Below are 230,686 nucleotides of genomic sequence, written 5' to 3' on the forward strand. Positions count from 1 at the left end.
CGCTATCGATGATGATGCGGTTATGGTCGCGAATGCGCTCGGCAGCGGCACGGGCGATATCCAGCTTGCGGTCGGACAGCTGGCCGGCATCCGGCTCGGCCATCATTTCGCTGGGCAGGGACACCGCACCACCATAGCGGCGCAGCAGCAGGCCACCGGTTTCCAGCAGGGCCAGATCCTTGCGGATGGTGACTTCAGAGGTGGCAAAGCGGCGGGTCAGCTCGTCCACGCTCACCTCGCCCTGTTCTTGCACCAGAGTGGCAATGGCATGGCGGCGCTGCTGAGTGTTTCGTTTGGTCATGCCATCATTTCGTTTCGAAAGTTTGCCGATGATAGCAAGGCGGAAAAACCTTGGCAATGAAACAAAACAACAAATCAAGCAATTTTCTTTCGAAACGAAAGAAAAACGACAACATTGAAAGATAACATCCAGCAAAAACCCGGTGGCTTCCATACAGGAAACACACCGGGCATCGGAGGCTGGCGCTAAGTAGCTTCAGCTCTTTTTCTGCGGTCGCTTCCAGCCGGCAATCGTCACCTGCCGTGCACGGGCCACGGTCAGGGCATCGGCCGGGGCGGTGCGGCTGATCACCGAGCCGGCACCGACTGTTGCGCCGCTTTCCAGGGTAACCGGGGCCACCATCAGCGTGCCGGAGCCGACAAACACATTGTCGCCAATCACGGTCTTGAACTTGTTCACGCCATCGTAATTGCAAGTCACCGAGCCGGCACCCACGTTCACCTTGCTGCCGATTTCGGCATCACCGATATAGGTGAGGTGATTGACCTTGGAACCCAAACCAATGCTGCTCTTTTTCACTTCGACGAAATTGCCGATGTGCACTTCGTCGGCCAGCACGGCACCAGGGCGCAGGCGAGCATAGGGACCGAGGCGGCAATCCGCTCCGACCACAGCATCTTCCAGATGGGAAAACGCGGCAATGCGGCTACCGGCGGCGACGCTGACATTCTTCAGGATGCAGTTGGCACCGATTTCGACATTGTCGCCCAGTTCCACCACACCTTCGAACACGCAATTGACGTCAATGCTGACATCACGGCCGTGTTGCAGGGTGCCACGAATATCGATGCGGCCCGGGTCGGCCAGCGTGACACCGGCAGTCAGCAGTGCACGCGCCTGGTTTTGTTGCAGGATGCGCTCCAGTTCGGCCAGTTGCAGCTTGTTGTTGACCCCAGCGGCTTCCCAGGAGGCCGACACGCTGGCGCTTTCCACACTGATGCCAGCCGCAACGGCCAGTTCCAGCACGTCGGTCAGATAGTATTCGCCCTGGGCATTGCCATTGCGCAAGGCATGCAGCCAGTCGCCCAGATGACGGTTGGGCAGCACCATCATGCCGGTATTGATTTCACGGATGGCCAGCTGCTCCGGCGTGCAATCCTTGTGCTCGACAATGGCCTTGAGCTTGCCATCGGCATCGCGCAGCATGCGGCCATAGCCAGTGGCATCGTCCAGAATATCGGTCAGCACCGCCATGCCATCACCAGCAGCGGCAATCAGCTGCTGCAGCGTTTCGCTGCGGGTGAGCGGAACATCGCCGTACAGCACCAGGGTCTTACCATCCTGCGGCAAGGCCGACAGCGCCATTTTCAGCGCGTGACCCGTCCCCAGTTGCTCGGCCTGTTCAGCCCAGATGATGTCTTCGTCCTTGATGACCTGGCGCACCTGCTCGCCGCCAAATCCGTACACCACCACCAGCCGCGTCGGCTTGAGCGTGCGAGCGGTGGCAATGACGCGCGCCAGCATTGGCGCACCGCCGATGGGGTGCAAAACCTTGGGTTTGGCGGAGTACATGCGGGTACCCTTGCCTGCCGCCAGAATGACAATACTGAGGCTATCCATGCGAACTCTTTGCTGACCAGAAATGAAAAAGGCTGCCACATAAGTGGCAGCCTGCAACTATACACGATTCGTTCTCGCGCTTTTAGTGCACACGCTTCTTGAGGTAATCCAGTGCCTTGAGCTGGGCAATGGCTACTGCCAGGGCAGCGTGCGCCTTTGCCGTGCTCAGGTCATCGGTAGCGTGCTGCAGAGATTCCTCTGCGGCGCGCTTGGCCTCATTGGCGCGAGCTTCGTCGAGATCCTCGCCGCGGATCGCCGTATCAGCCAGTACGGTGATGTGGGTGGGCTGTACTTCCAGCATGCCGCCGGAGACAGCCACCAACACTTCTTCCTTGCTGCCGGGTACTGTCATGCGCAGTACACCGGGTTTGATACGGGTCAGGAGCGGCACGTGTCGCGGATAGACACCGATCTCACCTTCCAGCGCCGGAGCGACCAGAAACTCGGCTTCGCCAGAGTAGATGAGTTGTTCGGTGCTCACCACTTCCACATGCATCTTGGACATAAGCCCTCTCCTTAATTAAAGGGTCTTGGCTTTCTCAGCGGCTTCTTCAATAGAGCCAACCATGTAGAACGCTTGTTCCGGCAGGTGGTCGTATTCGCCAGCGAGAATCGCCTTGAAGCCCTTGATGGTGTCGCGCAGGGAGACGTATTTGCCCGGGGAACCGGTAAATACTTCGGCCACGTGGAAGGGCTGGGACAGGAAACGCTGGATCTTACGAGCGCGTGCCACGACCAGTTTGTCTTCCTCGGACAGTTCGTCCATACCCAGAATGGCGATGATGTCGCGCAGTTCCTTGTAGCGCTGCAGCGTGGATTGCACGCCACGGGCTACGGAGTAGTGCTCGTCACCAACCACCAGCGGGTCCAGCTGGCGCGAAGTGGAGTCCAGCGGGTCAACGGCCGGGTAGATACCCAGGGCAGCGATGTCACGCGACAGAACCACGGTAGCGTCCAAGTGGGCAAAGGTGGTTGCCGGGGACGGGTCGGTCAAGTCATCCGCAGGGACGTATACGGCCTGGATGGAGGTAATGGAACCATCCTTGGTCGAGGTAATACGTTCTTGCAGACGGCCCATTTCTTCGGCCAGAGTCGGCTGGTAACCCACGGCGGAAGGCATACGGCCCAGCAGTGCGGATACTTCGGTACCGGCCAGGGTGTAACGGTAGATGTTGTCAACGAACAACAGTACGTCACGGCCCTTACCAGACTCGTCCTTCTCGTCACGGAAGTGCTCGGCCATGGTCAGACCGGTCAGAGCAACGCGCAGACGGTTACCCGGCGGCTCGTTCATCTGGCCATACACCATCGCTACCTTGTCCAGTACGTTGGAGTCCTTCATTTCGTGGTAGAAGTCGTTACCTTCACGGGTACGCTCACCTACACCAGCGAACACGGACAGACCGGAGTGGGCCTTCGCGATGTTGTTGATCAGTTCCATCATGTTCACGGTCTTGCCTACACCGGCACCGCCGAACAGACCAACCTTACCGCCCTTGGCGAACGGGCACAGCAGGTCAATCACCTTGATGCCAGTTTCCAACAGGTCGGTAGCGGAAGACAGCTCGTCGAACTTCGGAGCAGACTGGTGAATGGCGCGACGTGCGTCGGTAGCCACCGGACCAGCTTCATCAACCGGATTACCCAGTACATCCATGATACGACCCAGGGTGGCGTTACCCACCGGCACCGAAATCGGTGCGCCGGTGTTGGCAACAGCCATGCCACGCTTCAGGCCGTCCGAGCTACCCATCGCAATGGTACGGACCACGCCGTCGCCCAGCTGTTGCTGGACTTCGAGCGTCAGGTCAGCGTCAACCAGCTTCAGGGCATCATAAACCTTCGGCATGGCGTCGCGCGGGAATTCCACGTCGATCACCGCACCAATGATTTGTACGATTTTGCCTTGGCTCATTATCGGTTCCTAAACATTTAACTTTTACAGTCTGTGTACGGCTTACACCGCTGCGGCACCAGCCACAATCTCAGACAGCTCAGTGGTAATCGCCGCTTGACGGGCCTTGTTGTACACAAGGCGCAGCTGCTTGATCGTATTACCCGCGTTGTCGGTTGCGGCTTTCATGGCCACCATACGCGCTGCCTGTTCGGAAGCCATATTTTCGGCCAGAGCCTGATACACCACCGACTCCAGGTAACGCTTGACCAAGAACTCCATCAGGCTGGGGGCATCCGGTTCGTAGAGGTAATCCCACGAATGCGAGTGCTCCACCACCATGTGATGCGGAGTCAACGGCAGGAGCTGTTCGATTGTCGGTTCCTGTTTCATCGTGTTGATGAAACCGGAATAGACGATGTAAACCGCGTCCAGTTCGCCTTCAGCGTACTGCTTGAACAGCACTGTAAGCGGGCCAATTAGTTTGTCCATCTTCGGAATATCACCGAGCTGGACGGCGCTAGCCACGACATTGAGACGAGCACGCTGGGTTGCAGCCAGGGCCTTTTGACCCAGGCAGCACACGTCGATTTCGACGTTTTGATCCTGCAGTTCCTTGACCTTGGCATAGAAGCGCTTGAACGAGTTCACGTTCAGGCCGCCACACAGGCCCTTGTCAGAGGAAACCAGGATGATACCAGCGCGCTTGACAACGTCACGGCGTGCAAGCAGTGGATGACCAAGATCCGCGTTTGCCTGAGCAAGGTGCGCCATAACCGTGCGCACCTTCTCAGCATAAGGACGGGCAGCGCGCATACGCTCTTGCGTTTTGCGCATCTTGGAGGTTGACACCATTTGCATCGCGCGAGTGATCTTCTGCGTGTTTTGCACGCTTCGGATCTTGGTGAGAATCTCTTTACCGACTGCCATTCCTGAACCTTTCTTTAGCTACGACGTGAGTCGAAAGGCTCAGTTGAAGCTGTAGCCAGCCTTGAACGATTCCATCGCCTTGGCCAGTAGCTTCTCGTTGTCGCCGGACAGATCGCCCGAAGCGTTAACGGCTGCCAGTACATCGCTGTGGTTCGCACGCACGTAGGCGAGGAACTCAGCTTCGAATGCCAGGGCCTTCTTCACCGGAACGTCTTCGTAGCTACCCTTGTTCACAGCCCACAGGGTCAGCGCCATTTCAGCGGTGGCCAGCGGCACGAACTGCTTCTGCTTCATCAGTTCGGTAACCACTTCACCGTGTTGCAGCTGCTTGCGGGTTGCTTCGTCCAGGTCGGAAGCGAACTGCGAGAACGCAGCCAGTTCACGATACTGGGCCAGGGCCAGACGAATACCACCACCCAGCTTTTTGATGACCTTGGTCTGGGCCGCACCACCCACGCGCGATACCGAGATACCGGCGTTGATGGCCGGACGGATACCTGCGTTGAAGAGGTCGGATTCCAGGAAGATCTGGCCGTCAGTGATGGAAATCACGTTGGTCGGAACGAAGGCGGAAACGTCACCAGCCTGGGTTTCGATGATAGGCAGTGCGGTCAGCGAACCGGTCTTGCCCTTCACTTCGCCCTTGGTCAGTTTTTCTACTTCGTCCTCGTTGATGCGGGAAGCACGTTCCAGCAGACGGGAGTGGAGGTAGAACACGTCGCCAGGATAGGCTTCACGGCCCGGCGGACGACGCAGCAGCAGGGAGATCTGACGATAGGCAACGGCTTGCTTGGACAAGTCATCGTATACGATCAGTGCATCTTCGCCGCGGTCGCGGAAGTATTCGCCCATGGAGCAGCCGGAGTACGGTGCAATGAATTGCAGCGCAGCAGCTTCGGAAGCGGTAGCGGCAACGATGATGGTGTGACCCAGTGCACCGTGCTCTTCCAGCTTGCGAACCACGTTGGCGATGGACGAGGCTTTTTGACCTACGGCTACGTAGATACAAACAACGCCCGTGCCCTTTTGATTGATGATGGCGTCCAGAGCAACGGCAGTCTTGCCGGTCTGGCGGTCACCAATGATCAGCTCACGCTGACCACGGCCAACCGGAACCATGGAGTCAATGGCTTTCAGGCCGGTCTGCATCGGCTGGGATACGGATTGACGCGCAATCACACCCGGCGCGATCTTTTCGATCGGGCTGGACAGCTTGGCGTTAACCGGACCCTTGCCGTCGATCGGCTGACCCAGAGCATTGACAACACGGCCCACCAGTTCCGGACCTACCGGCACTTCCAGAATGCGACCGGTACACTTGACTTCGTCGCCTTCGGAAATGTGTTCGTACTCGCCCAGAATCACGGCGCCGACAAAGTCGCGCTCCAGGTTCATGGCGAGGCCGTAGGTATTGCCCGGGAACTCGAGCATTTCGCCCTGCATCACGTCTGCCAGACCGTGGATACGAACGATACCGTCGGTCACGGAAATGACCGTACCCTTGGTACGGACTTCAGCGCCTTCAGCCAGGTTCTGAATCTTGGCCTTGATCAGATCGCTGATTTCAGAGGGGTTCAACTGCATGATCTCTCCTAATTCTTGAGGCTTGCCGCCATCGCTTGCAGCTTGCCGCGCACGGAACTGTCGATGACATCGTCACCTACCAGTACGCGCACACCACCGATCAGATCGGCATTGTCACGCACATCAAGACGTACGGTTTTGCCGTATTTCTTGGAAAGCGTGCTGGTGAGTTCGGCTTTCTGTTCTTCGGTCAGCGGGAACGCCGTTTCAACTTGCGCATCAACGATGTTTTCCGCTTCGGCCTTGTACAGTTCGAACTGACTGGCGATATGCGGCAGCAGCATCAGGCGGTGGTTCTCGATCAGGGCGACCAGAAAGTTTTTCACGCTTTCATTGGCACGCTCGCCGAGGACATCCAGCATCAGCGCCTCAACCTCTTTTGCGGTATGTTTCGGATCGGTGACAACTTCGACCATATCCGGGTTGTTCACCATGGCAGCCAGCCACGCAAGCGCATCGGACCACTGGTCCAGCGTACGCGTTTCGGTGGCGAGGCTGTATACCGCTTCGGCGTAGGGCCTTGCGACGGTAATGAGTTCTGCCATGAGTTAATTAAAACTCCGCTTTGATGGAGGAAAGCAGGTCGGCGTGCTTGGCTGCATCGATCTCTTTGCGCAGGATCTTCTCTGCGCCGACTACGGCCAGCTGGGCCACATGCTCACGCAGGGCTTCCTTGGCACGCATCACTTCCTGATCGATCTGACCTTTGGCGTCAGCCACAATACGGGCACCTTCAGTGCTGGCATTGTCTTTGGCTTCGTCCACGATCTGGGTAGCACGCTTCTCGGCAGAAGCAATGATTTCCATTGCTTGCTGCTTGGCCTTGCGAACTTCGTCCGCAACGCGCTTTTCAGCGGCTTCCAGATCTTGCTTGCCACGTTCTGCAGCGGCCAAGCCGTCTGCAATACGCTTGGCACGCTCTTCCATCATATTGGTAAGCGGAGGCCAAACAAACTTCATGGTGAACCATACCAGGATGGCGAACGTGATCGCCTGGCCCAGTAGTGTTACGTTAAATTCCACGCTTGTTTTCCTCCAGAGAATGACTTCTACACCAACCGTTTACTGACTAAAAATTAGCCACCCAGAGCTGCTTTGGCAGCGGACAGGAACGGGTTGCTGAAGGTGTACAGCATGGCAACGCCCACACCGATCATGGAAATCGCGTCAAGCAGACCGGCGATAATGAACAGCTTGGTTTGCAGAACCGGGATCATTTCCGGTTGACGGGCGGAGGCCTCGAGGAACTTGCCACCCAGAATGGCGAAACCGATAGCAGTACCCAGAGCGCCCAGGCCAATGATCAGAGCAGCTGCGATAGCGGTCATCGACTGAATCTGAGAAACGAGTGCTTCCATTATTTATCTCCTAAGACTTATGCAAGGATGGTTGGTAAAAAAACTAAAACAAAGGTAAAGCTCAAACTAAAACAAATACCACGAACTCTTTAGTGCGCTTCCACTGCCAGGCTCAGGTACACGATGGTCAGCATCATGAACACGAAGGCCTGCAGGGTAATGATCAGGATGTGGAAGATGGCCCACGGTGCGCCCAGAACCCACTGCGCGCCCCAAGGCAGCAGTGCAATCAGGATGAAGATCAGTTCGCCAGCGTACAGGTTACCGAACAAACGAAGCGAGAGAGAGATCGGCTTGGCGACCAGCTCCACCAACTGGAAGATGAAGTTCAGCGGCGCCAGGATGATGGCACCAACCGGATGGTGGGTATGGAAAGGAGCAGTCAGCAGTTCCTTGAACCAGCCGCCCAGGCCCTTGGCCTTGATGGAGAAGCCGATGATGCACAGGAATACAGACAGCGACATGGCGAACGTGGCGTTCACGTCGGCGGTCGGTACCGAGCGGAAGTAAACGTGATGTGCTTCCAGGCCGAAGAAGGTGTGACCGATCCACTGTGCAATATTCGGCAGCAGGTCAACCGGCAGCATGTCCATGGCGTTCATCAGGAAGATCCAGCAGAAGATGGTCAGCGCCAGCGGAGCGATGACCTTGCTTTTGGCATGGAAGATTTCCTTGACCTGGGTATCGACCAGTTCAATGATGGATTCGACGAACAACTGCAACTTGCCCGGATTTTCCAGGCTGGCGCGACGAGCCACCATGGCGAAGATGCCGGCGAACACGAAAGCCAGTACCAGCGATACCGAGAAGGTGTCTACGTGCAGGCTCCAGAAGCCACGAGCCGGGGACGGATCGGAGTTCCAGAAAGTAAGGTGGTGGTTAATGTACTCAATTGCGTTGCTTGCCATCGCTCTTTTCTCAATTATTTGATTAGAAGCCCTAACCAGTAGCCGGACACCGTGGCGAAAAAGCCTGCCAGCAAACCCACTACCGATAAATCCTTGAAAAACACCAAAGATGCACCAAACATAAAGACAGTCAGCAGGAATTTCACTGCCTCAGCCTTGAAGTGCGCCTTCATCAGCACCGCAGGTGGGACATGCCGCTTGGCGTAGGCGATTCTGGCATAGACCGCGGCTGGAATCAGCGCCGACAATCCCCCCAACAGAACCGACACCGGAACCACCGTGGTGCCACCACTCAATATGGCACCAAGTAGCACAGCCACTACAAGCAGTTTTGCCTGCAGGCGCAGTACGCGCCCGACTTCCGCATTTTGCATGTCCGACACTTAAAAAATCGCTCGATTATAGGCTGAGGGCTTGATTTGCGTCAAACTGAACATCACCCGCACCATTGCAGTGCAACATATAATCATTTGCTTGATTTTGCTTGAAGTTTTTCCAGCAGCCGTTCCAGATCGTCCAGATTGGCATACTCCACTTGCAAACGGCCTTGCCCGCGCGCGCCATGACGGATGCTGACCTTGGCTCCGATGCGCTCCGAGACTTCCTGCTCCAGCCGGGCAATGTCCGGATCGACACGCTTGTCCACGGCAGCCACTGTGGTTTTTTGGTCAGACAATTGTTGTACCCGGCGCTCGACTTCACGCACCGACCACCCCTTGTCCACCGCCAAATGCGCCAGCTCCAGCTGCTGTACCACGGGTAGCGCCAGCAAGGCACGGGCATGGCCCATTTCCAGCAGTCCCTGATGCAGCATGTGCTGTACCGGCTCCGGTAGCGCCAACAGGCGCAACAGATTGGAGACCGCGCTGCGCGAGCGGCCTACTGCATCGGCAGCGGTTTCGTGCGTCAGACCGAATTCGCTGATCAGCCGCTTGAGACCTTGCGCTTCTTCTATCGGGTCCAGTTCCTGGCGCTGGATGTTCTCGATCAGTGCCATGGCCAGGGCGGCTTCATCAGCCACGGTTTTCACCACGGCCGGCACTTCGGTGAGACCGGCCTTGCGCGCGGCGCGCCAGCGGCGTTCACCGGCGATCAGTTCGTACTCACCGAGGCCTACTTCGCGCACCACCACCGGCTGGATAATGCCCTGCGCCCGGATCGAAGCCGCCAGTTCGTCCAGTGCCACTTCGTTCATATGACTGCGCGGCTGGTATTTACCGGGACGGATCAGGTCGATGGAAAGCGTGGTAAGACGGTCGTCTACCGCAGCGCTGGTGGCGAGGAGCGCGTCAAGACCGCGCCCGAGTCCTTTGAGTTTGGCCATGTTGTCAGACAGATGGAGTTGCGGTTGCGGATTCGAGGCGGGCAGTCAGTTCCTGCGCCAGCGCGAGATAGGCCTGCGCACCGCGGGCATTGCGGTCGTACACCAGACCGGGCAGACCATGGCTGGGTGCCTCGGCCAGCCGCACATTGCGCGGGATGACGGTTTCGAACACCTTGCTGCCAAAATGGCTGGCCAGTTGCTCGGAAACCTGCTGTGAAAGATTACTACGCGCATCGAACATGGTACGCAGCAGGCCCATGATTTCAATGCGCGGATTCACCGCTGCGCGCACCTTGCGCAGGGTGGTGACCAGATCGGACAACCCTTCCAGCGCATAGTATTCGCACACCATGGGAATCAGCACGCTATTGGCGGCAACCAGCCCGTTCAGCGTCAGCAGATTGAGCGAGGGCGGGCAGTCGATCAACACATAGTCGTACTGATCATCGACCAGACTGAGTGCGTTTTTCAGACGGGCTTCGCGTGCCAGCTCATTCACCAGCTCCAGCTCGGCTCCGCCCAGGTCGCGGTTCGCGGGCAGTACGTGATAGCCGCCCTGCTTGGCAGGCTGGCGCACCTCTTCCACCGAGGCATCGCCCAGCAGCACGTGATAGACCGACTGCTCCAGCGTCTGCTTGGCGATGCCGCTACCCATGGTGGCATTGCCCTGCGGATCGAGATCCACTATCAGCACCCGCCGCCCCAGCTCGGCCAGACCTGCTGCCAGGTTGACCACGGTGGTGGTCTTGCCGACCCCACCTTTCTGGTTGGCGACCGCGATCACCCGTGCATTCATTTAGCCACCATTCTGACCAGATGGCGTTCGGCGTCCAGACCAGGCACCGACACCGGCAATACTTCGGCCACGGCCACCGTCTCCGGCAGCAGCGAGATTTCTTCGTAGGGATAGACACCCTTCATCGCCAGATACTGGCCGCCTTCGGCCAGCAGGTGCGGGGTGAGCTTGACGAACTCCGCCAGCTCGGCAAAGGCGCGGCTGGTGATGCGGTCGAACTTCTGCTCTGGCTGATAGGCTTCCACCCGGCTGGTGATGACCTCGACATTGGGCAGGCCCAGTTCGATGACGGCCTGGCGCAAGAAGGTGGTTTTCTTGTGGTTGGAATCCAGCAGCACCACCTGCAAATCGGGCCGGGCAATGGCCGCCGGAATACCGGGCATGCCGCCGCCAGAGCCGACGTCCAGCAGGCGGGCACCACCATTCAGGTGCGGCACCAGCGACAGGCTGTCCAGCAGGTGGTAGCTGACCATGCGCTGTTCTTCACGCACGGCGGTCAGGTTATAAGTGTGGTTCCATTTGGCCAGCAGCGTCAGATAGCCATCCAGCAAGGCCAGCTGTTGTTCATTCAACCCCAGGGCCAGTTGATCCAGCCCGTTTTTCAGTTCTGCAGTATGTGTCATGCGCTTGGCTTGGCAATTATTCAATTTTGGCGTCGGTAAAACCGCGTTTCAGATGCACCATCAGCAGCGCAACGGCCGCCGGGGTAATGCCCTGGATGCGCGAAGCCTGGCCCAGGTTTTCCGGGCGCTGCTGATTCAGTTTTTGTTGCACTTCCTTGGACAGGCCCTTGACCAGAGCAAAGTCGATGTCGGCCGGCAGGCGGATGTCTTCCAGATTGTCGCGCCGCGCCAGCTCTTCGTTCTGGCGGTTGATATAGCCTTGATATTTGACCTGAATTTCCACTTGTTCGGCAACCACGTCGTCCGCCACACCGCCAGCAGCCTCGGGCAGGGTCATCAGGTCGCGGTAGGCGACATTGGGGCGCTTGAGCAGGTCGAACAGGTTGTATTCACGCTCGATGCCCTTGCCCAGCAAGGTTTCCAGCGCGGCAGCGTCCTGCAGTTTGGCCGGATGCAGCCAAGTGGTTTTCAGGCGTGCGGTTTCGGCTTCCACTGCGTCGCGCTTGCGGCAGAAGGCCTCCCATTGCGCATCGCCCACCAGGCCCAGCTTGCGGCCCATCTCGGTGAGGCGCAAGTCGGCATTGTCTTCGCGCAGCTGCAGGCGGAATTCGGCACGGCTGGTAAACATGCGGTAAGGCTCGGACACCCCCTTGGTGATGAGGTCATCCACCAGCACGCCCAGATAGCCCTCGTCGCGACGCGGACACCAGCCTTCCTCGTCACGCGAATACAGGCCAGCATTCAGGCCTGCCAGCAGGCCTTGCGCCGCCGCTTCTTCGTAGCCGGTGGTGCCGTTGATCTGGCCAGCAAAGAACAAGCCCTTGATGGCCTTGGTTTCCAGTGTGGACTTGAGCCCGCGCGGGTCGAAATAATCGTATTCGATGGCATAGCCGGGGCGCAGGATGTGGGCGTTTTCCATGCCGCGAATGGAACGCACCGCAGCCAGCTGGATATCAAACGGCAAGCTGGTGGAAATCCCGTTGGGGTAGAACTCGTGCGTGGTCAGGCCTTCCGGTTCCAGGAAAACCTGATGGCTGTCTTTGTCGGCGAAACGGTTGATCTTGTCTTCGATCGACGGGCAATAGCGCGGCCCCACCCCTTCGATCACCCCGGTAAACATCGGGCTGCGCTCGAAGCCGGAGCGGATGATGTCGTGGGTTTGCTGATTGGTATGGGTAATCCAGCACGGCAACTGCTTGGGATGCATGCTGCGCTGGCCGCGATAGGAGAACACCGGCTCGGGGGTGTCGCCCGGCTGCTCTTCCATTACCGAAAAATCGATGCTGCGGCCATCGATACGCGGCGGGGTACCGGTCTTGAGACGCCCCACCGGCAAATCCAGCTCACGCAAGCGTGCACCCAGCGTGGAGGCCGCCTGATCACCCGCCCGGCCACCCGTGTAATTTTCCAGGCCGACGTGAATCTTGCCGGACAAAAAGGTGCCGGCAGTCAGCACCACAGTGCGGGCGCGGAAAGTAATGCCAATGGCAGTAATGGCACCGGCCACGCGGTCGCCTTCGATCAGCAGATCATCCACCGGCTGCTGGAATAGCGTGAGATTGGGCTGGTTTTCCAGCATCTCGCGAATGGCCGCCTTGTACAGAATGCGGTCGGCCTGGGCGCGGGTCGCGCGCACCGCCGGCCCCTTCGAGGCATTCAGGGTGCGGAACTGGATGCCGCCAATGTCGGTGGCCAGCGCCATGGCGCCGCCCAGTGCATCCACCTCTTTCACCAGGTGACCCTTGCCGATGCCACCAATCGACGGATTGCACGACATCTGACCCAGGGTCTCGATATTGTGGGTAAGCAGTAGCGTGGCGCGCCCCATGCGGGCTGCGGCCAGTGCGGCCTCGGTGCCGGCGTGACCGCCGCCGACCACGATCACGTCAAATTGTGTGGGATAAATCATCTGGCTGTACTCGGAACCCCGTGCATGCGAACGACGCATTGGGTGATGCGTGCAGGAAAAACGGCCTATTCTACGGCAAAACCGATAACCGTGTAAGTCATTGATTTACTTCACCCCTGCTGTAACCCGGCGTTAAAACGCAGGTCATCCACAAGTCATATGACGGAAATGTCTTCGTCAAACAGGATGATTAGCATGTTTTGGACGGACAGCAGGCCCAAAAGCTGCTGCCAAATGAAGGAGTTGCCGCAACGGCCGGCCTGATGGAACGAAAGCCCTAGCGACAGTCCTTGCTGACAAAACTAGCATGCCACGCATGTGCCGAGGGGAGTAAGTCATGCAACTGAACGAAAGCGTTTCCACCCGCCGCCAGCTGAAACTGGGCGTCCGTGTCGCTGAAACAGCCGAAGACATCCGCCGCGCCCAGAAACTGCGCTTTGATGTATTTGCCGGCGAAATGGGAGCCGAGCTGTCCTCGCAGCAACTGGGCATAGACTGCGACGAATACGATGCGCTGTGCGACCACCTGATTGTGGAAGACGCCAACAGCGGCCTGGTAGTGGGCACCTATCGCATGCTGCCGCCGGACATGGCACGCCGCGCACCCTCGCTGTACTCCGAACACGAATTCGACCTCACCCGGCTGGACAATCTGCGCGATGGCCTGATCGAAGTCGGCCGCTCCTGCGTTCACAAGGATTTCCGCAGCGGCGGGGTGATTGCCCTGCTGTGGTCTGGCCTGGCCGACTATGTACAGAAAAAAGGTGGCGAATATCTGGCTGGTTGCGCCAGTGTCAGCCTGGCTGACGGTGGCCATCAGGCCGTCAGCCTGTATCGCCAGCTGGAAGCCAGCCACCTGTCCCCGGCGGAATGGCGCGTGTTTCCGCACCTGCCGCTGCCGCTGGACCGCATTCAGGACGATGCTGCCTCCTCGCCAATGCCGCCGCTGATCAAGGGCTATCTGCGCGCTGGTGCATTCATCTGCGGCGAACCGGCCTGGGACCCTGACTTCAACTGCGCCGACTTCTTCATGCTGTTGCCGATGAGCCGCCTCACCGGCCGCTACAACCGTCACTTCGTAGGCTGATTCACAGCCTGCCGCAGCCTTGCTGTGTCATCAGCCCGGACGAAACCCCCCGCTCGTCCGGGCTGTTCTGTATTTGCAAACCACAGCCGCGCAGCCTGGCGGCTGACTGCTACAATCCGCCAGATGAGCTACCCGTTTGCAGCAGTTGGCATTGTCCACTCGCCCTACAAGGAAAAATTCGGCATCCCGCGCCAACCCTCGCTGGCCCCGGCCGCCGACATCAGTGTGGAATTACTGCCGCCATTCAATCATCCGGACACCGTGCGCGGGCTGGAAGCCTTCTCCCACGTCTGGATCAGCTTCGTATTCCACCAGACCGCCCGTCGGGGCTGGCAAGCACTGGTGCGGCCACCGCGCCTGGGCGGCAATGCCAAGGTGGGGGTTTTTGCCAGCCGCTCCACCCATCGCCCCAACCCGCTGGGCCTGTCGCTGGTAGAGCTGCGCGGCATCGATTTTCACGACGGCGTACGCCTGCAACTGGCCGGCGCCGACCTGCTGGATGGCACGCCAGTACTGGACATCAAACCCTATATTCCTTTTGTGGAAGCCCGGCCGGAAGCCCGTGGCGGCTTTGTCGATGGTCCACCAGCCTGCCTGCAGGTGGACTGGAGTACGACAGCCCTGCAGCAACTGACCGCCCTGCCCTCTCCGCCGCCGGCACTCGCCGTACTGATCGAGCAAGTGCTGGCGCAAGACCCCAGACCCGCCTATCAGGATGACCCGCAACGCATTTATGGCGTGCGACTGTATGACTACAACATCCGCTTCAGCGTGGCGGATAACCATGCCTGCGTGCTTGAAATACAGCAGCTTGCCCCGAACTAAAGTCACATGCCCCGGTCACACCGGGGCCCTTTACTCTGGAGAATACAATCATGACACCTCGCGCGAAGACGATCATGCTCGCCTTCACCCTGGTTTCTGTCCTGGCGGCACCGTTCGCGGAAGCCGCTCGCCTGGGCGGAGGCAAGAGCGCCGGCATGCGCCGCTCGGCCCCGACCAAGAGCTACCAGCAGCCCACTCCGATGCCGGCACCGGCACCTCAAGCTGCTCCGCAAGCACAGCCCAAGAAAGGCCCGGGTGTAGGCACGGCCATTGCGGCTGGTGCAGCCGGCGCAGCAGCCGGCTATATGCTGGGTTCGGCCATGAACAGCAACCATGCCTCCGGCAATGCATCTGAATCCGCCAGTGGCTCTGGCTTCCCCTGGGGCACACTGGCCTTGCTGGGCCTGCTGGGCATTGGCGGCCTGATGTGGTTCCGCCGCAAGAACGCCGCCAGCGCCGCACCGATGAACACACCGATGCCGGCCGGCAACGCTCCGGTATTCAATAGCAGCAGCCAGGATGCCGCCCGCTTCGATCCGATTCCCAAGATCGGCTCCGGTCTGGGTCAGGCACCGTCTTACGGCGGCGCTGCACCGGCCATGGCAGGTGGTGCACTCGCCCGCCTGCCGGACGGCACCGAAACGCCGAACTTCCTGCGCCAGGCCAAGGCGACTTTCCTGCATCTGCAAAGCCTTAACTCACCGGACAGCCTGGAAGAAGTACGCAAGTACATGACGCCGGATCTGTTTGAAGGCCTGCGCAACGACATCGCCGGCAATGGCGATGTGGCGGACTTCCCGCAGCTGGACTGCCAACTGGCCGAAGCCGTGGAAGAAGCCGGTCGTTATATCGCCACCGTGCGCTTCTCCGGCACCGTGAGCGAATCGGTCAACGCCCCTGCTGTGCCGTTTAGCGAATACTGGCACTACATCAAGGATGGCAGCACCGGCGGCAAATGGCTGGTGGCAGGCATTCAGCAGGAGTAATTTCCTTCTTTTGTGCGGATTTATCCTAACGGGCCCAGTCGGGCCCGTTTTTTATTATCCGGCCATGCTCTACACTGGAATGCCAATTGCTAGAGAGATTGGCTTACGGGCCAGCAAGAGCCCCACTCCAGGAAGGAATGTACTGTAATGAAACGTTTCGAGCATGCCGGTCTGACCCTTGGCAGCCATTTTCAGCCCATCTACAGCCTGGCGCATCGCCGCACGGTGGGTGTGGAAGCCCTGTTGCGCGCCGAGCAGAACCAGCTGCCACTCTCCCCGGCCGAGGCTTTTTACGCCATGGTATCGCCAGAACGGCGCCACGGGCTTGATCTGGCTGTCAGCCAGGCCCATGTCCAGCATTTTTCCCAACTGGAACAGGCCCATCCGCACTGGTTGTTTCTCAATGTCGATGCCGCCTCCCTGTCGCGCCCCGAGCGCGCCATGGCGCTGGCCAACTCCATTCGCGAGGCCGGCCTGCAACCCGGCAATGTGGTGCTGGAAGTGCTGGAACATGTGCTGGAAGTGGATGAAGCGCTGATCGAAGGCGTCAATCTGCTGAAAAAAGCGGGTTTTCTGATCGCCATTGACGACTTCGGCGTCGGCCATTCCAATCTGGACCGGGTCTGTCAGTTGGAGCCGGACCTGGTGAAATTCGACAAGGACTTGCTGCGCAGTGCGGTCAGCCAGCCGCGCACCCGCAATCTGCTGTCCAGACTGGTGCGCCTGATGCACGAAATTGGTGCACTGGTGGTGGAAGAAGGCATCGAAACCGAAAACGACGTACTGGTGGCGCTGGAGTCCGGCTGTGATCTTGTACAGGGCTACTATGTGGCACGACCCAGCCTGACACCGGACCCGGACGACATCATCACCAAGCGGCTGGATTCGCGCTGGGACGAGCTGATGGTGCGCGACCTGCTCAAGCGCAAGATCACCCGCCGCCAGATCGAACTGGCCCGACAGGCATTTGTACAATCAGCCATTTCGCTGATGCAGGGCACCCCGTTTGATCAGGCGGCCACACCGATGCTGGCCATGCCTGACGTGATCCGCTGCTTCTTGCTGGACAGCGAGGGCCGGCAGATCGGCCGCAACCTGAACAGCCGCCACAACACCGTGGCCAGCAATCTGAAATTTGCCCCGCTGGCCGACACCACCGGTGCCGTGTGGTCGCGCCGGGCCTATTTCCAGCACGCCATCGACCAGCCCGGCGTGCTGTACATGAGCGAGCCCTATCTGTCGATGACCGACACCCGCTCCTGCGTGACGCTGTCGATGGCCATTGAAATCGACGAAGCCATGCATGTGCTGTGTGCCGATGTGCTCGCTCCGCGCGTACACAGCAGCCACGGCTGAACACGGCCAACGCAGCAATGAAAAAGGACCGCGTGCGGTCCTTTTTCCTTTCCGGCCCCAGGCTTACTGGGCCGGGGCGATTTCGGTGATGTTTTCAAACAGGGTCACCACCTTCTGCACCCCTGCGGTTTCGCTCACCACCTGTGCAGCGGCCTGGCCCTCGGCCGGCGTTACCAGACCCAGCATGTATACCACACCGCGCTCGGTCACCACCTTCACCTGATTAGGCGAATAGCCCTTGCCATCCAGCATGCGGGTACGCACCTTGCTGGTAATCCAGGTATCGCTGCTGCGCTCGGACAGGCCAGAGGACGGGGCCACTACCGTGTAGTTGTACACCCGACGGACATTGGGCATGCCACGGGCAATCAACTCGGCCTGCTGGCCAGCTTCGGCCGTCGGCACTTCACCGGTCAGCAGCACGGCACGGTTGTAGCTTGTGGCGTTGACATGGGCAGATGGCAGCTTGTCGCCAATCTGGTGCGATACCTTCACTTCGATGCTCTGGTCATCCACATAGGCACCGCTGGAACGACGGTCGGTGGCCACCAGCGCACCACCGGCCACGCCGCCGGCAGCCAGGGCAAAACAACCGGACAAGGCGCTGGACAGGCCAGCAGCCAGCAACAGGGTCAGGACTGTGTGTTTCATTTACTCGCCTCCCAACAGCATGTAGTCAATCGCATCGCACAGCGCATGCACCAGCAGGATATGCACCTCCTGAATGCGCGCGGTACGCAATACCGGCACATTCAGCTGAATGTCTTCCGGCGACAGGATTTCACTGATCTTGCCGCCGTCCTTGCCGGTGAGGGCAATCACGCCCATGCCACGCTCGTGGGCGGCATAGATGGCTTCGATCACGTTGGCAGAATTGCCCGAGGTGGAAATGGCCAGCAAGAGGTCGTTGGTATGCCCCAGCGCACGCACCTGCTTGGAAAAAATCATGTCGAAATCGTAGTCGTTACCAATGGCGGTGAGGGCCGAGGTATCGGTTGCCAGTGAAATGGCCGCCAGACCAGGGCGCTCTTTTTCGAAGCGTCCCAGCATCTCCGCCGCAAAATGCTGGGCATCCGCTGCCGAGCCGCCATTGCCGCAGGCCAGAATCTTGCCCTCGTTCATCAGGCAGGTCACCATGCGCTCGGCCGCCAGCGCCACGGCTGGTGACAGCAATTCCATTGCCTCCTGCTTGGCAGCGATGCTTTCCAGAAAATGTCCGTTGACGCGTTCAATCAGGTCCATGCTTTTCCTCGTAGCAGCCAACCGGGGGCTGCTATGCAAAAATGTTTTTCAGCCACTGTAGCGGCTGCTCGCCTTCACTCAGCACAGCATCAAAACGACAAGGTGCGTCTACTCCCCTATCGGACAGGTAGACTGCCGCCGCGTGCATGAGTTTCCTTTGTTTGGCTGCGGTAATGCTGTAAGCGGCACCGCCAAAGCGGGCGCTGGCACGATGGCGCACCTCCACGAATACCCAGCTGCGGCCATCACGCATGATCAGATCGATTTCGCCACCCCGGCACAGCCAATTGCGCTCTACCAGTTGCAGCCCCTGTCGCAACAGGAAGGACAAGGCCCGCTCTTCCGCCAGCCTGCCCTGCTCATTCATGAGATTTACTCGCCCTCACCAATCAGCGATACCGGCAACTGACGGTCGAACACACGGTCACGACCCAGTTTCAAATCACCGGTCACACCATCCAGCTTGATGCTGGCCGGATTACGGCTGGTCGCCAGCTGCATGGCCAGCCGATAGGCATCAATCCCCAGCGCGTACAGCCGCTCGGTTTGCAAGGTCAGCGTGCTGGCCGGCCGCGCATAACGCTTCACCGCCGGATGTTGCGGCATCAGGAACCAGGGCATGTCGATAAAACGGATACCGGCCAGTTGCCGGTCCGGCGTGCGGGTGCTGATCTGCGAAGTGGCATACACCGCCAGCTCGGGCAATAGCGCAGGCTTCAGCCGTGCCGCTTCGGCAGGTTCCACCGCCAGAAACACCGCATCCGCCTGCCCGGCCGCCACGGCCAGCTCAGACAGATTGTGGCTGTTATCTTCCATCTGCTGCGCGTCCTTGCCCGCCAGGCTGCGCCACTCATCGGCAAAAGCCTGCTTCAACCGGCTGGACAGCACTTCGCCATCGGCAATGATCAGCGGATTGGCGCGGCCATCTTCCCGCATCAGCCGGGCAATCTGCCGGGCTTCCACTTCTACATTCAAGGCCAGGGTAAACAGCTTGGGGCTAGTCGGTACATCGCGCCCCACTGCATTGAGCGCCAGCGTAGGCACGCTGACATAGGGAGCCACCGCAGCGATGCCGGTGCGCGACAGCGGACCGATCACCACATTCACCCCGCCCGCCACCGCCTCGCGATAACGCTGGGCCGCATTGTGTTCATCGGCATCAATCACCACCACCTCGGCCTGCGGATCGACATCATGCGCAGCCTCCACCCCGCTGCGCACCACGGCAGCAGCCTCGCCCAGCAGGCGGGATTCGGTGGGCAGCAACAGGCCGATTTTCACCCGCGATGCCATCTTGCCCGGGGCGGGCAAGGGCTTGGCCACCGGGGCCACGGCTGGCGCCGATGCCGGCGCAGTCTGCGCCCGAACCGCCGCACCAGCCGCGCTATGGAGCGGCGCGGCATTGAGTTGGATGATATAGTCCGGTGCCTGCGCCTGCGCAGCCGTCAACCATGTCATCATGACGCCAACCAACAGCGGAGCCAGTCTTTGCATACTTCGTTCGCTCACTTGCTTGAATCTGCACGGGAAAGTTTCTGTCGCGGCACATTATATGTGGTGGCCACCCCCATTGGAAACCTGGGAGATGTTACCGCGCGTGCGCTGACCGCCTTTGGCGTGGCCGATGTCGTGTGCGCCGAAGACACCCGCGTCACCGGCAGCCTGCTGACAGCATACGGCATTCACGCCAACAAACTGGTCAGCCTGCGCGAACACAACGAACGCAGCATGGCCGAACAAGTCATCCGCTGGCTGGCCGAAGGCCAGATCGTGGTGCAGGTATCCGATGCCGGCACCCCCGCCGTGTCCGACCCCGGTGCCCGGCTAGTGGAAGCCGTGCGCGCCGCCGGCCACCCGGTACGCCCCATTCCCGGCGTCTCCGCCGTCATTACCGCCCTGTCGGCCAGCGGCTTTACCAACAATGCCTTTCTGTTTCATGGCTTTTTGCCGCCGAAAAGCGGCGAACGCCGCCGCACCCTGCAGCAATGGCTCAGCGCCGACCACCTGGTGGTGTGCTACGAAGCCCCGCACCGTATCGTCGACACCCTGCAGGACATCGTGGCCGAACTGGGGCCGCAGCGCCGGCTGATGCTGGCACGCGAACTGACCAAAACCTTTGAAACCTTCCACAGCCTGCCCGCTGGCGAGCTACTGGAATGGGTAAAGGCCGACAGCAACCAGCAGCGCGGCGAAATCGTCCTCATCATCGACGCCGCCCCGCAGCCCGACAGCGACGAAGCCCTGCCGGAAGAAGCCGTGCGCATCATGAACATCCTCAGCGCCGAGCTGCCGATGAAACAGGCCTCCACCTTGGCCGCCCAGATCAGCGGAGCCAACCGCAAGCAACTGTATGACCATGCGCTGAAATTGAAAAAGGACGCCGCAGAGTGATTTACAAGGACAGGCAGATCAGATAGACTTGCCTCCTCTTGCGATGCCCGGGTGGCGAAATCGGTAGACGCAGGGGATTCAAAATCCCCCGCCGCAAGGTGTGTCGGTTCGAGTCCGACCCCGGGCACCATCGCAACATACAGAGAAGTTCAAGAAAGTCCATCAAACCCGCACAGCACAAGGCTCTGCGGGTTTTTTGTTGTCCTGAATAATCAGCCCGAAAATATCCGCCGCCGCTGGTTGCCACCCAAGGCAGGCAAGCGGCATATTAGGACCTTCCAATACCGTACGTCCCCGACCGAGATATTGCGGCAGCCGCATATAAAAGCATTGCAACAGGAATAAAACAGCATGACCAGCAGCCAACAACGCGCCGCCCTACAAAACCAGATCTGGAAAATTGCCAACGATGTACGCGGCGCGGTCGATGGCTGGGACTTCAAGCAATACGTACTGGGCAGCCTGTTCTACCGCTTTATCAGCGAAAACTTTGCCGACTATATCGAAGGCGGCGATGACAGCGTCTGTTATGCCGAGCTGTCAGACAGCATCGTCCCCCCAGAACTCAAGGAAGATGCGGTCAAGACTAAGGGCTATTTCATCAAACCCAGCCAGCTATTCATCAATGTCGCAAAGACGGCCAACAATAACGACAGCCTGAATACCGAACTGGCCAAGATTTTTTCGGATATAGAAGCATCCGCCAGCGGCTACCCCTCGGAACAAGACATCAAGGGCCTGTTTGCCGACTTCGACACCACCAGCAACCGGCTGGGCAATACGGTAAAAGACAAGAACAGCCGCCTGGCCGCTGTACTCAAAGGCGTGGCTGCGCTGGACTTTGGCGATTTCGACGCCAGCCACATCGACCTGTTTGGCGATGCCTACGAATTCCTGATTTCCAACTACGCCGCCAATGCCGGCAAATCCGGTGGCGAGTTTTTCACCCCGCAACATGTATCCAAGCTGATTGCCCAGCTGGCCATGCACAACCAGGCCCGCGTCAACAAGATTTACGACCCGGCCTGCGGCTCCGGCTCCTTGCTGCTGCAAGCCAAAAAGCATTTTGACGCCCACATTATTGAAGAAGGCTTTTTCGGCCAGGAAATCAACCACACCACCTACAACCTGGCGCGGATGAATATGTTCCTGCACAACGTCAACTACGCCAAATTCAACATCCAGTTGGGCGACACCCTGCTGGCCCCGCACTTTGGTGACGACAAGCCGTTTGACGCCATCGTCTCCAACCCGCCCTACTCGGTAAAGTGGATAGGCAGTGACGACCCCACGCTGATCAACGACGAACGCTTTGCCCCGGCCGGCGTGCTGGCCCCCAAATCCAAGGCCGACTTTGCCTTTGTGCTGCATGCGCTCAGCTACCTGTCGCCCAAGGGCCGCGCCGCCATTGTCTGCTTCCCCGGTATTTTCTACCGTGGTGGGGCCGAGCAGAAAATCCGCCAATACCTGGTGGACAACAACTATGTGGAAACAGTGATTGCGCTGGCGCCCAATCTGTTTTACGGCACCACCATTGCGGTGAATATCCTGGTACTGTCCAAGCGCAAGCTGAACACCGACATCCAGTTCATCGACGCCAGCGGGCTGTTCAAGAAAGAAAGTAATACCAATACCCTGACCGATGCCCACATTAAGGACATCATGGCGGTGTTCGACAGCAAGGCAAACATTGATCACTTTGCCCAAACCCTGCCGCAGGAAAAAATCGCCGCCAACGACTACAACCTGTCGGTCAGCAGCTATGTGGAAGCCGAAGACACCCGCGAGGTAATCAATATTGCCGCGCTCAATGCCGAACTGAAAACCACCGTCACCCGGATCGACCAGCTGCGCAGCGAGATTGATGCCATCGTGGCCGAGATTGAAGGCGGGGAGCAGCTATGAGCCGCGTGAATTTTTTGGACAAGCTGCTGGATGGGGTGGAGGTAGAGTGGAGGGCGCTGGGTGAAGTGGTCAACATGCGGGCTGGTCAACATATTTCGGCCAGCCACATCATGGAAGAAGCCAGTCCGGAATACCCATATCCATGTTTTGGGGGAAATGGAATTCGAGGGTTTGTTGCAAAGAATAACCATGATGGGAAGCATTTACTGATTGGACGGCAGGGCGCATTGTGTGGAAATGTTCAGCGTACGAGCGGAGCATTTTATGCAACAGAGCATGCAGTAGTTGTTACCCCAACTAATGGCATCAATATTGACTGGGCATTCCACTTGCTGACGCTTATGAATCTGAATCAGTATGCGTCACAGTCTGCACAACCCGGATTGGCTGTCGGCAAAATTGAGAGTTTAAAAATACCGATCCCCAGCCCGGAAAACCTTGGAAAATCACTGGCAATCCAGGCTGAAATAGCCCGCATTCTGGACGCATTCACCTCCCTTACAGCCGAACTTACAGCCGAACTTACAGCCGAACTTAACACTCGCAAGAAGCAATATAATTATTACCGCGACCAATTATTTAGCTTTGAAAATACCGAAGTGGAATGGCGGCCACTCCGTGATGTTGGTGAATTTATTCGTGGCAAACGCTTTACCAAAGCCGATTATGCCGAAGATGGCATTCCGGTCATCCACTACGGCGAGATCTATACTCGCTATGGTGTTTTTACCGAGCAGGCACTATCTCAAGTCAAAGAAGATATGGCGGATTCTCTACGCTATGCAGAATCGGGCGATGTTGTCCTGACGGACGTTGGTGAAACGGTTGAGGATGTAGGTAAAGCCGTGGCGTGGCTCGGGACTGAAAAGGTGGCCATTCATGATCACTGCTACGCCTTCCGGCATACCATGAATCCAAAGTTCGTGTCTTACTGCATGCAGACACCGAAGTTTATTGCCGAAAAAGCAAAGTATGTCGCCCGAACCAAGGTGAATACTTTGTTGATCAATGGTTTTTCCAAAATTGCTATTCCTGTCCCCTATCCGAACGACCCTGAGAAATCACTGGCCGAACAAGCCCGCATCGTCGCCATCCTCGACAAGTTCGACGCACTGACCCACTCCATCACCAAAGGCTTGCCGCGTGAGATTGCCCTGCGCCAGCAACAGTATGAGTATTACCGCGACCTGTTGTTGAGCTTCCCCCACGCCAAACCTCAGCCATAAGGAGTGCCGCCATGCCTCAGCCCTCGCTCAGTCTGCGTGATCAACGTTCGGAGTTTCTGCTGTACACCGGCCCCAACGGGGCGATCAAGGTGGAAGTGCTGCTGGGCAATGAAACCATCTGGCTGACGCAGGAGCGCATGGCGGCCTTGTTTGGCGTGCAGCGTCCGGCCATCACCAAGCACCTGAAAAACATCTTTGACAGCCAGGAGCTGGATGAGCAACTGGTATGTTCCATTTTGGAACATACCACTGAGCACGGCGCGGTGGCGGGCCGGACCCAGACCCAGCAGGTGAAGTACTACAACCTCGATGCCATCATTTCCGTGGGCTACCGGGTGAACTCGGCGCAGGCCACCCAGTTCCGCATCTGGGCCACCCAGCTGATCAAGGAATACATCATCAAGGGCTTTGCCATGGATGATGAGCGGCTGAAAAATGGCCGCTATTTTGGCAAGGACTACTTCCGCGAACTGCTGGAACGGGTGCGCTCCATCCGTGCCAGCGAGCGGCGCATCTATCAGCAGATTACCGATATTTTTGCCGAATGCAGCATAGACTACGACCCGAAGTCGGAAACCACGCGCTTGTTTTACGCCCATGTGCAGGACAAATTCCATTTTGCCATTACCGGCCATACCGCAGCAGAAACCATTGCCTTGCACGCCGATGCCAGCAAGCCCTTGATGGGCATGAGCACTTATAAAAACGCACCGGACGGACGTGTGCTGAAGTCCGATACGGTAGTCGCCAAGAATTACCTCAAGGAAACCGAAATCAAGCAGCTGGAGCGGGCAGTTTCGGCATTTTTTGATTATATCGAAGGCATTATCGAGCGGCGCAGCAGTTTTACTATGGCCAGCTTTGCCGAAAGCGTGGACAAGTTTTTGAATTTTAATGAGTACCGAATACTGGAAGGGCATGGCTCGGTTTCACGCCAGCAGGCGGAACAAAAAGCCCATGCCGAATATGACAAGTTTAACAAGCAGCAGCGTATTGAGTCGGATTTTGATCGGGCAGTAAAACAAATATTGAAAAAAAAGAGCACGAGTAATGAATGAATATAAGACCATTGCCGAATCCAACCATTTTATTGTGCTGGAAAAATACAGCCCGGAGTGGAAGGCCGCCGAAAGCTACCAGAGTGAAAACGATCTGGAACGCGAGCTGGTGCAGGATTTGCAAAACCAGGGGTATGAATACCTGCCCGGCCTGAATAGCCCGGACGCCCTGCTGGCCAATGTACGCGTGCAGCTGCAAGAGCTGAATAAAGTGGTATTTGCCGACGGCGAATGGTTGCGCTTTGTCGAAAGCTGGCTGGACAAGCCCAGTGACGGCATTGTCGAGAAAACCCGCAAGATACACGACGATTATATTCACGATTTTGTGTTTGACGACGGGCGTATCCAGAACATCTATCTGTTGGACAAGAAGAATATCGCCCGCAACAAGGTGCAGGTGATCAAGCAGTTTGAACAAAGCGGCAGCCATGCCAACCGCTATGACGTAACCATTCTGGTGAACGGCCTGCCGCTGGTGCAGGTGGAATTGAAAAAGCGCGGGGTGGCGATCCGCGAGGCTTTCAACCAGGTTCACCGCTACAGCAAGGAAAGCTTTAACAGCACGCACTCCTTGTTCAAGTATTTGCAGTTGTTTGTGATTTCCAACGGCACCGACAGCCGCTACTTTGCCAACACCACGCAGCGCAACAAGAACAGCTTCGACTTCACCATGAACTGGGCGCAGGCGGATAACAACCTGATCCGCGACCTGAAAGACTTCACCGCCACCTTTTTCCAGAAGCACACGCTGCTGAATGTACTGCTGCATTATTCGGTATTTGATGTCAGCAATACGCTGCTGGTGATGCGCCCCTACCAGATTGCCGCCACCGAGCGCATTTTGTGGAAGATCAACAGCAGCCATCAGGCCAAGAACTGGAGCAAAACCGAAAGCGGTGGCTATATCTGGCACACCACCGGCAGCGGCAAGACGCTAACCAGCTTCAAGGCAGCCCGACTGGCCACCGAGTTGGATTTCATCGACAAGGTGTTCTTCGTGGTGGACCGCAAGGATCTGGACTACCAGACCATGAAGGAATACCAGCGCTTTTCGCCGGACAGCGTGAATGGCTCTGACTCTACATCCGGCCTGAAGCGCAATCTGGAGAAGGACGACAACAAGATCGTCGTCACCACCATCCAGAAGCTCAACAATCTGATGAAAAACGAGGTGGACTTGCCCATTTACGGCAAGCAAGTGGTGTTCATCTTCGATGAGTGCCACCGCAGCCAGTTTGGTGAAGCGCAGAAGAATCTGAAGAAGAAGTTCAAGAAGTTCTGCCAGTTTGGTTTTACCGGCACGCCGATTTTTGGTGACGATATCGTCGATGGCAAACTGATTCGCAAAGGCAATGCACTGGGTGCAGAAACCACGGCCAGCGTGTTTAGCCGCGAGCTGCATTCCTATGTAATTACCGATGCCATCCGCGACGAGAAGGTGCTGAAGTTCAAGGTGGATTACAACGATGTGCGCCCTCGCTTCAAAGCCATCGAATCCGAGCAGGACGAGAAAAAGCTGAGCGCAGCAGAGAACAAGCAAGCCCTGCTGCACCCGGACCGTATCCATGAAATTACCCAGTACATCCTGAACAACTTCCGCCAGAAAACCCACCGCCTGCACACTGGCAACAAGAGCTTTAATGCCATGTTTGCCGTCAGCAGCGTGGATGCGGCCAAGCTGTATTACGAGAGCTTCCAGGCCTTGCAAAAAGACAGCGCCAAGCCCTTGAAGGTGGCCACCATTTTCTCCTTTGCCGCCAACGAGGAGCAGGACGCGGTTGGCGAGATACAGGACGAGAGCTTTGATGTATCGGCCATGAACAGCAGCGCCAAGGAGTTTCTGAGCGCGGCGATTGCCGACTATAACGCGCTGTTCAAGACCAACTTCAGCGTGGACAGCAAGGGCTTCCAGAACTATTACCGCGACCTGGCCAAGCAGGTGAAAGCTAAGGAAATCGACCTGCTGATTGTGGTGGGCATGTTCCTGACCGGCTTTGATGCGCCCACGCTCAACACCCTGTTTGTTGACAAGAACCTGCGTTTCCACGGGCTGATGCAGGCTTATTCGCGCACCAACCGCATTTTTGACGCCACCAAAACCTTCGGCAATATCGTCACTTTCCGCGATCTGGAACAGGCCACCATTGACGCCATTACTCTGTTTGGCGACAAGAACACCAAGAACGTGGTGCTGGAAAAAAGCTACCAGGAATATATGGAAGGCTTTACCGACATCGCCAGCGGCGAAGCGCGGCGCGGTTTCATCGAGGTGGTGCAGGAGCTGGAAGCCCGTTTCCCCAACCCGGCAGCCATTGAAAAAGAGGCGGACAAAAAAGCCTTTGCCAAGCTGTTTGGTGAATATTTGCGGCTGGAGAATGTGCTGCAAAACTATGACGAGTTCGCCAGCCTGAAAGCCCTGCAAAGCGTCGACATGAACGACCCGGCAGCAGTGGAAGCATTCAAGGCCAGCCACTATCTGAGCGATGAAGACTTGAGCGCGCTGCAAGCCATCACGCTGCCGGCGGAGCGGAAGGTGCAGGACTACCGCTCCACCTACAACGATGTGCGCGACTGGCTGCGCCGTGAGAAAGCTGGCACGGAGAAGGAAAAATCCACCCTAGACTGGGATGACGTGGTGTTTGAGGTGGACCTGCTGAAGTCACTGGAAATCAACCTGGACTACATCCTGGAACTGATTTTCGAGCATAACAAGCAGCTCAAGAGCAAGGTGGCACTGGTAGAGGAAGTGCGGCGGGTGATTCGCGCCAGCCTGGGCAACCGGGCCAAGGAAAGCCTGCTGGTGGACTTCATCAATCAGACCGATCTGGACCAGATTGGCGACAAGGCCAGCGTGATCGACGCCTTCTTTACCTTTGCCCAAGCAGAGCAGCAGCGCGAGGCCGAGGCATTGATCAGCGACGAGAACCTGAACGCCGAGGCGGCAAAGCGCTATATCAGCACCTCGTTAAAACGCGAATTTGCCAGTGAGAATGGCACCGAGCTGAACGCTGTACTGCCCAAGATGAGCCCGCTCAACCCGCAGTATCTGAGCAAAAAACAGGGCGTATTCCAGAAAATCGCCGCTTTTGTCGAAAAATTTAAAGGTGTGGGTGGGCAGCTTTGATCAAGATATTCTTGTCAGCCCTCTGTACTCTGCCGCTTGATGGGCGTGCGGAAGCCTTCGGATAGCGCTTGAGCACGACATCTATCTTCTACCAGCCGCAGCCGGCCTCTACGCTCCGGCCACTGGCTGCTTAAGCCTGCGCGCTATTACTAAGCCGCCAAGCACCTCATGCCGTAACGCCGGTTTTTGTTCATGACCCTTGCGCTCGGCAGTGGCATGGATATGATGAATTCATTTTTCAGCCACCACCCTTGGAGGGATTCCCATGTCGGATGCCCTGGCCCAGCAGGAAGCTGTCGGTTCCGGTTTTTCCCTTGCCAAAATGCGCTATGCGCGTGACAAGACTTTCGAGGCGGTGCGGCTGATTGCGGCGCAGATTCGGCCCGGCATGGACGAGCAGCAGGCCAAGGACCTGGCGCGGGCGACGCTGGCGCGCATGGGGATGGAGCGGATCTGGCATGGCATCGTCATCCGCTTTGGTCATTCGACGCTGAAAACCTTCAAGCAGAAGATCGACCCCGACAATGTGCTGGGTGAGCACGATATTTTCTTTATCGACCTGGGTGTGGTGTGGGATGGTCACGAGGGCGATGCCGGCGATACCTTTGTGGTGGGGCAGGATGGCGACATGCATGCCTGCGCGGCGGCGGCCCGTACGCTGTGGCAGCTGGTCAGCGAAAAATGGCAGCAGGATGGCTGCGCCGGCAGCGCGCTGTACGACTATGCGGCCGAGCAGGCCGCCGCCATGGGCTGGAAGCTGAATCTGGATATCAAGGGGCACCGGGTTTGCGATTTTCCGCATGCCATTTACCAGGCCGGTTCGCTGGGCGATTTTGCGGCCTGCCCGGACACCGGTTTGTGGATTCTGGAAATCCAGATCCGCCATCCCGCGCTGCCTTATGGTGCGTTTTATGAAGACCTGCTGCTGCGCAATGCTGGGCGCTGAACCATAAGCGACAGCAGCCAGGCTTATTTAGCTGCTGTTTTCCTACGGCACTTTGCCACGGCCCACAGTCGCGCAGGCCACGTTTGACAGCTGACTGGCAGTGCCAAGCCGTTGCCGGGTTTCCGGCTAAGCAGGCTGGAAATCACTGACCCGCAGGATTGGCCACCAGCGGCCAGCCCCGCCACTCCATCATGTCGCAGGGCAGCCTGCCGCCGGTATGCACTCAGAACTGGTAATTAAGCGCGGTATATAGCGAGCGGGCAGCGCCCGGTACGCCAGTTCCCCATGCGCCCAGCCCGCTGGGGTTCTTCGCCATGGTCCGGCCCTGGCCGGTATAGGCTCCGCCCAGCGGCTGTACGTAGTAGCGATTGAACACATTGTCCACGCCCACATCCACGCTGAACTGTTTCCACTCATAGCGGCTGCGCAGGTTGAACAGGCTGTAACCCGGCGTTTTGATCTCGTTGCGCACGGCGGAGACATCAGTTTTGGCGCGCACCAGCTGCAGCTCGGCGGTATTGCTCCACTTGCCCAGGGTGTGCACCAGCGCCAGCTTGGCATTGAGCGGCATGATGTTGTAGAGATTGTCGCCGGTGCTCAGGTTTTCGCCACGGGTGTAGCTGAGCTGGGCGGTGGCATCGACACGGCCGTATTGCGCGCCATTGGCCAGCCGCAGCTTGCCGCTGACATCCATCCCGTATAGCTGGGCGTTCTGGTTGACGTATTGCAGGGTGACATAGCTGTTGGTGCTGCTCAGGTTGCTGCTGCCACCACACAGGCTGCTGCCGCAACGCTGGGCATCGATGTAGTTTTGCACATAGCTGTAGTAGGGGCTGATTTTCAGGCCCCAGGCGCTGCCGTCGGCGGCGTGCCAGTCGGCGCTGCTGCTGAGGGTGTGTGCCACTTCCGGCTTCAGGTTGGGATTGCCGAAGTAGCCGTTACCGTCACCAACAAAGTTGTTCATGATGGCGGCCATGCCCATGCTGGACCAGGTATAGCGCTCGTACAGATTGGGCGAGCGGGTTTTCTGGGCATAGGCCAGCTCGTACTGCTGCCCGGCCGACGGGGTGTAGCGTGCCAGGGCGGACAGGTCGAGATTGTGGTCAGTCTGCTGATGGTTCAGCGCATTGAAGGCGGCGGCATCGGTGGCATAGGCGGCCATGCTGTTATAGCCCGCCACATTGCCGGCATTGCTCTTTACCTGGGCAGCGCGCAGGCCGAGGATGCTGCGCCATTGCGGGGTCCAGTCGGCCTGCCATTCGGCAAACACATCCAGCCGGTCGCGGCTGCCGTCCTGGATATTCCAGAAGGTATTGGGACTCATCATGCCCATGCCGCTGCCCGCGGCTGGCCACCAGTCGTTGAGGCCGTAGCGCTGGAATTCAGCCCCCAGCTTCAGCTGGTCACGCTGGTTCAATGGCAGATCGAGCACCAGCGCACCGCCCAGTGTGTGGCTGGCGGTGTCCATCGGCATGCCGCCATAGCTGCCATAGACGGTTTGCTTGTCATCGCCAAAGTCCATGCTGTGCCGCACATACTGGTCGTACAGCCGCGCATCCAGCTCACCCCAGCCAAACTGGCCGTTGTAGTGCAGATTAAACTGGCTGCTGCTGTTGTCGGTCATGTCCATGCGCTGGTTGGCAAAGCCTTCGTACGGGGTGTTTTGCACGCCTACCTTGGCTTCCAGCAGCTGGTAGCTATCGCGCCAGGCCACGCTGACTTCGTGGTTCTGGGTGTGGTAGGCGCTGGAGCCTACCGTGTCGCCATCCAGCCAGGCGCGGCCAGTGGAGGCTCCGGCACTCTTGAAGGCGGCAGCGGCATCGTAATTGCCGGAGCGGGCGGTGGAGCCGCTGTAGTTGATGCTGACATGGTCATTGGCCAGCGTGGCAGACAGGTTCGCGCCGCTGGCATCGCCATTGCTGCGGTAATAAGCGCCCATCTGGCCGGTCAGCAGGGTTTGTCCGATTTCGGCAAAGCGCGGGGCGGCGGCCTTGGCCACGATCACGCCGCCAATATTGTCGCCACCGGCGCTGACCGGGGCGCTGCCGTTATACACCTGCACGCTGTCCACCTTGCTGGCATCGATATAGGACAGCGGCGAGTTCATGTGATTGGGGCAGGAAGAAACCAGGCTGATGCCATCGGTCTTGGTCAGCAGGCGGTCATCGGCCAGACCGCGCAATACCGGCAGGCTGGAGAAACCGCCCGCGCCATGCAGGCTGAGGCCGGGAATGTCCTGCAACAGCTGGGCGCTGTCGCTGCTGCGGGCTTTCTGGGCGGACAGTTGGGCCGCGTCCAGCTTGCTGCCGTCGGCCAGACTGTCCGGGCGCGTGCCGTGAACCACCACCTCCGGCATGCTTTGCAGCGCATTATTGTCTTCTGCCAGCGCGCTGTGACACAGCGCGGACAAGGCCAGGGCCACTGCCAGCACGGCAGGCTTCTGATGGTATTGCATGATGTTTCCCAAGTGAGCAACGGAATGGAATGCGGGCCAGGTCAAAGGCGCAGCTTGCCTGCCATCTTGTTGGCAAGCCCATTTCGGCTGGTGGGGAACACAAAACAGGCTTGCTAGCGCTGCGGGCCAACTGTTATTGGCTCAGCAGCCGGGGCGAGAGTAGCAATTTGCCACCCGCTTGGGATGTGACCAATTGCCGCAGGGGGGACGTGCTGACGGTGGAGTGGGCAGCCCGGCTCAGGGCGCTGGCGAAGCAAATGGCCGCAACACACCGCCTTCCAGTTGCAGGACAGGCCGCCAGGGGCCGCCGCTTGGCCCGATATTGATCAGGGTCTTGCCACCCTGATAGCTCAGCGAAGTGGTGCATTGCCGCAGATTGGCCGATTCCTGTGCCGATGCCGCCGGCCAGGCGGCAATTTGCTGGTAAGCCCCGTCGGCCGACAGTGTGTAGTATTGCTGCTCGGTACAGTTTTCCTGCTGCGGCGGACAGCCGTGCAGGCTGAACAGCAGCCTGCCATCAGGCAGGATGCGCGGGCGCATCTGATAGCGATCCGACTGCCGCCAGCGCGTGGGGGCTTCCAGGCTCAGCAACTTGCTCAGTTGGCCGCTCGCTGGCCGGAACAGGTAGAAGTCAGCCCGGTTAGCCGTCATGCGGGATACGCCTTGCCCCCAGCCGCCCAGCGCATCCCAGACCGAATGGCTCTGCGTGTGCTGCGTCAGCGCTACGGCCACCCGTTCGCACGCCGGGCCGGCACTATCCGCCACACTGAATGACGACGCGGCAGCACCCACCGGCTCTGCCCATGAGCAGCCCGATAGCAATAGCAACAACAGCGGCAGACAGCGCATCGACCTACTCCACGTAGACAGCCCGGCGGGCCGGCGGCGCTGGCTGGCCGGGCCTGAAAGGACAAATTACACTGTCTGGCGAACAAACAACAGCAGGCACGCCATGACCGAACAAGTACCAGACATGAACCAGGATATTCGTGATTTCCGCCAGCCCATGGTGACCTCTCTCGGCATCATTCTCGGTTTCCTGCTTGGCTTTCTTGGCCAGTGGGCGATCAAGGACAATGGCGAATCGGCCATCCAGGGCCGGGCCGACTGGGTGGTGGTGCTCACGCTGATGGCCGCCATCAGCATGATGCTGCTGGTGCTGTACCGGCTGCTGAACAACCGCTATCCGCTGCAGCGGGCCGGTCACTACTATCAGCACACCTTCCAGCTCTATATGTTGTCCATCGTGGTGGCCTTCAGCGGGGTCGTGGCCGCGCTATTCGTGTAAACCGCCTGATACGGCGCAAAAGAGTGTGAGATGACTTGCGATTGGCATGACAAGTCAGGAAATTGCTCAGTACACTAGCGGGTCTATGTGCAGGCTGCCTGCCATGGCCTGGCAGCGCAACGGTCCGGTTGCTGCGCTGCCGTTTTCCACTCATCTGCACTGGCTACCGTGAACAAAATCTGGCGCTCCTGGCTGATCAGCCTGCTGGTCGCCCTGCTTGCCTGCCTTGTCGGCATGAGCGTGGTGTATTTCACTGCGCGACAAGACGAAAACGTCGCCCGCTCCCAGGCGCTGGCCGACGCCAGCGACCGTGGCAATGCGGTACGGGTTGCCATGGACCGCGCCCTGTCCTCCACCTATGCTCTGGCCGCCATGGTGCGGCAGGGCCGTGGCCAGCTGGACGATTTTGACACCTTCGCCCGCCCGCTCATCATTTACTACCCCGGCGTGATGTCGCTGCAACTGGCACCCGCCGGCGTGGTGCAGCAGATTTATCCGCTCAAGGGCAATGAAAAGGCCATCGGTCACAATCTGCTGGCCGATCCGGCGCGCAACAAGGAAGCCTTCATGGCGCGCGATACCGGCCAGATGACCCTGGCCGGCCCTTTCCCGCTGCTACAGGGCGGTATCGGTGCCGTTGGCCGCCTGCCCATCTTCATTGGCCGCGACAACAGCGGTAAGCCGCGCTTCTGGGGCTTTGCCATCGCGCTGGTACGCTTTCCCGATGTACTGCATGGTGCCGGGCTGGACTGGCTGCCGCAGCGCGGCTATCAATACCGCCTGTGGCGGCTGCATCCGGACACCAGGCAGGTGCAGATCATTGCCGGCGCAGACAGCGGGAGCAAGGCGCTGGGCGACCCGGTGCACTACTACATCAACATGCCGAATGGGGTATGGACGCTGGATGTGCAGCCGCAGGGTGGCTGGCGCGATCAGCACCGCATCGTCATCAACAGCGCGCTGGTGCTGGTCATCAGCTTTCTCTTGGGCTGGCTGGCCTGGCAGATGCTGGAGCTGCGTCGCCACCGCGCCGAGCTGGCCCTGCTGGTAGCGCTGCGCACCCGCGCGCTGGCACAGGAAACCTCGGATCGTCAGGCCGCCGAACACGCCGCGCTGGCAGAAACCATGCGTCAGGCCGCCCTGTTGCAGACAGCAGCGGACGGCATCCACATCCTGGATGAGCACGGCCAGCTCACCGAATTCAGCGACTCTTTCGCCAGCATGCTGGGTTATGCGCCAGATGAAATGCGCCAGCGCCAGTGGCAACTTTCCGACTGGAATGACGCCGTGCCATCGGGCTTGCTCGAACAGCTGCTGCAAGACGAGAGCGGACAGGGCTATCGCTTCGAAACCCGCCACCGCTGCAAAGATGGCAGCCAGATCGAGGTGGAGGTCAATGCCAAGGCGATGGATATCGGCGGCCGGCGCTATCTGTATGCGTCTTCGCGCGACATCTCCGAACGCAAGCATGCCGAGCAGCTGCTGCGCATCGCCGCCACCGCCTTCGAAGCACAAGAAGGCATGGTGGTCACCGACTGCCATACCGTCATCCTGCGGGTGAACAGCGCCTTCAGCAAAATCACCGGCTATCCGGCTGAAGATGTAGTGGGCCGCAAGATCAGCATTCTGCAATCCGGCCGGCACGACGCGGCCTTCTACCGCCGCCTGTGGCTCAGCCTGCGCGAACAAGGCGTTTGGCAGGGGGAAATCTGGAACCGCCGCAAGAACGGCGAAATCTACCCGGAATGGCTGAGCATCAGCGCGGTGCTGGGTGACAATGGCGAGGTCAGCCATTACGTCGGCACCATGAGCGACATCACCCAACGCAAGGCCGCCGAAGACAAGATCAAGCGGCTGGCCTTTTACGACCCGCTCACCCAGCTGCCCAACCGCCGCCTGCTGCTGGACCGGCTGCAGGTCGCGCTGGACAACAGCGCGCGCAACCAGCAAACCGGCGCCCTGCTGTTTATCGACCTGGACAACTTCAAGACCCTCAACGACACCCTGGGCCACGATATGGGCGACCGCCTGCTGCAGGAAGTCGCCGTGCGCCTGAATGACTGCCTGCGCAGCGGCGACACCGTGGCGCGGCTGGGTGGCGATGAATTCGTGGTCATGCTGGAAAGACTCAGCCCGCAGCAGCAACAGGCCGCGCAACAAACCCGCGAGCTGGGCCAGCGCATCCTCGACTCGCTCGCCCGCCCCTACCCCATGCTGGAAGGCACCCACCACAATACCTGCAGCCTGGGTGCGGTACTGTTCTTCGGCAATACCACCACGGTGGAAGAACTGCTGAAACGGGCCGATCTGGCCATGTACCAGGCCAAGGGTGCCGGGCGCAATACGCTGCGCTTTTTTGATCCGGAAATGCAGCAGGCCGTCACCGCCCGCGCCGAGCTGGAAGCCGACCTGCGCCGTGGCCTGCAACAGCAGGAGTTCCAGCTGTTCTATCAACCACAGGTAGACGCCGACGGCCGCATTACCGGTGCCGAAGCCTTACTGCGCTGGCAGCGGCCGGAATACGGGCTGGTGACACCGGCCAGCTTTATCCCGCTGGCCGAAGAATCCGGCCTGATCGTGCCGCTGGGCGAATGGGTCTTGCACACTGCCTGTCGCCAGCTGGCGGCATGGGCGGCAGATTCGGCCACCGCCCAGCTGGAACTCTCAGTCAATGTCAGTGCCCGCCAGTTCCATCAGCCCGGCTTCGTGGCCATGGTCAGGATGGCCCTGCAGCAAAGCGGCGCACCGGCGCGTCAACTAAAGCTGGAGCTGACCGAAAGCCTGCTGCTGCAGGATGTGGACGACACCGTGCGCAAGATGCAGGCACTGAAACAGGATGGCGTGGGCTTCTCGCTGGATGACTTTGGCACTGGCTATTCCTCGCTGTCCTACATCAAGCGCCTGCCGCTGGACCAACTGAAAATCGACCAGTCTTTCGTGCGCGACATCGACAGCAATGTCAACGATGTGTCCATCATCCGCACCATTGTCGCCCTGGCCGGCAGCATGCAATTGCAAGTGATTGCCGAGGGGGTGGAAACCGCCAGCCAGCGCCAGTTCCTGCTGCAACAGCACTGCCGCGCCTTCCAGGGTTATCTGTTCGGCAAGCCGATGTCGATTGGCCATTTCATGCGACTGCTGGCCAGTCGCTGACAGCGGCTAATTACACAATGCGCCCTCACCCCGTGGAGCCCGCCATGCGCTTTCAGCCTGCACCCGGCCACTGCCTGATCGACTCGCACTGCCATCTGGATGCGCCGGAATTCGACGGCCAGCGCGATGCCATCGTCGCCACAGCCCAAGCCGCCGGCATCGGCCAGCTACTGCTGCCCTCCATCCACAGCGACAGCTTTGCCGACAGCCTGGCCATGCGCCAGCGCTATGGCTGCTGGATTGCCTTCGGCCTGCATCCCATCTATCTGCAACGCCATATGGATGACCACTTGCAACTGCTGGAACAACATCTGCAACAGCATGCACCGGTGGCGGTGGGAGAAATCGGGTTGGACTTCTATGTGCCGGGGCTGGACGCCACCCGCCAGGAGCAATTGCTGGTGGAACAGCTGAAACTGGCACGCAAATACAATCTGCCGGTGTTGCTGCATGTGCGCCGCGCACAGGATCGCATTCTGAAATACCTGCGCCAGATTCCCGTGCCGGGTGGCATTGCCCACGCCTTCAATGGCAGCCGGCAACAAGCCGATGCCTTTATCCAGCTGGGTTTCAAACTGGGTTTTGGCGGGGCGATGAGCTATAGCGGTTCGCGCCGTATCCGTGAGCTGGCTGCCACGCTGCCGCTGGAGGCGCTGGTACTGGAAACCGACGCCCCCGACATCCGCCCGCAATGGGCAACACAGCAGCCCAATACGCCGGCCAATCTGGAAAAATTCGCCATCATCATGGCCGAATTGCGAAATATCGACTTGAATACATTAACACCTGCCCTCTGGCGCAATACCTATCAGGCAGTCGGCCTGGCTTTGCCAAGCGGCTAACCTGGCGACAAGGGGTGATTGTTAAGCTATACCATGCTAATGTGCCGGCCGGGTGTGGCTGGCATGGTCACGACGACGGCTGGCAACAGCAATAAAAACAGGTCCGGCCCCTGGCGTCATCAACCAGTCATAGAGATGGCTGACTGTTGATTACCACAGCATGCAAGCACCCATCCGTCATCCATCTGTCTGGCTACGAGGTTCGGGGAATTCAATGAAAAATCTATCCATCGCCACGCGCATCACCACAGGCTTCAGCCTGCTGCTGGTGGCGCTGGCCATCATCGGCAGCATTACCCTGCAGGGGCTCGGCCGCATCGACCAGCGTGTCGAAGACGTTTCCACTCACGAACTGGTGTTTTTCCGTGATGTATCGCAGCTGCGCGTGCACATGGGCAATCTGCGCCGCTTCGAAAAAGACTATTTCCTCAATGTCGCCTCGGCAGAAAAACGCAGCGAGTATCTGGGCAAATGGAAAGACACTTATGGCAAGGCACAGGAAACGGTAAAGGTTCTGCTGCAGGAACTGAACGTGGGCAATAACAGCCTGAGCGCCACGCTTACCGGCCCGGTGACGCGGCAGGGCGAATTGCTGCAAGCCTATGCTGATGGTTTCACCGCAGTCAGCACCCAGGTGGAGGCCGGCAGCATCACCACACCGGCCGACGGCAATGCCGCCATTGGCAAGTACAAGGAAAACGTGCACCAGATGGAAGAGATGCTACAGACCATCAGCAAGTCGGCCGTGGGTGCCGTGGACGCACTGGGCAGCCAGATCAATACCACGTCGACCTCGGTACGCACGGCGGTACTGGCGCTGCTGGCCATCGCCCTGCTGCTGGGCATTGCCCTGTCCTGGCTCATCATCCGTTCCATCCGCCACCCGCTCAACAGCATGCGCGACAGTAGCCAGCATCTGGCACAAAGCCGCGACCTGACCCACCAGTTTCCCGATCTGGGCCGCAATGAGCTGGGCAGCATGGGCCGCTCGGTAGCCGATCTGGTGGGCACGGTACGCACGCTGATCCAGGAATCGCACGGCTATTCCTCGCAACTGGTCGGTGTGGCCGACCAACTGGGCAATGTCAGCGACTACGTGGCCAAGGCCTCGCACCAGCAATCGGAAGCCGCCTCCGCCTGTGCCGCCAGCATCGAGCAGATGACCGTCAGCATCCACATGGTGTCGGACAACACCCAGGGCGTGGAAGAACAGGCACGCCATGCCACCAGCGAAGCCACCCAGAGCAGCCAGCTAGCCATTCAGGCGGCCGCCGAGATTCGCCAGATCGCCAACAGCATTACCGAAACCTCGCGCGTCATCGACCAGCTCAACCAGCGCTCCGGCGAGATCGGTGACATCGTCAAGGTGATACGCGATATCGCCGACCAGACCAATCTGCTGGCACTGAATGCCGCCATCGAAGCGGCACGTGCCGGCGAAATGGGACGTGGCTTTGCCGTGGTGGCCGATGAAGTACGCAAGCTGGCCGAACGCACCAGCGTAGCCACTGCCGAAATTTCCTCGCGCATTTCCGGGGTACAGACCGATACCCAGCAAGCCTTCCACAGCATGCAGCAAGCCAATGCCCGCATCGAAACCGGCGTCAGCAGCACGCAGCAGGTAGCCACCTCGCTGCAGCTGATCCGCGATCTGTCACAACGCTCGGTAGACAAGATCGGCGATGTCGCCGGTGCCATCAAGGAACAAAGCCAGGCCAGCCAGGATGTGGCGCGCAATGTCGAGCAGATCGCCCAGATGAACGACAATACCAACCGCTCGGTCCAGGAATCGCACCAGCTGGCCCAGCAGCTGAAAGATTTGTCGGCAGCCCTCAACGACAGCCTGAACCGCTTCCGCGTCTGACGCTGCCTGCCCTCCCCTCAAAGGCCGCTCTGCGAGCGGCTCAGATTATTGACAAACCCCTCTCGCTTTTCGAAAGGAAAGCGAGGCTCCCTTGCAGGGCAAGGGCGGGGGGATTGGGAGTAAATTGGAAGGCTGCGGAATCAATCACTTAGTCGAGAGGCCCGGCTTTGCCGGGTCCAGTGCAATCGCACCAAATAACTTTGTCAGCAGCCTGGGCCGCTCTGCGAGCGGCTCTTTGTCTGTCTGCGACACCGCGCCCTGGCAGCTCTTGCCATACCTGGCTGACAATATCCGCGACAAATCGCAATCAAAGCCGCGTCGCCCCGCATGCCTTGCCATACCGGGCCGCCAGTACTACTTTCAGAGCAGAATCCAGGCTCGGACATGACAAGCACTTCCGCGATTGACAGGACAGTACAATGCCTACAAACTCAACAGATTTATGAGCTGTTTTAAAGGAAAAGTCGTTACGCAAATGGGAAAATTGTTGGCAAAACATTGAAAAAACGATGGGTCGCTGGCAAACCGGGCGAAAAGACGCAATAAAACAGCTTTACTATCTCTTTACGCGACAGCGCCAGGGCAGAAGCTGGCAGCCATGTGCCCGCAGGATGGGCAGGCTTGTACCTGAACAGAGGCCGGTGTACCTGGCAGGAGCCGACGGTGTGGTTCTGCTTGCAGCCGCTGCCAAGTGGCCGGTGCTGGCCACAGTAAACAGCAGTGTGTTTCAGGCAGGACCGAAACAGGATAGCGCACTGAACATAATAAATAAAGCCGCAAATAATTACCCTGCCGGAGCAACAGCCGCAATATTGTTTTTCAGCAGTAAAACAATGATTGCCAGGCAAATAATAAACGGCAGTGCAAACTAATAAATCAAAATTTCCAGCGACCAGCCACCGTGCAATGGCCGCTTCCATAGCCTGTTTATGGAAATAATTTCTGGAGCAATATCATGTCGGGTTGCGATAAAATCAAGCTGGGGAGCATGATTGTATCTTCCTTCCTGTCGGCCAATGCACTGGCCGGCCTGGGAGATTTACAGGTCAAATCACACCTGGGCGAACCGTTTCAGGCTGATATTAATCTGGTCGGATTTTCCGTAGAAGAACTGGATAATGCCAGAATCGCCTTGGCCGGTGAAACGGAAGTCCGCGACCCCGATCTTTATTCTTCCCGCTTTCTGTCCTCCCTGCGCTTTACCCTGCTTTCTTCCGATCAGGGCGGCATGATTCATATCAGCTCGAATCAGCCTATTGATGAAGCGTATCTGCGCTTCGCCATTAAAATCGAGGCTTTATCTAAGTGGCAGGTCCGGGAATATACTGCCATTCTGAGTCCGAACACGGCACCGGCAACAAGCAAGCCAGTGGCCGATGCCCAGCTTCCAGTGGCACAAGCGGTCCCGGTCCCGGTAGTCGCTCCGCCAGCAGCTCCGGCAGCCACTGCCGTACAGGTCAGCATGCAGCCGCCCACACCGCCGGTGATGCGTAGTGAGCCGGCCAGCCCCCCTGCCGCCGCTAGCAAGCCAGAGACCAAACAGGCGGCTGCCTTGCAGCAGATCAGGGCCAGCCGTGGGGCCAGCCTGTGGCGTCTGGCACGCCAGCTGAAACCGGCCAATACCAGCATCAACCAGACCATGGCCGCTCTGTACCTGGCCAACAAGCATGCTTTTGTCGGTGGCAACCCCAACCGGCTCAGACAGGGTGCCTTGCTGCAGTTGCCCGAAACATCCCGGATCAAGGCGGTATCAAAAGGCCAGATTGATAAAATCCTGCATTCTGACAAACTGCCAGCCAAGACAAAATTCGTGTTGAAGCCGGCCAGCAAGCCGTCTGGCAAAACGGCAGACAAGCCAGCCATCGACATCAAGCAGGCTCCCGTGGGCAAACCGGCTTCCGCCCAGCCCAGCACAAGCCATGATGATCTGCGCATTGAAGAGCTGCAAAAGAAACTGCACTCCATTGACGAAGCACTGACAAAGATGGATGGTCTGAACAAGCGGATCGAAAAGCTGCAACAACAGTTGAAGAATTAGTCATAGCGCTTGCCGATACATGGCAAGCATATGCAATAAAACGCGGCATATTAGCAATCCATGCGAATAGCACTGTGCCAATTAATGAAGATGGTGCCGGTCTAATCAGCCGCCACCATCTTGCTTGTAAAAGATGGACTGAATATGGCGGAGCATGCCGCTGAATCGCGTTTGAATAGCGGTAACCGGCATGGCTCAGGCTGATTTAACCATTTATGGCGTTGGCTCACTTTGGCCACTTTGGGTGGTAAACTGTAGGTAAGCAATTTTAGCACTTCCGACAATGGTATTCTGATAAGCCAGGGTGGAGTGCAATTAGACAGGAGAGTTAAAATGGATAATCGGATGCAAGTGCCGACTGAAATCAGGGATCGGATTTTTTCTATTGCCAACCTGCTGTACGAGCAATCGGGGAGAAGCGAAATGCCGGCGCTTGACAAGGTCCGGGAACTCGCTGGCATCGACATGGTGACCGCCAGCCAGGTGCTGAAAGAATGGCGCAAGGTTCTGCCGGCTTCCGCTACCCAGTTGAGCGGCAATACGCCTGAAGAACTGTCCAAGACTTATAATGAAATGCTGTCCAGTGTCTGGGAATGCGCCAAGAAAATCGCCAACCAGAATCTGTACGCTGCCCAAAAATCCTGGGAACAGGAACGCGACGAACTGGAACGCCTGCGCCTGGAACTGTCCATGGCATACGACCGCCAGACCCAGGAGCTGATCGCCACCCAGAAACAGTTGTCGCATCAGCTGAGCATCAACACGACCAACGAAAACAAGCTGAACCAGATGCTGCCCAAGCTGCACGAGTTCGGCACCAAGGCTGTCAGTGCCCAGGAAAAGGTGACCGTGCTGGAAGAAACCGTACAGCAACTGGAACACCGTCTGCGTACTGAACCGCAGGAATCGGCCTTTACTCCGCCGCAAGCTGCCGACCTGGCAAATGGCGCGGAAGCCGAGCAGGCTGACGCTGCAGATCGCGTGAGCAAGTTCGTCAAGATGTCCTGATCAGCTGGCAATGTCGAAAACGCGCTGGCTGAGTGCGTCATTGCCTGGCAGGAAAATAATGTAATACCGGATACGGGAACGGTGCTGTCGTGCCTGCTGCATGTGCCAGCGGGCAGCACACCGTTCTCCTGTCGGCCACGCTGTCCGCACGACCTACCCGCCCTTGCGGCTTGGCATCCACGCCAGCCCCGGCCACACCGCCTGTCTACGACTACCCCGGCATGCTAGCAACAGCTGGCACAGCACTTGTTACGGCCGCTATGCCACCCTTAGAACCTGTTCATAGTCTGCTGGATTGAGTCGAGATGGGGCTGATACTGCGTTAAAAACGCCTGTGGAATGCTCATTTACTCTAGGTAAACTCCGCTTTCCCACTTGTTCCCGGTTATTTTCGCCTTGTCTCACTCTAGCTCGCGAGACTTTGAACAGGCGCTTAGGCCTTCTCCAAAGAAAAACGGGACATTGCTGTCCCGTTCTTGCCAGACAAAGCCAGCCTGCTGCGTGCAACGCAACAGACCAGCCTGTGCTTAATTGGCCATTGATGCCGCGATTTTCTTCTTTTTGGCTTTTTGCGGTGCCAGCTTGGCCGGAACCGCAGCGGCAAGCGCAGTCGCCGGTGCCACAACCGGTTCAGCACTCGCTGCCTCATAGTGCCGCGCCTGAATCGACTGCACATCGATCAGGGTAGGTGCGGTATAGGCCGTGCTGCAGGCGTTCTGCTCTTCATCGCTCAGGCTGCTGTCAGTCTGGAAGCTTTCCACCGGTTTCAGTCTGAGCGTTTCCAGCAGGCGGCCGGAGTTGCCCAGCACAGTGGCTTCGGCCAGCTTGTAATCGGACTGGGCATTGATGTAGGCGCGCTGGGCGTCGAACAATTCATTCTCGCTATCCAGCACATCCAGCAGGGTACGCTGGCCGATATCAAACTGTTTGCGATAGGCATCACGTGCCTTCTCGGTGGACAGCTGATGCTGACGCAGCGAGTTCATCTGCACCTTGAGCTTGATAATATTGTTGTTGGCAATGCTCAGCGTCTGGCGCATATCACGGCAGACCTTGTCGCGCAGGTCTCGGGTGGTATTCAGCTTCTCGGCAGCCGAACCCAGGCGCGCACGGTCAGCACCGCCACGGAACAGGTTCATGTTGAAGATGATGGCCGTCGACGAGATATTGGTGCGACCGTTGTACCCGTTATAGCTGTCGGTGGGAGCCTTGCTGGCTTGCAAATCCAGCGTGGGCGAGAAAGCACCACGGCGGACATTCACTTCGGCAGAGGCGGAACGGACATTCGCCAGCGCACCCAGATAAGCCGGATTGTGCAAGACAGCGTTCTTGATCAGGTCGTTGTTGCGCGGCAAGGCTTCGGTCAGCACCGGCAGCTCGTTCAGCTGTGCCGGCGCTTCGCTGCCGGTAAGACGGGTGTAGCGGGCAGACACATCATGCAGATTGGAAGTGTCGGTCAGCAGATTGGTTTCGGCCAGGGCCAGGCGGCCTGCTGCCTGTTCCAGATCGACGCGGCGGCCGACACCGGCGTTCACCTTCTGCTCGATTTGTTCGTAAATGCCTTTGTGGATGGCATAGTTTTCCTGCGCGCTGTTCACCAGCTGGCGATAGCGCAGCACATCCTGGTAGGCCTGGATGGTTTGCAGGGCAATGCTTTCCGATGTATCCAGCAAGTCGAAATAGCGCACTTGCTGATCGTAGCCCAGCTGTTTGACCGTGTTATAGGTTTGCAGACCCTGGAACAGGTTCTGGCTGAGGCTCAGTTTCCAGCCTCGGGTAGTGTAATTCTGATCCGCCACACCAACATTGTTGGGGTAGTCATAACGCTGGCGATTTGATTCATAGGTCAGATCGACAGTCGGCATATAACCGGCACGGCCTACATTCACATCCTGTCCCGCCCCACGGAACTGATGCAATTTGGCCAGCACTTCCGGGTTATTCAGCACCGCCTGTTGTACAGCATTATCTACATCGATCGCCAAAGCATGCTGTGGCAGTACTGCAGTAATACCGCCGAAAGCCAATGCTGCCGACAATCTGATGGATTTATGTAGACTTCTCATGAATACTACCCCATATCAAATATCTTGTTTATTTATAATTAATAACTAAAACACAATATATATAAAATTATACACACGGAAATTTCCGAACGCTGCAACTTTTTGTTCCAGATCAAGATCATGCCCCAGCTTTGCGCAGCCAGAACCTTACCTTTGCGTCACCCGCGACTGAGTTCATTCTCGGCTGCCGTGGTACGTCTGCTGCTACTGCCTTTGCTATTGTGGTTTCTCTGCCTTGGTGTCACCGGCAGCAGCCTGCCCAGCGAACAGACGGTAGCGCGCTACGGGCCACAGGCGCAGCGCCTGTATCGGGAATGGCAGAGCATGCTGAATACCGCAGGCAGCAGCGACAGCCAGCGCCTGAAAGACGTCAACGAGTTTTTCAATCGCCGCATCACTTATGCAGAAAATAGCCAGGTATGGCGACAGGAAGATTACTGGGCCACGCCACTGGAAACTTTCGGCAAGGGCATGGCTGATTGCAAAGGCTTTGTTATCGGCAAATATGTGTCGCTGCGCCTGCTGGGCGTATCGCCGGACAAGATTCGTCTGACCTATGTCAAAGCGCGCATAGGTGGCCCCAACAGCAATATCACCCAGGCACACATGGTGCTGGCATACTACCCCACGCCCACGGTGGAGCCGCTGATTCTGGACAACCTGATCACCAGCATCCAGCCTGCCTCGCAGCGCCCCGACCTGATTCCGGTGTTCAGCTTCAATATGGAAAGCATCTGGGTAGGCGCTACACAGAACAACAATGTCAACCGGCTGACCCGCTGGAAACAGCTGCTGGATAAACTGAAAACTGAAGGCTTTTCTTTTTGAGCATGCCCGTGATTACACGCAAACTTTCCCTGGTGCAGCGCCTGTGGCTGCTGTTGCTGCTGCTGATGACGCTATCCATTGGCGGCGCACTGATTGCCAATCTGCTGAATGCCCGCAATTACCTGGAGCAGCAACTGAGCGCCCAAAGCGCCGATACCGCCAACTCGCTGGCACTGATGGTCACCCAGTACAAGGCTGATCCGGTGATGGCGCAAACCCTGCTCAGCGCCGCTTTCGAACAAGGACATTTCGCCGAAGTGCGCTGGGAAGGCGTACCTGCCGATGCCGCCATCCGCCTGCGCAACAACAACGGGCTGGAAGACACGCCAAGCTGGTTTCACCGCCTGCTGCCGCTCAGGCCGCAAAGTGGCCAGGCCCAGGTCAGCAATGGCTGGCTACAGGCTGGCCGCATCGTGGTCGTGGCCCATCTGGGCTATGCCTACAGCTCGCTCTGGCTAGGGGCGCTGCAAACCGTGTTCTGGCTGGTGGTCATTGGCCTGGCAGCCGGCCTGCTCGGCTTTTTCGATATCCGCAGCCTGCGCCGGCAGCTGCATGCGGTGGTCGAACAGGCACACGCCATCAGTGAACAGCGCTTCATGCGCATTCCCATTCCCGGCATCCCCGAGCTGGCCGAAGTCGCCAGCGCCATGAACACCATGGTGGAGCGACTGCAAAACTACCTGCTCGGCCTGCGCGACGAGGTGGACCGCCTGCGGCGTGCCGCGCTGACCGACAGCAGCACCGGCCTGCCCAACCGCGAAGCCTTCGAACAACGCTTCTCCAGCCTGCTCGACCCACAAGCCGACCCAGCCAACGGACATCTGCTGCTGATCCGCATCGCCGGCCTGGCCGAGCTCAACCAGCGCCTGGGTGGCCGCCGCACCGATGCCCTGCTCAAGCGCGTGGCCGACGACCTGTCCACCCAGTGCCAGCACCATCGCGGCTGGATGGCCACCCGCCTGCGCGGTGCCGACTTTGCCCTGTTCTGCCCCGAGCTGGGCGCAGCAGAAGCCTGCAAGCTGGCAGATGAGCTCTGCCTGCTATGGCCGGTGTACTGGACGATGGAATTGTCCGACCAGCCCGGCCTTGGCCATATTGGTATCACCCACTTCCAGAGCGGCGACAAACTGGGCGAAGTACTGACCCGCGCCAGCCATAGCCTGACCGTGGCAGAAGCCCAGCCGCTCAATAGCTGGAAACTGGATGACGGGGCCGGCAACCCGCAGCAGACCAGCGATTTTGACTGGAAGCAGCTGCTGGAAACCGTCTGCCAGGACAACTCGCTGCAGCTGCGCTGGTATCCGGTATGCGACCCGGACAAGACGATACTGTGGCATGAAGGCATGCTGTTTCGCCCGGCCAGCGGACAGATCCCGGCCATGAGTGCACTGCGGCTGGTTTCCCAGGCCGCCCGGCTGGGGCTGATCCACCGACTGGACATCAATACCCTGGCGCTGGCGCTGCAACAGGGCCCGCAAGGCGTGCTGGCAGTGAATATGTCGCCAGCTTCGCTGCATCACCCCGACTTCCTGCCGGCCATCCTGCACTTGCTGCAGCAGCACCCGCAGCGCCAGATCAATTTCGAGTTTCACGAAACCGGGCTGGACGAGCACTGGGAGCATTTTATCGCCTTCAGCCGCGCCATCCGCCCGGCAGGCCATCAGCTGGCGGTAGAAATACAGGGCCACAATATGGCACTGGTAGCACGCACGCACGAAGCCAGCATCAGCTATCTGGTGCTGGACAACACCCTCACCCAGGGCATGCACAGTGACGAGGGCCGTGCCGCCTTGCTGCGTGGTTTGCTGCGCATGGCCTCGCTGATGGGAGTGCGGCTGGAAGCCAAGGGCGTCAACGATACCGCGGATGCCACAGCGCTCATCGAAATGGGTGTGCACTGCCTGACCGGGCCAGCCATCAGCTAAGCGCCCCACATGAGCTGCCAACACCCCGCCTCCAGCCACTGGACGCGGGGTTTTTCATGCCTGGCGCGGCCGGCGCTGAGCGCTGGTCACAATAAAAAAGCCGACAGCGTGTCAGGCTGTCGGCTGTGCGGGCTAGGGCTGGCTTAGTCGGTGATCAGCTTGCCGCCATTCAGCAGGTTTTGCAGGATCTGGCTGTCCGACAGCAGCGTGGTGCCGCTATGGGTCAGGTCAACATTCTGCAGCACAATCTGCTGGGTCTCATGCGCGGCCAGATTACCGGTTTCGCTGACATGAATCACCGTGCTGGTTACCCCAGCAGTCGTGCTGGTGGTGAAGTGCAGGTAATTGCTCAGGTTACCGACATCCGTACCGCTATGGCTTTCGCCTACCAGCAAATCACGCAGATCCAGCTTGTCACCACCATTGGTCACCGTTGCAGTCTTGAAGTTGATGATGGTATCCACGGCCGGCGTTGCTACCGTGCCCTGGTCACCCAGCACCCACTTGAAGGTATCCACACCGGTGGTGCCACTGGTCATGGTGTCGTTACCCGCACCACCATGCAGCAAGGTGGCACCGGTTCCGGCGTACAGATAGTCAGTACCCGCCGTGCCATGTACTTCATTACCAGCTCCGACCAGGAAAGACACCGGCACAGTCGACGAGGTCGCTGTATTGCCATTGCTTTCAATCGCGGTCACGGTGGCGTTGAAGCTGACCTGTCCATGGTAGCTGCCGGACAACTGCAAGGAACCGCTTTGCAGATCGCTCAGGCTCAGACCCGTTACCGTCAGGTTGCCAGAAGCGTCCGGGGTGTAGGTCGTGCCATGCAGCACCAGTGATGGCGTTCCTTCGGCAGAGGTCAGGCCGCTGATATTCAGCGTCAGGGTTTCCGTGCTGACAGCCACCGGATGCGAAGCCGTCATCAGACTGGACAGGGCGATGGTGGTCGTTGCCGCATCGCTGGCCTGGAAACCGCCCTGGATCAGCACGATATTGTCCACCATGGCACCACGGCCACTGGAATCGACCGCACTGGCCGGGGTGTCGGTCAGAATGGTGATGACCTGATTGCCGCCGGCACCGGTAAAGTCGAAGGAAATATTGCGCCAGTCCAGTGTGCTGCCGGATGTCGCCGAATATTCGGCCACCAGCTTGCCATCCACATAGATGCCGATCTTGTTGATATCGGTGGAATAACCCGGCCGACCGGCAAAATCCATGGACAACTGGTATTCCGCCCCCGCCACCGTGGCAACGGTACGGGTAATGCCCAGCGTCTGGATAATGTTGGTAGCCGAGTTGTTCAGCTCAATCCAGTGGGTGTTGCCGGCACCGGTAGACGAAGCCGGGGTGATGGTGCTGCCGCTGGCCGTGGTCATGGTGTCGCTGGAAGTCCAGATCTCGAAACCATTGATACCGCCAGGTGCCACATCGTTGCTGGTCACCAGCGTCCAGCCCTCGGCTGTTGTCGAGGTGGTTGTCTGGTTGGTGGCTTCCCAGGTGGTATTGAACAACTGGGTCGTCGTGATGTTCGATACCAGATTGATGGTCGGCAACGTGGTATCCACCGTCAGTACATGGGTGGCCGGTGTGGCTGCATTGCCGGCGGTATCGCTGACATTGGCCGTCACCGTGACACTACCATCCGCCAGCTTGACCACATCGGTCGCCGGTACGGTTACCGACCAGCTATTACCGCTTACCGTAGCGGTGTAGTGAACGTTGTTCAGCACCACATCCACCTTCTGGTTATCGGCCACACCTACCGTGCTACCGCTCACCAGCAGTGACTGATTGTGTTCGGCGGCATTGATCACATCATCACCGGACAGCGTGGTGGCAATGGCAATGGTCGGTGCCGTCAGATCAATCTTGGCACTGTCGCTGGCGCTGGCCGAAGTATTGCCGGCCGGGTCGCTGACCGAAGCCGTTACCGTCAGCGTGCTGCCATCGGCCGGTGTGGCCGGAGTCAGCACCACCTTGCCGGCGGTGATTTCAGCAGCCGTCAGCACATGGCCGCTCTGCACCACGCCATTGATGGTGACATTCAGCGTGTCGCCAGCCTTGGCATTGCTCGGCAGGCCGATATTCACCGTATCGGTGGTGGCGCTGCCCTGCTCGGCCTTGTTGATGTAGCCGTCGTTGTTGACGTCGGTGGCAATCACCACAGTCGGTGCCGACGGGCCGCTAATGTCTTCAATGGCAGCTGCGCTACCCGTGCTGGAGACATTGCCATGGGTATCGGTCTGGGTGGCCGAAATGCTGACCGATTTGCCATCACCCGGTTCCGGCATGCTCAGCGTCACCACGCCGGTGCTGGCGTTGTAGCTGGCCGTAACCCCGTTGGCAGCACCGTTGATGGTGCCGTCATGGTTAACCACCAGCTTGGTCACCACGCCATTGTCGGTCACGGTGAGGTTGGCACTGCCACCGGCGCTGATCAGGCTCTTGTCCAGGGTCACCGTCGATTGCAGCGTCACGGTACCATTGGTGGTTTCCGTGCTGTTGAGGTAGCCATCCTGATTGCTGTCGGTGGTAATCACCACCGGCGGCGTGGTTGGCAAGTGGTAGCTATCGCTGCCCACACCAGAGGTATTACCTGCCAGATCGGTCACGGTGGCATTCACCGTCAGCGTGGTCCCAACCGGCGGCGTCGTCACCGGCAGGTAAATCACACCATTCTGATAGCTGTACACCAGGCCGCTGCCATCAACCAGCTGATTGCTGGAATTCAGGTGCAGCGTCACATCCGTACCCGTGCTGGAAGTGATATGCACGGTACCGCTATTGTTCAGTTCGGTCTGATCCTTGGCGTCCAGCGTGACGGTAGCCGTCATGGTATTGCTGCCCACCAGGCTGATGACGCTGGCAGTCGTGCCGCCAGTCGGTGTCAGCGTGCTCTGGAACATGGCTTGACCGCCCTGATCCCAGTACACGATCTGGATGGTATGCAAATTACCCGCCGTGGCACCCAGAGTCAGGGAGAAGTCGGTACCGGTCGGCGATTGATTCGCGTTTCTGGTGGCAACCGTCACCCCATCCACGATGATCTGGTAACCATCGTCCGCCAACACCGTCAGCTTGTAAGTACCCGACGATGCCGCGAACACACCATTCATGCTGATGATGGCCTGATTGGTGGAACCATACGTGCTGGCGTATTGCACATTGCTGGCGTTGCTGCCCAGGAAGTTGGCCAGATTGCCACTGGCACCCAGATTGCCGGTCACCGTGGTGGCCACGCCAAAACTCAGCGCGTCGGCCACAAAAGTAGCCGTCGGGCTATGGCTGGCAATATCGCTCAGCACCTGGCTTAGCGGTGTTGTTCCGGTAATGGCCGAATCATTCAGACCGTAGTAATTACTGGTCAGGCCATTGGCCAGAATGGTCACCACCGGCGTATCCGGCGCGGTGGTATCACGTACCGCACTGTCGCTGGCGCTGGCCGAGGTATTGCCGGCGACATCAGTGATGGTCGCCGCTACATTCAGCGTACCGCCTTCTGCCGGGGCGTTCGGGGTGATCACCACCTGACCAGCGCTGATTTCAGCAGCAGTCAGCACATGGCCGGCTTGGGCCACGCCATTGATGGTGACATTCAGTGTGTCGCCAGCCTTGGCATCCGCCGGCAGGCCGATGTTCACCGTATCGGTGGTGGCACTGCCCTGCTCGGCCTTGTTGATGAAGCCATCGTTATTGGCGTCGGTGGCGATGACCACGGTCGGAGCCGACGGGGCGGTAGTGTCGCGTACCGCGCTATCGCTGGCGCTGGCCGAGGTATTGCCGGCAACGTCAGTGATAGTGGCCGCCACGTTCAGCGTGCCGCCTTCGGCCGGTGCGTTCGGGGTGATCACCACCTGACCGGCGCTGATTTCAGCAGCGGTCAGGACATGACCCGCCTGGGCCACGCCATTGAGGGTGACGTTCAGCGTGTCACCCGCCTTGGCATCCGTCGGCAGGCCTATGTTGACGGTATCTGTCGTGGCACTACCCTGCTCAGCCTTGTTGATGAAGCCGTCGTTGTTGGCGTCGGTCGCGATGACCACGGTCGGCGCGGACGGGGCGATGGTGTCGCGAACGGCACTATCGCTGGCGCTGGCCGAGGTGTTACCGGCCACGTCAGTGATGGTCGCCGCTACATTCAGCGTACCGCCTTCAGCCGGGGCGTTCGGCGTAAGGACGACCTGACCTGCAGTAATTTCAGCAGCCGTCAGCACATGACCCGGCTGAGCCGTACCGTTGATAGTGACATTCAGCGTATCGCCGGCCTTGGCATCCGCCGGCAGGCCGATGTTAACGGTATCCGTCGTCGCACTACCCTGCTCGGCCTTGTTGATGAAGCCGTCGTTGTTGGCATCGGTGGCGATGACCACGGTCGGGGCCGACGGCGCGGTGGTGTCGCGAACGGCACTGTCGCTGGCGCTGGCCGAGGTATTGCCGGCGACATCAGTGATGGTCGCCGCTACATTCAGCGTACCGCCTTCTGCCGGGGCGTTCGGGGTGATCACCACCTGACCAGCGCTGATTTCAGCAGCAGTCAGCACATGGCCGGCTTGGGCCACGCCATTGATGGTGACATTCAGTGTGTCGCCAGCCTTGGCATCCGCCGGCAGGCCGATGTTCACCGTATCGGTGGTGACACTGCCCTGCTCGGCCTTGTTGATGAAGCCGTCGTTGTTGGCATCGGTGGCGATGACGACCGTCGGTGCAGACGGCGCGGTGGTGTCGCGAACGGCACTATCGCTGCCCTGGGCCGAGGTATTGCCAGCCACGTCCGTGATGGTGGCCGCCACGTTCAGCGTGCCGCCTTCTGCCGGGGCGTTCGGGGTCAATACGACTTGACCGGCGCTGATTTCAGCGGCGGTCAGTACATGACCAGCCTGGGCCACGCCATTGATGGTGACGTTCAGTGTGTCACCCGCCTTGGCATCGCTCGGCAGACCGATGTTCACCGTGTCGGTGGTGGCACTGCCCTGCTCAGCCTTATTGATGAAGCCATCGTTATTGGCGTCGGTGGCAATCACTACGGTCGGGGCGGACGGCGCGGTGGTATCCAGCTTGGCGCTGTCGCTGCCCTGAGCCGAAGTGTTACCCGCTACATCAGTGATGGTGGCCGCCACATTCAACGTACCACCTTCAGCCGGTGCGTTCGGGGTCAGTACGACTTGGCCGGCGCTGATTTCAGCAGCGGTCAGGACATGACCCGCCTGGGCCACGCCATTGATGGTGACGTTCAGCGTGTCACCCGCCTTGGCATCCGCCGGCAGGCCAATGTTGACGGTATCCGTCGTCGCACTGCCTTGTTCGGCCTTGTTGAGGTAGCCGTCGTTGTTGGCATCGGTGGCGATGACCACGGTCGGAGCGGACGGGGCGGTCGTGTCGCGAACCGCGCTGTCGCTGGCGCTGGCCGAGGTGTTACCCGCTACGTCAGTAATGGTCGCGGCCACGTTCAGCGTACCACCTTCAACCGGTGCAGTCGGCGTCAGGACGACTTGGCCAGCGCTGATTTCTGCTGCGGTCAGCACGTGACCAGCCTGGGCCACACCATTGATGGTGACGTTCAGCGTATCGCCAGCCTTGGCGTCGGCCGGCAGGCCGATATTGACGGTATCGGTGGTGGCGCTACCTTGCTCAGCCTTATTGATGAAGCCATCGTTGTTGGCGTCGGTGGCGATGACCACCGTCGGTGCCGACGGCGCGGTGGTGTCGCGTACCGCACTGTCGCTGGCGCTGGCCGAGGTGTTACCCGCCACGTCAGTGATGGTGGCTGCTACGTTGAGCGTGCCACCTTCGGCCGGTGCGGTCGGAGTGAGAACGACCTGACCTGCAGTAATTTCAGCAGCCGTCAGCACATGACCAGGCTGAGCGGTACCGTTGATGGTGACGTTCAGCGTGTCACCCGCCTTGGCGTCGCTCGGCAGGCCGATGTTCACCGTGTCGGTGCTGGCGCTGCCTTGCTCAGCCTTGTTGATGAAGCCGTCGTTGTTGGCGTCGGTGGCGATGACCACCGTCGGCGCAGACGGCGCGGTAGTGTCGCGAACCGCACTGTCGCTGGCGCTGGCCGAGGTATTGTCGGCCACGTCCGTGATGGTGGCCGCCACATTCAGCGTGCCACCTTCGGCCGGTGCGGTCGGCGTCAGTACAACTTGGCCAGCACTGATTTCTGCTGCAGTCAGGACATGACCAGCCTGGGCCACGCCATTGATGGTGACGTTCAGCGTGTCACCCACCTTGGCATCGCTCGGCAGGCCGATGTTCACCGTATCGGTGGTCGCACTGCCTTGCTCAGCCTTGTTGATGAAGCCGTCGTTGTTGGCATCAGTAGCGATGACCACAGTCGGTGCGCTCGGCGCGGTCGTGTCGCGAACGGCGCTATCGCTGGCGCTGGCCGAGGTATTGCCCGCCACATCAGTGATGGTGGCCGCTACGTTCAGCGTGCCGCCTTCGGCCGGTGCATTCGGCGTCAGGACGACTTGGCCGGCGCTGATTTCAGCAGCCGTCAGCACATGACCAGGCTGAGCGGTACCGTTGATGGTGACGTTCAGCGTGTCACCCACCTTGGCATCCGCCGGCAGGCCGATGTTGACGGTATCCGTCGTGGCGCTGCCCTGCTCGGCCTTGTTGAGGTAGCCATCGTTATTGGCATCGGTGGCGATAACGACGGTCGGTGCGGACGGGGCGGTGGTGTCGCGAACGGCACTATCGCTGGCGCTGGCCGAAGTGTTGCCGGCTACGTCAGTAACAGTCGCCGCTACATTCAGCGTGCCGCCGTCAGCCGGCGCCGTCGGGGTGATCACCACCTGACCTGCAGTAATTTCAGCAGCGGTCAGCACATGACCAGCCTGGGCCATGCCATTGATGGTGACGTTCAGTGTATCGCCAGCCTTGGCATCCGCCGGCAGGCCGATGTTCACCGTGTCGGTCGTGGCACTGCCTTGCTCAGCCTTGTTGATGAAGCCGTCGTTGTTGGCATCGGTGGCGATGACCACGGTCGGCGCGGACGGCGCGGTGGTGTCGCGAACGGCACTATCGCTGGCGCTGGCCGAGGTGTTACCCGCCACATCAGTGATGGTGGCCGCCACATTCAACGTACCACCTTCAGCCGGTGCGTTCGGGGTCAGTACGACTTGGCCGGCGCTGATTTCAGCAGCGGTCAGTACATAACCGGCCTGGGCCACGCCATTGATGGTGACGTTCAGCGTGTCACCCGCCTTGGCATCCGCCGGCAGGCCGATGTTGACGGTATCCGTCGTCGCACTGCCTTGTTCGGCCTTGTTGAGGTAGCCGTCGTTGTTGGCATCGGTGGCGATGACCACGGTCGGAGCGGACGGGGCGGTCGTGTCGCGAACCGCGCTGTCGCTGGCGCTGGCCGAGGTGTTACCCGCTACGTCAGTAATGGTCGCGGCCACGTTCAGCGTACCACCTTCAACCGGTGCAGTCGGCGTCAGGACGACTTGGCCGGCGCTGATTTCTGCTGCGGTCAGCACGTGACCAGCCTGGGCCACACCATTGATGGTGACGTTCAGCGTATCGCCAGCCTTGGCGTCGGCCGGCAGGCCGATATTGACGGTATCGGTGGTGGCGCTACCTTGCTCAGCCTTGTTGATGAAGCCATCGTTGTTGGCGTCGGTGGCGATGACCACCGTCGGTGCCGACGGCGCGGTGGTGTCGCGTACCGCACTGTCGCTGGCGCTGGCCGAGGTGTTACCCGCCACGTCAGTGATGGTGGCTGCTACGTTGAGCGTGCCACCTTCGGCCGGTGCGGTCGGAGTGAGAACGACCTGACCTGCAGTAATTTCAGCAGCCGTCAGCACATGACCAGGCTGAGCGGTACCGTTGATGGTGACGTTCAGCGTGTCACCCGCCTTGGCGTCGCTCGGCAGGCCGATGTTCACCGTGTCGGTGCTGGCGCTGCCTTGCTCAGCCTTGTTGATGAAGCCGTCGTTGTTGGCGTCGGTGGCAATCACTACGGTCGGCGCGGACGGGGCAGTGGTGTCGCGTACGGCGCTGTCGCTGGCGCTGGCCGAGGTGTTACCCGCCACATCGGTGATGGTGGCCGCTACGTTCAGCGTGCCGCCTTCAGCCGGGGCGGTCGGCGTCAGTACGACTTGGCCGGCACTGATTTCAGCGGCGGTCAACACATGACCGGCTTGCGCCACACCATTGATGGTGACATTCAGCGTGTCGCCAGCCTTGGCGTCGGCCGGCAGGCCAATGTTCACCGTATCGGTGGTGGCACTGCCCTGTTCGGCCTTGTTGATGAAGCCGTCGTTGTTGGCATCGGTGGCGATGACCACGGTCGGGGCGCTCGGGGCGGTGGTGTCGCGAACCGCACTGTCGCTGGCGCTGGCCGAGGTATTGCCAGCCACGTCAGTGATGGTGGCAGCCACGTTCAGCGTGCCGCCTTCTGCCGGAGCCGTCGGAGTGATCACGACTTGGCCGGCGCTGATTTCAGCCGCGGTCAGTACGTGACCGGCTTGCGCCACGCCATTGATGGTGACATTCAGCGTATCGCCGGCCTTGGCATCCGCCGGCAGGCCGATATTGACGGTATCCGTTGTCGCGCTGCCCTGCTCAGCCTTGTTGATGAAGCCGTCGTTGTTGGCGTCGGTGGCGATGACCACCGTCGGTGCCGACGGGGCGGTCGTGTCGCGAACGGCACTATCGCTGGCGCTGGCCGAGGTATTGCCGGCGACATCAGTGATGGTCGCCGCTACATTCAGCGTACCGCCTTCTGCCGGGGCGTTCGGGGTGATCACCACCTGACCTGCAGTAATTTCAGCGGCGGTCAGCACATGACCAGCCTGGGCCACGCCATTGATGGTGACATTCAGTGTGTCGCCCACCTTGGCATCGGTCGGCAGACCAATGTTCACCGTGTCGGTGCTGGCGCTGCCTTGCTCGGCCTTGTTGATGAAGCCGTCGTTGTTGGCGTCGGTGGCAATGACTACAGTCGGGGCGCTCGGCGCACTCAGGTCCAGACCATAGCTGTCGCTGCCGGTGGCGGTGGAGCTGTTGCCGTGGCTGTCGGTGGTGGTGACGCTGGCGTGTACCGTGCTGTCGGCCTTCAGGTCAGTGCTGCTGACGGCAATGGTGTAGCCCAGCTTGCCATTGCCCAGATCGATGACCTGGCCGGTGGTGTCGTGGCCGTTCACAGTCAGGGTGACGGTGTCGCCGACCTTGACGTCACCACCGACAGTGCCGGTGATGATGACGGTCGCACCACTGGTTTCGGCGATGTTCAACACATTGTCGGCGGTCACCGGATCAACGGTAATGCTGGCCAGCGGGCCGCTGGTGATCAGCGTCGCGCTATCGCTACCTTGTGCCGAGGTATTACCGGCCACGTCAGTGATAGTGGCAGCCACATTCAGCGTACCGCCTTCGGCCGGTGCGGTCGGCGTCAGGACGACTTGGCCGGCGCTGATTTCAGCAGCGGTCAGTACATGACCCGGCTGAGCGGTACCGTTGATGGTGACATTCAGTGTGTCGCCCGCCTTGGCATCGGTCGGCAGACCAATGTTCACCGTATCGGTGGTGGCACTGCCTTGTTCGGCCTTGTTGATGAAGCCGTCGTTGTTGGCGTCGGTCGCGATAACCACGGTCGGGGCGCTCGGGGCGGTAGTGTCGCGTACTGCGCTGTCGCTGCCCTGAGCCGAGGTATTGCCGGCCACATCGGTGATGGTGGCCGCCACATTCAGCGTGCCGCCTTCAGCCGGAGCAGTCGGCGTCAGTACGACTTGGCCGGCGCTGATTTCAGCAGCGGTCAGTACATGACCCGGCTGAGCCGTACCGTTGATGGTGACGTTCAGCGTGTCGCCAGCCTTGGCATCCGCCGGCAGGCCGATGTTGACGGTATCGGTGGTCGCGCTGCCTTGTTCGGCCTTGTTGATGAAGCCGTCGTTGTTGGCGTCGGTCGCGATAACCACGGTCGGGGCGCTCGGGGCGGTAGTGTCGCGTACTGCGCTGTCGCTGGCGCTGGCCGAGGTATTGCCGGCTACATCGGTGATGGTAGCGGCCACGTTCAGCGTACCGCCTTCGGCCGGAGCCGTCGGGGTGATCACCACCTGGCCGGCGCTGATTTCAGCAGCAGTCAGCACATGACCGGCTTGCGCCACGCCATTAATGGTGACGTTCAGCGTGTCGCCCACCTTGGCATCGCTCGGCAGGCCGATGTTCACCGTATCGGTGGTGGCGCTGCCCTGCTCGGCCTTGTTGATGAAGCCGTCGTTGTTGGCGTCGGTGGCGATGACCACCGTCGGTGCCGACGGGGCGGTGGTGTCGCGTACTGCACTGTCGCTGGCGCTGGCCGAGGTGTTACCCGCCACATCAGTGATGGTGGCGGCCACGTTCAGCGTGCCGCCTTCGGCCGGTGCGGTCGGGGTGATCACCACCTGACCGGCGCTGATTTCAGCAGCGGTCAGTACATGACCGGCTTGCGCCACGCCATTGATGGTGACGTTCAGCGTATCGCCAGCCTTGGCATCGCTCGGCAGGCCGATGTTCACCGTATCGGTGGTGGCACTGCCCTGCTCAGCCTTGTTGAGGTAGCCGTCGTTGTTGGCATCGGTGGCGATGACCACCGTCGGTGCCGACGGGGCGGTGGTGTCGCGAACCGCGCTGTCGCTGGCGCTGGCCGAGGTGTTACCCGCCACGTCAGTGATGGTGGCCGCCACGTTCAGCGTACCGCCTTCAGCCGGTGCGGTCGGGGTGATCACCACCTGACCGGCGCTGATTTCAGCAGCGGTCAGTACATGACCGGCTTGCGCCACGCCATTGATGGTGACGTTCAGCGTATCGCCAGCCTTGGCATCGCTCGGCAGGCCGATGTTCACCGTATCGGTGGTGGCACTGCCTTGCTCAGCCTTATTCAGATAACCGTCGTTGTTGGCATCGGTGGCGATGACCACCGTCGGGGCCGACGGCGCGGTAGTGTCCAACTTGGCACTGTCGCTGCCTTGTGCCGAGGTGTTGCCGGCACCATCAGTGATGGTCGCAGCCACGTTCAGCGTGCCACCTTCAGCCGGTGCGGTCGGGGTCAGGACGACTTGGCCGGCGCTGATTTCAGCAGCCGTCAACACATGACCGGCTTGCGCCACGCCATTGATGATGACATTCAGCGTATCGCCAGCCTTGGCATCTGCCGGCAGGCCGATGTTGACGGTATCGGTAGTCGCGCTGCCCTGCTCGGCCTTGTTGATGAAGCCGTCGTTGTTGGCATCGGTGGCGATGACCACGGTCGGGGCGGACGGCGCGGTGGTGTCGCGAACGGCACTGTCGCTGGCGCTGGCCGAGGTGTTGCCGGCTACGTCAGTGATGGTGGCGGCTACATTCAGCGTACCGCCTTCAGCCGGTGCGGTCGGCGTCAGGACGACTTGGCCGGCGCTGATTTCAGCGGCGGTCAGTACATGACCCGGCTGAGCCGTACCGTTGATGGTGACATTCAGTGTGTCGCCAGCCTTGGCGTCGCTCGGCAGACCGATGTTGACCGTGTCGGTGGTGGCGCTGCCCTGCTCGGCCTTATTGATGAAGCCGTCGTTATTGGCGTCGGTCGCGATGACCACGGTCGGCGCGCTCGGCGCGGTGGTGTCGCGAACGGCACTATCGCTGGCGCTGGCCGAGGTATTGCCGGCCACGTCCGTGATGGTGGCCGCCACGTTCAGCGTGCCACCTTCGGCCGGAGCATTCGGGGTCAATACGACTTGGCCGGCGCTGATTTCAGCAGCCGTCAGCACATGACCAGGCTGAGCGGTTCCGTTGATGGTGACGTTCAGCGTGTCACCGGCCTTGGCATCCGCCGGCAGGCCGATGTTCACCGTATCGGTAGTGGCGCTGCCTTGTTCGGCCTTGTTGAGGTAGCCGTCGTTGTTGGCGTCGGTCGCGATGACCACCGTCGGCGCAGACGGCGCGGTAGTGTCGCGAACGGCACTGTCGCTGGCACTGGCCGAGGTATTGCCAGCTACGTCGGTGATGGTGGCGGCCACGTTTAGCGTGCCACCTTCAGCCGGTGCAGTCGGCGTCAGGACGACTTGGCCGGCGCTGATTTCAGCAGCCGTCAGGACATGACCCGGCTGAGCGGTACCGTTGATGGTGACGTTCAGCGTGTCACCGGCCTTGGCGTCGCTCGGCAGGCCGATGTTGACGGTATCCGTCGTCGCGCTACCTTGCTCAGCCTTGTTGATGAAGCCGTCGTTGTTGGCATCGGTGGCAATCACTACGGTCGGTGCGGACGGCGCGCTCAGATCCAGACCATAGCTGTCGCTACCGGTCGCGGTGGAGCTATTGCCATGGCTGTCGGTGGTGGTGACGCTGGCGTGTACTGTGCTGTCAGCCTTCAGGTCTGTGCTGCTGACGGCAATGGTGTAGCCCAGCTGGCCATTGCCCAGGTCGATGACCTGGCCGGTGGTGTCGTGGCCATTGACGGTCAGGGTGACGGTGTCGCCAACCTTGACGTCACCACCGACGGTGCCGGTGATGGTGACAGTGGCACCACTGGTTTCGGCGATGTTCAACACGTTGTCGGCGGTGACCGGGTCAACGGTGATGCTGGCCAGCGGGCCGCTGGTGATCAACGTGGCGCTGTCGCTGCCTTGCGCCGAGGTGTTACCCGCCACATCGGTGATGGTAGCGGCCACATTCAGCGTGCCACCTTCGGCCGGTGCGTTCGGGGTCAATACGACTTGGCCGGCGCTGATTTCAGCAGCCGTCAGTACATGACCGGCTTGCGCTACGCCATTGATAGTGACGTTCAGCGTGTCACCGGCCTTGGCGTCGCTCGGGAGGCCGATGTTGACGGTATCCGTCGTCGCACTGCCCTGCTCGGCCTTGTTGATGAAGCCGTCGTTATTGGCATCGGTCGCGATGACCACCGTCGGTGCGCTCGGCGCGCTCAGGTCCAGACCATAGCTATCGCTACCGGTCGCGGTGGAGCTATTGCCATGGCTGTCGGTGGTGGTGACGCTGGCGTGTACTGTGCTGTCAGCCTTCAGGTCTGTGCTGCTGACGGCAATGGTGTAGCCCAGCTGGCCATTGCCCAGGTCGATGACCTGGCCGGTGGTGTCGTGGCCATTGACGGTCAGGGTGACGGTGTCGCCAACCTTGACGTCACCACCGACGGTGCCGGTGATGGTGACAGTGGCACCACTGGTTTCGGCGATGTTCAACACGTTGTCGGCGGTGACCGGGTCAACGGTGATGCTGGCCAGCGGGCCGCTGGTGATCAACGTGGCGCTGTCGCTGCCTTGCGCCGAGGTGTTACCCGCCACATCGGTGATGGTAGCGGCCACATTCAGCGTGCCACCTTCGGCCGGTGCGTTCGGGGTCAATACGACTTGGCCGGCGCTGATTTCAGCAGCCGTCAGTACATGACCGGCTTGCGCCACGCCATTGATGGTGACATTCAGCGTATCACCCGCCTTGGCGTCGCTCGGGAGGCCGATGTTGACGGTATCCGTCGTCGCACTGCCCTGCTCGGCCTTGTTGATGAAGCCGTCGTTATTGGCATCGGTCGCGATGACCACCGTCGGTGCGCTCGGCGCGCTCAGGTCCAGACCATAGCTATCGCTACCGGTCGCGGTGGAGCTATTGCCATGGCTGTCGGTGGTGGTGACGCTGGCGTGTACTGTGCTGTCAGCCTTCAGGTCTGTGCTGCTGACGGCAATGGTGTAGCCCAGCTGGCCATTGCCCAGGTCGATGACCTGGCCGGTGGTGTCGTGGCCATTGACGGTCAGGGTGACGGTGTCGCCAACCTTGACGTCACCACCGACGGTGCCGGTGATGGTGACAGTGGCACCACTGGTTTCGGCGATGTTCAACACGTTGTCGGCGGTGACCGGGTCAACGGTGATGCTGGCCAGCGGGCCGCTGGTGATCAACGTGGCGCTGTCGCTGCCTTGCGCCGAGGTGTTACCCGCCACATCGGTGATGGTAGCGGCCACATTCAGCGTGCCACCTTCGGCCGGTGCGTTCGGGGTCAATACGACTTGGCCGGCGCTGATTTCAGCAGCCGTCAGTACATGACCGGCTTGCGCCACGCCATTGATGGTGACATTCAGCGTATCACCCGCCTTGGCATCGCTCGGCAGACCGATGTTCACCGTGTCGGTGGTGGCGCTGCCCTGCTCAGCCTTGTTGATAAAGCCGTCGTTGTTGGCATCGGTCGCAATGACTACGGTCGGGGCCGACGGTGCGCTCAGGTCCAGACCATAGCTGTCACTGCCGGTGGCGGTGCTGCTGTTGCCGTGGCTATCGGTGGTGGTAACGCTGGCGTGTACCGTGCTGTCAGCCTTCAGGTCTGTGCTGCTGACGGCAATGGTGTAGCCCAGTTTGCCATTGCCCAGATCGATGACCTGGCCGGTGGTGTCGTGGCCGTTCACGGTCAGGGTGACGGTGTCGCCAACCTTGACGTCACCACCGACAGTGCCGGTGATGATGACGGTCGCACCACTGGTTTCAGCGATGTTCAGCACATTGTCGGCGGTGACCGGGTCAACGGTGATGCTGGCCAGCGGGCCGCTGGTGATCAGCGTCGCGCTGTCGCTGCCTTGGGCCGAAGTGTTACCCGCCACATCGGTGATGGTGGCCGCTACGTTCAGCGTGCCACCTTCGGCCGGAGCCGTCGGGGTGATCACCACCTGGCCGGCGCTGATTTCAGCGGCGGTCAGGACATGACCCGGCTGAGCGGTACCGTTGATGGTCACGTTCAGCGTGTCACCGGCCTTGGCGTCCGCCGGCAGGCCGATGTTCACCGTATCGGTAGTGGCACTGCCCTGCTCAGCCTTGTTGATGAAGCCGTCGTTGTTGGCGTCGGTGGCGATGACCACGGTCGGGGCGGACGGGGCGGTGGTGTCGCGTACCGCGCTGTCGCTGCCCTGAGCCGAGGTATTGCCCGCCACATCAGTGATGGTGGCCGCTACGTTCAGCGTGCCACCTTCAGCCGGTGCGGTCGGGGTCAGAACGACTTGGCCGGCACTGATTTCAGCGGCGGTCAGTACATGACCAGCTTGCGCCACGCCATTGATGGTGACGTTCAGCGTGTCGCCCGCCTTGGCATCTGCCGGCAGGCCGATATTGACGGTGTCAGTGGTGGCACTGCCCTGCTCAGCCTTGTTGATGAAGCCGTCGTTGTTGGCGTCAGTGGCGATGACCACAGTCGGGGCGGACGGGGCGCTCAGGTCCAGACCATAGCTGTCGCTGCCGATGGCGGTGGAGCTGTTGCCATGGCTGTCGGTGGTGGTGACGCTGGCGTGTACCGTGCTGTCTGCCTTCAGGTCTGTGCTGCTGACGGCAATGGTGTAGCCCAGCTGGCCATTGCCCAGGTCGATGACCTGGCCTGTGGTGTCGTGGCCGTTCACAGTCAGGGTGACCGTGTCGCCAACCTTGACGTCGCCACCGACGGTGCCGGTGATGGTGACGGTGGCACCGCTGGTTTCAGCGATGTTCAGCACATTGTCGGCGGTCACCGGGTCAACGGTGATGCTGGCCAGCGGGCCGCTGGTGATCAGGGTGGCGCTATCGCTGCCCTGAGCCGAAGTGTTACCGGCCACATCAGTGATGGTGGCTGCCACATTCAGCGTGCCGCCTTCGGCCGGGGCGGTCGGCGTCAGGACGACTTGGCCGGCGCTGATTTCTGCTGCAGTCAGTACATGACCGGCTTGCGCCACGCCATTGATGGTGACGTTCAGTGTGTCACCAGCCTTGGCATCGCTCGGCAGACCAATGTTGACGGTATCGGTGGTCGCGCTGCCTTGCTCGGCCTTGTTGATGTAGCCGTCGTTGTTGGCATCAGTGGCGATGACCACCGTCGGGGCGGACGGGGCGGTGGTGTCGAGGCTTTCACCCGGCTGACCAGTGCCGGTATCGGTGTTGGCGGTGGCGGTATTACCGGCCTTGTCGCTGACACTGGCGCTGACGCTGATGCTGCCGTCGCTCAGGCCGGACAGGTTGGCCGGATTGGCCGTCCAGTTGCCGCTGCCATCCACCTGGGCGGTAGTGGTGGCGGTATGGCCCTGGCTGTCGGTGAAGGTAACGGTGACGATCTGGCCGGCTTCTACGCTGCCGGTGCTGCCGCTGACCACGACGGCGCTGCTTTCTGCCTTGTTGTACACATGATCGCCGCCGCTGCCATCGTTGCCGATGGTGATGGTGGCGCTCAGGTCGAGCTGGGCACTGCTGCTGCCGGTGGTCGAAGTATTGCCTGCCGGATCGGTGATGGAAGCAGTCACTGTCAGCGTAGCGCCATCGGCCGGTGCAGTCGGGGTGATGACTACCTGGCCGGCGCTGATTTCAGCAGCGGCCAGTACGTGACCGGCTTGCACTACGCCATTGATGGTGACGTTCAGTGTGTCGCCGGCCTTGGCATCGCTCGGCAGGCCGATGTTGACCGTATCGGTAGTGGAACTGCCCTGCTCGGCCTTGTTGATGAAGCCGTCGTTGTTGGCGTCAGTGGCGATGACCACCGTCGGGGCGGACGGCGCGGTGGTGTCGAGGCTTTCACCCGGCTGACCAGTGCCGGTATCGGTGTTGGCGGTGGCGGTATTACCGGCCTTGTCGCTGACACTGGCGCTGACGCTGATGCTGCCGTCGCTCAGGCCGGACAGGTTGGCCGGATTGGCCGTCCAGTTGCCGCTGCCATCCACCTGGGCGGTAGTGGTGGCGGTATGGCCCTGGCTGTCGGTGAAGGTGACGGTGACAATCTGGCCGGCTTCCACGCTGCCGGTGCTGCCGCTGACCACGACGGCGCTGCTTTCTGCCTTGTTGTACACATGATCGCCGCCGCTGCCATCGTTGCCGATGCTGATGGTGGCGCTCAGGTCGAGCTGGGCACTGCTGCTGCCGGTGGTCGAAGTATTGCCTGCCGGATCGGTGATGGAAGCAGTCACGGTCAGCGTAGCGCCATCGGCCGGGGCGGTCGGGGTGATCACCACCTGGCCGGCGCTGATTTCAGCGGCGGTCAGGACATGACCGGCTTGGGCCACGCCATTGATGGTGACGTTCAGCGTATCGCCGGCCTTGGCATCGCTCGGCAGGCCGATGTTGACCGTATCGGTGGTCGCGCTGCCCTGCTCAGCCTTGTTGATGATGCCATCGTGGTTGGCGTCGGTGGCGATGACCACAGTCGGCGCGCTCGGTGCCACGGTATCCAGCGTGCCACTGTCGCTACCCTGGCCGGAGGTATTACCCACGGCATCGGTCTGGGTGGCGGTGATGGTGACTGCTGCGTCCTGTGCCGGCGGGGTCATGCTGATGGTGACCGTGCCGTTGCTGTAACTGCCGCTGACCGTGCCGTCGGCACCGGTCACGCTGCCATCGCTGTGCACCACCAGCGTGGTGATATGGCCGCCATCGTTAACCACGATGGTGGCGCTGCCGTTTTTGGCCAGATCGGTGGCGTCCAGCTTGACGGTGGCTTCCACCTTGCCGTTGACCAGATCACCCGCGCCAATCACGCCGTTGGGATCATTATGTTCGGCGATGGTCACCGTCGGCGTGGCCGGCGGTGTGGTATCGATGATGGCGGTGCCGGTGGCGCTGGCAGATGTACCTGCGGCATTGGTGCTGGTGGCAATCAGGGTGTCGGTGCCATCCGGTAGCGGCGACGACGGTGTCAGCTGCCAGTTGCCATCACTGCCTACGACCGCGCTGCCGATAACAGCGCCGGCAGCATTGCTCACCACGACGGTCAGGCCGGGAATGCCGGTACCGTGAATGGTGGGGGTGGCGTTGTTGGTAGCGCTGATGTTGTCGATGGAAACGCTGATGGGCGTGGTCGCTGCAGCAGCCACTGGCGCAGGCGTGGTACTGAAGGTATCGCCCTGCACGGTGGGTACCACCACTTCCGTAGTGGCGCTACTGTCCAGGCTGATGCTGTTGAGGGTTTCGCTGATGCGCACCAGACGGACAAAGCCGTGGCTGCCCTCATCGGCGGCACCGCCCGCATTCAGACCGGCTGCAGCGGAGTCGAGCTGCGCCAGCGGATCCTGACCATTTTCCAGGGCGGCCAATACTTGTTGCGCTTCCGGGGCCAGCTTGGCCACGGCGGCCTCGCTCTTGTCGGTGCTTTGCGGCATCAGGGTTTCGTCAGTCAGTGCCAGATCACGTGGGCCATCCACCGTGATGCTGTCGCCACCGGCGCGGGAGACAGTCAGTGTGGCGCCATCCAGCAACACGACATGCTCGCCCGGCTGAATGATGTCGCCAGCCTTGAGAATGCGCTCGTGTCCCTGGGCATCGATGACTTTGACAACACCGTGGATGGCAACAACCTGACCTTGGATCGCGGGGGCATTCATAACTGACTCCTGAAGACGCAATAAGTATTGCGCCCAGATTAGTCAGGAGACTGGGAAAAACCTATTGTACTGAAGGGCAATTTCCTAATTATTTTCAGAAACTTCCTAGCATTGTTTAAAAACAAAGCCGCAGTGCCAAGCAGGCACTACGGCTTTGCACGCTAACAGGAGGAAGACTAGCCGCCCGTCAGCTTCAGCAGCAGCTGCAGACGGTCTTCCACCCCGAATTTCTGGAATACCGATGTCAGGTGCGCCTTGACCGTGCGTTCGGAAATATCCAGCAAACGGGCAATCTCCTTGTTGGCTTTCCCCTGACGCAGCGCCTCCACCACCGCCAGCTCGCGCTCGGACAATTTGGCAGCCAGCGGCGATGCCGGTGTCGCTGGCAGGCGGCTGCCGAAACGGGCGCACAACTGCTGCATGATGCTGCGGCCCACCCAGGTGCCGCCAGCGGCTACGGTCTCGAACATCTGCAGCAGCAAATCGCCCGTGCTCATGGCATGGGCATAGCCCACCGCTCCGCATTGCAGCCAGTACAGGCCTTCCGCATCGCTGGGCTGCGAGGACAGCGCCAGTACCCGGCAATGACGGCAGGCCTGGACGATGTCCTGCTCCACCACGCTTTGCTGGGCCAGATCGACCAGCACCAGGCTGTCCGCCGCCACGGCATGGCGGTTGAGCACCGCCAGATCAGCCAATCGCAAGGCATCTTGCAGGCCCAGGCTATCGGCCCAGTAGTCGGCCAGCGCCGGGCTGGCCGTAATCAGGATCACACTGTCGCTCATCGTTCGGTCAAAGCCTCTGCCTTGGCGCGCAGCACCGGTTTCAACAGGTAGGAAAGAATGCTCTTCTTGCCGGTCATGATGTCCACCTGGGCCACCATGCCCGGAATGATGGGCAGGTGCTTCTCGCCCAGCGCGCCCTGTCTGGTACGCACCTTGACGATATAAAAGGCATTGCCCTTGTCATCGGTCACCGTATCGGCACCGATTTCCTGCAAGCTGCCCTCCATCCCGCCATACACGGTGTAGTCATAGGCGGTAAAACGCACCATGGCACGCTGACCAGGGCGCAGGAAGGCAATGTCGCGTGGCGAAACACGGGTTTCGATCATCAGCGAGTCTTCCAGCGGCACGATTTCCAGAATGTCCTTGCCCGGCTGCACCACACCACCAATGGTGTTGACGAACAGGCGCTTGACCTCGCCCTTCACCGGCGAGCGCACCTCGGACAGCTTCACCTTGTCCGCCAGGCCGGAACTGCCTGCCGACAGGCTGTTGATCTTGCCCATGGTGTCGGACAGATCAGCACTGGCCTGATTGCGGAAATTCAGCTCCACTTCCTGAATCTTGTGGTTGGCTTCGCTGATGGCAGCCTGCAGCTTGGGAATCTGCGCCCCGGCCATGTCGCGCTCGCCCAGATAGCGCGATACATCGCGCTGCAGGCGCAGCAGGTCGACATCGGACACCGCGCCGGATTCCTTCAGGGGCTTGGTAACGGCCAGCTCGCGCTGGGTCAGCTGATAGCCTTGCTGCGCCTGTTCGTATCTGGCGCGCACCTCGTTCAACTCCTGCGAACGCTGGGTCAGCTCCTGGCGGGCAATGGACACCGTGGCATCCAGTTCGCGGCGCTTGGTCAGGTACAGATCCATTTCCTGCTTGGCCACATCGGGAGCCTGGGCGCTGACTTCCTTGGGCAGTTCGAACGGCACATTATTGGCGATGGCCCGCAGCCGTGCCGCCTTGCCGAGCAGGGACAGATACTGCGCCTGGTTTTCGTTGAGCGAGGAAACAAAGCGGGTATTGTCGATATTCAGCAGCAGTTGGCCTTTTTGCACGATCTGGCCTTCCTTCACCAGAATCTTGGAGACCACGCCACCATCCAGGCTCTGGATGTGCTGGTTTTGCGAAACCGGCACCACCTTGCCCTCACCGCGGGCCACTTCATCGATCTGCGACAGGCCGGCCCACAGCAGGGCCACCACCAACAGGCCCAGCATGGTCCAGACAAACACGCGCGGCCGCCCCGGGTTTTGTTCCAGAATGGCCCAGTCGCCATCGGTGGCGAAGTCCAGCCGGTCTTGCAGGTCGCGCGCGGCGGCCCAGTCCATCAGCTTGTCCCAGTAGGGCGAGGTTTTGTCCTGCCCGCGCAGGATCCAGCCTTGCAGCTTTTGCTTCCAGGTCGTTTTCATCAATTCGCCCTCCCTACCTGGCCCTGCTGCAATGCCTGAATCACGGCGGCTTTTTCGCCGTCGGCCACGATGGTGCCGTTGTCGATCACGATCAGCCGGTCTGCCAGCTCGAGCAAGGCATTGTGGTGGGTCACCATGATCATGGTCTTGCCGGCCATCACCTTCACCAGCATCTGCTTGATCTGGTTTTCGGTGCTGTTGTCCATATTGCTGGTCGGTTCGTCCATCAACAGGATGGGCGGTGCATTCAGCAGCGCACGGGCGATGGTGACGGCCTTGCGCTGGCCGCCGGACAGCGAATCGCCGCGCTCGCCAATAATCATGTCAAAACCCTGCGGATGGCCGTTGATGAACTCGGCCAGGCCGGCCAGTTCGGCCGCTGCGGCAATGCTGGCATCGTGCGCATGCGGCGCGCCCATGGCGATGTTCTGGCGCAAAGTGCCATAGAACAGTACCGAATCCTGCGGCACATAGCCGATATGGCGGCGCAATTCAGCCGGGTCGATCTGGTTGATATCGATGCCGTCAACGCGTACCGAGCCTTCCGTTGGCCGGAACAGGCCGAGAATCAGTTTTTGCAGGGTGGTCTTGCCAGAGCCGACACGGCCGATAATGGCCACCCGCTCGCCCGCCTTGATCTTGAACGACACATTGCGCAAGGCCACTTGCGGATTGTCCGGGTAGCTGAAGGACACATTGCGGAATTCGATCTCACCCTGAAAACTGGTGCGATGGAAGAAATTGGCATCCTGCTCGCGCTCCACCGGCATTTTCATGAAGCCATCCAGCGAAGACAGCGAGGTCTTGGCATTGTGGTACTGGGTCAGCAGCCCCACCAGCTGGCCTAACGGTGCCATGGCACGGCCGGACAACATCACCGCCGCAATCACCCCGCCCTGCGAGGTATTGCCGTCCATGATCTGGTACACACCCAGCACCAGCATCACGATGGAAACCAGCTGGGTAATAAAGCCGGCAAAGGTATTGGCCGAGGTCGCCAGCAGCTTCAGCCGCGCGCCCACCTGGGCCAGATACAGCGTGCCCTGCTCCCAGTGCCCCTGTTGCTGGCCTTCGGCCGCCAGGATCTTGATGGTTTCCAGCCCGGCCAGATTTTCCACCAACTGGGCATTACGCTGGGCCGAAGCACGCAGGGTGGCTTCGGTCAGCTCTTTCATTTTTTCCTGGATCAACAAGGCAAACACGATCATCAGCACCCCGCCCACCACCACCGGCAAGGTCAGCAGCGGCGACACCCACAGGATGGCCAGCAGGAAGATCAGCACGAAAGGCAGGTCGATCAGCGCCGTGATGGAGGCCGAGGCGATGAAATCGCGCACCGTTTCAAAGGCGCGCAGATTGGACGAGAACGCCCCCACCGAGGCCGGCCGGGCTTCCATGCGAATACCCAGCACCCGCTCCATGATCAGGCTGGACAGGGTCACGTCCACCCGCTTGCTGGCCAGGTCGATCAGATAGGCCCGGGTCATCTTCAGCAGGAAATCGAAAATCAGCGCCAAGAGACCGCCAATCGCCAGTACCCATAGCGTTTCGGTCGCCATATTGGGTACCACCCGGTCGTAGACATTCATCGACACCAGTGGAATGACCAGCGCAAACAGGTTGATCAGCAAGGCGGCGATCATCGAATCGCGATACAGCGGCAGACCACCGTAAACCGTCTGCCAGAACCAGTGGCGCGAACGGATCTCGCCCAGTTCGGGCGCGCGGCGTTCGAAATTGAAGCGTGGCCGCACAAAAATGGCCAGGCCGGCATATTTCCCGGCCAGATCAGCCAGCGGAATGCTGGTTTCCGCTTCGGTCAGCTCGGCAAAACTCACGCGCGCCATGCCGCTTTCGCGGTCGATCCCACGCAGGATGCAAGCCTCATCGCCGTGCAACAGCAGCACGGCCGGCAGCAGCTGCTCGCGCAGCTTGTCCAGCGGCTGGCGCACCACGCGCGAAGTCAGGCCGATCCGCCGCGCCGAGCGCGAAAACATCGAGGGATTCAGCCGGTTGTTGATCAGGGGAATACCCGCTACCAGCGACTCGCGGGTGGCGTTGATGCCATAGGAACGCGCCAGAGCGAACAGGCAATCCAGCAAGGGGTCCAGATGGGTTGCCTGCAGGGGAATGGAGCTATGTTGCGGTTCCGGTGAAGGGGAATGCATGCGCTGCCCTCAATATGCTTTTGTTGTTGGCGGCTGGTGAGCGGGTCGCCGTTAATGCCGACATTCTAATGGAAGCTGCTATATCGGCAAATTGTTAAGAATAGTTAAAATATTTACTTGAAAATAATGCCATTAAAAGCTGTTATTTTTAGTACTTCATTGTAATTACAGCTGAATCCTCATAAAAAAACCTGCACAAGGCAGGTTTTGAAAAAAATATCAGCCGCACTGGACTCAATGCGCAGGTCGTTTGAAGCTGCGGGCAAAGCCCAGCACGCAGGCAAAAAACAGTACGCTGATGGCTACCTCGCACAGGGCCAGCGTCTGCGACAGGCCACGGTCACCCCAGCTGCGCATGATGCCTTCGGTGAAGAACGCCAGAATGAACATGCTGGACCACTGATAGGTATACAACCGCTCTTTCAGGATGCCCATCAGCGGGGCCAGCAGCACAACCGCCTTGAGCGCCAGGAAGGAGCCGCCCGGCCGCAGTGGTGCCAGCCACAGCTCCCAGGCCAGGGTCAGCAGAATCAGCGCCACCAGACTGGCAGTCGCTCCATAGTGAAACAGTTTGCGGTTCATTTTTCCTGATTTCCGGCGGGTTCGGCTGGCGCGGGACGCGCCATGAATGCAGCCATGATGATGCCTACTTCGTACAGCAACCACAGCGGCACCGCCAGCATGGTTTGCGACAAGACATCGGGGGGGGTCACCACCGCGGCCACCACGAAGGCGCCGACGATGACATAAGGCCGGCCCTCGCGCAGCTTGGCCACCGACACCACCCCCATGCGCACCAGCACGATGACGATGATGGGGACTTCAAAGGTGACGCCAAAGGCCAGGAACATACCCATGACGAAGGACAAATACTTGTCGATGTCCGTCATCATGCTCACCCCGCTGGGCGTCATCATGGAAAAGAAATGAAACGCCACCGGAAACACCAGGAAATAAGCAAAACTCATCCCCAGCAAAAACAGCAGCACGCTGGCCACCACCAAGGGCAGGATCAGCTTCTTTTCATGGCTGTACAGCCCAGGGGCCACAAAGGCCCAGATCTGATACAGGGTATTGGGCAGGGAGATGAGGAAGGCCACCAGCATGGTGAGCTTCATCGGCACGAAAAAGGTGGCGGTGACTTCGGTGGCGATCATGCTGCCACCATTGGGCAGCGCATCCAGCAGCGGCTTGGCCAGCAGATGGTAGATGTCAGCAGACCAGTGAAACAGGCCGAGAAACACCAGCAGCAGTCCCAGAATGGCGCGCACCAGCCGTGTACGCAATTCCAGCAGGTGGGCAAGCAGAGGTTGTTCGTTCATGCGTGAGGGCGGGATTCGGTAGCAGGCTGCGCGGCAGCCGGAGGAGGATCATCAAACAGGTCGAGCTGGTTTTCGTCGCGCGCAGGCGGTTCGGCCGCACTGTTTTCCACCACCAGTGCCGACACCACGGCCGCTGGCGCGGCAGGTGCCTGCAGATCAAGCCCACCGTGAATGCTGCGTTCGGCTTCCACGAAGGGGGCGGTGGCCTCGCCGGATAGCTGTTGCAACTGGGCAGACTGCTCGGCCATCACCTGGCGCACGCCCTGCACTTCGCTTTCCATCTGCGACTTGAAGCTATTGGCCGCATCCTGGATATCGTTGCGCAGGCCATCCAGCCCGCTCAGATTGGCCTGCTGATGGATGTCGGCCTTGACGCTGGCAACAAAACGCTGCGCGCGCGCCACCAGCGCACCCAGAGTACGGGCCACGGTGGGCAGCCGCTCGGGCCCCAGCACCACCAGGGCCACGATGCCGATCAGGAGGATCTCACCAAAACTGATATCGAACACGGCGCGCCCTGTGGGTTATTTCTTGTCGGATTCGTTGTCGATGATGCGGCCAGATTCGGCAGGCTTGTCGGCCTTTTCGTTCTCGCCCTTCATGCCTTCCTTGAAGCCGCGCACCGCGCCGCCCAGGTCTTCACCCACGTTTTTCAGTTTTTTGGTGCCGAAAATCAGCACCACGATCAACAGCACCACCAGCCAGTGCCAGATACTGAAAGAACCCATTGCTACTTCCTTTCCAAATAGTCTGGCGCGCCGGCAAGCGGCGCACCGTCAAAACCGTTCAGCCCTTGTGGCCGAAAACATGCACATGCAGGTGGAACACTTCCTGGCCACCGCCACGACCGGTATTGATGCCGGTCTTGAAGCCGGCGCTCAGGCCCTGCTCTGCTGCCAGTTTCGGCACCAAGCCCATGATGCGGCCCAGCAAGGCTTCGTGTTCCGGGCCGCAGTCGGCCAGCGAGGCCACATGCAGCTTGGGAATGATCAGGAAATGCACCGGTGCAATCGGGCGGATGTCATGGAAGGCGACGACATCCGCGTCTTCGTAAATCTTGTTGCAAGGGATGTCCCCTGCGGCGATCTTGCAGAAAATGCAGTCACTCATTGCTTGGTCCTGTACGAATGGTTCAGGAAGGACGGGAGGCTTTTTCGTCGATGCCGGAAATGCCCTCGCGGCGATGCAGCTCCATCAGCACATCTTCCGGGCGCAGGCCATGATAAGCCAGCAACACCATGGTGTGGAACCACAGGTCAGCGACTTCGCGCACCAGATGCAGCTTGTCCTTGTCCTTGGAGGCCATCAGGGTTTCGGCGGCTTCTTCTGCCACCTTTTTCAGAATGGCGTCTTCACCCTTGTGAAACAGCGAGGCGACATAAGAGGACTGGGGGCTCGCTTCGCGGCGGGCTTCCAGCGTATCGGCAACCGTCTTGAGCACATCGAAGGTCATGATGCTTCACCTTTGCATACTGGGAATTCGGCAAGTATAGGCCGATTCGGACATCGGCCGTTAGCGCTTGGCATGGGCTGCCATTGTAGCGGGTGAGCATTGCCGCCATTTGATGCGGCGCAACTCAGTGCTGGTGATAAATAGCGTGCGGGTCTTTCAGCACGGCATCCACTACCGTCCAGCCACCATGTTCAAAGCGGCGGTAGAAGCAGCTTTCGCGGCCGGTATGGCAGGCAATGCCGCCGGCCTGCTGGATCTGCATCACGATCACGTCGCCATCGCAATCCAGCCGCAGCTCCTGCACGGTTTGCAGGTGGCCCGACTCCTCGCCCTTTTTCCACAGTTTCTGGCGCGAGCGGCTCCAGTAGTGGGCAATGCCGGTATCAGCGGTCAGTTGCAGGCTTTCGCGGTTCATCCAGGCCACCATCAGCACACGGCCGCTGGCGCTATCCTGGGCAATCGCCGTCACCAGGCCCTGGGCATCCCATTTGACTTCATCCAGCCAGTCGCTCATAGCCGTACCTCGATACCTGCGTCACGCATGGCCTCTTTGGCCTCGCGCACGGTGTATTCGCTGAAGTGGAAAATGCTGGCCGCCAGTACGGCATCCGCCTTGCCCAGCTTCACACCATCCACCAGATGCTGCAGATTGCCCACGCCACCGGAGGCAATCACCGGAATACCCACGCCTTCGGATACGGCCCGGGTCAGCGGCAGATTGAAGCCGATCTTGGTGCCGTCGCGGTCCATGCTGGTGAGCAGGATTTCCCCGGCACCATATTCCTGCATCTTCTGCGCCCACGCCACCGCATCGATGCCGGTACGATTGCGCCCGCCATGGGTAAACACTTCCCAGCGGTCGTTTTCCGGGGTCACTGCCTTGGCATCCACCGCCACCACGATGCACTGGCTGCCAAACTTGGCGGCCGCTTCGCGCACCAGATCCGGATTGGTCACGGCAGCGGTATTGATGCTCACCTTGTCGGCACCGGCGTTGAGCAGACGGCGGATGTCTTCCACCTTGCGCACGCCACCACCCACCGTCAGCGGGATGAACACCTGCTCGGCTACCGATTCGATCACATGCAGGATCAGATCACGGTCGTCAGAGCTGGCGGTAATGTCCAGAAAGGTGAGTTCGTCGGCGCCCTGCTCGTTGTAGCGACGGGCGATTTCCACCGGGTCGCCGGCATCGCGCAGCCCGACAAAGTTGACGCCCTTGACGACGCGACCGGCAGTCACGTCCAGGCAGGGAATAATGCGTTTGGCCAGAGTCATGTTCACGACACAAAAAAAGCTTGGCCGAAGAATCTTCGGCCAAGCTGGGGTTTAAGGCAGGATCAGGCCCCGGACAGTTCGTCGGCCAGCGTCTGCGCGGCAGCGAAGTCGATGCTGCCCTCGTAGATGGCCCGTCCGGTAATGGCACCTTCGATGCCTTCGTCTTCCACCGCACACAGATTGCGCACATCATCCAGATTGGTCAGGCCGCCAGAGGCGACGACCGGAATGGTGAGTGCCTGTGCCAGCTTGACGGTGGCTTCGATATTGACGCCGTTCATCATGCCGTCGCGGCCGATGTCGGTGTAGATCACCGAATTGACGCCGTAGTCCTCGAAGCGCTTGGCTAGGTCAATCACATTGTGATTGGTGATCTTGGCCCAGCCATCGATGGCGACCATGCCATCCTTGGCATCCAGGCCGACAATCACCTGACCGGGGAAAGCATCGCAGGCATCATGCAGGAAGCCGGGGGTTTTCACCGCCGCCGTCCCGATGATGACGTAGGCCAGGCCCATGTCGAGGTATTTTTCGATGGTGTCCAGATCGCGAATGCCGCCACCCAGCTGAACCGGCATGTCATCGCCCACTTCCTGCAGAATCGAGCGGATGATGTTCAGGTTCTTGGGTTTGCCGGCAAAGGCACCGTTCAGGTCAACCAGATGCAGACGACGGGCTCCCTGGTCTCGCCAGTGAGTGGCCACCTTGACCGGATCGTCAGAAAACACGGTGGCATCGTCCATAACGCCTTGTTTCAGGCGTACGCATTGACCATCCTTGAGGTCGATAGCGGGTATAAGCAGCATGGTGCTAGATCAACGTAAGTTAAACACTGCCGTCCCATGCCAGGAAGTTCTTCATCATCTGAAGTCCGGCACGGTGGCTCTTTTCGGTATGAAATTGCGTCGCAAAGATATTGCCACGCCCGACGATACAGGAAAACCTGTCCGGGTACTCACTTTCCGCCAGCGTCAGCGCCGCATCGGCCGGGGCGAAGTGGTAACTATGGACAAAATAGAAACGCTCGCCATCCTCGATCCCGGCAAACAGCGGATGGGATACGGTCTGGTAAACACGGTTCCAGCCCATGTGCGGCACCTTGAGGCGCTCGCCAGCGGCGTCTGTCAGGTTAGCCGAAAAGCGGACCACATTGCCCGGAAACAAGCCAAGTCCGGGGGTATCGCCTTCTTCACTGTGCTGGAAAAGCAACTGGGCACCCACGCAGATGCCAAAAAACGGCTTGGTCTGCGTGGTTTCACGTACGGCCTCGGCCAGACCGTAGCTGTTCAGCTCGCGCATGCAGTCCGGCATGGCACCCTGGCCGGGAAACACCACCTTGTCCGCCTTGACGATGGCTTCCGGGTCGCGGCTGAGGAAAATATCCGCCCCGGTTTCATTGACTGCCTGGATGGACTTGAGCACCGAGTGCAGATTGCCCATGCCATAGTCGATTACTGCGACTTTCATCATGCCCCTAACTGTTCCGGTGGAGATGGCCTGCGGCTCAGGCCGTCAGCGTGCCCTTGGTGGACGGTGTGGCACCACCCATGCGTTCGTCCACTTCACAGGCCATGCGCAGTGCGCGGCCAAAGGCCTTGAAGATGGTTTCGGCCTGGTGATGGCTGTTCACACCGCGCAGATTGTCGATATGCAGCGTCACCATGCTGTGGTTGATGAAACCATGGAAAAACTCGGAGAACAGATCGACATCAAACTGGCCGATGCTGGCGCGGGTGTAATCAACGTTGTACACCAGGCCGGGACGGCCGGAGAGGTCGATCACCACGCGGCTGAGCGCTTCGTCCAGCGGCACATAGGCATGGCCGTAACGGCGGATGCCTTTTTTGTCACCAATGGCCTTGGCAAAGGCCTGGCCCAGCGTGATGCCGATGTCTTCCACCGTGTGGTGGGCATCGATGTGCAAATCACCCTTGGCGACGATGTCCAGGTCGATCAGGCCGTGGCGGGCGATCTGGTCCATCATGTGGTCGAGAAAAGGCACGCCGGTATCAAAATGGCTGCGGCCATTACCATCCAGATTGATGGTGACGGTGATCTGGGTTTCCAGGGTATTGCGGGTAACGGATGCGGTTCTCATGATTTCAGGCAAAGTAGCGGTCCAGTGCGGCAAGCACGGCCGTGTTTTCTTCCGGGCTGCCCACCGTCAGGCGCAGGCAGTTGTCGAGCAGCGGGTGGCTGCCATGCAAGTTCTTGATCAGGATGCCATTTTTCTTCAGCCATGCAAACAGCTGACCGGCATCCGGCACCCGTAGCGTGATGAAATTGGCTTGCGAATCAAAAACGGTAGTCGCTGCAAACTGGCGCAGGGCCTGCAACAGGCGCTGGCGTTCGTCGCGCAGGGTTTGCGCCTGCTGCATGAACACATCCAGGTGGCGCAGCGCGAAACGGGCGGCGGCCTGGGTCAGCACATTGATGTTGTAGGGCGGGCGCACCTTGTCCAGCTCGTCCATCCATTCGGCAGGACCGGCAGCATAACCCAGGCGCAGGCCGGCCAGGCCCAGCTTGGACAGGGTGCGCATGACCAGCAGATTCGGCCGGCTGCCCGCCAGATCCATCAGGCTGTCGCTGGCAAAAGCCTGATAGGCCTCATCCACCACCACCAGGCCCGGCGCTGCATCCAGCACGGCCAGCACTTGCTCGCGGGCAAATTGGGGGCCGGTAGGATTATTCGGGTAGGACAGGAACACCACCGCCGGCTGCTGGCTGGCAATCGCCGCCAGCAGGGCCGGCAGATCAAGGCTGAAATCGGCATGCAGCGGTACACCCACGTACTGCAAGCCGGAGAACAGCGCATTCATGCGGTACATGACGAAGGACGGCTCCAGCACCAGCATCACCGCGCCGGGCCGGGCCAGCGCCTGGCTGATCAGGGTAATGATTTCGTCCGAGCCATTGCCCAGCAGCACGCTGGCGGCGGCTGGGATGTCAAACGCAGCCTTGAGTTCGTCCTTGAGGCCGCCGCCATGCGGGTCGGGATAGCGGTTGATGGCGACATCGGCCAGGCATTGCCCCAGTTCGGCGCGCAGTGCGGCCGGCAAGGCATAGGGGTTTTCCATGGCGTCCAGCTTGAGCAGGCCGGCGGCATCAGATACATGGTAGGCCTTGATTCCGGTTATTTCCGGACGGACCAGTTGCTTGGCAGTCAATGTCATCACGATGGGGCTGTAGCGGTCATGGCGACCGGGCCAGCCATGCAGGTCAACAGGGGGCGTTGTCGGGACAACGCAGCAGGGGGCTATCCTACCGTGTTCGGCCCGTTTGGGCTACCCGGCCATGCCACGCGGATCCGGCGGCGGGGCCGGCAAAAACATGGCCAGACGCTGTCTGGCCATGTGCGCAGCAGGATAATCTGGCAGCCTCAGGGCTCCAGACGCAGCTCGGCGGCGCGGGCGTGGGCGGTCAGGCCTTCGCCATGCGCCAGTACGCTGGCGATCTTGCCCAGCTTCTGTGCTCCTGCCGCAGAAACACGGATCAGGCTGGAGCGCTTCTGGAAGTCGTACACCCCCAGCGGGCTGGCAAAACGCGCCGTGCGGCTGGTCGGCAACACATGGTTGGGGCCGGCACAGTAGTCGCCCAGGCTTTCCGAGGTAAAGCGGCCCATGAAGATGGCACCGGCGTGGCGCAACAGCGGCAGTTGCTGTTCCGGCTCGCTGACCGACAATTCCAGATGTTCCGGCGCGATGTAGTTGGCAATCTCGCAGGCTTCGGCCAGATCGCGCACCTGGATCAGCGCACCACGGTTGCCCAGGCTGGCTTCGATAATGGCGCGACGCGGCATGGTCGGCAGCAGCTTTTCGATGCTGGCTTCCACTGCGGCAATGTACTCGGCCGACGGACACAGCAGGATGGCCTGGGCGATTTCGTCGTGCTCGGCCTGGCTGAACAGGTCCATGGCGATCCAGTCGGCCGGGGTGTTGCCATCGCAGATCACCAGGATCTCGGACGGGCCGGCCACCATGTCGATGCCCACCACGCCAAATACCCGGCGCTTGGCAGCGGCTACATAGGCATTGCCCGGACCGGTGATCTTGTCCACCTGCGGAATGGTGGCCGTGCCATAGGCCAGCGCGGCCACGGCCTGTGCGCCGCCACAGGTGAACACCTTGTCCACACCCGCGATAAAGGCGGCAGCCAGCACCAGATCATTGCGCTCGCCCTGCGGGGTGGGCACCACCATGATGATTTCGCCCACGCCAGCCACCTTGGCCGGCATGGCATTCATCAGCACCGAACTGGGATAGGCGGCCTTGCCACCGGGCACATAGATGCCGACGCGGTCCAGCGGCGTCACCTGCTGACCCAGCAGCGTGCCGTCTTCGTCTTCGTAGCTCCAGGAGTGGGCCAGCTGCTTCTCGTGGTAACGGCGCACGCGTTCGGCAGCGGCGCTCAGCGCCTGTTGCACCTCGGCCGGCAAACGGTGCCAGGCGGCTTCCAGCTGTTCGCGCGACAGGGTGAGATCGGCCATGGAGGTGGCCTGCATGCGGTCGAAGCGGTTGGTGTACTCCAGCACGGCAGCATCGCCACGCGCCTTGACGTCATCACAGATGGCGGCAACCGCGCTGTCCACCGCCGGGTCCTGCGCGGTTTCAAAAGCCAGCAGGGCTTGCAATTGCTGCTGGAAATCAGCTTGGGTAGAAGACAGTTTCAGCATGGGATTCCGTTCCTGCCTTATGCCGGCACGGCAGAGGCAAAGGCATCCAGCACCGGCTGGATGCGGTCGTATTTGAGTTTGAGCGCAGCCTGATTCACCACCAGCCGCGAGCTGATGTCGATGATGTGTTCGACAGCAACCAGATTATTGGCACGCAGCGTGCCACCGGTGGACACCAGATCGACGATGGCATCGGCCAGGCCTACCAGCGGTGCCAGCTCCATCGAGCCGTACAACTTGATGATGTCCACATGCACACCCTTGGCGGCAAAATGCTCGCGCGCAATCTTGGGATACTTGGTGGCGATTTTCAGTCGGGCGCCCTGGCGCACGGCGTTCTGGTAGTCGAAGCCGTTTTCCACTGCCACCATCATCTTGCACTTGGCGATATTCAGGTCCAGCGGCTGGTACAGGCCATCACCGCCGTGTTCGATCAGCACATCGCGGCCGGCGATGCCCAGATCGGCAGCGCCGTACTGTACATAGGTGGGGACATCGGAGGCTCTTACAATCACCAGGCGCACGTCTTCATGGTTGGTGCCGATAATGAGCTTGCGCGAGGATTCCGGATCTTCCGCCGGAACAATGCCGGCGGCAGCCAGCAGGGGCAGGGTTTCTTCAAAGATGCGCCCTTTGGACAGGGCAATAGTCAGGGTCATGATATTAAGCAGGCAATAGGGAAAAGAAGGGAAACCGTCATCAGCCGACCAGGGCGCGCCGTTCGCGCTCCAGCTGGCCGACATAACGCTGCACCAGCGTTTCCGACGACGGAGTCATATTGAGAAAGGCGCAACCGGCACGGACGGCTTCATTGCCGTTGCGCAGCTGGGTGGTCAGGCGGTGGCGGATTTCGATGCCCACCCGCAAACTGCCCAGCGGTTTCAATTCGAATGAACAATTCTGGTATTTCTGGCCCAGATCAAAACCGGGCGCATGCGCTGCCGGCAGCCACAGGCTGCAGCCACCCAGGCTGATGTCGAACAGCACCAGATCCAGCGGCCGGCCGGGGTAATCGGCAATATGGCAGCTGACCGGATTGCTGACCGGGGTCTGGATGCGGAAAAACTCGCGCCGCTGCAGCTTGATCACCTGCTCGGGCAGGTCCACTTCGAAGGCCGGGCCGCTGTCCAGCATGACCTTGCGGGCAGCGGTGGTGACAAACTGGGTCTTGACCCCGTCCGGCGAGCAGACAAACACATTGCGTTCGCTGGCGAGCAGTTGTTCATTGGTGGCCGGATCAGCCCCCCAGTCGAGCAACAACACGCCGCGCTTGGCATCCACCTCCAGAAAGCGGGTGAGAATGAAGGTTTTTCCCTTGTTGGAAAACACCGTCACCATATGCCCGGACCTGGCGATAGACGCCAGATGATGCACGACCTCAACCGGGGTGGCCAGGATATACCTGGTCATATCGGGCTGGGCATGGTCGCTGTGCAGCATACCGGGGTTGTTGTCTTCGCTCACGATGGGCGCTTCTTTCCGCAGTCAAAGATGGATGATTGCCTGAATTCTAGCGTAACAGCTGACGAATATCATGAGTCAGGCTGTCTGCCGGCGTGGCATAAGCCTCATAAACCCGTAATTTTCCGCTTTTGTCGAACAGATAGGAGCCGGCACTGTGGTCTACCGTGTAAGCGCCACCCGGCACGGCCACTTTCTGCGCCACCACCTTGTAGGCTGATTTGACCTGCTCGATCTGCGCCGTGCTGCCGGTAAGGCCGACAAAACGGGAGTCGAAGTGCGGCACATAGCCGGCCAGTACCGCCGTGGTATCACGCTCCGGGTCAACCGTGACAAACAATACCTGCACCTTGTCAGCGTCCGGCCCCAGCTTTTTCATGACTGTGGCGTATTCCAGCATGGTGGTGGGGCAGACATCCGGACAATGGGTATAGCCGAAGAACAGCGCGACCACCTTGCTGGAGAAGTCGGACAGCTTGCGCGGCTGGCCCAGGTGGTCGGTCAGGCTGAAATCGCCGCCCAGCTGGGTATCGCTCATGTCCGTGCCTTTGAGATCCAGCTTGGGGGCCGCCGGCGGCGCGCAGGCAGCCAGTGCGGCAAACAGCATGAACAGGGAAAGCAAACGTAGCAGATGGCGCATCAGGAAACCGGTAGCAGACAGTAATGATCGGACAGCATCGCGGCAAACAGCCAGGTCAGATACCAGATCGACCAGGAAAAGGTGCGGCGAGCCAAGGCGTCAGCATACTGACGATGCAGTTGCACAGCAAGAAACAAGAAGCGTCCGTCCAGTGCCAGCGCAGCCAGCAGATACAGCCAGCCGGCCACGCCCAGCGCCACCGGCAACAGGGTGACGGCAGTCAGCAGCAGGGTGTACAGCAGAATGGACAAGGTGGTGAAACCTTGGCCATGCGTCAGCGGCAGCATGGGCAGGCCGGCGCGGGCGTAGTCGGCACGCCGGTACAGCGCCAGCGCCCAGAAGTGCGGCGGTGTCCAGGTGTAGATGATCAACAGCAGCAACAGCGCATGCGGGCTGACCTGCCCGGTCATCGCCGTCCAGCCCAGTAGTGGCGGCATGGCCCCGCTGATGCCACCGATGACGATGTTTTGCGGTGTGTACGGTTTCAGCAGCAGGGTATACACCAGTGCATAGGCCAGCAGAGTGGCCAGCGTCAGCCAGGCGGTCAGCGCATTGACCCAGCCCCACAGCAGCAGCATGCCACCGCCGCCCAGCAGCAAGGCCAGCAGCAGGGTTTCACCGCGCCCGGCGCTGCCCCGCGCCGTGGCACGCCAGGCGGTACGCAGCATGCGGGCATCCAGCGCACGCTCCAGCAGGCAGTTGAGCATCGCCGCCGCACCAGCCATCAGCGCAATACCCAAGGTGGCCGGCAATAGCAGCCGCAGCGCCGGCAGCGCTGGCTGCGACAGCAACATGCCGATCACGGCACAGAACACGATCAGCGCCACCACGCGCGGCTTGGCCAGCTGCAACATGGCCAGCGCATGCGCATATCCCGATTGCAGCCTCATACTGGCAGACATGGCCGTGCTCCCTCTCGCCCGTTTCACTGTCGGCGCGACAGCATGCCACCGCGCCAGGCTTGGCCTGGCCTGCTGTGGCTCTGCCAGCCCAGCCAGCTCTTTCGCAGCGGACGATAGCCGGCCTCCGGCACGGGCAGGCGGCACAGCAGGATGCAGCTGCTCGCCAGCAGCAGCATGGCCCCGACATGATGGGCCAGCGCCAGCGGCAAGGGGTGTAGCCACAACACATTGGCTACGCCCAACAGCAGTTGCAGCAGAGCAAGCGCCATGAGCAGCCGCAGCTGTTGGCGCAGGCCGGGGCAAGACCACAAGCGCCAGCACAGCAGGCCCAGCACCAGCGTCACCAGCAGTGCGCCCAGCCGGTGCAGCCAGTGCATGGCTACCAGGCTGGCCATGGGCAAGGCCCCGCTCCGCAACACAAAGGCGTCAGCAAGCGACGATAGTGGCCACCCGCTGCCGTTGCAGCCGGGAAAGCCCTGGCAGGCCAGGGCCGCCTGATGGGACGACACCCAGCCGCCCAGCGCAATCTGCCCCACCAGCACAAGCAGCCACAGCCACGCCAGCCTGCGCTGGCCCGCCGTCACCCGCACACCCGGCCAGTGGCTGCCAACAGCCTGCCACAGCAACAAGGCCAGCAGGCTCATGCCCAGCAGCAGATGGGCGGTGACCACCAACGGCTGCAGCCGCATGGTGACCGTCAACATGCCTAAGCCCGCCTGCAAGGCCAACAGAAGCAGCAGCAAGCCAGCGACACGCCGCTGCCGGCCACTGCGCCAGGCCTGCAGCGCCTGCCACAGGATCAACAGCCCCAGACTGCCCGCCAGATAGCGATGCAGCATTTCCTTCCAGGCCTTGTCGGGGCTGACCGGGCCATCCGGCTGCAACTGCATGGCCTGCTCGATGGCCACAGCAGCATGCGCCGGGCTGAGCCGGCCGTAACAACCCGGCCAGTCCGGGCAGCCGAGGCCAGCATCGGACAAACGCACATAAGCCCCCAGCGGCAGCACCACACAGGCCAGCAACAGGGCCAGCCAGGCCAGTTTCCTCATTGCGGCCTCCTTGCTGCCGGCCACAGCCGGCGGCTGTACGGCATCATCCCAAGCCGTTGTTTACCTTCATCAGCTGCTGTACTTCCTTGATGATCTTGTCCGGCCGCAGCCCGTCCGGGTAAAACAGCACCTGGTTGCCCAGCGGGTCGATCAGGTAAAAACCATCGGCCCTGACCGGCAAGCGGTTGGTCGCCACCGCCAGCTGTATAAAACCCTCTGCCACAGCCGGTGCGGCGGCGCTGTACAACAGCACCCGGCGCAAGCGGCCGGCGGCCTCACCCTGGGCCAAATGGATCTGCCGCATGGTGAACAGACGCTGCTGACATGCCTGCTCGCAACGGCCCTGAAACTGGCTGACCAGCACCCACTGCTTGCCGGGCCAGTCTGCGCGGCTGGCGGCGGCAAAGGACTGGGTCGGCAGCAGTTCCCCGGCGCTTTTACCCCCTGCCGGCGGCCAGTAGTGATAGCTGAACCAGGCCGCCAGCAGGGGCAGCAGGCAGAGTAGCAAGATCAGCAGCAACACCAGCCGGCTGTAGCGTCCCGTATTCATCGCACCCTCCATCGCCCTGGCCATTGCCATGGCCGCAGCAAGAGCAGCAGGCATAGCGCCAGCACCGCCCATTGCAGGGCATAGGCAAAATGTCGCTGTGCCGACAGTGCTGGCTGCAGCGGCCACGCCTGCAAACCGGGCAGTGCTGGCTGCAACACCAGCACCCCCTGCCGCCAGCGGCCCGGATACGCCTGCGGCAAAGCCGCCACGGCCACCTGATCCACCCGGCCGGCAATGCCCGACTGCGCGCCGGGCAAGGTCCAGCGCGCATGCCACGGCAGCCACTGCCCGCGCAACAGCGGTGGCAGCGACAAGGAGGGTTGCGGCCGGGAATCGGCCAGCCAGCCCAGGTCGAGCAGCAGCATGCTGTCATCCGCCAGCCGTACCGGCAGCAGCAGCCTTGCTCCCGGCTGCTCGTCCAGCAGGCTGTTGGCCAGCAGGATCACCGCCCCCTGCGGGCGGACCCCAGCCATGCTGTGGCGGGAATAGTCCGGGGCCTGGGCCAGTGGCACAGCGGACCACGACTGCGCCGGCTGGCTGGCAGCCTGTGCCAGCGCCTGTTCGCGCTGCCATGCGTCCATGCCGCGCAGCCCCTGCCAGCAGGCCAATACAAAAGGTAACAACACACATAGCAACAGAAGCCCACGATTGCGCTTTTTGCCACTAGACTGAAAGCATGTTTTTGCAGGCGCAGCAGCACCGGAGGGCTCAGCCATGAAAATCGTCATCGTCTTTTTGCTTGCCTGCATCGTGCTGGCCCTGTTCTGGGGGCTATCCGGCCTGCTCAAGGCCGAGTCCGGTTCGCAGCGGCTGATCCGTTCGCTGACCTTGCGGCTGGGCTTGTCCATTGGTCTGTTCATCCTGCTGTTGCTGGGTGTGCTGTTTGGCTGGTGGCGTCCCCATCAGCCCAGCTAGGCTGGCTGCATCTACAGGCAGTAGACAAAGACAAACAGCAACAGCCACACCACATCGACAAAATGCCAATACCAGGCCGCTGCCTCGAAGGCGAAATGGTGTTGCTGGTCGAAGTGCCCGCGCAGCACCCGTAACCACACCACCAGCAAGATGGCACTACCCAGCAAGACATGCAGGCCGTGCAGGCCGGTCAGCATGTAGAAGGTCATGCCGTAGCCCCCCGCTGACAAGGTCAGCTGCTGTGCCGTCCAGGCATGGTGGTATTCGATGGCCTGCAGACAGAGAAAAATCAGTCCCAGCACGATGGTGATGAGCAGGCCCAGCTTCAGTTGTGCCCGTCGCTCCAGTAGCAGGCCCCAGTGCGCCCAGGTCAGGCTGACCGCAGAAGACAGCAGGATCAGCGTATTGAGCGCCGGCAGCCCCCACGCTTCCATGGCCTGATAAGCCGGCCCCGGTGACGGGGCGGTCAGCAGCGGCCAGCTGGCGGAAAAATCCGGATAGAGCAATTTGTAATCCAGGCTGCCCAGCGTCGGCAGCGCCACCTGGCGCACCCAGAACAGCGCCGCAAAGAATGCGCCAAACAGCATGACTTCCGAGAAAATGAACCAGCCCATGCCCCAGCGGAAGGACAGCGCCTCCTGCCCGTGATAGCGGCCACCCACGCTCTCGCCGATGACATCGCCAAACCAGCCAAACAGCATGCGCAGCAGGATCAGCCCACCCAGCGCCAGCACCCACCAGCCCAGCAGCATGCCGTTGACGGCAAACGCCGCCCCCAGTCCCAGGCAGAACAATGCCACTGCGCCCAGTACCGGCCAGTGCGATGGTGCGGGGACGAAATAGTGCGCCGGCCCATGCTCATCCAGTAGCGCCATGATGTTCTCCTCAATGGCTTATCCAGTTCACCAGTAGCAGCAGCACGCTGATCAGCGCCGCCACCAGCAACAAGGCAGTGGCAATCAGCTGCAGCGGCCGCAAACGTCCGTCCTGCTGTGCCGCCTGCTGCCGGCGGATACCGACAAAAGCCGCCAGTACCGCCAGCACACCACGCCACCAGCTCATGGCCTGCCCTCCCCCTGCGGTACATCGAACACGCTGTACGACAGGGTGATGCTGTCTATCGCGGCCGGCAGTGCCCGGTCTATCACCAGCACCACAGGGAAACGCCGCGTCTCACCGGGCTGGAACACCTGTTGGCGAAAACAGAAGCACTCCAGCTTCTTGACATAAGCAGCAGCCTCGGCCGGCAGATAGCGCGGAATCGCCTGCCCCACCACCCGCTGCTGGCTGTTGTTACGCAACTCGTACTGCAGCTGGATGAACTGCCCGGTTTTCACCTGTAGCCGTGATTGCAGCGGCCTTACCTGCCAGGGCAGGCCAGGCTGCACCATGGCGTCCAGTTGCAGCGCCACCGGCCGTACTGCAACCTGCGCCGCATCCCTGCCCGGCAAGGCATCGGCCGCCACCACCCGGTTCAAGCCGGTCACCTCACAAATCACCCGGTACAGCGGCACCAGCCCCCAGGCAAAGCCGAACATCAACAGCACCAGCAGCAACAGCCTGCGCAACAGGGTGAGATTGGCTGCCTGCATACCGCTGGCCATGGCTGTCTCCCGCGTTAGCCGTGCTTGCCGCCCTGCATGGCGACCACCACGCCGTTTTCTGCCACGTCCAGCTGCGGGGCTTCACTGAAACTGTGATACGGCGCCGGCGTCGGCAGCCGCCACTCCAGGGTATTGCCCCCCTCCCACGGCAGCTGGGCAGCCGTTTTGCCATGGCGCAGCGAGTACAAAATGTTCACCAGGAAAATCAGCTGCCCCAGGCCGAACATGAAGGCCCCGACGCTGGCGATCTGGTTGAATTGGGTAAATTGCAGTGCGTAGTCGGGAATGCGCCGTGGCATGCCGGCCAGGCCAAGAAAATGCATGGGAAAGAAGGTGACGTTGAACCACAGCAGCGACCACCAGAAATGCAGCCGCCCTAGGCGCTCGCTATACATCTTGCCGGTCATCTTGGGGAACCAGTAATACACGGCGGAAAACAGGCTGAACAAGGCTCCGGCCACCAGCACGTAATGAAAATGCGCCACCACGTAGTAGCTGCCATGCAGTTGCACGTCGACTGCGGCCACGCTGAGAGTGACGCCGGATAGCCCGCCAATGGTGAACAGCAGGATAAAGCCGATGGCAAACAGCATGGGGGTTTCAAAGCTCATGCTGCCCTCCCACATGGTGGCTATCCAGTTGAATACCTTCACCCCGGTGGGCACGGCAATCAGCATGGTGGCGTACATGAAGAACAGCTGCGCCGTAGCCGGCATGCCGGTGACAAACATGTGGTGCGCCCACACCATGAAGGACAGCACGCCAATCGAACTGGTGGCATACACCATGGATGTGTAGCCAAACAGCGGCTTGCGGGCAAAAGTGGGAATCACCTGACTGACAATGCCAAAAGCCGGCAAGGCCATGATGTAGACCTCGGGATGGCCGAAAAACCAGAACACATGCTGGTACAGAATGGGATCGCCCCCGCCGGCGGCATTGAAGAAATGCGTGCCGAAGTGGCGGTCGGTCAGCACCATGGTGACCGCGCCAGCCAGCACCGGCATCACCGCGATGATGAGATAGGCGGTGATCAGGCTGGCCCAGGCAAACATCGGCATCTTCATCATGCCCATGCCGGGCGCACGCAGATTGATGATGGTGACCACGATATTGATGGCCCCCATGATGGAACTGACCCCCAGGATGTGGATGGCAAAAATGGTCAGATCCATGCCCATGCCCAGCTGCACGGACAAGGGCGCATACAGCGTCCAGCCGGCCGCCGCCGCGCCGCCGGGCACCACAAAAGACAGCAGCAGCAAGGCCATGGCCGGTGGCAGCAGCCAGAAGCTCCAGTTATTCATACGGGCAAACGCCATGTCCGGCGCACCTATCATCAGCGGCAGCATCCAGTTGGCCAGGCCGGTAAAGGCCGGCATGATGGCGCCAAATACCATGATCAGCCCATGCAAGGTGGTGAGCTGGTTGAACAGCTCCGGCTGGAAAAACTGCAGGCCGGGACGAAACAGCTCGGCCCGTATGCACAAGGCCAGCACGCCGCCCACCAGAAACATGCAGAAGGCAAACCACAGATAGAGCGAACCGATGTCCTTGTGATTGGTGGCAAACAGCCAGCGCCGCCAGCCATGCGGCCGGTGTGATTGCTGCGGTACAGCTGCAAGACCGGCAATAGCCATGATGCCCTCCTCAGGATGGTGCACCGGCACGGGCGGCCCTGACTTCGGCCGGCTGCACCAGCTGCCCGGTGTGATTGCCCCAGGCATTGCGCTCGTAGCTGATGACCGCCGCGATATCGGTATCGGACAATTGCTTGCCCCAGGCCTGCATGGCGGGGTTTTTCTGGCTGCCATTGAGCACGATGTTGATATGGCCGGCCTTGTCGCCGTTGACGACGGGCGAACCATCCAGCGCCGGGAAACTGCCGGGTATGCCCTTGCCGTTTGCCTGATGGCAGGGGATGCAGTTCTGGCCATACACCTTCTCACCGCGCTCGCGCAGCGCGGCCAGCGTCCATACCCGTGCCGGGTCGTCGGCACTGGCCGCCGCCTGTTTCAGCCGCGCATCGCGCCAGCGGGCGTAGTCCTGCGGGCTACGCGCATCCACCACGATGGGCATGAAGCCGTGATCCTTGCCGCACAGCTCGGAACACTGGCCGCGATAGATGCCGGGCCGGTCCACCATGAACCAGGCATCACGCAGAAAACCGGGAATGGCATCCTGCTTGATGCCCAGCTGCGGCACCCACCAGGAGTGAATGACATCGTTGGCAGTCAGCAGCAGCCGCACCTTGCGCCCGGTGGGCACCACCAGTGGCTCGTCCACCTCCAGCAGATAATTCACCGGTTTGGCCGCAGTACCGGCGATGGCACCAGCCGGCGTGGCCAGATGGCTGATGAAGCCGAAGTTGTCGTCGAGATAGTCGTAGCGCCACTTCCATTGATAGCCGGTGATCTTGATGGTCAGCTCCTCGCCACGTGTGCTTTTCTGGTTCAGCACCGCTTGGGTCGCCGGCCAGGCAATCAGCAACAGGATCAGCAGCGGGATCACCGTCCAGATGATTTCCACCGTGGTGTTTTCGTGGAATAGCTTGGCCGCGTGGCCGGCCGATTTGCGATGACGCACGATGGCATACAGCATGACGGCCAGCACCAGCAGGAAGATGACGCCGGAGACCAGCAGCAGCATGGTGTGCAGATCGTATTCAAGACGGGCAAGCGAAGTGGCGGGGGCTTGCAGATTGATGGCCGCAACCTGGGCCTCTATGGCTGTGCTGGCGAGCAGGCTGCTGGCAGCGGTACTGCCCGACATATACCGGCAGGACATGGTCCCCCTCTCTGGCCAGCCGGTTGCGACGCTAGCCTTTTCAAGTGCTGACAATAACAATCATCAGCAACTGCTTGAAATCCTAGGCCACTCCCAGATAAAAACAAGAATCTTTCATGATGCGATGCAAAAGGCAGCCATCATTCCATCAGCATGGATTGGTCATTGGAATGAAGGGGCAAATAATGATGGCGGGCCTACAGCCCTTTTGGCGAAGAACCACTCACAACACCTCGCAGAGCACCCGGGCCAAGGCGCGCCGACGCAGACAGTACCAGCCGTACGGCAAGGAGGCGCAACGCCGGAGCGGGGGTTTTGTCAGTGGCTCTAAAACGTTAGCAGTTCACACGGCAACTCACAGCATGCCCCATGGCAGCCGTGCGCAATACCGCGCCAATCGGCGTTTTCTGAACACCCGGTCCGGCCTTGCTGGCCGGACAGGCCAGTATGGTGGAGCATGCCGTCACCGCGCCCGATGGCAGCCTCCTGCTCACCAGCGGCAGCCGGCTACAGCCACGGCATTTTCAGCGGCTGCCACAGCCATTGCTGCGCTCTCCCCTGGAATTCAGCCTGGTTCTGCCCGACTTTGCTGCACACCGCCTGCGCAGAGAAAAAAGCAGCCAGCCGCTTGCCAGTCAGTCACTGCAGCCACTGCTACGGGAAAAAACAGCACACCGGCATGCCTGCCTGGTCATGTTGGAAAACCTGCCCCTCAATCATGCACTCAGTCAGTGCTTGAGCGTGCCAGTCAGGCTGGCGCGTAGGGTAGTTCCAGCAACAAGGGGGCGTCGATGGCCGCTTGCAGGGTGGCCAGATTGTCGGCATAGGCCAGTTGCTGCGGCACCACCCGGTTGGCTACCCAGCCGGCCAGCTGCAAGCCTGATGCCTGAATGGCACGCGCCGTGAGCAAGGCATGGTTGATGCAACCCAGCCGCATGCCCACCACCAGAATCACCGGCAATTGCAGCGCCCGCGCCATGTCCTCCATATACAGGCCCTCGGCCAGCGGGGCCAGCCAGCCACCGGCGGCCTCCACCAGTACGGTATCGGCCTGAGACGCCAGTTGCTGGTAATGGCTGACGATGGTGTCCAGCGCAATCTCTACTCCGGCCTGGCGCGCGGCAATATGCGGCGAGATTGGTGGCAAAAAGCGATAGGGGTTCATCAGGTCCAGATCCTGCTGGCCGGTCACCGCCACCAGCCGTGCCACATCGTCATTCAGCCAGCTACCGTCGGCCTGCACCTCGCAGCCGGAGGCCACCGGTTTCATCGCCAATACGCGCTGGCCCTGTGCTTGCCAATGGCGCAGCAGGGCGACGGCGGAGTGGGTTTTGCCGATTTCGGTATCGGTGCCGGTAATGAAAAAGCCTTGAGCCATGGTGAATTTGCCTTGCATCAATGAAGCAGGCTGGATGATAGCGCGGGAAAGGGAAATGCGGGAAACCGGGGGCCAGCCCGCCAGCGCAGCGACGCCGACCTCCTGGGTCGGCGATCTGCCACGCTGGCCTTGTGAGCCTGGGCTGTATGGATGCGGCCTTGTGAGCCTTGGGTTTCAATATCGGAGTGGACTGAAACCGGTTTGCCAGAGCTTGCCCGTGGCTGCCTTGCCGCCTGCCGGGAACGGGATGGGAAAATCCGGCAGACGGTAAATCAGCACGGGACAGGCCCGGCAGGTATTGCTAATCAGACATTGCCTTGCGCCTTGACGCGTTCCTGACGGTTGCTCAGCTTGTTGAGCGCCGACAGGTAAGCCTTGGCACTGGCGACAATCACATCGGTATCCGCGCCCTGGCCATTCACCACGCGGCCATCCTTGGCCAGCCGTACGGTGACTTCGCCCTGCGACTCGGTCCCCTTGGTAATGGCGTTGACCGAATACAATTCCAGTTCGGCCTGGCTGTTGACCGTGCTTTCGATGGCCTTGAAGGCAGCATCCACCGGGCCGGAGCCACTGGATTCGCAGCGTTTTTCCACGCCATGCTCAACAAACACGATGGCAGCCTGCGGTGCTTCGCCGGTTTCGGTATTCACCTTGAGCGACACGAACTTGTAGTCTTCCTGCAAGGTCGCCACCAGCTCGTCCGACACCAGCGCGTGCAGGTCTTCGTCGAAGATTTCACGCTTGCGGTCGGCCAGGTCCTTGAAGCGGGCAAAGGCGGCGTTGAGCGCTTCTTCGCTATCCAGCACGATGCCCAGATCGGTCAGCTTGGTCTTGAAGGCATTGCGACCGGACAATTTGCCCAGCGTCAGGCGGTTGGCACTCCAGCCCACGCTCTCTGCCGACATGATTTCGTAGGTTTCGCGATGCTTGAGCACGCCATCCTGATGAATGCCGGATTCGTGGGCAAAGGCGTTGGCACCGACAATGGCCTTGTTCGGCTGCACCGGGTAGCCCGTCACCGTGGACACCAGCTTGGAAGCCGGCACGATCTGGGTGGCATCGACACGGGTTTCCACCGCAAAAATGTCCTTGCGGGTACGCACCGCCATGACGATTTCTTCCAGTGCAGCATTACCAGCGCGTTCGCCCAGGCCATTGATGGTGCATTCCACCTGGCGGGCACCGCCCAAGACTGCGGCCAGGCTGTTGGCCACGGCCATGCCCAGATCGTTATGGCAATGCGCCGACCAGATCACCTTGTCGCCGCCTTCGGTCTTGCTGATCAATTCGCGGAAGAAAGCCTCGGTAACACGCGGTACGGCATAACCTACGGTATCCGGCACGTTGAGGGTGGTGGCACCGGCCTTGATCACTTCGCCAAAAATGCGGGCGAGGAAATCGATATCCGAACGCAGGGCGTCTTCAGCAGAAAACTCGACGTCATCGGTATATTCACGCGCCAGCTTCACCGCTTTCACCGCAGCATCCACCACCTCGTCCGGCGTCATGCGCAGCTTCTTTTCCATATGGATGGGGCTGGTGGCGATAAAGGTATGGATGCGGCCACGGGCGGCAGGCTTGATGGCTTCGCCAGCAGCACGCACATCACGCTCGTTGGCGCGGGCCAGGCTACAGACGGTGGAATCCTTGATCACCTCGGCAATCGCGTGAATGGCATCGGCATCACCCGGGCTGGCGGCAGCAAAGCCGGCCTCGATCACATCAACACCCAGACGTTCCAGCTGGCGGGCGATGCGGATCTTTTCTTCCTTGGTCATGGAAGCGCCCGGCGACTGTTCGCCATCACGCAAGGTGGTATCAAAAATATAAAGACGATCGCCCATGTCGAATGTTCTCCCTTGTCCCTGTGCTGCTGTCCCGGCTGCGTTCAGGTAATCGTTGAAATCGAATCTCTTGCCCTGGCTTGCCGCCAGTTGCGCCAACTTGTTCAACTGCGCCAGCGGTAGGCTGCCGCGTTCTCTCCATTTGTAGATTGCTGCACGGCTGACCGGCTCATCGGGAAAAATCCGGCTCAGACCTTCTGCCACCGCACCGGGGCCGCCCAGGTCGTCAATGAGTCGTTCAATGTCCAATTGCATGTTGTGCTCCTGCAGCAAGTTTTGATTCAATGTAGCGATTAGACGACATAACGTCAAACGTGCAGTGCAACATCCGCAAAAAATGCCGCACAACGTGTGTCAAATTTGCAATTATTAGACATTAAGTCTAATTAAGCTATAAAAACAGGCTTAACACTGCATCAAAAAGCCATCGTGCTCGCGCCATTTCCGATTAATCCGCAGACATTATTAGACAAATATGTCCAATAAACTGTAAACACCAAGAAAAAGCCCCGCGGCTGCCAGAGCAGGAGCGGGGCTTTTCCATGGCAAGGGCGATCAGGGCGAGACAAGCTCCGCCGGCTTGCGTCGCAGCAGATTCCAGCCAGCCAGCACATAGCCGGACAGGGCATAGCAGACAAAGAAGCCGAACAGCACCAGCGGCGGCTCTGACATCAACAACAGCAAACCCACCACCAGCGCCAGCAGCATGACAAAAGGCACGCGGCGACGCAGATGGATTTCCTTGAAGCTCCAGAACTTCACATTGGTCACCATGGTGATGCCAGCAAACGCAGTAAAGCCCAGCAACACCCATTTCAAGCCAGGCAAGCGGGTATAGCCGTAGGCATGACAGATCCACACCAGCCCGGCCACCAGCGCTGCCGCCGCCGGACTGGGCAGGCCGGTAAACCAGCGCTTGTCGGTGCTGCCTATCATGGTATTGAAGCGTGCCAGCCGCAGCGCAGCGCCAGCACAATGGATAAAGGCGACCATCCAACCCAGCTTGCCCATGTCTTTCAGCAGCCACTCATAGGCCACCAGCGCAGGCGCCACGCCAAAGCTCACCATGTCCGACAGGCTGTCAAACTCGGCACCAAAGGCACTCTGGCTATGCGTCAGCCGCGCCACCCGGCCATCCATGCCATCCAGAATCATGGCCAGGAAAATGGCAACGGCTGCATTCTCGAAATTCTGATTCATCGCCTGGACGATGGCGTAGAAGCCGGCAAACAGGGCGGCCAGCGTGAAAGAGTTGGGCAGCAGGTAAATACCTTGCCGCCGCAGGGACGGCTTACCCGGAACGGGGTCATGGATCATGGTGTTATCCGTAAACGAAGCTATCGGTACGGCGCTGAGCACATACCGGCGCGGGCCGGCAGTCAGTACGTCGACGATCTAGACAAAGGGCGCATGCGCGCAGAGCCGGTGATTTTAATCCAAGCCGGCCCCGGCAGCAAAAGCACCGGCCCGGTCACACGCGTGACCGCTACGCAACAATGAAAAAAGCCGGGGTTCCCCGGCTTTGGCACACTGACCGACTTCGAAATCAGTTCTTGGACTGGTCGACCAGTTTGTTCTTGGCAATCCAGGGCATCATGGCACGCAGTTCGGCACCAACCTTTTCGATCGGATGATCGGCGGTCAGGCGACGGCGGGCAGTCATGCTCGGATAGTTGGTCTTGCCTTCCAGGATGAACATCTTGGCGTATTCGCCAGACTGGATGCGGTACAGCGCCTTCTTCATGGCTTCCTTGGTGGCGGAGGTCACCACTTCCGGGCCGGTCACGTACTCGCCATACTCCGCGTTATTGGAGATGGAGTAGTTCATGTTGGCGATGCCGCCTTCGTACATCAGGTCGACGATCAGCTTCAGTTCGTGCAGGCATTCGAAGTAAGCCATTTCCGGAGCATAGCCTGCTTCGGTCAGGGTTTCGAAGCCGGCCTTCACCAGTTCCACCGCGCCGCCACACAGTACAGCCTGTTCGCCGAACAGGTCGGTTTCGGTTTCTTCGCGGAAGTTGGTTTCGATCACGCCACCCTTGGTGCCGCCGTTGGCAGCAGCGTAGGACAGGGCCACGTCACGGGCTTTGCCGGACTTGTCCTGATATACGGCGATCAGGGTCGGCACGCCGCCACCCTTCACATACTCGGAACGCACGGTGTGACCCGGGCCTTTCGGAGCCACCATGATCACGTCCAGGTCTTCACGCGGAACGATCTGGTTGTAATGCACGTTGAAGCCGTGAGCGAAAGCCAGCGCAGCGCCCTTCTTGATGTTCGGGGCGATTTCCTTGTGGTACACGTCCGGCTGCGATTCGTCCGGCAGCAGAATCATCACGACATCAGCCTTCTTCACTGCCTCGGCCACTTCCTTCACCTTGTGGCCCGCAGCTTCGGCCTTGCTCCAGGACGCGCCGTCCTTGCGCAGACCCACGATCACATCAACGCCAGATTCTTTCAGGTTCTGGGCGTGAGCATGGCCTTGTGAGCCGTAGCCGATGATGGCGACTTTCTTACCCTTGATGATGGAAAGATCCGCGTCCTTGTCGTAATACACTTTCATTTGCTTTGTCCCTTGTTATCCGGGCGGCCACCGCTGTGGCCCGCCGTCAGATGTATAGATATATCAGATTTTCAGAACCCGTTCACCACGGCCAATGCCGGATGCGCCAGTACGGACCGTTTCCAGGATCACTGCGCGGTCGATGGCCTCGATAAAAGCCCCCAGCTTGTCGCTCGTACCAGTCAGCTCGATGGTGTATGTCTTTTCCGTAACATCAATGATGCGACCGCGGAAAATATCCGCCATGCGCTTCATTTCCTCCCGGTCTTTACCGGTAGCGCGCACCTTGATCAGCATCATCTCGCGTTCGATGTGCTCGGATTCATTGAGGTCTATCACCTTGACCACCTCGATCAGCTTGTTGAGCTGCTTGGTGATCTGCTCGATGACTTCGTCGGAACCATGCGTGACGATCGTCATCCGTGACAGTGTCGGATCCTCGGTAGTCGACACCGTCAGTGAGTCAATATTGTAAGCCCGGGCAGAAAACAGCCCTACCACGCGGGACAGTGCGCCCGCTTCGTTTTCCAGCAAAATCGAAAGAATATGTCTCATACCGTCCGCCTCAGCACATATTGCCGTAGTCACGGTTGTTCTCGAAGGGGACCTGCTGGACGTCGCGCATGTGCGGCGGCAAATCCATCTGGTCCAGACCCTTGCCGTTCTGGATCATCGGGAACACGTTCTCGGATTGATCGGTACGGAAGTCCAGGAATACCAGACGTTCCTTCAGGGCGGGGCCAAAGGCCTCGCGCAGTACCGGCTCGACATCGGACGGGTTTTCGATCTTGAAGCCAACATGGCCATAGGCCTCTGCCACCTTCACGAAATCCGGCAGTGCATCCATGTAGGACTCGGAATACCGGGTGCCGTAGAAGAACTCCTGCCACTGGCGCACCATGCCCAGATAGCGGTTGTTGAGCGCCACGATCTTGACCGGTGTGTGGTACTGCTTGCAGGTGGACAGCTCCTGGATATTCATCTGGATGGAGCCTTCGCCGGTAATACAGGCGACGGTTGCATCCGGATTGGCCAGTTGCGCGCCCATGGCTGCAGGCAAACCGAAGCCCATGGTACCCAAGCCGCCGGAATTCAGCCACTGCTTCGGGCTGTCAAACTTGTAATACTGGGCCGCCCACATCTGATGCTGTCCCACATCGGATGCGACGATGGCCTTGCCACCGGTGATTTCATACAGCTTTTCCACCACGTACTGCGGCTTGATCAGCTCGGTGGACGGGGTGTACAGCAGGCTGTTGTGGCCACGCCATTCTTCGATCTGTTTCCACCAGTTTGCCAGATACTGTGCATCCGGTTTCTGCCCGGACTGCTGCAGGATGTCCAGCATTTCCCGCAGCACGTGCTTGACGTCGCCGACGATGGGCACGTCTACCTTCACGCGCTTGGAAATGGAAGACGGGTCCACGTCGATATGGATGATCTTCTTTGGCTGCGACAGGAAATGCGCGGGGACGCTGATGACACGGTCGTCAAAACGCGCACCCACGGCAATCAGCACATCACAGTACTGCATGGCCATATTGGCCTCGTACGTACCGTGCATGCCCAGCATGCCGAGGAACTGCGGGTCGGAGCCCGGATAGGCACCCAGGCCCATCAGGGTGTTGGTACACGGCAGGCCCAGCGACTTGACCAGCTCGGTCACCTCGGCTGCGGCATTGCCCTGTACGGCACCACCACCCACATAAATATAGGGACGCTTGGCTTCCAGCAGAAGGTTGATGGCCTTCTTGATCTGTCCCGGATGGCCGCGTGTGGCAGGCACATAGGAACGGATGTGCACGCTTTCCGGGTAATGGAATTCGGCACGTTGCTGGGTAATGTCCTTGGGAATATCCACCACCACCGGGCCGGGGCGGCCACTCTTGGCGATGTAGAATGCTTTCTTGATGGTGTCAGCGATATCGTTGACATCCTTCACCAGGAAGTTGTGCTTCACGCACGGGCGGGTGATCCCCACCATGTCCACTTCCTGAAAGGCGTCCAGACCAATGGCCGGCGTGGCCACCTGACCGGAAATCACCACCATGGGAATCGAATCCATATAGGCGGTGGCAATGCCGGTAACGGCATTGGTGGCACCGGGACCCGAGGTCACCAGTGCTACGCCAGTCTTGTCGCTGGAGCGTGAGTACGCATCAGCCGCATGCACTGCGGCCTGCTCGTGGCGCACCAGTACGTGCTTGAACTTGTCCTGCCGGAAGATGGCATCATATATTTCCAGAACCGCGCCGCCGGGGTAGCCGAACAGAAATTCGACTCCTTCTTCCTGCAGGCAACGGACTAGGATTTCCGCGCCCGATATCTGCATCTTGTGCCTCTTTGTCTTGTCTTGCAGTCAATCTTGGCAATTGACTTGTGTTTCATCCCGTTGTGATGGAAGACCTTAGCTTATCCCTCAAATGGCGGTCAAGTGCTTTTGTGCAGGTGCAAAAACACGCTAAGCCACGGTAAAAACAGGGAAATCCGCGGGGTGGCCTTGCCTGCCCGGCTCTGCTACTATCTTTCGTTGGCATCAACCCGAATCTCCCCTACACATGGCAAGCCGCAAGGAAATGGCCGACTTTCTGCAGTCGGCGGAACGACGCGCCTTCAAGCAAGCCCTGTACGCCGTGCGCAATGACGAAAACGCACTGGACATCGTGCAAGACTCCATGATGAAGCTGGCAGACCGCTACGCCCATGCACCGGCGGCGGAATTGCCACTGATTTTCCAGCGCATCCTGCAAAACACCATTCGCGATCACTTCCGCCGTGCCAAGGTGCGCCAGTTCTTTGGCACCCTGCTGTCATCGCTGCTGCCCACCCGTGCAGAGGACGAAAACGCCGATCCGCTGGAAATACTGAACATTGCGGCGGACGAGGCCAGCAGCAATCCGGAAAAATGGTATGCCCGTAAAGAAGTCGCCCAACTGATCGACGGCGCGGTGCAACTGCTGCCCAATCGTCAACGGGAAGCTTTCCTGCTGCGTTACTGGGAGGGACTGGATGTCGCCGAAACCGCACGGGTGATGGGCTGCTCGGAAGGCAGCGTCAAGACGCACTGTTCGCGTGCCACCCACACGCTGGCGGCCATCCTGCAGCAAAAAGGAGTGGTGCTATGACCCCCTCGAAACAAGGTTCCGGCATCCCAGCCGGAGGCGATGACAAGCTCCAGCACAGTGTGACCACCATACTGGACCAACCGGGCAATCAGCTCAGTAGCGCCCAGCAGCAACGCCTGCGCCAGGCCCGGGAACAGGCACTGGCCCGTTTTGATGCACGTGTCGGCGAAGCGCCGCGCCTGCGCGAACGGCTGTCGCTCTGGCTGCAGCGCCATACCCAGGGCTTGCGCCGCAGCGTGCTGGCCCTGAGTTTTGCCATGATGGCCGGCACTGGCCTGTGGGTAATGGAGGGGCTACTGGTAGAGGAAGAAGCGGTCGATGCGGCCATCCTGGCCCACGAGCTGCCCTTGGAAATGCTGATGGACCCGCACTTCTCGGGGAGCCTGCATGACTAAACCACAGCGTTTATTACCCTTGCTGCTGACTGGCTGGCTGCTGGCCATGCCGGTGCTGGCCAGCCCGCTGAACAATCCACGCTGGGATCAGCTGGATAGCGAGCAACAGACGGTCATGGCGCCGCTGGCCGCCGAATGGGACCGTTATGCTCCGGAGAAAAAGAAAAACCTGCTGGCCATCGTGCCGGAATATCGCAGCCTGGACCCTGCCGGCCGCTTGCGTCTGCAAAGCAAGCTGAAAAGCTGGTCTGATCTGACGCTGGAGCAACGCCAGCAAATCCGCCAAAACTGGAAAACGCTGCAAGGCCTTCCCGCTACCGAGCGGGAAAAAGCCATCCAGCGCCTGAAACAAAGCCAGCCCAAGCCACAGGCTTCCGGCTGAGCATCACCCTGCCGTCATCATCATGAGCCCAACCTTCACCGCGGCCAGCATTGGTCGCCGCCTATGCAGCCAGCTTTACGAATTGCTGCTGATTGCCGCCCTGCTGCTTACCGTTTCCGCCGTCATGACCGGTCTGCAAGCCTGGCTGGGGCAGTCGCTACTGCTGGACCTGCTCACCCAGCTGGCACTCGCCGGCTCATTGTTTGGCTATTTCGGCAGCAGCTGGGTCAAATCGGGCCAGACAGTGGCCATGAAGGCCTGGCGGGTGAAGATAGTGCGACAGGATGACGGGCAGCTGATGGATTGGCGTCAGGCCGGTTTCCGCTATATCGTCGGCCTGCTGCTGTTTGTCGGCATGCCCGCCATTTCCTATCTGGCTTGGTCGCGCAATCTGGGGCATGGCCGTGAGGCGCTGCTGATTTCGCTGGCCTGGTGCATCCTGCCGTATCTGGCGGCCTGCTACGACAAGGAGCGGCTGTTTCTGCACGACCGCCTGGCGCGTACCCGCCAGATCACCCTGCCCAAGCCGCCCCATCCCGGCAAGGGCCGCCCACGGCAGGCCAGCTGAGTCAGCGCGTGCAGGCAGCGACAGCGTCGTCGCCGAGCCGGCGCGGCTGACCTTGGCAAAATATCTTCAATAGAAGATATTTCATCCAAAAGTCATGGTACTCTTTGCGCCCGGAACGGAAAGCCTGGCCCCTCCCTTACCTGGAAGCACGCAGAATGCATCAACAGCCCGATCAGATCGACCGCATCGTCGCCCTCTGGAATGAAGTACGTCCCGACCTGAACCCCTCGTCCACTCAGGTTATCGGTCGTATTGTACGGATGGAATATTTCATTACCCGCCGGGTACTGCAGGATCTGGCCCGCTACAGCCTCAACGTCGGCGAATTCGACGTGCTGGCTGCGCTGCGCCGCCGTGGCGAGCCCTATCAGTTGTCGCCCAACCAGTTGCAAGGCATGGTGCTGATTTCCTCCGGCGCGCTGACCAACCGCATCAACCGTCTGGAAGAGGCCGGCCTGGTCACCCGCTCACCCGACCCGGAAGACCGCCGCGGCGTGATTGTGACACTGAGCGCCAAGGGCTTTGCCGTGATCGAAGAAGCCGTGGTCAACCATCTGGCGGCCGAAGCCGAGCTGATGGAAAATCTGGACGACGCCGAGAAGGTGCAATTGGCCGGACTGCTGAAAAAGCTGTTGCAGACCCAGGAAGACTGAAGCGGCCAAGCAGCCGGCCACGCTGCCGCCAGACGCAAAAAAGCCGCATTACTGCGGCTTTTTTCATTTACAGCCCGATGATCAGCAGCAGGTTCGCGCCACAGATCAGTACGAACAACAACCAGCCCACCAGCTGTAGCCATGGAGCCAGGGCAAACTCCCCCATCAGCTGACGACTAGCCGTCATGCGCAGCAGCGGCCACATGGCCAAGGGCAATTGCAGGCTGAGCACCACCTGACTCCACACCAGCATGCGCCCCACCGCGCCCTCTCCCAACAGCAGCACACCCAGCAGGGCCGGCAGCAAAGCCAGCCCACGGGTAATCAGCCGTCGCTGGTAGCAGGGAATCTTGATTTGCAGGAAGCCATCCATGATCACCTGCCCCGCTACAGTGCCGGTGAGCGTGGAACTTTGCCCCGCCGCCAGCAAAGCCAGGCCAAACAGCAGCGCCGCTGCCCCACCGGCCAGCGGCGTGATCAGCTGATAAGCCTGTTCGATATCATCCACCACCGGTTGGCCAACAGCATGAAAAGCCGAGCCAGCCAGCACCAGGATGGCCCCGTTCACCAGCATGGCCAGCAGCAGCGACAGCACGGTATCGACGCGGCATAGCGCCAGCGTATCGCGCAGAGCATGCTTTCCGCCCTCCACCCGCCGGGTCTGCACGATGGAAGAATGCAGATACAGATTGTGCGGCATGATGGTGGCCCCGACGATGCCCAGACCCAGCACCACCGCCTGATGCAGATCAGCACCAGGACTGGAAGGCAGCAGGCCACGCGCCACCGCCTGCCAATCCGGCCCCACCATGAAGACCTGTATGGCAAAACACAGCGCGATGGTGGCAATCAGGCCCAGCACGACCGCTTCGATCTGGCGGAAGCCCTTGCCCTTCATGCCCAGCACGATCAGGGTATCGAAAGCCGTCAGCCCCACCCCCCAGGCCAGCGGCACGCCAAACAGCAGCTTGAAGGCCAGCGCGCAGCCCAGCACCTCGGCCACATCGCAGGCGATGATGGACAGCTCGGCACTGAGCCACTGCAACAGGCGTCCGGCCGGGCCATAGCGCTCGCGACTGGCTTGTGCCAGGTCCATCCCGGTGACCAGGCCCAGCCGTGCCGCCATCAGCTGTAGCACGATGGCCACCACACTGGATAGCGCTACCACCCACAGCAAGCCATAGCCAAAACGCGAGCCGGCCTCGATATCCGTGGCCCAGTTGCCCGGATCCATATAGCCGACAGCCACCAGCAGGCCGGGGCCGGCAAAGCGGCGCAGTCGCTGCCACCATGTGGCATGGGCGTCGATGCGGATACTGCCTTGAACTTCGGAGGGGCAAAACGGAGCGGTAGCGGTACGCGGGAGGGAAAACATGCAACATCCTCAAACAGAAAGGCCGAAAATGCGCGCCGGACGCAGTGGTATCTACTGGCCTAAAGGCAAATTGACACCCGCCATTTTCACCGACTCAACTGGCGTCCATGCCCAGTTTTTCTTCCATGCACCAATCACCAGATTGGGATATTCCGGCCGGCCCAGACTACCGTTGTAGCGGCCAAGCGCACGATAGAGGCTGCCGCGTTCGATATCCAGGTAATGGCGCAGGATGGTACAGCCATAGCGCAAATTGAGCGTGAGTTCGAACAGATTGTGCTGCGGATTGCCGATCTGCCTGACCCAGAAGGGCATCACCTGCATCAGGCCGCGGGCACCAACCGGTGAAATGGCGTATTTGTTAAAGCCGCTTTCCACCTGGATCAGTCCCAGTACCAGCTGCGGGTCCAGCCCGGCACGCGTGGCTTCGTACTGAATGGTGGTGAGCAGGCGTTCGCGCATCCAGCTGTCGGGAATGCGCTTTTGCAGCCGGCGCGACATCTCGGCCAGCCAGGCCTGGCCTTCCTGCGGCGTATCGAACACCAGCCGTGGTGCATTGATGTCGGCGATGGTGCGGCTCATGGCCGAAGCCACATTGGCCGCCAGCGCCTCCTCGCGCTGCGCACCCGCCCACGCTGGCGACAAGGCCAGCAGGGAAGACAGGGCACACAGCGACAGGAGGATTTTCATCAGGCTAGCTTGGCAAGCAGATGTTCCAGAATAGCATCTGCTGCAACCGGCGTTGCCGCGGCATCGCGACGCTGCTGGTACTCGACCTTGCCTTCTTTCAGGCCACGGTCACCGATGGTGACGCGATGCGGTGCACCGATCAGTTCCCAGTCGGCAAACATCGCGCCCGGACGCTCGCCACGGTCGTCGATGATCACATCCACACCCTTGGCCAGCAGTGCGGCATACAGATTGTCGGCAGCAGCTTTGACTTCGGCCGAACGGTCGTAGCCCACCGGGCAGATCACCACATTGAACGGTGCCAGGCTATCCGGCCAGATGATGCCCTTGTCGTCGTGGTTCTGTTCGATGGCCGCGCCCAGGATACGGGTCACACCAATACCGTAGCAGCCCATTTCGAACGGTTTCGGCTTGCCGTCTTCATCGAGGAAGGTGGCATTCATGGCGGCAGAGTACTTGGTGCCCAGGTAGAACACATGGCCCACTTCGATACCGCGCTGGATGGCCAGCACGCCCTTGCCGTCCGGGCTGGGATCGCCAGCCACCACATTACGGATATCGGCGACTTCCGGCTCGGCGCAGTCGCGGCCGAAGTTGGCACCGGTATAGTGCTGGTCGTCTTCGTTGGCACCGATGACAAAGTCGGCCATCTTGGCCACGGTGCGATCGGCAATCATGCGGCCCTTGAAGCCTACCGGGCCAAGCGAACCCGGATTGGCGCCGAATGCTTCGCGGATCAATGCCGGGCTGGCCATGGTCAGCGGTTTCTTGATGCCGGCGATTTTCTCGGCCTTCACTTCGTTCAGTTCGTGGTCGCCACGCACCAGCAGCAGTACCGCCTCGCCTTCCGCGCCTTCCACCACCAGCGCCTTGACCGTGCTCTTGATGTCGATGCTCAGGAATGCCACCAGATCAGCAATGGTCTTGACCTTGGGCGTGTGTACTTTGGTGAGTTCGGCAGCGGCAGCCGGGCGCTCGCCAGCCGGGGCCACGGCTTCGGCCAGTTCGATATTGGCGGCGTAGTCGGAATCCGGGCAGTAGATGATGGCGTCTTCGCCGGTATCGGCAATCACCTGGAATTCGTGCGAACGGTCACCGCCGATGGCACCGGTATCGGCAGCCACGGCGCGGTAGGTCAGGCCCAGGCGGTCGAAGATGCGGCAGTAGGTGTTGTACATGTTTTCGTAGCTGAGGCCGGCGGCTTCCGGGCTACGGTCGAAGGAGTAGGCATCCTTCATGGTGAATTCGCGGCCACGCATCACGCCAAAACGCGGACGGCGCTCGTCGCGGAACTTGGTCTGGATCTGGTAGAAATTGCGCGGCAGGGCGCGGTAGCTGCGCAGCTCGCTGCGCGCGATGTCGGTGATTACTTCCTCTGCCGTGGGCTGCAGGGCGAAGTCGCGCTCGTGGCGGTCCTTGAAACGCAGCATTTCCTCGCCCATGGTGTCCCAGCGGCCGGATTCCTGCCACAGGCCAGCCGGCTGTACCACCGGCAGCGACACTTCAATGGCACCGGCGCGGTTCATTTCTTCACGCACGATGTTTTCCACCTTGCGCACCACGCGCAGGCCCATCGGCATCCAGGAGTAAATGCCGGCGGCAAGCTTGCGGATAAAACCGGCACGAATCATCAGCTTCTGGCTGGTGATGTCGGCGTCGGCGGGAGCTTCTTTCAGGGTGGAAATGAAAAACTGCGATGCGCGCATGATGCGTCCTTGGTATTCGGCTAAATGGGGATGATTGTAGCGTTTTGCAGCCTTGGCGGGAAAGCATCCTGTCCTGTGCCGCATGCTGTCAGGGTAGTAGCGGGAATTCCATGCTGCTTTGTCGTTTTCCCCCTACATGGCACAAGGTAAAAATGGCAGGAACACAGCATTAGCTTGGCGCTGCCCCGACTCAGTAGTAACCTTCGCGCTCACAGGCCATTCCCGCTTCTTGCACTGCAACATGGACGCAAGTGGAATGGCATTGCATGCTTAACTACACAAAGAACTCACACTCACATCATGCAGGCTCACAATAAACAAGCCATGACCGGCCTGACGCTGGCTGCGCTGGGCGTGGTGTACGGAGATATCGGCACCAGCCCGCTCTATACGCTGCGCGAATGTTTTACCGGGCATGGTCTTGCCACGACCCCTGACAATATCTTCGGCATCCTGTCGCTGATCTTCTGGTCGCTGATCTTCGTGGTCTCCATCAAATACGTTGTGTTTGTACTGCGCGCCGACAATCACGGCGAAGGCGGCATCATGGCGCTGATGGCGCTGGCACGACACTACGTCACCCATGCCGCGCGCTGGAAAGTGGTGCTGCTGGGCCTGTTTGGAGCCTCGCTGTTCTATGGCGACGCCATCATCACCCCGGCCATGTCGGTGCTGTCCGCAGCGGAAGGCCTGGAAGTGCTCAGCCCCAGCATGCAGCCCTATGTCTTGCCCATCGCCATTACCGTGCTGGTGGGACTGTTCGCTCTGCAACGCTTTGGCACGGCCAGCGTGGGCATGCTGTTTGGCCCGGTGATGCTGGTGTGGTTTTCCATCCTGGGTGTGCTGGGCGTGCTGCAGATTGTGCAGGCACCGGGCATTCTGGCGGCCGTCAATCCCTGGTATGCCTATAACTTTGTGGCTCACCATGGCGTGGGTGCCTACCTGACGCTGGGCTCGGTCGTGCTGGCACTGACCGGTGCCGAAGCGCTGTATGCCGATATGGGCCACTTTGGCAAAACGCCGATTCGCCGCGCCTGGTATGGCCTGGTGCTGCCGGCACTGGTGCTGAACTATTTCGGCCAGGGCGCGCTATTGATGCTCAAGCCGGAAACCATCAAGAACCCCTTCTTCCTGCTGGCGCCGCAATGGGCGCTGCTGCCGCTGATCATCCTGGCCACCCTGGCCACCGTGATTGCCTCGCAGGCGGTGATTTCCGGTGCCTACTCGCTCACCCGCCAGGCTATCCAGCTGGGCTACAGTCCGCGCATGGAAATCTCCCACACCTCGGAAAACGAAATCGGCCAGATCTATCTGCCCTTCGTCAACTGGGCCTTGCTGGTGGCCGTACTGGTGGTGGTGCTGATTTTCCAGAGCTCGGACAACCTGGCCTCGGCTTACGGCATTGCCGTGACCGGCACCATGCTGATCACCACCTTGCTGTTCTTCGTGGTGGCACGCGTCAACTGGCGCTGGCCGCTGCCGCTGGCACTGGGCATTACCATTTTCTTTGGCATCATCGATACGGCCTTCTTTACTGCCAACCTGCTCAAGCTGTTCTCCGGCGGCTGGCTGCCGCTGGTGCTGGGCATGGTGATTTTCCTGTTGATGACCACCTGGAAGCAGGGCCGCAAACTGCTGTTTGACCGTCTGCGCGAACAGGCTCTGCCGCTGGACAGCTTTATCGAGAACCTGGAAGCCTTCCCGCCCACCCGCGTACAGGGCACGGCGGTATTCCTGACCAGCACCCTGCACGGCGTGCCGCATGCGCTGTTGCATAATCTGAAGCACAACAAGGTGCTGCATGACCGTGTCGTGCTGATGACCATCCGCACCGAGGATGTGCCTTACATCAGCAATGAATCGCGACTGGAAGTGGTACAGCTGTCACCGTCATTCTGGCGCGTGGTGGCCCGCTACGGCTTCAAGGAAGACCCGAGCGTGCTCAATGTACTGGAGCTGTGCGAAGCGGATGGCCTGGCCTTCGAGCTGATGGATACTTCATTCTTCCTGTCGCGCGAAACCATCATCTCCACCGAGCGTCCGGGCATGGCGCGCTGGCGCGAGCGGCTGTTTGTGTGGATGAGCAAGAACGCATTGCGCGCCACCGACTTCTTCCAGATTCCGACCAACCGCGTGGTGGAGCTCGGCGCGCAAGTCGAACTGTAGTCAAGCAACTACATCAAAAGGCAGGCTTTTCAGCCTGCCTTTTTTATTTGCCATGCCAAATTCATGCAATGTAATCGATTACAAACCGCCTGCCAGCACAGTAAAATTTCATACAATACAGATACTTACATTGAAAATAACGGCAATTAACATCTACTGATCCGCCTATTGCAACAAAAATGGCCGACGCAAAACAGCCGGCCACATGATGCAAAACGGATGAAATTTTACTATGTAGTGCCAGCACTACGCCGGCAGGTCGATTTCCCCCCTCACCCTGGCCCAGTCAAAGTAAGGACCGGGATCGGTTTTACGCCCCGGGGCGATGTCCTCATGCCCGGTCATGCCGCGCAAGGGCAGCTGAGCCCGCAATTCGCGCAGCAGCGCCAGCAACATCTGGTACTGCGCATCAGCAAAGGGCTCGAAATCGCAGCCCTCCAGCTCGATACCTATCGAAAAGTCATTACAACGCTCGCGCCCCTGCCAGCTGGACACGCCGGCATGCCAGGCACGCTGATGCACGGAAACAAACTGCAGCAACTGCCCGCTACGGCGGATAAAGAAATGCGCGGAGACGCGCAACTGATGAATGCTGGCAAAGTAAGGATCTTCTGCCGGGTCCAGCGTATTGGTAAACAGCTGGGCCACCGCCTGACCACCATAGCGATAAGGTGGCAGGCTGATATTGTGAATGACCAGCAACTCGGCCGCCCCGCCCTCGCGGGCATCGCAATTGGGTGAAGGAATCTGTCGCGCCTCGCGCACCCAGCCATTGCTATCCAGATGCAGTACCGGCTGCACACGGCCGGCCTGATAGACCATGCGCCACAGCACCAGGCCATCCGGCACCTTCCAGCGCTGCTCCAGCACAAACCCCGCCTTGTGATACAGCGCCACCGCCGCGGTGTTCACCTCGGCGGTATCCACGCTGACCTCGTCGGCAGCTGCCAGCAAATGATTCAGCAAGCGATAAGCCCAGCCAGCGCCAAAGCAGGCCGGATCAACCACCGTGCGCTCGATATGCCAGCCGCCCTGCTGACGTTTGCTTGCCACCAGCACACCGCGCAGCACTGCCCCCTCAAACGCACCCAGCACACGGTCACGGCAGGCCATCACGGCGGCGAGGTCAGGCCACATCAGCGGCAGCTGGGGATAATCCAGCCACGCGCACTCCACCTGATGCGCCAGTAGCTGGATACGCAGGGCCTCGGCCGCCAGCTGCGGGTCGTCCAGTCGTATTGGTTTGATTTCAAAGGGAATGTCCATCACTACCTTTCTCGTCGGTCTTTGCCGCCGCAACATCGCCACCCAGCTCCCACCACCGTATTTCACTGGGCAACCCACCCTGCTCGGGCGCACAATGGCCTATTGTGCCAGCAGCACTGGCCACTGCGTACCGAGTGCCGCGCATTTGAGCAGAATCATGGTTTTTTGCATTGCAGCACGGCACACTCGACACATTCACCCAGCTTGAGGCCACCCACCATGCTTACCCTGAATGATATCGGCAATACCAGCAGCGCCAGCTTCGAACAACCCCTGGACATGCTGCTGGCTTGCCATGACAAGATCCGCCGCTTCTGCGACCAGCTGGACAAGCTGCCCGGCTACATCGCGGAACATGGCGTGAACGAGGCGGTAAAAAACACCATAGACAGCGTCATCCGCTATTTCGATGTGGCCGGCCCGGCCCACCATATCGACGAAGAAGAGGAACTGTTCCCCATCCTGCTGGAACGGGTGCCAACGGCAGCAGCCCGCATCGAGCAACTGGAAGCCGAACACGGCTACCTGCATTCTTGCTGGAATGCCATCCGTGACGACCTGCGCGCCTTGCGCAATGGTGATATCGACAGCATCAGCGAAAATGCCGTGGCAGAGTTCGTACGTCAGTACCGTGAGCACGCTGCCTCGGAAGAGGCATGGTTGATTCCCACGGCAGCTGCCACGCTGAATACGGATGAGCTGCGCAATGCTGGCCTGCGCATGGCCCAGCGTCGCCAGCAAGCCTGCTGAACGCGCCCCGCCTAGGCCGGACGTAAACCATAAAAAAGGATGCCATCTGGCATCCTTTTTTGTTTGGCAGCCTGCCGCAAGCCTCAGGCAGTCAGTTGCAGCAGAGCGGCAAAAGCATCTTCAAACAATTTGAGGCCATCCTGCTGCAGCTTGTCGCCCACGGCCACCAGATCGATATCCGCTTCCGCCACATCCAGCAGCGTGGCTTGGGCCTGCTGCGCCTCCTGCGGCAAGGTCAGTGCGGCAACGCCGTGATCACGGAAGGCCGCCAGTGTGCCATCCGGCACGGTATTGACGGTTTCATCGCCAATCAGGCTTTCCACATACAGCACGTCGGAGTAAGCGGCATTCTTGGTACCGGTAGAGGCCCACAACAGGAACTGCGGCCAGGCACCAGCGGCCTTGAGCGCAGCAAACTCGCTGCCATGGAAGCGCTGCTGATAGCGGGCATAGGCCACCTTGGACAGGGCAATGGCGGCCTTGCCTTGCAATGCTGGCGGCAATTGCGGGTCCAGCAGGCTGTCGACACGCGACAGGAAGAAGCTGGCCACGGCCTTGATGCCGGCCACCGGCTTGCCGGCAGCATGGCGGGCGGTCAGGCCATCGATATAGGCATCCCATACCGCTTCCACCTGCGGCAGGCTGAACAACAGGGTGATGTTGACGTTGATGCCTTCGGCGGTCAGCGTCTGGAAGGCGCGGATACCTGCTGCGGTAGCCGGGATCTTGATCATGGCGTTGGGGCGGCCAATCTCGCCCCACAAGCGGCGTGCTGCGGCCAGCGTGCCGGCTTCGTCGTGCGACAGTGCCGGGGAGACTTCCAGGCTGACATAGCCATCATTGCCCTGGCTGCTACGGTACTGTTCCAGCAACAGGTCGCATGCGGCCTGGATGTCCGGCACCACCAGCGCCTCGTAACGCTGCTCTGCCGTCAGTGCGGTATTGCTTTTCAGCTGTGCCAGATCGCCCTGGTAGCTGGCATCGCTGCTGATGGCCTTGTAGAAAATGGCCGGATTGGAAGTCACGCCGGCAATGCCGTCTTCTTGCAGCAATGTGGCCAGTTGGCCGGAAGCCAGCAGCTCACGGGACAGATTATCTAGCCAGATACGCTGGCCGAACGGGCGAATGGATTGCAGACGATTCATGGTGTGGTCCGGGAACAGGGTAGTTTGCATTATGGAGGAATATCCTAGCGCGCCAGCGCAGGCAGGCCAAGCCCCAAACGCAGCGATTTTCCGCTAACTTGCATGGAAATCACTGACTAAAACGTCATCAACAAATGGTTTGAGGAAAGAAACGAAATCCAGATGGGCTAAATGGTGCAGATAGCCATCGCGGGCGGCCGCATCGGCAAAGCTTAACAGCCAGCCATGAGTAAAACCCTGCTGCAAGCCTTCCGGACTGCAATCCGGCCCGCCGGCAAAAGACTGGATGCCAGCAATGCGTGCTGGCAAGGCGGCAAAGCGCTGGCTGATTTCGGCAATATCGGACGGCGTAGTCGCCGCAGTAAAACGCAACAACACCACATGATGCAGCATGCCGGCTCCTTGCCAGAGGGGACTTGCCATCCTACCCGCCGTGGGGCGGGCTGGCGAGTACTGGCCGGACTAGCAGCCCCAGCCCTGCCGACGGTGGCCTGCGCTGTGTGCAGGCCTGCCGGCGCGCCAATCAGGCGCTGTGGGCGCTGCTTTCCGGCTCGGCCGAACGTTCGCGCTGGAAAATCACGCTGAAAGTACTGCCCTTGTCCGGTTCGCTCTTGATATCCAGCCTGGCGTTATGGCGGGCAATCACATGCTTGACGATAGCCAAGCCGAGGCCGGTGCCACCATTGCCGCGGGAACGGCCACGGTCCACCCGGTAAAAGCGTTCGGTCAGGCGCGGGATATGCTCGCGCGGAATGCCGATGCCGCTATCCTTGACGGAAAATCGCAGGCGCTCGCCTTCGGCTTTCCACGACAGGGTGATGGCGCCACCTTCCGGGGTGTAACGCACGGCATTGGACACCAGATTGCCAAAAGCCGAATGCAATTCCTGCGCACTGCCCCACAGCCACTGGCTGCAATCCTTTTCCAGCTTGATCTGGTGCCGGCCCTGCGACAGCCCTTCGGCCTCCACCATCAGGGTATCCAGCATCAGTTGCATGTTGACCTTTTCCGCTGCCACCGCCTTGGGGCTGTTTTCCAGCCGCGACAGGGTCAGCAGATCTTCCACCAGGCTTTGCATGCGCCGCGATTGCTCCATCATCATCGGCAGGAAATGGCTGAGCGTGGCCTGATCCACTTCTTCCATGTCGGCCAGCGTCTCCAGAAAGCCGCCCACCACGGTGAGCGGCGTGCGCAGCTCATGCGAGACATTGGCGACAAAGTCGCGATGCACGGTCTGCACCCGCTCCAGCGAGGTGATGTCGCGGCTGAGCAGCAGCTTGCGCGTGGAATCGAAGGGGACCAGCTGTACCGAAATCACCAGCTCGCGCGGCTGGACAAACTGCAACACCAGCGGCTGACTGAAGCTGGCATTTTTCATGTAAGCATGGAAACTGGGCTGGCGGATGAGGTTGAGAATCTGGTTACCCACATCCTGCTTGCGGTCCAGATTCAGGTGTTCCATCGCCATCGGGTTGATCCACTCGATGCGGTCATGCTCGTCCAGCACTACCACACCATCCGGCATGGCTTCGCCGGCATTGATGAAACGCTCCAGCACATTGGTCAGCTTGCGCTTGCTCTGCATCTGGGTACGCATGGTGCGGTACAGCGTCATGAACACCGTATGCCAGGCCCCGAAGCCATCAGGAACCCGCTCGGCGGTGGGATGGTCAAGCCAGCGCAGTAGCAGGGCAATGTGATAGAGATGAAAGCCCAGCCAGGCCAACAGGCTGAGGCCGGCAGCGATCAGGCCTTCAATCGGGCCGGAGAAGGCCCAGAAGCCCAGGCCGATGAAGAGGATGACAATCAGCCAAACCAGGGTACGCTGCAGGAATTCTCGCAAGACTGCCTCACTGCTGGGTGGAGAAACGGTAACCCGTGCCGCGAACGGTCTGAATCAGGGCATCATGGCCGGTGGTTTCCAGCGAACTGCGCAGGCGGCGGATATGCACGTCGACCGTGCGCTCTTCCACGAAGACATGGTCGCCCCACACCTGATCCAGCAGCTGGGAACGCGAGTGTACACGCTCCGGGTGCGTCATGAAGAAATGCAGCAGACGGAATTCGGTCGGCCCCAGATCGATGGTGCCACCATTGCCACTGACGCGATGGGTGATCGGGTCCAGCCGCAAGCCTTGCACCTCGACCGCATCATCGGTCATCTGCGGGGCACGGCGACGCAGCACGGCCTTGATGCGGGCCAGCAGTTCGCGCGGCGAAAAGGGTTTGGTGATGTAGTCGTCGGCACCGGACTCCAGCCCGGTAATCTTGTCCTGCTCGTCGGAGCGGGCAGTCAGCATGATGATAGGGATATGCTTGGTGCGCTCGTCCGAGCGCAAGCGCCTGGCGATATCCACCCCGGAAGCGCCCGGCAGCATCCAGTCCAGCAATACCAGATCGGGCAGCGCATTGCGCACCAGGGTCAGGGCGGCTTCGGCCGTGCTGGCACGCAAGACGTGATGCCCCGCCTGGGTGAGGTTAAAGGCGATCAGTTCCTGAATCGCTGGTTCGTCTTCGACAAGCAAAATATTGGCAGCCATGTATCGGTCCAGTCCCGGTTTGATTATGGCAAGGATAAAAACCGGCGATTACAGAAATATGACATTTCTTAAATAGTTGCCGAAACTTTTGCCGCACGCACCAACACAGCGAACAAGGCTGTCATCTTGCCATGCCTGGCCCGGAAAACAGGCAAAAAAAAACGGGCCTGCCACAAGGCAGACCCGGAATGGCCTTCGTCAAAAATTTGTTTGTCTGACTTGAGACCAGGGACAAAGAGATCACCAGGACAGTTTCAAACGGGTTACATGCACATGAACCCATCAGCAACGAATCCGGACAAGAGCCATCCCGGCGGGACAGTGCCGAAACAGCTCTGATACGGCAGGCATTGTACGGAGCAAGCAGCAATAATTTAATGTAAAAATATGGGATTTTTCGCATTAATGCCTTGTAAAATGGCTTTTTTAGGCCATTAAACTTTCGATTCAAAGCATGGATAAATTCGACAAAAAAATTCTGGCCGCCCTGCACGAAAATGCCCGTATCAGCTTTGCCGAACTGGCTCGGCGGGTGAACCTGTCGGCCCCAGCCATCGCCGACCGGGTGGAGAAACTGGAGCGACTGGGCGTCATCACCGGCTACCAGGCACAAATCGATCCGGCCAAAGTGGGACTGCCGATTCTGTGCATGATCGAACTGACCGTGAAGCATCTGGAGTATTACGTGGTGTTGGAACGCATCCGCAGCCTGCCCCAGGTGCTGGAGTGCGCCTCCATCACCGGCACCAGTGGCCTGATGATGAAGGTGGCGGTCGACGCCATGCCCAGCCTGCAGGCGCTGATCGCCCAACTGATGCAGTTTGGTGATACCAAAACCTCCATCATCATCGACATGCCGGTCGCACCGCGCATGCCGCAACTGCTGCAGGACGACTGAAAATCCCACCACAGCTGGCGGCCACCACAGATGCGGTCCTTCCCAGACAAAAAAATGGCCGAAGAATCGACGATTCTTCGGCCAAACTCTTGGGAGAGACCATATAGAAGCACATCTACGAACGAAGCACCCTGGCAGGCATCTTCTGACCAATGCCTGCCGGGTTTACTGCACCGGTTTCTCCCTGGCGGTTCTGACGCCACCAGGGAGAAACGGATTACTTGGCAGCCACCCAGGCCAGCGAGGTATCCAGCATGCGGTTGGCAAAACCCCACTCGTTGTCGTACCAGGACAGCACCTTGACTTCACGACCGGCAATGACACGGGTCAGCGTGGAATCAAACACGCTGGAAGCCGGATGGTGCAGGAAGTCACGCGAGACCAGCGGCAGGGTGTTGACGGCCAGCACGCCGGCCAGACGGCCCTTGGCAGCGGTGCTGATCAGCTCGTTGACCTCTTCCACCGTGGTGTCACGGGAGGAAGTGAAGGTCAGGTCGACCAGCGAGACATTGCTCACCGGGACGCGGACGGCAAAGCCATCCAGCTTGCCCTTCAGCTTGGGCAGCACCAGGCCCACGGCGGCGGCGGCACCGGTCTTGGTCGGGATCATCGACACCGCGGCAGAACGGGCACGGCGCAGGTCAGAGTGATCGGTATCCAGCAGTACCTGGTCGTTGGTGTAGGCGTGGATGGTGGTCATCAGGCCACGTTCGATCCCGATGGTATCGATCAGCGGCTGAACCAGCGGGGCCAGACAGTTGGTGGTGCAGGAAGCGTTGGAGACCACGGTCATGGCGCTGGTGAGGACATCGTCGTTGACGCCGAATACCACGGTAGCATCAGCGTCGTTGGCCGGAGCCGAAATCAGCACGCGCTTGGCACCTGCTTCCAGATGCAGGGCGGCCTTGTCGCGTTTGGTGAAGATGCCGGTACATTCCAGTACCACATCCACGCCCAGTTCTTTCCACGGCAGCTCGGCCGGGTTGCGGATGGACAACAGCTTGATCGGCTTGCCGTTCACCACCAGGGCATCGCCTTCCAGCGCAACGGTGCCACCGAAGGGGCCATGCACGCTGTCAAAGCGGGTGAGGTGTTCGTGCAGTTCCGGCTTGCCCAGGTCATTGATGGCCACGATTTCGATATCACGGTCAGCAAAACGCTCCTGCCAGGCGCGGACCACCATGCGGCCGATACGGCCGTAACCATTAATGGCAACTTTCAACGTCATGATGCATCCTCCAAAATGATAATGGCGCAAGGTCATCTAAGCGTGCCCTGCGCCATTCAATTTCTGCTCCTTTTGCTCTGTAAGCAAGCGACTACAAAAGTAGTGTGCAGGCTACCAACAAAGCGGTGAAATCCTTGTCAGACAAGGCCCGCCGCCCTGTAGTGCCCGTGCAGGATCATGCCTGCAACAAACTGGCAAAAGGAGCAGGGTCTTCTGCCAATACCACATGTAGCAGATTGCCGGAAAATGTGGTCACACCGCGCGCCCCCAGGGCGTGCAGGGCAGGCTCATCCACCAGGCTGGCATCGGCCACTTCCACGCGCAGGCGGCTGCCGGCGACGGCCTCCACATGCTTTACATTAGCTGCTCCACCCAGGGCCTGCAGCCAGTCGTTGCGCTGGCCACTGCTGGCCACGGCCTTGACGCTGCTCACCATCACCGCAGGGGCTGCGCCATCCGCCACCGCACTGCCCTGTTGCAGGGCGTTACGGATTTCATCCGAGATCAGATCGGCCTCCGGCCCCAGTACCACTTGCACACTGCCGGCCGCCGGCTTGATCAGCCCGCGCGAGCCCAGGGCCTTGAGCGCAGCTTCGTCGACCTTGGCGTTATCCACCACCTGCAGGCGCAGGCGGGTGGTGCAGGCGTCCACCGCTTTCAGGTTGGCCGCACCGCCCAGCGCCAGGATGAAGCCGTGCGCACGCGCCGAGCCCTCCACCACTTGCACGGCGACCTGCGGGGTATCCTCCCGCCCCATGGTTTGCAGATTGAATTTGCGGATAAAAAAGCTGAACAGGCTGTAATACACCACGAAATAGAGCAGGCCCACCGGCAACAACAGCCACGGTTTCTGGGCAATGCCGAAATTGAGCAGGTAATCGAACAGGCCGGCAGAGAAGCCAAAACCCAGATGTACGCCCAGCGCATACATCAGCGCCATGGAAACACCGGTCAGCACCGCATGGATGGCATACAGCACCGGAGCCAGGAACATGAAGGCGAACTCGACCGGTTCAGTGACCCCGGTCAGGAAAGCCGTCAGCGCCATCGAGAACAGCACGCCTCCCACCGCAGCCTTGTTTTCCGGCTTGGCCGCACGATACATGGCCAGGCAGGCGGCGGGCAGACCGAACATCATCACCGGGAAAAAGCCGCTCATGAACATGCCGGCACTCTTGTCGCCAGCAAAGAAACGGGTCAGGTCGCCATGCACCAGCTTGCCGGCGGCATCGGTGTAATCACCCACCTGGAACCACACCATGGTGTTGAGGATGTGATGCAGGCCGGTGACGATGAGCAGGCGGTTGAGAATGCCATACAGGAACAGGCCGATTTCACCAACGCCGATCAGCCATTTGCCGAGCGCGTCGATGCCGTTCTGCACCGGCGGCCAGGCCAGGCCAAGCAGGACCCCCAGCAGCAGCATGGCAAAGCCGGTGGCAATCGGCACAAAACGTTTGCCGCCAAAGAAGGCCAGATAGGTTGGCAGCTTGATGTCCTTGTAGCGGTTGTACAGCACACCAGCCACCAGGCCAGCCAGAATGCCGGCCAGCACCCCCATATTGATGGCGAAAGGCTTGCCTGCGGGATCAAGGTGCACCAGCGACTTGAAGGTGTCGTAGCCCAGCAGCGTGTCGGGCATCACTTTCAGCACCGCGGTCAGCACCATATAGCCGATGGCACCGGCCAGGCCGGCCGCGCCGTTGTTGTCGCGGGCAAAGCCCACGGCGACACCGATGGCAAAAATCAGTGCCAGATTGCCGAAGATGGCATCGCCGGCCTGGGCCATCACCTTGATGTTCAAAAGATCAGGCTGGCCCAGCCGCAACAACAGGCCGGCCACCGGCAATACGGCAATCGGCAGCATCAGGGCACGGCCCAGCTGCTGGATGCCAGCAAACTTGTTCTGTGTACTCACCTCAACTCCTCCTTGGGTTTATCGGACGGCCTGCTGGCCATCCCGTTTTGTCCGCAAGCCGGCTCAGGCAGCCGGCCAACAGTGTTGTGCGCGTTGACGTACTTCACGGGCAGAAGACAGCGTCTGCATGGCGCGTGCTTCGCGCTGACATTCGGCAAAGTCCAGCCCGCGGATGCGACTCTTGATCTCGGGCACCAGACCGGGACTGACCGACAGCTCGGTCACTCCCAGGCCGACCAGCACCGGCACGGCGGCCGGATCGGAGGCCAGTGCGCCGCACACGCCCACCCACTTGCCATGCTGGCGCGCCCCCTCCACCGTCATGGCGATCAGTCGCAACAGCGCGGGGTGCAGGGCATCCATCCGCGCTGCCAGCGTGGCATTGCAGCGGTCCATGGCCAGGGTGTACTGGGTCAGGTCATTGGTGCCGATGGAGAGAAAATCGGCATGGCGGGCCAGTTGGTCAGCCAGCAGGGCAGCGGAAGGCACTTCGATCATCACACCCAGCTGCGGGCGCTCGCTCAGCCCCAGTTGGCCGGCCAGCAGCTCCAGTCGCTGCCGCACCAGCAATAGTTCGTCCACTTCGCTAATCATCGGCAGCAAGATGCGCAGCCGTGACAGGGGGCGTACCGACAACAGGGCATTCAGCTGCAGGTCGAGCAGCGCCGGGTCGGCAAAGCCGCTACGGATGCCGCGCAAGCCCAGTGCCGGATTCGCCTCGGCAGGCAGCTGCAGATAGGGCACATCCTTGTCGCCGCCCACATCCAGGGTACGGATGATGACGGGACGCTCCGGCATGGCATCCAGCACTGCCTGATAGGCCTGCCGTTGCTCGGCCGCATCCGGGGCCTGCTGCCTGTCGATGAACAGGAATTCGGTCCGGGTCAGGCCCACACTGTCCGCTCCATGCAGCAGCCCTTCGCGCGCCTCATCGGCATTGGCGATATTGACCGCCACCTCGATGCTGACACCGTCCAGTGTGACGGCGGCGGCATTGGCGCAGGCCTGCATGTGCTGTCTTCGCTGGGCCAGCGCGGCAATGCGCCCGGCGGCTTCGCTTAAGGTGCGCTCATCCGGAGCCGGATGGCACCAGCCCTGGCTGGCATCCAGCAAGACCTGTTGCCCGGTATGTAATTGCAGGGCGGCCGGCCCGCAGGCCACCAGTGCCGGGATGCCCAGCGCACGCGCCAGAATGGCCACATGCGCGGTGGCACCACCCGCTGCGGTCAGCATGCCGGCCACCTTGTCCTGCGGCAGGCTGGCCAGTTGGGACGGGGCAAGATCGTCGGCCACCAGAATGACCGGGACGCTCAACACCGGTGGCGGGCTCTCCTCGCCCAGCAATATCTGCAGCAGCTGGCGCTGCAGATCGCGCAGGTCGGCAATGCGCTCGGCCAATAGCGGATTGCCCAGCGCGGTTAGCAGCTGGCACTGGGTGCTGATGGCCTGGCGAAAGGCAAAGCCGGCACTCAGGCCGCTGGCGATGCCCCGCTGGCTGGCCTGCAACAGCTCCGGGTCATCCAGCACGGCCAGATGAGCAGAGAAAATTTCGCTTTGAGCCTGCGCACCGCACCGCATGGCATCGTTGATGGACTGGCCTATCCGGCCACGCAGCTGTTGCAAGGCTTGCTGCAACAACCGTGCTTCCCGCTGCGGATCATCTGCCGATTGAGCCGGTTCCGGTTCGCGGACATCCAGTCTGAATACCGGTGCAATGGCCAGACCCGGTGCGGCGCACACGCCACTCAGCATGCCCGCCACCGCCACCGTCGGCCGCGCTACCGGCTGTGCCGTGGCATGCGCCCCCTGGCTGCGCGTCTGCAGCGCAGCAATCACGGCGGCCGCCGCAGCCGCAGCATCGCTGCCCTGTGCCAGCACCTCGACATCGTCCTCTTCGGCGACACCTAAAGTCATCAGCGCCACCATGCTTTTGGCGTTGACGCTATGCCCCTTGAACGCCACCTGCACCTGGGCGGCAAATGGCCGCGCCGCATTCTGCACCAGCGCTGCCGGGCGGGCATGCAGGCCGCCGGCATGCCGTACCGTAGCGCGCCCCCGGCTTTCGCTGGCCTCGGTGCTGACCGATGCAGTCGTGGCGGCATGCATGGCATGCAGACGCAGCAGTGGGGTTTCTCCAGCCTGCGCCAGCCCGCTGGCGCGCTCGTCCAGCTGGTAGTGTTCGCCGTTGGCGATCACCAGCATGCTGATCAGCGAAGCCGCCTGCCGTGCCACGACATCCAGATCGACCTCGATCAAAGCCTGCCCCTGCCGCACGCTGTCGCCCTGTGCCACCAGGGCAGTAAAGCCGGCCCCACCCAGCTGCACGGTGTCGATGCCGATATGCAGCAGGATTTGTGCACCATTGGCAGCAGTCAGCGTCAGGGCGTGGTGGGTGCGCGCCAACTGGCTGATGACGCCATCACAGGGAGCAAGCAGGGTGGAAGACAGGGGTTCGATGGCCAGGCCATCGCCCATCATCAGGCCGGCAAACACCGGATCGGGCACCTGCGACAAGGGCAGCAGCGGCCCGCTGAAAGGGGCTATGAGTTGCAGCGAAGGGTTCATCGGACATCCTCCTGTCTATGCCAGGAAGCGCCATCCCGCAGGGAGGATTCCTGGCGTTCAGGCCCTGCCCGGCCTGCTGCGCCAAGCACAGGCGCAAGCAGGGCCGGACACGGCACCAAACCGTGTCTGTTCTGTCACTGGCTGCCTGCTGGCAGCCATGTCTGGATCAGGCTTCAATGCGTGCGCGTTACCTTGGACAGATGACGCGGGGTATCGGGATTGAGGCCACGCGCCTCGGACAATTGCGCGGCCATCAGATAGAAGCTCTGGATGGCCAGCAAGGGGTCCAGTGCCTCGTCGTCCGCTACGCTGAGCGTCAGGTCGCGGCTGGGCTCATCGGCTGGCGCGGCCAGCAGCACACGGGCACCACGGCCACGCATCTCGGCGGCCAAGGCAATCAGCCCCTGCTGCTCCGGTCCACGCGGGGCAAACACCAGCAGCGGGTAGCCTTCGTCGATCAGTGCCATTGGCCCGTGCTTGATTTCTGCGCCGGAGAAGGCTTCGGCCTGGATGGCGCAGGTTTCCTTGAACTTGAGCGCAGCTTCCAGCGCCACGGCAAAGCCGAGGCCGCGCCCTACCACCATGATGCGTTCGGCCGCAGCCAGTACCGGAATGGCCGCACTCCAGTCCTGATGGCAGGCCTCTTTCAGTTGCTCCGGCAGCGCATCAAGCGCCCTCAGCAAAGCGTTATCACCCTGCCAGTGCGCCACCAGCCGGGCCACCGCCGACAGCGAGGCGATATAGCTCTTGGTGGCGGCCACACTCTTTTCCTCGCCGGCACACAAGGGCAGCGACCACTCACAGGCAGCCGCCAGCGGTGATTCGTGCTTGTTGACCAGCGCCACTGTGCGGGCGCCGGCCTCGGCCAGGCGGCTCATGGTGTCGATCAGGTCCGGGCTCTGGCCAGACTGCGACAGTGCCACCGCCAGCTGGCCTTTCACTGCCAGCGGTGCATGATGCAGCGTCACCAGCGACATCGGCAGCGACACCACCGGCACGCCCAGCCTTTGCATGGCCAGATAGGCGAAATAGCTGGCGGCATGGTCGGAGCTGCCACGCGCCACGGTCAGCGCCAGTGTGGGCCGGGCGGTAGCCAGTTCGCGGCCCAGCACTGCCAGGCCCTCGTCGGCATACATGTGTTGTGTGGCCACGGCATCGGCCGCAGACAGCGCTTCTTCATACATCAGAGACGACAAGGTGTTCCCCTTCCAGATAGACATCCAGCAAATTCAAGGCCGGATCCAGCACCAGCACATCGGCCCAGGCTCCGGTTTCCAGCCGGCCACGGTCGGCATGGCCCAGGTAATCGGCCGGATACAGCGACAGCCGGTGTGAGGCCTCGGCCAGCGGCAAGCCGATGGCCAGCAGATTGCGCAAGGCCTGATCCATGGTCAGCGTACTGCCGGCCAGTGTGCCGTCGGCCAGCCGCACCCCGCCCATGCACTTGGTGACGGCATGCGAACCCAGCTTGTACTCGCCGTCCGGCATGCCGGCGGCAGCGGTGGAGTCGGTGACGCAGTACAGCCGGGGAATGGCGCGCAAGGCGGTGCGGATGGCACCGGGATGCACATGCAGCAGATCCGGAATCAGCTCGGCATATTCGGCATGCGCCAGCGCGGCACCCACCATGCCCGGCTCGCGGTGATGCAGGCCGCTCATGGCATTGAACAAATGGGTAAAACCGGCAGCGCCCTGCTCCAGCGCTTGCACGCCGTCCTCGTAACTGCCCAGGGTATGGCCGATCTGCACCCGGATGCCGGCATCGCTCAGCGCACGGATGATCTCCATGTGGCCGGGGATTTCCGGTGCCAGCGTCAGCAGGACGATGGGGGCCAGTTCACCCAGCTTTTCGATTTGCGACAGCACGGCGCGACAGGCATCGTCCGGCTGGGCACCCAGCTTGCCGGGGTTGATGTAAGGCCCTTCCAGATGCACACCCAGCAGCCGTGCTGTGCCGGGAGTGCGCTGGCGGCAACAAGGCCCCAGCGCAGCCAGCACGCTTTCAATCTCATCCATTGGCGCGGTCATGGTGGTGGCCAGCATGGCGGTGGTGCCATGCCGCGCATGCAGCCGGGCAACCGCTTCGGCCGCCCTGCCGCCTTCCATGATGTCTACCCCGCCACCGCCATGTACATGCAGGTCGATAAAGCCGGGCAGGATGTAACGCTCTACCGCGCGGCCAGAGGCCAGCCGGCCATCGATGGCGGCGATGCGGCCATCCGCACCCAGGGTGATCGTGCCGTCCAGCCAGCCATTACCGCTCAGGATGCGGCCCTGCAGTACATGTTGTGTCGTCATCGTCTCAGTTCAGCGACAAAGTCGTAGTAATCGTTACGGCAATAGGTATCAGTCAGTTCTATTGCCAGATTGTCGGCATTGAAGCCGATCCGGGTAATCAACAGCATGGCCTCACCCTGGCGGATGCCGGCCAGCGCAGCGATCTCGGGTGAGGCATTCACCGCCCGAATATGCTGCAAGGCACGCACCACCGAATGGCCAGCCGCATCCAGATAGGCGTACAGCGAGTTGCCCACTTTATGCGGCTCTGGCAGATAGGCCACTGGCAATGTGGTCATCTCTATCGCCATCACCACGCCGTCAGCCAGCCGTTGCCGCTTCAGCCGCGCCACCTGCGAGGTGGGAGACAAGCCCAGCTTGATCACCTCGTCGTTGCTGGGTGGATGAATGCCCCGCTCCAGCCATACCGATGAGGGTTCGAAGCCGCGCTGGCGCAACTGTTCGGTAAACCCGGTCAGCCGCGACAAGGGCTGCTCCAGCCGGGGCGTGATAAAGGTGCCCGAGCCGTGACGGCGGCGAATCAGCCCCTGTTCCAGCAATACATCCATGGCCTTGCGGGCAGTTACCCGCGAAATGCCCAGTTCTTCAGAAAAGGTCCGCTCCGACGGCAGGGCCTCATCGGCCTGCCACCAGCCGGCGTTAATGGCATCGGCCAGTTTTCTGGCCAGCTGCAAATACAGCGGGGTGGTGGATTCACCTTCCGGTTTGAGTGCACTCCAGCGATTTTCCATAAGCGGTCTGCATGTGGTCTTGACGATAACAGGCTCAATATCGCACTCATTACCTGTTGCGCCTAGCGGCTGGATTGCTGATGAAGTTAATACCACTTAAATACCACGTCAATACCAATTTTCTCAAAACCCCAGCAAAAACCTGCCTGACAGCAAGGCAACAGGTAGTAAAGCAGCCAACGCTGGCCGATCTGCAAGCGCAGTGAGCAGACTGCCGCCGCATGCTCAAGCGAAAATTGGTATTGAATTGGTAATAAATAACGCGCTAAACCGTGCAGAGCTAGTCGAATGACCAGCAGCAAGCCGAACAGCACCACATGCCCTGGGATAGAAAATCGCTGCGTCAGCAATGCGGCGGCAGCGTGGCCAGAAAACCACAGCAACTGGTATGGGCACGCTTGCCGACATGCAAAAAGGGCCGCTGCTTACGCACGGCCCTTTGCGAGTGGACTGAAGCGGCCGCCACGGGCCGCAACAAGTGATCAGCGCTTGCGCCAGCTGATCAGAATGACGCCGGACAGGATGATGGCCATGGCGATGACTTCCTGCTGGCCGACATGTTCGCCCAGCAGCAACACCCCCAGCATCACCGCAATGATGGGGTTGACGTAGGCATAGCTGGTGGCTGCCGCCGGGGAGACGGTTTTCAGCAGATGCAGATAGGCGCTGTAGGCCAGCATGGAGCCGAAGATCGACAGATAGGCAATGGCCACCCAGCCTTGCCATGATGGTGCCGCAGCCAGGCGCTCGCCCACCGCAGCACTGCCCAGCAGCAGGGCCAGGCCACCAAAGATCATCATCCAGGCACTGCCCATCGGCCCCTTGGGCTGCACGATGATCCGGCTCCAGGCCGACCCCAGCGCCCAGCCGGCCGAAGCGAACAGCAGCCAGAAAGCCCCCAGCGGGCTGGCACGCAAATTGGACCCCAGATTCAGCACCAACATGCCCAGCATGCCCAGTGCGATACCCGCCCACTCGCGCCGTGTGGCACGCAGGCCAAAACAGAAGCGGCCAAACAGCACGGTAAACAAGGGCACGGTCGCCACCACCAACGCAGCCACCCCGGAGGACACCTGCTTTTCTGCCAGGGTGACGAAGCCATTGCCGATAGCCGGCATCAACACCCCCAGAATCGCCGCCCCGCGCAACTCCTGCCGGCTGGGCAAACGATGACCACGCAGCAGCAGAAAGGCCAGCATCACGCTACCGGCAAACAGAAAACGCAGGCCGGCCATCATGAAGGGTGGCCAGGATTCAATGCCGATGCGGATGAAGAAATAGGTAGAGCCCCAGATCACATACAGGGCAAAGAAGGCTGACAGGGTCAGCATGGACAGCGAAGCGTGGCGGGAAGACATGGCGGACTCGGGGATACTGGCCGCTTACCATGCCTTCCGCATGCAGAAAACTCAAGCCTTGGCGGGAAAAGATCTGTTCTGCAGGCAGAACAATCCCGGCCTGCTACCCTGCCGCCTAGCGCGTGGCCAGCCGCTGCAGGATGTTGGAAAACTCTTCCATATAGGTATCGAAGCGGGTAGCCAGCCGGTCGACATCGGTGGCAAAGCGGTTATAAGCCACCACCGCCGGGATGGCAGCAAACAGGCCGATGGCCGTGGCCACCAGCGCCTCGGCAATACCCGGTGCCACCGTGGACAAGGTAGCCTGGCCGGCATTACCCAGCCCGATAAAGGCATGCATGATGCCCCACACCGTACCGAACAGGCCGACATAGGGGCTGACCGAACCCACCGTCGCCAGAAAGGAAGTATGGCTATCCAGCGCATCCAGCTCGCGCTGGGCGGCGGCGCGCATGGCACGGCGTGAGCCGTCCATGATGTCCGACAGCTCGGCGCCGCTGCGACCGCGCAGCTTGAGGAATTCGGCGAAGCCCGACTGGAAGATGCGCTCCATGCCCACGCTGTCGTTGCGCCGGTTGGCATCCTCGTACAGCCGGTTCAGATCGGCCCCGCTCCAGAAATTGCGTTCAAACTCGTCACTGTGGCGTCGCGCCGAGCGCAACACGGAAATCTTGTTGAAGATGAGTGCCCAGGACAGCACGGACACCACGGCCAGACCGGCCATGACCAGCTGCACCACCAGACTGGCATTCATCACCAGACTGAAAATGGAAATCTGCTGCACGATGTTTCCTTGTCAAAAAGCGCGGCCTAGCGCAAAACGCGGCCGCTGGCGAAATCGATGATGGTAGAAGGCTTTCTGCGCTTGCCGATACGGCCAGGCAGGGTCAGTACCCGCTCGCCAAAGGCCTGCCGGCAAGCACGCGCCGTCTTGAGCGAACGCTGGCCGGCACGGTTGGCCGAGGTCGACACCAGCGCCGTCCCCAGCGCCCGGCACAGGGCAGCCGCTTCGCCATGGGCGGTAATGCGCACGGCAAGCTGCGCATGACGCCCCCGCAAGGCCGGCGGCACTTTATGCGAGGCTGGCAACAAAAAGGTATAAGGACCGGGCCAGTAGCCGGCAAGTTCCGCCCATTGTGCCGCCGTCAGCGGCTTCACCAGATGGCGGATCTGGCTGACATCGGCAGCGATGACAATCAGGCCCTTGTGGTTTGGTCTGGCTTTCACCGCCAGTACGCGCCGGATGGCACGTGCATCCTCGGGCAGACAGCCCAGGCCAAAACAGGATTCGGTGGAATAGGCAATCACGCCGCCCGCTCGCAAGCGCGCGCGTGCCTGCTGCATCAGGCCGGCCTTGGGCAAGCGGCGACGGGACGACAGCAATGGCAGATGGGACATCGGCTAACAAACCACAAAAAAACAGAAGCTGCCATTGTAGCGGCAGCTTCGCCCGGGATGAAACCGCGATCTGCAGCGGTTTCAGTCTTTCTGGTTAAGATATTTGGCATTGATGCGCGCAAACGTACCGTCACGCTGCATGGCACGCAGCAACTCATTCAGCTGCTGCACCTGAATGTCCGGCATGGCTGGATTGCAGGCCAGATACAGCAAGGTGGTATTGAAGGTGAGCACCGGCCGCACATTGCCGGCTTTCTCCCTGGCCAGCAAGGAAGCCCCCAGGTATTTGCCGGTGGCCCAGAAATCGATGCGCCCGGCCAGCAGCTTTTTGACATTGAGCTGGTCGGTATTGGCCAGATCGACATCAAAGCCACGGTCGATCAGGTATTGCGAGGTGGCATCGCCGCTATAACCGCCAATCTTGAAACTGCGCGCCTCTTCCAGCGACAGGATGGCGTGGCGGTTGTCAGCCCGGGCATACAGCACCCAGGGGTTTTCCACCAGCGGACCTATCCACTTGAACTGATGCTCGCGGCTGTCGGTCCGGGTCGTGGAGTAAAGGCAGGTATTGGCCTCCAGCACCGTCAGATTGAAAGCGCGGATCCAGGGCAGCAAGCTAATGTCGTAAGCGACACCAGCGCGCCGCAACAGCTCCTGTACGATGTCGGTGGACAAACCGCTGATGTGGCCACCCGGCCCCATCATGTTGAAAGGCGGGTAATCCTCGGTCAGCACCCGCAGCGGAGGGGCTGCCTGGACCAGCTGGCTGCACAGCAACAGCAGGCTGGCCAGATGAAGTTGGATGCGCATATTGCCCCTCCCGATTCAACGCGGGAACCATACCTGCTCCCTCTGTTCACCTTAGTCAAGGATGAGCACTTGCGCTATCGGGTACTTGCGCTGACAAGAAATAGAAGTGAATGACAGCAGACTGATCCGCCCAAATGGCACGACCAGTCTGATAGATCAATAGCCAGGCTAGCCCTAAGGTGAACGCTTCAAATCATCAGGGAAATGTCGCTCATGCCCGACAGCGTGCAAATCGGTGCGAATGTATTCTTGCAGCAGGGACACGCCCTGCTCAAACAGGCCGAGAGTCTGTCTGTGGATTTCGAGCAAGCTGTCCAATTGATTGCGGCCACACAAGGTAAGCTGGTGGTCTGTGGCATGGGGAAATCGGGCATCATCGGCCGCAAGATTGCCGCCACCCTGGCCTCTACCGGCAGTCCCAGCTTTTTCGTTCACCCTGCAGAAGCCTTTCATGGCGATCTGGGCATGATTACCGCACAGGACAGTGTGCTATTGCTGTCCTACAGTGGTGAAACCGACGAAATCCGGCGGCTGCTCCCACACTTGCAACAACTAGGCGTACCGGTCATCGCCATCACGGCAGTCGCTATGTCGACACTGGCTTCCGTCGCCGATCTGACGCTGCATGTCGATGTTCCCCGCGAGTGCTGCCCGAATAATCTGGCCCCCACCACCTCGACCACCATGATGCTGGTGATGGGAGATGCCCTCGCCATGGCGCTGATGACAAAGCGGGCCTTTCAGCCAGAAGACTTTGCCCGAAGGCATCCCGGAGGATCGCTGGGGAAAAAACTGTTGACCCGGGTCGGCGACGTGATGCATCGGCACCCTCCCTGCTGCTCACTGTCGGCCCCTTTCCGGACCATCGTCAACGTCATGACTCACGGCCAGTTGGGATTGACCCTAGTCGTGGGCGAAACACAAGAGACGCTGGGCATCATTACCGATGGCGATCTGCGCCGTGCCATGGAACAGCATGAGGTACTCGGCCAGCTGCAGGCACATCAGTTAATGACGCCCGCTCCACTCACCATCCCGCAGGATGCACCATTAAGCGCAGCACAGGAAAAGATGGCGCGCCATCAGGTCACCGCGCTGGTGGCAATCAACCCTCAGCACATGGCGACCGGGGTGATCAGGCTGCTTGACCTGTGCGCATGAAACCGCAACTGGATCTGATCCGCCGTACCGTACTGGCTTTGTTTCTGCGCGAAATAAAAACCCGCTTCGGCAAATACCGGCTGGGCTATCTGTGGTGCCTGCTGGAGCCACTGGCCCATATCAGCATCTTGCTGCTGCTGTTTGGCTACATCATGCACCGCAGTATTCCGTCCATTCCGTTTCCGCTTTTTTTGCTGTGCGGAGTGCTGCCATTTCTGATGTTCAACCAGATTGTCTCCCGCTCCCTCAACGCACTTGATGCCAATCAGGGCCTGCTCAGCTACCGCCCGGTGCAAGCCATCGATCTGATATTGGCACGCACCCTGCTGGAGGGTGTCATCGGCACGGCAGTCTTCCTACTGCTATTGCTGGGTCTGGCACTAGCCGGACAGACCATTGCACTGGATCAGCTCCCGGCACTGTGCGGCTACTGGATGTTGTTATTGCTCTTCAGTTTCAGCCTGGGCCTGCTGTTCATGCTGCTCGGCCATGCTTACCCAGAAAGCGAAAAGCTCATTCCGCTACTGCTCAAGCCACTGTATTTCCTCAGCGGGGTGATGTTCCCCCTGGCACTGGTTCCTGCACGATACCAGACCTATTTGCTGTGGAATCCGCTGGCACACGCGCTCGAGCTGATCCGCCACGCTCTAGTGGCATCCTATCCGGCAGACCATGTCCATGGCAGCTATCTGCTGCTATGGACTCTGGGTCTGCTGTTTTTCAGCCTGCTGTTATACAAAGGCCGGGCCAATGCCCTGCGGCGCTCATGATCCGTTTCGAGAACCTTTGCAAATCGTACAAGACACCTGCCGGACGGCATTATCTGTTCCGACAGGTCAACCTGGAAATTCCCTCCGGTAAAAGCATCGCCCTGCTCGGGCGCAACGGTGCGGGTAAATCCACGCTGCTGCGACTGATCGGCGGCATGGATCGCCCAGATCGTGGTCGCATTCACAGCGACAAAACCATTTCCTGGCCAGTCGGTTTATCCACTGGTTTCCAAGGCAGCATGAGCGGCCGGGAAAACGTCAAGTTCGTGGCGCGGCTGTATGCCAAGCCGCATGAATTGGCAGCCAAGGTAGGCTTTGTCGAAGAGTTTGCCGAATTGGGGCGCTACTTCGACATGCCACTCAAAAGCTATTCCTCAGGCATGCGCTCACGTCTGGGCTTCGGACTGTCCATGGCTTTCGATTTCGACTACTACCTGCTGGATGAAATTACCGCGGTGGGCGACGCCGTCTTCCGACAAAAAAGCGCCGCACTGATCCAACAGCGCCGGCAGCACAGCCAATTCATTTTTGTCTCACACAATCTGCAGCAACTACGCCAGTTCTGTGATGTCGCCCTGCTGCTAGATAGCCAGGGCCTGCGCTACTTCGATGATGTTGACCTCGGCATCGCACAATACCGGGCAGAGAACCATGTCTGACACTCCGGCGCTGCTGCTGCGCTTGCGCGGCAAATCCCTGACGCTTTGGCTCGTCGTCCTGCCGCTGACATTGCTCGGTGCGTATCTGCTGCTGGCACAGCCACGCTATGTCAGCGAATCTCGCATCGTGGTCAAACAAGCAGGCCAGACCGGCAATGCAGAACTGACGCTGGGCAGCCTCATCGGCAGCGGCTACGGCAATAGCGCCCTGCGCGACGATGCCATGCTGCTGCAAGAATATCTGCTATCGCCGGACATGCTGTATCTGGTCCACCGCCAGTTCAACCTGCACCATGCCTTTGGCGATGCCGGGATGGACTGGTTCTACCAACTGCCCGCCGATGCCAGTAGGGAACAACTGCTGGACTACTACCGCCATCGGCTCAGCCTGCGCTTCGACGACAAGACCGGCATGCTGGTCGTGCGCAGCGAAGGCTTCACTCCTGCTGCCGCGCAGCGCCTGAACCAAATCCTACTCAACGAAAGTGGACGCTTTCTCAACGAACTGTCCCGCAAGATTGCGCGGGAAGAAATGCAGTTCGCCCACCAGGAAACTGACCATGCCTATTTGGCACTAAGCCAGGCACGCGAACGACTGCTGCGCTTTCAGAACCAGCATCGGGTCATCAACCCGGTAGAGGAAGGCCAGGCGGCCAGCCGCATGATCGCAGAAATGGAAACCCGCCAGGCACAACAAGAAGCAGAACTGGACAATCTGCAGCGCTATCTGCAGGCAGATGCTCCCCAGATCGAAGCCGCACGACATGCCCTGGGCGCATTGAAACAGCAAATCGAAAAGGAAAAGTCCAAGCTCAGCGCCCCCTCCGGCAATCGCCTCAACCGCACCGCTGCCGAATATGCCGAACTCAAAGGACGGCTCGACTTTGCCGCCGATCTCTACAAGCTAGCACTGAACAGTCTGGAAAAAGCCCGGGTCGATAGTGGCCGCAACATCAAAAGCCTAGCTGTTATTGCCACACCCAGCCTCGCAGAAGAGGCCGAATACCCGCAGCGCGCATGGTGGCTGATCAGCGCCGCACTGGTACTGCTGCTGCTGTGCGGCACACTAAAACTGGCCAGCGCCATCATTGAAGACCATTACACCTAGGCAACACACTCATGCGCACCTCATCCCAACACGCACGGACTACTGCGCTGCCCACCAGCCTCGCGCTACTGCTCGGTCTGGCATGGCTGGCTTCTGGAACAGCCGCCTTGGCCGCGACCAGTATTGAAAACGCTGCCACTACTCAAGCAGCCGCGGCTTATCCGGGGAAAGCAACTTCCAACATGTTTGGAGCGCAATTATTCGATGGTCATTTTAGCCAGATACCAAGCAGCGGCTTCAATCCAGACTACCGGATCAGCCTGGGTGACCGTATCAATCTGCGCCTGTGGGGGGCATTTCCCTACGAAGGCCAATTGCCAGTCGATCCGCAAGGCAATATTTTCATTCCCAATGTCGGCCCGGTTGCAGTGGCTGGCGTGCGTAATGCCGAACTGAACCCACACATCAGCCAACAGCTCGGCAAGGTATACAAATCCAATGTCCGCATGTACGCCAGCCTGGAGACGGCCCAGCCGGTCAAGGTCTTCGTCACCGGCTACGTCAAACAGCCAGGCCTCTATGGCGGCCTGGCGGCCGACAGCCCGCTCAGCTATCTGGACAAGGCTGGCGGCGTGGACAATGCCAGAGGCAGTTATGTGGATATTCGCATCTTGCGCGCCGGGCAATTGCGACTGCAGATCGATCTCTACCGTTTCCTACTGAACGGACAGCTGGATGTCACCCAGTTTGCCGATGGCGACGTGATCGTCGTCGGGCCGCGCCAGCATACCTTCTCCATGCGCGGCGAGGTGTACAACGCCTATGACTTCGAATTTCCCCACCCCAGCATCACGCTGCAGCAGGCCCTGGCCATGGCCAGGCCAAAACCTGGCGCCACCCACGTCAGCATTGTGCGTGGCCAGGGCAGCGCGCGCCGCAGCGAATACCACGCACTGGCTGCCATCGAGGGGCTGCAGCTGGAAGACGGCGACCAGCTAACCGTCACCGCCGACCGCTATGCCGGCACCATCCAGATCCGCGTGGAAGGAGCCCACTCCGGCGAACATGCCATCGTACTGCCCTATGGGGCCAGCATGGCCGACATCCTTGCCCAACTGCGCGGCAACAGCATGTCACAAACTAATGCTCTGCAACTGTTTCGCCAATCCGTCGCCCAGCGACAGCAGGAAATGCTGGATGTCGCGCTCAACAAGCTGCAGGAAAGCGCACTTTCCGCCCGCTCAGCGACCAAGGAAGAGGCTGACTTGCGCAGCAAAGAAGCCGAACTGATTAGCAAATTCGTCGAACAAGCACGCAAAGTCACCCCTAAAGGGCAGGTGATTCTGAATGAAGAAAATCTGAGCAGCACTCTGCTGGAAGACGGCGACATTATTCGCATCCCGGAAAAAAGCAGCGTGGTGCAGGTACACGGCGAGGTGCTATTTCCCAATGCACTTGGCTGGCAACGCGGTCTGAGCGCAACAGACTATATCAAACGTGCAGGTGGCTTCATGCAAGAGCCGGACGATTCTCGCATTGTCATTATTCGGCAAAACGGAGCCGTCATTACCGACCGTAATCCCTCCATCCAGGCAGGCGATGAAATAATGGTATTACCAAAAATAGAAGCAAAAAATATTGAAATCACACGCAGCATAACTCAAATTTTGTATCAAATTGCCGTCTCTGCCAAAGTAATATTCTCATTTTAAAACTATATATTTCTATTATTGGAAATAAACATGAAACCATTTCAACTCAAAACAAATCACTCCCCTACCCTGCTTGAGGTGATTATCCCATTCCGTTGGACTGACAAACGCCCCGATCTACTTGATCGTTTAAACTATCCGCTGATGGATACACAGCGTCCTCACTCTGTTCATTTCACCATCGCAGACGATGGCTCACCTCGTCACATCAGCAGAGAGCTGGAAAAAATATGCCAAAACCACGGATATAATTATCTGCATATTGAAAGCGAACTTGAACCAGTCTGCATGAGCAGAGCTCGCAATATTGGGGTGTGCGCCGTTCCATCTGAATTCATTATGTTTCAAGATGTTGACCTAATGCCCTACGATGGATTTTATAGCGATGTTCTCAATGAGATACAAATACAAAATTTAACCAACAATGCTTCCCTTTTCTTAATGTTCGGTGTTATTTACCTTACACAATCTGCCACCGAACTTTATTACACCACTCCCAGTCATCTGCGTAAAAATCTGTTTATCCAACATCTTCTTAACGAAAATACTCATTACATAGAAAAATTTTCCACCGGAACATCCGTCACCGTATTCAACCGGAATTACTATCTATCACGAGGTGGCTACGATGAAGATTTCATTGAGTGGGGCTATGAGGATATTGAGTTCAATACGCGTTGCATTCGGGCATCACGCTACTTCCCTCTCCCGGAAAATTTTCTCACCGATAATCAGTCATTCCGTCACATAAACCGCTACCAGGGGTGGAAAAGCATTTATAGACTTTTTGGCGATATTACTTTTCAAAAAGGAATTGTTTTATTTCATTCCTGGCATGCCATTGATGGCCATTCCGGTTACATGAAACGAAAAGCTATAAACAAGCAACTATTTGAAGAAAAAGTAAAAAAATTCAGCTCGCGGGGAGAAGAACCACCCCCTCTTGCCGCACTAGACAAGGGAAAGACATTATGTTTTTCCTTGACAAATCCTTTTATCTACAACAAAAAAACCGCACCTCTCCTTGGCGAAATATTTTACGAAGATGAAAATAATTTCACCCCAGAAATATTGATTTCGTATATTAAAAAACACGATATAACTCGAATACTATTTCATAATCCATATGCAAACGAACACCGCCAAAAATTATTTAATACCATAAAAAATAACAATATTAAATTTATAATCGCCGAGCGAGGTGCATTACGCAATTCGGTATTTTTTGATGACACCGGCTTCAATGCAGATAGCAAAAAATTCGACGAAGATATTTGGAACGTACCGATCACAAAAAATGAACAGGATTATATTCGTAATTATATTATTGAAGAAAAAACACTGGATGAATCACTGGAAAAGCAAGCTGCGTTACTCGGCATAGAGGCAACAAGAAAAAAATTAATGCTGCCGCGACATAAAAAAATCATCTTCATCCCACTACAAAGACCAAGTGACACGGTCATTCTCCATTTCTGTAAAAAAATAGGGGGATATGAAGGATTTATTGAACTCATCAGAAATGCGATATCTCAGCTCAATGATGAATATGTCTTTGTTATCAAAAAACATCCTCTGGAAGATGAAACCCCCGACCTGCCTGGTGCAATATTTGCGAATAACATCAACATCAAGGACTTGCTTGCCATTAGTTCAGCAGTGCTTCTCATCAACTCGGGGGTTGGGATACTGGGCATGCTCTATGAAAAACCTGTTTTATTAGCCGGTGATGCATTTTATGGATCTCCGCTACTCACCCATCAGGTCAGAACTGTTAGTGATATTGAAGATGGATTGAAAAATTTTCAGCCACACCAAGAAACCATTTTACGGTTTTTGAAATATCTAATCATGGACTATTACTCATTTGGTCACTTTCAAACCCGTGAAATACCGTGGAAAGACACTGGCCGTATGACTATTACAACATCGATTGATTTTTACCAAATAAGAATACCTGGGCAACCGGGAATAAATTATTACCCACAAGAAAAAACCGTTCCACAAAGCTCAATTTTATTTGATCGATACCGCACGCCAAAGCTAGCTCCCCCACACCCGCAGCCTATCATAGCGGAAAAGCCCAGCATTAGTATACAACCCAAAAAAATTACGCACGAAATAGAAAAATCAATGATTAAACCCTTACCTTCCACTCGTGCGCGTAAAATAAAAAAATTGCGAGAAGATCCTAGATCATTCCTCTTAGATTCTCGTTATCGGCTACTGAATTTACTTGGAAAAATACTCTGATGGCAAACATCTCAATGCTTGGGCTTGGCAATGAAATTAACAGTTCAACGGTGCTAGACAATCAACAAAATCTCAATATCAAGATAAAAGGAGATAACAATAAAATTCTCATTGGTAGCAAATGTGAATTAAACGGGTTAAATATACAAATTGAAAGCAATGAAAATGTATTGCACATTGGAAACTCATGCCGACTAAAAGGCTGCTTCATCATGAAACTGGCCAATGGCAATCAAATAAATATTGGCCAAAGTTGCACCATGGGTGGTGCCAATTTAATCTGCGGGGAAGGAAGTAGCATTTTTATTGGCGCAGACTGCATGCTGTCCTGGGGAATTGAAATACGTTCCACCGACTCACATGCCATTTTTCAATCCAGTGACGGAAAGCGAATTAATCCAGCAGCGGATATCCGCGTGGAAAGCCATGTATGGATTGGTGCACACTGCACCATACTCAAGGGCAGCCATATCGGAAGTAATTGCGTTGTGGGGATTCATTCTCTGGTATGTGACACCTTTCCCGACAGTGGCCAGATTATAGCGGGCATTCCTGCACGCCCGATTCGACAAGGCATCAACTGGGACAGACGCTTGCTGGGATGACTCGGAAAACATATCCATGCAGCGCCGGTATCGCCATCCGCTCGTGGCGGCTGTTCAACTTGCCCAGGCTGGAAATACTGCTGCAACAGCCCTGTTACTGGTGCCCTCTTGGCACACAAGATGGGCAGCCCCACCGTACCTGGGCAGCTTGGGGGCATAGACCGGCTACCAAACAGCTACGTTTGCATGCCAAGCGCCGTAGCGGGAGCTATCTGGCACTGGAAGATGGTTTCATCCGTTCGCTGGGGCTAGGTGCACAAGGTTATCCACCTTGGTCCATCGTGGCAGATGATCTGGGGATTTACTATGACGCCAGCCAACCGTCACGGCTGGAGATATTGGTCAGACAATTGGCAGCTGACTGCCAGAACACCGCAGAGCCGGAACGACAGGCAGCAGCCCATGTGCTATTGCACAATGCGCAGCACGGCATGGCCTTGTTGCTAGCTTACCGCTTGTCCAAATACAACCATGCGCCTGACTTCTTGCCACCGGTGGGCTGGCAGCACGACGCGGTACTGGTAGTCGACCAGACCGTAGGGGATAGGTCTGTACGTTACGGCAATGCAGATGCTGACACTTTCCGACAAATGTTGCGCACCGCCGTGCAAGAAAACCCGACGAAACAGATCTGGATAAAAACGCATCCAGATGTACTATGTGGCAAGAAACAGGGCTATCTCACCCGGCTAGCCGGAATGGAAGAACGTGTGCAGCTGCTTGGCGTTGATGCCAATCCACTCACGCTACTGCCGCATATAGCGCAGGTTTACACCGTCTGTTCGCAGCTCGGCTTCGAGGCCTTGCTCTGCAACAAACCCGTGGTGACCTTCGGCCAGCCTTGGTACGCCGGCTGGGGCCTGAGCGATGATCGCCATCCTTTGGCCGCCGATCTGGCCAAACGGCGGGGAGCGGCAACACTGCAGCAATTATTTGCCGCCTCCTATCTGCAGTATTGCCGCTATGTGAATCCAAGCACGGGTGGCCTAGGCACACTATTTGATGTCATCCATCATTTGCAGCGCCAAAAAGCAATCAATGATCGCCTACGCGGGGAATTGGTCTGTATCGGCATGAGCTGGTGGAAGCGGGCAGTGCTCGCCCCTTTCCTACGGCAGCCCTCCTGCACAGTGCGTTTTGTCCGATCGGCCAAAGCGCTACAGTATTTACCCATGCAGCCAATGCGCAAGATCGCGGTATGGGGCAGCGGCCAGGCTGACATTCTGCATCTGGCGCAAGAGCGAAACTGGCCGCTGCTGCGGATAGAAGATGGGTTCATCCGTTCGGTGGGTTTAGGTTCAAACCTCACTCCACCGTTATCGCTGGCACTGGATGATGAGGGCATATATTTCGACCCACGCCAGCCATCTCGCCTGGAAACGCTGCTGGCCACGCAGCAGTTTGCAGACATGGATCTAGCAGAGGCAGAAGCACTACGGGCACAACTGCTCCGTGCCGGGCTTGGCAAATACAATGTTGGTCAGGATGCATTACAGCTACCCCTGCCCAGGCCCGCTGTCGTCATTCTGGTGGTGGGGCAAGTGGAAGACGATGCCTCGATTTGCAACGGATCGCCATGGATACAGACCAATCTTGCTCTGCTCAAGTCGGTACGGCTGACATACCCAACAGCGTTCATCGTTTACAAACCACATCCCGATGTCGTCAGTGGCAATCGCATTGGCAGCATCACAGCTAAAGACAGTGACAGCCTGGCTGACATGGTCACGACGCAGTGCGATATGCATCTCTGTTTACAGCAGGTGGACCAAGTTCACACCATGACCTCGCTCGCGGGTTTTGAAGCATTGCTGCGTGGTAAGCGCGTGGTTTGCTATGGTCTACCCTTTTATGCTGGCTGGGGCCTGACCCAGGATGTATTCGCCAATGTCCCGCTGGCGAGTGGCACGCCTCATCCGGCCTGGAAACGTCGTGCCAGACGCCTGGCACTGAGCGAGCTGATTGCAGCTAGCCTGTTGCTCTATCCCTGTTATATCGATCCCGTCAGCGGCGATGCCATCTCGCCCAGCCAGGCCGCCACTCTGCTTGCCCACCAAAAGACTGACAAAACAGCGACACGCCTACATGGCAACTGGCTTTCCAAGCAGCTTGGCAAACTGCGCATGCTATGGCGCAGTGTCATGCGCTGACCACGACCGGCATATCCAGCAGCTGCTTGATGAATATCGTCGCATATCCAGGAGTTTTCCTGCTCTCCAACCAGTATCCGGTAACAGATTCGCTCTGCATTTTCGGTTGTACTTAAGCTACCTGAGGCACCAAGACGCATGCCTCGGGGCAAGGTATTCGAAACCGTGCAGGAGCCGCGCTTGCCGCCCAACGATTTATCCCCACCCAGCCCGACACCACCTCCCGACCCTATCACCACGGTAAGGGGTACTTCTTCTTCACAGCCAGTGGCGACGACGCATGTTCCTGCACTACAGGCCCTGCTCAGACACAGGAGAATCCTGTTGCTGCAAGGGCCAATGGGCTTTTTCTTTTACCAGTTTGCTTACTGGCTGCAACAACACAAGTGCATGGTTTACCGCGTGTTGTTCAATGGTGGTGACTGGCTGTTTTATGGCAACCAGCAGGCGGAACATTACTGCGGTAAACCCGAAGAATTTGCCATCTGGTTGCACGCCTATCTGGCAGAACGGGGCATTGAGGCCATCGTCTGCTTCGGAGACTGTCGCCAATACCACCAGACTGCCGCAGCCATCGCCAGACAGTGCCATCTGGCATTCTATGTGTTTGAGGAAGGGTATCTGCGGCCAGACTACATCACTCTGGAAAAAGACGGCGTCAATGCACGCTCATCGCTGGCCGGGTATTCCGCTGCGCTCACGACTCCAGCTCTGGGCGAACATCATCCGGCCAAACCGGTTAACGCGTCTTATCCGCGCATGGCCATGTCGGCGATGGCGTATTACGGTGCCTGCTGGCTGCTGCATTGGCGCTATCCGCATTATGAGCACCACAAACCACTCCTGCCCGTGCCGGAAGCATGGCGATGGATGCGCTCAGGCCTGCGTAAAATGCTCTACCTCCTTACCGAATACCGGCTGCGCCGCGACATGCTGGGTCTGCGGCAGAATCGATTCTTTCTGGTCGCCCTGCAAGTATTCAATGACAGCCAGGTGCGACATCACAGCAGCTACGGCGATGTGCAGGAATTCATTCGCGAGGTCATCACCTCGTTTGCTCGCCATGCAGCGCATGATCACCACCTGCTGCTGAAGCACCACCCGATGGACCGGGGGCATCGGCAGTATCGGCAGCAGATACGCCAGATCGCGCTACAGCTGGGCGTCTGCCAGCGTGTGCATTATCTGCATGATGCCCATCTACCCTCGTTGCTCAAGGCCAGTCGAGGGGTGATTACCATCAACAGTACAGTCGGACTGTCCGCTCTATATCACGGTAAACCCGTCATCACCCTGGGTAGCGCGCTGTATGACATGCCGGGGCTAACTGCGCAGTGCCCGCTAGCTGAATTCTGGCAACGGGCACCGGTACCAGACCCGCAACGCTACCGACAGCTACGTCGGTCATTGCTGCACCATACCCAATTGAATGGCTCTTTTTATGGTGCCTGCCACTGGATGGCTTCTCCGGCAGGCTCAGCTCCGGCATCACCTCGTCATCGCGTCAGATTCATTCTGACCATGCTGGCTGTGCTGGCCTGTCAGTTGCTGTGGCCGACCTGAAACCTGCGCATGCCAGGCACCGCAGCGCATGGCCGGGGTTTCACTGCTGAACCGGGCCAGCCAGTAGCCAACGCGCCGCCAGCAGCGGCGCTCGTGTCGAATGAAACGCAGCAGGGCATGGCCCCAACTGTCGGACTCCGGGGGTGTGGTGTTTACATGGTGCCGACAGAACATTTCTCTCTCCCGAAAACAGGCTGCGCGGATGAGAAAAATATAGCGCCGGGCGGGTGAATATCCTGTCAAGAGAGGACTGGCCCACATAAAAAACACGCAAAAAAACGGCAGCCTTGCGGATGCCGTTCGGTTTTCTCGCGGATAGCTAGCGCTTATTTGGGCCGGTTGATCGCCTTGCTGCCAATGTCACGACGCAGCTGGCAACCATCGAAATGGATGGCATCGGCCACGGTATAGGCCTTGGCCTGTGCCATCTTGACGCTGTCACCCAGACCGACTGCACACAGCACACGGCCACCATGGCTGACCACCTGCTTGCTGTCGTTAAAAGTGGTACCGGCATGGAACACCATGCTGTCGGCGGTTTCAGCCGGCAGGCCGCTGATAACGTCGCCCTTGCGCGGGGCCTCGGGGTAGCCGGCGGCAGCCAGTACCACGCCCAGCGCCACGCGGCGGTCCCATTCGGCTTCGACCTGATCGAGCTTGCCATTGACGCCTGCCTCCAGCAGCACGGTGAAGTCGGACTTCAGGCGCGCCATGATGGGCTGGGTTTCCGGGTCGCCAAAGCGGCAGTTGAATTCGATGGTAAACGGGTTACCGTCCTTGTCTATCATCAGGCCGGCATAGAGAAAGCCGGTATAGCTGTGGCCATCCTTTTTCATGCCTTGCACCGTCGGCAGGATGATTTCGCGCATCACGCGGTTGTGCACTTGCGGGGTGACCACCGGTGCCGGGCTATACGCGCCCATGCCGCCGGTATTGGGGCCGAGGTCGTCGTCCAGCAGGCGCTTGTGGTCCTGGCTGGTGGCCATCGGCAGCACGTGATCACCATCCACCATGACGATGAAGCTGGCTTCTTCGCCCTGCAGAAAGTCTTCGATCACCACGCGTGCACCGGCACTGCCCATCTTGTTACCCACCAGCATGTCGTCGATGGCGGCATGCGCTTCTTCCAGCGTCAGTGCCACCACCACGCCCTTGCCAGCGGCCAGGCCGTCGGCCTTGATCACGATGGGCGCACCCTTGGCATCGACATAGGCATGCGCCTCGCCAGCATCGCTGAAGGTCTGGTAGCCCGCAGTGGGAATGCCATGACGCTGCATGAAGGCCTTGGCGAAGTCCTTGGAGCTTTCCAGCTGGGCGCAGTACTGGGTGGGGCCGAAGATTTTCAGGCCAGCAGCACGGAAGGCATCCACCACGCCGGCAGCCAGCGGGGCTTCCGGGCCAACCACGGTCAGCTGGATGTCTTCGCTGCGGGCAAAGGCGACCAGTTCTTCATTACTGGCCAGCGCAATATTGGTGAGATTGGGGTCGAGCGCGGTGCCGGCATTGCCCGGTGCCACAAACACCTTGGAGACGCGGCTGGACTTGGCAATACGCCAGGCCAGCGCGTGTTCGCGGCCACCAGAGCCGATTACCAACACTTTCATCTTGCGAGATCCTTCATCGTTGGGCGACAGGCATGTTGCCGTCGCCAGCATTGTGCCGCAGCCATGGTGGGACTACGGTCAGAATTGTACATTCAAGCTGGGGGGAAACGGGTAGTTTCCACTGTTTGCATCCGGCAGCAATTGGCGTCGACCACTGACCGGCTTGCCGTCGATCCGGCCCTGCCAGCTGATATCCAGCGGGTAAAAACGGCCGACCGGCTGGCCCGCTTGCTGCAGCCACTGCCAGCGTACCTGCAGATCGGTCACTGCCGGGCAGCCGGCACCAGCGGCATCGGCACACACGCCATTATTGTCAGCCTGTTCAGTCAGGCGGCCCATGCTGCGGATGTCGCTGGCCACGGCATGGAAAAATTCCACCGTACTGGCGCTGTAGCCTTGCTGGGTGTAAGCGCTCTGCATGACCCAGCCCCACTCCTGCGGGCCCAGTTGCACCACCCGGGCCGCAGCGGCCATGCCGTTGGTCCCCATTTCCAGCTGTTTTTCGGTTTGCAGCACAAACTGGCCATCTTGCAAGACAAAGCACAACAGGCGGCTGATGCCGGAGGCGGCAAAGCTGTCCATGCCTTCGCCGGCCGAATCTGCCGTATCTGCCACAAAAGTGCTCAGCAACAACTGGCGGCCCTGGCCATCACGCGCCAGTTGCAAGGGGCCGAACGCACCGACAAACGGCCCCGGACTATTGCTGGCCTGCGCCTGCAGCTTCCATTGGCCCGGTTTCGGCCCGGCCTGCATGTCCTGCTGGCTGCGGTAAACCGCCACGGCCTGTTCGGCCAGACGCTTCAGGTCAGGCGCATGGGCCACGGCCGGCACTGCCGCGGGTGGCGTGGCAGGCTGTTCCAGCCAGTACACGCCGGCGGCCAGGCCGAGTATCAGCACAATCAGCAGCATGGTCCTGTTGGTCTTGTTCACGGTTTCTCCGCCAGGCACTGGCGCGACCTGGCACGGTGCTCCCCGCTGCAAGTGCAACGGGGAGGCTGGCGCTGCTTAGTGGCGGAAATGACGTACGCCGGTCAGCACCATGGCAATGCCATGCTCGTCGGCAGCGGCGAACACTTCTTCGTCACGCATGGAGCCACCCGGCTGGATGATGGCCTTGATGCCCTGTTCCGCGATCACGTCGATACCGTCACGGAAGGGGAAGAAGGCATCGCTGGAGGCCACGGCACCTTGCAGGCTCAAACCGGCATCCTGCGCCTTGCGGGCGGCGATGCGGGTGGAGTCCACGCGGCTCATCTGGCCGGCACCGATGCCGACGGTCTGGCCGTTATTGCAGAACACGATGGCGTTGGACTTGACGAACTTGGCCACGCGCCAGGCGAACAGCAGGTCGGACAGCTCTTGCGGGGTCGGTTGACGCTTGGTCACCACGCGCAGTTCGTCCAGCGCCACATTGCGAATGTCCGGGGTCTGTACCAGTACACCACCGCCTACACGCTTCAGTTCGAAGCGGTTGGCACCGGTTTCCAGCGGGATTTCCAGCACGCGCACGTTCTTCTTCGCGGCGATGATGGCCTTGGCTTCTTCGGTGAAGGACGGGGCAATCAACACTTCCAGGAACTGGCCGGTCACCGCTTCCACGGTTTCGGCATCCACCGGACGGTTGAAGGCGATGATGCCGCCAAAGGCGCTGGTGGTATCGGTGGCAAAGGCCAGACGATAGGCGCTCAGCGTGTCGCCAGCCACGGCCACGCCGCAGGGGTTGGCGTGCTTGACGATGACGCAGGCAGTCGCATCGAACGTCTTGACCGCTTCCCAGGCGGCATCGGCATCAGCGATGTTGTTGTAGGACAACTCCTTGCCCTGCAGCTGGCGGTAGCCGGAGATGGTGCCGGCAGCCGGGTCCAGATCGCGATAGAAGGCGGCCGACTGGTGCGGGTTTTCACCGTAGCGCATGTCCTGCACCTTGACGAACTGTGCGTTCAGACGGTTCGGGAAAGCCACGCGTTCCGGCTTGCCGCTCACCACGCCATCGGCCAGGCTGGTTAGGTAGTTGGAAATGGCACCATCGTAAGCGGCGGTGTGGGTGAAGGCTTTCTTGGCCAGTTCGAAGCGGGTGGTCTTGGCCAGCTTGCCGTCATTGGCTTGCAGCTCGGCAGTCAGTGCGGCGTAGTCGGCGGCATCGGTAACGATGGCGACATGGGCCCAGTTTTTGGCGGCAGAGCGCACCATGGTCGGGCCGCCGATGTCAATGTTCTCGATGGCGTCTTCCAGCACACAGTCCGGATTGGCGATGGTGGCTTCAAACGGGTAGAGGTTTACACACACCAGATCGATATTGCCGATATCGTATTCGGCCATCTTGGCCACGTGTTCCGGCAGGTCGCGACGACCCAGGATGCCGCCGTGCACCTTGGGGTGCAGGGTCTTGACGCGGCCATCCAGCATTTCCGGGAAGCCGGTGTAGTCGGATACTTCGGTCACCGGCACGCCGTTATCGGCCAGCAGTTTGGCGGTGCCGCCGGTAGACAGGATGTGCACGCCCAGTTTGGCCAGTTCCCGTGCGAATTCCAGAACACCGGTCTTGTCGGAGACGCTGATCAGCGCGCGTTCGATTTTGGTCATGTTTCTCTACCACCTTGGCTAATGAATGAAAAAAACTGGTCAAGCTTGGACCTGATGCCCGCATCAGGTCTGGTTCGGTATGCCTTGCGCTGCTGGCAGGCACAAAAAAACCGGCCATCCTGTGTGGGGTATGGCCGGTTTATCTTCATATCAAATCATACGACTTCATTTTTTTACGCAGGGTATTGCGATTGAGCCCCAGCAACTCGGCAGCCCGAGTCTGGTTGCCCTGGGTGTGTGTCAGCACCACCTCTATCAGTGGCTTTTCCACGCAGGCCAGCACCATGTCGTAGATGGAGGCAGGTATCTCGCCGTCCAGATCACGGAAATATTGTTCCATCGCCAGCCGTACCGACTGGGAAATATGTTCGTTGTTTTGCATGTTTATTGTTCTGTCTTCAGCATTTCGTGTGAACACTGCTGCTTCGCCCCGATGTCGGCCCCGGGCACCTTTAGCACCGTACTCCCCTGCCGGCTAGACCGGCAGCGACTCCTCCGGCAGGGAGTCATATTCCAGCCGCTCCGATTGCGCGGCCAACTGATCAAAGTAGCCGGCCACGGCCTGTCGTTGCGTCGTGGTGTCTTCCAGCTGATACATCGCCTGGCGAAACTCGTTGGAGCCCCTCAGCCCCCTGGTGTACCAGGCAATATGCTTGCGCGCGATCCGGCAGCCAGAGTATTCGCCATAAAACCCGTACAGATCATCCAGATGTTCCAGCATGATCTGGCTGATTTCACTGACCTGCGGCGGCGGCAACAGCGCGCCGGTGTCGAGGAAATGCTGTATTTCGCGAAAAATCCACGGTCGGCCCTGCGCTGCCCGGCCTATCATCACCGCGTCGGCCCCGGTGTACTGCAATACCTGCTGCGCCTTGTGCGGCGTATCGATATCCCCGTTGGCAATCAGCGGAATACCGATGCTGGCCTTGACCGCGCGGATGGTGTCGTACTCGGCATCGCCGCGATACATGTCTTCACGGGTACGGCCATGCAGCGCCAGCGCGGCAATGCCGCAGTCTTCTGCCAGTTTGGCCACGCGCAGGGCATTGCGGTGTTCGGGACTCCAGCCGGTGCGGGTTTTCAGCGTGACCGGTACATCCACCGCCCTGACCACTGCGTCCAGAATGCGTCCAACCAGCGCCTCGTCACGCAGCAGGGCGGAACCGGCTGCCACATTGCACACTTTCTTGGCCGGGCATCCCATATTGATGTCGATGATCTGCGCACCCTGCTCGACATTGATGCGCGCGGCCTCGGCCATCTGGGCGGGGTCGGAGCCGGCGATCTGCACCGAAATCGGCTCCACCTCGCCGGCATGATCAGCCCGGCGCAAGGTCTTGGCCGTGGCCCACAGCGATTTGTTGGAGGTGATCATCTCCGACACCGCCATGGCTGCGCCCATTTTCTTGCACAGCATGCGAAACGGCCTGTCCGTCACACCGGCCATGGGTGCCACGATCAGCCGGTTTTTCAGGGTATAAGGACCAATGCGCATCAGGGTTTTCTGCGGTCAAACAAGCAAAAGGGCGGCCATTGTAATGCTTTTTTTTTAAGCAGTAAAAACCTTTTTGCTTATTTTTTGAGCAAGATCGATAGCGAGAAGAAATGGTACAGCCGGGTACTGCAGAAGGGGTGGGGATTGGAAGTCAGCCGATAAGCCGGGTTCTGTCGTTGGACAGTCATTCCTCTAGTACTGCCGTTACCGACAGTCTCAAGCAACCTACCCGGGGACAACGCGAGCCACGTTAACGCCCCCCTATTTGGTCTTGCTCCTGATGGGGTTTAGCCTGCCGTCCGTGTCGCCACGTCCGCGGTGCGCTCTTACCGCACCTTTTCACCCTTACCTGTGCTGACAAGTCAGCCATCGGCGGTTCAGCTCTCTGTTCCACTTTCCGTCGCCTCACGGCGCCCGGCCGTTAGCCGGCATCATGCTCTATGGAGCCCGGACTTTCCTCCCCGCCCCTGCTTGCGCAGCGGCGCGGCGACTGTCTGTCTGACTTCCAGCCGACAGTTTACCCGAAGCAGATCAAACACGCGGCATTTTTTCCTGCAGCGAAATAGCATTCATTTATACTAGCGGGTCATTTCTGCGGGGTTCGTTTAAGAATGGAGCTGAATCAGGCCAGGCTGTCGCGCTTGCAGCTGCTTGGCACGCTGGTCATCATTTTCTTGCTGGCATTGACGCTGGCAGGCTATTTCCTGCTGACCAGCTGGACAGATTTCCATTCGCGTCAGCAACAGATCGAAGGCGATGCCTACCAGCATGCGCGCGACTACCTGCAATCCTCTGGCGATCACACCGCGCTGACCCTGCTGGCCCTGCGCGACCACTCCACCGACCTGCTCAAGCAACAACTGAAAGAACAAGTCGACCAGGCCTACCATGTGGCCGATGGCATCTGGCAGCGCGAACACCAGCGTTTGCCGGAAGCGCGGGTCAAGGCACTGATTGTCGAGGCGCTGCGCCCGCTGCGCTTTTTCGAAGGTCGCGGCTATTTCTTCATCGACACCATGGACGGGCGCTGCGTCTTGCTGCCCACCGCGCCGGAGCGCGAAGGCAGCTCGTTGCTGGATAATCGCGACGACCATGGCCGCTACATCATGCAATCGCTGATCGAATCGGTCAGCAACCCGGAGCAGCAAGGCTTTACCGCCTATCGCTGGTATTTGCCGGGCAGCCACAGCATGTCGGACAAAGTGGCCTATTCGCGCCAGTTCAAACCCTATCGCTGGGTTATCGGCAGCGGCGAATACATTGCCAATGTCGAAGCCAGCCTGCAGCAACGGGCCATCACCCTGCTCTCGCGCATGCACATGGGCCGTGATGGTGACGATTTCATGGTGGTGGACAATCAGGGGGTATTACTGTTTTACCCCGCTGAACCGGCCTTGCAGGGCAAGCATTATCTGGCGCTGCAACCCGAACTGCGCAAGCGGGTGCTGGAAGTGCTGCAACTGGGCAATCGCGGTGGTTTCATGGAGTACGCCGTGCGCGAAGCCGGCAATGCCAATCCGGTCGCCCATCTGGCCTATGTCCGCCACTTGCCGGGCTGGGAGTGGACGCTGGTGACGGCCATGCATATCCAGTCCATTCGCGACGGCAGCGTACAGGCCCGCCAGCAGCTGGACCAGCAATTGCTGCGCCGTATCGATACCACCCTGCTGATGACGCTGCTGGCCATGGCCAGTGCAGCGCTGTTTTCCTGGTTCTTCGTGCGCTGGATGAATGCGCTGGTGGCCCGCTACCAGCAGGACTTGCGCCAAAGCCATGCCGAGCTGGAAGCCAGTACCCGCGAGCTGAAGCTCAGTCATTTCATGATCGACCACGCTACCGATCTGGTCGCGCTGCGCGCTGCCGACGGCAGGCTGGTCTATGCCAACCGCGCCGCACTGGATTGCCTGGGGGCCGAAGCGGAAGGACTGCAGCAACTGGAGCGACAGCTGTTTGCCCCGACCGACGTCAGCCTGCCGCATACCTTCGAAACCCGGCTGCAATGCTGCCAGGGACATCTGCATCTGGAAGTCACGCTAACCGGCATCGACTACCACGGTGACAGTTATCTGTGTGCCACCGCCCGCGATATCACCCCGCGCCACCATGCCGACCGGCAGCAGCGGCTGGCAGCCAAGGTATTCGAATCCAGCAATGAAGCCATCCTGATCACCGATGCCGACAACCGCATCCTGGCAGTCAACCGTGCCTTCAGCCTGATTACCGGCTTTGGCGAACAGGAGGTACTGGGGCTGACCCCGGCGCTGCTGGCTTCTGGCCAGCACGATGCCGATTTCTACACCCGCATGTGGGACAGCCTGGACAAGCGCGGCCAGTGGTCAGGAGAAATCTGGAACCGGCGCAAGAACGGCGAAGCCTTCCCCGAGTGGCTGAACATCAGTGTGTTGACCGATGAACAGGGCCAGATCACCCACCACGTGGCACTGTTTACCGATATTTCGGAACGCAAGGAGCACGAGGCACGCATCCAGCATCTGGCGGAATATGATGCCCTGACCGACCTGCCCAACCGCATCCTGGTCAACGACCGCCTGCAGCAAGCCATCCGCCTGGCAGAACGCCACGGCGGCCAGCTGGCCGTGCTGTTTGTCGATCTGGATCATTTCAAGAACATCAACGACACCCTGGGCCACAATAGTGGCGACGAACTGCTCAAGCAGGTAGCCAGCCGCCTGTGCGGCGCGGTGCGCGAGCTGGACACCGTGGGTCGTACCGGCGGCGACGAGTTTGTGCTCATCCTGCCGGCCATCGCCCAGCCAGACGAGGCAGCCCAGGTCGCCGAGCGCATCCTGCGCGCCATGCAGGCACCGTTTGATATCGATGGCAATGTGCTGGTGGTGGGATGCAGCATCGGCATCAGCCTGTTGCCAGGTGATGGCAATGATATTCAGACCCTGCTGATGAATGCCGACCTGGCCATGTACCATGCCAAGGCACATGGCCGGAACACCTTCCGCTTCTATACCCGCGAGATGAATACCCAGGTGGCGGACCGGCTGCAACTGGAAAACCGGCTGCGCCGGGCGCTGGAGCAGGATGAGCTGTTCTTGTTATTCCAGCCGCAACACGACATCAACAGTCAGACATTGATCGGCTGCGAGGTATTGCTGCGCTGGCAGGACCCGGAAGAGGGACTGATCATGCCTAATCGCTTTATCCCCATCGCGGAAGACAGCGGCCTGATTGTGCCGCTGGGGCGCTGGGTCATGCGTGAGGCCTGCCTGCAGATGGCACGCTGGCGGGCACAGGGCCTGCAACTACCCAAGATCGCTGTCAATGTGTCGGCCCGCCAGCTGACACGGCTGGACTTCATCGACGAAGTCCGGGATGCCCTGCAAGAGAGCGGCCTGCCCGGCCATTGCCTGGAAATCGAGGTCACCGAAAGCACACTGATGGAAGACGCCGACCTGGCCTCGCGCCAGCTGGCCATCCTCAAGGCCATGGGGGTGCGGCTATCAGTCGATGACTTTGGCACCGGCTACTCCAGCCTGGCCTACCTCAAGCGCTTTGCCCCGGACACCATCAAGATCGACCGCTCCTTTGTCTGCGACCTGCCCGGTGACAGCGAAGACGCCGCCATCGTGTCCGCCATCATTCACCTGGCACGTGCCCTTGGCATGAGCACGCTGGCCGAAGGCGTGGAAACCGTGGAACAGTGCGACTTTCTGCGCCAGCTGGGTTGCGGCGGCATCCAGGGTTATCTGCTGGGCAAGCCACAGGACGCCACCGCCATTGCCCGCCAACTAGGCGAGCTGGTCAGCTGACACCCGCCCAGCAGCCGTGGCCAGCTCGGCCGCTTGCGGGCGCGGTATCAGCAATGAAGTCAGCCAGGCCAGGCCCACGATGCACAAACCAAGCAGCATGCCACTGGCTGCGGCGGGAACGCCCGGCTGCCAGGCCGGCAGCGCTGGCAGCACGGCGAAGCTGAGCCCGGCCCCCAGATTGAAGGCACCGGCATTCAGGCCGGGCAACAGCCCCGGATACTGTGGTGGCGACAGCACCACACCCAGGCCATTCAGCATGATATTGGCGGTACCGGCATAGGCCACGCCGGCCAGCACGCAGGCAGCCACCATCCACCACAGGCTGTACAAGCCCCAAACCAGCATCAGCACGATGGCCAGCATGCTGCCCAGCAATCCCCATCGCAATACCCGGCCATATCCCCATTGCGGTGCCAGCCGCCCGGCCCACGGCCCCACCAGCCAGCCCACCAGCGCATAGGGCGTCAGCAACAACCACGAGGCGTGATCGGCAGCCAGGCCAAAGCCACTGCCCGCTTGCTGGGCATGGGACATCACCAGGCCATTGATGATGGCGAACACGCCACTCATGGTCAGTATCGTTGTCAGCAACAGTGCCCAGGTGCTGCGCCGGCACAGAATGTCCAGAGCCACCAGCGGCTGTGGGCTACGTTGCTCCCGACGCAGGAATAAGACAAATGCCAATAGCGCCAGCAAGACCATGCCGCCGATGCCGCTCCAGTGCGTAGGCCCGGGAGCCGCCGCCAGATTCAGCGCCCACAGCAGGCTGGCCAGCGTCAGCACCAGCCACCCCACTCCGGGCCAGTCCATGACGGCACCAGCCGACGGGCGCGACTCCGGCGCGCACCTGGCTACCAGCACACAGGCCAGAGCAGCCACCATGGCAATACACCAGAATACCGCCCGGAAGCCGAAGTGGGTCGCCAGCACCCCACCGGCAATGGCATCGATGCCGGCAATGCCGCCATTGACTGCCGTGATCACCCCCATCAGCAGGCCATAGCGCCGGGGATCTTTCACCTCGTGGTACAGCATCAGCAGACAGATCGGCACCACCGGGCCGGATACGCCCTGGATCAGCCGTGCCAGTTGCAGTACCGCGATGGACGGAGCCACAGCCGCCAGCACACTGCCAGCCAGCATGATCAACAACATGCCCAGCAGCACCCGCCGCCGGCCCAGCATGTCGCCCAGCCGGGGCAGAAACAGCGAAAACAGAGCGGCTGCAGTGAAAAAGGCTGTCTGCGACATGCCCACCGCCGCATCACTGGCCTGCAATTCGCGGGCGATGGTCACCAGCACCGGGCTGAGCATGCTGGCGTTGAGTTGGAAGGCGACACAGGCCGCCAGCAACGCTGTCATCAGGCTGGCGGTGGAAGGGGCGGACTGGCTCATGGCTGCCCCGCGCCGATACGTTGCAAGGCGTCAACGACCATGTCCCAGAAGTAGGCATGATCCAGCTGTACCGCCACCTGGGTATGGCAGTCTGACGGCGGCGGCGCACGGAAATCGGCCACGGTCATGCCCAGTGTCAGCGCACCGCGCAACTCGACATCCAGCGGTGCCTTGCATACCGTCATCACCTGCGGGTCGATGACATAGGCGACGGCGCAGGGATCGTGCACGGGCGGAGCCGCGAAGCCCTGCTCACGGCGATAGGTCTCACCAAAGAACAGCAGCAGTTCCTGCACAAAACGGGCCGGGGCCGTCCCCAGTGCAGCAATGCGCGCCTGCACCTCCGGTGTGGCAAGCGCCTGGTGGGTGAGGTCCAGCCCCACCATGGTGAGCGGCCATGGGGCGTGGAACACGATATGGGCAGCCTCGGGATCGATCTTGATATTGAACTCGGCCACCGCACTCCAGTTGCCGGTGTGATAGCCGCCACCCATCAGCACCACCTCGCGCACCCGGCTGGCAATGCGTGGCTCCTTGCGTACCGCCAGCGCGATATTGGTCAGCGCGCCGGTTGGCACCAGCGTGATCTCGCCCGGCGGGTGCTGCATGATCAGCTCGATGATCAGGTCCACCGCGTGGCGAGGATCAAGCTGGCGTCGTGGTGGTGGCAACTGCGGGCCATCCATGCCGCTGTCGCCGTGGATGGAAGGAGCCACTTCGACTTCCCGCACCAGCGGACGTGGGCAGCCAGCGGCAATGGGCACCTGGATACCGGCCACTTCCGCCACGGCCAGGGCATTGCGCGTCACTTTGTCCAGCGTCTGGTTGCCGGCTACCGTGGTGACCGCCAACAGTTCGATGGCCGGGCTGCCATGTGCCAGCAGCATGGCGATGGCATCGTCGTGGCCGGGGTCGCAGTCGAGGATGATCTTGCGGGGCATGGGGTGTCCTTATGCGGGCTGTTGAAACAGGGCTGCCATTGTGAACCGGTGGCAAGCAGGGTGATGCTGGCGCAAACGCCAATTTCCGCGCTCAGTCCGCCGTGGCGGCAATGGCCGGCCCCAGCCAGTGCTCCACCAGCCGCACCCAGAAACTGGCAGCCAGCGGCAAAGCCTGGTCGTTGAAGTCATAGCCGGGGTTGTGCACCATGCAGCCGCCATCACCATCACCGTTGCCAACAATGAAGTAGCAGCCGGGTACCTGCTCCAGCCAGTAAGCAAAGTCCTCACTGCCGGTCAATGGTTCCAGATCGGCGATGACGTTGTTGGCACCCAGCCACTCGCTCGCCAGCAACATGGCCTGCTGGGTAATCACGTCATCGTTGACCAAGACCGGATAGCCATGCTGAAACAGCACCTCCGCCTGTGCGCCGAAACCGGCGGCATGTTGCTCGGCCAGTTGGCGGATGCGCTGGTGCAGCAAATCACGCACAGCCGGATTCAGCGCGCGTACAGTGAGGCGCAATTCGGCACTGGCCGGAATCACATTGGCGGCATCGCCGGCCAGAATGGCCCCCACGGTAAGCACCGCCGTTTCCAGCGGTGGCACATTGCGCGAAACAATGGTCTGCAATGCCAGCACCAGCGACGCCGCCACCACCACCGGGTCGACTGCGCGTTGTGGCATGGCGCCATGACCACCAGTGCCATGGATCAGAATGGTGATGGTGTCGGTGGAGGCCATGAAGGGGCCGGCACGAAAACCCAGCTTGCCCAGCGGGATGCCCGGCATATTGTGCAAGGCGAAGATGGCATCACAGGGAAAGCGCTGAAACAGCCCGTCATCCAGCATGCGCTGGGCACCGGAGCCGCCATGCCCCTCCTCTGCCGGCTGGAAAATCAGGTGCAGGGTGCCGGCAAAACGCCGGCTGCGTGCCAGCTCGCAGGCGGCGGCCAGCAGGATGGCGGTGTGGCCATCATGACCGCAGGCATGCATCTTGCCGTCGATGCGACTGGCCCAGGGCAGGCCGGTTTCCTCCTGAATGGGCAGGGCATCCATGTCGGCACGCAGGCCAATGGTTGGCCCGCGACCGCAATGCAGACTCGCCACCACCCCGGTGCCGCCGATACCTTCGGTGAGCTGGTAGCCCCAGCCCTGCAGCTTTTCCATCACCAGCCGCCGGGTATTGAACTCCTCGAAACCCAGTTCGGGATGAGCATGCAACTGGCGGCGCAGGGCCACCATTTCATCGTTGATACGCAGGATGCCGGGCAGAATGGCGCTGTGCATGGGAACAGTCTCCGCAATCAGGTACAGGACTGCAAAGACTGGGAGAAAAACCCTGGCGGGCGATACCGGGACAAAGTGCAGGGCGGCCCGCCAGGCGTTGGCGCTAATCGAAGCGCAGGGTGTAGCGAGACTCCACCGAGGTATTGGTGCCGGCACGCAATACCATGGACCAGCCCTTGCTCAGCTGGTAGGCCAGCTTGACTGCCTGATCGGCGCTGGTCACGCCATATTCGTAGCCCAGGTACAGTTCACGGGTGAGCTGACGCCCCACCGTCACCACCTGCTCGGCCGGGCTTACCGTACCATTGGCCAGGGTTCTTTCCTTGCGACTGGCTAGCCCCAACTCGTCGAACAGACCCACCTGATCATTGATGGAACCGGCCAGCATCATGCCGGCGGAGGCAGCCAGCGCAGCATCGTCGCGATCGCCACTGGCAGCATGACCCAACACCAGCCAGGACAGCTTGTCCTTTTCCGACATCGATTCATCAGCTACCAGCCGGATGCGTGGCGCAGCCACGCTGCCAGTCACCTCCACACCAGCCCCCACCGGGGACAGATGGCGCTTGGCCACGACATTCAGCACCGGATTGTCCAGTGGGCCGACAAAACTGATGATGCCCTGCTCGATATCCAGGTCCTGGCCATAAGCCTTGTAGCGCCCCTTGACCACCCTCACCTGTCCGCGCGCGCCTGGTGGCATGCCCGGATTGGCCGTGACCTTGACCACGCCGGTCAGCTCCACGTCCAGCCCCTGACCAACCAGACGGAAACGCTCGCCCAGATCGAGATCCAGCGCCACGGTCAGCGGCAGGCTGGCAAAGGCCGACGGCTCGGCAGTCTCGCGCCCCTTGATCACCACATCGTCACTCAGGCTGGGCGCACCGGTCTTGGGCAGATCGATACGGCCCTGATCGGCACGAATACGACCGGTCAGCGAAATTTTCTTATCCACCATGCTCAGTTCGGTACTGCCGGATACCACCAGCTTGCGGCTGGGCTTATCGAACACGCTGAACTTGTTCAGCGTGACCCTCACCGTGGCATCCGGTCCGGCTTCTTTCAGGTCCAGACTGCCGCTGGCGCTCACTTCACCCTGGCCGCCGGCAAAGCGCAGCTTGTCCAGGATCAGGCTGCGGCCACTCATTCTGGCCTGCAACACGCCATCGCCCAGCCGGATACCGGTTTTGTGGTCGGCCAGCAGCAGCTTGCTGCCCTGGATGGAGCCCTGGGCCTGCAACTGTCCCAGAGGCCCGGTCAGCGACAGATTGGCCGACAGCTGGCCGGCCAGTTCGAGCGAGGGCGAAGACAGCTGCGCCAGGTTGGCCAATGAAGGCAGCGATACCGAGGCGGTGGCCGACAGCGGGGTGCGGCTGTCGATGACCCCGCCATTCCATGGCAGGCTGCCCTTGCCTGTCAGCTGGGCATAGCGGCTGTCGATGTCGGTGTCGAACAACAGGCTGCCACCGTCAAAGCGCAGCCTGAGCTGGGCAGATTTCAGTCCGAGTGCGGCAGGACGTCCGGCCTCGGCCGGCAGGCTGATGTCGCCGGCCGCGCGTTTCAGCCAGAGCTGACCTTGCGGCCGATTACCGTTCAGCTTCAAGTCCCAGCCGCTATCCAGCACCAGATTCTGCTCGACCGGCAAATGAAGCAGCGGGGCCAAGTCGGTCAGCCGCAAGCCCTCGGCATGGCCTTGCGTGCTCAGGGCTCCATCGCTGGTACGGGTCAGCTCGCTCAGGCTCAGGCTGCCGCCCAGCAGCGCCAGCCGGGCACTGCCCAGTTTGATGCGTGCCGCACCGGCTTCCAGCGCCAGCGGTGACAGCAGGCTCAGTCCGGGCTTGCCCGTCAGTTCCAAGCGTTCCAGCACGCCTTGCCACTGACCGCTATTGACCGGCAGACCACCACTGGCGGCCAGCTGCAAGCCATAGGGGCGGCCGTCCAGCCGCAGTCGTCCATCCAGTTGCAGCCGGTGGCGGGTGCGGGTGCCACTGCTCTGTGCCCGCAGTTGCTCGGCACTGAAGCTGCCGGCCTGCAGCTTGTCGGCTACCAGTTGCAGGCGGAAAGGACTGCTGGGGTCAGCCTTGATGTCACCGTCCAGACTCAGGCTCTGCACCGCCAGATTACCCGGCAGGCGCAGCCGCTCCGCGCGCAGGCTGGCGCTGAGCAGCGGTGCCTTGGGGGTGCCGGCCAGTTCGGCCTGGCCCTTGATCACACCGGAGAAATCCCGTCCCAGCAGCGACAGATTGGGGGCATCGATCAACAGCTTGAGTTTGTCGCCGGCCGCGCCATAGGCACCGCTGGCCTGCAGCCGGTTACTGGCCAGCCGGAGGTCGGCCCCCAGCTGGCGCAAACGCTGTCCCTGCCAATCGGCGCTGAACTGGCCGGACAACGCGGCACCCGACAGCCGACTGGGTGCGAACTGCAGTGCCACCTTGCCACTGAGCGGCGCGGCCAGCTGACCGCTGGCCTTGATGGCGGCATTCAGTTCGCCAGCCGGCAAACCCGCTTGCAAGCGCGAGGGATCAGCCTTGAGCAACTTGCCTTCCAGCAGGTATTCCTGCCGTCCTTCCAGCCCCAGCTGGCCGCTCAGCGCCACTTTGCCGGCACCTGCAGTCAGATCCAGCTGGCGCAGCAGCAGCACCTTGCCGGCAGCCGCCTGCTGAAAGCCCAGTGCCGTCTGCAATTGCAGGGTCTTGCCATACAGGCTGGCCTTGATATCGGGTCCGCTCAGTGCTCCGGCCACCCGCGCCGTGCCCTTGATGACATCATCCGGCGCGGCCTCATGCAGGGTACGCAGGCCGATATTGTCCAGCAGCGCCACGATGTCCAGCGAGTTGTGTTCGACCTTGCCGGTGAGGTTGAGCTGACCACCGCCCAGCTGGGCCATCAACTTGTCCAGATGCAGTGCTTTTTCGTCGGCACGGAATTCCCCCACCAACAACGACAGGGGGAGCTGGCTGGCTGACAGCGGGCCGGGCTGGCTGTTGAGCAGGGATAGCCCGCCCTTGATGCGCGGGCCGCCGTCCGGTTCGGCATGCACGGCAAAACCCAGCCGGGCCTTGGGCCAGGCCGGCATGATGGCCTGCGGGTTGATGCCGCCCACGCGCACATCCAGCCGGCTGAAACGGTTGTAGGGATTGAAAGCAAAAGGGTGCAGCAAGCCATGAGCCTCAGCCAGCATGCCCTTGCCGCTGGCGGTGCCATCCACTTGCAGCTGCAGCAGATTACCGCCTAGTTTCAGTCCGGCCAGTAGTGCAATCTGTTCCAGTTCGCCCTGGGCCTGCAGTTGGCCACGGATGGCGAAGGGACTGCTATCTCCCAATTGCAGCGCGGCACTGGTGCTGCCCCAGGGGGTTTGCAGACTGTGCAGCTGCACACTGTGCTGCTGGCGGTCATAGCGATAAGCCGCCTGCAGGCCGTACAAGCGCACATCGCCCGGCAATACGGTAAGGCTGGCCAGACTCAGCTTGTCCACTTGTACGGCTACCGGCAGCGACAGCGAGGCTGGCGCTCCAGCGGCCGGCGTGGGCGGGCTGGGGCGCGTGGTCAATCGTACATGGCCAATGCTGAGTGCCTGCACCTGCACCTGGCCTTGCCATAAGGCAGACGGCTGCCATTGCAGCTGCAGGCGGTCGATGTCGGCATCCTCGTACTGCGCGCGCCAGCGAATGTCATGCAGGGTAAAACCCGACCACAGCGTGCCCTCGCTGCGCGCGATGCTCAATTGCTGCCCGGTCAGCGCCGGCAGTTGCTGACACAACCAGGCAAAACCCTGCTCATTGCCAGTCAGCCAGCCCAGGGCGCTGAACAGGGCCAGCACCAGCAGCAAGCAGACATAGCGCCACCAGCGCCGGCGAGGACGGGTCGGTGGCGTCGCCGGCGGCGGGGTATCCGGCATGGCCGGTGCGACGGGAGGCAGGTTTTCGCTCATCAGAATGCCAGCCCCAGGCTCATATTCCAGCGCAATTTGCCGTCTTTCTCGGCCTTGGCGATATCCATCGACAAGGGCGCTACCGGGCTCAGCCAGCGCAGACCGACACCATTGGCATGCTCAAGTCTGAAGCTTTGCCAGCTTTGGGCAGCATTACCGGCATCGTGGAACAGGGCAACGGCCCAGTCCTTGGCCACCGGAATCTGATATTCCAGCGTAGCCGTCGCCACCACCCGTCCGCCCACCACCGCACCATCCGGGCCAGGCAGGCCCAGGCTCTGGTAGTCGTAACCACGCACGCTATTGGAACCACCGGCACGGAATAGCTGGGAAGACGGCACTTCATCGCTGTCCTTGGCCCACACCTGCCCCAGCTCCAGCCTGGTCAGCAAGGTGCCGTATTTGGGCCAGGGGCTCCAGTAACTCACGCCGCGCACATAACCGCGCACAAAGCTGGTGGTCGACAACAAGGAACCCAGCGTGCTGGACAGCGAAACATCCAGCAGCGTGCCGGAACGCGGGCGCAGCGGGTCGTCCACATCGCGCCGGGTCCAGCCGAATGCCCCCAGCAGCGCCCGGGTATTGTTACTGGGCGTGTTGCCGATGGTTTCCTTTTCCTGGATGAACTCCACCCCGAAGCGGGCATTGATCTTGTCATGCGAGCGGATGCGCCAGGCACCGGCGTCCACCGTGGTGGTTTTCACGCCCTGGATATCGGTTTGCTTGAACGAGGAAGTAATGGAGTGCGAGTAGCCATTGGCCTGGCGCGGGAAGCCCAGACCAAAGCTGAGATTGCGGTCGCTGTTTTTCCAGTCCAGCAATACCGAACCGGTCCAGCCCTTGCCGAACAGATTGTAGTAGTCATAACCGATACGGGTACCCGGACCGTCTTCCGAGTCGTAAGTCAGACCCAGCTCCAGCTTCTGCTTGGGAAATTCGGTCAGGCTGACTTCCACCGGCACCTGATCCTGCTCGATACGCGCCATGTCGGCACTGACCACCACGCCGGAGTAATGCGGAGACTGTTCCAGCGCCGACTGATAATCCAGCAGCTTCTTCTGCTGATAGGGGTCACCCTGGCGGAAATCGGCCAGTCCGGTGGCCACATTCAGCGGATAGCGCCGGTTGCCGCTGATATGGGTGGGGCCGAAGCTAATCTGTGGCCCGCTGTCCACCTGTACCAGCAACTGGCCACGATGGGTTTGTGGGTCGATATCGGCCTGGCTTTTGACGATGCGGGCCAGCGGGAAACGGTCGATGGTGAGCAAGCGCAAGATAGCACGCTTGCTGCTGCTCCAGTCGTCCTGGCGGTAAGGCGCGCCCATCGGCAGCGCCCAGGCTTCCAGCACCGTAGCCAGCCTTTGCTGATAATCGGCCTGCTGGCGAATCGGCCCATTCAGCTGCAGCGTGACATCGTCGATGATGACCGGCTCGCCGGCCTCCACCTTCAGCACATAGTGCTGTGCCCCCTGCTCTTCCACGTGGATGCGGGCAGAAAAATAACCTTCGGTTTCCAGCAGTGCCTGCGCGGCGGAGGGGGTTTCCTTGATGATGGCTTGCAGCTGGAAATCATCCAGATCCGCATCGTTGCGGGCGGAGATCAACTCCAGGTGCTCATTTAGCAGAGTGGCGAGCGCCGCCGGTGCTTCCACACTGACGGTGTAATCCACCTTGGCCCATGCCGGTGCAGCGCACAGCGCGAGGGCGAAAGCGGATGACAAGGCAAGGGGATGGGTTCGTGGCAGCATGTCGACATTCATCAGGAATCCGACTGATGGTAGCGAAACTGGTTCAGTCTGGCGAGGAATGTCGGTAGCAGCCGCGCAGGCAGGAGACCATGCGCCTGGCGCACCGGCATAAAAAAAAGGCGGAAAGTTCCGCCACAAGACTGAGAGAGATACGACACAGCCCGCCGGAGCGGGCCGTCACTGCAGTACACCAGCCCGGCAAGACTGCCGGGGCCGGTCACTTACTTCTTGCGCTGCGGCGGCAGGTCGGTGCAGCTGCCTTCGAACACTTCGGCAGCCATGCCGATGGATTCGCCCATGGTCGGGTGCGGGTGAATGGTCTTGGCGATGTCTTCTGCATCGCAGCCCATTTCAATCGCCAGGCAGATTTCGCCAATCATGTCGCCGGCGTGCGGGCCGACAATGCCGCCACCGATCACCTGGTGGGTCGCCGGGTCGAAAATCAGCTTGGTAAAGCCTTCGTCACGACCGTTGGCAATGGCGCGACCGGAAGCCGCCCACGGGAAGACGGATTTCTCCACCTTGATACCCTGCTTCTTGGCTTCGTCTTCGGTCATGCCTACCCAAGCCACTTCCGGATCGGTATAGGCCACACCCGGAATCACGCGCGCATCGAAGAAGGCCTTGTGCCCGGCGCAGTTTTCCGCCGCCACGTGGCCTTCATGCACGCCCTTGTGCGCCAGCATCGGCTGACCGACGATGTCACCAATGGCGTAGATGTGCGGCACGTTGGTGCGCTGCTGCTTGTCCACCGGGATAAAGCCACGGTCGGTCACGGCCACGCCGGCGTTTTCTGCTGCCAGCAGCTTGCCATTCGGTGCACGGCCAGTCGCATACAGCACCAGGTCGTAGCGCTGCGGTTCTTTCGGGGCCTGTTCGCCCTCGAAGGTGACGTACACGCCGTCTTCCTTAGGCTCCACCGCCACGGTTTTGGTGTTCAGCATGATGTTGTCGAAGCGATGGGCATTCCACTTCTGCCATACCTTGACCAGATCGCGGTCAGCCCCCTGCATCAGGCCGTCCAGCATTTCCACCACGTCCAGGCGCGCGCCCAGCGTGGAATACACCGTACCCATTTCCAGACCGATAATGCCGCCACCGATGATCAGCATTTTTTCCGGTACGGCTTTCAGTTCCAGTGCGCCGGTGGAGTCCACCACACGCGGATCGTCCGGAATGAAGGGCAGCTTCACTACGCGCGAACCCGCGGCGATGATGGCGTTGCTGAACTTGATGATGGTTTTCTCACCGGACTCTTCGCGGCCATTGCCGGAAGTCACCGACACTTCCAGGTGATGCGGATCGATGAAGCGGCCATTGCCGCGCACGATCTGCACCTTGCGGGCCTTGGCCATGCCAGCCAGGCCACCGGTCAGCTTGCTGATGACCTTTTCCTTGTAGCCGCGCAACAGGTCGATATCCACTTCCGGCTTGCCGAACTTGATGCCGTTGGCCGCCAGATGGCTGACTTCGTCGATCACCGCGGCATTGTGCAGCAGTGCCTTGGACGGAATGCAACCCACGTTCAGGCACACGCCACCCAGGGTGGAGTAACGCTCGACGATGACCACTTTCTGGCCCAGGTCGGCGGCACGGAAGGCGGCGGAATAACCACCAGGGCCACCGCCCAGTACCATCACGTCGCATTCGATATCGGCACCACCACCATGGCTGGCGGCCATTGGCGCTGCCGGCGGGGCAAAACCGGCCTGGGTGTGGGCGGATGCCACACCGGTGGTTTCCAGCGGTTTGGCTTCAGCCGGGGCGGCGCTGGCTGCGGCAGCGGCTTCCACGATGACGATCACATCGCCCTCGCTCACCTTGCTGCCTACGGCCACTTTGACTTCCTTCACCACGCCAGCGGTTTCCGCCGGTACTTCCATGGTGGCCTTGTCGGTTTCCAGGGTGATGAGACTGTCGTCCTTGCTCACCACATCGCCCGGTTTCACAAAGACTTCGATCACGTCCACATTGCTGTGGCCGCCGATATCCGGGACTTTCAGTTCAATCAGATTGCTCATGGCTTTTGGGAGTGGCGCACGGCGCATCGGGGCTTGCCCCGTCTGCCATCCACCACCCGCATTCCTTTATCAGTTCGTTTTCCCGATGGGGAAGCGCGGCCTGACGGCACACGCAGCTCCCCACACCCTACTCACGATTTCAGAGGATCAGGCGACGCACGTCGGACAGCAGCTTGCCCAGATACACGGTGAAGCGTGCAGCGGCGGCACCGTCGATCACGCGATGATCGAAGGACAGCGACAGCGGGCACATCAGGCGCGGGGTGAATTCCTTGCCATTCCAGATCGGCTTGATCTGCGACTTGCACACACCCAGGATGGCCACTTCCGGCGCATTCACGATGGGGGTGAAGCTGCTGCCGCCAATGCCACCCAGACTGGAGATGGTGAAGGTGGCACCCTGCATGTCGGTCGGCTTGAGCTTGCCGTCACGCGCCAGCGCGGACAGATTGGTCAGTTCCTGGGCGATCTGCTTCAGGCCCTTCTTGTCGGCGTCCTTGATCACCGGCACGACCAGGCCATTTGGCGTGTCTGCGGCAAAGCCAATGTGGTAGTACTGCTTGAGTACCAGATTGTCGCCGTCCAGCGAGCTGTTGAAGTTGGGGAAAGCCTTGAGCGCTTCAGCAGCGGCCTTGATGATGAAGGCCAGCGGCGAAATCTTCAGCCCGGACTTTTCCCATTCCTTGCCAATGCTCTTGCGGAAGTCTTCCAGCTCGGTGATGTCGCACTCGTCGTTGAACGTCACGTGCGGGATCATCACCCAGTTGCGGCTGAGGTTGGCACCGGAAATCTTCTGGATGCGCGACAGCGGCTTGGTTTCGATCGGGCCGAACTTGGCGAAATCCACCTTCGGCCACGGCAGCAGGTCCAGACCCACGCCGGAACCGGCAGCAGCAGCCGGCGCAGCAGCCACCGGGTTCTGCAGCACGCCCTTCACAAAGGCCTTCACGTCGGCATCAATGATGCGCCCCTTGCGGCCCGAGCCCTTGACGCGGCCCAGATCCACACCCAGCTCACGCGCCAGACGGCGTACCGACGGGCCGGCATGGGCTTTGGAGAAGCTGGCTTCGTTGATGGCCGGCAGGCTGGTGCTGGCCGCAGCCGGCGCTACCACAGCAGGCGCAGCAGCCACCGGGGCCGGCGCAGCAACGGGAGCGGGGGCAGCAACAGCGGCAGCAACCGGCGCAGCGGCGGCGGCAACAGCGCCTTCCACCACCACGATCAGGTCACCCTGGCTGACTTTACCGCCGACAGCGACTTTGACTTCGACCACCTTGCCGGCAGCAGTAGACGGCACTTCCATGGTGGCCTTGTCGGTTTCCAGGGTGATCAGCGAATCATCCACACTGATGACATCGCCGACCTTGACCGACACTTCAATCACGTCCACACCGTTGTGGCCGCCGATATCCGGCACCACGATGTCGATGCGGCCGCTGGCAGCCGGTGCAGCAGGCGTCGCGGCCGCTGCGGCAGCAACGGCTACCGGGGCAGCGGCTGGGGCTACCGGAGCGGCAACGGCGGCAGCCGGTGCCGGCGCAGCTGCAGTGGCTGCCACTTCGATGATGGCAATCACATCGCCTTCGGAAATCTTGCCGCCAAGCACGGCTTTCACTTCCTTGACCACGCCGGCGGCTTCGGCCGGTACTTCCATGGTGGCCTTGTCGGTTTCCAGGGTGATCAGCGAATCGTCCACCGCCACGGTCTGACCCACGGTGATGAACACTTCGATAATGTCTACATTGCTGTGCCCACCGATGTCGGGCACTTTCAGTTCGATCAGATTGCTCATGATTATTTGGGGGTGTGCCGCTGGCGACGGCTAATCAGCCCGCCACGCAACGGTCCATCCGCTTCCCTCTGTTCGTTGGCTGCATGAGCGAAGAAGGTGTCATCCACCAGTCCCCGCTCCCTACTCACGACCTTAGGCCTTCCAGGAAGGCAGCTTGTCAGCCTTGATGCCGTACTTGGCAATCGCTTCGGCCACCTTGGCCGCTTCGATCTTGCCTTCACGGGCCAGGGCGGACAGGGCAGCCACGGCGACGTAGTGACGATCCACTTCGAAGAACTCGCGCAGCTTGGCGCGGCTGTCGGAGCGGCCGAAACCGTCGGTGCCCAGTACCACGTAGCGACCCGGTACGTATTCGCGGATCTGGTCAGCGTAGTTGCGGATGTAGTCGGTAGCGGCAATCACCGGACCGCTGCGGCCTTCCAGCTGTTGCTCGACAAAGGACTTGCGGGCCGCTTCGGTCGGGTGCAGCAGGTTGAAGCGGGAAGCTTCCATGCCGTCGCGACGCAGTTCGTTGAAGGAAGTCACGCTCCAGATGTCGGAGGCGATGCCGAAATCGTTGCGCAGCAGGTCGGCAGCGGCCATCACTTCACGCAGGATGGTGCCGGAACCCATCAGCTGTACCTTCACCTTGGCGTCGCCGCCGTCCTTCAGCAGGTACATGCCCTTGATGATGCCCTGCTCGGCGCCTTGCGGCATGGCCGGGTGGGTGTAGTTCTCGTTCATCAGGGTGATGTAATAGAACACGTCTTCCTGTTCGCCATACATGCGGCGCAGACCGTCCTGCAGGATGACTGCCAGCTCGTAGGCGAAGGTCGGGTCATAGGACACGCAGTTGGGGATCAGGCCAGCCTGGATGTGGCTGTGGCCGTCTTCGTGCTGCAGGCCTTCACCGTTCAGGGTGGTACGGCCGGCAGTGCCGCCCAGCATGAAGCCACGGGCGCGCATGTCGCCAGCTGCCCAGGCCAGGTCACCGATACGCTGGAAACCGAACATCGAGTAGTAGATGTAGAACGGAATCATCGGGATGCCGTGGTTGGCGTAGCTGGTGGCTGCGGCAATCCACGAGGACATCGCGCCCGGCTCGTTGATGCCTTCCTGCAGCATCTGGCCGTCTTTGGACTCCTTGTAGAACATCAGCTGGTCGGCATCTTGCGGTACGTAGTTCTGACCCTGGGTGGACCAGATGCCGTACTGGCGGAACATGCCTTCCATGCCGAAGGTGCGGGATTCATCCGGCACGATCGGTACGATCTGCTTGCTGATGTTCTTGTCTTTCAGCAGGGTGCCCAGCATGCGCACGAAGGCCATGGTGGTGGAGAACTCGCGTTCGCCCGAATCACCCAGCTGGCTGTCGAACACGTGCAGGCCCGGGATGGCCAGCGGAGCCTTCACCGGCTTGCGGGCCGGCAGGTAGCCACCCAGCGCGGCGCGGCGTTCGCGCATGTACTTCATTTCCGGGCTGTCTTCGGCCGGCTTGTAGTACGGTACGTTCGGCAGGTCGGCATCGGATACCGGGATACCAAAGCGGTCGCGGAATTTGCGCAGGCTGTCGATATCCATCTTCTTGGCCTGGTGCGCAATGTTCTGCGCTTCGCCCGACGAACCCATGCCATAGCCCTTGATGGTCTTGGCCAGGATCACGGTCGGACGACCGTTGGCGTTGTGGGTGGCCTCGTGGTAGGCGGCGTATACCTTGTGCGGATCGTGACCGCCACGGTTCAATGCCCAGATTTCATCATCGGACATATTGGCCACCATTTCGCGCAGCTCCGGGTATTTGCCGAAGAAGTGTTCGCGAACGTAGGCACCGTCCTTGGATTTGAAGGTCTGGTAGTCGCCATCCACGCATTCGTTCATGCGCTTCTTGAGCAGGCCCTTGGTGTCCATGGCCAGCAGCGGATCCCAGCGGCTGCCCCAGATCACTTTCAGCACGTTCCAGCCGGAACCACGGAAGTCGCCTTCCAGTTCCTGGATGATCTTGCCATTGCCGCGTACCGGGCCGTCCAGGCGCTGCAGGTTGCAGTTGATGACGAAAATCAGGTTGTCCAGGCCTTCGCGGGCAGCCATGGAGATGGCACCCAGGGATTCCGGTTCGTCCATCTCACCGTCACCGCAGAAGCACCATACCTTGCGACCCGGCGTGCGGGCCAGGCCACGGCTTTCCAGATACTTGAGGAAACGTGCCTGATAGATGGCCATCAGCGGGCCAAGACCCATGGATACGGTGGGGAACTGCCAGAAGTCATCCATCAGCCACGGGTGCGGGTAGGAAGACAGGCCATCGCCGTCCACTTCCTGGCGGAAGCTGTCCAGTTGCGCTTCGGACAGGCGGCCTTCCAGGAAGGCACGGGAATACACGCCCGGGGCAATGTGGCCCTGGAAGTAGATCAGGTCACCGTCCTGCTCGTCATTGGGAGCGCGCCAGAAGTGGTTGAAACCCACGTCGTACAGGGTGGCGGAGGATTGGAAGCTGGCGATATGGCCGCCCAGTTCCAGGTTTTTCTTGCCAGCGCGCAGTACCAGTGCGGCGGCGTTCCAGCGGTTGATGGAGCGGATGCGGTGCTCCATCTCGTGATTACCGGGGGATTTCTGTTCTTTACCTACCGGGATGGTGTTCTGGTACGCGGTGGTCGCGTCGAAGGGCAGGTAAGCGCCGCGGCGGCGGGTACGCTCAACCAGGTTTTCCAGCAGGAAATGCGCACGCTCGGAACCTTCGGTATCCAGAACCGACTCCAGCGCTTCAGTCCACTCCTGGGTTTCCAGGGGATCGATATCGTCAGGGAAGGTTGCAGCCATATCTCATCCTCACATCGGGGGTGACCGGGACAGGGATCAAGTCCATGCCCACTTTATTGTGTTACCGGATCGAAAACGAAAAAACGAACCGGACTCGTTGGAGACAGATTATAAACGATCACTTTCGCAATAAAAATGTTCATTTATGAAAAGCTCTTCTGGTGTTGCGGAGTGTATAGTTTCAGGAGGCGACAACGGAATAGGCAATTAGGGTTATCACTCAATATTTGCTCCGTTTATCAGTATATTGCGCTGCATCATGTTGTTTTTTTGCGATACGGCGTCATGCAGTCGCCACTCCTGTTTACTTCCCCGAGTCCTTCTTTTCTTCTTTCAGCATTTTTTCAACTTCGCGCATGCGCGCTTCGATGGAAGAACGCAGATAGAAGTCATCGCCCTTGGCTTGCGCGGCAAACTGGAACTGCTCCAGAGCGGCCTCGTAGCGCCGCTCGAAGTAGAAGGCATTGCCCAGGGCCGCGTGATAGCGCTGGGCATCCTTGTCGGCAAACAGCTTGGCCTCGCTGCGATACAACGCGGCCAAGCGCGGATAGCGGCTTTGCAGCTGGCGCAGCAAAGCCAGTGCTCCCGTGCGGTTGCCGCTATCTATAAGGACATCCAGCTCGGCCAATTGCAAGGGCTGGCTGTCTTTGAACTGCGCCTGTCCACGGCGCAGGCTGGCCAGGGCAGCACTCCAGTCTCCGCCCTCGCGGGCGATGGCCGCATCCTGCCCGAATAGCATGGGATCAGCCGGCAAGCGGCTTTCCGCCTTGGCCAGTGCGCTGCGTGCGGCTGGCAACTGATGACTGGCCAGTTGCGCGCGCGACATCCCGTACCACGCGGCTCCCTCATTGAGATACTGGCCTTTTTCCAGCATGGTCTGGTAATAGCGCACCGCCTCGTCCGGCGACATGGTCATGACACGCAGTTTTTCCCGCACCAGCAGGTAGGCGGTGCTGTCCGCCTTCATTTTCACCGAGTATTCCAGTGCGCGATTCTGCGCCTCGCTGATGCGCTGCGAAGTCACCGGATGGGTGCGCAGAAAAGCATAGGCGTTGTTGTCGCTATAGCGGTTGGCCGCATCCAGCCGCTGGAAGAAGGCCGGCATGGCACGCACGTCGAAACCGCCCTGGGCCAGGTATTGCATGCCGACACGGTCGGCTTCGCGTTCGAAATCGCGCGAGAATGACAGCTGATTGGATATCTGCAAGCCCAATCCGGCCGACAAGGTGCCAATGGAGGCCTGGCTACCGCCGGCACGCGACGCGAGTACCGCAGCCAGCACCGTCCCCAACAGCAGCAAGGGGCTGGTGGCGTCGCTGGCGGCCTTCATGCGCGCGATATGGCGCTGGGTAACGTGGGCGGTTTCATGCCCCACCACCGAAGCCAGCTCGCCCTCGCTTTGGGTGCCGACCAGCAGGCCGCTATTGATGCCGACATAGCCGCCGGGCATGGCAAAGGCGTTGATCTGCTTGTCGTTGACGACAAAATAAGTGAGCTGCAGGCCCGGCATGCGTACTGTGGCTGACAGCCGGTGTCCCAGGACATTGATGTAGTCGTTGACCTCGGCATCCTCCACCACATCGCCGGCATCGCGCATGGCACGCATGAAATCGCGCCCGATACGGGCTTCGTCGGCCATCGACAAGGACGCATCGGATATCTCGCCCAGATCAGGCAGGGAAGGCAGATCGGCATAGACAGCCAGCGGTTGCAACAGGGTCATGGCCAGCAGGCTGGCCAGCAAGGTTTTTTTCATCTTTGGTGTGAGCGGGCAGCGTCGATTTGGTTGCATGCCGGCCGATAAGGCGGCCAGCGCCGGAAACAGCCACAGCATAGCCCTCCCTCACCCAGCGGACTAGCGCCATGCGGCAGGATCATGCCAGGAGAATTGTTTAGATGTGATAATCCGGCAGGCCTGCCAGACTTTGCCAGGCCGCCTGTGCCGACAGATGCACCCGGCCGGCAAAGCGCTGCCCCAGTCCGCTGCGTTGCAGGATGTCCGCCACCGGCCCCTTGATTTCAGCCAGATGCAGTACCACCCCGGCCTGCTGCAAGCGCTGGTCCAGATGCTCCAGCATCGACAAGGCCGTGGTATCCACCCGGTTGACCGCACTCATCACCAGCACCAGCTGTCGCAAGTGGGGCGTCTGCCCTGCCCTGTGCAGCAAGACCGTGCCAACTTGGCGGGCATTGCCGAAATACAGGCTCTCATCCACCCGCAGCAGCAGTACGCCCGGCAGGGTTTCCACTGCGTAGCGCTGGCGGTTGCGAAAATGATGGGTGCCGGGCAGCCGCCCCAGCTCGGCAATATGCGGCCGGCTGCTGCGCCACAGCAGCGTAGCCAGCGACACCAGCACCCCGGCCATGATGCCGCTGTCCACACCCAGTAACAGCACCAGTGAAAAGGTCAGCAGCCAGGCCACGGCATCGGCACGCTCGGCCAGCCAGGCACGCCTCAGGCTGCCGACATCCAGCATGGCCAGCAGTGCAGCAATGATGGTGGCGGCCAGCACCGGCAAGGGCAGATTCTCCAGCGCGGAAGTTGCCAGACACATCACCAGCAGCATGCCGGCCGCTGTCAGCAAGGAGGCCAGCTGCGAATGGGCACCGGCATCGGCATTGACCACCGAACGGGTCAGCCCTCCCGTCACCGGGAAGCCGCCCACCAGCCCGGCTGCGATATTGCACAGACCCAGCGCCACCAGCTCACGGTCGGGGTCGACGCTGTCCTGGCTGCGCGCGGCCAGCAGTTGCGCCACCGACAGGCTCTGTACGTAATTGATGAGGGCGATGAAGAAGGCCGGCAAGGCCAGATCAGCCAGCTGTGCCAAGCCGATGGGGGGCAGAGCCAGCCGTGGCAGACCAGCCGGCACCGGGCCGACCACCGGCACATGTTGCGCTGCCGGTACCAGCAGAATGCCGGCCAGCATGGCCAGTACCGGAGCGGTACGGACCAGCACTCGCGCAGTGTCGGCCGACAGGCCCAGCCCTTGCAGCAGAGTCGCCCCCCAACGGCGGGCCAGCAGCAGCCAGCCCAAGGCGAGCAGGCCCACCAGCAAGGCTGCCGGCTGCGCCCAGACTGGCTGATGCCACATGCCAAGCAGCCATTGCGGCAGGGAGTTGCCGGGATTGTGCAGGCCGGACAAGGGAGCCAGCTGCGACAAGATGATTAACAAGGCCGAAGCCGTGGTGAAGGCCGACAGTACCGGCTCGGACAACAAGTCGGCAATAAAGCCCAGGCGGGCCAGCCCCATGGCCAGCAGCATCAGGCCGGACAATAGCGCCAGCCAGACCGCCAGCACCAGATAGTCGGTCGCTCCGGCATCGGCAAAGCGCGACAAGGTGGCCGCAGTCAGTAGCGAGGTCAGCGCCATCGGCCCAACCGACTGCGCCGAGCTTTTGCCACTGAAGGCATACACCAGCAAGGGGGCCACGCTGGCGTACAAGCCGGCCTCGACCGGCAGACCGGCGAGCAAGGCATAAGCCAGACTCTGCGGCACCAGCAGCAGGGTTACCACTACGCCAGCGGTGATATCACCCGCCAGCCAGGCACGACGATAGCCGCTGAGCCAAGCCGGCAGCAGCTGGCTCAGGACAGGCATCGCGACAGCGGGCGGAACAACAGCATGCCCAGCAGCATGGCGGCGACAAACCACAAGCCATCCGGCAGCGCCATACCGGCCAGGACCAGGCCGGGACCGGGGCAGATGCCGGCCAGCCCCCAGCCAATGCCGAATAGCACGCTGCCCAGCACCAACCGCAGGGTCAGCCGGCTTTTGTCGGGCAACTGCATCGGCTCACCCAGCACAGAGTGGGTTTGGCCTTCGGCCCGGCGAAAGGCAAAAAACGCCACCGCAATGGCACCCGCCATCACCAGCGCCAGGCTGGGGTCCCAGCGGCCACTCACATCGAGAAAACCCAGTACCTTGGCCGGGTTGCTCATGCCGGACAACAGCAAACCCAGCCCGAACAACAGGCCGGCAATCAGTGCAGACAGTAACTTGGCCATGCTCAGCTCCACCCCAACAGATGACGCATCACAAATACGGTTAACCCGGCACTGCCCATGAAGCTGAGCGTCGCCAGCAAGGAGCGCGGCGACAGGCGCGACAGCCCGCACACACCGTGGCCACTGGTGCAACCGGCAGCCAGCCGTGTGCCAATACCCACCAGCACGCCGGCCAGCAATAGCAGCGGCAAGGGTGTGCTCAGCTGCGGCACCGGCAAGGGCCCGACCAAGCCGCGCCAGACCAGAGGAGCGGCCAGCAGGCCCAGCACGAAAGCCAGCCGCAGCGGCCAGTCGCCAGCCCGGTCCACCAGGCCGGCCAGCATGCCGCTGATGCCGGCAATACGGCCGTTCATCAACACCAGCCAGCTGGCGGCCAGCCCAATCAACAGGCCTCCAGCCAGCGAGGCGAACGGGGTAAAACTATCCCAGGCTATCTGCACGCTTTCTCCTCAATGTGGCGCGGAAGATTCATCACCCGCACCATCACCACAAAACACGCCATGCAGCGCCGATAGCATGATCATGGCCTCGGCGCTGGCGATGCTGTAATAAATCCATTTGCCTTCACGCCGCGTTGCCACCAGCCCCTCGTTGCGCAGCACACCCAGCTGCTGCGACAGGGTGGGTTGGCGGATGCCGGTGAGTTTTTCCAATTCGGAAACCGTCTTCTCGCCGTCCACCAGTTGGCATAGCAGCATCAGCCGGTCTTCGTTGGCCAGACTTTTCAGCAAGGCGGCAGCCCGGCTGGCGTTATCACGCAATATGCTCAAATCCATTGTCACCATCCCGACCACCGGCCCGGCCAGTGCGCACTGTGCCACCATGGCTGATACCGGCTTATTTTTATAATATACATTATAGTATAATGTTTCGCAGTGTGCGATAGTGCCATCCATGCAGGCCCATCGCCCTTCCCATTCTGTTGCGGAGTTCACCATGCTGCAGCCACAGCTCGCTTCCTTCTTCGACCCGGGGACCTCCACCATTTCCCACGTGGTGTACGACCAGCCGGGAGGCCACGCTGCCATCATCGACCCGGTGCTGGACTATGACGCCAAGTCCGGGCGCATCGCCAGCGATTCCGCCCGGCGTGTGCTGGATTTTATCCGGCAGCAGCGCCTGAGCGTGCAGTGGATTCTGGAAACCCACGCCCATGCCGATCATCTGTCGGCGGCTGCCTGGCTGCAACAGCAGGCCGGTGGCCGCATGGCGATTGGCCAGGGCATTGCCCAGGTCCAACAGCTGTTCAAGGGCATCTTCAATCTGGGTGACGACTTCGCCTGCGACGGCAGCCAGTTCGATCATCTGTTCACCGCGGGCGAGGTCTTCCACATCGGCCAGCTCACGGCCAGGGCCTTGTTCGTACCCGGTCACACGCCGGCCGACATGGCCTACCAGATCGGCGACATGGTATTTGTTGGCGACACCTTGTTCATGCCGGATGTCGGCAGTGCCCGTTGCGACTTTCCCGGCGGCGATGCCGCCATGCTCTATCAATCGGTGCAACAGCTGCTGGCGCTGCCGGATGACACCCGCCTGCTGATGTGTCACGACTATCCGCCACAGGCGCGGCCCATCGCCTGGCAAAGCACGGTGGCCGAGCAGAAACAGCACAATATCCACCTGCATGCCGGCATCAGCCAAAGCGAATTCGTGGCCTTGCGTCAGGCACGCGATGCCACGCTGGAAATGCCGCAGCTGATCCTGCCGGCCATCCAGGTGAACATCCGCGCCGGGCAGTTGCCAGCAGCGGAAAACAATGGCGTACGCTACCTGAAAATACCGCTGGATATGCTGTAGACTCAAACAAGTGTTTAAGCCACGGTCATCCGCATGAGTTGGTCTGCCCTTCCCGCCGCACCACATAGCCTGCTTGATAGCCAGGGCCAGCCACAGCATGGCCGCTACCAGGGCTGCATCACCCAGCACGACTGGCAAGCCCTGCCGCTGAGCCGCTGGCAACGGCTGCTGCGCCCGCTGCGTCACAAGCGCTGGCAATACCTGGCGCTGGCGCATGCCGATTACGTCATCGGGCTGGCCGTGGTGGATGTGGGCTGGACCGCCGCCGCTTTTGCCTATCTGTTTGACCGTCGCCAGGGAAAGATACTGGCTGATGTTGCCGCCGACAGTTTTCCCCTGCATGGCGCGCAGCTGGCTGATCAGCCGTTTGCCGACGCCAGCTTTGCCGGCAGGGGACTGACCGTGCGCTTCGAGCGTCAAGGCAGCCGCCTGGCGGTGGAAGTCAGCTCACCACAGTTGCGGCTGGCCGCCCACGTCGGCCTCGATCCGATGCCACCGGTGCTGGCGGCCATCGGCCCGGCCAACTGGCTGGCCCATTCCACCCACAAATCCACCGCACTGGCGGTCAGCGGCTTTGCCGATTGCCAGGGACAGCGCTTTTCGCTGGATGGTGCCGTCGCCAGCCTGGATTACTCCAATGGCCTGCTGGCGCGCCGCACCGACTGGCGCTGGGCCAGCGCCCACAACAGCGCGCTGGGCTTCAATCTGCAGCAGGGTTATATGGGGGAAGCAGAAAATGCCTGCTGGCTGCAGGGCAAGTTGTATCCGCTGTCGGCAGTGGAGTTCACATTCAATCCGCAACAGCCGCTACAAGCCTGGCAACTGCGCAGCAGCGACGGTTTGCTGGAGCTGCAGTTCACCCCGGAAGGCATGCGGGCAAAAAATCAGAACCTTCTGATCGCCAGTAGCCGTTATATTCAAGCTATAGGCCGTTTCGACGGCTATCTGACCGATCCGCTCAGCGGTACGCGCCATGTGGTGCAGGCGCTGACAGGCGTCACCGAAGACCATTACGCACGTTGGTAACACCATGACTATCATTATCCGGCCGGCGAACTACCAGGACGTACCGGCCCTGACCGCACTCACTGCCGAGATGGGCTACCCCTCCGGGGTGGAAGCCCTGGGCAACCGGCTGACCATGCTGCTGGGCAGCCCCGATCTGCACCAGCTGTGGGTAGCGGAAATCGAAGGCGAAGTGGCCGGCTGGCTGCATGCTTTCTGGCGGCCGCTGCTGGAAGCGCCGGCGGCAGTGGAAATCGGCGGGCTGGCCGTGGGGCTGCGCTGGCGACGCCGCGGAGCCGGCCGCGCCCTGGTGCATGTGGCCGAACGCTGGGCACTGACCAAGGGTGCCACCACCGTCACGCTGCGTTCCACCATCCACCGCGAAGAAGCACCGGACTTCTACCAGAATCAGGGCTACCAGCTGAGCAATGTCCAGAAAACCTTCCGCAAGCAACTGGACGACAACAGCTAATACACCACCTGCGCACACCCCACCTTGCCGGCTGTTTCCTGACGCCTTTTCCCCTGCACTAGCGGGAAAAACCCTTTGCGAATCAGGACAAGCCGGCCGGATGCCGCAGGGCAACAAAGTTGGCTTTCCCACCTGAATCTGGTCTACCATAGCCCCGCTGTCGAGCCGGGTGCCATGGCGAAATACCCCCTCTTCGTCACTGACTAGTGTTAGCATGGCGCCCCGATTAGAGCACTCAATCTAACCTCAGCCAGGAGATTACGCGCATGGGTGTGCTGAATACCATTCTCGAGCACAATCGGAGCTTCGTCGAAAACCGCGAGTACGAACAATTCAAAACCGACAAGTTTCCCGATAAAGGCCTGGCCGTCCTCGCCTGCATGGATGCCCGTCTGGTAGAGCTGTTGCCCAAGGCCATGGGTCTGAAAAACGGTGATGCCAAGCTGATCAAGAACGCCGGCGCGCTGATCACCCACCCCTGGGGTTCGGTCATGCGCTCGCTGATTGTGGCGGTCTACGAACTGCGCGCTGAGGAAATCTGCGTGGTGGCCCACCGCGATTGCGGCATGCGCGCCATTGATCCCAACAAGATCCTGACCCACGCCACCGAACGCGGCATCAGCGAAGACACCATCCACACCCTGCGCAATGCCGGCATTGATCTGGACAACTGGCTCAAGGGCTTTGACAACGTGTCCGACAGCGTGCGCCACAGCGTGCAGACCGTCCGCAATCACCCGCTGATGCCCAAGGATATTCCCATCCACGGCATGGTGATTCATCCGTCCACCGGCCGGCTGGAACTGATCATCGACGGTTACACCGGCAAGCCACCCGTACAGGAATGACGCAAGCGGCTGCGCTGGGACTGTTTGGCGGCACTTTCGATCCCATCCACGCCGCCCACCTGCGCATGGCGCAGGCTTTTCGTCATGAACTGCAATTGGCCGAGGTGCGGCTGATCCCCGCCGGCCAGCCCTACCACCGCCAGCACGGTCCCCATGCCAGCCCGCAACAAAGGCTGGAGATGGCACGGTTGGCCATTGCCGGCCTGCCCGGCCTCACGGTCGATCCGCGAGAAGTGCTGCGCGACAAGCCCGCCTATACCATCGACACCCTGCAGGAAATCCGCGCCGAAATCGGCCCCGCACCAGCGCTGTGGTGGCTGATCGGTGGCGACTCGCTGGCCACCCTGCATACCTGGCGGCGCTGGGAGCAATTGTTCGAGCTGGCCAACATCGCCGTGGCACTGCGCCCCGGCTTCGATGCCGCCCACCTTCCTGCCGTGGTGCGCACACAATGGCAGGCGCGCCAAGTCACTGATTTTTCAAATGGCGCGCCTTCCGGTACAATGCGCCCCCTGGCCCTGCCACCGCTGGATGTCTCGGCCACCGAGATACGCCACCGCCTGCAGACCGGAGCCAGCGTCGAGCCTCTGCTCTGCGCGCCGGTACTGGATTATATTCGCCAGCACCGGCTATATCTCTGAAGCAAGAAGCCGTTCCACGCCTGCCCGCTGCGCCGGCAGCGCAGAACGGTTTTCCAGTGCCGGCGCTTGTATTGCCGGCCGGGCCGCCCGCCCCTGCTTGCGGCCCCTGCCCGTTTTTGCCGCACGTTGCGGTAAACGATCTTTACCAGATACCTCTGGCCGCCATGCTGCCGCCACGTATCGCCACCGACATCAAAGGACATCATGGAAGTTCAAGACATTGCCAAACTGGCACTGACCGCTCTGGAAGACATCAAGGGCAAAGACATCATCGAAATGGACACTTCCGCGCTGACATCGCTGTTTCAGCGCATGATCGTGGCCACCGGCGACTCCAATCGCCAGGTCAAGGCTCTGGCCAACAACGTGGCCGTGACCCTGAAGGAAGCCGGCGTTGATCTGGTTGGCACCGAAGGCCACGAAAGCGGCGAATGGGTACTGGTCGACGCCGGTGACGTGGTCGTCCACGTCATGCTGCCGGCCGTACGCGACTACTACGACCTGGAACAACTGTGGGGCGGCCAGAAGCCGAGCTTTACCCCGGTTGGCGGTCGTCCGTGGCAAGCCAATACCTGATACGCCATCCAGGCCGCATCAGGCGCGGCAGACGCGCGGCACCCGCCCCGTCTGCCGCCCTCCTCCCGCTTTTCCCATCGCTGGCGCCAGCATGCGCCTGCGCCGTACTCCGCGCTGAAGCATTGCCATGAAAATCACCATTCTTGCCGTCGGCACCAAGATGCCGCGCTGGGTCGACGAAGCCTATAACGACTACGCCAAACGCTTTGGCCGCGACATCAGTCTGGAACTCAAAGAGATCAAACCGGAAAAACGCGGCGGTGGCGTCACGGCAGAAAAAGGCATTGCCGCCGAACACGACAGGCTGATGACCGCCATTCCAGCCCGCTGCAAGCTGGTGGTGATGGATGAACGTGGCCAGAACTGGACTTCGGTGCGCCTGGCCGCCGGCTTGAAAGAATGGATGGCCGGTGGCGATGATGTGTGCTTCATCATTGGCGGGGCCGACGGCCTGTCTGCCGAACTCAAGCAGCGCGCCGACGTGCTGTTGCAATTATCCGCCATGACCCTGCCACACGGCATGGTGCGGGTGATGCTGGGCGAGCAGATCTACCGCGCCTACTCCATCCTCAACAACCACCCCTACCACCGCGAATAAGACCCGATAACAAAACCCCCGCTCCGGCGTTGCACCACCCTGGCCCGGGTTCTCTACGAGGTTCTGTTAGCGGTTCCAAGTCCCTTATCTGCTGCACTCAGCTAAGCGGCAACACCACAAACTCCCCCTCCAGCCGACCAGCCTGCTGCCCGGCACACTCCACGTTCACCACCAGCGTCAGCCGTGCCATGCGCCCTTTTGACAAGGCTGCCGCCATGCGCTGCCAGGCTGCCTCATTCACCGGCAGGGTGCGGGCGGTAAATGCCCCGTGCATGGTTTTCTGGTAATCCATCTGGCTGCGCCGCACCATCACCTGGCCGCGCAGCCCCAGCGCCTGCAATGTGCGGTACACCAGCAACCAGCCGGCCAGCGTCGCCACGGCCGCCGCACTGCCACCAAACACCGTGGCGCAATGATTGATATTCGGTTCCAGCGGCGCTTCCAGCTCCACCCGACCCTCTTCGGCCGCCACCACCCTGACCGCCATCGCCTGCGCCAGCGGGATGGCCTGATACAGATACTGCTCGATTTGCTGCTTGTCCTTCACGGCAATTCCTTTCCTGCAAACAAGCCCCAGCATGCCACAGCCAGCCAGCGACGGCAGTAGTGGCTGCGACAAGATGTCGCAGGGCCCGCGCATGGATTTCCCTTACAATCCGCCGCACACTATCTTTCTCAGCCATGCCAGACATCATGAAAACACTCGCTGCCCTCACCCTGCTGTTGTCCACCGCGGCCCAAGCTCACGTCACCCTGGAAACCCCCACAGCCGCCAGCGGCAGCTATTACAAGGCTGTGCTGAAAGTAGGCCATGGCTGCGATGGCAGCCCCACCACCGGGATCAGCGTGGAGCTGCCGGCAGGCGCGCAGCTGGCCCGCCCCATGCCCAAGGCCGGCTGGCAGGTTCAAGTCAGCAAGAGCGCGGTAAAGCCCTTTGACAACTACGGCACCCTGGTCAAGGAAGATGTCAGCCGCATCAGCTGGAGTGGCGGCAGCCTGCCGGCGGACTTTTACGACGAGTTCACCTTCCAGACCCGCATTGCCGCCAAGCCGGGCAAGCTGTTTTTCAAGGTGACACAGCAATGCGCCCAGGGCAGCACCAGCTGGGTAGAGATTCCGGCTGATGGCCAGGATGCACACAGTCTGAAATCCCCCGCCGCCGTGTTGCAGGTGACCGAACCGGGCGAAGCACACCACCACTAAGCCCCGGCTTTCCGCAGGCCACAAAATGAAAACCCCCTTGCAGCATGCTGTTGCAAGGGGGTTGTGCTGTCTGATCCGCGCAGGCTCTGGAGCCACGAACAAAAGCGCGTAGCAGCGGCAGTGTGGTGAGCCGGTCTTACTGACGGATCAGGTAGTCAAACGCCGACAGGCTGGCTTTGGCACCCTCGCCCATGGCGATGATGATCTGCTTGTACGGTGCGGTGGTGGCATCGCCAGCGGCAAACACACCCTCGGCCGAAGTCTGGCCCTTGGCATCCACCTCGATTTCACCACGCGGCGACAGGGCGATGCTGCCTTGCAGCCAGTCGGTATTCGGCAGCAGGCCGATCTGCACAAAAATGCCTTCCAGCGCCACATGGTGGTTTTCACCGGTGATCCGCTCCTGATAGCGCAGGCCATTTACCTTTTGGCCATCGCCGGTCACCTCGGTGGTCTGGGCATTGGTGATGACGCGCACATTGGGCAGGCTGTGCAGCTTCTTCTGCAATACCGCATCGGCACGCAGGCTGTCACCAAACTCCAGCAGGGTAACGTGGCTAACAATGCCGGCCAGGTCAATGGCGGCTTCCACGCCGGAATTACCGCCGCCAATCACCGCCACGCGCTTGCCCTTGAACAGCGGGCCATCGCAATGCGGGCAGTAGGCCACGCCCTTGGCGCGGTATTCGGCTTCACCCGGCACATTCATTTCGCGCCAGCGCGCCCCGGTGGCGATGATCACCGCCTTGCTTTTCAGTACCGCGCCGCTTGCCAGCGTCAGCTCGGCCAGCTGGCCGTTTTGTGCCGGCTTGAGGGCAGCAGCGCGTTGCAGGTTCATCACGTCCACATCATAGGATTTGACGTGTTGTTCCAGCGCCATCGCCAGCTTCGGCCCTTCGGTTTCCTGCACCGAGATGAAGTTTTCAATCGCCAGCGTATCCAGCACCTGACCGCCGAAGCGTTCGGCCACCACACCGGTACGAATGCCTTTGCGAGCGGCATAAATGGCGGCAGCAGCACCAGCGGGACCACCGCCGACGATCAGCACGTCGAATGCTTCCTTGGCAGCAATCTTTTCGGCTTCATGCGCCACGGCACCGGTATCCAGTTTGGCAATGATTTCTTCCAGGCCCATGCGGCCGCTGCCAAACTGTTCGCCATTCAGATAAATAGCCGGTACGCCCATGATCTGACGGTCGGTGACTTCCTGCTGGAACACGCCGCCATCGATCATCACGCTACGTACATTGGGATTGAGCACCGCCATCAGGTTGACGGCTTGTACCACGTCCGGGCAGTTGTGGCAGCTGAGCGAGACAAACACTTCAAACTGGTAGCTGCCTTGCAGGCCGCGAATCTGCGCGATGGTGTCTTCGTCTACCTTGGGCGGATGGCCGCCGGTTTGCAACAAAGCCAGCACCAGCGAGGTGAATTCGTGGCCCATGGGAATGCCGGCAAATTCGATACGGCCAGCCTCGCCGGGGCGGGCAATGGCAAAGGACGGGCGGCGCGCGGCCTGGCCATCGCTGCGCAGTGTCACCTTGGGCGACAGGCTGGCGATGTCCTGCAACAGGCCAAACATTTCCTGCGCCTTGGCGCTGTCATCCAGGCTGGCGACCAGTTCGATGGGCTGCTGCAGTTTTTCCAGGTAAGCGGTCAGTTGGGTCTTGATGGTGGTGTCGAGCATGGGAAGTCCTCAGGCAATTGCACTGGCAAGCTTGTGGCTGCCAACAGCTTGCCGCTGCAATCGGGTGATGGGGAGAAGAGGCGGCCAGGGAGTGGCCGCCCCATTGGGCCGCAGCGCAGGCCTGCGCTGCAGCACCAGGGTGTGGCTTAGATCTTGCCAACCAGATCCAGCGAAGGCGCCAGCGTAGCTTCGCCTTCTTTCCACTTGGCCGGGCACACTTCACCCGGGTGGCTGGCTACGTACTGGGCAGCCTTCACCTTGCGCAGCAGTTCGCTGGCGTCACGGCCGATACCACCGGCGTTGATTTCGATGATCTGGATCTTGCCTTGCGGGTCGATCACGAAGGTGCCGCGCTCGGCGAGGCCAGCTTCTTCGATCATCACGCCGAAGTTGCGGCTGATGATGCCGGTCGGGTCGCCAATCATCGGGTAGTTGATCTTGCCGATGGTTTCCGAGCTGTCGTGCCAGGCTTTGTGGGTGAAGTGGGTGTCGGTAGATACCGAGTAGATTTCCACGCCCAGCTTGGAGAATTCGGCGTAGTTGTCAGCCAGGTCACCCAGTTCGGTCGGGCAGACAAAGGTGAAGTCAGCCGGGTAGAAGAACACAACCGACCACTTGCCTTTCAGGTCGGCGTCGCTGACGTCGATGAATTTGCCATTGTGAAAAGCGCTAGCCTTGAACGGTTTTACTTCGGTATTGATCAGCGATACGGACATGTTTTTCTCCAGTCGGTGAAATAAGAAAATGCAGTGTTTGGCTGCGTTTGCATTCGATGTACGCATCTTAGGCAGTCCGTATCAATTGATCCACTTGATTGTTTAAATGTTAAAAATAGAATTTTCCTATCATGATTCGGAATGCAGCTAGCCAGCCATCAGGGAGGGCTGGCACGGCCCCTTCGGCTAACGCCAGCACAGCACTGTGGTCTGCTTGCCACAGTAAAATAAGAAAAGCCGCCAAAAAAGGCGGCTTTTTCCATCGCTCAACTCAGTTTATTCAGCTTTTGTTAAAAAAGCCCTGCAGCATGCCCAGACCCTGCGACAGCAAATCCCCACCCTGCGGCAACTGGCCATCCGGCGTCAGCTTGTCCACCGCCTGTGGCAGGTAATCAGCCAGCCCCTGACTGAGCTGTTGCGGGTCCAGCCCGAACTTGCCCGCCAGCACCGTCACCTGCTCATTGCCCAGTACCTGCTGGATCTGCTCGGCCGACACCGGCAGGTTGCCACCAGTCCCCACCCAGGACGACACCAGCTCGCTCATGCCGCCACTATTGAACTTCTCCACCAGGCCAGACAGGCCGCCCTGCTGCTGCATCAGTTCGGTGACCGCACCAGCCACGCCACCACCTTCGCCGCCCAGCAAACCACCCAGTTGATCAAACAGGCTCATGCTTAGTCCTTTCGCTTTAAAATGTCTTCAGAAAACTTTACTTGCAAAATAGCATAGAAAAATCAGTACAATAGCGCATTAAACCGAAACCCATGCGGGCTGCTCTTCATCAAAATGCGATTCATCACCGTTTTCCTGGCCTGGCTGGCCTGCTTTGCAAGCAGCAGCGTACACGCCGATCTTTATGGTTTTGTGGACGAACAGGGTCAGGTTCACCTTGCCAACCGCCAACTGGACGAGCGCTATCAGCTCTACCAGAAAAGCCTGCAGCCCGGCGTCAGCAGCAATGCGGCACTGGATGACGCCACCACCCCCGGCCTGGGTGCCACCCTGAGCAGCGACAACCGCTTGCCTGCTCCAGCAGCAGCACGTGCGGATGGGATCAAAAGCGTGAATGCCCCGGCGTACAACACCAAGCTGGCATCCCAGTACAAGCATCTGATCGACCAGACTGCGCGTGAATTCAAGCTGGATGCCAATCTGCTGCATTCCATCGTCACCGTCGAATCCGGCTACAACCCGCAAGCACTGTCACCCAAGGGGGCCGTGGGCCTGATGCAGGTGATTCCGGCTACTGGCGAGCGCTTTGGCGTGACCGAATTGAGCGACCCCAGGCAAAACCTGCGAGCCGGGGCGCGTTATCTGCGTTTTTTATTAGCCCAGTTCAACAACGATCTGCCGCTGGCCATCGCCGCCTACAATGCGGGCGAAGGGGCAGTGCAGAAGTACCGCAACACCATTCCGCCGTATGAAGAAACCCGCGACTATGTCGCCAAGGTGCTGGCTTCTTACGAGAAACGCGGCGGCCTTGCCTATCAGAGCAGTCTGCGCAACAGCGCCGGCAAGACCCGTGTCCGGGCCGTCATCCTGCCTGCGGCCCTGTCTGGTACAACAGCCTCTGCATTGTAAAAGTACAGCTTCATGGCATGACAAAGGCCTTCCAGTGAAGGCCTTTTTGCATGGTTTGAATTGATCAGCGCCGCAACTGCGCCATCACAGCTGGATGCCCAGGATCTCGCCCAGCGGCTCGGCCAGATCGCGATAGTGTGCGCGATGGTCGAATACCCCCAGCAAGCCCGGATAGGCATCCGGCGCATGCAGAATCTGGTTGGCCTTGCGCGAGGACAGCTTGTGTATGCGCAAGATGCGGCCATCCCAATGCACCAGGCGTGCTTCTTCTGCCGTCAGTAACACCTCTAAGGCCTGGTGGATGATCTCCACCAACACGACTTTGCTGCGGGTTCTGCTTTCGCCCACAGGTGTAGCACTTCTGACTCCCTCGTCTTGCATAGCGTCTTTTTCTAAAACTATTATTGTTTAAAATGAATTAACTTCTCCTTAATCATAGGGCAGGTCTTTTGCAATCTCAATACTTGATTAAAAGAAATTTAAATAACAGCCACATAAATTCTGGTTCAATTTAAAAAAAAATGGCCAGCATAGGCTGACCATTTAAAATTACTGTGTTTTTTCTGCATCATGTCGCCAACAGCAAGGCCAGGCCACGCAGGGAATGCCAGGGGTCGCCGGCCGCCACGCCTTTGATCTGCTGATCAATACGGGCGCACTCCGACAAGGCCGTCATCAACTTGCGCGGGCCGATACGGCGCAGGGCCGGCTCGGCCAGCCGCTGTTTGTCACCCCACAGGCGCAATTCACGCGCCAGATCGCGCAACTGCCGTCCATCCTTCAGCCCCTGCCGCAAGCGCAGCAGCATGCGTACATCTTCGGTGAAAGACCACAACACCAGCACCGGCGATTCGCCTTCTGCCAACAGGCCTTCCAGCATGCGTTGCACGCGGGCGGCATCGCCGGACAGCCAGGATTCGGACAGATGGAACACATCGAAGCGCGCCACATTGGCCACGGCCTCGCGCAACTGCTCCAGCGTCAACTCGCCGGCCGGGTAAAGCAAGGCCAGCTTGTCCACTTCCTGACGGGCCGCCAGCAGATTACCTTCCACCCGGTCGGCAAAAAAAGTCAGCGCCTCACCCGACAGTTGCTGGTGCTGGCGTTTCATGCGGCGGGCAATCCAGCCGCCCAGCTCGTGCCGTCCCACCGGTTTGGCTTCCACCACCACCGCGGCTTTTTCCAGCGCGAGATACCACTTGGATTGCAGCTGCGCTTTTTCCAGCCGTGGCAGGGTCAGCAGGGTGATGGTGTCTTGCGGCGGGTTGGCCGCCAGCTGTTGCAGGGCTTCCGCACCTTCATTGCCCGGCTTGCCGCCAGGGATGCGGAGCTCCAGCAGCTTGAGCGAGGCAAACAGCGAGACGCTGCTCATGGCATCGCGCAGTTGCGACCAGTCGAAACCCGCTTCCACCGTCAGCACTTCGCGCTCCTGATAGCCTTGCGCACGGGCATGCGTGCGCAGGCTGTCGGCCGCTTCCAGCGCCAGCAGCGCCTCTTCACCATGAATCAGGTAGAGCGGCGCCAGCCCCTTGGCCAGCACCGTCTCCAGCGCATCAGGGCTTAGGCTGGGCATTGGCAGGCTTCAGGCTTTGCGGGCCAGTCGTGCCCATGGCGGTCGGGCGCTTGACATAGGCCAGCCGGCGGGCGATCTGCTCGGCCGCATCGCGGCGGATATCAGTCCACAGCAGATTTTCTTCCTGCTCCTTGCCCAGCACATCGCTATCCGAATAATTCATGTAACGGCGCACCGACACCTGCATGTCCGGCTCGATGGGCGAACCACCAATCACCGTGCGGACCGTGGCGCTATAGCTCAGCAAGTACTCGTTGACCTTGCCGCCGCTATTGATGGTCGACACTTCCTTGGACTGGCGTTCACTCAGCACGCTGACCACGGCCTCGGCCTGTTTGGGCGAGGACAACATCACCACTTTGTCATTACGCAACAGGGTTTCCCGCAGCAAGGGGCCCAGTTGGCCACTGCCCTCTTCCACATAAACGCTGCTGAAGGGCAGCGGGCGGCTGCTGCCACCCATGCCCTTGAGATGAAAACCGCAGGCGCTGAGCAAGAGTACGGCGCCAGTGAGCACCAGCCAGTGCAGGGTTCGGGTCATTCCTGTTTCTCCGTAAGGAAAAGCCGGATCAGCCCATCCCCTGTTGTGGGGAATCTGGTCCGAGCCGGCCCGGGTTTGTTGGCGGCCCCGGCATGATCCGGGGCCGGTTTGCCATTACACGACGATATTCACCAGTCGGCCCGGCACCACGATGATCTTCTTGGCCGGTTTGCCTTCCATGAACTTCTGCACGTTTTCATGTGCAAGGGCGGCGGCCTCGATGACATCCTTGGCTGCATCGGCGGCCACGGTGATGCTGCCACGCAGCTTGCCGGCCACCTGCACCATCATTTCGATTTCGCTCTTCACCAGCGCGGCCTCGTCCACTTGAGGCCAGGCTTGTGCCAATAGCTCGCTGCCCGGACGCAGCACCGCCCAGATGGCATCGGTGATGTGCGGCACGATGGGCGACAGCAGCAAGGTGACGCTTTCCAGTACTTCTTGCGCCACGGCACGGCCGGCGGCATCGCTGCGGTCGGTCTTGTCATAGGTGTTCAGCAGCTCCATCACCGCGGCGATGGCGGTGTTGAACTGCTGGCGACGGCCATAGTCATCCGCCACTTTCTGGATGGTGCTGTGCAGCTTGAAGCGCAATTCCTTCTGGCTGGCGTTCAGCTCGCCACCTACATAGGCGGTTACCACGCCGGCATCGGCATGTTCCTTGGCCAGTTTCCACAAACGCTTGAGGAAGCGGAAAGCGCCCTCGACACCGGCATCCGACCATTCCAGGCTCTGCTCCGGCGGCGCGGCAAACATCATGAACAGGCGCGCGGTATCGGCACCATATTTCTCGATGAATTCCTGCGGGTCCACGCCATTGTTCTTGGACTTGGACATCTTCTCGATGCCACCCACCACCACCGGCAGGCCGTCCACACGATGGGTTGCGCCGGTGATCTTGCCCTTGCCGTCGCGCTCCAGCACCACGTCTTGCGGAGCGATCCAGTCCTTGCTGCCGTTGGGCAGGTCGCGATAGAAGGTTTCGCAGATCACCATGCCCTGGGTCAGCAGGCTCTTGAACGGTTCGTCGCTGGAGACCAGGCCTTCGTCGCGCATCAGCTTGTGGAAGAAACGGGCGTACAGCAGGTGCAGGATGGCGTGTTCGATGCCACCTACGTACTGGTCAACCTGCAGCCAGTAGTCGGCAGCGGCCTTGTCCAGCATGGCGGTTTCACACTTGGGCGAGGCGTAGCGGGCGTAGTACCAGCTGGACTCGACAAAGGTGTCCATGGTGTCGGTTTCGCGCTTGGCGGCACCGCCACACTTGGGGCAGCTGGTTTCGTAGAATTCCGGCATCTTGGCCAAAGGCGAGCCGGCACCATCCGGAATCACGTTTTCCGGCAGCACCACCGGCAGGTCTTTTTCCGGCACCGGCACATCGCCGCAAGTCGGGCAATGGATGATGGGGATGGGGCAGCCCCAGTAGCGCTGACGGGAGATCCCCCAGTCGCGCAGGCGGTACTGGGTTTTCTTCTGGCCGGCCGTTTTGGCTTCCAGATCGCCGACGATGGCGTCAAATGCGGCAGCAAAGCCCAGACCATCGTATTTGCCGCTGTTGACGGTGCGTACGCTGTCATCCTTGGCGGCATACCAGTCTTGCCATGTGGCAGCGTCGAAATCGTTGTCGCCGATCACCTTGGCATACACTTGCAGCAGCGGCAGGCTGTATTTGTTGGCGAATTCGAAATCGCGCTCGTCATGCGCCGGCACGGCCATCACTGCACCTTCGCCGTAACCCCACAGCACGTAGTTGGCTACCCACACCGGCAGCTTGGCCCCGGTCAGCGGATGCACCACGAACAGGCCGGTGTCCATGCCCTTCTTTTCCATCTTGGCCACGTCGGCCTCGGCCACGGAACCTGCCTTGCATTCGGCGATGAAGGCCTGCAGTGCCGGATTATTGGCAGCCGCCTGGGTAGCCAGCGGGTGTTCCGCCGCTACCGCCACATAAGTGGCCCCCATCAGGGTATCCGGGCGGGTGGTGTACACCTTCATGATCCCGGCATGGCCGATACTGGCCTCATCGTAGGCAAACACCACGTCAGAACCGTGGCTCTTGCCAATCCAGTTCTTCTGCATGGTCTTGACCTGTTCCGGCCAGCCATCCAGCGTATCCAGGCTGGTGAGCAGTTCGTCGGCGTACTTGGTGATGGCGAAGTAGTACATGGGGATTTCGCGCTTTTCCACCACGGCACCGGAGCGCCAGCCGCGGCCATCCACCACTTGCTCGTTGGCCAGCACGGTCTGGTCCACCGGGTCCCAGTTGACCACGCCGTTTTTCTTGTAGATCACGCCTTTTTCAAACAGGCGGGTAAACAGCCACTGCTCCCAGCGGTAGTAGTCGGGCTTGCAGGTGGCCAGCTCGCGCTCCCAGTCCAGGGCAAAGCCCAGGCTGTCCAGCTGGGTTTTCATGTATTCGATGTTGGCATAGGTCCAGGCGGCCGGTGCGCCACCGTTTTTCATGGCGGCGTTTTCGGCCGGCAGGCCAAAGGCATCCCAGCCCATCGGTTGCAGCACATTGAAACCCTGCAGGCGCTTGAAGCGGGCCAGCACGTCGGTAATGGTGTAGTTACGCACATGGCCCATGTGCAGCTTGCCGGACGGGTAGGGGAACATCGACAAGGCGTAGTACTTGGGACGGCTGGCGTCTTCCACGGCCTTGAAGGCGGCGGTGCGGTGCCATTTCTGTTGCGCGGCGGCTTCGACTTCGCGCGGGCTATAGATTTCTTGCATGGTGATCTTTGTCTGGAATGGCTTGAAAACAAAAGGGCGGACTGCCCAAGTCCCCGCCTGGCAGGGCAGCTTGGGCAGTCCGTCACAAATTCAATCGGCCCATTATAGCGGCCAGAGGGCCCTGCCGATAAGAGCCGCACAAAAACAAACGCTTGCCATCAGCCGCCACGGCATCAGGGGCAGGGACGGCGGGTCCAGCCTGACGCAGCCCGATAGCAGGAAAAATCTTCATGAATCGCGTCAATCTCCCAGCGGCCGTCGCGGTGGAGTAGCTGCAATTGCTGCCGTACCGCCTTGACACTGTCGTCTTGCAAACCATCGCGAATCAGGGTGATGTCGGCCCGCTTGAAGTCTGGAGCCGGGCTGTGCTGTATCAGCCGGAAATGCGGATAGTCGATTTGCCCCTCCTGACCCAGCCGCTGCCGGACAAAACGCAGGGCCAATTCAGCTGGCAATTCGCCCGGCTGGCCAACAAAGGGAAGCCGCCCTTCGTCGGTATAGGCCCATGCCACTGGAGTGATGAACAGGCTGCACAACAGCAGCAACAAGCGCAAAGAGGTTTTCATCTATTTACAGACTGCCACATGGACAGCCGGTTCAGCTCAGGCGCAGTTTGAAGGTTTCCAGCGCCTGCATCAGCAGCTGGAGAATGCCCCCCTCCCACAGCGAGTGGCCAGCCATTTCCACCAGGTGGAAATCAGCCTCTGGCCAGTGCTGTGCCAGTTCACTGGCGGTGACTGGCGGGCACACCACGTCGTAGCGGCCCTGCACGATGACCGCCGGGATATGGCGAATGCGCTCGATCTGCTGCAGCAACTGTGCCTCGGGCAGGAAAATGCGATGTACGAAGTAATGCGCTTCCAGCCGCGCCAGCGACAGCGCCACATATTCGCTGCTGGCGCGCTCGATGGCGTCGGCATTCTGGCGGAGGGCGACGCAGGCTCCTTCGTAACGACCCCAGGCACGGCAGGCCGGCAGGTGCACTTGCGGATCGGGGTCGGTCAGCCGGCGGTAATAGGCCTGCAGCAAATCGTCGCGCTCAGCCACGGGAATCGGCGCGACAAAGCGTTGCCATTCCTCGGGGTAGAACTGGCGCATGCCATGCATGAACCAGTCGATTTCGCTTTGTCTGCCCAGAAAAATACCACGCAGGACCAAGCCCTGTACCCGCTGCGGATGCGCCTGGGCATAGGCCAGTGCCAGCGTGCTACCCCAGGATCCGCCAAACACCAGCCAGCGCGCGATGCCCAGATGCTCGCGCAGGCGTTCGATGTCGGCGACCAGGTGCTGGGTGGTGTTGTCGCGCAGTTCGCCACGCGGCACCGAACGGCCACTGCCGCGCTGATCAAACAAGACCGCGCGATAAAACCAGGGGTCGAACAGCTGCCGGCTCATCGGCGCACAACCATCGCCCGGCCCGCCATGCAGATACAGCACCGGCTGACCATCCTGCCGGCCACATTGTTCCCAGTACATCTGGTGCAGACCATCCAGCGGCAACATGCCGCTGGCGTAGGGCGTAATCGGGGGATAGAGCATCAGCGTCCTTGTCGGGTTGGCATGGGGACAGGCCCTGTTAGCAGGGCAGGATTCAGCACAACTGGCTGGTGATGTAGTCCCACTCCAGCGGGCTGACCGGGGTAATCGACAGCCGATTGCCGCGCTTGAGTACCTGCATCTGCTCCAGCGGTGGATGCTGGCGCAACAAGGCAGGCGTCAGCAGCGGAGTCTTGCGCACAAAGCGCACATCCACACACTGCCAGCGCGCGGCATCCGGCACGGACTTGGCATCGAAATAGGGACTGGCCGGATCAAACTGGCTGGAGTCGGCATGGGCAGTACTGGCCACCACAGCCAGGCCAGCGATACCTGGCTCGGCACAGCTGGAATGCCAGAACAGCACGCCATCACCCGGCTGCATGTCATCGCGCATGAAATTGCGCGCCTGATAATTACGCACCCCGGTCCACTCGAAAGCCCGCTGCGGCGCAGCCATCAGGTCATCAATGGACGTTTCGTCCGGCTCGGATTTCATCAGCCAATAGCGCATGGGAAATGTCTGTTAATCAATGGGAGGTTAACTTAACAATTTACGCCATCTTACAACTGTCGGGCTGGATTATGCTGAGTTCAGGATAAACATCAGGGCCAAGCAGCCCTTGCAACCAGGAGAAACATCATGAAAAGCCTGCTGATCGGCGTCTTGCTCGCCAGCGCTCTGAGCGCCTGTGTCGTCGTCCCGCCACGCGTTGCCTACCGTGGACCTGAGTTCCGGCCAGTGGAGGTGGTTCCGGTCTACGTGCCGGCAGAGCGCCATCACCACTGGGACCGTCGAGACTAACCCTCGCCCTGTGCGTTAAGTAGCACTGCGGTTTGGTGCAAAGCGGTGCAGACCCGACTCAGTCAGCAGATAGTCCAGCTGCACATCCCACGCTTCGCGCGGTACGGCAGCCACACGCTGGCAATCGTAGGCCACGCCGACCAGCAGGGGCTTGCCGTAGCGGGGGTGGCGGTGGCGAAAGGCCAGACTGCTGTCATAGAAGCCCCCGCCCTGCCCCATGCGATAGCCTTGCTCGTCGACAGCCAGCAAGGGCAGCAACAGCACATCCAGCCGCTCTGCCCGCAGGCAGGGGCCATCAAATTCCACGATGCCGTAGCGCGGATGGCGATACCAGCGGCCTGCCGCATTCAGCCGGGAGAACCACATGCGCCGGCCGCGCGCCGGAATCTGCGGCAACCAGACACTGGCCCCGCGTTGCAAGGCCGTGCTGAGCAGAATCTCGATATCCAGCTCGGAACCCGCCGCCAGATAGCCACCAATGCGCTTGCCCCGCCGCAACAAACGGCCGGCATGGCGCGCAACGGCGCGCATGGCCTGGGCGCGATAAGCCGGGCTCAATGCCATGCGCTGGCGACGGATGTTCTTGCGCAGGGTGATCTTGTCGGTAGCGGCAGAAGACGATGGCGTCATGGCTGGCCCATGAGAGCAGAAATGAAAACGACCCGGAGCAAGATGCGCCGGGTCGTGAAGGGAGACCCCCGCGAGTGTCGTTTGGGCATAATTCGCTTGTACCCTGTTTCCAGGGAGGGTCACCTGCCAGCCACTTCGGGCGCGTCCGCAAGGGACCCGACACACCCGTGACTCACGCTGGCAACCAGAAGCGAACGCATTGGTACAAAGGAATTGTTTGCCGTCACGAACACCGCAGGGGATAAGCTGATCTGTAGTGTCCGCCAGCCTGCCTGTTCAGAACAGGGCTTGCTGGCTTTCGCGAAGCGCCGTGTCGGCTGCCTCGCTCATATTGCGTATTTTACGCTGGAATGAGGCCATTTCCAAGCCCTCTCCCACTTTGGTGCGTAACAAATCGTGGGCAATGTTCAGCGCGGCCATGATGGCGATCTTGTCCGCATCCATCACCTTGCCATGCTGCTGGATCATGTCGATCTTGCCTTCCAGCAGTCTGACCGCTTCCAGCAGGGTTTCGCGCTCGTCGGCGGGTGAGCCTATGGTGAAGTGACGACCCAGCAATTCGATGTCCACCTGCACGATATCGCTCATTCTGCCTCTCCTGCGCCCTGCTCCGGTTCATCCGCCTTCGGCAGGCGCTCCACCAGCGCGGCCACGCGACTGCGGGTTTCGTTCACACGGAAATTCAGCTCGGCGTTTTCCTTCAGCGCTTCAGCCAGCGCCTGGGCAAAACGGCCGTTCTGGGTTTCCAGTTCCTTGATGCGGCCAATCAATGCCTGCACGCGGGATTCGAGATATTCCAGTTCCTTGTCCATGGCGGCGAGGATAACGGTCGGCTAGTCCAGCGTCAAACCCAGACTACGCCGTGCTGTGTCCAGCGTGGCACACATGGCCACGGCCCCGTCCAGCAGCCGTGGGCCGGGAATGGTCAGCAAATCCTCATCCACCACATAGCGCGTCGCTTTGGCCACTGCCGGCAAGGCCGGCCAGCGGTCCCACATGCGCAGGATATCGGCGCGGCCAGCCAGTATGACTTGTGGCTGAGCCGCGACAACCGCTTCCATGCTGACCTGCGGCGCAGCCTGGGCAAGGCCACCAAAGACATTGCGCCCACCGCACAGCTGCATGACCGAACCCATGAAGCTGCGCTGGCTGACGGTAAAGATGGGGGCACTGCTGATCTGGTAAAACACCGTCAGCGGCGGACGGCGGGCATAACGCTGGCGCAGTTGCAGCAGACGCTGGCGATAGCGGCTGGCCGCCGCATCGGCTTGCGGCTGCGTGGCGGTCAACTGGCCCAGGCGGTGCATCTCGCTGGCGATGTCTTCCAGCTGCAAGGGATGGCTGATGAACACCGGCACGCCAAGCTGGCGCAAGCGCTCCAGTTCGCGTGGATTGCCGCCATCCTGCCAGGCCACTACCAGATCGGGCTGCTGACGCATGACCGCTTCCAGGCTGACCCCGCTATAGCCGCCCACCCGCGGTAGCTGGCGTGCTGCTGGCGGATAGTTGCTGTAATCCACCGTCGCCACCAGCCGTGAGCCGGCACCGATGGCGTAGAGCATTTCGGTGGCATGCGGAGAGAGCGAAACAATGCGCCGGGCAGCACTTGGCAGTATCAGCCCTTGGCCGGCACCGTCGCGCACGACTATGGCCGCCTGGGCCGGGGCCAGCAGCAGTGCCAGCAACAACCAGCCGGCGCGTCCAAACCGGGCCATCAGCCGCCCTTGAGCGCCAGCGGCAGGCCGCAGGCCACCAGGGTCACGCGCTGGCAGCGGGCGGCGATGTCCTGATTGAGCCGGCCAAGCAGATCGCCATAGCGCCGTGCCACGCTGCTCATCGGCATCACGCCCCAGCCGATTTCATTGCTGACCAGCAACAGCTGGCCTTGCACTGCCGCAATGGCTTCCAGCAGCCATTGCCTTTCCTGCACGAAGTCCATTTCGTCGAACTGGTCGTCGCTGCGGAAAAAGCGCATCAGCCACATGCCCAGGCAATCCACCAGCAACAGGCCGTCTTCCTGATCATGTCCCAGCACCAGTTCGGCCAGACCACGCTCGGCTTCCAGCACGTGCCAGTGCTGCGGCCGCTGCAAACGGTGCTGGCGCACCCGTTCGGCAAACTCATCATCGCGCACTTCGGCAGTGGCGATGTAAGTCACCGGGCCGCCATGCTGCACGGCCAGTTGTTCGGCGTAGCGGCTTTTACCGGAGCGGGAGCCGCCGCTGATCAGGTGGGTCATGAACTTGATATCCCGAAAAACCGGGCCTCCAGCAAGGAGGCCCGGCTACAAACCAAGAAGGGGCTGCCACCTATAAGGTAGCAAGCAAGGTTTATTTCTGCTGATAGCTTACGCCGATATACCCGCCAAGGCCCGCCGTGTTGTAGCCATAGAGCGTAGTGTAATGACGGTCGAACACATTGCTGAGCTTGAGATTGGCAGTCCACTCGCGGGCAAAGCGGTAATTGGCATAGAGATTGGTCAACGTATAGCCGCCCAGCCAGACATTGCTGCCGCTATCGGTCGTGTCACGCCGCTTGGCACTGACCTGCCACTCCAGCCCGGTAGTCACTCGCCCCCAGTCATAGGCGGCCGCCAGCTGCCCGTAGGCGCGGGCACGTCGCTGCAATTGCTGGTGGCCGGAATGGTCCAGCGGGTCCTGATAGGTGGCAGAGCCAGACCAGTCCCAGTTGCCGACAGCCTTGGCCGCCGCCAACGTGGCACCACGGATGGTGGCATGGCTGATATTGGTCATGGTGCTGTAGTCGGAGGTAATGGCAATCATGTTGTCGATGCTGTTGTGAAACAGCGTCAGCGAGGCCGAACTGCCATTAGCCTTGTATTGCAAGGCCAGCTCGGCATTGCGCGATGTCTCCGGCTGCAGGTGGGGGTTGCCGGCGTAGCCATAGCTATCCAGCGGGTAGTACAGGTCATTGAAGGTGGGGGCCTTGAAGGCGGTGCCATAGCTGGCGCGTGCAGTCAGCGCCTCGTTCAGGCGATAGCCGTAACCCAGCTGGCCGGTGGTTTTGCCGCCAAACTGCTCATCCTGATCATGACGGGCACTGGCTTGCAGCAAATGCTTGCCGAATTCGCCGCTGTAGCCGATGAACACCGCCTTGTTGCTGCGTTCGCTGACATCAAAAGCCGTGCTGCTGTCCACATGCTGCTGGGTATAGTCGAAGCCAGCCAGCCAATTTCCCAGCCCGGTGTGGATATCGTTCTGCCACAGCCATTCGTTCTGGGCGGTCTGATACAGGTCGGCACGCTGGGCCATGTCGCCATTGGTCCAGTGCTCCTGTCTGTCAACGCTGTGGCTGAAACGCAGGGTGGAGGTCCAGTTGTCGGTGAGGCTGTTTTTGGATTCCAGGCTGGCACCGCTCTGGCGACTGCGTTGCAGATCTTCACCGTGGCTGTTGTAGCCGTCGTAATCCATTTTGCCGTTGGTCTGGAACAGGCGCAGCGACAGCTCCTGGCCGGCAGCCAGCGTCTGGGTCAGGTTGGCCGAGTAGGACAGGTTGCGGTAGGGATCACGGTCGGGGTTATAGCTGCTGCTCTGCGCATTGGTGGCGGAGATGCCATTGGTTTGCTGCTGGCTGAACTGCAGGCTGAAGGCGGTATTGTCCAGCTTGCCAGCCACCCCAGCGGCTGACTGGAACAGACCATGGTCGCCCACGCCCAGCGCAGCATTGAAACGCGGGGCACCGCTACCCTGGCGAGTGAAAATCTGGATCACGCCGCCGATGGCATCGGCACCATACAGGCTGGAGCTGCTGCCACGCAGGATTTCGATGCGCTCGATATTGTCCAGCGGGATGTTTTCCAGCGCCGTGGTACCGGTGGTGGCCGAGACGATACGCACACCATCCAGCAACACCACGGTCTGGTTGGCATTGCTGCCACGCAGGTAGATGCTGGCCTGGCTGCCGGCACCACCGGAACTGACCACTTCAACCCCGGGCTGGCGTGCCAGCAGTTGCGGCAAGCTGGTGACGGCAGATTGCTCGATGTCGTCGCGGGTAATCACACTGATGTCAGACAGGGTCTTGGTGATGGATTGCGGCTGGCGGCTGGCCGTTACCACCACTTCCTCGCCCTGGAATTGCGGCAGATTGTCGGCATGGGCCATGCCGGTGCCGATCAGCGACACCAGCAGCCCGATTTGTTGCGGCTTGAACATGAAACACACACTCCTGAAATGAAAAACCGGCAGAGCTGACAGGCTGCTGCCGCGAGGAGTGCGAAGAGGACGGCTTTCGCCGCTTGAACATCATGGCATGCGGAGCGGCGCAGCTGGCGCGCTCCGCTGTCTGCAAGATCGCCTCCCCGCGATACTCCAGCACCGGCAGCCGCACAGGCAGCCGCCGGCGACAGGCCGGTCTCCGGGCTTGGTCTTGCAGTCGTGCGCCTTCCCGTTCGATGTGAACAGTGGCGATGGCACAACCTTGGCCAGCAAAAGGCCAGACCTTACCGTTGCGGGGGCAGCGCCGGTCTTGCACCGGCTTCCCGTTTCATCCGGGCGGCAAAGCCCGGACACCTGTCTGGCGGGAATTATAAAGCGAATTGTCGCGAAAATAGAGCGATCATCAGCGATTTGTTGCCATATGCAAATGGCAATGCCCATGCCATACCGGCATGCCGCTTGCCGCGCCGCCCCCCATGACTTAGAGTCCCGCTCTAGCCCATGCCAACCAGAGAACACCGCATCATGACCCAGTCCATCGCCCTGCCCGCCCACGCTTCTTATCAGGCTGCCCTGCAGCGCCAGAACTCGCTGACCAAGCCGGCCGGCAGCCTGGGTGTACTGGAAACGGTGGCCTGCCGCTTTGCCGCCTGGCAAGGCCAGACCATTCCGGCCGCGCTGACGCCGGCCATTACCGTTTTTGCTGGTGACCACGGCGTGACTGCCGAAGGCGTATCGGCCTACCCGTCCATCGTGACCGGCGAAATGGTGAAGAACTTTGCCGCCGGCGGCGCGGCCATCTGCGTGCTGGCCCGCGCCATCTCCGCCCGGCTGGAAGTGGTGGATGTGGGTGTGCTGGGTCAGCTGCCGGAACTGCCCATTGTCTATGCCAAGGTCGCTGCCGGCACGGCCAATCTGGCGCTTGAGGCCGCCATGAGCACGACCGAGGTGGAGGCCGCGCTGGAAGTGGGCCGCGCCGCCGCCCGCCGCGCCATCGAACAGGGTGCCAATCTGCTGATCGCCGGCGATATGGGCATTGGCAATACCACGCCGTCGGCGGCGCTGATCTGCCGCCTGGCCAATCTTGAGGTCGATCTCATCGTCGGCCGCGGCACCGGCATCGACGACGCCGGCCTCGCCAACAAGCGCCGCGTGGTGGCACAGGCACTGCAGCGCCTGCAAGGGCAGCCGTTGAGCGGCACGCAAGTGCTGGCCGAACTGGGCGGGCTGGAAATCGCCGCCATGGCCGGCTTCTATCTGGAAGGTGCCCTACAGGGCGTGCCGTCTCTGGTGGATGGCTTCATCGCCAGCGCAGCCGCACTGGCTGCCCGCGCCATCAACCCTGCCGTGGCCGCCTGGCTGCTGGCCAGCCATCGCTCGGAAGAAACCGGCCACCGCCTGGCACTGGAGGCGCTGGGGCTGGAGCCGCTGGTGGAACTGGGCATGCGGCTGGGTGAAGGCTCCGGCGCGGCGACCTGCGTACCGCTGTTGCAACTGGCCATCAAGCTGCATGCCGAGATGGCCACTTTTGCCCAGGCCGGAGTGACGGAGAAGGATTGATGAACCCCTACACGCTGACCCTGCTGCGCCACGGCGAGATCGACCACGACGGCCGGCTGATCGGCCGTACCGATCTGCCGCTGAATGATCTGGGCTGTGAACAGATGGCCCGCAGCTGGCAGCGGCTGAACCAGCTGGCACCAGTGACCAGCATGGCCACCTCCCCCCTGCAGCGCTGCCGCGAATTTGCCGTACACCAGGCCCTGCATGGTTCGCTGCCATTGAAGGTGGACGAGCGCTTTGCCGAATTCGACTTTGGCGACTGGGACGGCATGTCGCGCGACATCCTGTCCGGCCAGCAACCGGACTGGGGCAGCCGGGTGGCCAGCGGAGAACTGACCCCGCCGGGCGGCGAGAGCTATGCCCTATTCCGCACCCGGGTGCTGTGTGGCTTCAGCGAGTGGATTCAAACCGCGCGCGGCAGCCATCGCGTGCTGGTCTGCCACGGCGGGGTGATTACCGCGCTGCTGGCCGAGCTGCTGGGCACCGAATTCGCCGTGGCCAAGCTGATGACGGTACAGCGTGGCGGCTTTGCCCAGCTGTCGATTCTGGAAGGCCATCCGGCCTATCTGATGCATCTGGAAAGCCCCGGCGAAGCATGAGCCTGCCCCCCTCGTCCCCGGTGCCGCCAGCCCGCTGGTGGCAATCGCTGATTCTGGCCATCCAGTTTCTTACCCGTCTGCCCACACCGCAGTTGCGCACCTTCCACCCGGAATGGCTGGCCGCCAGTGCGCGCTGGTTTGCTCCGGTCGGCCTGTTGCTGGGCAGCCTGCTGTGGCTGGCCGTGTGGCTGGGGGGGCAGTACGACCCCTGGCTGGGCGCGCTGCTGGGCCTGCTGTGCTGGATAGGTGTCACCGGCGGCCTGCATCTGGACGGGCTGGCCGACCTGACCGATGCCATGGGGGCGGCACACCGCTCGCGCAAACGATTTTTCGAGGTATTGAAAGACCCGCATGTCGGCAGCTTTGGCGTGATTGCCCTGATCAGCGCCATCGTCGGCAAACTGGTGTTGCTGATGCTGCTGGCCAGACAGCCCGCCCAGCTGGCCGGGCTGCTGTTGCTGCCGGCCTGGGCGCGGCTGTTCGCCCTGTTCTGGTCGGCCACCCTGCCAGCCCTGGCCCCCGGCAGTGGCGAGCGCTTTGCCTGGCAGCCGCAATGGCGGGTACAGGCCATCAGCCTGCTGGCCTTGCTCGGCCTGTCTGCCTGGCTGGCTCCCGCGCTGCTATTGGCACCGCTGGCCGGCCTGCTATGGCGCAGCTGGCTCAAGCGCAAGCTGGGCGGCATGACCGGCGACTGCCTGGGTGCCGGCATCGAAGTGTGTGAAATCCTGCTGCTGGGCCTGTTGCTGATCCCACTGCACGGCATGCACGGGCTGTGACGGCCTGGCTGTCAAAGACCTGCCATCGTCCTGTCACAAGACGGTGACCTTGGCTCAGCATACTGCGGCCAGCGGCCCAAGCCGGCGACAGGCCGGGGGTACGCCTCCCCCGGACACTTCGTGGAGCTGGCGCATGACCGATCTGGACATCTCGTTCGACCCCAACCGCCTCGACCACGCCATGATTCTGCAGTTTCTGCGGGAGCAGGCGCACTGGGCAGCCAATATGGATGGCGCACGGCTGCAACGGGCCATTCGCCATTCGCTGGTGATCGGCGCGTATCACCACGACCGGCAAATCGGCTTTGCCCGGGTGATTACCGACTACACCAGCTTTGCCTATCTGTCTGATGTGTTCGTGCTGCCCGCGCACCGTGGCCAGCAGGTGGGCCAGGCCATGATCAAGGCCGCCATCGCCCACCCCGATCTGCAACAACTGCGCCGCTTTCTGCTGGTATCGCGCGATGCGCGCGGTTTTTACCGCCAGCTCGGCTTTGGCCCTCTGCAGCAGGGCGAGCGCTATATGGAGCTGCGCCAGCAGGCGCCACAACCGGCCTTGCTGCGCTGGCCTTTCACTTTGCGCCGGCCGCAAGCGGAGCGCCCGCGCGCCAGCGCCTGATCAGGGCAACAGCTCCGGCCGTGCACCAGGGTGCTGCTTGACCAGCGACCACGGCAGCACACTCCATTCCGGGTATTCACAAGCACGGGCCACCCGGGCAAAGGATGGCCCCAGATACAGACCCTGCGGCGTGGCATACCAGCTGACAAACTGCCACACCTGCGGATCGCGGTAGGCGCAGTCATCTTCATTGCCCGGCTGGGTTTCGGCCGAGTGCAAACGCGCCATGGTGCTGGCCAGCCATGGTGCCAGCACCTTTTCTTCATACTGATAGTCCTTGCGCTCACCACTGGCGCTGCGCAGCAGCTGCGGCTTGCCCTTGCCCAGCCACAACAGGTCTTCCAGCTGCAGCGTCCGGCCGCTGGCGACATCGACGGTTAGCGGATTATCCGCAAAGTCAGGGTGTGCGCCGCCGCAGTAGTAACTGGTAAAGATACTGATGCTGAACAACTTGCTGCTCAGCAGGTGTGGTGTGACAGTCTGTTCGAAATCAGCTCCGGCACTATGCGTGCCACCCAGCTGGCAATCGAAATAGCTGGCGACTTCCTGCCACTGGCGCTCGGCCAGCAACTGGTTCAACCGCTGCAGGCTGGCATCGGGATAGCCATCCAGTATCCGGAACAGACGGATCTTGCTCAGCGGTTCATCCCACCATTGCAGGGTATGGCCCTGGACGCGCTCGCGCTTGCCCGGCTTGAGCGACAGCCCGGCCAGACGGATGTAGTCGTAACCGGAACGCTGGCGCATGGAGTTGAGTGCCGCATCCGCGCTGGCCGGCCATTGTCCCGGCTCATAGGGAGTCAGCATCACCGGCAGGCTCTTGCTCGCCTTGGGGCCATGCCATTCACCACGCCAGCCGCCATTTTGCGGCTGCAGGGTGAGATCATTGCGCTGCTCGTCGTACTTGAGGTTCTCGCCCAACTGCAGGCTGCCGTCGGCCATGCGCTTGCCGGACAAGGCCAGGTCCTGATGATATTTGCGGTAGAAATAGCGGCCATCAACCTCGCCATCCTGGCCGACATTCAACTCCATCACGACTGCGGCATTGCCGATTTGCCCCTGCAACAGCAGCGGAGCCGCTTGCGCCGCCAGGCTCAGCCCCCACAACAATAGTCCCGCCAGTTTTGGCAACATTTCATTCCCTTTCAGCAAAACAGCGCCGGGCCACCATGGCGCGACGCTGTTATCAAGGCCGGTGAAGCTGCCTGGTTCTTACAGCGTGCCAGCCACCTTCTTGTTACGCATCAGGCACAGCATGTCACAGGCCAGATGAGCGGCCGCAATGGCGGTCACTTCGCTCTGGTCGTAAGCCGGAGCCACTTCGACCACGTCCATGCCAACAATGTTCAGATCGCCCAGATTGCGCACGATCTTCAGTGCCTGGGCACTGGTCAGGCCACCCGGTACCGGTGTGCCGGTGCCCGGCGCTGCAGACGGGTCCAGACAGTCGATGTCGAAGGTGAGGTAGACCGGATGATCGCCGATCACTTCCTTGATGCGGGCAATGGTGGCATCCACGCCATTGTCGTGTACCCACGGTGCATCCAGCACATTCATGCCCATGAAGTCGTCGTTCCAGGTGCGGATACCCACTTGTACCGACTTGGCCGGATCGATCAGGCCTTCTTTCACGGCCTTGTAGAACATGGTGCCGTGATTCAGGCTGTCTGGCTCGTCGTCCTGCCAGGTATCACAGTGGGCATCGAAATGCAGCAGGGCCAGCGGCTTGCCGTATTTTTCTGCGTGTGCGATCAGCAGCGGGTAGGTGACGAAGTGGTCGCCACCAAAGGTGAGCATCTTGGCACCGGAGGCCAGGATATGGCGAGCATGCTCGATGATGGCCGGCTTGATGGTCAGCGGGTTGTGCGCATCGAACCAGCAATCGCCGTAGTCGATGACGGCCAGGTCGTCGAAGGGATCAAAGCCCCAGGGGAAGGGCTTGAGCTCGGCCAGTTGCACGCTGGCGGCACGGATGGCCTGCGGCCCCATGCGCGCGCCGGAGCGGAAAGTGGTGGACAGGTCCAGCGGGATGCCGGACACCACCACATCAGCGCCGCTCAGGTCGCGGCTATAGTTGCGGCGCATGAAGGACAGCACGCCGGCATAGGTATTTTCGATGGAAGAGCCATACAGGCCCTGACGGCGCACTGCGCCATCGCCCTTGATGATATCGGTCACAGACACTCTCCAAGAGAGAGTACGCCAACGCTGCCACGCCCCATTCCATGACAATGGACTGAGGCTTAGAATAAGTGGGAGACTGACGATTGCCGTCCATCTTGCACAGCCGACGGGTTAAGGCTGCCGCGCCCCTTGGCGCGGAACCGGCAGTGTGCCGCGAGCCGTGCTGCAGTTCAAGCCCGCCACCGCGCTGACGCAGCAAAACATCCACAGATGCCACAAAGGGGCCATCATGACTTCCTCGTCGCAAGACTACACGCTGGCCATGGAGCCGGTGCGCATCGGCCAGCCGGCCTCACCGCCCACGCCGCAGGGTGATGGCCTGGGCTTCAGCTTCAGTGGCAATGGTGCGGCTTACTTCCGCATCTGGATCGTCAACCTGCTGCTGTCCATCCTCACCCTGGGCATCTATTCCGCCTGGGGCAAGGTGCGCAGCCACCAATACCTGTACGGCCACACCCGCTTTGCTGGTGCCGGTTTCGGCTACCACGGCAAGCCGCTGGCCATTCTCAAGGGGCGGGCACTGGTTTTCCTGGTGCTGCTGCTCCTGGGTGTGACGCAGAAATCCTCACCGGGCCTGCATGCCCTGATCTATCTGCTGCTGTTACCAGCCCTGCCCTGGGTGGTGGTGATGGCCATGCGTTTTCGCCTGCGCAACACCAGCTGGCGCCAGATGCGCTTCAACTTCCGCGCCAGTACCATGGATGCGGTCGGCCCCTTCATCATGGGCCTGATCATTACCGTACTGACGCTGGGCATTGGCTTCCCCTATGCCCGCCACATGCAGCAACGCTTTCTGGTCAACAATGCCTGGTTTGGCAACGCCCGCTTTGAAATGCTCAACTGTGCCAGCGACTATTACCGGGTCTATTTCCGCGCCAGCGCGCTGGGTTTGCTGATGCTGCTGTTATTCGGCTTTATCGGCGGCCTGTATTCCTCCATCATCAGCCACCTGTTCAGTGGCCACTTAAGCGGTATCAGCCTGCTGCTGCTGGGCGCGACGGTCTATCTGGGGGTGCTGCTGTTGTGGATGTCCATCGGCCAGGTGGTGCGCGACGGGCTGGCCAACGTGATGTGGAACCATATCCTGCTGGAGAGCAATGGCCGTCTGCACCGCTTTGAAAGCAGCATGACGCTGCGTGGCCTGATGAACCTGCATGCCAGCAACGCCCTGCTCACCCTGCTGACACTGGGCCTGTATTACCCCTTTGCCAAATTGCGCGCACTGCGCTACAGATTAGAACATCTGAAGATGTTTCCCGATGAAGACCTTGCCGCCATCCGTGCCCGGCCACAGTCCTCGCGTAGCGCGCTGGGCGATGCCGCCGCCGATGGCTTTGAACTGGATCTGGGCCTATGAGTCTGCCGGGCAGTTATATGGATGGCCGCAGCCCCGTCAGCCGGGCGGTAATGCTGCAGCGCGATGCTCACCACCTGGTGTTTACCGATGGTGTGCATACCCACCGCTATCTGGCACGCGAGGTGGAGTTCGAAGCCGGCCTGCCCGGCCTGCCCGACAAACTGCAACTGCCCGATGGCGGCGTGATCGAAGTGGCCAGCGAATACCGCTGCCGCCACCTGAGCGGCGGCCTGCCGCTGGGGGTACGCCTGCTGGAGTGGCTGCACAGCGGCTGGCAGGTACTGGCCGTGCTGGCGCTACTCACCGTAGTCGCCGTCTGGTGCGGCTATCGCTATGGCCTGCCCTGGCTGGCCGATGAAGCGGCGCGGCGCACGCCCATCGCCATCGAAGAACAAATGGCCGCCCCCACCATCAGCTTGCTGGAAAGAACCAACAGCATCCGCCCATCCCAGCTGTCACAGGCTCGGCAAAATGCCTTGCAGGCGCTGCTGATGCAGGCCGTGCCCAAGGGCAGCCGCTATCACTATCAATTGCGGGTGGTGGATTCGCGCGATATCGGTGCCAATGCCTTTGCCCTGCCCGCCGGCCAGGTCATTCTGACCGACCAACTGGTCAAGGTGGCCAAAAACGATGAAGAGGTGTTTGCCGTATTGGCGCATGAAGTGGGCCATGTGGAGGGGCGGCATGGGCTGCGCGGCCTGATCCAGTATGGCGGCCTGTCACTTGCAGTGACACTGTTCAGCGGCGACACCACCCCCATGCTGGCGGTGGCACCCATCATGCTGGCCGACATGAAATACTCGCGCGATTTCGAGCGCGATGCCGACCGTTACGCCTTCCGCGCGCTGGCGGCCCGTGGCAGTTCGCCCTGCGTGCTCGGCCAGTTCCTCACCCGGCTAAGCGGGGCGGATGGCGCAAGCACCTCCTTGCTGGCCAGCCATCCCGGCAGCGAGGAACGCAGCCACCCCGATGGCCAGCAATGCCCGGCCTGAAACACCAGCGATGGCAGGTGCAGGACCGGCTCAGTCCCGTGGCCCGGCCCCCTGCTCCTGATGCTGCAACCACCAGCGCCAGCGCAGGCGCATGTCGTACCACACTGGCCGCAGGCCCAGCCCGAACAGCAGCAGCGCCAGTGGCAGGGTAAAGGCGTAACCCAGGTGCTTGAAGCCCAGCGCCCCCACCACCCCGCCCAGGAAAAAGGCCGACAGAATCATGCTGTATACCCACAAGCGGCTGCGATTGGATTTGATGTCCTTGATCTTGGAACTGTGCAGGTGATTGTAATAACTCATCTTGGTCAGCTCGATGCCGATATCGGTGGCAATGCCGGTCATGTGGGTGGAGCGCAGCAGGCCGCCGGACAGCTTGGTAACGATGGTGTTGTGCATGCCCATGATGAAGCACAGCAACATCACGGTAGGCGGGGTAAACAAACCCTTGTGACTGGCCAACCCCGCTCCCAGCAAGCCAAACAGCAATAGCAGGCCAGCCTCTTCCATCATCGACACCCCGTAGCCACCACCCAGCCGCTGCCGCCTGGCCCACAAGATCAGCCAGGTGGAGTGCATGGCCCCGCCGATGAAGCACAGCAGCATGATCAGCATGGAGAGCGACAGGCGGATTTCCCCCAGCGCCAGGTCATCGGCCATGCCGGAGACAATGCCGGAAACATGCGAGGTGTAGCGATGCACCGCCAGAAAACCGCCGGCATTGAGCGCACCGGCGATAAAGGCCATGGAGCCGCCCAGCTGGCGCAGCACGCGGTCATTGAACGTGCCGCGATCCAGCAGGCGGGTGATATTGCTTGAACGTCGGGACATAGCAGACCATGAAAAAACGGCAAGGCGGGACATCCCGCCATTGCCGTTCATCATCCATCTTCGAGCGGCCTGCTGACAAGCGCAGGGCCGGCTTCATTTGCTGCAACGCAATAATCAGCGGCAGCTTTGCAGCGGAATCCCCGGCGTCAGCCGCTTTTGCAGCGCCTGCAGACGTTCGGCCTGTGCCGGCTCCAGCGCCTTGAAGCTGAGCACGGTGGCAGCGCCCTTCTGCCCCTTCTGCTCGCTCATGGCCTTATCGAAGCCGGCGGCCTTGAGCTTGGCCAGCATGGCCTTGGCCGCGCCCTCCTGCCCGAACAGGCCGAGCGACACACTGCCCTTAAACGGGTCGTTATGCACGATGTAGTTGTCGAAGCCCTTGTCCTTCAGCTCGGCAGACAGGGTCTGGGTTTCAGCCTGGGTGGCCAGCGGCGGGTGATAGACCCAGAATTTGCCATTGCCCTTGACTTCGCCCTTGGCGGTTTCCGCCATTTGCTCGGCCTTCAGCTTGAGGCTGGGCAGACCGCCCTTGACCCGCGCCAGCAACTTGGCGTCCAGCGTGCCCCAGTCGTAACAGGCCAGCGCCTTGGCCGGCTCCGGCTTGGTGGCTTCCACTTTCGGTTTGTCCGCTGGTTTGTCAGCTGGCTTGGTGTCCACTACCTTTTTCACCTCGGCCTTGGCTTCCGGCTTGGAGGCCTCGGCTTTCGCCTTGGCGGCTTCCGGTTTGCTGCTGGCCGGCTGCGAAGCAGCCTTGCCCAGATCGCCCGGTTTCAGGGTCTCGGTTTGCGGCATGGAGGCCACCAGCTTGAGCGGCGCGCTAGCATCGGCGGCCGGAGCCGAAGCCGGCTGCCAGTCCGGCGGCAGCAGCTTGACCTGCTCGGGGCTGATTTCCTGGGCGTGCACGTCTGCCGGTGGCCGTTGCTTGAACGAGCCATAGCCGGCTACCGCCAGATTGAGCACCATAATCAGTACCAGAAACCACTTCATGATTCGCACGCCACTCTCAAGAGTCCCATCAGCACCAGATTATCCACGATACGCGGCGGCACGGCGAGTTGCGCCGCAATGACTGTGGCATCACCGCCGGTCAGCAAGACTTGCGGCAGGCCACGACCGGTATGTGCCGCCAACTGCCGGCCCATGCGCTCGATGGCCCCGCACTGCGCCGCCAGCACACCACTGGCCAGCGCATCGGCGGTACCTTGCGGGAAGATTTGCACCTGCCCAGCCATGCGATCCAGCTGCGCCGTGCCCTGCGCCAGGCTGCGCAGCATCAGTTGTTGTCCGGGCAGGATCATGCCCCCCAGATAATCGCCCTCAGCCGTCAGCGCTTCCACGGTCAGCGCCGTACCGGCACAGGCCACCACCACATCGTCAGGGCACAGACTGCGAGCCGCCAGTACCGCCAGCCAGCGGTCGGCCCCCTGCTCGGCCGGATTGCGGTAGTGATTGCGCACATCAGCAAAACTGGCAGCTGAACGCACCCACTGCACCGGACAGGGCGCAGCCTGCCCGATGGCTTGAGCTACCTCGGGGCGCGCCACGCTGGCGGCATGGACGGTGCTAATTGGCCAGGCGGCCCATTGCGGTGCCAGCGCAGCAATGGCGTCATGCGCGACGGCACCTTGCGCCAGCCAGCGGCTGCCATCATGCACGCCCCATTTCAGCCTGCTATTGCCGGCATCCAGCAACAGCTTCATGTGCGGCTCCGCAGGCTGACTTCTCCGGCATGGAAAATGCGCAAGCTGCCATCTGCAGTTTCCACTTGCAAGGCACCATTTTCAGCCACGCCACGGGCAATGCCATCCACCGGCTCACCGTGGGAAAAGCTCAGCCGCACCGGGGCGTTTTCGTGGCTGGAACAGCGCATCCAGTCATCGCGGAATGCGGCAAAACCTTCGCGATTGAAAGTCTCCAGCACCGTGGCCAGCTCGCTGAGCAGCGCGGCCAGCAACTGGTTGCGCCCCAGCCGGATGCCGGCCTCGGCCAGCGAAGCCACCGGCTGGTCAACCTCGCCGGGGCTATCCAGATTCAGACCAATGCCAATCACCACCGCCGCCGGCCCCAGTGCATCGCCGGATAACTCAATCAGGATGCCGGCCAGCTTGCGGCCATTGAGCAGGACATCATTGGGCCACTTGAGCTGTACCGGCACCGCCAGCTGATGCAGGGCGCGCGCCAATGCCAGGCCGACAGCCAGCGACAGGCCGGCCAGTTCGGCCAGGCCGCGATCAAAGCGCCACAGCAGGGAAAAAGTCAGGCCAGCACCCAGTCGGGTTTGCCAACGGCGGCCCAGGCGGCCACGCCCGGCCGTCTGCATTTCTGCAGCCAGCACCAGGCCATGCAGGCCACCGCTGGCGGCGCGTGCCATCAGCTGGCTATTGGTGGAGTCGGTACGTTCGGCCACGGCCAGGGTGAATGTTTCCGCCGCCGGGGTGGTCAACGCCTCGCGCACACGGGCCACATCCAGCCACTCGAAAGCCTCGGCCAGCTTGTAGCCCTGACCGCGCACGCTGAACACGGTGAGGCCGAACTCCTCTTCGATGGCATGCACCGCCTGCCAGATCAAAGTACGAGAACAACCCAGCTCGCGCGCGATATCGGCACCGGAATGAAAGCGGCCATCACTCAACTGGCGCAGTACGGCAAAAGCATGTTCGCTCACTGCTGATCCTCGGCCGCGCGGATCTTGTTGATGGTTTGCGTGGTGGAGGTGGCAAACAGGAAGGGGATGGAATGCACCTGGCCGCCACGGGCCAGGGTTTCGGTGCTGCCGACTATCTTGTCCACCGTCCAGTCACCGCCCTTGACCAGTACATCCGGCTGCACCAGTTCAATCAAATCGGCCGGGGTGTCGCTGTCAAACCAGGTGACCAGGCTGACGCTTTCCAGCGCGGCCAGCACGGCGGCGCGGTTCAGCTCATTATTGATCGGGCGATCCTCGCCCTTGCCCTGGCGCTTGACCGAGGCATCGGTATTCAGCCCCAGCACCAGGCTGGCACCCAATGCGCGAGCCTGCGCCAGGTAGGTGACATGACCACGGTGCAGGATGTCGAAACAGCCATTGGTGAACACGATGGGCCGCGGCAAGGCGGCCAGCCGCGCCGCCAGAGCCTCTGGCGCGCAGATCTTGTCTTCAAATGCGGGAGTGGGATAAGTCATTCCGCCATTATCTCCGGCATGAGCTGTTGGAACAAATTATGGATGCACCATGGACGCGGGCGCGATGCATCGGGCCAATGAAAACGGGCTGAAAATCTCCAGCCCGTGGTCAACTCAAAAAGTACTTATCTCCAGCAATCCGACACGGACACCCCAGACGCGGACATATTTTTGGTACCGAGGCTATCCAGCGTCAGATCCCCGCAGGTTTCTGTATTCTGGCCTCCAGTAAGATTAGCCGTCGCCTTCAAGGAGTAACCAAGCCCGCTATTCAAAGTGGCTGATGCATTCAGATCATTCATCTCAATGGTATAGCGATTATTCTGACTATAAAGCGGAGTCGAATAGCCAAGACTGACCAAACTCGAAGCATACATGTTGTTCAGGGTGTAATACTTCTCTTGAGACTGTGCTACTGCTACCAGCGTAGCCTCTGCATCCGCCCGATATGAGCGTAATACATAGCGGCTATAGGATGGATAGGCAATCGCGGTCAGTATTCCGACAATCGCCAAAACAATCATCATCTCAATCAAAGTGAAACCTGATGGGCGAACTCTCTGCATTTCAACCCCTAGTTATTGATCAATTCACGCCATGTAAGGCGCTGCCAAGTACGGCTGAGATTCCAAGTCAGCATAGAGTTGACACCAGAAGTCCCAGACGTCACGGTAATAACCTTGCCATTATAACTATAGTCAGTACTTCCCAGAGAGCCACCCACCGAGACCCCGACAATATTACGGTATTGGCCATTTACCAAAGCCTGTGCAGCGGAATCACTCAGTTTAGGCACTGAAAATGCACCCCCATTATCGGCACTGACACGAATGACGAATGATTGATCAGTAGGTGTACATACATCACTGGTACTGGTTGCTGGGATATAAGTCTGGTATTCGACAGTCTTTGATTGAAAGCGAATCGCACCAACAGCCCGCTCTCCACTTAAGTTGAGATCTTCATACCATCCAAGATAACCTGGCTGAGAAGAAATATTCTGTTCTTGCTTGGTAGTAGTACCATTAACTGTACAATCCGCATTAGCACTAGTAGCCAAACTAGCATCTTTCCAAGTGATAGCGTTCTTGCTTACAGTTCGGTACGTTTTACTACCACCACTACCAGCAGCGACAATTGCCCCCGAAGCATTGAGATCGATGCTATCAAGTGTCTGCGGAAGCATCAAACTTCTAGCACACACCGGCACACCCCAATCCCAAATTCCATAAACAGTATGATTATTCGACTCTGGGGTACAGCTGCTACTCTTGTCACAACTTTCAATATACTTACCAGTACCGACATAAACCATCAAATTGGTTTTACTGACAGAAGCGACACCCGCTGCTGCAGGGAAAGCTCCAACAGCAGGTGGCAATACCACTGGCTGCAAATTGCCAGATGATGACTTTGCAGTAAACAATGCTTTTCCACCCAAGGCGACTTTCCACGTTGCTGGAGTTGTACCACTCATATCAAACTTCCAGACATTACCTTTCAAATCACCTGCATAAATCACATCGACCTTGCCATCCCCATCCAAATCAACAGGCGTTACCGCAGACAAACCATTGATAGAAGCAGTAGTTCCAGAACTAGTGTTAATTTTATAATAATTAGAACCCAGCACCCATCCAGTCGTCGTGGTAGTCAACTTTGCAGGAGTAACTGGAATAATAAAGAGTACGGCATCTCCATTACTGCTGTTATAGCCATTATTGGCTACCACATACCAGTTTCCATCATTTAGTTTAGCAATAGCAGGCTGGCCAAATGTATAACCTAGATCAGAATCAGCTGCAGAGGAGAACTCCCACTTCACCAAATTACTGGCTTGTGACTCTAAAAAATTCGCTGGATTTGTCACATCCAAGGCATAAAGTGCCTGACCACCTGCCCCCATGCCACCAGCCAGCAACGTCATCCAGCTTCCACTAGAATTCTTCACATCTGCAATCACAGGGGCCGCATCCACGTAGAATGCATGCGCATAAGCATTACTTGGCAATTGATTCAAATTAGAAATAGCGGCATTAGGAAGGAACGCAAGCTTTTCAGTACCACCCAAATTTGTTGCATCAAAAGCATGCAACATTCCATCATTAGCACCAACATAGACTATAGGGGTACGACTGGCATAGTTTGTTGCAAATGTTTTATAGCTACTCTCCTGATAATTTATATTACTGGATGCTGTCGATGGAGCACCTACATATTGAGGTGAAGAATTGACAATATCACCCAACTTGGTGGTCGTCCGTGGGCGAAACTGTGAGCTTCCAGTCCCTTCATTTCCGGCATTACCACGGAGATAGCTAAGCTTGAGCTGCGTGGTAGCAGTACTCTCACCACTACTGCTCTTCAATGCCGACTGCTGCGTCCCGGTCAAACCAGACCAAAGGAACGCGGCTCCCATACCGATACCATCACTACTGGTAATAATCTGACGACCACTATCACTTGTCAGCTTGGTCTGCGCATTCCATTGCGCCGTACCCAGAGAGACCGACGAACCTGAGACAGAAATCAATCGTTGAATCAACGAGCCAGACCAGTCACTGGTATTCAAACCAGCCTCATAATAATAAGTATTACTCGTACTGCTAATCGAGGATTGGCTACCAGTGCCGCCAGTGGCCGAACCATTCTGATTACTGATATTCTGAAAAGCCTTATCAAGCTGCGAATTCAGCTGAGCGGGATTACTCACCAGCGAGTACGCATCTGGTGAGCCATTACCATCAGCATCCCATTGCCATGTTTGTGTCGGATCAAAGGTATTCGGAGTAGATGGCGTCGTCTTATTGTCAGCAAAACCACCATACTTTGCCATATACCACAAAGGGCTTTGTAGCGTGGTGGTGGTACCCTGCGAAGTATCTACCGTAAAGGTTCCAGTAAAATTTAATGGTAATACATTGCTACAATAGCCATTATTGATCAATCCATAATTCAGTGGGCTGTAACGTGTAGAACCCACTGTTGTACCAACACATTCTGACTGCGATGCCGATTCATTTTCACGAACAACAAGGTATGCTCCTGCCTGATTAGCAGATGATGCACCTGGCAATGATTTCGCACCAGAAATAATGAAACCCATATGGTTTGAATTTCCACTAGCAGCATAAGTCGATGTAACCTTGACCTGTACCTGAGTGTTATTGATCTTTGTCACCTCATACACTGCAATTGCATCCAGATCGTAGTCGTTACCAAATTCAGAGTCATCATAATTGACCTGAAACTTATAATAGCTACCATCCGACGCTGCACTTAACAGGTAAAAATTAGAAATTGTCAGGGTAGTTAATGAAAACCCGGGGATGGCATAGACCACTCGACCATAAGGAGCAACGGTAATTGTGCCTCCGGTCAGTGGAATACTAACCTTGGGCAGCGGAGATGACAGACCTATCGCATAAGTGCGTATCGGGGCTAGTGTCGCCCCGGTAGGAACTGCTGCTGGGCTGATGATGGGGGTTGTACGAGCAAAATATGCTTCCATTGCAGAGTAATAACTACCTTGGCGCGCCGGTTCATCTGGTGACAAGCCTCTGATATCAAAATTACTGGCAGACTTGCTGGTAGGCAAACCATCCGCAGTACCACCACTTACCTCACCGATCAGTACATTCTGAGAACCATAACCCTCATAGCCCCATAGCGTCTTACCCAGGGTACTCACATTTAAATTCGATGATATATCTTTGGAATAACTAAACCCCCAAGGAGAACCGGGAACCTGGCTATCATAGGATGATATTGCCTCACTAATAACAGTGATAAATGGCTTGGAGCACCATGGACGAGAAGCATAAGGGTTAGTCCAGCTAGTAACTTTAGGCAGCCCAAACGTTGAGGTATCAATTCCAGTCGATCCGGTAATAAATGTCGGCCCACTTTTACCTGCCAGGTAGCGCAATGCTTCATAATACATGGTGGAAATTGGATTACCCCAGTTACCACTACCCGACGTACTTGGATCATAGCTAGAATTTGGCTTATTGATACGCAAGCGATCAAGTGTATCAACAATACCTCCCGAAATAAACGAGCCATCTGAATTGACTTCAGCAGAAAACTTCCTGATCGAGTCACGCAGGACGCCACCCAACTGAGGAAAATCATATGAACCGGTAATCAGCCCAAATTCCATATTACCGTTCACCCCATATTTATGGAGCAATCCAGTAGGAAGATAGTTACTACCATATTGCGTGCAGTTTGACTCCAGCATACCTGCAACACAGACCTGTATTTTTACGGCCATCCAAGTATATTGTGTAGATAAATTAGCATTGCCATCTGTGCTAAGCCAATCATTCATTGTATTTGTTGAAGGATTCATTGACACCACACGTAAAAGTGGTGTTCCTGGAAAGGAGTCATCCATATTGGCCATGACAATAGCCCGCCCACTACTCAAGGCTGATGCAATGGTTCTCGTCGCGGAGGTACTGCCATAGTCAGATACTGAAAAAGTTGTATCGACGTATGAAGAAAGACTATCCCCTCCAATAACACTAGAGGTAAAAGATTTCCCCCATACATGGGAATCAAGAGGAATTTGCGACCTTACCAATACCCCAGTGGTACCAGATGTTCTTTTACCTCCATACAATGACTTTCGCAGCACATCGATACGCGACATAGTGACATAATTCAAAAAATCACCACTCCAACTCGCACCATCACACTTTTTATTCGCAGTAGTTGAGTTGGGTTTAAACATCGACGAGCTATATTTATAACACTTATATGAATCAAAATAGCCATAATAATCAATTGACTTCGGCGTATATCCAATATCCGGCACCCCATCACCGGTCAAATCCGTATAATCGTTATAGGCTGCGGTGAAAAGATTATGGCTTTTCCCCATAACCAGCAAATTAACAGGATTCACCTGAATCAAATTCTGTAACAGTGGCGCTGTAGGCATAGTCAATGCCAATGCAAACGTGGGGGCTAATAATCCAATGAACAGTCTTATCATTACCAAGAATACTCTTTTCATTTAAAGCTCCTTACTGCTGAACCCACACAACTGATTCCAGATTTGTCTGCGTGACATTGCCAATTAATTTTCTTGCACCATAACCAGTAGCTAAAATACGATAATAATCCCTGCCACCATTGCTACTGATATAATTAATTGCATAAGTTGCAGATGCTGCCGTATTGGCCACCGAGACAACCCCGCTCGCAACAGTCCCACTAGCAGGGAGACTATCAGATGTTTCTATGTACACCTCGCCCTGCCGCATAGCCACCTCTGCAGCCATGAAAGATAATGAGCGTTCTCGATTATTACCACCCAATTTTTCTTCCATGAGCGCAGATCTAACCGCACCAAATCCCAATAACGCCATTACGCTCAGAAAAATCAATGCCACAAGCAGTGAAAAACCTGCTTGATTTTTTTCATGCAAATTAATTTTCATGGCAAGTTATTTCTCAAATATATCGTAGTCCTAAATACGCGACCTATTCGACCAGATCCTGGTGTATACGCATTACCGCTACAATCAGATATCGAGTAATTACTGGGTGCAACATAACTAGTCTCTGACTCAACCAATGCACACACCTGCACACTAAATACCCGCGTCCAATCGGCCACCCCGGCAGCTGAAAGATAACTATCCGGTATTCTATCTGCAGTTCCTACTGCATTATCCACACCATACTTCATGACAAACTGACTGACATTTGTCATTACTTGCTGTGCAGTTCCACCTTGGGAACTGGAACTAGTGCAAGACATTGTATTGCTAGCAGTCAGTGCAATTTGTGAAGTATTGAGAACAGCACTTGCATTAGGGCTTCCATTACAGTCAATGATTTGATTATCACTGTTGCCATAATATCTGTAGCTTATCGTATTGGATGCAGTTTCATTTAAAATCATACCCGCAGTCGGAAAAGTGGTTCCACTAATGGCAAAGTTAGTTGGCATACCATTACTTAGCCGTGAAGTATCAACATAGCCAGCCTGCCGTAATTGACCTGCAATCCAACGCATTAAAAAACGGCCTTTTTCTTGGATTTCGGCCTGTGCATTCTGGCTACGATATACAGCTTTGTTTGCAAAGAAAACTTGACCAACTAGCAACACTATGAATGAACTGATAGTAATGGCGACCATTAGTTCAACAAGTGAAAAGCCATGGTGTTTATTTTCTTCAGAACGAAAATTACTCATTTTAACGGAAGGCATAGGTAAAACTCGCGGCAGTAATTGCCCCACCTGAGGCTGTTTTTTCCATCCAACCAACTTGTACTTGTACCGAGCACGCAGTCCCTGCTGAAGCTGCAGTAGCAGACAAGGTATAGCTACAATCGGTTACTGCTGTAGTAGTCGTGCCATTTGGTTTTAATAAGCTAATTGCCAGCGTACCCGAGCTTAATGACTGAGAAGCTGTCGACACCATATATGTGATGTCACTAGCGACAATAGATTGCACACTGCTTATAACCGAACTACATGTCGAGCTAGCTGTGCTCCCAAGGTAGCAAGCTACGGTAGTACTGAGGTCAACCTTCCCTGTTGTACTATTGACTGTATATAGTTGATCACCAACTGATGCCCTGATCCTCTCTGCTGCCTCTGTTGCAATTTCAGAAGCCAAGCTACGTACATAGGCATCATGTGTGTCCCGAATTGATTTGAGCTGCATCCCCGCCATCGCAAGCATTCCAAATGCAACAACCAGCAATGAAATCAGCGCCTCAAGAATAGTAAAGCCGGATTCAGTTTTTCTATGCATATATTTAGTTACCCCTGATCAAACCATATGGAGCAACGGATATCGTCTTGCTGGCATTACTCGTCGTATTGGTGAGAGTAATAGCCACTGAATTGCCGATGCGAACACCACCTGATGACAGTCCTCGCACCTCTCCACTCGGAACAAAACGGAAACCTGAAGTACCTGAGGCAACAGCCGTACCACCCAGGTTCTGAACCTGCAAGATCGCGCTGGCAACTGGTGTTCCGTCTTGATTGATGTCGACAAACACGATCCAACCACGCGACCAATCAGCCCCCGAGCCAGAACAGCTTGATCCATCAGTGGATGCACAGATTCCCATATAACTACCGCGCCGGATTGCCTCAGCACGCGCATTGGCCATATCTGCAATCAATGCACTGGAAAGGGACTGGAAGCGGTTGGTATCGACGAACTGTGCGAAATTTGGAACTGCGATAGCCAATGAAATTGCCACAACAGCAATTACCACCATCAGTTCAACCAATGTGAATCCAAGTGCTAACGCAGGCAGTTTCATAGCCGAGCGTTCCTGCAGTCATTTTTCATTGGTATATTTTAGGAATTTTCCCAACAAATGACTGGTATGTACTGATGTACGTTATGAATAATCCGATAGTCGGTATATCACACACCCCTGCCAAGCCAGGCCTCCGACGCAACAAAGCCGCCCTTGGGCGGCTTGTGGGCACTCAGGCCAGGCCCAAACGCACAAAGCCCAGCTCTGTTGAGCTGGGCTTGTGTATGGGGAGTCTGGCGGTGTCCTACTTTCACATGGCGAATGCCACACTATCATCGGCGCTAAGGCGTTTCACGGTCCTGTTCGGGATGGGAAGGCGTGGGACCACCTCGCTATGGCCACCAGACATAAACTGTCAACAAACTCGAAGAAGCTTTGTACCCCAGACTCCGTCTGGAACACTGAATTAATTAGATATCTTACTCTTGGATCTTTGATCGCGTCGCACACTCACTATCCATTCGGTCTTGGTCTCCCAAGCCACTCAAATGATAGGATCAAGCCTCACGAGCAATTAGTATCGGTTAGCTTAACGCCTCACAGCGCTTCCACACCCGACCTATCAACGTCCTGGTCTCGAACGACTCTTCAGGAGGGTCAAGCCCTCAGGGAAGTCTCATCTTCAGGCGAGTTTCCCGCTTAGATGCTTTCAGCGGTTATCTCTTCCGAACTTAGCTACCCGGCAATGCCACTGGCGTGACAACCGGTACACCAGAGGTTCGTCCACTCCGGTCCTCTCGTACTAGGAGCAGCCCCCGTCAAACTTCCAACGCCCACTGCAGATAGGGACCAAACTGTCTCACGACGTTTTGAACCCAGCTCACGTACCACTTTAAATGGCGAACAGCCATACCCTTGGGACCGGCTACAGCCCCAGGATGTGATGAGCCGACATCGAGGTGCCAAACACCGCCGTCGATGTGAACTCTTGGGCGGTATCAGCCTGTTATCCCCGGAGTACCTTTTATCCGTTGAGCGATGGCCCTTCCATACAGAACCACCGGATCACTATGTCCTGCTTTCGCACCTGCTCGACTTGTCGGTCTCGCAGTTAAGCTACCTTTTGCCATTGCACTATCAGCACGATTTCCGACCGTACCTAGGTAACCTTCGAACTCCTCCGTTACACTTTGGGAGGAGACCGCCCCAGTCAAACTGCCTACCATGCACTGTCCCCGATCCGGATAACGGACCAAGGTTAGAACCTCAAAGGGGTCAGGGTGGTATTTCAAGGTTGGCTCCACCAGAACTAGCGTCCTGGCTTCAAAGCCTCCCACCTATCCTACACAAACCACTTCAAAGTCCAATGCAAAGCTACAGTAAAGGTTCACGGGGTCTTTCCGTCTAGCAGCGGGGAGATTGCATCTTCACAAACACTTCAACTTCGCTGAGTCTCAGGAGGAGACAGTGTGGCCATCGTTACGCCATTCGTGCGGGTCGGAACTTACCCGACAAGGAATTTCGCTACCTTAGGACCGTTATAGTTACGGCCGCCGTTTACTGGGGCTTCGATCAAGAGCTTGCACCCCATCACTTAACCTTCCAGCACCGGGCAGGCGTCACACCCTATACGTCCACTTTCGTGTTGGCAGAGTGCTGTGTTTTTGATAAACAGTCGCAGCCACCGATTCTCTGCGACCTCTCCAAGCTCCATCCGCAAGGGATCTCACCTAAAGAGGCATACCTTCTCCCGAAGTTACGGTATCAATTTGCCGAGTTCCTTCTCCTGAGTTCTCTCAAGCGCCTTAGAATTCTCATCCTGCCCACCTGTGTCGGTTTGCGGTACGGTTCTTGTGTAGCTGAAGCTTAGTGGCTTTTCCTGGAAGCGTGGTATCAGTCACTTCAGGTCCGTAGACCCTCGTTATCACTTCTCGGTGTTGAATGAAAGGGCGGATTTGCCTACCCTAACCACCTACCAGCTTGAACGACCTATTCCAACAGGCCGCTGACCTAACCTTCTCCGTCCCCACATCGCACTACACAAAAGTACGGGAATTTTAACCCGTTTCCCATCGACTACGCTTTTCAGCCTCGCCTTAGGGGCCGACTCACCCTACGCCGATGAACGTTGCGTAGGAAACCTTGGGCTTTCGGCGAGCGGGCTTTTCACCCGCTTTATCGCTACTCATGTCAGCATTCGCACTTCTGATATCTCCAGCATCCCTTACGAGACACCTTCACAGACCTACAGAACGCTCCCCTACCATCTGCACTTACGTGCAAATCCGCAGCTTCGGTTATCAGTTTGAGCCCCGTTACATCTTCCGCGCAGGACGACTCGACCAGTGAGCTATTACGCTTTCTTTAAATGATGGCTGCTTCTAAGCCAACATCCTGGCTGTCTGGGCCTTCCCACTTCGTTTACCACTTAACTGATCATTTGGGACCTTAGCTGGCGGTCTGGGTTGTTTCCCTCTTGACGATGGACGTTAGCACCCACCGTCTGTCTCCCATGCTCGCACTTTCCGGTATTCAGAGTTTGCCATGGTTTGGTAAATCGCAATGACCCCCTAGCCATAACAGTGCTTTACCCCCGGAAGTGATACATGAGGCACTACCTAAATAGTTTTCGGGGAGAACCAGCTATCTCCGAGTTTGTTTAGCCTTTCACCCCTATCCACAGCTCATCCCCTAGTTTTGCAACACTAGTGGGTTCGGACCTCCAGTGCGTGTTACCGCACCTTCATCCTGGCCATGGATAGATCACTCGGTTTCGGGTCTACGCCCAGCAACTAAATCGCCCTATTCGGACTCGGTTTCCCTACGCCTCCCCTATGCGGTTAAGCTTGCTACTGAACGTAAGTCGCTGACCCATTATACAAAAGGTACGCAGTCACCCCTTACGAGGCTCCCACTGTTTGTATGCATCCGGTTTCAGGTTCTATTTCACTCCCCTCCCGGGGTTCTTTTCGCCTTTCCCTCACGGTACTGGTTCACTATCGGTCGATCACGAGTATTTAGCCTTGGAGGATGGTCCCCCCATCTTCAAACAGGATTTCGCGTGTCCCGCCCTACTTTTCGTATGCTTAGTACCAAGAATGAAATTTCGTGTACGGGGCTATCACCCACTATGGCGGACATTTCCAGGTCCTTCCACTATCTCAATCTCTATCACATACAGGCTATTCCGCGTTCGCTCGCCACTACTGACGGAATCTCGGTTGATTTCTTTTCCTCGAGTTACTTAGATGTTTCAGTTCACTCGGTTCGCCTCCACAGACCTATGTATTCAGTCTGGGATACCTATTGCTAGGTGGGTTTCCCCATTCGGACATCGCGGGATCAAAGCTCTATTGCCAGCTCCCCCGCGCTTTTCGCAGGCTTACACGTCCTTCATCGCCTGTGATCGCCAAGGCATCCACCAGATGCACTTAGTCGCTTGACCCTATCATTTCAGTAACCTAAATTACCAATCCGACAGAATGTGTTTGTGCGACGTGCCACACCGCCCCTTTTGATATGGCGACATGACACTAGATACAATCAAATTCCCAAGATGACGATTTGTCCTACATGCAGAATTAACTCCATGTATTTCATCTCGCCGTCTAATTAATTCGGCTTCTTCAGTTTGTTAAAGATCGGGCATTGTAAAAACAACGCAAACAGAAATTCACGCAACCCTGACAGGTTGTGTGCGCTTTTGTTTGCACTGTAAGAATGGTGGAGGATGACGGGATCGAACCGACGACCCCCTGCTTGCAAAGCAGGTGCTCTCCCAACTGAGCTAATCCCCCAAACTGGTGGGTCTGGTAGGACTCGAACCTACGACCCCTGCGTTATCAACACAGTGCTCTAACCAGCTGAGCTACAAACCCAGTTACTACCCTTAAATCACGAATAACCGATAGGTTGTGAATACTTGACGATCGCCTTCTCTAGAAAGGAGGTGATCCAGCCGCAGGTTCCCCTACGGCTACCTTGTTACGACTTCACCCCAGTCATGAATCCCACCGTGGTAAGCGGCCTCCTTACGGTTAGCCTACCCACTTCTGGTGAAACTCACTCCCATGGTGTGACGGGCGGTGTGTACAAGACCCGGGAACGTATTCACCGCGGCATGCTGATCCGCGATTACTAGCGATTCCGACTTCACGCACTCGAGTTGCAGAGTGCGATCCGGACTACGATCGGTTTTATGAGATTGGCTCCACCTCGCGGCTTCGCGACCCTCTGTACCGACCATTGTATGACGTGTGAAGCCCTGGTCATAAGGGCCATGAGGACTTGACGTCATCCCCACCTTCCTCCGGTTTGTCACCGGCAGTCCCATTAGAGTGCTCAACTAAATGGTAGCAACTAATGGCAAGGGTTGCGCTCGTTGCGGGACTTAACCCAACATCTCACGACACGAGCTGACGACAGCCATGCAGCACCTGTGTGTCGGTTCTCTTTCGAGCACCAAGCCATCTCTGGCAAGTTCCGACCATGTCAAGACCAGGTAAGGTTTTTCGCGTTGCATCGAATTAATCCACATCATCCACCGCTTGTGCGGGTCCCCGTCAATTCCTTTGAGTTTTAACCTTGCGGCCGTACTCCCCAGGCGGTCAACTTCTCGCGTTAGCTACGCTACCAAGGATTCAAACCCCCAACAGCTAGTTGACATCGTTTAGGGCGTGGACTACCAGGGTATCTAATCCTGTTTGCTCCCCACGCTTTCGTGCATGAGCGTCAGTGTCATCCCAGGGGGCTGCCTTCGCCATCGGTATTCCTCCGCATCTCTACGCATTTCACTGCTACACGCGGAATTCTACCCCCCTCTGACGCACTCTAGCCGTGCAGTCTCCAATGCAGTTCCCAGGTTGAGCCCGGGGCTTTCACATCAGACTTACACAACCGCCTGCGCACGCTTTACGCCCAGTAATTCCGATTAACGCTTGCACCCTACGTATTACCGCGGCTGCTGGCACGTAGTTAGCCGGTGCTTATTCTTCAGGTACTGTCATCCCCCAAGGGTATTAACCTTAGGGATTTCCTCCCTGACAAAAGTCCTTTACAACCCGAAGGCCTTCTTCAGACACGCGGCATGGCTGGATCAGGCTTGCGCCCATTGTCCAAAATTCCCCACTGCTGCCTCCCGTAGGAGTCTGGGCCGTGTCTCAGTCCCAGTGTGGCGGATCATCCTCTCAGACCCGCTACTGATCGTCGCCTTGGTGAGCTCTTACCTCACCAACTAGCTAATCAGACGTCGGCCGCTCGAATAGCGCAAGGTCTTACGATCCCCTGCTTTCCTTCTCAAAGCGTATGCGGTATTAGCTATCCTTTCGGATAGTTATCCCCCACTACTCGGCACGTTCCGACGCATTACTCACCCGTTCGCCACTCGTCAGCGGAGCAAGCTCCCTGTTACCGTTCGACTTGCATGTGTAAAGCATGCCGCCAGCGTTCAATCTGAGCCAGGATCAAACTCTTCAGTTCAATCTCATAGCAAATTTTCTGGCACGCAAGATCAAAGAAATAAACAAGTACTTCTTCTTCTTGCAGTGCAAGTATTTGGCTTTCGCCAAGTACTCACACCTATCGGTTATTCTGTTTTTTAAAGAGCGGTGCAGGTCGCTGCGTTTCGTTTCCGTCGCTGCGTTGTCTGCTGAGGAGGCGAACTATACCGCCGCACCCCACCTGCGTCAACGCCTTTTTACTGAAAAATGGCAATAATTCACAAGATCAATTTTATCATTTTGATTTCAAACGAATTTATCGTTTAACTTTTTTAATCATCCTGCTGACTTTCCGCAGAAAAATGGCCATCGCCAATCAGGCAGCACCAATCAGATTGGCAATCTGCCCGGCGAATCGTGAATTAATTCTACATTTATGCCATTTAGCATGGTTATCTCGACGTCCAACAAGCAGACAGCGCCCTGTCGGGCGCTGTCTGGCGCTTCCTTGCAGATTCTATATAGAGAATCTGCGGGGAATCAGAGTACGTAGCGGGCCAGATCTTCGCGCTGGGACAGCAGGTCCAGCTTGCCATCCACATAGTGAGCATCAATCTGGCAGCTGCCCGACCGTGCATCGTAAGACACTTCTTCCAGCAGCTTTTCCATCACGGTGTAGAGCCGACGGGCGCCGATGTTTTCGGTTTTCTCGTTAACGTGCCAGGCGATCTCGGCCAGGCGACGGATGCCGGATTCCTCGAATTGCAGTTCGACACCTTCGGTTGCCAGCAACGCCTGGTATTGGCGGGTGAGGCAGGCATCGGTGCTGGTGAGGATCTGCACGAAGTCATCTACCGAGAGGGAGGACAGCTCCACCCGGATGGGTAGGCGGCCTTGCAGTTCCGGAATGAGATCGGACGGCTTGGACAGCTGGAAGGCTCCAGAGGCAATAAACAGGATGTGGTCGGTCTTGACCATGCCGTACTTGGTGGAAACGGTGGTGCCTTCCACCAGCGGCAGCAGGTCGCGCTGCACGCCGGCACGGGAGACATCAGCACCCTGCCCTTCCGAGCGGCTGGTGACCTTGTCGATTTCATCAAGGAAGACAATGCCGTTCTGTTCGACATTTTTCAGCGCTTCCGCCTTGAGTTCGTCTTCATTGACCAGCTTGGCAGCTTCTTCATCGATCAACAACTTGAAGGCCTCGGCCACTTTCAGCTTGCTGGCTTTTTTCTTACCGGCATTCATGCCCTGGAACATGCTTTGCAGCTGGCTGGAGAAGTCTTCCATGCCCGGCGGGGCAAAGATTTCCATCTTGGACTGCGGGGCCGCTACTTCGATTTCGATTTCCTTGTCGTCCAGCTTGCCTTCGCGCAGCATCTTGCGGAATTTCTGCCGGGTGTGACCGTCTTCCGGCTTGCTGTCTTCGGCCTGCGGCTCGCCAAAGAAGCCGGGGGCGGTACGCGCGGGCGGCAGCAGCACATCCAGGATGCGGTCTTCGGCGGCATCTTCGGCGCGGACGCGATTGCGCTTGATGGCGGCATCGCGGGTTTCCTTGATGGCCACTTCCACCAGATCGCGGATGATGGTGTCGACGTCGCGGCCGACATAACCGACTTCTGTGAACTTGGTGGCTTCCACCTTGATGAACGGTGCGCCGGACAGACGGGCCAGGCGGCGGGCGATTTCGGTCTTGCCCACGCCGGTGGGGCCAATCATCAGGATGTTCTTGGGGGTGATTTCACTGCGCAGCGGCTCGGCCACTTGCTGACGGCGCCAGCGATTGCGCAGGGCAATGGCTACGGCGCGCTTGGCGGCATCCTGGCCGATGATGTGCTTGTTGAGTTCGTGAACGATTTCTTGCGGGGTCATCTGGGTCATGACAGTACTCCCGGCCGGCGCGTTCGCAACGCAGCGGCCCGTGAATCGATGGGGACGAAAGGCTGGGTTTATTCGGCAGCGGGCTGGGGCTCGGCTCCCAGCGTTTCGATGAGGTGGTTCTGATTGGTATAGATACAGATGTCGCCGGCAATTTCCAGCGACTTCTTGACCACCACCGCCGGGTCCAACTCGGTGTTCTCAAATAGGGCACGCGCGGCAGACTGGGCAAATGCGCCACCAGAGCCAATGGCGGCAATGCCCTGCTCCGGCTCCAGCACATCCCCGTTGCCGGTGATGATCAGCGTGGATTCCTGATCGGCGACGATGAGCATGGCCTCCAGCCGGCGCAGCATGCGGTCGGTGCGCCAGTCCTTGGCCAGTTCGACAGCGGAGCGCACCAGATGGCCCTGGTGTTTTTCCAGCTTGGCTTCAAAGCGTTCGAACAGGGTGAAGGCATCGGCCGTGCCGCCGGCAAATCCGGCCAGCACCTTGCCGTGATAGAGACGACGTATCTTGCGGGCCGTGGACTTGATCACGATATTGCCCAGGGTTACCTGGCCGTCGCCGCCCAGCGCCACGCGCTCGCCGCGACGGACGGAAACGATGGTGGTTCCGTCAAACTGCTGCATGTTTCTTTCCAATACATTAGGTGGTCTGCGCCATGCAGACGTGCATTTTCCAATATGCAGCCAATCAGCGGGATTGCAAGCCAACCCTAACACCGGCAGGGATGCTTGCACTAGCGCATTTCCTCAATCTTAACAATTGATAATGATAATGGTTTGCATTATCATTATTGCCATGAACCTGCGACTCCAATCCTCCGACACCGCGCCAGCCACCGGCGCGGTGCTGGGCAGCTGTGGCCTGCATGCGCTGGCCTTGCTGTTACTGACTGGCATACTGGCCAGCCAGACGGCCATTCAGCTGCCCCGGCTCGAAAGCCTGCCAGCCATGACGCTGGCCGCACCCAGTGCGGTCACCGCGCCGGTGCCGGCACCATCCGTTCCAAAGCTCAGGCAGCACAGCGTGGCCAAAGCAAGCCCGGCACGCCCGGTGGCCACCCCCACGCCCAAACCAAGGCCGGCACCACAAGCGCTAGTCCGCGCCGCTGCAGCGACTGCCAAGCCAGCCAGCACCAGCACCGAACACGCGGACACCGCGCCCACCAGCCCCACCACGCCGGCGAGCGCAGCAGCAGCACCCGCCCCCTCGCCCGTGGTACACGAGCCACTGTGCCGTGGGGGTTATCTGAATAATCCGAAGCCGCTGTATCCGCCGCTGTCGGTCGAGATGGAAGAAACTGGCACCGTACGCCTGCGTGTGCAGGTCAGCGCCCAGGGCCTGCCGGTTGCGGTGGAACTGGAGCAAAGCAGCGGCTTTCCCCGGCTGGACCGGGCGGCGCTTACCGCGGTGCGCGGCTGGAAGTTCATCCCGGCCAAGCGTGGTGACGAGGCCATTCCTTATACCTTTATTGTCCCTGTTCAATTTTCCCTGAAGAACCTGCGTAAACCATGAAGCTACTGACCGTCTTCCAGCAAGGGGATGTTGTGTTGATCACAACATTCATGATTCTCATCCTGATGTCGATTGCCACCTGGTCGCTGATCCTGCAGCGCGGGGTGCAGACACTGCGCCTGCGCCAGGCTAATCGCCAGGCCGAAACGGCACTATGGGATGCCCCGGACTGGCACAGTGCCGAGCAAGCCCTGAGCGAGTCCAACGCACCGATGGCACAGATCACCCGCCAGGGTCTGGCCGCCCTGCGCCACCATCAGCAGCATGCCGAGCGCTCCTTGGGCAAGGCCTGCGATCTGAACGAATTCGTCACCCGTGCCATCCGCAAGGCACTGGCACAGGAAAATGCCCGGCAGGAATCCGGCATGACCCTGCTGGCTTCGATCGGCTCCACCGCACCGTTCATCGGGCTGTTTGGCACGGTGTGGGGCATTTATCACGCACTAGTAAACATCGGTGCAGCAGGTCAGGTGAGCATTGCCACCGTGGCCGGACCAATCGGTGAAGCCCTGATCGCCACTGCGGCCGGTCTGGCCGCCGCCATCCCCGCGGTACTGGCTTATAACGCCTTCACCCGCAGCCAGCGCGTGATGTCGCAACAGCTGGATCACTTTGCCCATGATCTGCATGCCCAACTGCTGACCCAGCCGGAGTCCAACCATGGCCTTCGGTAGTTTTGACAAGGGCCCCGGCGCGCCGATGGCCGAAATCAACACCACGCCGCTGGTGGATGTGATGCTGGTGCTGCTGGTGGTGTTCATCATCACCGCACCGCTGCTGACCAACAGCGTGAAGCTGGATCTGCCACAAGCAGCGGCGGCAGCGCATCAGGACAAGCCGGAACAAATCCGCCTGTCCATCGCGGCGGATGGTGGCTTGTTCTGGAACGACCAGCCGGTCAAGCACGAGGCGCTGGCCGCACGCTTTACCGCAGCCGTGCAGGCCAACCCCAAGGTTGAACTGAACCTGCGTGCCGACAAGAGCGTGCGTTACGAGCTGGTGGCCACCACGCTGGCCGCTGCTCAGCAAAGCGGCGTCAGCCGCATTGGCTTCCTGACCGAAGCGCCCTAGCGCAGCCGCGCATTTTTTGCTGGCCGGTACGCCACGGGGGTGACACGCCGGCCGGCCCCACCCCATGCCTTGCCCATTGCAACGCTCCGCCCACACGGAGTGCGGGGACGGCTGCGCCGTTCTCCCGGCACCCGGGCAGGCATGCCACCGTGCATGACACACAATAAGAGAGGAATCCATGAAACAGAGCTTGCAGCAATCAGCCCACCTGCAGCAGCGCAAACTTCCGGCGCGCATGGCAGTCGGCATGCTGGCCGTGGCCCTGAGCCCCAGCCTGGCCCTGGCCGCAGAAACCGGCCAGACACTGGAAACCGTCACGGTAGAAGGTGCAGCCCCGGTACGCGACACCTACAAGACGGTGACCAGCAATATCGGCAAAACCAAGCAGCAGCTGCGCGATATTCCGCAGTCCATCACCGTGGTCAATCAACAGTTGATGCAGGACCAGGGTGCCGCCACGCTGAAAGACGCCCTGCGTAATGTCCCCGGTATTACCTTTGCCGCCGGCGAAGGCGGCCGCACCGGCGACCAGGTGGTGATTCGCGGTTTTTCCGCTGCCACCGATACCTATCGTGACGGCATGCGCGACATCGGCCAGTACAACCGTGATGCCTTCAACGATGACAAGGTGGAAGTGCTGAAGGGTGCCAGCTCGATGTTGTTCGGCCGCGGCTCTACCGGCGGCGTGGTCAACCAGGTCAGCAAATCGCCCTTTCTGGGTAGCAAACTGGAAGGCGACCTGACCATTGGCACCAATGACTTCCAGCGGGTCACCGCCGACATCAACCAGATGACCGGCGACCACTCTGCCGTACGACTGAGCCTGATGGACACCCACGACGGCAGCGATCGTGGTTCGGCCAAGAACGAACGCTGGGGCATTGCACCGTCGGTCGCCTTTGGCCTGGGTGAGCCTACCACCGTGGTGCTGTCTTACATGCATCAGGAAGAAAACAATGTGCCGGACTACGGCGTACCGTATAACACCGCCACCCGCCAGCCGCTGAACGTGGATCGCAGCAAGTTTTACGGATTGGACAGCGACTACGAAAAAACCACGGCCGACATCGTCACCGCCAAGATCACCCACGACTTCGGCGACGGCATGGAGCTGTCCAACCAGCTGCGCTACAACCGTTTCTGGCGCGATGTCAGCCCTACCGCCCCGCGCCTGGCCAGCACGGATACCAGTGACAGCGCCATCATGCGTCGCAGCAAGCCGCTGCGCGACGGGGTGGACCAGTCGTGGAACAACCAGACCGACCTGACCAGCCGCTTTGCCACCGGCGACATCCGCCACACCCTGCTAACCGGCATGGAGCTGAGCTACGAGCTGTCCGACACCAGCCGCTACGCCTTGCTCAACAGCGTGCCGTCCACCACCTTGGGTAACCCCAACTCGGCCGATGCGGTGAATCCGGCACGCTATCGCACCAGCAATACCCAGTTCCAGGCCAGTAATATCGGCATCTACGCCATGGATACCATTGAGCTGAACCGCCAGTGGAAAGCCGTACTGGGCACCCGCTTCGACCGCTTCGAAGGGGATTACAACGTCCGTGGCTACAATTCCAATGGCAGCCTGAACAGCAGCAACAGCTACGACCTGTCGCGTACCGACAATGTATGGAGCTGGCGCGGCGGCCTGATCTGGCAACCGGATCTGGCCCAGTCCTACTACTTCAGCTATGGCACATCGTTTAACCCGTCCGGCGAAACCTACTCGCTGGACAAGGCCACTGCCAAGGTAGACCCGGAGAAAAACCGCAATATCGAACTGGGTGCCAAGTGGGACCTGCTGGATGGCGACGCCAGCCTGCGCGCAGCCTTGTTCCGTATCGAAAAGACCAACGAGCGCAATACCGACCCGCTGGATACCAGCGTGGTGGTACTGTCCGGCAAACGTCACACCAATGGCGTGGAAGTGGAAGGTAGTGGCCGCCTGACCGAACGCTGGGAAGTCTTTGCCGGCGTCACCCTGATGGACTCCAAGATCGACAAGGCAGCCCCGGCCGCACAGGGCCAGACCGGTACCGAAGGCAAGATGCCGCGATATACCCCGCGCGCTACCGCCAACCTGTGGACCACCTACAAGTTTACCGACCTGATCACCGGCGGCATCGGTGCGACTTATGTCGGCAAACGCTATGCCACTGAAACCAATGTCAACTACCTGCCGGACTACACCATCGGCAACGCCATGCTCAGTTACGAGACCAAGCATTACCGCTTGCAACTGAACCTGAACAACCTGACCAACAAGAAGTACTTCGATGGTGCCTATGGCGGCCACGCCACCCTGGGCACGCCGCGTGAAGCGCAGCTGACCATCGGCTTGAAGTACTAAGCCACCCTGGCGGCCCGGCGGCACTGTTGCGGCCGGACCGCCACACTTAGCCGACCACCGCCGTGGCCGGCTGAGTCATCCAGATAAATCTATATAAAAGGAATAACCGCCATGCTGTTGCATATTCCCGAGGTGCTGACACCAGAAGAACTGGCACATGGCCGTATGCTGCTGGCCCAGGCCGACTGGGCTGATGGCCGCATCACCGCTGGCAGCCAGTCGGCGCAGGTCAAACGCAATCTGCAACTGCCACAGCATCTGGAGATCGCCCGCGAGCTGCAAGCCATGGTGGAAGCAGCACTCAAACGCAATACGCTGTTCTTCTCTGCCGCGCTGCCCAAGACGGTGTTTCCACCGCTGTTCAACTGCTATCAGGGCGGCATGGATTTTGGCAATCACGTGGACAATGCCGTACGCAGCCATCCGTTTGACCAAAGCTGGGTCCGTACCGATGTGTCCTGCACGCTGTTTTTCAGCAACCCGGACGAATACGACGGCGGCGAACTGGTGGTGGAAGACACCTATGGTCTGCATAGTGTCAAACTGCCCGCCGGCGACATGGTGCTCTACCCCTCCACCAGCCTGCACCGCGTGGAGCCGGTTAGCCGTGGTGCGCGCATTGCCTCGTTTTTCTGGACGCAAAGCATGATCCGTGACGATGCCAAACGCGGCCTGCTGTTCGACATGGACATGGCCATTTCACGCTTGCGTCAGCAACACGGCGACACCGCTGAACTGGTTACGCTAACGGCCAACTATCACAACCTGTTGCGGATGTGGGCTGACTTATAGTCTCCCGGTGGTATTTCTTGCCTCAACATTAAAAAAACTGATTCCTGTCATGAAATTTTCTGGCACAAGTAAGTAAAGTTCCTAGTAGAACGACTTAATCGACATATGCCAGCAAGGCATAAGCCAGGCGGAAACCCTTCATGACGCAGCTGAACAGAAGCCACGCAAGCAAAGAAGTACAGCTGGAAGCCGATGAACTGATTGTCACCAAGACCGACAGCACCGGCCACATTACCTACGCCAATCGCGTGTTCATGCAATTGGCTGAATATCCGGAAAGCGAGCTGCTGGGTAAACCGCACAATCTCATCCGCCACCCGGACATGCCGCGCGGCGTGTACCGGCTGATGTGGAAAACGCTGCAGGCTGGGCGTGAATTTTTTGGCGTCGTCAAAAACTACACCGCCAGTGGTAATTACTACTGGGTGCTGGCCAACGTCACTCCGGACTACGACAGCAAAAACAAGCTGGAGGGTTACTTTTCGGTACGCCGCCCACCGGGCCGTCGTGCGGTGGAAACCGTCATCCCCATCTATGCCAGGATGTGCCAGCTGGAAAGCACGCTCAACAAGGCCACCGCTCCGGATGCCTCCATGGAGTGGCTGCTGGCCGAACTGGACAAGCAGGGCCACAGCTATGAAAGCTTTGTCCTATCGCTGCTCGACACCCACCTCACCACCGGGAAAACCGCATAATGGCCCGCCGCTCGTCTTCCCCTTTTCTGCGCACTCGCCTCGGCTTCTGGTTGATCGGCTTCAACATCCTCACCATCTGCACCGTGCTGGCTTCGCTGCTGCTGCCGGATAGCTGGCGGCTGGCGGTGGAAGTGTTTCTGGTGGTGACTTCCCTGCTGCTGTCCACCATGATCTGGCTGGGCAGCGGCCGTATCTTCGCCGTCCTCAATACCCTGCACGAACAACTGGGCTATGCCTGCGACGGCGAACTGCACCACCGCGCCTCGCGCACCCGCGACATGGGCGAAGTGGGACTGGTGGCCTGGGAGCTGAATGACTTTCTCGATCTGGTGGAAACCTACTTCAAGGAAATCAACACCAGCTTTCGCCGGGTCAGCGACAACGACTATAGCCGCCGCCCGCTCAGCCAGGGCCTGCCCGGCATGTTTGCCGAATCGCTGCGCAATGTGGACAGCGCCATTCAGGCCATGGCCGACAATGACGGCTATATCCGCAAGAATCGCCTGTCCTCCCAGCTGGCAGCGCTAAACAACCCGCATCTGCGCCAGAACCTGGCCAGCAACCAGAGCGACCTGACCCAGATCAGCACCGCCATGGACCAGGTCTCCAGCATTACCCGCGACACGGCCAGCGCCTCACGCGAGAGCCTGGACAGTGCCGTGCTGCTATCCGGCCACATGGACACGATTGCCGGCAGCGTGGTGAGCATGAACGAGGCCAGCAGCGCGCTGGCCCAGGAGTGGACCGGCATCGAGTCGTCGCTGGCCGCCATTTCCGCCATTGCCGACCAGACCAATCTGCTGGCGTTGAACGCAGCCATCGAAGCGGCTCGTGCCGGCGAAATGGGCCGCGGCTTTGCCGTGGTGGCCGACGAAGTACGCAAACTGGCCGAGCGCAGCAAGGATACCGCGCACCGGGTGCAATCGGTGCTGGGCAGCCTGTCCAGCCGCATTGGCGACATGCAAAGCCGTGCTGGCGAAGCCGGCTCGGTGGCCGCCGAGGTGAAGTCATCGGTCGAATCCTTCCGCAATCGCTTCAGCACCCTGGCCGAACAATCCGATACCGTGCTGGGCCAAGTACAGAAAGTGCGCGACATGTCGCAGGTTTCACTACAAAAGGTGGGCCATGTCATGCACAAGCAGATGGTCTATCACGCCATCGAAGAAGGCACAGATATTCCCCACGGCAGCGATCTGGCGCCATGGCGTCAGGCCGAAGGCCATAACAGCTTTGGCGACACCCGCGCCTTCAGCCAGCTGGCAGCCTCCGACCAGCGGGTTGCCAGCAGCATCGAACAGGCCATTGCCACGGCCACCAACAAGGCATTGCTCGACGAAGATGTCATCTTGCACCACATGCAAGCCCTGGAAACCGATAGCGCACAGGTATTGCAACTGCTGGACCGCATGGTGGAAGAAAAGCACCCACAGTAAACCCAAGCCAGAACGACCTCACGCAACAAGCAACAGCCCGCTCCATGCGGGCTGTTTGCATGCTGAAGCTAACGCCCCTACCCAGCCTTCCACGCCGGGCGGCCGCGGTGGACAACGTGGACGGATACCATCCCCCACAGCCAGTCTTCCCCTGCCGCAGCGGATTGCGCAGCCTTCACCTGGCACCCACACCACCTGCCCTTACCCTGACGCTTGCAGTCAGGCTGAACCCCATCAGCACACCTCTGGCATTACATGCCAACACGTAGTTCACTTGCACTCTCTCATCCCACTCGCACCACACTCGCAGCCTCTCCTGCCATCTCGTCGGTGCCTTCGACCTGCATGGATGCTCTTCTCATGCTTTTCTTACGCTATCTGCAGCCGAAACCACGGCAGCAGCGATTGCTGCTGGCCGAACACCAGTTCAATCCTTCCTGATTTACTGTTATTCCGCACCGACGGCCCTGGCCGCTTACCTTCCTCAGAAATAATCGATTAATACGTAAATAAAACATGTATTTCATTATTTAAATTACAAAATAACTCTCGCTTATTTTTTAGGCAGAAAATTTAACTGCAAATCACCTTGCAAAATGCTGCAAGCTGGCCAGAAAACCTAGCAGCTAAGCGCTAAAAATTCGGCACCGCAGATCGCTGCCGCCAGCCTGAGTGGACAAGCCCAGAACAAGGCAAAAGCGGTAGCGGTTTACGGCCTGGGCACATGTCCGCCGACGCAACAAGGCATCCACAAGTCATGCGAAATCTGAGCTGAACGCGTCATGGCACGCACGGCTGCAGACGAACAGACGAGGCGCAAGAAATTGATGCCGGGAGACAGAGACAGAGACAGAGACAGAGACAGAGACAGAGACAGAGACAGAGACAGAGACAGAGACAGAGACAGAGACAGAGACAGAGACAGAGACAGAGACAGAGACAGAGACAGAGACAGAGACAGAGACAGAGACAGAGACAGAGACAGAGACAGAGACAGAGATGTTAGCCCGGCGGACAAGCGACTAGTTGGGATAGCTTGGGCTGGGCTGGGCTGGGCTGGGCTGGGCTGGGCTGGGCTGGGCTGGGCTGGGCTGGGCTGGGCTGGGCTGGGCTGGGCTGGGCTGGGCTGGGCTGGGCTGGGCTGGGCTGGGCTGGGCTGGGCTGGGCTGGGCTGGGCTGGGCTGGGCTGGGCTGGGCTGGGCTGGGCTGGGCTGGCAGGATTTTCGCACCGGCCAGCTGAAGTTAAACAAACGATTTACACAATATTTCATTATGCTAGGTAATTGCCACAATGCCCGTCATGGCAAATGCATGCAAGACTGCAAGATGTAAGCAGAGCCTGCCTCGCAGGCCCACCCCCTTGATGACAGGGCAGAACGGCAATGCAACATCTTTTTGGTGCACTACTGGGTGGCGTTACCGCCACCTTTGCACAGCGACTGCTGAGCGGCTCGAGCCGACTGGTGATTGATGTCAGTTCCAGCGAAGAATTCAGCGCCGAGCACATCCCCGGTGCCCGCTCTTTGCCACTGGAGCAGCTGGAACAACAGGCCAGCAGCACGATTCCCGATCCGGCCACGCCACTGGCGCTGTACTGTCGTACCGGCGAGCGGGCCAAGCTGGCCGCTGCCCGCCTGCGCAGCCTGGGTTACACCCATATCGAAAGCATCGGCGGCATGCGCGAAGCCATGCAGAAGCTGCACCAGCTGCTGTAAACCACCGCCCGGGCCGGTTCAGCCCTTCGGTGCAAAGCCGAAACTGGCCAGTTCCCCGGCGCTCAGATAGCGCCACTGCCCCTCGTCCAGCTCTCCCAGACTTAACTCGCCAACCGTCAGCCGGTGCAGATCCATCACCCGATTGCCGGCAGCCGCCACCATGCGTTTCACCTGATGATACTTACCCTGGGTAATGGTCATGCGGATGGTGATTTCATCGACCGCCTCTACCTGGTCGGCAGCGATTTTCTCGTTGTCGTCCTTGAGGAAAACCCCTGCCAGCAAGTGCTTCACCAGCTCGGGCTGTACCGGATGCTTCAGGGTGACCTCGTAGCATTTGGGTATATGGCGCTTGGGCGAACTGAGCGCATGCACAAACTGACCGTCATTGGTCAGCAGCAGCAAGCCGGTGGTATCGACATCCAGCCGGCCGACCGCCGAAATGTCCAGATTGCCAAACTGCCATGGCAGCAGGGTATACACGCTGGGATGGTGCATGGGCTTGTGCGAGGTTTCATAGCCATCCGGCTTGTGCAGCATCACGTAGATGGGGCCGGATTGCAGCTGCCATGGCTCGCCGTCCACCACCAGTTCGTCGATATCATCCAGGCTGCACACCTGACGGTAATCCTCGGCCACCTCGCCATTGATTTCCACCAGGCCGTATTCCACCAGCTTGCGGCATTCCTTGCGGCTGCCAAAGCCTTGTTGTTGCAAGAGTCTGTAGAGTTCCATGGGCGGAATGTTAGCACGCCACCCGGAGAGCGGCATCGTAGCCAGCCGTCACCAGGCCTTGCCGCCAACTTGTCGCAATGATTGCTCCGGCCTGGTGTACGACCACAATAGCGCACCAGGCTGGAACTGACGGGAAGTACAAAAAGGGAAGCTCAGGACAGGACATTCTGCCTATTGCTTGCCAGCCGCACCTGATCGCGCCCCAGCGCCTTGGCCTGGTACAGCGCGGCATCGGCCGCGTGGATCAGGCTTTCCGGGTCCTCGCCATGCAGCGGACACACCGACAGGCCAATGGACAGGGTAATGTGCAGCCGGTGCTCCAGCGCCTGGATGGGCAGCTGTCGGACCGCCTCGCACAGCTGTTCGGCCTTGTGGTTGGCGGCATCCAGCGCAATGCCCGGCATCAGGATACAGAACTCCTCGCCACCATAGCGGCAGACGATGTCGCCACAACGGAAACGGTCACGCAGAAAGGCTCCCAGCGTGGCCAGCACGGCATCACCACACTGGTGGCCATAATTGTCATTGATGCGCTTGAAGTGGTCCGCGTCCACCATCATGACGGCCACCGTGCCATCCAGGGCCAGCATGTGTGCCAGCAGGCGTGGCAGGATTTCATCCAGATAGCGGCGGTTGAACAGGCCGGTGAGCGGGTCGCGCCGGACTTGTTCGCGCAGGCCAACCTGCAATGACTCGATCTCTGCCACATGCTGGCGTAGGGCGTCGTTGGCAGCATGCAGGCTGCGCTCCAGCCGTTTGCGTTCGCTGATGTCATTGATGCCACTGATGACATACAGCTCCTGATCGCTATGCACTACCGCACAGGATACCAGCGCCCAGAACTGCCGCCCTTCGGCATCATGCAGCTGGACTTCATGATCACGCACCGCCCCCTGGCTGCGCAGCAGGGCTGAAATACTTTCGCGCTCGGCCGGATCGACATAAAAATCCTGCACCCGCCGCTGCTGCGCATCCAGCCGGCATTTGAACAGGCTTTCCGCCTGGGCATTGGCGTAGATCAGGCCACCACCGTTCAGATTGTTCATGGCCAGCGGAAAAGGTGAAGCATCGGCCATCAGCTTGAGACGGGCCTCGCTTTCCGCCAGCTGACGGGTGCGCTCCACCACTTTGCCTTCCAGGGTCTGGTTGGCACGGCGCAACCAGTCTTCGGTAAAGCGCCGCTCGGCCACCAGCGCGCCAAACACCAGCAAGGCCAGTGACTGCACCAGCAGCAGCATCAGGGCGGCGGCCATGCCGCTGAGGCCGGGGTCCTGATAGGCCGCACCGTTATGCAGTAGCACACCAGCGAATGCCAGCAGCACGATGCCGCTGTGCAGCCAGTAAGCCAGTGCCAGTCGGCAGCGGAAGGCCACCCACATCAGGGCAATGAAGAACAGCGGCCACAGGCTGGCCGCCACGCCATGGCGATAATCGGCCACGATGAATTCCACCACTGCCAGCAGCAGGCTTACCCATAGCAGCAGCATGCTCTCCAGCCAGCGGGCTGGATTACGGCTATAGCGGGCCGGTTCGGCCTGCAGCAGGAACAGCGCAGAAGGGGTGAGTACCAGAATGCCACAGAGCTCGCCCAGTCCACGGGCCAGCAGGCAGTGCCAGCGCTGGATTCCTGCTGGCAGGATGCCAGCGTCCAGGAAAAAGCCACTCCATGCGGCAGAGAGCAAGGCATTGCCCAGTACTCCGCACCACAGAAACAGCAACACGCGTGACAGTCGGTAGAATGGCAGGGCCTGTTGCCGGCGCAACAGGGAGGCGGCCAATAATGGTGCGCCCGCCTGCCCCAGACCGATGGCGAGAGCCGCAGGCCAGGCATAGTGCAATACCAGCGCATTACTGGCGACCATGCCCAGCAACAGGCCACCGGTGGTGCGCCAACCCCAGCGCATGGCGATGGCCAGCGCCAGCCCGGCTGGCAGCCACAGCGGCAAGGCCAGTACGTCAAAATCCACCGAGCGCGGCAACTGCATGGATAGCAGCGCCGACAGCCACAGCGCCGCCGCGCTGGCCAAGGTCCCACCAGCACTGGCCAGCCATGGCTTCACTGTTTTGCCTGATGTGCTCACCGCGACTCCCCATAGGGCCGTGACCAGACAAAACAGGATTCGTCATTTGTGTCGCGGCATGGGCAGCAAGAATAGCTAAGCATTTGGGATAAATCCACGGATTCATCCATTTGCGCTAGCGGCGTGTGGTACTGATCGAACAAACAGGACAGAGCGCCGGCCGACACCAGCCATCTGCAGCACTCAGGCGCGGCTGATCAGGGGGTTGGGCAGGGTCCAGTAGGGCTCACGCTTATGCAGCCCGTCCAGCAGACTGTTCAGCTCCTGTTGCATGCTGATGCGCATCTGCGCCACCAGGGCGGCGGCGCTGTTATCAGATTGTTCGCGCAGCCAGCGGCTGATCTCGATGGGTTCCACCACCCGCATGTACAGGGCGCGTGGGCCGGCCGGACGGGGGAAAAAGGCGTTCAGGGTATCGCGCAGACGTCCCTTGCAATAATCGTTGCGCACCCGCTTGATGCATTCCGCCACTTGCTCCTGCGCCAGCAAGGGCTGGCTGTAGGCGGCAGGTGCCAGCCGCTGCAAACGCTCCCAGGCCGCCAGCAGTGGCTTCATGCCCTGGCGCTGGCTCTCGTCGCGGCTTTCGCGCAGCACCCGGCTCCAGCGACGCCCCTCGCTCAGACCAGCATGTTCGGTACCGGCCAGCAGATCAAGGCGGGCGGCCAGTTGCTGCTGCAAGCGCAGCTGACGTTCGAAATAGGCCTGTTCATGGCGCAGGGGCAGGCTGATGTCACACTGGGCAGCTTCGCGCTCCAGCACACCGCTCAGCAGCTGGAACAGCTGTTGCGGCAAGTCGGCATCCGCACTGACATCCAGCCGCAGCCGGGCGGCTGTCCACAACAGTTCGCGGCGGATGGCGCGGGTTTCATCATGTAAAAAGCGTAACTTCCACACCACCGGCACGATATGAACCGGCGGCAGGCGTTCCAGCCCCATGGCTTGCAAGCGGGCATGCGCGCTGAGTGCCAGTTCGGCAATTCCCGGAAACAGCGGAGCCAGCCAGTCGGCATGCCAGCCGACCGCGCCCTCCGGGTGCAGCAGCACGCCATGGCCTTGCAAAGCCCAATCCACCGAATGCTGCTTCGCCGCCTGGCTGGCTGCACCGGGAATCTGGGCAATCAGGTTGTTGCGCAGCCAGAAGCGCTGCATGGCCGCCCCCATGCCGTTCACCACGGTATGCGTGGCCCAGCTGGCCAGTTGCGGCGCATACCGTGCCGACAGCTCCTTGTCTATCATCCAGTCGGTAAAGAATTCGGGATGGTTGGGCCCGATAAAGCTGACATTGCGCGGACTGAGCGCCTGCCGCAAGCGCGCCTCGTGCTCGGGTGGCACATGCCACTCGCGGATGTCCGCCACGCCGGAAAAGCCGGGCAGCCGCCCCAGCACGGGCAAGTCGCGCAGCAGCGGCACGCCATGCAGATTGAGCCAGCGGTTCACCGGCACCAGAAACTGCATCAATGCGGCATCGGGCCGGGGGGTGACAAAGGTGTGCAGGCGCGACATGACAGTAGCTCACAACAGAAATAAAACCTTGTTTAACGTGTAAGCCCGCCCAAGTCAAGATGGCGATGTCATAGTCACACCTGCCTGCCGCCCTCAATGACGGCCGTAGAAGGCGGTGAAACTGGTTTTGCCCAGACTGTTGGCATTGAGCATATAGCCCACCAGCGCCGGCATGGCATCAGCCGGCAGGTCCAGCTTGTCCACCTTCAGTGCATGCACGGTAAAGACATAACGATGCGGCTTGTCGCCCAGCGGCGGGCAAGCACCGCCAAAGCCGGGCTGGCCATAATCGGTCTTGCTCTGCACGCTGCCGGCCGGCAAATGCAGGCCATCGGCACTGCCGGCCCCCGTAGGCAGCAAGCGGGTCGCCGCCGGCAGGTTGAATACCAGCCAGTGCCACCAGCCGCTGCCGGTTGGGGCATCCGGATCATATACAGTCAGGGCAAAGCTGCGGGTACCGGCTGGTACATCGCTCCAGCTGAGCGCAGGCGAGGTATTACCTCCGCTACAGCCAAAGCTGTTGAATTCCTGCGCCCGCGACAGCGTGCCGCCGGCTTTTACCTCGCTACTGCCCAGTTGAAACGCGTGTGCTGTGCTGCACAGCAGACCAAAAACAAGAGTCGGCAACAAATGACGCATGGTGTTACTCCACGAAGAATGAGGGATGCACGGCGGCGGGGATGGCCGCATTGCCTGTATCATTCTAGGCAGGCCCGCCGGCCGCAGCGCGCCGCAGCCGCTCAGTGCATCGCCTTTGCCGCTCAAGCAGCTCAATCTTCTTCGGGCAGTTCGCGGGTGGCACGCAAAGCACTGGGCGTCAGGCCAAAACGGCGTCGGAACGCCGCCGCAAAGCGCGATGGCGACTGATAACCACTGGCCAGCGCGACTTCCAGCAATGACTGCCGCCCGGTCATCACCAGCCCCAGCCCATGCGCCAAGCGCGCCTCGGTCAGCAAGGCAGAAAAGGTCGTGGATGCAGCCGCCAGCCGCCGCCGCAGCGTGGCCTCGCTCATGGCCAGCCCTTGCGCCACCACGGCCGGCGTCCAGTCATGGGCCGGATCGAAAGCAAACAATGACTGCAATTGCTGGCGGGCATCCTCGGTTGGCAGCAGTAGCAGGCTGCGGCCCTGCCCCTGCTGCAACAAGGCCAGCATCAGCCCCTGCCAGCCATGCTCGGCCCAGGCCTGCGCCATGGGGCCATCCGCGTTTTCCAGGGTATTCACCAGCTGCTGCAAAGCCTGGCGGCTGCTGGCGCTGGGGGTGAACACCGGGCTACCCGGCGCTGCCTGCAGCAGCAAGTGGCCATGCAGGGCATGAAAGCGCTGCAGCCATTGCCGGTCCTGGGTCAGCGCCAGGGCCAGATAGTGGCCGCTGTCGGCATCCGGCTGGTTGACCAGCTCCAGCTCCTGTCCGGCAGGCAGCAGCAACCACTCTCCGGCGCGGCAGATCAGCTCGCCGCTACGCGTATGAATGATCTTGCAGCCTTCCAGCACGGCAATCAGCTGTGACTGCCAGATCGGCACGCGGGCGATTCTTTGCTGCCGGCGCGAATGGTAAGTGGCCAGCGTACCAGCCAATGCAGAGGATGAGGGCATGTTGGCATTGCAGCGCGAAACCGTGTGGCCGGCAAGCCTTGTCCGCGACACACCGGAAAATCGCCGACCACCACCGGCAAAATCAATAAACGCTATCTTGCTGATTAAGTTGGCTATTGTTTATATGATATACATCATAAAAAAATCGGCCGGTGAGCAGCGGGAGCCAGCATGCGTTACGACAAACAACATAAAACCGCCATCCGCCAGCGCATCCTGGACATGGCCAGCCTGCGCTTTCGCTCGGAAGGCATTGCGGCGGTTGGCATTGCCAACCTGATGGCCGACCTTGGGCTGA

Annotated in this window: 195 protein-coding genes, 3 tRNA genes, 3 rRNA genes, 2 other RNA genes, 1 pseudogene and 1 riboswitch (2 of these 205 only partly in view); of the genes and pseudogenes, 64 read left to right on the forward strand and 140 right to left on the reverse strand. The window is 59.9% G+C overall.

Annotation, left to right across the window (positions count from 1 at the left end):
* From FAZ30_RS03650 to mnmG, 15 genes are all read right to left on the reverse strand, one after another.
* A protein-coding gene (locus FAZ30_RS03650) for a DeoR/GlpR family DNA-binding transcription regulator (protein ID WP_124644488.1) crosses the window boundary here: on the reverse strand, nucleotides 1-301 show its 5' end (the start). Its footprint begins 491 nt before the window's first position; 301 of the gene's 792 nt are visible here — the first part of the coding sequence; its start codon is at nucleotides 299-301; the stop codon falls past the left edge of the window.
* 195 nt (nucleotides 302-496) lie between these two features.
* Nucleotides 497-1,861 (reverse strand): bifunctional UDP-N-acetylglucosamine diphosphorylase/glucosamine-1-phosphate N-acetyltransferase GlmU, encoded by a 1,365-nt coding sequence (gene glmU, locus FAZ30_RS03655; RefSeq protein WP_124644487.1) that lies wholly within the window; start codon nucleotides 1,859-1,861, stop codon nucleotides 497-499.
* A gap of 82 nt (nucleotides 1,862-1,943) precedes the next feature.
* Complete coding sequence (locus FAZ30_RS03660) at nucleotides 1,944-2,366, reverse strand: F0F1 ATP synthase subunit epsilon (protein ID WP_059285294.1); 423 nt, start codon at nucleotides 2,364-2,366, stop codon at nucleotides 1,944-1,946.
* A 15-nt stretch (nucleotides 2,367-2,381) separates the two neighbouring features.
* Complete coding sequence (atpD, locus tag FAZ30_RS03665; protein ID WP_124644486.1) at nucleotides 2,382-3,776, reverse strand: F0F1 ATP synthase subunit beta; 1,395 nt, start codon at nucleotides 3,774-3,776, stop codon at nucleotides 2,382-2,384.
* 42 nt (nucleotides 3,777-3,818) lie between these two features.
* Nucleotides 3,819-4,685, reverse strand: coding sequence for a F0F1 ATP synthase subunit gamma (gene atpG, locus FAZ30_RS03670; protein WP_124644485.1), 867 nt, complete (start codon nucleotides 4,683-4,685; stop codon nucleotides 3,819-3,821).
* 39 nt (nucleotides 4,686-4,724) lie between these two features.
* The gene (atpA, locus tag FAZ30_RS03675; RefSeq protein ID WP_124644484.1) at nucleotides 4,725-6,269 is read right to left on the reverse strand and encodes a F0F1 ATP synthase subunit alpha; all 1,545 of its coding nucleotides are present in this window, start codon (nucleotides 6,267-6,269) and stop codon (nucleotides 4,725-4,727) included.
* An 8-nt stretch (nucleotides 6,270-6,277) separates the two neighbouring features.
* The gene (locus tag FAZ30_RS03680) at nucleotides 6,278-6,814 is read right to left on the reverse strand and encodes a F0F1 ATP synthase subunit delta (protein ID WP_124644483.1); all 537 of its coding nucleotides are present in this window, start codon (nucleotides 6,812-6,814) and stop codon (nucleotides 6,278-6,280) included.
* A gap of 7 nt (nucleotides 6,815-6,821) precedes the next feature.
* A complete protein-coding gene (locus FAZ30_RS03685) occupies nucleotides 6,822-7,292 on the reverse strand; it encodes a F0F1 ATP synthase subunit B (RefSeq protein ID WP_103523580.1) in 471 nt (156 codons plus the stop codon).
* 53 nt (nucleotides 7,293-7,345) lie between these two features.
* Entirely contained in the window at nucleotides 7,346-7,627 is a 282-nt protein-coding gene (gene atpE / locus FAZ30_RS03690; protein ID WP_045847701.1) for a F0F1 ATP synthase subunit C, read from the reverse strand.
* 89 nt (nucleotides 7,628-7,716) lie between these two features.
* Nucleotides 7,717-8,535 carry a F0F1 ATP synthase subunit A gene (atpB, locus tag FAZ30_RS03695; protein ID WP_124644482.1) on the reverse strand — a complete coding sequence of 273 codons (819 nt, stop codon included), beginning with the start codon at nucleotides 8,533-8,535 and terminating at the stop codon, nucleotides 7,717-7,719.
* Between the two features lie 14 nt (nucleotides 8,536-8,549).
* A complete protein-coding gene (locus FAZ30_RS03700; RefSeq protein WP_124644481.1) occupies nucleotides 8,550-8,909 on the reverse strand; it encodes an ATP synthase subunit I in 360 nt (119 codons plus the stop codon).
* Between the two features lie 92 nt (nucleotides 8,910-9,001).
* Nucleotides 9,002-9,859 carry a ParB/RepB/Spo0J family partition protein gene (locus FAZ30_RS03705; protein ID WP_124644480.1) on the reverse strand — a complete coding sequence of 286 codons (858 nt, stop codon included), beginning with the start codon at nucleotides 9,857-9,859 and terminating at the stop codon, nucleotides 9,002-9,004.
* A gap of 4 nt (nucleotides 9,860-9,863) precedes the next feature.
* Nucleotides 9,864-10,655, reverse strand: a complete 792-nt coding sequence (locus tag FAZ30_RS03710; protein ID WP_124644479.1) for a ParA family protein — start codon at nucleotides 10,653-10,655, stop codon at nucleotides 9,864-9,866.
* Nucleotides 10,652-11,278, reverse strand: coding sequence for a 16S rRNA (guanine(527)-N(7))-methyltransferase RsmG (rsmG, locus tag FAZ30_RS03715; RefSeq protein ID WP_124644478.1), 627 nt, complete (start codon nucleotides 11,276-11,278; stop codon nucleotides 10,652-10,654). Before rsmG ends, FAZ30_RS03710 begins: the two co-directional genes overlap by 4 nt.
* A 16-nt stretch (nucleotides 11,279-11,294) precedes the next feature.
* On the reverse strand, nucleotides 11,295-13,187 hold the full coding sequence (gene mnmG / locus FAZ30_RS03720; RefSeq protein ID WP_137010181.1) for a tRNA uridine-5-carboxymethylaminomethyl(34) synthesis enzyme MnmG: 1,893 nt from the start codon (nucleotides 13,185-13,187) through the stop codon (nucleotides 11,295-11,297).
* Nucleotides 13,188-13,524: 337 nt separating this feature from the next.
* On the opposite strand from mnmG, the gene FAZ30_RS03725 reads away from it, so the two are divergent.
* The 4 genes from FAZ30_RS03725 (at nucleotide 13,525) to FAZ30_RS03740 (ending at nucleotide 17,441) form a co-directional block, all read left to right on the forward strand.
* A complete protein-coding gene (locus FAZ30_RS03725; RefSeq protein ID WP_137008782.1) occupies nucleotides 13,525-14,274 on the forward strand; it encodes a GNAT family N-acetyltransferase in 750 nt (249 codons plus the stop codon).
* 123 nt (nucleotides 14,275-14,397) lie between these two features.
* On the forward strand, nucleotides 14,398-15,099 hold the full coding sequence (tsaA, locus tag FAZ30_RS03730) for a tRNA (N6-threonylcarbamoyladenosine(37)-N6)-methyltransferase TrmO (RefSeq protein ID WP_137008784.1): 702 nt from the start codon (nucleotides 14,398-14,400) through the stop codon (nucleotides 15,097-15,099).
* Nucleotides 15,100-15,149: 50 nt separating this feature from the next.
* Entirely contained in the window at nucleotides 15,150-16,085 is a 936-nt protein-coding gene (locus tag FAZ30_RS03735; protein WP_137008786.1) for a Tim44 domain-containing protein, read from the forward strand.
* Nucleotides 16,086-16,232: 147 nt separating this feature from the next.
* Nucleotides 16,233-17,441, forward strand: coding sequence for a sensor domain-containing phosphodiesterase (locus FAZ30_RS03740; RefSeq protein WP_103523590.1), 1,209 nt, complete (start codon nucleotides 16,233-16,235; stop codon nucleotides 17,439-17,441).
* Nucleotides 17,442-17,504: 63 nt separating this feature from the next.
* Here the strand turns inward: FAZ30_RS03740 and FAZ30_RS03745 are convergent, their stop codons facing one another.
* The 4 genes from FAZ30_RS03745 to FAZ30_RS03760 are packed head-to-tail and all read right to left on the reverse strand — an operon-like array spanning nucleotide 17,505 to nucleotide 20,144.
* Nucleotides 17,505-18,092 (reverse strand): BON domain-containing protein, encoded by a 588-nt coding sequence (locus FAZ30_RS03745; protein ID WP_124644474.1) that lies wholly within the window; start codon nucleotides 18,090-18,092, stop codon nucleotides 17,505-17,507.
* Nucleotides 18,093-18,683 (reverse strand): phosphoheptose isomerase, encoded by a 591-nt coding sequence (locus FAZ30_RS03750; RefSeq protein ID WP_103523592.1) that lies wholly within the window; start codon nucleotides 18,681-18,683, stop codon nucleotides 18,093-18,095.
* 31 nt (nucleotides 18,684-18,714) lie between these two features.
* Nucleotides 18,715-19,050 (reverse strand): YraN family protein, encoded by a 336-nt coding sequence (locus FAZ30_RS03755; protein WP_124644473.1) that lies wholly within the window; start codon nucleotides 19,048-19,050, stop codon nucleotides 18,715-18,717.
* Between the two features lie 5 nt (nucleotides 19,051-19,055).
* Entirely contained in the window at nucleotides 19,056-20,144 is a 1,089-nt protein-coding gene (locus FAZ30_RS03760) for a penicillin-binding protein activator (RefSeq protein ID WP_246043400.1), read from the reverse strand.
* A 27-nt stretch (nucleotides 20,145-20,171) separates the two neighbouring features.
* Between FAZ30_RS03760 and rsmI the strand changes: the two genes are divergently transcribed.
* The 7 genes from rsmI (at nucleotide 20,172) to FAZ30_RS03795 (ending at nucleotide 29,333) form a co-directional block, all read left to right on the forward strand.
* On the forward strand, nucleotides 20,172-21,074 hold the full coding sequence (gene rsmI, locus FAZ30_RS03765; protein WP_181835178.1) for a 16S rRNA (cytidine(1402)-2'-O)-methyltransferase: 903 nt from the start codon (nucleotides 20,172-20,174) through the stop codon (nucleotides 21,072-21,074).
* A gap of 45 nt (nucleotides 21,075-21,119) precedes the next feature.
* Nucleotides 21,120-21,204: transfer RNA gene (locus tag FAZ30_RS03770), tRNA-Leu, on the forward strand.
* A gap of 221 nt (nucleotides 21,205-21,425) precedes the next feature.
* A complete protein-coding gene (locus FAZ30_RS03775) occupies nucleotides 21,426-22,979 on the forward strand; it encodes a type I restriction-modification system subunit M (protein ID WP_137008790.1) in 1,554 nt (517 codons plus the stop codon).
* Nucleotides 22,976-24,205, forward strand: a complete 1,230-nt coding sequence (locus FAZ30_RS03780) for a restriction endonuclease subunit S (protein WP_137008792.1) — start codon at nucleotides 22,976-22,978, stop codon at nucleotides 24,203-24,205. The genes FAZ30_RS03775 and FAZ30_RS03780 overlap by 4 nt, the downstream gene beginning before the upstream one ends.
* An 11-nt stretch (nucleotides 24,206-24,216) precedes the next feature.
* The gene (locus tag FAZ30_RS03785) at nucleotides 24,217-25,263 is read left to right on the forward strand and encodes a virulence RhuM family protein (RefSeq protein ID WP_137008794.1); all 1,047 of its coding nucleotides are present in this window, start codon (nucleotides 24,217-24,219) and stop codon (nucleotides 25,261-25,263) included.
* Entirely contained in the window at nucleotides 25,256-28,387 is a 3,132-nt protein-coding gene (locus FAZ30_RS03790) for a type I restriction endonuclease subunit R (protein ID WP_137008796.1), read from the forward strand. Before FAZ30_RS03785 ends, FAZ30_RS03790 begins: the two co-directional genes overlap by 8 nt.
* A 265-nt stretch (nucleotides 28,388-28,652) precedes the next feature.
* Complete coding sequence (locus tag FAZ30_RS03795; RefSeq protein ID WP_137008798.1) at nucleotides 28,653-29,333, forward strand: M24 family metallopeptidase; 681 nt, start codon at nucleotides 28,653-28,655, stop codon at nucleotides 29,331-29,333.
* A 223-nt stretch (nucleotides 29,334-29,556) separates the two neighbouring features.
* Here the strand turns inward: FAZ30_RS03795 and FAZ30_RS03800 are convergent, their stop codons facing one another.
* Together FAZ30_RS03800 and FAZ30_RS03805 are read right to left on the reverse strand one after the other, a co-directional pair.
* On the reverse strand, nucleotides 29,557-31,788 hold the full coding sequence (locus FAZ30_RS03800) for a TonB-dependent receptor (RefSeq protein WP_137008800.1): 2,232 nt from the start codon (nucleotides 31,786-31,788) through the stop codon (nucleotides 29,557-29,559).
* A 237-nt stretch (nucleotides 31,789-32,025) separates the two neighbouring features.
* Nucleotides 32,026-32,637: a hypothetical protein gene (locus FAZ30_RS03805; protein ID WP_137008802.1), complete on the reverse strand. Its 612-nt coding sequence runs from the start codon at nucleotides 32,635-32,637 to the stop codon at nucleotides 32,026-32,028.
* Nucleotides 32,638-32,740: 103 nt separating this feature from the next.
* On the opposite strand from FAZ30_RS03805, the gene FAZ30_RS03810 reads away from it, so the two are divergent.
* From FAZ30_RS03810 to FAZ30_RS03825, 4 genes are all read left to right on the forward strand, one after another.
* Nucleotides 32,741-33,076: a hypothetical protein gene (locus tag FAZ30_RS03810; protein WP_124644455.1), complete on the forward strand. Its 336-nt coding sequence runs from the start codon at nucleotides 32,741-32,743 to the stop codon at nucleotides 33,074-33,076.
* A gap of 168 nt (nucleotides 33,077-33,244) precedes the next feature.
* Complete coding sequence (locus FAZ30_RS03815) at nucleotides 33,245-36,229, forward strand: bifunctional diguanylate cyclase/phosphodiesterase (RefSeq protein ID WP_137008804.1); 2,985 nt, start codon at nucleotides 33,245-33,247, stop codon at nucleotides 36,227-36,229.
* Nucleotides 36,230-36,273: 44 nt separating this feature from the next.
* Nucleotides 36,274-37,071 carry a TatD family hydrolase gene (locus tag FAZ30_RS03820; protein WP_124644453.1) on the forward strand — a complete coding sequence of 266 codons (798 nt, stop codon included), beginning with the start codon at nucleotides 36,274-36,276 and terminating at the stop codon, nucleotides 37,069-37,071.
* Nucleotides 37,072-37,285: 214 nt separating this feature from the next.
* Nucleotides 37,286-38,935, forward strand: a complete 1,650-nt coding sequence (locus FAZ30_RS03825; protein ID WP_158613611.1) for a methyl-accepting chemotaxis protein — start codon at nucleotides 37,286-37,288, stop codon at nucleotides 38,933-38,935.
* 467 nt (nucleotides 38,936-39,402) lie between these two features.
* Here the strand turns inward: FAZ30_RS03825 and FAZ30_RS03830 are convergent, their stop codons facing one another.
* On the reverse strand, nucleotides 39,403-39,855 hold the full coding sequence (locus tag FAZ30_RS03830) for a hypothetical protein (protein WP_124644451.1): 453 nt from the start codon (nucleotides 39,853-39,855) through the stop codon (nucleotides 39,403-39,405).
* A 68-nt stretch (nucleotides 39,856-39,923) separates the two neighbouring features.
* On the opposite strand from FAZ30_RS03830, the gene FAZ30_RS03835 reads away from it, so the two are divergent.
* The gene (locus FAZ30_RS03835; protein WP_124644450.1) at nucleotides 39,924-40,973 is read left to right on the forward strand and encodes a type IV pilus assembly protein FimV; all 1,050 of its coding nucleotides are present in this window, start codon (nucleotides 39,924-39,926) and stop codon (nucleotides 40,971-40,973) included.
* Nucleotides 40,974-41,318: 345 nt separating this feature from the next.
* Nucleotides 41,319-41,981, forward strand: a complete 663-nt coding sequence (locus tag FAZ30_RS03840) for a DNA-binding protein (protein WP_255424588.1) — start codon at nucleotides 41,319-41,321, stop codon at nucleotides 41,979-41,981.
* Nucleotides 41,982-42,508: 527 nt separating this feature from the next.
* Here FAZ30_RS03840 and FAZ30_RS03845 read toward each other — a convergent pair.
* On the reverse strand, nucleotides 42,509-44,047 hold the full coding sequence (locus FAZ30_RS03845) for a TolC family outer membrane protein (protein ID WP_124644448.1): 1,539 nt from the start codon (nucleotides 44,045-44,047) through the stop codon (nucleotides 42,509-42,511).
* Between the two features lie 153 nt (nucleotides 44,048-44,200).
* Here FAZ30_RS03845 and FAZ30_RS03850 point away from each other — a divergent pair, with 153 nt between their 5' ends.
* Nucleotides 44,201-44,875: a transglutaminase-like cysteine peptidase gene (locus FAZ30_RS03850; RefSeq protein WP_233578538.1), complete on the forward strand. Its 675-nt coding sequence runs from the start codon at nucleotides 44,201-44,203 to the stop codon at nucleotides 44,873-44,875.
* 8 nt (nucleotides 44,876-44,883) lie between these two features.
* Complete coding sequence (locus FAZ30_RS03855; protein ID WP_233578537.1) at nucleotides 44,884-46,800, forward strand: bifunctional diguanylate cyclase/phosphodiesterase; 1,917 nt, start codon at nucleotides 44,884-44,886, stop codon at nucleotides 46,798-46,800.
* A 143-nt stretch (nucleotides 46,801-46,943) separates the two neighbouring features.
* Here FAZ30_RS03855 and FAZ30_RS03860 read toward each other — a convergent pair whose 3' ends face one another.
* From FAZ30_RS03860 to FAZ30_RS03975, 24 genes are all read right to left on the reverse strand, one after another.
* Nucleotides 46,944-65,093 carry an Ig-like domain-containing protein gene (locus FAZ30_RS03860; protein WP_137008806.1) on the reverse strand — a complete coding sequence of 6,050 codons (18,150 nt, stop codon included), beginning with the start codon at nucleotides 65,091-65,093 and terminating at the stop codon, nucleotides 46,944-46,946.
* A gap of 176 nt (nucleotides 65,094-65,269) precedes the next feature.
* Nucleotides 65,270-65,878, reverse strand: coding sequence for a helix-turn-helix transcriptional regulator (locus tag FAZ30_RS03865; RefSeq protein WP_124644142.1), 609 nt, complete (start codon nucleotides 65,876-65,878; stop codon nucleotides 65,270-65,272).
* Entirely contained in the window at nucleotides 65,875-67,284 is a 1,410-nt protein-coding gene (locus tag FAZ30_RS03870; RefSeq protein WP_124644141.1) for an HlyD family type I secretion periplasmic adaptor subunit, read from the reverse strand. The genes FAZ30_RS03865 and FAZ30_RS03870 overlap by 4 nt, the downstream gene beginning before the upstream one ends.
* The gene (locus FAZ30_RS03875) at nucleotides 67,284-69,452 is read right to left on the reverse strand and encodes a type I secretion system permease/ATPase (RefSeq protein ID WP_124644140.1); all 2,169 of its coding nucleotides are present in this window, start codon (nucleotides 69,450-69,452) and stop codon (nucleotides 67,284-67,286) included. Before FAZ30_RS03875 ends, FAZ30_RS03870 begins: the two co-directional genes overlap by 1 nt.
* A 234-nt stretch (nucleotides 69,453-69,686) precedes the next feature.
* Nucleotides 69,687-70,034, reverse strand: coding sequence for a DUF2069 domain-containing protein (locus tag FAZ30_RS03880; RefSeq protein ID WP_124644139.1), 348 nt, complete (start codon nucleotides 70,032-70,034; stop codon nucleotides 69,687-69,689).
* Nucleotides 70,031-70,774, reverse strand: coding sequence for a twin-arginine translocase subunit TatC (gene tatC, locus FAZ30_RS03885; protein WP_124644138.1), 744 nt, complete (start codon nucleotides 70,772-70,774; stop codon nucleotides 70,031-70,033). The genes FAZ30_RS03880 and tatC overlap by 4 nt, the downstream gene beginning before the upstream one ends.
* Nucleotides 70,771-71,283 carry a Sec-independent protein translocase protein TatB gene (gene tatB, locus FAZ30_RS03890; RefSeq protein WP_124644137.1) on the reverse strand — a complete coding sequence of 171 codons (513 nt, stop codon included), beginning with the start codon at nucleotides 71,281-71,283 and terminating at the stop codon, nucleotides 70,771-70,773. The genes tatC and tatB overlap by 4 nt, the downstream gene beginning before the upstream one ends.
* Nucleotides 71,284-71,298: 15 nt before the next feature.
* Nucleotides 71,299-71,502 carry a Sec-independent protein translocase subunit TatA gene (gene tatA / locus FAZ30_RS03895; protein ID WP_124644136.1) on the reverse strand — a complete coding sequence of 68 codons (204 nt, stop codon included), beginning with the start codon at nucleotides 71,500-71,502 and terminating at the stop codon, nucleotides 71,299-71,301.
* A 58-nt stretch (nucleotides 71,503-71,560) separates the two neighbouring features.
* Nucleotides 71,561-71,884: a histidine triad nucleotide-binding protein gene (locus tag FAZ30_RS03900; RefSeq protein WP_124644135.1), complete on the reverse strand. Its 324-nt coding sequence runs from the start codon at nucleotides 71,882-71,884 to the stop codon at nucleotides 71,561-71,563.
* 22 nt (nucleotides 71,885-71,906) lie between these two features.
* Nucleotides 71,907-72,227: a phosphoribosyl-ATP diphosphatase gene (locus FAZ30_RS03905; RefSeq protein ID WP_103524731.1), complete on the reverse strand. Its 321-nt coding sequence runs from the start codon at nucleotides 72,225-72,227 to the stop codon at nucleotides 71,907-71,909.
* Between the two features lie 124 nt (nucleotides 72,228-72,351).
* Nucleotides 72,352-72,741 carry a phosphoribosyl-AMP cyclohydrolase gene (hisI, locus tag FAZ30_RS03910; protein WP_124644134.1) on the reverse strand — a complete coding sequence of 130 codons (390 nt, stop codon included), beginning with the start codon at nucleotides 72,739-72,741 and terminating at the stop codon, nucleotides 72,352-72,354.
* Nucleotides 72,738-73,505 (reverse strand): imidazole glycerol phosphate synthase subunit HisF, encoded by a 768-nt coding sequence (gene hisF / locus FAZ30_RS03915; RefSeq protein WP_124644133.1) that lies wholly within the window; start codon nucleotides 73,503-73,505, stop codon nucleotides 72,738-72,740. The genes hisI and hisF overlap by 4 nt, the downstream gene beginning before the upstream one ends.
* Nucleotides 73,506-73,567: 62 nt before the next feature.
* On the reverse strand, nucleotides 73,568-74,311 hold the full coding sequence (gene hisA, locus FAZ30_RS03920) for a 1-(5-phosphoribosyl)-5-[(5-phosphoribosylamino)methylideneamino]imidazole-4-carboxamide isomerase (RefSeq protein WP_124644132.1): 744 nt from the start codon (nucleotides 74,309-74,311) through the stop codon (nucleotides 73,568-73,570).
* A 19-nt stretch (nucleotides 74,312-74,330) separates the two neighbouring features.
* Nucleotides 74,331-74,972: an imidazole glycerol phosphate synthase subunit HisH gene (hisH, locus tag FAZ30_RS03925; protein ID WP_124644159.1), complete on the reverse strand. Its 642-nt coding sequence runs from the start codon at nucleotides 74,970-74,972 to the stop codon at nucleotides 74,331-74,333.
* A 37-nt stretch (nucleotides 74,973-75,009) separates the two neighbouring features.
* Entirely contained in the window at nucleotides 75,010-75,603 is a 594-nt protein-coding gene (hisB, locus tag FAZ30_RS03930; protein ID WP_124644131.1) for an imidazoleglycerol-phosphate dehydratase HisB, read from the reverse strand.
* A 4-nt stretch (nucleotides 75,604-75,607) separates the two neighbouring features.
* Nucleotides 75,608-76,678, reverse strand: a complete 1,071-nt coding sequence (hisC, locus tag FAZ30_RS03935) for a histidinol-phosphate transaminase (protein WP_137010182.1) — start codon at nucleotides 76,676-76,678, stop codon at nucleotides 75,608-75,610.
* A gap of 206 nt (nucleotides 76,679-76,884) precedes the next feature.
* Nucleotides 76,885-78,177, reverse strand: coding sequence for a histidinol dehydrogenase (gene hisD / locus FAZ30_RS03940; RefSeq protein WP_137008808.1), 1,293 nt, complete (start codon nucleotides 78,175-78,177; stop codon nucleotides 76,885-76,887).
* 17 nt (nucleotides 78,178-78,194) lie between these two features.
* Entirely contained in the window at nucleotides 78,195-78,836 is a 642-nt protein-coding gene (gene hisG, locus FAZ30_RS03945) for an ATP phosphoribosyltransferase (protein ID WP_124644129.1), read from the reverse strand.
* Nucleotides 78,837-78,876: 40 nt separating this feature from the next.
* Nucleotides 78,877-79,641 carry a flagellar brake protein gene (locus FAZ30_RS03950; protein WP_233578502.1) on the reverse strand — a complete coding sequence of 255 codons (765 nt, stop codon included), beginning with the start codon at nucleotides 79,639-79,641 and terminating at the stop codon, nucleotides 78,877-78,879.
* A 46-nt stretch (nucleotides 79,642-79,687) separates the two neighbouring features.
* Complete coding sequence (locus tag FAZ30_RS03955) at nucleotides 79,688-80,278, reverse strand: SCO family protein (protein WP_137008810.1); 591 nt, start codon at nucleotides 80,276-80,278, stop codon at nucleotides 79,688-79,690.
* On the reverse strand, nucleotides 80,278-81,180 hold the full coding sequence (gene cyoE / locus FAZ30_RS03960) for a heme o synthase (protein WP_205676646.1): 903 nt from the start codon (nucleotides 81,178-81,180) through the stop codon (nucleotides 80,278-80,280). The genes FAZ30_RS03955 and cyoE overlap by 1 nt, the downstream gene beginning before the upstream one ends.
* A gap of 23 nt (nucleotides 81,181-81,203) precedes the next feature.
* Nucleotides 81,204-82,229 carry a COX15/CtaA family protein gene (locus FAZ30_RS03965; protein WP_137008812.1) on the reverse strand — a complete coding sequence of 342 codons (1,026 nt, stop codon included), beginning with the start codon at nucleotides 82,227-82,229 and terminating at the stop codon, nucleotides 81,204-81,206.
* A 43-nt stretch (nucleotides 82,230-82,272) separates the two neighbouring features.
* A complete protein-coding gene (locus FAZ30_RS03970) occupies nucleotides 82,273-82,779 on the reverse strand; it encodes a hypothetical protein (RefSeq protein ID WP_137008815.1) in 507 nt (168 codons plus the stop codon).
* Nucleotides 82,776-83,528 (reverse strand): SURF1 family cytochrome oxidase biogenesis protein, encoded by a 753-nt coding sequence (locus FAZ30_RS03975; protein ID WP_137008817.1) that lies wholly within the window; start codon nucleotides 83,526-83,528, stop codon nucleotides 82,776-82,778. Before FAZ30_RS03975 ends, FAZ30_RS03970 begins: the two co-directional genes overlap by 4 nt.
* On the opposite strand from FAZ30_RS03975, the gene FAZ30_RS03980 reads away from it, so the two are divergent.
* Complete coding sequence (locus FAZ30_RS03980; protein WP_059284703.1) at nucleotides 83,494-83,694, forward strand: DUF2909 family protein; 201 nt, start codon at nucleotides 83,494-83,496, stop codon at nucleotides 83,692-83,694. The genes FAZ30_RS03975 and FAZ30_RS03980 overlap by 35 nt on opposite strands.
* Nucleotides 83,695-83,705: 11 nt before the next feature.
* Here FAZ30_RS03980 and FAZ30_RS03985 read toward each other — a convergent pair whose 3' ends face one another.
* The 11 genes from FAZ30_RS03985 to ilvB form a co-directional block, all read right to left on the reverse strand.
* Complete coding sequence (locus FAZ30_RS03985; protein WP_137008819.1) at nucleotides 83,706-84,569, reverse strand: cytochrome c oxidase subunit 3; 864 nt, start codon at nucleotides 84,567-84,569, stop codon at nucleotides 83,706-83,708.
* 10 nt (nucleotides 84,570-84,579) lie between these two features.
* The gene (locus FAZ30_RS03990) at nucleotides 84,580-84,756 is read right to left on the reverse strand and encodes a DUF2970 domain-containing protein (protein ID WP_137008821.1); all 177 of its coding nucleotides are present in this window, start codon (nucleotides 84,754-84,756) and stop codon (nucleotides 84,580-84,582) included.
* Nucleotides 84,753-85,298 (reverse strand): cytochrome c oxidase assembly protein, encoded by a 546-nt coding sequence (locus tag FAZ30_RS03995; protein ID WP_137008823.1) that lies wholly within the window; start codon nucleotides 85,296-85,298, stop codon nucleotides 84,753-84,755. Before FAZ30_RS03995 ends, FAZ30_RS03990 begins: the two co-directional genes overlap by 4 nt.
* A gap of 14 nt (nucleotides 85,299-85,312) precedes the next feature.
* On the reverse strand, nucleotides 85,313-86,938 hold the full coding sequence (gene ctaD / locus FAZ30_RS04000; protein WP_124644120.1) for a cytochrome c oxidase subunit I: 1,626 nt from the start codon (nucleotides 86,936-86,938) through the stop codon (nucleotides 85,313-85,315).
* A gap of 10 nt (nucleotides 86,939-86,948) precedes the next feature.
* Entirely contained in the window at nucleotides 86,949-88,085 is a 1,137-nt protein-coding gene (gene coxB, locus FAZ30_RS04005) for a cytochrome c oxidase subunit II (RefSeq protein WP_246043402.1), read from the reverse strand.
* Nucleotides 88,086-88,833: 748 nt separating this feature from the next.
* Complete coding sequence (gene bioD / locus FAZ30_RS04010; RefSeq protein ID WP_137008825.1) at nucleotides 88,834-89,463, reverse strand: dethiobiotin synthase; 630 nt, start codon at nucleotides 89,461-89,463, stop codon at nucleotides 88,834-88,836.
* A gap of 305 nt (nucleotides 89,464-89,768) precedes the next feature.
* On the reverse strand, nucleotides 89,769-91,565 hold the full coding sequence (locus tag FAZ30_RS04015; protein ID WP_124644118.1) for a 2-isopropylmalate synthase: 1,797 nt from the start codon (nucleotides 91,563-91,565) through the stop codon (nucleotides 89,769-89,771).
* Between the two features lie 300 nt (nucleotides 91,566-91,865).
* The gene (gene pssA, locus FAZ30_RS04020) at nucleotides 91,866-92,627 is read right to left on the reverse strand and encodes a CDP-diacylglycerol--serine O-phosphatidyltransferase (RefSeq protein WP_124644117.1); all 762 of its coding nucleotides are present in this window, start codon (nucleotides 92,625-92,627) and stop codon (nucleotides 91,866-91,868) included.
* A 229-nt stretch (nucleotides 92,628-92,856) separates the two neighbouring features.
* On the reverse strand, nucleotides 92,857-93,873 hold the full coding sequence (gene ilvC / locus FAZ30_RS04025) for a ketol-acid reductoisomerase (RefSeq protein ID WP_124644116.1): 1,017 nt from the start codon (nucleotides 93,871-93,873) through the stop codon (nucleotides 92,857-92,859).
* A 63-nt stretch (nucleotides 93,874-93,936) separates the two neighbouring features.
* On the reverse strand, nucleotides 93,937-94,428 hold the full coding sequence (gene ilvN, locus FAZ30_RS04030) for an acetolactate synthase small subunit (RefSeq protein ID WP_059284698.1): 492 nt from the start codon (nucleotides 94,426-94,428) through the stop codon (nucleotides 93,937-93,939).
* A gap of 10 nt (nucleotides 94,429-94,438) precedes the next feature.
* The gene (gene ilvB / locus FAZ30_RS04035; RefSeq protein WP_124644115.1) at nucleotides 94,439-96,205 is read right to left on the reverse strand and encodes a biosynthetic-type acetolactate synthase large subunit; all 1,767 of its coding nucleotides are present in this window, start codon (nucleotides 96,203-96,205) and stop codon (nucleotides 94,439-94,441) included.
* Nucleotides 96,206-96,431: 226 nt separating this feature from the next.
* On the opposite strand from ilvB, the gene FAZ30_RS04040 reads away from it, so the two are divergent.
* From FAZ30_RS04040 to FAZ30_RS04060, 5 genes are all read left to right on the forward strand, one after another.
* Entirely contained in the window at nucleotides 96,432-96,998 is a 567-nt protein-coding gene (locus FAZ30_RS04040) for an RNA polymerase sigma factor (protein ID WP_124644114.1), read from the forward strand.
* The gene (locus FAZ30_RS04045) at nucleotides 96,995-97,393 is read left to right on the forward strand and encodes a DUF3619 family protein (RefSeq protein ID WP_137008827.1); all 399 of its coding nucleotides are present in this window, start codon (nucleotides 96,995-96,997) and stop codon (nucleotides 97,391-97,393) included. Before FAZ30_RS04040 ends, FAZ30_RS04045 begins: the two co-directional genes overlap by 4 nt.
* A complete protein-coding gene (locus tag FAZ30_RS04050) occupies nucleotides 97,386-97,775 on the forward strand; it encodes a DUF3106 domain-containing protein (protein ID WP_137008829.1) in 390 nt (129 codons plus the stop codon). Before FAZ30_RS04045 ends, FAZ30_RS04050 begins: the two co-directional genes overlap by 8 nt.
* A 22-nt stretch (nucleotides 97,776-97,797) precedes the next feature.
* Nucleotides 97,798-98,343, forward strand: coding sequence for an RDD family protein (locus tag FAZ30_RS04055; RefSeq protein WP_124644111.1), 546 nt, complete (start codon nucleotides 97,798-97,800; stop codon nucleotides 98,341-98,343).
* 155 nt (nucleotides 98,344-98,498) lie between these two features.
* Nucleotides 98,499-98,996, forward strand: a complete 498-nt coding sequence (locus FAZ30_RS04060; RefSeq protein ID WP_124644110.1) for a MarR family winged helix-turn-helix transcriptional regulator — start codon at nucleotides 98,499-98,501, stop codon at nucleotides 98,994-98,996.
* Nucleotides 98,997-99,063: 67 nt separating this feature from the next.
* Here the strand turns inward: FAZ30_RS04060 and FAZ30_RS04065 are convergent, their stop codons facing one another.
* The 3 genes from FAZ30_RS04065 to FAZ30_RS04075 are packed head-to-tail and all read right to left on the reverse strand — an operon-like array spanning nucleotide 99,064 to nucleotide 102,767.
* Nucleotides 99,064-100,371, reverse strand: coding sequence for an Nramp family divalent metal transporter (locus FAZ30_RS04065; protein ID WP_137008831.1), 1,308 nt, complete (start codon nucleotides 100,369-100,371; stop codon nucleotides 99,064-99,066).
* A 51-nt stretch (nucleotides 100,372-100,422) separates the two neighbouring features.
* Nucleotides 100,423-101,061, reverse strand: coding sequence for a lytic transglycosylase domain-containing protein (locus FAZ30_RS04070; RefSeq protein ID WP_124644108.1), 639 nt, complete (start codon nucleotides 101,059-101,061; stop codon nucleotides 100,423-100,425).
* Nucleotides 101,061-102,767 carry a proline--tRNA ligase gene (locus FAZ30_RS04075; RefSeq protein WP_137008833.1) on the reverse strand — a complete coding sequence of 569 codons (1,707 nt, stop codon included), beginning with the start codon at nucleotides 102,765-102,767 and terminating at the stop codon, nucleotides 101,061-101,063. Before FAZ30_RS04075 ends, FAZ30_RS04070 begins: the two co-directional genes overlap by 1 nt.
* A gap of 300 nt (nucleotides 102,768-103,067) precedes the next feature.
* Here FAZ30_RS04075 and kup point away from each other — a divergent pair, with 300 nt between their 5' ends.
* Nucleotides 103,068-104,933: a low affinity potassium transporter Kup gene (gene kup, locus FAZ30_RS04080; RefSeq protein ID WP_124644106.1), complete on the forward strand. Its 1,866-nt coding sequence runs from the start codon at nucleotides 103,068-103,070 to the stop codon at nucleotides 104,931-104,933.
* Nucleotides 104,934-105,179: 246 nt separating this feature from the next.
* Here kup and ampD read toward each other — a convergent pair whose 3' ends face one another.
* Together ampD and FAZ30_RS20960 are read right to left on the reverse strand one after the other, a co-directional pair.
* Entirely contained in the window at nucleotides 105,180-105,755 is a 576-nt protein-coding gene (ampD, locus tag FAZ30_RS20690; RefSeq protein WP_246043429.1) for a 1,6-anhydro-N-acetylmuramyl-L-alanine amidase AmpD, read from the reverse strand.
* A gap of 3 nt (nucleotides 105,756-105,758) precedes the next feature.
* Nucleotides 105,759-106,235: pseudogene (locus FAZ30_RS20960) on the reverse strand (GNAT family N-acetyltransferase); the annotation flags it as partial.
* A 183-nt stretch (nucleotides 106,236-106,418) separates the two neighbouring features.
* On the opposite strand from FAZ30_RS20960, the gene FAZ30_RS04090 reads away from it, so the two are divergent.
* Nucleotides 106,419-106,949: a hemerythrin domain-containing protein gene (locus tag FAZ30_RS04090; RefSeq protein WP_124644104.1), complete on the forward strand. Its 531-nt coding sequence runs from the start codon at nucleotides 106,419-106,421 to the stop codon at nucleotides 106,947-106,949.
* 83 nt (nucleotides 106,950-107,032) lie between these two features.
* On the opposite strand, the gene tal is transcribed toward FAZ30_RS04090, so the two are convergent.
* The 4 genes from tal to phoB form a co-directional block, all read right to left on the reverse strand.
* The gene (tal, locus tag FAZ30_RS04095) at nucleotides 107,033-108,094 is read right to left on the reverse strand and encodes a transaldolase (RefSeq protein WP_137010185.1); all 1,062 of its coding nucleotides are present in this window, start codon (nucleotides 108,092-108,094) and stop codon (nucleotides 107,033-107,035) included.
* A 93-nt stretch (nucleotides 108,095-108,187) separates the two neighbouring features.
* A complete protein-coding gene (locus tag FAZ30_RS04100) occupies nucleotides 108,188-108,517 on the reverse strand; it encodes a Dabb family protein (protein WP_137008836.1) in 330 nt (109 codons plus the stop codon).
* Nucleotides 108,518-108,617: 100 nt separating this feature from the next.
* Nucleotides 108,618-109,937, reverse strand: a complete 1,320-nt coding sequence (phoR, locus tag FAZ30_RS04105) for a phosphate regulon sensor histidine kinase PhoR (protein ID WP_137008838.1) — start codon at nucleotides 109,935-109,937, stop codon at nucleotides 108,618-108,620.
* Between the two features lie 7 nt (nucleotides 109,938-109,944).
* Complete coding sequence (gene phoB, locus FAZ30_RS04110; RefSeq protein WP_124644101.1) at nucleotides 109,945-110,634, reverse strand: phosphate regulon transcriptional regulator PhoB; 690 nt, start codon at nucleotides 110,632-110,634, stop codon at nucleotides 109,945-109,947.
* Nucleotides 110,635-111,088: 454 nt separating this feature from the next.
* On the opposite strand from phoB, the gene FAZ30_RS04115 reads away from it, so the two are divergent.
* On the forward strand, nucleotides 111,089-111,532 hold the full coding sequence (locus tag FAZ30_RS04115) for an Lrp/AsnC family transcriptional regulator (protein ID WP_124644100.1): 444 nt from the start codon (nucleotides 111,089-111,091) through the stop codon (nucleotides 111,530-111,532).
* A gap of 217 nt (nucleotides 111,533-111,749) precedes the next feature.
* Here FAZ30_RS04115 and gap read toward each other — a convergent pair whose 3' ends face one another.
* From gap to FAZ30_RS04170, 11 genes are all read right to left on the reverse strand, one after another.
* Complete coding sequence (gap, locus tag FAZ30_RS04120; RefSeq protein WP_124644099.1) at nucleotides 111,750-112,760, reverse strand: type I glyceraldehyde-3-phosphate dehydrogenase; 1,011 nt, start codon at nucleotides 112,758-112,760, stop codon at nucleotides 111,750-111,752.
* A gap of 175 nt (nucleotides 112,761-112,935) precedes the next feature.
* A complete protein-coding gene (gene nagE, locus FAZ30_RS04125; RefSeq protein ID WP_137008841.1) occupies nucleotides 112,936-114,678 on the reverse strand; it encodes an N-acetylglucosamine-specific PTS transporter subunit IIBC in 1,743 nt (580 codons plus the stop codon).
* A gap of 63 nt (nucleotides 114,679-114,741) precedes the next feature.
* On the reverse strand, nucleotides 114,742-117,243 hold the full coding sequence (gene ptsP, locus FAZ30_RS04130; RefSeq protein WP_137008843.1) for a phosphoenolpyruvate--protein phosphotransferase: 2,502 nt from the start codon (nucleotides 117,241-117,243) through the stop codon (nucleotides 114,742-114,744).
* 173 nt (nucleotides 117,244-117,416) lie between these two features.
* The gene (locus FAZ30_RS04135) at nucleotides 117,417-118,439 is read right to left on the reverse strand and encodes an SIS domain-containing protein (protein ID WP_246043403.1); all 1,023 of its coding nucleotides are present in this window, start codon (nucleotides 118,437-118,439) and stop codon (nucleotides 117,417-117,419) included.
* A complete protein-coding gene (nagA, locus tag FAZ30_RS04140) occupies nucleotides 118,420-119,541 on the reverse strand; it encodes an N-acetylglucosamine-6-phosphate deacetylase (RefSeq protein ID WP_137008845.1) in 1,122 nt (373 codons plus the stop codon). The genes FAZ30_RS04135 and nagA overlap by 20 nt, the downstream gene beginning before the upstream one ends.
* The gene (locus tag FAZ30_RS04145; RefSeq protein ID WP_059286461.1) at nucleotides 119,538-120,272 is read right to left on the reverse strand and encodes a GntR family transcriptional regulator; all 735 of its coding nucleotides are present in this window, start codon (nucleotides 120,270-120,272) and stop codon (nucleotides 119,538-119,540) included. The genes nagA and FAZ30_RS04145 overlap by 4 nt, the downstream gene beginning before the upstream one ends.
* An 86-nt stretch (nucleotides 120,273-120,358) precedes the next feature.
* On the reverse strand, nucleotides 120,359-120,655 hold the full coding sequence (locus FAZ30_RS04150; protein ID WP_124644095.1) for a hypothetical protein: 297 nt from the start codon (nucleotides 120,653-120,655) through the stop codon (nucleotides 120,359-120,361).
* 99 nt (nucleotides 120,656-120,754) lie between these two features.
* A complete protein-coding gene (yedA, locus tag FAZ30_RS04155) occupies nucleotides 120,755-121,630 on the reverse strand; it encodes a drug/metabolite exporter YedA (protein ID WP_137008847.1) in 876 nt (291 codons plus the stop codon).
* 115 nt (nucleotides 121,631-121,745) lie between these two features.
* On the reverse strand, nucleotides 121,746-122,414 hold the full coding sequence (gene tolQ / locus FAZ30_RS04160) for a protein TolQ (protein ID WP_199731025.1): 669 nt from the start codon (nucleotides 122,412-122,414) through the stop codon (nucleotides 121,746-121,748).
* Nucleotides 122,415-122,440: 26 nt separating this feature from the next.
* A complete protein-coding gene (tsaC, locus tag FAZ30_RS04165; RefSeq protein ID WP_233578492.1) occupies nucleotides 122,441-123,028 on the reverse strand; it encodes an L-threonylcarbamoyladenylate synthase type 1 TsaC in 588 nt (195 codons plus the stop codon).
* Nucleotides 123,029-123,109: 81 nt separating this feature from the next.
* Complete coding sequence (locus FAZ30_RS04170; RefSeq protein ID WP_124644092.1) at nucleotides 123,110-123,838, reverse strand: substrate-binding periplasmic protein; 729 nt, start codon at nucleotides 123,836-123,838, stop codon at nucleotides 123,110-123,112.
* A gap of 213 nt (nucleotides 123,839-124,051) precedes the next feature.
* Here FAZ30_RS04170 and FAZ30_RS04175 point away from each other — a divergent pair, with 213 nt between their 5' ends.
* The 9 genes from FAZ30_RS04175 (at nucleotide 124,052) to FAZ30_RS04215 (ending at nucleotide 135,759) form a co-directional block, all read left to right on the forward strand.
* Nucleotides 124,052-124,999, forward strand: a complete 948-nt coding sequence (locus FAZ30_RS04175) for a KpsF/GutQ family sugar-phosphate isomerase (protein WP_124644091.1) — start codon at nucleotides 124,052-124,054, stop codon at nucleotides 124,997-124,999.
* Nucleotides 124,996-125,769 carry an ABC transporter permease gene (locus FAZ30_RS04180; RefSeq protein WP_124644090.1) on the forward strand — a complete coding sequence of 258 codons (774 nt, stop codon included), beginning with the start codon at nucleotides 124,996-124,998 and terminating at the stop codon, nucleotides 125,767-125,769. The genes FAZ30_RS04175 and FAZ30_RS04180 overlap by 4 nt, the downstream gene beginning before the upstream one ends.
* Nucleotides 125,766-126,428, forward strand: a complete 663-nt coding sequence (locus FAZ30_RS04185; protein ID WP_124644152.1) for an ABC transporter ATP-binding protein — start codon at nucleotides 125,766-125,768, stop codon at nucleotides 126,426-126,428. The genes FAZ30_RS04180 and FAZ30_RS04185 overlap by 4 nt, the downstream gene beginning before the upstream one ends.
* Nucleotides 126,421-127,536: a KpsE/RkpR family capsule polysaccharide export protein gene (locus FAZ30_RS04190; RefSeq protein ID WP_158613599.1), complete on the forward strand. Its 1,116-nt coding sequence runs from the start codon at nucleotides 126,421-126,423 to the stop codon at nucleotides 127,534-127,536. Before FAZ30_RS04185 ends, FAZ30_RS04190 begins: the two co-directional genes overlap by 8 nt.
* 182 nt (nucleotides 127,537-127,718) lie before the next feature.
* On the forward strand, nucleotides 127,719-129,188 hold the full coding sequence (locus FAZ30_RS04195) for a polysaccharide biosynthesis/export family protein (RefSeq protein WP_199731024.1): 1,470 nt from the start codon (nucleotides 127,719-127,721) through the stop codon (nucleotides 129,186-129,188).
* Nucleotides 129,189-129,218: 30 nt separating this feature from the next.
* Nucleotides 129,219-131,441: a capsular polysaccharide export protein, LipB/KpsS family gene (locus FAZ30_RS04200; protein WP_124644087.1), complete on the forward strand. Its 2,223-nt coding sequence runs from the start codon at nucleotides 129,219-129,221 to the stop codon at nucleotides 131,439-131,441.
* A complete protein-coding gene (locus FAZ30_RS04205; protein WP_124644086.1) occupies nucleotides 131,441-132,046 on the forward strand; it encodes an acyltransferase in 606 nt (201 codons plus the stop codon). Before FAZ30_RS04200 ends, FAZ30_RS04205 begins: the two co-directional genes overlap by 1 nt.
* Nucleotides 132,043-134,196 carry a capsular polysaccharide biosynthesis protein gene (locus FAZ30_RS04210; protein ID WP_137008849.1) on the forward strand — a complete coding sequence of 718 codons (2,154 nt, stop codon included), beginning with the start codon at nucleotides 132,043-132,045 and terminating at the stop codon, nucleotides 134,194-134,196. The genes FAZ30_RS04205 and FAZ30_RS04210 overlap by 4 nt, the downstream gene beginning before the upstream one ends.
* A 324-nt stretch (nucleotides 134,197-134,520) precedes the next feature.
* On the forward strand, nucleotides 134,521-135,759 hold the full coding sequence (locus tag FAZ30_RS04215; protein ID WP_158613598.1) for a capsule biosynthesis protein: 1,239 nt from the start codon (nucleotides 134,521-134,523) through the stop codon (nucleotides 135,757-135,759).
* A 326-nt stretch (nucleotides 135,760-136,085) separates the two neighbouring features.
* Here FAZ30_RS04215 and purD read toward each other — a convergent pair whose 3' ends face one another.
* The 6 genes from purD to rnpB all read right to left on the reverse strand — a co-directional run bounded on the left by purD (nucleotide 136,086) and on the right by rnpB (nucleotide 141,947).
* Nucleotides 136,086-137,363, reverse strand: coding sequence for a phosphoribosylamine--glycine ligase (gene purD / locus FAZ30_RS04220; protein ID WP_124644084.1), 1,278 nt, complete (start codon nucleotides 137,361-137,363; stop codon nucleotides 136,086-136,088).
* Between the two features lie 78 nt (nucleotides 137,364-137,441).
* Entirely contained in the window at nucleotides 137,442-138,293 is an 852-nt protein-coding gene (locus tag FAZ30_RS04225) for a hypothetical protein (protein WP_124644083.1), read from the reverse strand.
* 75 nt (nucleotides 138,294-138,368) lie between these two features.
* Nucleotides 138,369-139,946, reverse strand: coding sequence for a bifunctional phosphoribosylaminoimidazolecarboxamide formyltransferase/IMP cyclohydrolase (gene purH, locus FAZ30_RS04230; RefSeq protein ID WP_124644082.1), 1,578 nt, complete (start codon nucleotides 139,944-139,946; stop codon nucleotides 138,369-138,371).
* Nucleotides 139,947-140,091: 145 nt separating this feature from the next.
* Nucleotides 140,092-140,328, reverse strand: coding sequence for a helix-turn-helix domain-containing protein (locus FAZ30_RS04235; RefSeq protein WP_045845804.1), 237 nt, complete (start codon nucleotides 140,326-140,328; stop codon nucleotides 140,092-140,094).
* A 93-nt stretch (nucleotides 140,329-140,421) separates the two neighbouring features.
* The gene (dusB, locus tag FAZ30_RS04240; protein WP_124644081.1) at nucleotides 140,422-141,441 is read right to left on the reverse strand and encodes a tRNA dihydrouridine synthase DusB; all 1,020 of its coding nucleotides are present in this window, start codon (nucleotides 141,439-141,441) and stop codon (nucleotides 140,422-140,424) included.
* 143 nt (nucleotides 141,442-141,584) lie between these two features.
* An RNA gene (rnpB, locus tag FAZ30_RS04245) (RNase P RNA component class A) lies at nucleotides 141,585-141,947 on the reverse strand.
* 105 nt (nucleotides 141,948-142,052) lie between these two features.
* On the opposite strand from rnpB, the gene FAZ30_RS04250 reads away from it, so the two are divergent.
* Nucleotides 142,053-145,223: a bifunctional diguanylate cyclase/phosphodiesterase gene (locus FAZ30_RS04250; protein WP_137008851.1), complete on the forward strand. Its 3,171-nt coding sequence runs from the start codon at nucleotides 142,053-142,055 to the stop codon at nucleotides 145,221-145,223.
* Here FAZ30_RS04250 and uriT read toward each other — a convergent pair.
* From uriT to FAZ30_RS04315, 13 genes are all read right to left on the reverse strand, one after another.
* Entirely contained in the window at nucleotides 145,203-146,618 is a 1,416-nt protein-coding gene (uriT, locus tag FAZ30_RS04255) for a uridine transporter UriT (protein ID WP_137008854.1), read from the reverse strand. The genes FAZ30_RS04250 and uriT overlap by 21 nt on opposite strands.
* Nucleotides 146,615-147,559: a uridine-preferring nucleoside hydrolase UriH gene (gene uriH, locus FAZ30_RS04260; RefSeq protein WP_137008856.1), complete on the reverse strand. Its 945-nt coding sequence runs from the start codon at nucleotides 147,557-147,559 to the stop codon at nucleotides 146,615-146,617. The genes uriT and uriH overlap by 4 nt, the downstream gene beginning before the upstream one ends.
* 91 nt (nucleotides 147,560-147,650) lie before the next feature.
* Entirely contained in the window at nucleotides 147,651-148,847 is a 1,197-nt protein-coding gene (locus FAZ30_RS04265; RefSeq protein ID WP_137008858.1) for a M20 aminoacylase family protein, read from the reverse strand.
* A gap of 103 nt (nucleotides 148,848-148,950) precedes the next feature.
* Entirely contained in the window at nucleotides 148,951-152,778 is a 3,828-nt protein-coding gene (locus FAZ30_RS04270; RefSeq protein ID WP_137008860.1) for a translocation/assembly module TamB domain-containing protein, read from the reverse strand.
* Complete coding sequence (locus FAZ30_RS04275) at nucleotides 152,778-154,526, reverse strand: autotransporter assembly complex protein TamA (protein WP_233578487.1); 1,749 nt, start codon at nucleotides 154,524-154,526, stop codon at nucleotides 152,778-152,780. Before FAZ30_RS04275 ends, FAZ30_RS04270 begins: the two co-directional genes overlap by 1 nt.
* 221 nt (nucleotides 154,527-154,747) lie before the next feature.
* Nucleotides 154,748-156,547, reverse strand: coding sequence for a dihydrolipoyl dehydrogenase (gene lpdA, locus FAZ30_RS04280; RefSeq protein WP_137008862.1), 1,800 nt, complete (start codon nucleotides 156,545-156,547; stop codon nucleotides 154,748-154,750).
* Nucleotides 156,548-156,686: 139 nt separating this feature from the next.
* Nucleotides 156,687-158,339 (reverse strand): dihydrolipoyllysine-residue acetyltransferase, encoded by a 1,653-nt coding sequence (gene aceF, locus FAZ30_RS04285; RefSeq protein WP_124644077.1) that lies wholly within the window; start codon nucleotides 158,337-158,339, stop codon nucleotides 156,687-156,689.
* 132 nt (nucleotides 158,340-158,471) lie between these two features.
* Complete coding sequence (aceE, locus tag FAZ30_RS04290) at nucleotides 158,472-161,135, reverse strand: pyruvate dehydrogenase (acetyl-transferring), homodimeric type (protein ID WP_124644076.1); 2,664 nt, start codon at nucleotides 161,133-161,135, stop codon at nucleotides 158,472-158,474.
* 304 nt (nucleotides 161,136-161,439) lie between these two features.
* The gene (locus FAZ30_RS04295) at nucleotides 161,440-162,891 is read right to left on the reverse strand and encodes a M48 family metalloprotease (protein WP_137008864.1); all 1,452 of its coding nucleotides are present in this window, start codon (nucleotides 162,889-162,891) and stop codon (nucleotides 161,440-161,442) included.
* 136 nt (nucleotides 162,892-163,027) lie between these two features.
* Nucleotides 163,028-164,737 (reverse strand): SulP family inorganic anion transporter, encoded by a 1,710-nt coding sequence (locus tag FAZ30_RS04300; RefSeq protein WP_246043405.1) that lies wholly within the window; start codon nucleotides 164,735-164,737, stop codon nucleotides 163,028-163,030.
* Nucleotides 164,725-165,144: a DUF6691 family protein gene (locus tag FAZ30_RS04305; protein WP_124644074.1), complete on the reverse strand. Its 420-nt coding sequence runs from the start codon at nucleotides 165,142-165,144 to the stop codon at nucleotides 164,725-164,727. Before FAZ30_RS04305 ends, FAZ30_RS04300 begins: the two co-directional genes overlap by 13 nt.
* Nucleotides 165,145-165,146: 2 nt before the next feature.
* Nucleotides 165,147-165,584, reverse strand: a complete 438-nt coding sequence (locus FAZ30_RS04310; protein WP_233578484.1) for a YeeE/YedE family protein — start codon at nucleotides 165,582-165,584, stop codon at nucleotides 165,147-165,149.
* Between the two features lie 9 nt (nucleotides 165,585-165,593).
* Entirely contained in the window at nucleotides 165,594-165,920 is a 327-nt protein-coding gene (locus FAZ30_RS04315; RefSeq protein WP_124644073.1) for an ArsR/SmtB family transcription factor, read from the reverse strand.
* 160 nt (nucleotides 165,921-166,080) lie between these two features.
* Between FAZ30_RS04315 and FAZ30_RS04320 the strand changes: the two genes are divergently transcribed.
* From FAZ30_RS04320 to rlmH, 7 genes are all read left to right on the forward strand, one after another.
* Nucleotides 166,081-166,944 carry an MBL fold metallo-hydrolase gene (locus FAZ30_RS04320; protein ID WP_233578481.1) on the forward strand — a complete coding sequence of 288 codons (864 nt, stop codon included), beginning with the start codon at nucleotides 166,081-166,083 and terminating at the stop codon, nucleotides 166,942-166,944.
* Between the two features lie 33 nt (nucleotides 166,945-166,977).
* A complete protein-coding gene (locus FAZ30_RS04325) occupies nucleotides 166,978-167,970 on the forward strand; it encodes a DUF2804 domain-containing protein (RefSeq protein ID WP_124644072.1) in 993 nt (330 codons plus the stop codon).
* 4 nt (nucleotides 167,971-167,974) lie between these two features.
* Nucleotides 167,975-168,421, forward strand: a complete 447-nt coding sequence (locus FAZ30_RS04330) for a GNAT family N-acetyltransferase (protein ID WP_124644071.1) — start codon at nucleotides 167,975-167,977, stop codon at nucleotides 168,419-168,421.
* 266 nt (nucleotides 168,422-168,687) lie between these two features.
* Nucleotides 168,688-169,269, forward strand: a complete 582-nt coding sequence (locus FAZ30_RS04335; RefSeq protein WP_124644070.1) for a beta-class carbonic anhydrase — start codon at nucleotides 168,688-168,690, stop codon at nucleotides 169,267-169,269.
* Nucleotides 169,266-169,910, forward strand: coding sequence for a nicotinate-nucleotide adenylyltransferase (nadD, locus tag FAZ30_RS04340; protein ID WP_124644069.1), 645 nt, complete (start codon nucleotides 169,266-169,268; stop codon nucleotides 169,908-169,910). The genes FAZ30_RS04335 and nadD overlap by 4 nt, the downstream gene beginning before the upstream one ends.
* Nucleotides 169,911-170,114: 204 nt before the next feature.
* A complete protein-coding gene (rsfS, locus tag FAZ30_RS04345) occupies nucleotides 170,115-170,486 on the forward strand; it encodes a ribosome silencing factor (RefSeq protein WP_103524800.1) in 372 nt (123 codons plus the stop codon).
* A 127-nt stretch (nucleotides 170,487-170,613) separates the two neighbouring features.
* The gene (gene rlmH, locus FAZ30_RS04350; protein WP_124644068.1) at nucleotides 170,614-171,084 is read left to right on the forward strand and encodes a 23S rRNA (pseudouridine(1915)-N(3))-methyltransferase RlmH; all 471 of its coding nucleotides are present in this window, start codon (nucleotides 170,614-170,616) and stop codon (nucleotides 171,082-171,084) included.
* Nucleotides 171,085-171,181: 97 nt separating this feature from the next.
* On the opposite strand, the gene FAZ30_RS04355 is transcribed toward rlmH, so the two are convergent.
* A complete protein-coding gene (locus FAZ30_RS04355) occupies nucleotides 171,182-171,631 on the reverse strand; it encodes a YiiD C-terminal domain-containing protein (protein WP_168190812.1) in 450 nt (149 codons plus the stop codon).
* A gap of 146 nt (nucleotides 171,632-171,777) precedes the next feature.
* Here FAZ30_RS04355 and FAZ30_RS04360 point away from each other — a divergent pair, with 146 nt between their 5' ends.
* The gene (locus FAZ30_RS04360; RefSeq protein WP_233578479.1) at nucleotides 171,778-172,287 is read left to right on the forward strand and encodes a YcnI family copper-binding membrane protein; all 510 of its coding nucleotides are present in this window, start codon (nucleotides 171,778-171,780) and stop codon (nucleotides 172,285-172,287) included.
* A gap of 136 nt (nucleotides 172,288-172,423) precedes the next feature.
* Here the strand turns inward: FAZ30_RS04360 and ahpF are convergent, their stop codons facing one another.
* From ahpF to FAZ30_RS04375, 3 genes are all read right to left on the reverse strand, one after another.
* Entirely contained in the window at nucleotides 172,424-173,974 is a 1,551-nt protein-coding gene (ahpF, locus tag FAZ30_RS04365; protein ID WP_137008868.1) for an alkyl hydroperoxide reductase subunit F, read from the reverse strand.
* Between the two features lie 146 nt (nucleotides 173,975-174,120).
* Complete coding sequence (gene ahpC / locus FAZ30_RS04370) at nucleotides 174,121-174,690, reverse strand: alkyl hydroperoxide reductase subunit C (protein WP_124644065.1); 570 nt, start codon at nucleotides 174,688-174,690, stop codon at nucleotides 174,121-174,123.
* Between the two features lie 280 nt (nucleotides 174,691-174,970).
* Nucleotides 174,971-175,363 carry a YidB family protein gene (locus FAZ30_RS04375; protein WP_124644064.1) on the reverse strand — a complete coding sequence of 131 codons (393 nt, stop codon included), beginning with the start codon at nucleotides 175,361-175,363 and terminating at the stop codon, nucleotides 174,971-174,973.
* A 114-nt stretch (nucleotides 175,364-175,477) separates the two neighbouring features.
* On the opposite strand from FAZ30_RS04375, the gene FAZ30_RS04380 reads away from it, so the two are divergent.
* On the forward strand, nucleotides 175,478-176,272 hold the full coding sequence (locus FAZ30_RS04380) for a lytic transglycosylase domain-containing protein (protein WP_124644063.1): 795 nt from the start codon (nucleotides 175,478-175,480) through the stop codon (nucleotides 176,270-176,272).
* Between the two features lie 84 nt (nucleotides 176,273-176,356).
* Here FAZ30_RS04380 and FAZ30_RS04385 read toward each other — a convergent pair whose 3' ends face one another.
* From FAZ30_RS04385 to FAZ30_RS04415, 7 genes are all read right to left on the reverse strand, one after another.
* Nucleotides 176,357-176,620, reverse strand: coding sequence for a hypothetical protein (locus FAZ30_RS04385; protein ID WP_233578476.1), 264 nt, complete (start codon nucleotides 176,618-176,620; stop codon nucleotides 176,357-176,359).
* Between the two features lie 220 nt (nucleotides 176,621-176,840).
* Nucleotides 176,841-177,845, reverse strand: coding sequence for a DNA polymerase III subunit delta (holA, locus tag FAZ30_RS04390; protein WP_124644061.1), 1,005 nt, complete (start codon nucleotides 177,843-177,845; stop codon nucleotides 176,841-176,843).
* On the reverse strand, nucleotides 177,826-178,386 hold the full coding sequence (locus FAZ30_RS04395; RefSeq protein WP_124644060.1) for an LPS-assembly lipoprotein LptE: 561 nt from the start codon (nucleotides 178,384-178,386) through the stop codon (nucleotides 177,826-177,828). The genes holA and FAZ30_RS04395 overlap by 20 nt, the downstream gene beginning before the upstream one ends.
* Nucleotides 178,387-178,500: 114 nt before the next feature.
* On the reverse strand, nucleotides 178,501-181,119 hold the full coding sequence (gene leuS, locus FAZ30_RS04400) for a leucine--tRNA ligase (RefSeq protein ID WP_124644059.1): 2,619 nt from the start codon (nucleotides 181,117-181,119) through the stop codon (nucleotides 178,501-178,503).
* 173 nt (nucleotides 181,120-181,292) lie between these two features.
* Nucleotides 181,293-181,685 (reverse strand): hypothetical protein, encoded by a 393-nt coding sequence (locus tag FAZ30_RS04405; protein ID WP_124644058.1) that lies wholly within the window; start codon nucleotides 181,683-181,685, stop codon nucleotides 181,293-181,295.
* Nucleotides 181,686-181,716: 31 nt separating this feature from the next.
* The gene (gene pip, locus FAZ30_RS04410; RefSeq protein WP_124644057.1) at nucleotides 181,717-182,658 is read right to left on the reverse strand and encodes a prolyl aminopeptidase; all 942 of its coding nucleotides are present in this window, start codon (nucleotides 182,656-182,658) and stop codon (nucleotides 181,717-181,719) included.
* Nucleotides 182,659-182,710: 52 nt separating this feature from the next.
* A complete protein-coding gene (locus FAZ30_RS04415) occupies nucleotides 182,711-183,169 on the reverse strand; it encodes an EVE domain-containing protein (protein WP_124644056.1) in 459 nt (152 codons plus the stop codon).
* A gap of 129 nt (nucleotides 183,170-183,298) precedes the next feature.
* On the opposite strand from FAZ30_RS04415, the gene FAZ30_RS20360 reads away from it, so the two are divergent.
* Entirely contained in the window at nucleotides 183,299-183,460 is a 162-nt protein-coding gene (locus FAZ30_RS20360) for a hypothetical protein (protein WP_158613595.1), read from the forward strand.
* Between the two features lie 15 nt (nucleotides 183,461-183,475).
* Here FAZ30_RS20360 and FAZ30_RS04420 read toward each other — a convergent pair whose 3' ends face one another.
* The 7 genes from FAZ30_RS04420 to FAZ30_RS04450 all read right to left on the reverse strand — a co-directional run bounded on the left by FAZ30_RS04420 (nucleotide 183,476) and on the right by FAZ30_RS04450 (nucleotide 188,265).
* Entirely contained in the window at nucleotides 183,476-184,090 is a 615-nt protein-coding gene (locus FAZ30_RS04420) for a 5-formyltetrahydrofolate cyclo-ligase (protein ID WP_137008870.1), read from the reverse strand.
* A gap of 61 nt (nucleotides 184,091-184,151) precedes the next feature.
* Nucleotides 184,152-184,334: non-coding RNA, 6S RNA (gene ssrS / locus FAZ30_RS04425), on the reverse strand.
* A 32-nt stretch (nucleotides 184,335-184,366) separates the two neighbouring features.
* Nucleotides 184,367-184,678: a cell division protein ZapA gene (locus tag FAZ30_RS04430; RefSeq protein WP_059285823.1), complete on the reverse strand. Its 312-nt coding sequence runs from the start codon at nucleotides 184,676-184,678 to the stop codon at nucleotides 184,367-184,369.
* Entirely contained in the window at nucleotides 184,675-184,902 is a 228-nt protein-coding gene (locus tag FAZ30_RS04435) for a hypothetical protein (protein ID WP_124644054.1), read from the reverse strand. The genes FAZ30_RS04430 and FAZ30_RS04435 overlap by 4 nt, the downstream gene beginning before the upstream one ends.
* 21 nt (nucleotides 184,903-184,923) lie before the next feature.
* On the reverse strand, nucleotides 184,924-185,805 hold the full coding sequence (locus tag FAZ30_RS04440) for a cobalamin-binding protein (RefSeq protein ID WP_137008872.1): 882 nt from the start codon (nucleotides 185,803-185,805) through the stop codon (nucleotides 184,924-184,926).
* Nucleotides 185,805-186,329, reverse strand: coding sequence for a bifunctional adenosylcobinamide kinase/adenosylcobinamide-phosphate guanylyltransferase (cobU, locus tag FAZ30_RS04445; RefSeq protein WP_137008874.1), 525 nt, complete (start codon nucleotides 186,327-186,329; stop codon nucleotides 185,805-185,807). The genes FAZ30_RS04440 and cobU overlap by 1 nt, the downstream gene beginning before the upstream one ends.
* A gap of 91 nt (nucleotides 186,330-186,420) precedes the next feature.
* A complete protein-coding gene (locus FAZ30_RS04450; protein WP_137008876.1) occupies nucleotides 186,421-188,265 on the reverse strand; it encodes a TonB-dependent receptor domain-containing protein in 1,845 nt (614 codons plus the stop codon).
* A 176-nt stretch (nucleotides 188,266-188,441) separates the two neighbouring features.
* A riboswitch (cobalamin riboswitch) is annotated at nucleotides 188,442-188,641 on the reverse strand.
* A 152-nt stretch (nucleotides 188,642-188,793) separates the two neighbouring features.
* Here FAZ30_RS04450 and cobT point away from each other — a divergent pair.
* The 4 genes from cobT to FAZ30_RS04470 all read left to right on the forward strand — a co-directional run bounded on the left by cobT (nucleotide 188,794) and on the right by FAZ30_RS04470 (nucleotide 191,825).
* Complete coding sequence (gene cobT / locus FAZ30_RS04455) at nucleotides 188,794-189,828, forward strand: nicotinate-nucleotide--dimethylbenzimidazole phosphoribosyltransferase (protein WP_137008878.1); 1,035 nt, start codon at nucleotides 188,794-188,796, stop codon at nucleotides 189,826-189,828.
* On the forward strand, nucleotides 189,828-190,430 hold the full coding sequence (locus FAZ30_RS04460) for a histidine phosphatase family protein (RefSeq protein ID WP_124644049.1): 603 nt from the start codon (nucleotides 189,828-189,830) through the stop codon (nucleotides 190,428-190,430). Before cobT ends, FAZ30_RS04460 begins: the two co-directional genes overlap by 1 nt.
* On the forward strand, nucleotides 190,427-191,206 hold the full coding sequence (cobS, locus tag FAZ30_RS04465) for an adenosylcobinamide-GDP ribazoletransferase (RefSeq protein WP_124644048.1): 780 nt from the start codon (nucleotides 190,427-190,429) through the stop codon (nucleotides 191,204-191,206). Before FAZ30_RS04460 ends, cobS begins: the two co-directional genes overlap by 4 nt.
* Before the next feature lie 133 nt (nucleotides 191,207-191,339).
* Nucleotides 191,340-191,825 carry a GNAT family N-acetyltransferase gene (locus tag FAZ30_RS04470; protein ID WP_124644047.1) on the forward strand — a complete coding sequence of 162 codons (486 nt, stop codon included), beginning with the start codon at nucleotides 191,340-191,342 and terminating at the stop codon, nucleotides 191,823-191,825.
* Here the strand turns inward: FAZ30_RS04470 and FAZ30_RS04475 are convergent, their stop codons facing one another.
* Both FAZ30_RS04475 and speB read right to left on the reverse strand, forming a co-directional pair.
* Nucleotides 191,826-192,959 carry a hypothetical protein gene (locus FAZ30_RS04475; protein WP_137008880.1) on the reverse strand — a complete coding sequence of 378 codons (1,134 nt, stop codon included), beginning with the start codon at nucleotides 192,957-192,959 and terminating at the stop codon, nucleotides 191,826-191,828.
* 78 nt (nucleotides 192,960-193,037) lie between these two features.
* Nucleotides 193,038-194,003 carry an agmatinase gene (speB, locus tag FAZ30_RS04480; RefSeq protein ID WP_103524823.1) on the reverse strand — a complete coding sequence of 322 codons (966 nt, stop codon included), beginning with the start codon at nucleotides 194,001-194,003 and terminating at the stop codon, nucleotides 193,038-193,040.
* Between the two features lie 235 nt (nucleotides 194,004-194,238).
* Here speB and FAZ30_RS04485 point away from each other — a divergent pair, with 235 nt between their 5' ends.
* The gene (locus tag FAZ30_RS04485; RefSeq protein WP_137008882.1) at nucleotides 194,239-195,366 is read left to right on the forward strand and encodes a YjgN family protein; all 1,128 of its coding nucleotides are present in this window, start codon (nucleotides 194,239-194,241) and stop codon (nucleotides 195,364-195,366) included.
* Complete coding sequence (locus FAZ30_RS04490) at nucleotides 195,363-196,358, forward strand: M48 family metallopeptidase (RefSeq protein ID WP_124644044.1); 996 nt, start codon at nucleotides 195,363-195,365, stop codon at nucleotides 196,356-196,358. The genes FAZ30_RS04485 and FAZ30_RS04490 overlap by 4 nt, the downstream gene beginning before the upstream one ends.
* A 30-nt stretch (nucleotides 196,359-196,388) precedes the next feature.
* Here the strand turns inward: FAZ30_RS04490 and FAZ30_RS04495 are convergent, their stop codons facing one another.
* The 18 genes from FAZ30_RS04495 to hslV form a co-directional block, all read right to left on the reverse strand.
* On the reverse strand, nucleotides 196,389-197,186 hold the full coding sequence (locus tag FAZ30_RS04495) for a YoaK family protein (protein ID WP_137008884.1): 798 nt from the start codon (nucleotides 197,184-197,186) through the stop codon (nucleotides 196,389-196,391).
* Nucleotides 197,187-197,300: 114 nt separating this feature from the next.
* Nucleotides 197,301-198,170 (reverse strand): SPOR domain-containing protein, encoded by an 870-nt coding sequence (locus FAZ30_RS04500; protein ID WP_124644042.1) that lies wholly within the window; start codon nucleotides 198,168-198,170, stop codon nucleotides 197,301-197,303.
* Nucleotides 198,167-198,883 (reverse strand): type III pantothenate kinase, encoded by a 717-nt coding sequence (locus tag FAZ30_RS04505; protein ID WP_124644041.1) that lies wholly within the window; start codon nucleotides 198,881-198,883, stop codon nucleotides 198,167-198,169. Before FAZ30_RS04505 ends, FAZ30_RS04500 begins: the two co-directional genes overlap by 4 nt.
* Nucleotides 198,880-199,848, reverse strand: a complete 969-nt coding sequence (locus FAZ30_RS04510; RefSeq protein WP_124644040.1) for a biotin--[acetyl-CoA-carboxylase] ligase — start codon at nucleotides 199,846-199,848, stop codon at nucleotides 198,880-198,882. The genes FAZ30_RS04505 and FAZ30_RS04510 overlap by 4 nt, the downstream gene beginning before the upstream one ends.
* A complete protein-coding gene (gene rfaE2, locus FAZ30_RS04515) occupies nucleotides 199,845-200,345 on the reverse strand; it encodes a D-glycero-beta-D-manno-heptose 1-phosphate adenylyltransferase (protein ID WP_124644039.1) in 501 nt (166 codons plus the stop codon). The genes FAZ30_RS04510 and rfaE2 overlap by 4 nt, the downstream gene beginning before the upstream one ends.
* Nucleotides 200,346-200,470: 125 nt before the next feature.
* Nucleotides 200,471-200,911: a type IV pilin protein gene (locus FAZ30_RS04520; protein ID WP_124644146.1), complete on the reverse strand. Its 441-nt coding sequence runs from the start codon at nucleotides 200,909-200,911 to the stop codon at nucleotides 200,471-200,473.
* An 8-nt stretch (nucleotides 200,912-200,919) separates the two neighbouring features.
* On the reverse strand, nucleotides 200,920-205,368 hold the full coding sequence (locus FAZ30_RS04525; RefSeq protein ID WP_137008886.1) for a pilus assembly protein: 4,449 nt from the start codon (nucleotides 205,366-205,368) through the stop codon (nucleotides 200,920-200,922).
* Between the two features lie 10 nt (nucleotides 205,369-205,378).
* Nucleotides 205,379-205,795 carry a pilus assembly PilX family protein gene (locus FAZ30_RS04530; RefSeq protein ID WP_124644037.1) on the reverse strand — a complete coding sequence of 139 codons (417 nt, stop codon included), beginning with the start codon at nucleotides 205,793-205,795 and terminating at the stop codon, nucleotides 205,379-205,381.
* Nucleotides 205,792-206,571 (reverse strand): PilW family protein, encoded by a 780-nt coding sequence (locus FAZ30_RS04535; RefSeq protein WP_124644145.1) that lies wholly within the window; start codon nucleotides 206,569-206,571, stop codon nucleotides 205,792-205,794. The genes FAZ30_RS04530 and FAZ30_RS04535 overlap by 4 nt, the downstream gene beginning before the upstream one ends.
* Entirely contained in the window at nucleotides 206,558-207,121 is a 564-nt protein-coding gene (gene pilV, locus FAZ30_RS04540) for a type IV pilus modification protein PilV (RefSeq protein WP_124644036.1), read from the reverse strand. Before pilV ends, FAZ30_RS04535 begins: the two co-directional genes overlap by 14 nt.
* 4 nt (nucleotides 207,122-207,125) lie before the next feature.
* Complete coding sequence (locus FAZ30_RS04545) at nucleotides 207,126-207,644, reverse strand: GspH/FimT family pseudopilin (protein WP_124644144.1); 519 nt, start codon at nucleotides 207,642-207,644, stop codon at nucleotides 207,126-207,128.
* 231 nt (nucleotides 207,645-207,875) lie between these two features.
* A 5S ribosomal RNA gene (rrf, locus tag FAZ30_RS04550) occupies nucleotides 207,876-207,990 on the reverse strand.
* Nucleotides 207,991-208,137: 147 nt separating this feature from the next.
* A 23S ribosomal RNA gene (locus FAZ30_RS04555) occupies nucleotides 208,138-211,029 on the reverse strand.
* Between the two features lie 276 nt (nucleotides 211,030-211,305).
* A tRNA-Ala gene (locus FAZ30_RS04560) sits at nucleotides 211,306-211,381 on the reverse strand.
* A 4-nt stretch (nucleotides 211,382-211,385) separates the two neighbouring features.
* Nucleotides 211,386-211,462: transfer RNA gene (locus tag FAZ30_RS04565), tRNA-Ile, on the reverse strand.
* A gap of 64 nt (nucleotides 211,463-211,526) precedes the next feature.
* A 16S ribosomal RNA gene (locus FAZ30_RS04570) occupies nucleotides 211,527-213,062 on the reverse strand.
* Together the 16S, 23S and 5S rRNA genes with 2 tRNA genes alongside form the textbook arrangement of a ribosomal RNA operon.
* 500 nt (nucleotides 213,063-213,562) lie before the next feature.
* On the reverse strand, nucleotides 213,563-214,903 hold the full coding sequence (gene hslU, locus FAZ30_RS04575) for an ATP-dependent protease ATPase subunit HslU (protein WP_137008888.1): 1,341 nt from the start codon (nucleotides 214,901-214,903) through the stop codon (nucleotides 213,563-213,565).
* A 68-nt stretch (nucleotides 214,904-214,971) separates the two neighbouring features.
* The gene (hslV, locus tag FAZ30_RS04580; protein ID WP_103526111.1) at nucleotides 214,972-215,532 is read right to left on the reverse strand and encodes an ATP-dependent protease subunit HslV; all 561 of its coding nucleotides are present in this window, start codon (nucleotides 215,530-215,532) and stop codon (nucleotides 214,972-214,974) included.
* Nucleotides 215,533-215,704: 172 nt separating this feature from the next.
* Between hslV and FAZ30_RS04585 the strand changes: the two genes are divergently transcribed.
* From FAZ30_RS04585 to FAZ30_RS04630, 9 genes are all read left to right on the forward strand, one after another.
* Complete coding sequence (locus FAZ30_RS04585; RefSeq protein ID WP_137008890.1) at nucleotides 215,705-216,421, forward strand: energy transducer TonB; 717 nt, start codon at nucleotides 215,705-215,707, stop codon at nucleotides 216,419-216,421.
* Nucleotides 216,418-217,095: a MotA/TolQ/ExbB proton channel family protein gene (locus tag FAZ30_RS04590; RefSeq protein ID WP_124641565.1), complete on the forward strand. Its 678-nt coding sequence runs from the start codon at nucleotides 216,418-216,420 to the stop codon at nucleotides 217,093-217,095. The genes FAZ30_RS04585 and FAZ30_RS04590 overlap by 4 nt, the downstream gene beginning before the upstream one ends.
* A complete protein-coding gene (locus FAZ30_RS04595; RefSeq protein WP_124641567.1) occupies nucleotides 217,082-217,492 on the forward strand; it encodes an ExbD/TolR family protein in 411 nt (136 codons plus the stop codon). The genes FAZ30_RS04590 and FAZ30_RS04595 overlap by 14 nt, the downstream gene beginning before the upstream one ends.
* Nucleotides 217,493-217,670: 178 nt before the next feature.
* Entirely contained in the window at nucleotides 217,671-219,839 is a 2,169-nt protein-coding gene (locus FAZ30_RS04600) for a TonB-dependent receptor (RefSeq protein ID WP_137008892.1), read from the forward strand.
* Between the two features lie 111 nt (nucleotides 219,840-219,950).
* Nucleotides 219,951-220,631: a Fe2+-dependent dioxygenase gene (locus tag FAZ30_RS04605; RefSeq protein WP_124641571.1), complete on the forward strand. Its 681-nt coding sequence runs from the start codon at nucleotides 219,951-219,953 to the stop codon at nucleotides 220,629-220,631.
* A gap of 140 nt (nucleotides 220,632-220,771) precedes the next feature.
* Complete coding sequence (locus FAZ30_RS04610) at nucleotides 220,772-221,326, forward strand: PAS domain-containing protein (RefSeq protein ID WP_124641573.1); 555 nt, start codon at nucleotides 220,772-220,774, stop codon at nucleotides 221,324-221,326.
* Complete coding sequence (locus FAZ30_RS20875; RefSeq protein ID WP_137008894.1) at nucleotides 221,326-222,759, forward strand: methyl-accepting chemotaxis protein; 1,434 nt, start codon at nucleotides 221,326-221,328, stop codon at nucleotides 222,757-222,759. The genes FAZ30_RS04610 and FAZ30_RS20875 overlap by 1 nt, the downstream gene beginning before the upstream one ends.
* A gap of 1,036 nt (nucleotides 222,760-223,795) precedes the next feature.
* Nucleotides 223,796-223,999, forward strand: coding sequence for a hypothetical protein (locus FAZ30_RS20565; RefSeq protein WP_205676647.1), 204 nt, complete (start codon nucleotides 223,796-223,798; stop codon nucleotides 223,997-223,999).
* A 142-nt stretch (nucleotides 224,000-224,141) separates the two neighbouring features.
* Nucleotides 224,142-224,474 carry a rhodanese-like domain-containing protein gene (locus tag FAZ30_RS04630; protein ID WP_124641577.1) on the forward strand — a complete coding sequence of 111 codons (333 nt, stop codon included), beginning with the start codon at nucleotides 224,142-224,144 and terminating at the stop codon, nucleotides 224,472-224,474.
* An 18-nt stretch (nucleotides 224,475-224,492) separates the two neighbouring features.
* Here FAZ30_RS04630 and FAZ30_RS04635 read toward each other — a convergent pair whose 3' ends face one another.
* The 5 genes from FAZ30_RS04635 to FAZ30_RS04655 form a co-directional block, all read right to left on the reverse strand.
* Nucleotides 224,493-225,209, reverse strand: coding sequence for a pseudouridine synthase (locus FAZ30_RS04635; protein ID WP_124641579.1), 717 nt, complete (start codon nucleotides 225,207-225,209; stop codon nucleotides 224,493-224,495).
* 152 nt (nucleotides 225,210-225,361) lie between these two features.
* Nucleotides 225,362-227,269, reverse strand: a complete 1,908-nt coding sequence (locus FAZ30_RS04640; protein WP_137008896.1) for a sensor domain-containing diguanylate cyclase — start codon at nucleotides 227,267-227,269, stop codon at nucleotides 225,362-225,364.
* Between the two features lie 204 nt (nucleotides 227,270-227,473).
* Entirely contained in the window at nucleotides 227,474-228,793 is a 1,320-nt protein-coding gene (locus tag FAZ30_RS04645; RefSeq protein WP_137008898.1) for a hypothetical protein, read from the reverse strand.
* A gap of 93 nt (nucleotides 228,794-228,886) precedes the next feature.
* Nucleotides 228,887-229,432: a YbhB/YbcL family Raf kinase inhibitor-like protein gene (locus FAZ30_RS04650; RefSeq protein ID WP_137008900.1), complete on the reverse strand. Its 546-nt coding sequence runs from the start codon at nucleotides 229,430-229,432 to the stop codon at nucleotides 228,887-228,889.
* Between the two features lie 131 nt (nucleotides 229,433-229,563).
* Complete coding sequence (locus tag FAZ30_RS04655; RefSeq protein ID WP_137008902.1) at nucleotides 229,564-230,388, reverse strand: helix-turn-helix domain-containing protein; 825 nt, start codon at nucleotides 230,386-230,388, stop codon at nucleotides 229,564-229,566.
* A 171-nt stretch (nucleotides 230,389-230,559) separates the two neighbouring features.
* On the opposite strand from FAZ30_RS04655, the gene FAZ30_RS04660 reads away from it, so the two are divergent.
* Nucleotides 230,560-230,686: the 5' portion of a TetR/AcrR family transcriptional regulator gene (locus FAZ30_RS04660; RefSeq protein WP_124641590.1), read on the forward strand. The gene runs 464 nt beyond the window's last position; only the first 127 of its 591 coding nucleotides appear in the window; its start codon is at nucleotides 230,560-230,562; the stop codon falls past the right edge of the window.

The organism is Aquitalea aquatilis (assembly GCF_005155025.1).
GTDB lineage: Bacteria > Pseudomonadota > Gammaproteobacteria > Burkholderiales > Chromobacteriaceae > Aquitalea > Aquitalea aquatilis.

Coding starts and splice junctions, on each gene's coding strand:
- FAZ30_RS04490 (WP_124644044.1), top strand. CDS start 195,363: ATGAGTCTGCCGGGCAGTTATATGGATGGCCGCAGCCCCGTCAGCCGG.
- FAZ30_RS04335 (WP_124644070.1), top strand. CDS start 168,688: ATGGGTGTGCTGAATACCATTCTCGAGCACAATCGGAGCTTCGTCGAA.
- ahpF (WP_137008868.1), bottom strand. CDS start 173,974: ATGCTCGACACCACCATCAAGACCCAACTGACCGCTTACCTGGAAAAA.
- FAZ30_RS04320 (WP_233578481.1), top strand. CDS start 166,081: ATGCTGCAGCCACAGCTCGCTTCCTTCTTCGACCCGGGGACCTCCACC.
- hisC (WP_137010182.1), bottom strand. CDS start 76,678: ATGACATTGACTGCCAAGCAACTGGTCCGTCCGGAAATAACCGGAATC.
- ilvN (WP_059284698.1), bottom strand. CDS start 94,428: ATGAGACATATTCTTTCGATTTTGCTGGAAAACGAAGCGGGCGCACTG.
- FAZ30_RS04535 (WP_124644145.1), bottom strand. CDS start 206,571: ATGCCTTCCGTTAAAATGAGTAATTTTCGTTCTGAAGAAAATAAACAC.
- FAZ30_RS03900 (WP_124644135.1), bottom strand. CDS start 71,884: ATGAGTGACTGCATTTTCTGCAAGATCGCCGCAGGGGACATCCCTTGC.
- cobT (WP_137008878.1), top strand. CDS start 188,794: ATGACCCAGTCCATCGCCCTGCCCGCCCACGCTTCTTATCAGGCTGCC.
- tatC (WP_124644138.1), bottom strand. CDS start 70,774: ATGAACGAACAACCTCTGCTTGCCCACCTGCTGGAATTGCGTACACGG.
- FAZ30_RS03810 (WP_124644455.1), top strand. CDS start 32,741: ATGACCGAACAAGTACCAGACATGAACCAGGATATTCGTGATTTCCGC.
- FAZ30_RS03680 (WP_124644483.1), bottom strand. CDS start 6,814: ATGGCAGAACTCATTACCGTCGCAAGGCCCTACGCCGAAGCGGTATAC.
- rfaE2 (WP_124644039.1), bottom strand. CDS start 200,345: ATGACTTATCCCACTCCCGCATTTGAAGACAAGATCTGCGCGCCAGAG.
- atpG (WP_124644485.1), bottom strand. CDS start 4,685: ATGGCAGTCGGTAAAGAGATTCTCACCAAGATCCGAAGCGTGCAAAAC.
- FAZ30_RS03735 (WP_137008786.1), top strand. CDS start 15,150: ATGACACCTCGCGCGAAGACGATCATGCTCGCCTTCACCCTGGTTTCT.
- FAZ30_RS03830 (WP_124644451.1), bottom strand. CDS start 39,855: ATGGAAGCGGCCATTGCACGGTGGCTGGTCGCTGGAAATTTTGATTTA.
- cobS (WP_124644048.1), top strand. CDS start 190,427: ATGAGCCTGCCCCCCTCGTCCCCGGTGCCGCCAGCCCGCTGGTGGCAA.
- FAZ30_RS04630 (WP_124641577.1), top strand. CDS start 224,142: ATGCAACATCTTTTTGGTGCACTACTGGGTGGCGTTACCGCCACCTTT.
- FAZ30_RS04250 (WP_137008851.1), top strand. CDS start 142,053: ATGGAGCTGAATCAGGCCAGGCTGTCGCGCTTGCAGCTGCTTGGCACG.
- FAZ30_RS04485 (WP_137008882.1), top strand. CDS start 194,239: ATGACTTCCTCGTCGCAAGACTACACGCTGGCCATGGAGCCGGTGCGC.
- ampD (WP_246043429.1), bottom strand. CDS start 105,755: ATGGTCTATCAGGCCGGCCGTGTGCAGCCGGTACTGCATCTGGATAGC.
- FAZ30_RS04205 (WP_124644086.1), top strand. CDS start 131,441: ATGGCAAACATCTCAATGCTTGGGCTTGGCAATGAAATTAACAGTTCA.
- FAZ30_RS04415 (WP_124644056.1), bottom strand. CDS start 183,169: ATGCGCTATTGGCTGATGAAATCCGAGCCGGACGAAACGTCCATTGAT.
- FAZ30_RS04175 (WP_124644091.1), top strand. CDS start 124,052: ATGCCCGACAGCGTGCAAATCGGTGCGAATGTATTCTTGCAGCAGGGA.
- FAZ30_RS04190 (WP_158613599.1), top strand. CDS start 126,421: ATGTCTGACACTCCGGCGCTGCTGCTGCGCTTGCGCGGCAAATCCCTG.
- kup (WP_124644106.1), top strand. CDS start 103,068: ATGCAGGCTCACAATAAACAAGCCATGACCGGCCTGACGCTGGCTGCG.
- FAZ30_RS04185 (WP_124644152.1), top strand. CDS start 125,766: ATGATCCGTTTCGAGAACCTTTGCAAATCGTACAAGACACCTGCCGGA.
- FAZ30_RS03785 (WP_137008794.1), top strand. CDS start 24,217: ATGCCTCAGCCCTCGCTCAGTCTGCGTGATCAACGTTCGGAGTTTCTG.
- FAZ30_RS03860 (WP_137008806.1), bottom strand. CDS start 65,093: ATGAATGCCCCCGCGATCCAAGGTCAGGTTGTTGCCATCCACGGTGTT.
- pip (WP_124644057.1), bottom strand. CDS start 182,658: ATGCTCTATCCCCCGATTACGCCCTACGCCAGCGGCATGTTGCCGCTG.
- gap (WP_124644099.1), bottom strand. CDS start 112,760: ATGACGTTGAAAGTTGCCATTAATGGTTACGGCCGTATCGGCCGCATG.
- FAZ30_RS04265 (WP_137008858.1), bottom strand. CDS start 148,847: ATGCACAGCGCCATTCTGCCCGGCATCCTGCGTATCAACGATGAAATG.
- FAZ30_RS03725 (WP_137008782.1), top strand. CDS start 13,525: ATGCAACTGAACGAAAGCGTTTCCACCCGCCGCCAGCTGAAACTGGGC.
- FAZ30_RS04595 (WP_124641567.1), top strand. CDS start 217,082: ATGGCCTTCGGTAGTTTTGACAAGGGCCCCGGCGCGCCGATGGCCGAA.
- FAZ30_RS04040 (WP_124644114.1), top strand. CDS start 96,432: ATGGCAAGCCGCAAGGAAATGGCCGACTTTCTGCAGTCGGCGGAACGA.
- FAZ30_RS04195 (WP_199731024.1), top strand. CDS start 127,719: ATGTTTGGAGCGCAATTATTCGATGGTCATTTTAGCCAGATACCAAGC.
- hisA (WP_124644132.1), bottom strand. CDS start 74,311: ATGCTGCTTATACCCGCTATCGACCTCAAGGATGGTCAATGCGTACGC.
- FAZ30_RS03700 (WP_124644481.1), bottom strand. CDS start 8,909: ATGCAAAATGCGGAAGTCGGGCGCGTACTGCGCCTGCAGGCAAAACTG.
- nagA (WP_137008845.1), bottom strand. CDS start 119,541: ATGACGACACAACATGTACTGCAGGGCCGCATCCTGAGCGGTAATGGC.
- purH (WP_124644082.1), bottom strand. CDS start 139,946: ATGACCAAAATCGAACGCGCGCTGATCAGCGTCTCCGACAAGACCGGT.
- yedA (WP_137008847.1), bottom strand. CDS start 121,630: ATGTCTTCCCGCCACGCTTCGCTGTCCATGCTGACCCTGTCAGCCTTC.
- FAZ30_RS03820 (WP_124644453.1), top strand. CDS start 36,274: ATGCGCTTTCAGCCTGCACCCGGCCACTGCCTGATCGACTCGCACTGC.
- FAZ30_RS04375 (WP_124644064.1), bottom strand. CDS start 175,363: ATGAGCCTGTTTGATCAACTGGGTGGTTTGCTGGGCGGCGAAGGTGGT.
- hisB (WP_124644131.1), bottom strand. CDS start 75,603: ATGAGAACCGCATCCGTTACCCGCAATACCCTGGAAACCCAGATCACC.
- FAZ30_RS03760 (WP_246043400.1), bottom strand. CDS start 20,144: ATGATGACATGGTTGACGGCTGCGCAGGCGCAGGCACCGGACTATATC.
- FAZ30_RS04200 (WP_124644087.1), top strand. CDS start 129,219: ATGAAACCATTTCAACTCAAAACAAATCACTCCCCTACCCTGCTTGAG.
- hslV (WP_103526111.1), bottom strand. CDS start 215,532: ATGCAGCAGTTTGACGGAACCACCATCGTTTCCGTCCGTCGCGGCGAG.
- rsmG (WP_124644478.1), bottom strand. CDS start 11,278: ATGACACATACTGCAGAACTGAAAAACGGGCTGGATCAACTGGCCCTG.
- hisF (WP_124644133.1), bottom strand. CDS start 73,505: ATGACTCTGGCCAAACGCATTATTCCCTGCCTGGACGTGACTGCCGGT.
- cyoE (WP_205676646.1), bottom strand. CDS start 81,180: ATGTCTGCCAGTATGAGGCTGCAATCGGGATATGCGCATGCGCTGGCC.
- FAZ30_RS03980 (WP_059284703.1), top strand. CDS start 83,494: ATGAAAATCGTCATCGTCTTTTTGCTTGCCTGCATCGTGCTGGCCCTG.
- tal (WP_137010185.1), bottom strand. CDS start 108,094: ATGAATCGTCTGCAATCCATTCGCCCGTTCGGCCAGCGTATCTGGCTA.
- ilvC (WP_124644116.1), bottom strand. CDS start 93,873: ATGAAAGTGTATTACGACAAGGACGCGGATCTTTCCATCATCAAGGGT.
- holA (WP_124644061.1), bottom strand. CDS start 177,845: ATGCCCAGCCTAAGCCCTGATGCGCTGGAGACGGTGCTGGCCAAGGGG.
- FAZ30_RS04470 (WP_124644047.1), top strand. CDS start 191,340: ATGACCGATCTGGACATCTCGTTCGACCCCAACCGCCTCGACCACGCC.
- tatA (WP_124644136.1), bottom strand. CDS start 71,502: ATGGGTTCTTTCAGTATCTGGCACTGGCTGGTGGTGCTGTTGATCGTG.
- ahpC (WP_124644065.1), bottom strand. CDS start 174,690: ATGTCCGTATCGCTGATCAATACCGAAGTAAAACCGTTCAAGGCTAGC.
- FAZ30_RS03840 (WP_255424588.1), top strand. CDS start 41,319: ATGCAAGTGCCGACTGAAATCAGGGATCGGATTTTTTCTATTGCCAAC.
- FAZ30_RS04530 (WP_124644037.1), bottom strand. CDS start 205,795: ATGAAAATTAATTTGCATGAAAAAAATCAAGCAGGTTTTTCACTGCTT.
- FAZ30_RS04645 (WP_137008898.1), bottom strand. CDS start 228,793: ATGTCGCGCCTGCACACCTTTGTCACCCCCCGGCCCGATGCCGCATTG.
- atpE (WP_045847701.1), bottom strand. CDS start 7,627: ATGGAAGCACTCGTTTCTCAGATTCAGTCGATGACCGCTATCGCAGCT.
- FAZ30_RS04500 (WP_124644042.1), bottom strand. CDS start 198,170: ATGAAGTGGTTTCTGGTACTGATTATGGTGCTCAATCTGGCGGTAGCC.
- FAZ30_RS03880 (WP_124644139.1), bottom strand. CDS start 70,034: ATGAACCGCAAACTGTTTCACTATGGAGCGACTGCCAGTCTGGTGGCG.
- FAZ30_RS03965 (WP_137008812.1), bottom strand. CDS start 82,229: ATGAGGAAACTGGCCTGGCTGGCCCTGTTGCTGGCCTGTGTGGTGCTG.
- FAZ30_RS04015 (WP_124644118.1), bottom strand. CDS start 91,565: ATGCAATTGGACATTGAACGACTCATTGACGACCTGGGCGGCCCCGGT.
- FAZ30_RS03970 (WP_137008815.1), bottom strand. CDS start 82,779: ATGAATACGGGACGCTACAGCCGGCTGGTGTTGCTGCTGATCTTGCTA.
- FAZ30_RS04100 (WP_137008836.1), bottom strand. CDS start 108,517: ATGGCAAGTCCCCTCTGGCAAGGAGCCGGCATGCTGCATCATGTGGTG.
- uriT (WP_137008854.1), bottom strand. CDS start 146,618: ATGAGCCAGTCCGCCCCTTCCACCGCCAGCCTGATGACAGCGTTGCTG.
- FAZ30_RS04360 (WP_233578479.1), top strand. CDS start 171,778: ATGAAAACACTCGCTGCCCTCACCCTGCTGTTGTCCACCGCGGCCCAA.
- FAZ30_RS03835 (WP_124644450.1), top strand. CDS start 39,924: ATGATTGTATCTTCCTTCCTGTCGGCCAATGCACTGGCCGGCCTGGGA.
- FAZ30_RS04395 (WP_124644060.1), bottom strand. CDS start 178,386: ATGACCCGAACCCTGCACTGGCTGGTGCTCACTGGCGCCGTACTCTTG.
- FAZ30_RS04275 (WP_233578487.1), bottom strand. CDS start 154,526: ATGCTGCCACGAACCCATCCCCTTGCCTTGTCATCCGCTTTCGCCCTC.
- atpB (WP_124644482.1), bottom strand. CDS start 8,535: ATGGCAAGCAACGCAATTGAGTACATTAACCACCACCTTACTTTCTGG.
- FAZ30_RS04070 (WP_124644108.1), bottom strand. CDS start 101,061: ATGAAAATCCTCCTGTCGCTGTGTGCCCTGTCTTCCCTGCTGGCCTTG.
- FAZ30_RS04145 (WP_059286461.1), bottom strand. CDS start 120,272: ATGGAAAATCGCTGGAGTGCACTCAAACCGGAAGGTGAATCCACCACC.
- FAZ30_RS03870 (WP_124644141.1), bottom strand. CDS start 67,284: ATGAAAACGACCTGGAAGCAAAAGCTGCAAGGCTGGATCCTGCGCGGG.
- FAZ30_RS03775 (WP_137008790.1), top strand. CDS start 21,426: ATGACCAGCAGCCAACAACGCGCCGCCCTACAAAACCAGATCTGGAAA.
- FAZ30_RS04180 (WP_124644090.1), top strand. CDS start 124,996: ATGAAACCGCAACTGGATCTGATCCGCCGTACCGTACTGGCTTTGTTT.
- FAZ30_RS03745 (WP_124644474.1), bottom strand. CDS start 18,092: ATGAAACACACAGTCCTGACCCTGTTGCTGGCTGCTGGCCTGTCCAGC.
- tsaA (WP_137008784.1), top strand. CDS start 14,398: ATGAGCTACCCGTTTGCAGCAGTTGGCATTGTCCACTCGCCCTACAAG.
- FAZ30_RS03800 (WP_137008800.1), bottom strand. CDS start 31,788: ATGCAATACCATCAGAAGCCTGCCGTGCTGGCAGTGGCCCTGGCCTTG.
- FAZ30_RS04330 (WP_124644071.1), top strand. CDS start 167,975: ATGACTATCATTATCCGGCCGGCGAACTACCAGGACGTACCGGCCCTG.
- FAZ30_RS04045 (WP_137008827.1), top strand. CDS start 96,995: ATGACCCCCTCGAAACAAGGTTCCGGCATCCCAGCCGGAGGCGATGAC.
- ptsP (WP_137008843.1), bottom strand. CDS start 117,243: ATGAACCCTTCGCTGCAACTCATAGCCCCTTTCAGCGGGCCGCTGCTG.
- bioD (WP_137008825.1), bottom strand. CDS start 89,463: ATGGCTCAAGGCTTTTTCATTACCGGCACCGATACCGAAATCGGCAAA.
- uriH (WP_137008856.1), bottom strand. CDS start 147,559: ATGCCCCGCAAGATCATCCTCGACTGCGACCCCGGCCACGACGATGCC.
- FAZ30_RS04090 (WP_124644104.1), top strand. CDS start 106,419: ATGCTTACCCTGAATGATATCGGCAATACCAGCAGCGCCAGCTTCGAA.
- phoB (WP_124644101.1), bottom strand. CDS start 110,634: ATGGCTGCCAATATTTTGCTTGTCGAAGACGAACCAGCGATTCAGGAA.
- pssA (WP_124644117.1), bottom strand. CDS start 92,627: ATGATCCATGACCCCGTTCCGGGTAAGCCGTCCCTGCGGCGGCAAGGT.
- FAZ30_RS04440 (WP_137008872.1), bottom strand. CDS start 185,805: ATGGCCCGGTTTGGACGCGCCGGCTGGTTGTTGCTGGCACTGCTGCTG.
- FAZ30_RS04605 (WP_124641571.1), top strand. CDS start 219,951: ATGCTGTTGCATATTCCCGAGGTGCTGACACCAGAAGAACTGGCACAT.
- hslU (WP_137008888.1), bottom strand. CDS start 214,903: ATGACCCAGATGACCCCGCAAGAAATCGTTCACGAACTCAACAAGCAC.
- FAZ30_RS04055 (WP_124644111.1), top strand. CDS start 97,798: ATGAGCCCAACCTTCACCGCGGCCAGCATTGGTCGCCGCCTATGCAGC.
- FAZ30_RS03865 (WP_124644142.1), bottom strand. CDS start 65,878: ATGAGCGACAGTGTGATCCTGATTACGGCCAGCCCGGCGCTGGCCGAC.
- tsaC (WP_233578492.1), bottom strand. CDS start 123,028: ATGTCCCATCTGCCATTGCTGTCGTCCCGTCGCCGCTTGCCCAAGGCC.
- glmU (WP_124644487.1), bottom strand. CDS start 1,861: ATGGATAGCCTCAGTATTGTCATTCTGGCGGCAGGCAAGGGTACCCGC.
- FAZ30_RS03805 (WP_137008802.1), bottom strand. CDS start 32,637: ATGCGCTGTCTGCCGCTGTTGTTGCTATTGCTATCGGGCTGCTCATGG.
- FAZ30_RS04545 (WP_124644144.1), bottom strand. CDS start 207,644: ATGAAACTGCCTGCGTTAGCACTTGGATTCACATTGGTTGAACTGATG.
- FAZ30_RS04460 (WP_124644049.1), top strand. CDS start 189,828: ATGAACCCCTACACGCTGACCCTGCTGCGCCACGGCGAGATCGACCAC.
- FAZ30_RS03780 (WP_137008792.1), top strand. CDS start 22,976: ATGAGCCGCGTGAATTTTTTGGACAAGCTGCTGGATGGGGTGGAGGTA.
- FAZ30_RS04295 (WP_137008864.1), bottom strand. CDS start 162,891: ATGAAAAAAACCTTGCTGGCCAGCCTGCTGGCCATGACCCTGTTGCAA.
- FAZ30_RS03975 (WP_137008817.1), bottom strand. CDS start 83,528: ATGCAGGCAAGCAAAAAGACGATGACGATTTTCATGGCTGAGCCCTCC.
- FAZ30_RS04450 (WP_137008876.1), bottom strand. CDS start 188,265: ATGTTCAAGCCGCAACAAATCGGGCTGCTGGTGTCGCTGATCGGCACC.
- FAZ30_RS03740 (WP_103523590.1), top strand. CDS start 16,233: ATGAAACGTTTCGAGCATGCCGGTCTGACCCTTGGCAGCCATTTTCAG.
- FAZ30_RS04270 (WP_137008860.1), bottom strand. CDS start 152,778: ATGAGCGAAAACCTGCCTCCCGTCGCACCGGCCATGCCGGATACCCCG.
- FAZ30_RS04050 (WP_137008829.1), top strand. CDS start 97,386: ATGACTAAACCACAGCGTTTATTACCCTTGCTGCTGACTGGCTGGCTG.
- FAZ30_RS03660 (WP_059285294.1), bottom strand. CDS start 2,366: ATGTCCAAGATGCATGTGGAAGTGGTGAGCACCGAACAACTCATCTAC.
- FAZ30_RS04585 (WP_137008890.1), top strand. CDS start 215,705: ATGAACCTGCGACTCCAATCCTCCGACACCGCGCCAGCCACCGGCGCG.
- hisH (WP_124644159.1), bottom strand. CDS start 74,972: ATGAAAGTCGCAGTAATCGACTATGGCATGGGCAATCTGCACTCGGTG.
- FAZ30_RS03990 (WP_137008821.1), bottom strand. CDS start 84,756: ATGAGCTGGTGGCGTGGTGTGCTGGCGGTACTGGCGGCTTTTGTCGGT.
- FAZ30_RS04170 (WP_124644092.1), bottom strand. CDS start 123,838: ATGCGCATCCAACTTCATCTGGCCAGCCTGCTGTTGCTGTGCAGCCAG.
- hisD (WP_137008808.1), bottom strand. CDS start 78,177: ATGCTGAAACTGTCTTCTACCCAAGCTGATTTCCAGCAGCAATTGCAA.
- FAZ30_RS04235 (WP_045845804.1), bottom strand. CDS start 140,328: ATGCAAAACAACGAACATATTTCCCAGTCGGTACGGCTGGCGATGGAA.
- FAZ30_RS04590 (WP_124641565.1), top strand. CDS start 216,418: ATGAAGCTACTGACCGTCTTCCAGCAAGGGGATGTTGTGTTGATCACA.
- FAZ30_RS03795 (WP_137008798.1), top strand. CDS start 28,653: ATGTCGGATGCCCTGGCCCAGCAGGAAGCTGTCGGTTCCGGTTTTTCC.
- purD (WP_124644084.1), bottom strand. CDS start 137,363: ATGAAAGTGTTGGTAATCGGCTCTGGTGGCCGCGAACACGCGCTGGCC.
- coxB (WP_246043402.1), bottom strand. CDS start 88,085: ATGTCCTGCCGGTATATGTCGGGCAGTACCGCTGCCAGCAGCCTGCTC.
- atpD (WP_124644486.1), bottom strand. CDS start 3,776: ATGAGCCAAGGCAAAATCGTACAAATCATTGGTGCGGTGATCGACGTG.
- hisI (WP_124644134.1), bottom strand. CDS start 72,741: ATGAGCGACTGGCTGGATGAAGTCAAATGGGATGCCCAGGGCCTGGTG.
- nadD (WP_124644069.1), top strand. CDS start 169,266: ATGACGCAAGCGGCTGCGCTGGGACTGTTTGGCGGCACTTTCGATCCC.
- FAZ30_RS04065 (WP_137008831.1), bottom strand. CDS start 100,371: ATGTTTTCCCTCCCGCGTACCGCTACCGCTCCGTTTTGCCCCTCCGAA.
- FAZ30_RS04520 (WP_124644146.1), bottom strand. CDS start 200,911: ATGCAGAGAGTTCGCCCATCAGGTTTCACTTTGATTGAGATGATGATT.
- FAZ30_RS04435 (WP_124644054.1), bottom strand. CDS start 184,902: ATGGACAAGGAACTGGAATATCTCGAATCCCGCGTGCAGGCATTGATT.
- FAZ30_RS04325 (WP_124644072.1), top strand. CDS start 166,978: ATGAGTTGGTCTGCCCTTCCCGCCGCACCACATAGCCTGCTTGATAGC.
- FAZ30_RS04405 (WP_124644058.1), bottom strand. CDS start 181,685: ATGAAAACCTCTTTGCGCTTGTTGCTGCTGTTGTGCAGCCTGTTCATC.
- FAZ30_RS04650 (WP_137008900.1), bottom strand. CDS start 229,432: ATGCGTCATTTGTTGCCGACTCTTGTTTTTGGTCTGCTGTGCAGCACA.
- FAZ30_RS04475 (WP_137008880.1), bottom strand. CDS start 192,959: ATGTTGCCAAAACTGGCGGGACTATTGTTGTGGGGGCTGAGCCTGGCG.
- FAZ30_RS04635 (WP_124641579.1), bottom strand. CDS start 225,209: ATGGAACTCTACAGACTCTTGCAACAACAAGGCTTTGGCAGCCGCAAG.
- hisG (WP_124644129.1), bottom strand. CDS start 78,836: ATGACCCTGACTATTGCCCTGTCCAAAGGGCGCATCTTTGAAGAAACC.
- FAZ30_RS03755 (WP_124644473.1), bottom strand. CDS start 19,050: ATGAATGAGCAGGGCAGGCTGGCGGAAGAGCGGGCCTTGTCCTTCCTG.
- FAZ30_RS04300 (WP_246043405.1), bottom strand. CDS start 164,737: ATGCCTGTCCTGAGCCAGCTGCTGCCGGCTTGGCTCAGCGGCTATCGT.
- FAZ30_RS04060 (WP_124644110.1), top strand. CDS start 98,499: ATGCATCAACAGCCCGATCAGATCGACCGCATCGTCGCCCTCTGGAAT.
- ctaD (WP_124644120.1), bottom strand. CDS start 86,938: ATGGCTATTGCCGGTCTTGCAGCTGTACCGCAGCAATCACACCGGCCG.
- FAZ30_RS03875 (WP_124644140.1), bottom strand. CDS start 69,452: ATGCATTCCCCTTCACCGGAACCGCAACATAGCTCCATTCCCCTGCAG.
- rsfS (WP_103524800.1), top strand. CDS start 170,115: ATGGAAGTTCAAGACATTGCCAAACTGGCACTGACCGCTCTGGAAGAC.
- FAZ30_RS04525 (WP_137008886.1), bottom strand. CDS start 205,368: ATGAAAAGAGTATTCTTGGTAATGATAAGACTGTTCATTGGATTATTA.
- FAZ30_RS04305 (WP_124644074.1), bottom strand. CDS start 165,144: ATGGCCAAGTTACTGTCTGCACTGATTGCCGGCCTGTTGTTCGGGCTG.
- FAZ30_RS20875 (WP_137008894.1), top strand. CDS start 221,326: ATGGCCCGCCGCTCGTCTTCCCCTTTTCTGCGCACTCGCCTCGGCTTC.
- ilvB (WP_124644115.1), bottom strand. CDS start 96,205: ATGCAGATATCGGGCGCGGAAATCCTAGTCCGTTGCCTGCAGGAAGAA.
- FAZ30_RS04430 (WP_059285823.1), bottom strand. CDS start 184,678: ATGAGCGATATCGTGCAGGTGGACATCGAATTGCTGGGTCGTCACTTC.
- FAZ30_RS20360 (WP_158613595.1), top strand. CDS start 183,299: ATGAAAAGCCTGCTGATCGGCGTCTTGCTCGCCAGCGCTCTGAGCGCC.
- FAZ30_RS04115 (WP_124644100.1), top strand. CDS start 111,089: ATGGATAAATTCGACAAAAAAATTCTGGCCGCCCTGCACGAAAATGCC.
- FAZ30_RS04420 (WP_137008870.1), bottom strand. CDS start 184,090: ATGACGCCATCGTCTTCTGCCGCTACCGACAAGATCACCCTGCGCAAG.
- rlmH (WP_124644068.1), top strand. CDS start 170,614: ATGAAAATCACCATTCTTGCCGTCGGCACCAAGATGCCGCGCTGGGTC.
- FAZ30_RS03905 (WP_103524731.1), bottom strand. CDS start 72,227: ATGACCTTCGATGTGCTCAAGACGGTTGCCGATACGCTGGAAGCCCGC.
- FAZ30_RS03995 (WP_137008823.1), bottom strand. CDS start 85,298: ATGGCCAGCGGTATGCAGGCAGCCAATCTCACCCTGTTGCGCAGGCTG.
- FAZ30_RS04495 (WP_137008884.1), bottom strand. CDS start 197,186: ATGTCCCGACGTTCAAGCAATATCACCCGCCTGCTGGATCGCGGCACG.
- leuS (WP_124644059.1), bottom strand. CDS start 181,119: ATGCAAGAAATCTATAGCCCGCGCGAAGTCGAAGCCGCCGCGCAACAG.
- FAZ30_RS04610 (WP_124641573.1), top strand. CDS start 220,772: ATGACGCAGCTGAACAGAAGCCACGCAAGCAAAGAAGTACAGCTGGAA.
- FAZ30_RS03825 (WP_158613611.1), top strand. CDS start 37,286: ATGAAAAATCTATCCATCGCCACGCGCATCACCACAGGCTTCAGCCTG.
- FAZ30_RS04380 (WP_124644063.1), top strand. CDS start 175,478: ATGCGATTCATCACCGTTTTCCTGGCCTGGCTGGCCTGCTTTGCAAGC.
- FAZ30_RS03790 (WP_137008796.1), top strand. CDS start 25,256: ATGAATGAATATAAGACCATTGCCGAATCCAACCATTTTATTGTGCTG.
- FAZ30_RS03955 (WP_137008810.1), bottom strand. CDS start 80,278: ATGCGCCATCTGCTACGTTTGCTTTCCCTGTTCATGCTGTTTGCCGCA.
- FAZ30_RS04315 (WP_124644073.1), bottom strand. CDS start 165,920: ATGGATTTGAGCATATTGCGTGATAACGCCAGCCGGGCTGCCGCCTTG.
- atpA (WP_124644484.1), bottom strand. CDS start 6,269: ATGCAGTTGAACCCCTCTGAAATCAGCGATCTGATCAAGGCCAAGATT.
- FAZ30_RS03985 (WP_137008819.1), bottom strand. CDS start 84,569: ATGGCGCTACTGGATGAGCATGGGCCGGCGCACTATTTCGTCCCCGCA.
- FAZ30_RS04210 (WP_137008849.1), top strand. CDS start 132,043: ATGACTCGGAAAACATATCCATGCAGCGCCGGTATCGCCATCCGCTCG.
- FAZ30_RS03710 (WP_124644479.1), bottom strand. CDS start 10,655: ATGAATGCACGGGTGATCGCGGTCGCCAACCAGAAAGGTGGGGTCGGC.
- FAZ30_RS04655 (WP_137008902.1), bottom strand. CDS start 230,388: ATGCCCTCATCCTCTGCATTGGCTGGTACGCTGGCCACTTACCATTCG.
- dusB (WP_124644081.1), bottom strand. CDS start 141,441: ATGCGCATTGGTCCTTATACCCTGAAAAACCGGCTGATCGTGGCACCC.
- aceF (WP_124644077.1), bottom strand. CDS start 158,339: ATGAGCAATCTGATCGAACTGAAAGTGCCCGACATCGGTGGGCACAGC.
- FAZ30_RS03705 (WP_124644480.1), bottom strand. CDS start 9,859: ATGGCCAAACTCAAAGGACTCGGGCGCGGTCTTGACGCGCTCCTCGCC.
- pilV (WP_124644036.1), bottom strand. CDS start 207,121: ATGCATAGAAAAACTGAATCCGGCTTTACTATTCTTGAGGCGCTGATT.
- lpdA (WP_137008862.1), bottom strand. CDS start 156,547: ATGAGCAATCTGATTGAACTGAAAGTCCCGGATATCGGCGGCCACAGC.
- aceE (WP_124644076.1), bottom strand. CDS start 161,135: ATGGCTGCAACCTTCCCTGACGATATCGATCCCCTGGAAACCCAGGAG.
- FAZ30_RS04600 (WP_137008892.1), top strand. CDS start 217,671: ATGAAACAGAGCTTGCAGCAATCAGCCCACCTGCAGCAGCGCAAACTT.
- FAZ30_RS03750 (WP_103523592.1), bottom strand. CDS start 18,683: ATGGACCTGATTGAACGCGTCAACGGACATTTTCTGGAAAGCATCGCT.
- FAZ30_RS04075 (WP_137008833.1), bottom strand. CDS start 102,767: ATGCGCGCATCGCAGTTTTTCATTTCCACCCTGAAAGAAGCTCCCGCC.
- mnmG (WP_137010181.1), bottom strand. CDS start 13,187: ATGATTTATCCCACACAATTTGACGTGATCGTGGTCGGCGGCGGTCAC.
- FAZ30_RS04505 (WP_124644041.1), bottom strand. CDS start 198,883: ATGAAGCTGTTGCTGGATGCCGGCAATAGCAGGCTGAAATGGGGCGTG.
- cobU (WP_137008874.1), bottom strand. CDS start 186,329: ATGACCCACCTGATCAGCGGCGGCTCCCGCTCCGGTAAAAGCCGCTAC.
- FAZ30_RS03845 (WP_124644448.1), bottom strand. CDS start 44,047: ATGAGAAGTCTACATAAATCCATCAGATTGTCGGCAGCATTGGCTTTC.